The 226,151-nt window shown below is 61.4% G+C and carries 215 protein-coding genes, 1 tRNA gene, 2 other RNA genes and 1 riboswitch (1 of these 219 cut by a window edge); of the genes, 82 read left to right on the top strand and 136 right to left on the bottom strand.

What is annotated here, in order from left to right:
* Positions 1-30: 30 nt before the first annotated feature.
* From AC1DJO_RS02490 to AC1DJO_RS02445, 10 genes are all read right to left on the bottom strand, one after another.
* Positions 31-354 (bottom strand): RcnB family protein, encoded by a 324-nt coding sequence (locus AC1DJO_RS02490; RefSeq protein WP_112516013.1) that lies wholly within the window; start codon positions 352-354, stop codon positions 31-33.
* 415 nt (positions 355-769) lie between these two features.
* A complete protein-coding gene (locus AC1DJO_RS02485; RefSeq protein ID WP_477968843.1) occupies positions 770-2,383 on the bottom strand; it encodes a glycoside hydrolase family 43 protein in 1,614 nt (537 codons plus the stop codon).
* Between the two features lie 249 nt (positions 2,384-2,632).
* Positions 2,633-3,664 carry an L-glyceraldehyde 3-phosphate reductase gene (gene mgrA, locus AC1DJO_RS02480; RefSeq protein WP_477968841.1) on the bottom strand — a complete coding sequence of 344 codons (1,032 nt, stop codon included), beginning with the start codon at positions 3,662-3,664 and terminating at the stop codon, positions 2,633-2,635.
* Positions 3,665-3,749: 85 nt separating this feature from the next.
* Positions 3,750-4,883 carry a Gfo/Idh/MocA family protein gene (locus AC1DJO_RS02475; RefSeq protein ID WP_477940013.1) on the bottom strand — a complete coding sequence of 378 codons (1,134 nt, stop codon included), beginning with the start codon at positions 4,881-4,883 and terminating at the stop codon, positions 3,750-3,752.
* A gap of 8 nt (positions 4,884-4,891) precedes the next feature.
* Complete coding sequence (locus AC1DJO_RS02470) at positions 4,892-5,653, bottom strand: sugar phosphate isomerase/epimerase family protein (RefSeq protein ID WP_477968839.1); 762 nt, start codon at positions 5,651-5,653, stop codon at positions 4,892-4,894.
* Positions 5,654-5,688: 35 nt separating this feature from the next.
* The gene (locus tag AC1DJO_RS02465; RefSeq protein WP_477968837.1) at positions 5,689-8,154 is read right to left on the bottom strand and encodes a beta-mannosidase; all 2,466 of its coding nucleotides are present in this window, start codon (positions 8,152-8,154) and stop codon (positions 5,689-5,691) included.
* Between the two features lie 121 nt (positions 8,155-8,275).
* On the bottom strand, positions 8,276-9,361 hold the full coding sequence (locus AC1DJO_RS02460; protein WP_477968835.1) for an ABC transporter ATP-binding protein: 1,086 nt from the start codon (positions 9,359-9,361) through the stop codon (positions 8,276-8,278).
* 2 nt (positions 9,362-9,363) lie between these two features.
* Entirely contained in the window at positions 9,364-10,308 is a 945-nt protein-coding gene (locus AC1DJO_RS02455; protein ID WP_112516123.1) for a carbohydrate ABC transporter permease, read from the bottom strand.
* Complete coding sequence (locus tag AC1DJO_RS02450) at positions 10,301-11,206, bottom strand: carbohydrate ABC transporter permease (RefSeq protein WP_112387126.1); 906 nt, start codon at positions 11,204-11,206, stop codon at positions 10,301-10,303. Before AC1DJO_RS02450 ends, AC1DJO_RS02455 begins: the two co-directional genes overlap by 8 nt.
* A 196-nt stretch (positions 11,207-11,402) precedes the next feature.
* Positions 11,403-12,635, bottom strand: a complete 1,233-nt coding sequence (locus AC1DJO_RS02445; protein ID WP_112387125.1) for an ABC transporter substrate-binding protein — start codon at positions 12,633-12,635, stop codon at positions 11,403-11,405.
* Positions 12,636-13,091: 456 nt separating this feature from the next.
* Here AC1DJO_RS02445 and AC1DJO_RS02440 point away from each other — a divergent pair, with 456 nt between their 5' ends.
* Entirely contained in the window at positions 13,092-14,141 is a 1,050-nt protein-coding gene (locus AC1DJO_RS02440) for a LacI family transcriptional regulator (RefSeq protein ID WP_477968833.1), read from the top strand.
* A 41-nt stretch (positions 14,142-14,182) separates the two neighbouring features.
* Here the strand turns inward: AC1DJO_RS02440 and AC1DJO_RS02435 are convergent, their stop codons facing one another.
* Positions 14,183-18,310, bottom strand: coding sequence for a putative Ig domain-containing protein (locus AC1DJO_RS02435; RefSeq protein ID WP_477968831.1), 4,128 nt, complete (start codon positions 18,308-18,310; stop codon positions 14,183-14,185).
* A gap of 966 nt (positions 18,311-19,276) precedes the next feature.
* Positions 19,277-20,707: an NADP-dependent phosphogluconate dehydrogenase gene (gndA, locus tag AC1DJO_RS02430; protein WP_477968829.1), complete on the bottom strand. Its 1,431-nt coding sequence runs from the start codon at positions 20,705-20,707 to the stop codon at positions 19,277-19,279.
* Between the two features lie 187 nt (positions 20,708-20,894).
* On the opposite strand from gndA, the gene AC1DJO_RS02425 reads away from it, so the two are divergent.
* Genes AC1DJO_RS02425 through AC1DJO_RS02415 form a run of 3 tightly spaced genes read left to right on the top strand, consistent with a single transcriptional unit; the run spans position 20,895 to position 22,243 of the window.
* Entirely contained in the window at positions 20,895-21,293 is a 399-nt protein-coding gene (locus AC1DJO_RS02425) for an SRPBCC family protein (RefSeq protein WP_112516122.1), read from the top strand.
* Positions 21,294-21,647: a VOC family protein gene (locus AC1DJO_RS02420; protein WP_477968826.1), complete on the top strand. Its 354-nt coding sequence runs from the start codon at positions 21,294-21,296 to the stop codon at positions 21,645-21,647.
* 2 nt (positions 21,648-21,649) lie between these two features.
* On the top strand, positions 21,650-22,243 hold the full coding sequence (locus tag AC1DJO_RS02415; protein WP_477968824.1) for a YdeI/OmpD-associated family protein: 594 nt from the start codon (positions 21,650-21,652) through the stop codon (positions 22,241-22,243).
* Positions 22,244-22,281: 38 nt separating this feature from the next.
* On the opposite strand, the gene AC1DJO_RS02410 is transcribed toward AC1DJO_RS02415, so the two are convergent.
* From AC1DJO_RS02410 to AC1DJO_RS02345, 14 genes are all read right to left on the bottom strand, one after another.
* Positions 22,282-22,992: a PAS domain-containing protein gene (locus AC1DJO_RS02410; RefSeq protein ID WP_477968822.1), complete on the bottom strand. Its 711-nt coding sequence runs from the start codon at positions 22,990-22,992 to the stop codon at positions 22,282-22,284.
* Positions 22,993-23,178: 186 nt separating this feature from the next.
* Entirely contained in the window at positions 23,179-24,114 is a 936-nt protein-coding gene (locus AC1DJO_RS02405) for a lipid A biosynthesis lauroyl acyltransferase (RefSeq protein ID WP_477968820.1), read from the bottom strand.
* 4 nt (positions 24,115-24,118) lie between these two features.
* The gene (locus AC1DJO_RS02400; RefSeq protein ID WP_112516000.1) at positions 24,119-25,147 is read right to left on the bottom strand and encodes a zinc-binding dehydrogenase; all 1,029 of its coding nucleotides are present in this window, start codon (positions 25,145-25,147) and stop codon (positions 24,119-24,121) included.
* A gap of 55 nt (positions 25,148-25,202) precedes the next feature.
* Positions 25,203-26,489, bottom strand: a complete 1,287-nt coding sequence (locus AC1DJO_RS02395; protein ID WP_112515999.1) for a beta-ketoacyl-ACP synthase — start codon at positions 26,487-26,489, stop codon at positions 25,203-25,205.
* Positions 26,490-26,500: 11 nt separating this feature from the next.
* On the bottom strand, positions 26,501-27,706 hold the full coding sequence (locus AC1DJO_RS02390) for a beta-ketoacyl-ACP synthase (RefSeq protein WP_442207844.1): 1,206 nt from the start codon (positions 27,704-27,706) through the stop codon (positions 26,501-26,503).
* Positions 27,706-28,185 (bottom strand): 3-hydroxyacyl-ACP dehydratase FabZ family protein, encoded by a 480-nt coding sequence (locus AC1DJO_RS02385; RefSeq protein WP_477968817.1) that lies wholly within the window; start codon positions 28,183-28,185, stop codon positions 27,706-27,708. Before AC1DJO_RS02385 ends, AC1DJO_RS02390 begins: the two co-directional genes overlap by 1 nt.
* 113 nt (positions 28,186-28,298) lie before the next feature.
* Entirely contained in the window at positions 28,299-28,577 is a 279-nt protein-coding gene (locus tag AC1DJO_RS02380) for an acyl carrier protein (protein ID WP_112387112.1), read from the bottom strand.
* 173 nt (positions 28,578-28,750) lie between these two features.
* Positions 28,751-29,179 (bottom strand): L,D-transpeptidase, encoded by a 429-nt coding sequence (locus tag AC1DJO_RS02375; protein WP_112387111.1) that lies wholly within the window; start codon positions 29,177-29,179, stop codon positions 28,751-28,753.
* Between the two features lie 146 nt (positions 29,180-29,325).
* The gene (cbiB, locus tag AC1DJO_RS02370; RefSeq protein WP_112515996.1) at positions 29,326-30,306 is read right to left on the bottom strand and encodes an adenosylcobinamide-phosphate synthase CbiB; all 981 of its coding nucleotides are present in this window, start codon (positions 30,304-30,306) and stop codon (positions 29,326-29,328) included.
* A complete protein-coding gene (gene cobD / locus AC1DJO_RS02365) occupies positions 30,303-31,304 on the bottom strand; it encodes a threonine-phosphate decarboxylase CobD (RefSeq protein ID WP_477968815.1) in 1,002 nt (333 codons plus the stop codon). Before cobD ends, cbiB begins: the two co-directional genes overlap by 4 nt.
* Complete coding sequence (locus tag AC1DJO_RS02360; RefSeq protein WP_477968813.1) at positions 31,301-32,608, bottom strand: cobyrinate a,c-diamide synthase; 1,308 nt, start codon at positions 32,606-32,608, stop codon at positions 31,301-31,303. Before AC1DJO_RS02360 ends, cobD begins: the two co-directional genes overlap by 4 nt.
* Positions 32,605-33,444, bottom strand: a complete 840-nt coding sequence (cobA, locus tag AC1DJO_RS02355) for a uroporphyrinogen-III C-methyltransferase (RefSeq protein ID WP_477968811.1) — start codon at positions 33,442-33,444, stop codon at positions 32,605-32,607. The genes AC1DJO_RS02360 and cobA overlap by 4 nt, the downstream gene beginning before the upstream one ends.
* A gap of 186 nt (positions 33,445-33,630) precedes the next feature.
* Complete coding sequence (locus AC1DJO_RS02350; RefSeq protein ID WP_477968809.1) at positions 33,631-34,581, bottom strand: nucleoside hydrolase; 951 nt, start codon at positions 34,579-34,581, stop codon at positions 33,631-33,633.
* Between the two features lie 70 nt (positions 34,582-34,651).
* Positions 34,652-35,071 carry a cobalamin biosynthesis protein gene (locus tag AC1DJO_RS02345; protein WP_477968807.1) on the bottom strand — a complete coding sequence of 140 codons (420 nt, stop codon included), beginning with the start codon at positions 35,069-35,071 and terminating at the stop codon, positions 34,652-34,654.
* Positions 35,072-35,175: 104 nt separating this feature from the next.
* Between AC1DJO_RS02345 and AC1DJO_RS02340 the strand changes: the two genes are divergently transcribed.
* On the top strand, positions 35,176-35,961 hold the full coding sequence (locus tag AC1DJO_RS02340) for a TSUP family transporter (RefSeq protein ID WP_477969221.1): 786 nt from the start codon (positions 35,176-35,178) through the stop codon (positions 35,959-35,961).
* On the opposite strand, the gene AC1DJO_RS02335 is transcribed toward AC1DJO_RS02340, so the two are convergent.
* Positions 35,958-36,635 (bottom strand): cysteine hydrolase family protein, encoded by a 678-nt coding sequence (locus AC1DJO_RS02335; RefSeq protein WP_477968805.1) that lies wholly within the window; start codon positions 36,633-36,635, stop codon positions 35,958-35,960. The genes AC1DJO_RS02340 and AC1DJO_RS02335 overlap by 4 nt on opposite strands.
* Positions 36,636-36,803: 168 nt before the next feature.
* On the opposite strand from AC1DJO_RS02335, the gene AC1DJO_RS02330 reads away from it, so the two are divergent.
* Both AC1DJO_RS02330 and AC1DJO_RS02325 read left to right on the top strand, forming a co-directional pair.
* Entirely contained in the window at positions 36,804-37,166 is a 363-nt protein-coding gene (locus AC1DJO_RS02330; RefSeq protein WP_477968803.1) for a nuclear transport factor 2 family protein, read from the top strand.
* A 2-nt stretch (positions 37,167-37,168) separates the two neighbouring features.
* Positions 37,169-37,966 carry a helix-turn-helix domain-containing protein gene (locus AC1DJO_RS02325; RefSeq protein WP_477968801.1) on the top strand — a complete coding sequence of 266 codons (798 nt, stop codon included), beginning with the start codon at positions 37,169-37,171 and terminating at the stop codon, positions 37,964-37,966.
* Here the strand turns inward: AC1DJO_RS02325 and AC1DJO_RS02320 are convergent.
* Genes AC1DJO_RS02320 through cobU form a run of 5 tightly spaced genes read right to left on the bottom strand, consistent with a single transcriptional unit; the run spans position 37,963 to position 44,714 of the window.
* Positions 37,963-38,388 (bottom strand): EamA family transporter, encoded by a 426-nt coding sequence (locus AC1DJO_RS02320; protein ID WP_477968799.1) that lies wholly within the window; start codon positions 38,386-38,388, stop codon positions 37,963-37,965. The genes AC1DJO_RS02325 and AC1DJO_RS02320 overlap by 4 nt on opposite strands.
* Positions 38,388-39,020: a cob(I)yrinic acid a,c-diamide adenosyltransferase gene (gene cobO, locus AC1DJO_RS02315; RefSeq protein ID WP_477968797.1), complete on the bottom strand. Its 633-nt coding sequence runs from the start codon at positions 39,018-39,020 to the stop codon at positions 38,388-38,390. Before cobO ends, AC1DJO_RS02320 begins: the two co-directional genes overlap by 1 nt.
* Positions 39,021-39,039: 19 nt before the next feature.
* Complete coding sequence (gene cobN / locus AC1DJO_RS02310) at positions 39,040-43,146, bottom strand: cobaltochelatase subunit CobN (RefSeq protein WP_477968795.1); 4,107 nt, start codon at positions 43,144-43,146, stop codon at positions 39,040-39,042.
* A gap of 3 nt (positions 43,147-43,149) precedes the next feature.
* Positions 43,150-44,196, bottom strand: a complete 1,047-nt coding sequence (cobW, locus tag AC1DJO_RS02305; RefSeq protein ID WP_477968793.1) for a cobalamin biosynthesis protein CobW — start codon at positions 44,194-44,196, stop codon at positions 43,150-43,152.
* Between the two features lie 5 nt (positions 44,197-44,201).
* A complete protein-coding gene (gene cobU, locus AC1DJO_RS02300; protein ID WP_477968791.1) occupies positions 44,202-44,714 on the bottom strand; it encodes a bifunctional adenosylcobinamide kinase/adenosylcobinamide-phosphate guanylyltransferase in 513 nt (170 codons plus the stop codon).
* 282 nt (positions 44,715-44,996) lie between these two features.
* Positions 44,997-45,387, bottom strand: a riboswitch (cobalamin riboswitch).
* 222 nt (positions 45,388-45,609) lie between these two features.
* On the opposite strand from cobU, the gene AC1DJO_RS02295 reads away from it, so the two are divergent.
* Positions 45,610-47,400, top strand: a complete 1,791-nt coding sequence (locus AC1DJO_RS02295) for a chloride channel protein (RefSeq protein ID WP_477968789.1) — start codon at positions 45,610-45,612, stop codon at positions 47,398-47,400.
* On the opposite strand, the gene AC1DJO_RS02290 is transcribed toward AC1DJO_RS02295, so the two are convergent.
* Positions 47,397-48,851, bottom strand: coding sequence for a cobyric acid synthase (locus tag AC1DJO_RS02290; RefSeq protein ID WP_477968787.1), 1,455 nt, complete (start codon positions 48,849-48,851; stop codon positions 47,397-47,399). The two genes, AC1DJO_RS02295 and AC1DJO_RS02290, sit on opposite strands and share 4 nt — an antisense overlap.
* A gap of 451 nt (positions 48,852-49,302) precedes the next feature.
* On the opposite strand from AC1DJO_RS02290, the gene AC1DJO_RS02285 reads away from it, so the two are divergent.
* Positions 49,303-50,301 carry a glycine betaine ABC transporter substrate-binding protein gene (locus tag AC1DJO_RS02285; protein ID WP_477968785.1) on the top strand — a complete coding sequence of 333 codons (999 nt, stop codon included), beginning with the start codon at positions 49,303-49,305 and terminating at the stop codon, positions 50,299-50,301.
* Positions 50,302-50,391: 90 nt separating this feature from the next.
* Complete coding sequence (locus tag AC1DJO_RS02280; RefSeq protein ID WP_477968783.1) at positions 50,392-50,742, top strand: hypothetical protein; 351 nt, start codon at positions 50,392-50,394, stop codon at positions 50,740-50,742.
* Here the strand turns inward: AC1DJO_RS02280 and AC1DJO_RS02275 are convergent, their stop codons facing one another.
* Together AC1DJO_RS02275 and AC1DJO_RS02270 are read right to left on the bottom strand one after the other, a co-directional pair.
* A complete protein-coding gene (locus AC1DJO_RS02275) occupies positions 50,743-50,898 on the bottom strand; it encodes an entericidin domain-containing protein (protein ID WP_112387092.1) in 156 nt (51 codons plus the stop codon).
* A gap of 96 nt (positions 50,899-50,994) precedes the next feature.
* On the bottom strand, positions 50,995-51,936 hold the full coding sequence (locus AC1DJO_RS02270; protein WP_477831255.1) for a LysR family transcriptional regulator: 942 nt from the start codon (positions 51,934-51,936) through the stop codon (positions 50,995-50,997).
* Positions 51,937-52,004: 68 nt separating this feature from the next.
* Here AC1DJO_RS02270 and AC1DJO_RS02265 point away from each other — a divergent pair, with 68 nt between their 5' ends.
* From AC1DJO_RS02265 to AC1DJO_RS02255, 3 genes are all read left to right on the top strand, one after another.
* Positions 52,005-52,226, top strand: coding sequence for a hypothetical protein (locus tag AC1DJO_RS02265; RefSeq protein WP_477968781.1), 222 nt, complete (start codon positions 52,005-52,007; stop codon positions 52,224-52,226).
* A gap of 64 nt (positions 52,227-52,290) precedes the next feature.
* Complete coding sequence (locus tag AC1DJO_RS02260) at positions 52,291-52,485, top strand: hypothetical protein (RefSeq protein ID WP_477968779.1); 195 nt, start codon at positions 52,291-52,293, stop codon at positions 52,483-52,485.
* 293 nt (positions 52,486-52,778) lie between these two features.
* The gene (locus tag AC1DJO_RS02255; protein WP_112387088.1) at positions 52,779-53,798 is read left to right on the top strand and encodes a GlxA family transcriptional regulator; all 1,020 of its coding nucleotides are present in this window, start codon (positions 52,779-52,781) and stop codon (positions 53,796-53,798) included.
* Between the two features lie 37 nt (positions 53,799-53,835).
* Here the strand turns inward: AC1DJO_RS02255 and AC1DJO_RS02250 are convergent, their stop codons facing one another.
* The 7 genes from AC1DJO_RS02250 to AC1DJO_RS02220 form a co-directional block, all read right to left on the bottom strand.
* Positions 53,836-55,167: a diguanylate cyclase gene (locus AC1DJO_RS02250; protein WP_112387087.1), complete on the bottom strand. Its 1,332-nt coding sequence runs from the start codon at positions 55,165-55,167 to the stop codon at positions 53,836-53,838.
* A gap of 210 nt (positions 55,168-55,377) precedes the next feature.
* Positions 55,378-56,208 carry a response regulator gene (locus AC1DJO_RS02245; RefSeq protein WP_112387086.1) on the bottom strand — a complete coding sequence of 277 codons (831 nt, stop codon included), beginning with the start codon at positions 56,206-56,208 and terminating at the stop codon, positions 55,378-55,380.
* A 215-nt stretch (positions 56,209-56,423) separates the two neighbouring features.
* Positions 56,424-56,687, bottom strand: coding sequence for a hypothetical protein (locus AC1DJO_RS02240; RefSeq protein ID WP_477968777.1), 264 nt, complete (start codon positions 56,685-56,687; stop codon positions 56,424-56,426).
* A 123-nt stretch (positions 56,688-56,810) separates the two neighbouring features.
* A complete protein-coding gene (locus AC1DJO_RS02235; RefSeq protein ID WP_477969219.1) occupies positions 56,811-59,315 on the bottom strand; it encodes a mechanosensitive ion channel domain-containing protein in 2,505 nt (834 codons plus the stop codon).
* Positions 59,316-59,475: 160 nt separating this feature from the next.
* Positions 59,476-60,027 carry a DUF924 family protein gene (locus tag AC1DJO_RS02230; protein ID WP_477968775.1) on the bottom strand — a complete coding sequence of 184 codons (552 nt, stop codon included), beginning with the start codon at positions 60,025-60,027 and terminating at the stop codon, positions 59,476-59,478.
* 13 nt (positions 60,028-60,040) lie between these two features.
* The gene (locus AC1DJO_RS02225; RefSeq protein ID WP_477968773.1) at positions 60,041-61,096 is read right to left on the bottom strand and encodes a sensor histidine kinase; all 1,056 of its coding nucleotides are present in this window, start codon (positions 61,094-61,096) and stop codon (positions 60,041-60,043) included.
* A 272-nt stretch (positions 61,097-61,368) separates the two neighbouring features.
* The gene (locus tag AC1DJO_RS02220; protein WP_477968771.1) at positions 61,369-62,805 is read right to left on the bottom strand and encodes an MFS transporter; all 1,437 of its coding nucleotides are present in this window, start codon (positions 62,803-62,805) and stop codon (positions 61,369-61,371) included.
* 227 nt (positions 62,806-63,032) lie between these two features.
* On the opposite strand from AC1DJO_RS02220, the gene AC1DJO_RS02215 reads away from it, so the two are divergent.
* The 4 genes from AC1DJO_RS02215 (at position 63,033) to AC1DJO_RS02200 (ending at position 64,923) form a co-directional block, all read left to right on the top strand.
* On the top strand, positions 63,033-63,293 hold the full coding sequence (locus AC1DJO_RS02215) for a hypothetical protein (protein ID WP_112387080.1): 261 nt from the start codon (positions 63,033-63,035) through the stop codon (positions 63,291-63,293).
* Positions 63,294-63,391: 98 nt separating this feature from the next.
* Entirely contained in the window at positions 63,392-64,327 is a 936-nt protein-coding gene (locus AC1DJO_RS02210; protein WP_112387079.1) for a DMT family transporter, read from the top strand.
* A gap of 70 nt (positions 64,328-64,397) precedes the next feature.
* The gene (locus AC1DJO_RS02205) at positions 64,398-64,628 is read left to right on the top strand and encodes a hypothetical protein (RefSeq protein ID WP_477968769.1); all 231 of its coding nucleotides are present in this window, start codon (positions 64,398-64,400) and stop codon (positions 64,626-64,628) included.
* Positions 64,629-64,686: 58 nt separating this feature from the next.
* The gene (locus AC1DJO_RS02200) at positions 64,687-64,923 is read left to right on the top strand and encodes a hypothetical protein (RefSeq protein ID WP_112515970.1); all 237 of its coding nucleotides are present in this window, start codon (positions 64,687-64,689) and stop codon (positions 64,921-64,923) included.
* A 15-nt stretch (positions 64,924-64,938) separates the two neighbouring features.
* Here the strand turns inward: AC1DJO_RS02200 and AC1DJO_RS02195 are convergent, their stop codons facing one another.
* Positions 64,939-65,127: a hypothetical protein gene (locus AC1DJO_RS02195; RefSeq protein ID WP_112537685.1), complete on the bottom strand. Its 189-nt coding sequence runs from the start codon at positions 65,125-65,127 to the stop codon at positions 64,939-64,941.
* Positions 65,128-65,438: 311 nt separating this feature from the next.
* Here AC1DJO_RS02195 and AC1DJO_RS02190 point away from each other — a divergent pair, with 311 nt between their 5' ends.
* The gene (locus AC1DJO_RS02190; protein WP_477968767.1) at positions 65,439-65,843 is read left to right on the top strand and encodes a hypothetical protein; all 405 of its coding nucleotides are present in this window, start codon (positions 65,439-65,441) and stop codon (positions 65,841-65,843) included.
* Between the two features lie 45 nt (positions 65,844-65,888).
* On the opposite strand, the gene AC1DJO_RS02185 is transcribed toward AC1DJO_RS02190, so the two are convergent.
* Positions 65,889-66,044 (bottom strand): entericidin, encoded by a 156-nt coding sequence (locus tag AC1DJO_RS02185; protein WP_112387074.1) that lies wholly within the window; start codon positions 66,042-66,044, stop codon positions 65,889-65,891.
* Between the two features lie 251 nt (positions 66,045-66,295).
* Here AC1DJO_RS02185 and AC1DJO_RS02180 point away from each other — a divergent pair, with 251 nt between their 5' ends.
* The 3 genes from AC1DJO_RS02180 (at position 66,296) to AC1DJO_RS02170 (ending at position 67,678) form a co-directional block, all read left to right on the top strand.
* Positions 66,296-66,502 (top strand): hypothetical protein, encoded by a 207-nt coding sequence (locus tag AC1DJO_RS02180; protein WP_112387073.1) that lies wholly within the window; start codon positions 66,296-66,298, stop codon positions 66,500-66,502.
* 92 nt (positions 66,503-66,594) lie between these two features.
* A complete protein-coding gene (locus tag AC1DJO_RS02175) occupies positions 66,595-67,311 on the top strand; it encodes a YoaK family protein (RefSeq protein WP_477968765.1) in 717 nt (238 codons plus the stop codon).
* Between the two features lie 58 nt (positions 67,312-67,369).
* A complete protein-coding gene (locus AC1DJO_RS02170; protein WP_477968763.1) occupies positions 67,370-67,678 on the top strand; it encodes a hypothetical protein in 309 nt (102 codons plus the stop codon).
* A gap of 90 nt (positions 67,679-67,768) precedes the next feature.
* Here the strand turns inward: AC1DJO_RS02170 and AC1DJO_RS02165 are convergent.
* The 7 genes from AC1DJO_RS02165 to AC1DJO_RS02135 all read right to left on the bottom strand — a co-directional run bounded on the left by AC1DJO_RS02165 (position 67,769) and on the right by AC1DJO_RS02135 (position 74,601).
* A tRNA-Lys gene (locus tag AC1DJO_RS02165) sits at positions 67,769-67,844 on the bottom strand.
* A 146-nt stretch (positions 67,845-67,990) separates the two neighbouring features.
* Positions 67,991-68,905: a PhzF family phenazine biosynthesis protein gene (locus AC1DJO_RS02160; protein ID WP_112515965.1), complete on the bottom strand. Its 915-nt coding sequence runs from the start codon at positions 68,903-68,905 to the stop codon at positions 67,991-67,993.
* Between the two features lie 65 nt (positions 68,906-68,970).
* The gene (locus tag AC1DJO_RS02155; protein WP_477968761.1) at positions 68,971-69,717 is read right to left on the bottom strand and encodes an NUDIX hydrolase; all 747 of its coding nucleotides are present in this window, start codon (positions 69,715-69,717) and stop codon (positions 68,971-68,973) included.
* Positions 69,714-70,823, bottom strand: a complete 1,110-nt coding sequence (locus AC1DJO_RS02150; protein ID WP_477968759.1) for an endonuclease/exonuclease/phosphatase family protein — start codon at positions 70,821-70,823, stop codon at positions 69,714-69,716. The genes AC1DJO_RS02155 and AC1DJO_RS02150 overlap by 4 nt, the downstream gene beginning before the upstream one ends.
* A gap of 70 nt (positions 70,824-70,893) precedes the next feature.
* Positions 70,894-71,922 (bottom strand): ABC transporter ATP-binding protein, encoded by a 1,029-nt coding sequence (locus AC1DJO_RS02145; protein WP_477968757.1) that lies wholly within the window; start codon positions 71,920-71,922, stop codon positions 70,894-70,896.
* Complete coding sequence (locus AC1DJO_RS02140) at positions 71,910-73,604, bottom strand: ABC transporter permease (protein ID WP_477968755.1); 1,695 nt, start codon at positions 73,602-73,604, stop codon at positions 71,910-71,912. The genes AC1DJO_RS02145 and AC1DJO_RS02140 overlap by 13 nt, the downstream gene beginning before the upstream one ends.
* 16 nt (positions 73,605-73,620) lie before the next feature.
* Positions 73,621-74,601: an ABC transporter substrate-binding protein gene (locus tag AC1DJO_RS02135; RefSeq protein ID WP_477968753.1), complete on the bottom strand. Its 981-nt coding sequence runs from the start codon at positions 74,599-74,601 to the stop codon at positions 73,621-73,623.
* A 178-nt stretch (positions 74,602-74,779) separates the two neighbouring features.
* Between AC1DJO_RS02135 and AC1DJO_RS02130 the strand changes: the two genes are divergently transcribed.
* Positions 74,780-75,838 (top strand): aldo/keto reductase, encoded by a 1,059-nt coding sequence (locus tag AC1DJO_RS02130; protein WP_477968751.1) that lies wholly within the window; start codon positions 74,780-74,782, stop codon positions 75,836-75,838.
* 55 nt (positions 75,839-75,893) lie between these two features.
* Here AC1DJO_RS02130 and AC1DJO_RS02125 read toward each other — a convergent pair whose 3' ends face one another.
* Complete coding sequence (locus AC1DJO_RS02125) at positions 75,894-76,340, bottom strand: GNAT family N-acetyltransferase (RefSeq protein ID WP_477968749.1); 447 nt, start codon at positions 76,338-76,340, stop codon at positions 75,894-75,896.
* 132 nt (positions 76,341-76,472) lie between these two features.
* A complete protein-coding gene (locus AC1DJO_RS02120; RefSeq protein WP_477968747.1) occupies positions 76,473-77,696 on the bottom strand; it encodes an aminotransferase-like domain-containing protein in 1,224 nt (407 codons plus the stop codon).
* Positions 77,697-77,979: 283 nt separating this feature from the next.
* Here AC1DJO_RS02120 and AC1DJO_RS02115 point away from each other — a divergent pair, with 283 nt between their 5' ends.
* Positions 77,980-79,080, top strand: a complete 1,101-nt coding sequence (locus tag AC1DJO_RS02115) for a branched-chain amino acid aminotransferase (protein ID WP_112515956.1) — start codon at positions 77,980-77,982, stop codon at positions 79,078-79,080.
* A 79-nt stretch (positions 79,081-79,159) separates the two neighbouring features.
* On the top strand, positions 79,160-79,747 hold the full coding sequence (locus tag AC1DJO_RS02110) for a class I SAM-dependent DNA methyltransferase (RefSeq protein WP_477968745.1): 588 nt from the start codon (positions 79,160-79,162) through the stop codon (positions 79,745-79,747).
* A 54-nt stretch (positions 79,748-79,801) separates the two neighbouring features.
* Here the strand turns inward: AC1DJO_RS02110 and ilvC are convergent, their stop codons facing one another.
* From ilvC to AC1DJO_RS02095, 3 genes are all read right to left on the bottom strand, one after another.
* Positions 79,802-80,821 carry a ketol-acid reductoisomerase gene (gene ilvC, locus AC1DJO_RS02105; RefSeq protein ID WP_112387060.1) on the bottom strand — a complete coding sequence of 340 codons (1,020 nt, stop codon included), beginning with the start codon at positions 80,819-80,821 and terminating at the stop codon, positions 79,802-79,804.
* 51 nt (positions 80,822-80,872) lie between these two features.
* Positions 80,873-81,538: a TetR/AcrR family transcriptional regulator gene (locus AC1DJO_RS02100; RefSeq protein ID WP_310294738.1), complete on the bottom strand. Its 666-nt coding sequence runs from the start codon at positions 81,536-81,538 to the stop codon at positions 80,873-80,875.
* A 96-nt stretch (positions 81,539-81,634) separates the two neighbouring features.
* Complete coding sequence (locus tag AC1DJO_RS02095; protein ID WP_477968743.1) at positions 81,635-82,543, bottom strand: AraC family transcriptional regulator; 909 nt, start codon at positions 82,541-82,543, stop codon at positions 81,635-81,637.
* A gap of 190 nt (positions 82,544-82,733) precedes the next feature.
* Here AC1DJO_RS02095 and AC1DJO_RS02090 point away from each other — a divergent pair, with 190 nt between their 5' ends.
* Positions 82,734-83,780 carry an NAD(P)-dependent alcohol dehydrogenase gene (locus AC1DJO_RS02090; protein ID WP_477940074.1) on the top strand — a complete coding sequence of 349 codons (1,047 nt, stop codon included), beginning with the start codon at positions 82,734-82,736 and terminating at the stop codon, positions 83,778-83,780.
* An 84-nt stretch (positions 83,781-83,864) separates the two neighbouring features.
* On the opposite strand, the gene AC1DJO_RS02085 is transcribed toward AC1DJO_RS02090, so the two are convergent.
* Together AC1DJO_RS02085 and AC1DJO_RS02080 are read right to left on the bottom strand one after the other, a co-directional pair.
* Positions 83,865-85,130 carry an NAD(P)/FAD-dependent oxidoreductase gene (locus AC1DJO_RS02085; protein ID WP_477968741.1) on the bottom strand — a complete coding sequence of 422 codons (1,266 nt, stop codon included), beginning with the start codon at positions 85,128-85,130 and terminating at the stop codon, positions 83,865-83,867.
* Positions 85,131-85,219: 89 nt separating this feature from the next.
* The gene (locus AC1DJO_RS02080) at positions 85,220-85,684 is read right to left on the bottom strand and encodes an Lrp/AsnC family transcriptional regulator (protein ID WP_477946551.1); all 465 of its coding nucleotides are present in this window, start codon (positions 85,682-85,684) and stop codon (positions 85,220-85,222) included.
* A 157-nt stretch (positions 85,685-85,841) separates the two neighbouring features.
* Here AC1DJO_RS02080 and AC1DJO_RS02075 point away from each other — a divergent pair, with 157 nt between their 5' ends.
* The 4 genes from AC1DJO_RS02075 (at position 85,842) to AC1DJO_RS02060 (ending at position 89,496) form a co-directional block, all read left to right on the top strand.
* Positions 85,842-86,555 carry an aspartate/glutamate racemase family protein gene (locus tag AC1DJO_RS02075; RefSeq protein WP_477968739.1) on the top strand — a complete coding sequence of 238 codons (714 nt, stop codon included), beginning with the start codon at positions 85,842-85,844 and terminating at the stop codon, positions 86,553-86,555.
* 59 nt (positions 86,556-86,614) lie between these two features.
* Complete coding sequence (locus tag AC1DJO_RS02070) at positions 86,615-87,532, top strand: bifunctional helix-turn-helix transcriptional regulator/GNAT family N-acetyltransferase (protein ID WP_477968737.1); 918 nt, start codon at positions 86,615-86,617, stop codon at positions 87,530-87,532.
* 61 nt (positions 87,533-87,593) lie between these two features.
* On the top strand, positions 87,594-88,211 hold the full coding sequence (locus tag AC1DJO_RS02065) for a TetR/AcrR family transcriptional regulator (RefSeq protein ID WP_477968735.1): 618 nt from the start codon (positions 87,594-87,596) through the stop codon (positions 88,209-88,211).
* Between the two features lie 76 nt (positions 88,212-88,287).
* Complete coding sequence (locus AC1DJO_RS02060; protein WP_477968733.1) at positions 88,288-89,496, top strand: MFS transporter; 1,209 nt, start codon at positions 88,288-88,290, stop codon at positions 89,494-89,496.
* A gap of 290 nt (positions 89,497-89,786) precedes the next feature.
* On the opposite strand, the gene AC1DJO_RS02055 is transcribed toward AC1DJO_RS02060, so the two are convergent.
* Positions 89,787-90,197, bottom strand: a complete 411-nt coding sequence (locus tag AC1DJO_RS02055) for a winged helix-turn-helix transcriptional regulator (protein ID WP_477968731.1) — start codon at positions 90,195-90,197, stop codon at positions 89,787-89,789.
* Between the two features lie 114 nt (positions 90,198-90,311).
* Here AC1DJO_RS02055 and AC1DJO_RS02050 point away from each other — a divergent pair, with 114 nt between their 5' ends.
* Positions 90,312-91,199: an SDR family oxidoreductase gene (locus AC1DJO_RS02050; RefSeq protein WP_477968729.1), complete on the top strand. Its 888-nt coding sequence runs from the start codon at positions 90,312-90,314 to the stop codon at positions 91,197-91,199.
* 47 nt (positions 91,200-91,246) lie between these two features.
* Here the strand turns inward: AC1DJO_RS02050 and AC1DJO_RS02045 are convergent, their stop codons facing one another.
* On the bottom strand, positions 91,247-91,999 hold the full coding sequence (locus AC1DJO_RS02045) for a pyridoxine 5'-phosphate synthase (RefSeq protein ID WP_477940084.1): 753 nt from the start codon (positions 91,997-91,999) through the stop codon (positions 91,247-91,249).
* Here AC1DJO_RS02045 and AC1DJO_RS02040 point away from each other — a divergent pair.
* Positions 91,998-92,291, top strand: coding sequence for a hypothetical protein (locus AC1DJO_RS02040; RefSeq protein WP_162698673.1), 294 nt, complete (start codon positions 91,998-92,000; stop codon positions 92,289-92,291). The genes AC1DJO_RS02045 and AC1DJO_RS02040 overlap by 2 nt on opposite strands.
* A 141-nt stretch (positions 92,292-92,432) precedes the next feature.
* Positions 92,433-93,125 (top strand): MerR family transcriptional regulator, encoded by a 693-nt coding sequence (locus AC1DJO_RS02035; protein ID WP_112515946.1) that lies wholly within the window; start codon positions 92,433-92,435, stop codon positions 93,123-93,125.
* Between the two features lie 65 nt (positions 93,126-93,190).
* Here the strand turns inward: AC1DJO_RS02035 and AC1DJO_RS02030 are convergent, their stop codons facing one another.
* Complete coding sequence (locus AC1DJO_RS02030; protein WP_112387048.1) at positions 93,191-94,318, bottom strand: ATP-dependent DNA helicase; 1,128 nt, start codon at positions 94,316-94,318, stop codon at positions 93,191-93,193.
* A 172-nt stretch (positions 94,319-94,490) separates the two neighbouring features.
* On the opposite strand from AC1DJO_RS02030, the gene AC1DJO_RS02025 reads away from it, so the two are divergent.
* The 6 genes from AC1DJO_RS02025 (at position 94,491) to AC1DJO_RS02000 (ending at position 98,736) form a co-directional block, all read left to right on the top strand.
* Positions 94,491-95,042: a DUF922 domain-containing Zn-dependent protease gene (locus tag AC1DJO_RS02025; protein WP_477969217.1), complete on the top strand. Its 552-nt coding sequence runs from the start codon at positions 94,491-94,493 to the stop codon at positions 95,040-95,042.
* A gap of 22 nt (positions 95,043-95,064) precedes the next feature.
* The gene (locus AC1DJO_RS02020) at positions 95,065-96,273 is read left to right on the top strand and encodes a YcaO-like family protein (RefSeq protein ID WP_477968727.1); all 1,209 of its coding nucleotides are present in this window, start codon (positions 95,065-95,067) and stop codon (positions 96,271-96,273) included.
* Entirely contained in the window at positions 96,270-96,983 is a 714-nt protein-coding gene (locus tag AC1DJO_RS02015; RefSeq protein WP_477968725.1) for a TfuA-like protein, read from the top strand. Before AC1DJO_RS02020 ends, AC1DJO_RS02015 begins: the two co-directional genes overlap by 4 nt.
* 67 nt (positions 96,984-97,050) lie before the next feature.
* On the top strand, positions 97,051-97,431 hold the full coding sequence (locus AC1DJO_RS02010; protein WP_112387046.1) for a COG4315 family predicted lipoprotein: 381 nt from the start codon (positions 97,051-97,053) through the stop codon (positions 97,429-97,431).
* 10 nt (positions 97,432-97,441) lie between these two features.
* Positions 97,442-97,957 (top strand): RNA polymerase sigma factor, encoded by a 516-nt coding sequence (locus AC1DJO_RS02005; RefSeq protein ID WP_477968723.1) that lies wholly within the window; start codon positions 97,442-97,444, stop codon positions 97,955-97,957.
* Positions 97,954-98,736 (top strand): anti-sigma factor family protein, encoded by a 783-nt coding sequence (locus AC1DJO_RS02000; protein ID WP_477968721.1) that lies wholly within the window; start codon positions 97,954-97,956, stop codon positions 98,734-98,736. Before AC1DJO_RS02005 ends, AC1DJO_RS02000 begins: the two co-directional genes overlap by 4 nt.
* 2 nt (positions 98,737-98,738) lie before the next feature.
* Here AC1DJO_RS02000 and AC1DJO_RS01995 read toward each other — a convergent pair whose 3' ends face one another.
* From AC1DJO_RS01995 to AC1DJO_RS01980, 4 genes are all read right to left on the bottom strand, one after another.
* Positions 98,739-99,092: a nitrile hydratase accessory protein gene (locus AC1DJO_RS01995; protein ID WP_477969215.1), complete on the bottom strand. Its 354-nt coding sequence runs from the start codon at positions 99,090-99,092 to the stop codon at positions 98,739-98,741.
* A 4-nt stretch (positions 99,093-99,096) separates the two neighbouring features.
* The gene (gene nthB / locus AC1DJO_RS01990; RefSeq protein ID WP_477968719.1) at positions 99,097-99,756 is read right to left on the bottom strand and encodes a nitrile hydratase subunit beta; all 660 of its coding nucleotides are present in this window, start codon (positions 99,754-99,756) and stop codon (positions 99,097-99,099) included.
* Positions 99,753-100,406, bottom strand: coding sequence for a nitrile hydratase subunit alpha (gene nthA / locus AC1DJO_RS01985; protein ID WP_477968717.1), 654 nt, complete (start codon positions 100,404-100,406; stop codon positions 99,753-99,755). Before nthA ends, nthB begins: the two co-directional genes overlap by 4 nt.
* A 73-nt stretch (positions 100,407-100,479) precedes the next feature.
* Positions 100,480-101,073: a LysE family translocator gene (locus AC1DJO_RS01980; protein ID WP_477968715.1), complete on the bottom strand. Its 594-nt coding sequence runs from the start codon at positions 101,071-101,073 to the stop codon at positions 100,480-100,482.
* 162 nt (positions 101,074-101,235) lie between these two features.
* On the opposite strand from AC1DJO_RS01980, the gene AC1DJO_RS01975 reads away from it, so the two are divergent.
* Positions 101,236-102,084 (top strand): aldo/keto reductase, encoded by an 849-nt coding sequence (locus tag AC1DJO_RS01975; RefSeq protein WP_477969213.1) that lies wholly within the window; start codon positions 101,236-101,238, stop codon positions 102,082-102,084.
* Positions 102,085-102,157: 73 nt separating this feature from the next.
* Here the strand turns inward: AC1DJO_RS01975 and ilvN are convergent, their stop codons facing one another.
* Both ilvN and AC1DJO_RS01965 read right to left on the bottom strand, forming a co-directional pair.
* Positions 102,158-102,730, bottom strand: a complete 573-nt coding sequence (gene ilvN, locus AC1DJO_RS01970; protein WP_112387039.1) for an acetolactate synthase small subunit — start codon at positions 102,728-102,730, stop codon at positions 102,158-102,160.
* Between the two features lie 22 nt (positions 102,731-102,752).
* Positions 102,753-104,549, bottom strand: coding sequence for an acetolactate synthase 3 large subunit (locus AC1DJO_RS01965; protein ID WP_112387038.1), 1,797 nt, complete (start codon positions 104,547-104,549; stop codon positions 102,753-102,755).
* A gap of 347 nt (positions 104,550-104,896) precedes the next feature.
* Here AC1DJO_RS01965 and AC1DJO_RS01960 point away from each other — a divergent pair, with 347 nt between their 5' ends.
* A complete protein-coding gene (locus AC1DJO_RS01960) occupies positions 104,897-106,942 on the top strand; it encodes a helicase HerA domain-containing protein (RefSeq protein ID WP_112387037.1) in 2,046 nt (681 codons plus the stop codon).
* A gap of 4 nt (positions 106,943-106,946) precedes the next feature.
* Here AC1DJO_RS01960 and miaA read toward each other — a convergent pair whose 3' ends face one another.
* The gene (miaA, locus tag AC1DJO_RS01955) at positions 106,947-107,846 is read right to left on the bottom strand and encodes a tRNA (adenosine(37)-N6)-dimethylallyltransferase MiaA (protein WP_477968713.1); all 900 of its coding nucleotides are present in this window, start codon (positions 107,844-107,846) and stop codon (positions 106,947-106,949) included.
* Here miaA and serB point away from each other — a divergent pair, their 5' ends adjacent.
* Both serB and AC1DJO_RS01945 read left to right on the top strand, forming a co-directional pair.
* Positions 107,847-108,737 (top strand): phosphoserine phosphatase SerB, encoded by an 891-nt coding sequence (gene serB, locus AC1DJO_RS01950; RefSeq protein WP_477968711.1) that lies wholly within the window; start codon positions 107,847-107,849, stop codon positions 108,735-108,737. It begins immediately after the preceding gene.
* Positions 108,734-109,291 (top strand): GNAT family N-acetyltransferase, encoded by a 558-nt coding sequence (locus AC1DJO_RS01945; RefSeq protein ID WP_477968709.1) that lies wholly within the window; start codon positions 108,734-108,736, stop codon positions 109,289-109,291. The genes serB and AC1DJO_RS01945 overlap by 4 nt, the downstream gene beginning before the upstream one ends.
* Positions 109,292-109,295: 4 nt before the next feature.
* On the opposite strand, the gene AC1DJO_RS01940 is transcribed toward AC1DJO_RS01945, so the two are convergent.
* The 7 genes from AC1DJO_RS01940 to AC1DJO_RS01910 form a co-directional block, all read right to left on the bottom strand.
* Positions 109,296-110,948, bottom strand: a complete 1,653-nt coding sequence (locus AC1DJO_RS01940; RefSeq protein WP_477968707.1) for a DegQ family serine endoprotease — start codon at positions 110,946-110,948, stop codon at positions 109,296-109,298.
* Positions 110,949-111,051: 103 nt separating this feature from the next.
* A complete protein-coding gene (locus AC1DJO_RS01935; protein ID WP_112515930.1) occupies positions 111,052-111,237 on the bottom strand; it encodes a DUF2065 domain-containing protein in 186 nt (61 codons plus the stop codon).
* 10 nt (positions 111,238-111,247) lie between these two features.
* Positions 111,248-112,186 (bottom strand): protease modulator HflC, encoded by a 939-nt coding sequence (gene hflC / locus AC1DJO_RS01930; RefSeq protein ID WP_112515929.1) that lies wholly within the window; start codon positions 112,184-112,186, stop codon positions 111,248-111,250.
* Positions 112,187-112,189: 3 nt separating this feature from the next.
* Entirely contained in the window at positions 112,190-113,281 is a 1,092-nt protein-coding gene (gene hflK, locus AC1DJO_RS01925; RefSeq protein WP_112387030.1) for an FtsH protease activity modulator HflK, read from the bottom strand.
* 149 nt (positions 113,282-113,430) lie between these two features.
* Positions 113,431-113,952: a dihydrofolate reductase gene (locus AC1DJO_RS01920; RefSeq protein WP_477968705.1), complete on the bottom strand. Its 522-nt coding sequence runs from the start codon at positions 113,950-113,952 to the stop codon at positions 113,431-113,433.
* A 46-nt stretch (positions 113,953-113,998) separates the two neighbouring features.
* Positions 113,999-114,976 (bottom strand): sensor domain-containing diguanylate cyclase, encoded by a 978-nt coding sequence (locus tag AC1DJO_RS01915; RefSeq protein WP_477968703.1) that lies wholly within the window; start codon positions 114,974-114,976, stop codon positions 113,999-114,001.
* Positions 114,977-115,125: 149 nt separating this feature from the next.
* On the bottom strand, positions 115,126-115,920 hold the full coding sequence (locus AC1DJO_RS01910) for a thymidylate synthase (protein ID WP_112387455.1): 795 nt from the start codon (positions 115,918-115,920) through the stop codon (positions 115,126-115,128).
* Between the two features lie 115 nt (positions 115,921-116,035).
* On the opposite strand from AC1DJO_RS01910, the gene ssrA reads away from it, so the two are divergent.
* The 4 genes from ssrA to AC1DJO_RS01890 all read left to right on the top strand — a co-directional run bounded on the left by ssrA (position 116,036) and on the right by AC1DJO_RS01890 (position 117,592).
* Positions 116,036-116,400, top strand: a transfer-messenger RNA (tmRNA) gene (gene ssrA / locus AC1DJO_RS01905).
* Positions 116,401-116,529: 129 nt separating this feature from the next.
* Positions 116,530-117,045, top strand: coding sequence for an SspB family protein (locus AC1DJO_RS01900; protein ID WP_112387028.1), 516 nt, complete (start codon positions 116,530-116,532; stop codon positions 117,043-117,045).
* 67 nt (positions 117,046-117,112) lie between these two features.
* The gene (locus AC1DJO_RS01895; protein WP_112387027.1) at positions 117,113-117,310 is read left to right on the top strand and encodes a DUF4169 family protein; all 198 of its coding nucleotides are present in this window, start codon (positions 117,113-117,115) and stop codon (positions 117,308-117,310) included.
* 72 nt (positions 117,311-117,382) lie between these two features.
* Positions 117,383-117,592: a ribbon-helix-helix domain-containing protein gene (locus AC1DJO_RS01890; protein ID WP_477968701.1), complete on the top strand. Its 210-nt coding sequence runs from the start codon at positions 117,383-117,385 to the stop codon at positions 117,590-117,592.
* A gap of 169 nt (positions 117,593-117,761) precedes the next feature.
* On the opposite strand, the gene AC1DJO_RS01885 is transcribed toward AC1DJO_RS01890, so the two are convergent.
* The 4 genes from AC1DJO_RS01885 to AC1DJO_RS01870 form a co-directional block, all read right to left on the bottom strand.
* Complete coding sequence (locus tag AC1DJO_RS01885) at positions 117,762-118,601, bottom strand: glycosyl transferase (protein ID WP_477968699.1); 840 nt, start codon at positions 118,599-118,601, stop codon at positions 117,762-117,764.
* 121 nt (positions 118,602-118,722) lie between these two features.
* Complete coding sequence (locus tag AC1DJO_RS01880) at positions 118,723-122,472, bottom strand: AsmA family protein (RefSeq protein WP_477968697.1); 3,750 nt, start codon at positions 122,470-122,472, stop codon at positions 118,723-118,725.
* An 89-nt stretch (positions 122,473-122,561) separates the two neighbouring features.
* The gene (locus AC1DJO_RS01875) at positions 122,562-123,974 is read right to left on the bottom strand and encodes an FAD-binding oxidoreductase (protein ID WP_477968695.1); all 1,413 of its coding nucleotides are present in this window, start codon (positions 123,972-123,974) and stop codon (positions 122,562-122,564) included.
* A gap of 140 nt (positions 123,975-124,114) precedes the next feature.
* On the bottom strand, positions 124,115-125,149 hold the full coding sequence (locus tag AC1DJO_RS01870) for an aldo/keto reductase (RefSeq protein ID WP_477968693.1): 1,035 nt from the start codon (positions 125,147-125,149) through the stop codon (positions 124,115-124,117).
* 92 nt (positions 125,150-125,241) lie between these two features.
* Here AC1DJO_RS01870 and AC1DJO_RS01865 point away from each other — a divergent pair, with 92 nt between their 5' ends.
* From AC1DJO_RS01865 to AC1DJO_RS01855, 3 genes are all read left to right on the top strand, one after another.
* Positions 125,242-126,144, top strand: a complete 903-nt coding sequence (locus tag AC1DJO_RS01865) for a LysR family transcriptional regulator (RefSeq protein WP_477968691.1) — start codon at positions 125,242-125,244, stop codon at positions 126,142-126,144.
* An 85-nt stretch (positions 126,145-126,229) separates the two neighbouring features.
* On the top strand, positions 126,230-126,478 hold the full coding sequence (locus AC1DJO_RS01860; protein ID WP_477968689.1) for a DUF6719 family protein: 249 nt from the start codon (positions 126,230-126,232) through the stop codon (positions 126,476-126,478).
* A gap of 204 nt (positions 126,479-126,682) precedes the next feature.
* On the top strand, positions 126,683-127,780 hold the full coding sequence (locus AC1DJO_RS01855) for an AbrB family transcriptional regulator (protein WP_477968687.1): 1,098 nt from the start codon (positions 126,683-126,685) through the stop codon (positions 127,778-127,780).
* On the opposite strand, the gene AC1DJO_RS01850 is transcribed toward AC1DJO_RS01855, so the two are convergent.
* Positions 127,740-128,645: an AraC family transcriptional regulator gene (locus AC1DJO_RS01850; protein ID WP_477968685.1), complete on the bottom strand. Its 906-nt coding sequence runs from the start codon at positions 128,643-128,645 to the stop codon at positions 127,740-127,742. The genes AC1DJO_RS01855 and AC1DJO_RS01850 overlap by 41 nt on opposite strands.
* A gap of 15 nt (positions 128,646-128,660) precedes the next feature.
* On the opposite strand from AC1DJO_RS01850, the gene AC1DJO_RS01845 reads away from it, so the two are divergent.
* Positions 128,661-129,068, top strand: coding sequence for a DUF2000 family protein (locus AC1DJO_RS01845; RefSeq protein ID WP_477968683.1), 408 nt, complete (start codon positions 128,661-128,663; stop codon positions 129,066-129,068).
* 51 nt (positions 129,069-129,119) lie between these two features.
* On the opposite strand, the gene AC1DJO_RS01840 is transcribed toward AC1DJO_RS01845, so the two are convergent.
* The 4 genes from AC1DJO_RS01840 to AC1DJO_RS01825 all read right to left on the bottom strand — a co-directional run bounded on the left by AC1DJO_RS01840 (position 129,120) and on the right by AC1DJO_RS01825 (position 135,579).
* The gene (locus tag AC1DJO_RS01840) at positions 129,120-129,785 is read right to left on the bottom strand and encodes a YiaD family glycine zipper/OmpA-like lipoprotein (protein WP_477968681.1); all 666 of its coding nucleotides are present in this window, start codon (positions 129,783-129,785) and stop codon (positions 129,120-129,122) included.
* A 204-nt stretch (positions 129,786-129,989) separates the two neighbouring features.
* Positions 129,990-130,988, bottom strand: a complete 999-nt coding sequence (locus tag AC1DJO_RS01835) for a flagellin N-terminal helical domain-containing protein (protein WP_477968679.1) — start codon at positions 130,986-130,988, stop codon at positions 129,990-129,992.
* Between the two features lie 266 nt (positions 130,989-131,254).
* On the bottom strand, positions 131,255-134,407 hold the full coding sequence (locus tag AC1DJO_RS01830) for an efflux RND transporter permease subunit (RefSeq protein ID WP_477968677.1): 3,153 nt from the start codon (positions 134,405-134,407) through the stop codon (positions 131,255-131,257).
* Positions 134,404-135,579 (bottom strand): efflux RND transporter periplasmic adaptor subunit, encoded by a 1,176-nt coding sequence (locus tag AC1DJO_RS01825; RefSeq protein WP_477968675.1) that lies wholly within the window; start codon positions 135,577-135,579, stop codon positions 134,404-134,406. Before AC1DJO_RS01825 ends, AC1DJO_RS01830 begins: the two co-directional genes overlap by 4 nt.
* A gap of 287 nt (positions 135,580-135,866) precedes the next feature.
* Here AC1DJO_RS01825 and AC1DJO_RS01820 point away from each other — a divergent pair, with 287 nt between their 5' ends.
* The 4 genes from AC1DJO_RS01820 (at position 135,867) to AC1DJO_RS01805 (ending at position 139,692) form a co-directional block, all read left to right on the top strand.
* Positions 135,867-136,544 carry a YoaK family protein gene (locus tag AC1DJO_RS01820; protein ID WP_477968673.1) on the top strand — a complete coding sequence of 226 codons (678 nt, stop codon included), beginning with the start codon at positions 135,867-135,869 and terminating at the stop codon, positions 136,542-136,544.
* A 68-nt stretch (positions 136,545-136,612) separates the two neighbouring features.
* Positions 136,613-139,069, top strand: a complete 2,457-nt coding sequence (locus AC1DJO_RS01815; RefSeq protein WP_477968671.1) for an ATP-dependent helicase — start codon at positions 136,613-136,615, stop codon at positions 139,067-139,069.
* A 58-nt stretch (positions 139,070-139,127) separates the two neighbouring features.
* Positions 139,128-139,403, top strand: coding sequence for a type II toxin-antitoxin system ParD family antitoxin (locus AC1DJO_RS01810; RefSeq protein WP_477968669.1), 276 nt, complete (start codon positions 139,128-139,130; stop codon positions 139,401-139,403).
* Positions 139,396-139,692, top strand: coding sequence for a type II toxin-antitoxin system RelE/ParE family toxin (locus AC1DJO_RS01805; protein ID WP_477968667.1), 297 nt, complete (start codon positions 139,396-139,398; stop codon positions 139,690-139,692). The genes AC1DJO_RS01810 and AC1DJO_RS01805 overlap by 8 nt, the downstream gene beginning before the upstream one ends.
* A gap of 3 nt (positions 139,693-139,695) precedes the next feature.
* Here AC1DJO_RS01805 and AC1DJO_RS01800 read toward each other — a convergent pair whose 3' ends face one another.
* Entirely contained in the window at positions 139,696-140,043 is a 348-nt protein-coding gene (locus tag AC1DJO_RS01800; RefSeq protein ID WP_112387011.1) for a hypothetical protein, read from the bottom strand.
* Positions 140,044-140,056: 13 nt separating this feature from the next.
* Between AC1DJO_RS01800 and AC1DJO_RS01795 the strand changes: the two genes are divergently transcribed.
* From AC1DJO_RS01795 to pncA, 3 genes are all read left to right on the top strand, one after another.
* Positions 140,057-140,332, top strand: a complete 276-nt coding sequence (locus AC1DJO_RS01795) for a hypothetical protein (RefSeq protein WP_477968665.1) — start codon at positions 140,057-140,059, stop codon at positions 140,330-140,332.
* Between the two features lie 424 nt (positions 140,333-140,756).
* Positions 140,757-141,308, top strand: coding sequence for a hypothetical protein (locus AC1DJO_RS01790; RefSeq protein WP_477968663.1), 552 nt, complete (start codon positions 140,757-140,759; stop codon positions 141,306-141,308).
* Between the two features lie 223 nt (positions 141,309-141,531).
* A complete protein-coding gene (gene pncA / locus AC1DJO_RS01785; RefSeq protein WP_112387010.1) occupies positions 141,532-142,158 on the top strand; it encodes a bifunctional nicotinamidase/pyrazinamidase in 627 nt (208 codons plus the stop codon).
* Between the two features lie 3 nt (positions 142,159-142,161).
* Here the strand turns inward: pncA and AC1DJO_RS01780 are convergent, their stop codons facing one another.
* Entirely contained in the window at positions 142,162-142,410 is a 249-nt protein-coding gene (locus AC1DJO_RS01780; protein ID WP_112387009.1) for a DUF2164 domain-containing protein, read from the bottom strand.
* Between the two features lie 128 nt (positions 142,411-142,538).
* Between AC1DJO_RS01780 and AC1DJO_RS01775 the strand changes: the two genes are divergently transcribed.
* Positions 142,539-143,258, top strand: a complete 720-nt coding sequence (locus tag AC1DJO_RS01775) for an AzlC family ABC transporter permease (protein WP_112387451.1) — start codon at positions 142,539-142,541, stop codon at positions 143,256-143,258.
* A gap of 2 nt (positions 143,259-143,260) precedes the next feature.
* The gene (locus tag AC1DJO_RS01770; protein WP_112387008.1) at positions 143,261-143,569 is read left to right on the top strand and encodes an AzlD family protein; all 309 of its coding nucleotides are present in this window, start codon (positions 143,261-143,263) and stop codon (positions 143,567-143,569) included.
* A gap of 50 nt (positions 143,570-143,619) precedes the next feature.
* Here AC1DJO_RS01770 and AC1DJO_RS01765 read toward each other — a convergent pair whose 3' ends face one another.
* Complete coding sequence (locus AC1DJO_RS01765; RefSeq protein ID WP_477968661.1) at positions 143,620-145,455, bottom strand: aminopeptidase P family protein; 1,836 nt, start codon at positions 145,453-145,455, stop codon at positions 143,620-143,622.
* A 278-nt stretch (positions 145,456-145,733) separates the two neighbouring features.
* On the opposite strand from AC1DJO_RS01765, the gene AC1DJO_RS01760 reads away from it, so the two are divergent.
* On the top strand, positions 145,734-145,907 hold the full coding sequence (locus tag AC1DJO_RS01760; RefSeq protein WP_310294647.1) for a hypothetical protein: 174 nt from the start codon (positions 145,734-145,736) through the stop codon (positions 145,905-145,907).
* Between the two features lie 169 nt (positions 145,908-146,076).
* Here AC1DJO_RS01760 and AC1DJO_RS01755 read toward each other — a convergent pair whose 3' ends face one another.
* Genes AC1DJO_RS01755 through AC1DJO_RS01745 form a run of 3 tightly spaced genes read right to left on the bottom strand, consistent with a single transcriptional unit; the run spans position 146,077 to position 148,709 of the window.
* Positions 146,077-146,955, bottom strand: coding sequence for a 50S ribosomal protein L11 methyltransferase (locus AC1DJO_RS01755; protein ID WP_477968659.1), 879 nt, complete (start codon positions 146,953-146,955; stop codon positions 146,077-146,079).
* Positions 146,956-146,969: 14 nt separating this feature from the next.
* The gene (locus tag AC1DJO_RS01750) at positions 146,970-148,097 is read right to left on the bottom strand and encodes an FAD-dependent oxidoreductase (RefSeq protein ID WP_477968657.1); all 1,128 of its coding nucleotides are present in this window, start codon (positions 148,095-148,097) and stop codon (positions 146,970-146,972) included.
* A gap of 3 nt (positions 148,098-148,100) precedes the next feature.
* Entirely contained in the window at positions 148,101-148,709 is a 609-nt protein-coding gene (locus AC1DJO_RS01745) for an SCO family protein (RefSeq protein WP_112516109.1), read from the bottom strand.
* Positions 148,710-149,077: 368 nt separating this feature from the next.
* Here AC1DJO_RS01745 and AC1DJO_RS01740 point away from each other — a divergent pair, with 368 nt between their 5' ends.
* Together AC1DJO_RS01740 and AC1DJO_RS01735 are read left to right on the top strand one after the other, a co-directional pair.
* Entirely contained in the window at positions 149,078-151,042 is a 1,965-nt protein-coding gene (locus tag AC1DJO_RS01740) for a methyl-accepting chemotaxis protein (protein ID WP_477968655.1), read from the top strand.
* Positions 151,042-151,512, top strand: coding sequence for a chemotaxis protein CheW (locus tag AC1DJO_RS01735; RefSeq protein WP_112387003.1), 471 nt, complete (start codon positions 151,042-151,044; stop codon positions 151,510-151,512). Before AC1DJO_RS01740 ends, AC1DJO_RS01735 begins: the two co-directional genes overlap by 1 nt.
* A 53-nt stretch (positions 151,513-151,565) precedes the next feature.
* Here AC1DJO_RS01735 and AC1DJO_RS01730 read toward each other — a convergent pair whose 3' ends face one another.
* Positions 151,566-152,054: a CreA family protein gene (locus AC1DJO_RS01730; RefSeq protein WP_112387002.1), complete on the bottom strand. Its 489-nt coding sequence runs from the start codon at positions 152,052-152,054 to the stop codon at positions 151,566-151,568.
* A gap of 73 nt (positions 152,055-152,127) precedes the next feature.
* Complete coding sequence (locus tag AC1DJO_RS01725; protein ID WP_112515886.1) at positions 152,128-152,718, bottom strand: 3'-5' exonuclease; 591 nt, start codon at positions 152,716-152,718, stop codon at positions 152,128-152,130.
* A gap of 269 nt (positions 152,719-152,987) precedes the next feature.
* On the opposite strand from AC1DJO_RS01725, the gene AC1DJO_RS01720 reads away from it, so the two are divergent.
* The gene (locus AC1DJO_RS01720; RefSeq protein ID WP_477968653.1) at positions 152,988-153,518 is read left to right on the top strand and encodes a GNAT family N-acetyltransferase; all 531 of its coding nucleotides are present in this window, start codon (positions 152,988-152,990) and stop codon (positions 153,516-153,518) included.
* A gap of 9 nt (positions 153,519-153,527) precedes the next feature.
* Here the strand turns inward: AC1DJO_RS01720 and ligA are convergent, their stop codons facing one another.
* The 9 genes from ligA to aqpZ form a co-directional block, all read right to left on the bottom strand.
* Positions 153,528-155,684 (bottom strand): NAD-dependent DNA ligase LigA, encoded by a 2,157-nt coding sequence (ligA, locus tag AC1DJO_RS01715; RefSeq protein WP_477968651.1) that lies wholly within the window; start codon positions 155,682-155,684, stop codon positions 153,528-153,530.
* A gap of 386 nt (positions 155,685-156,070) precedes the next feature.
* Complete coding sequence (recN, locus tag AC1DJO_RS01710) at positions 156,071-157,744, bottom strand: DNA repair protein RecN (protein WP_477968649.1); 1,674 nt, start codon at positions 157,742-157,744, stop codon at positions 156,071-156,073.
* Between the two features lie 13 nt (positions 157,745-157,757).
* Positions 157,758-158,627, bottom strand: a complete 870-nt coding sequence (locus AC1DJO_RS01705) for an outer membrane protein assembly factor BamD (RefSeq protein WP_310294625.1) — start codon at positions 158,625-158,627, stop codon at positions 157,758-157,760.
* Positions 158,628-158,893: 266 nt separating this feature from the next.
* The gene (gene lpxC, locus AC1DJO_RS01700) at positions 158,894-159,850 is read right to left on the bottom strand and encodes a UDP-3-O-acyl-N-acetylglucosamine deacetylase (protein WP_112387448.1); all 957 of its coding nucleotides are present in this window, start codon (positions 159,848-159,850) and stop codon (positions 158,894-158,896) included.
* A gap of 290 nt (positions 159,851-160,140) precedes the next feature.
* Positions 160,141-161,874, bottom strand: a complete 1,734-nt coding sequence (gene ftsZ / locus AC1DJO_RS01695; protein ID WP_477968647.1) for a cell division protein FtsZ — start codon at positions 161,872-161,874, stop codon at positions 160,141-160,143.
* 57 nt (positions 161,875-161,931) lie between these two features.
* A complete protein-coding gene (ftsA, locus tag AC1DJO_RS01690; RefSeq protein WP_112386994.1) occupies positions 161,932-163,263 on the bottom strand; it encodes a cell division protein FtsA in 1,332 nt (443 codons plus the stop codon).
* On the bottom strand, positions 163,260-164,192 hold the full coding sequence (locus AC1DJO_RS01685; RefSeq protein ID WP_112386993.1) for a cell division protein FtsQ/DivIB: 933 nt from the start codon (positions 164,190-164,192) through the stop codon (positions 163,260-163,262). Before AC1DJO_RS01685 ends, ftsA begins: the two co-directional genes overlap by 4 nt.
* Complete coding sequence (locus tag AC1DJO_RS01680) at positions 164,180-165,106, bottom strand: D-alanine--D-alanine ligase (protein WP_112386992.1); 927 nt, start codon at positions 165,104-165,106, stop codon at positions 164,180-164,182. Before AC1DJO_RS01680 ends, AC1DJO_RS01685 begins: the two co-directional genes overlap by 13 nt.
* A 289-nt stretch (positions 165,107-165,395) precedes the next feature.
* Positions 165,396-166,082 carry an aquaporin Z gene (gene aqpZ / locus AC1DJO_RS01675; protein WP_310294617.1) on the bottom strand — a complete coding sequence of 229 codons (687 nt, stop codon included), beginning with the start codon at positions 166,080-166,082 and terminating at the stop codon, positions 165,396-165,398.
* 224 nt (positions 166,083-166,306) lie between these two features.
* On the opposite strand from aqpZ, the gene AC1DJO_RS01670 reads away from it, so the two are divergent.
* Together AC1DJO_RS01670 and AC1DJO_RS01665 are read left to right on the top strand one after the other, a co-directional pair.
* On the top strand, positions 166,307-167,617 hold the full coding sequence (locus AC1DJO_RS01670) for an MFS transporter (protein ID WP_477968645.1): 1,311 nt from the start codon (positions 166,307-166,309) through the stop codon (positions 167,615-167,617).
* Positions 167,618-167,732: 115 nt separating this feature from the next.
* Positions 167,733-168,830: a metallophosphoesterase gene (locus tag AC1DJO_RS01665; protein ID WP_477968643.1), complete on the top strand. Its 1,098-nt coding sequence runs from the start codon at positions 167,733-167,735 to the stop codon at positions 168,828-168,830.
* 9 nt (positions 168,831-168,839) lie between these two features.
* On the opposite strand, the gene murB is transcribed toward AC1DJO_RS01665, so the two are convergent.
* The 17 genes from murB to AC1DJO_RS01580 all read right to left on the bottom strand — a co-directional run bounded on the left by murB (position 168,840) and on the right by AC1DJO_RS01580 (position 187,233).
* Complete coding sequence (gene murB, locus AC1DJO_RS01660; protein WP_112386988.1) at positions 168,840-169,814, bottom strand: UDP-N-acetylmuramate dehydrogenase; 975 nt, start codon at positions 169,812-169,814, stop codon at positions 168,840-168,842.
* The gene (gene murC / locus AC1DJO_RS01655) at positions 169,811-171,226 is read right to left on the bottom strand and encodes a UDP-N-acetylmuramate--L-alanine ligase (protein ID WP_112386987.1); all 1,416 of its coding nucleotides are present in this window, start codon (positions 171,224-171,226) and stop codon (positions 169,811-169,813) included. The genes murB and murC overlap by 4 nt, the downstream gene beginning before the upstream one ends.
* The gene (murG, locus tag AC1DJO_RS01650) at positions 171,223-172,347 is read right to left on the bottom strand and encodes an undecaprenyldiphospho-muramoylpentapeptide beta-N-acetylglucosaminyltransferase (protein ID WP_477968641.1); all 1,125 of its coding nucleotides are present in this window, start codon (positions 172,345-172,347) and stop codon (positions 171,223-171,225) included. Before murG ends, murC begins: the two co-directional genes overlap by 4 nt.
* A gap of 7 nt (positions 172,348-172,354) precedes the next feature.
* Entirely contained in the window at positions 172,355-173,509 is a 1,155-nt protein-coding gene (gene ftsW / locus AC1DJO_RS01645; protein WP_112386985.1) for a putative lipid II flippase FtsW, read from the bottom strand.
* A 1-nt stretch (position 173,510) separates the two neighbouring features.
* Positions 173,511-174,923 (bottom strand): UDP-N-acetylmuramoyl-L-alanine--D-glutamate ligase, encoded by a 1,413-nt coding sequence (gene murD / locus AC1DJO_RS01640; protein ID WP_477968639.1) that lies wholly within the window; start codon positions 174,921-174,923, stop codon positions 173,511-173,513.
* A gap of 7 nt (positions 174,924-174,930) precedes the next feature.
* Positions 174,931-176,031 (bottom strand): phospho-N-acetylmuramoyl-pentapeptide-transferase, encoded by a 1,101-nt coding sequence (gene mraY / locus AC1DJO_RS01635; protein ID WP_112386983.1) that lies wholly within the window; start codon positions 176,029-176,031, stop codon positions 174,931-174,933.
* A gap of 22 nt (positions 176,032-176,053) precedes the next feature.
* A complete protein-coding gene (locus AC1DJO_RS01630; RefSeq protein WP_477968637.1) occupies positions 176,054-177,487 on the bottom strand; it encodes a UDP-N-acetylmuramoylalanyl-D-glutamyl-2,6-diaminopimelate--D-alanyl-D-alanine ligase in 1,434 nt (477 codons plus the stop codon).
* Complete coding sequence (locus tag AC1DJO_RS01625) at positions 177,484-178,944, bottom strand: UDP-N-acetylmuramoyl-L-alanyl-D-glutamate--2,6-diaminopimelate ligase (protein ID WP_477968635.1); 1,461 nt, start codon at positions 178,942-178,944, stop codon at positions 177,484-177,486. The genes AC1DJO_RS01630 and AC1DJO_RS01625 overlap by 4 nt, the downstream gene beginning before the upstream one ends.
* Before the next feature lie 62 nt (positions 178,945-179,006).
* Complete coding sequence (locus tag AC1DJO_RS01620) at positions 179,007-180,758, bottom strand: peptidoglycan D,D-transpeptidase FtsI family protein (RefSeq protein ID WP_477968633.1); 1,752 nt, start codon at positions 180,756-180,758, stop codon at positions 179,007-179,009.
* Between the two features lie 3 nt (positions 180,759-180,761).
* Complete coding sequence (gene ftsL / locus AC1DJO_RS01615; RefSeq protein WP_112443980.1) at positions 180,762-181,235, bottom strand: cell division protein FtsL; 474 nt, start codon at positions 181,233-181,235, stop codon at positions 180,762-180,764.
* A 1-nt stretch (position 181,236) separates the two neighbouring features.
* Positions 181,237-182,262, bottom strand: coding sequence for a 16S rRNA (cytosine(1402)-N(4))-methyltransferase RsmH (gene rsmH / locus AC1DJO_RS01610; protein ID WP_477968631.1), 1,026 nt, complete (start codon positions 182,260-182,262; stop codon positions 181,237-181,239).
* Between the two features lie 17 nt (positions 182,263-182,279).
* Positions 182,280-182,717 carry a division/cell wall cluster transcriptional repressor MraZ gene (mraZ, locus tag AC1DJO_RS01605; protein WP_112386977.1) on the bottom strand — a complete coding sequence of 146 codons (438 nt, stop codon included), beginning with the start codon at positions 182,715-182,717 and terminating at the stop codon, positions 182,280-182,282.
* 418 nt (positions 182,718-183,135) lie between these two features.
* Positions 183,136-183,532: RNase P RNA component class A (gene rnpB / locus AC1DJO_RS01600), an RNA gene on the bottom strand.
* A 55-nt stretch (positions 183,533-183,587) separates the two neighbouring features.
* Positions 183,588-184,763 carry an FAD-dependent oxidoreductase gene (locus tag AC1DJO_RS01595; RefSeq protein ID WP_477968629.1) on the bottom strand — a complete coding sequence of 392 codons (1,176 nt, stop codon included), beginning with the start codon at positions 184,761-184,763 and terminating at the stop codon, positions 183,588-183,590.
* A gap of 210 nt (positions 184,764-184,973) precedes the next feature.
* Complete coding sequence (locus AC1DJO_RS01590; protein ID WP_112515871.1) at positions 184,974-185,501, bottom strand: lytic transglycosylase domain-containing protein; 528 nt, start codon at positions 185,499-185,501, stop codon at positions 184,974-184,976.
* A 266-nt stretch (positions 185,502-185,767) separates the two neighbouring features.
* Positions 185,768-186,529 carry an N-acetylmuramoyl-L-alanine amidase gene (locus AC1DJO_RS01585; protein ID WP_477968627.1) on the bottom strand — a complete coding sequence of 254 codons (762 nt, stop codon included), beginning with the start codon at positions 186,527-186,529 and terminating at the stop codon, positions 185,768-185,770.
* Positions 186,526-187,233, bottom strand: coding sequence for a J domain-containing protein (locus AC1DJO_RS01580; RefSeq protein WP_112386973.1), 708 nt, complete (start codon positions 187,231-187,233; stop codon positions 186,526-186,528). The genes AC1DJO_RS01585 and AC1DJO_RS01580 overlap by 4 nt, the downstream gene beginning before the upstream one ends.
* Positions 187,234-187,568: 335 nt before the next feature.
* Between AC1DJO_RS01580 and AC1DJO_RS01575 the strand changes: the two genes are divergently transcribed.
* The 3 genes from AC1DJO_RS01575 to AC1DJO_RS01565 all read left to right on the top strand — a co-directional run bounded on the left by AC1DJO_RS01575 (position 187,569) and on the right by AC1DJO_RS01565 (position 190,553).
* A complete protein-coding gene (locus tag AC1DJO_RS01575; RefSeq protein WP_477968625.1) occupies positions 187,569-188,780 on the top strand; it encodes a pyrophosphate--fructose-6-phosphate 1-phosphotransferase in 1,212 nt (403 codons plus the stop codon).
* Between the two features lie 58 nt (positions 188,781-188,838).
* Positions 188,839-189,474 carry a LysE family translocator gene (locus AC1DJO_RS01570; protein ID WP_477968623.1) on the top strand — a complete coding sequence of 212 codons (636 nt, stop codon included), beginning with the start codon at positions 188,839-188,841 and terminating at the stop codon, positions 189,472-189,474.
* Positions 189,475-189,599: 125 nt separating this feature from the next.
* The gene (locus AC1DJO_RS01565; RefSeq protein WP_477968621.1) at positions 189,600-190,553 is read left to right on the top strand and encodes a transglycosylase SLT domain-containing protein; all 954 of its coding nucleotides are present in this window, start codon (positions 189,600-189,602) and stop codon (positions 190,551-190,553) included.
* Between the two features lie 25 nt (positions 190,554-190,578).
* Here the strand turns inward: AC1DJO_RS01565 and AC1DJO_RS01560 are convergent, their stop codons facing one another.
* Complete coding sequence (locus tag AC1DJO_RS01560) at positions 190,579-191,958, bottom strand: serine hydrolase domain-containing protein (RefSeq protein WP_477968619.1); 1,380 nt, start codon at positions 191,956-191,958, stop codon at positions 190,579-190,581.
* A gap of 177 nt (positions 191,959-192,135) precedes the next feature.
* Between AC1DJO_RS01560 and AC1DJO_RS01555 the strand changes: the two genes are divergently transcribed.
* The 4 genes from AC1DJO_RS01555 (at position 192,136) to AC1DJO_RS01540 (ending at position 196,298) form a co-directional block, all read left to right on the top strand.
* Positions 192,136-193,380, top strand: a complete 1,245-nt coding sequence (locus AC1DJO_RS01555) for a BtaA family protein (RefSeq protein ID WP_477940158.1) — start codon at positions 192,136-192,138, stop codon at positions 193,378-193,380.
* A 50-nt stretch (positions 193,381-193,430) separates the two neighbouring features.
* Positions 193,431-194,051: a class I SAM-dependent methyltransferase gene (locus AC1DJO_RS01550; protein ID WP_477940898.1), complete on the top strand. Its 621-nt coding sequence runs from the start codon at positions 193,431-193,433 to the stop codon at positions 194,049-194,051.
* Positions 194,052-194,175: 124 nt separating this feature from the next.
* The gene (locus AC1DJO_RS01545) at positions 194,176-194,970 is read left to right on the top strand and encodes a glycoside hydrolase family 25 protein (protein ID WP_112537760.1); all 795 of its coding nucleotides are present in this window, start codon (positions 194,176-194,178) and stop codon (positions 194,968-194,970) included.
* An 80-nt stretch (positions 194,971-195,050) separates the two neighbouring features.
* Complete coding sequence (locus tag AC1DJO_RS01540) at positions 195,051-196,298, top strand: lytic murein transglycosylase (RefSeq protein ID WP_477968616.1); 1,248 nt, start codon at positions 195,051-195,053, stop codon at positions 196,296-196,298.
* A 519-nt stretch (positions 196,299-196,817) separates the two neighbouring features.
* Here the strand turns inward: AC1DJO_RS01540 and metF are convergent.
* From metF to AC1DJO_RS01520, 4 genes are all read right to left on the bottom strand, one after another.
* The gene (metF, locus tag AC1DJO_RS01535) at positions 196,818-197,723 is read right to left on the bottom strand and encodes a methylenetetrahydrofolate reductase [NAD(P)H] (RefSeq protein WP_477968615.1); all 906 of its coding nucleotides are present in this window, start codon (positions 197,721-197,723) and stop codon (positions 196,818-196,820) included.
* Positions 197,724-197,726: 3 nt separating this feature from the next.
* Positions 197,727-198,743 (bottom strand): ArsR/SmtB family transcription factor, encoded by a 1,017-nt coding sequence (locus AC1DJO_RS01530; protein WP_477968613.1) that lies wholly within the window; start codon positions 198,741-198,743, stop codon positions 197,727-197,729.
* A gap of 161 nt (positions 198,744-198,904) precedes the next feature.
* The gene (gene ettA, locus AC1DJO_RS01525) at positions 198,905-200,554 is read right to left on the bottom strand and encodes an energy-dependent translational throttle protein EttA (RefSeq protein WP_112386962.1); all 1,650 of its coding nucleotides are present in this window, start codon (positions 200,552-200,554) and stop codon (positions 198,905-198,907) included.
* Positions 200,555-200,667: 113 nt separating this feature from the next.
* Positions 200,668-201,405: a ribonuclease T2 family protein gene (locus tag AC1DJO_RS01520; RefSeq protein WP_477968611.1), complete on the bottom strand. Its 738-nt coding sequence runs from the start codon at positions 201,403-201,405 to the stop codon at positions 200,668-200,670.
* A gap of 150 nt (positions 201,406-201,555) precedes the next feature.
* On the opposite strand from AC1DJO_RS01520, the gene AC1DJO_RS01515 reads away from it, so the two are divergent.
* Genes AC1DJO_RS01515 through AC1DJO_RS01500 form a run of 4 tightly spaced genes read left to right on the top strand, consistent with a single transcriptional unit; the run spans position 201,556 to position 206,335 of the window.
* Positions 201,556-202,485 (top strand): alpha/beta fold hydrolase, encoded by a 930-nt coding sequence (locus AC1DJO_RS01515; protein WP_477968609.1) that lies wholly within the window; start codon positions 201,556-201,558, stop codon positions 202,483-202,485.
* Positions 202,486-202,514: 29 nt separating this feature from the next.
* A complete protein-coding gene (locus tag AC1DJO_RS01510; protein ID WP_477968607.1) occupies positions 202,515-203,453 on the top strand; it encodes a DMT family transporter in 939 nt (312 codons plus the stop codon).
* An 18-nt stretch (positions 203,454-203,471) separates the two neighbouring features.
* Positions 203,472-204,686 carry a succinate--glutarate CoA-transferase gene (gene caiB, locus AC1DJO_RS01505; protein WP_477968605.1) on the top strand — a complete coding sequence of 405 codons (1,215 nt, stop codon included), beginning with the start codon at positions 203,472-203,474 and terminating at the stop codon, positions 204,684-204,686.
* On the top strand, positions 204,683-206,335 hold the full coding sequence (locus AC1DJO_RS01500) for a thiamine pyrophosphate-binding protein (protein ID WP_477968603.1): 1,653 nt from the start codon (positions 204,683-204,685) through the stop codon (positions 206,333-206,335). Before caiB ends, AC1DJO_RS01500 begins: the two co-directional genes overlap by 4 nt.
* A 65-nt stretch (positions 206,336-206,400) precedes the next feature.
* Here AC1DJO_RS01500 and AC1DJO_RS01495 read toward each other — a convergent pair whose 3' ends face one another.
* The 3 genes from AC1DJO_RS01495 to AC1DJO_RS01485 all read right to left on the bottom strand — a co-directional run bounded on the left by AC1DJO_RS01495 (position 206,401) and on the right by AC1DJO_RS01485 (position 208,052).
* Positions 206,401-206,745, bottom strand: coding sequence for a RidA family protein (locus AC1DJO_RS01495; RefSeq protein ID WP_477968601.1), 345 nt, complete (start codon positions 206,743-206,745; stop codon positions 206,401-206,403).
* 57 nt (positions 206,746-206,802) lie between these two features.
* On the bottom strand, positions 206,803-207,141 hold the full coding sequence (locus tag AC1DJO_RS01490) for a protein tyrosine phosphatase family protein (protein ID WP_112386955.1): 339 nt from the start codon (positions 207,139-207,141) through the stop codon (positions 206,803-206,805).
* 71 nt (positions 207,142-207,212) lie between these two features.
* Positions 207,213-208,052, bottom strand: coding sequence for a DUF4432 family protein (locus AC1DJO_RS01485; RefSeq protein ID WP_477968599.1), 840 nt, complete (start codon positions 208,050-208,052; stop codon positions 207,213-207,215).
* 248 nt (positions 208,053-208,300) lie between these two features.
* On the opposite strand from AC1DJO_RS01485, the gene AC1DJO_RS01480 reads away from it, so the two are divergent.
* Positions 208,301-209,665 (top strand): L,D-transpeptidase, encoded by a 1,365-nt coding sequence (locus AC1DJO_RS01480; RefSeq protein WP_477968597.1) that lies wholly within the window; start codon positions 208,301-208,303, stop codon positions 209,663-209,665.
* A gap of 66 nt (positions 209,666-209,731) precedes the next feature.
* Here AC1DJO_RS01480 and AC1DJO_RS01475 read toward each other — a convergent pair whose 3' ends face one another.
* The 6 genes from AC1DJO_RS01475 to AC1DJO_RS01450 form a co-directional block, all read right to left on the bottom strand.
* Positions 209,732-210,445 carry a ParA family protein gene (locus tag AC1DJO_RS01475; RefSeq protein WP_112386953.1) on the bottom strand — a complete coding sequence of 238 codons (714 nt, stop codon included), beginning with the start codon at positions 210,443-210,445 and terminating at the stop codon, positions 209,732-209,734.
* A 231-nt stretch (positions 210,446-210,676) separates the two neighbouring features.
* Complete coding sequence (locus tag AC1DJO_RS01470; protein ID WP_112386952.1) at positions 210,677-211,828, bottom strand: iron-containing alcohol dehydrogenase; 1,152 nt, start codon at positions 211,826-211,828, stop codon at positions 210,677-210,679.
* Complete coding sequence (locus AC1DJO_RS01465; RefSeq protein WP_477968595.1) at positions 211,825-213,210, bottom strand: aldehyde dehydrogenase family protein; 1,386 nt, start codon at positions 213,208-213,210, stop codon at positions 211,825-211,827. The genes AC1DJO_RS01470 and AC1DJO_RS01465 overlap by 4 nt, the downstream gene beginning before the upstream one ends.
* A gap of 107 nt (positions 213,211-213,317) precedes the next feature.
* A complete protein-coding gene (locus AC1DJO_RS01460; protein ID WP_477968593.1) occupies positions 213,318-214,688 on the bottom strand; it encodes a glutamine synthetase family protein in 1,371 nt (456 codons plus the stop codon).
* 151 nt (positions 214,689-214,839) lie between these two features.
* Positions 214,840-216,387 (bottom strand): amino acid permease, encoded by a 1,548-nt coding sequence (locus tag AC1DJO_RS01455; protein ID WP_477968591.1) that lies wholly within the window; start codon positions 216,385-216,387, stop codon positions 214,840-214,842.
* Between the two features lie 116 nt (positions 216,388-216,503).
* The gene (locus AC1DJO_RS01450) at positions 216,504-217,277 is read right to left on the bottom strand and encodes an N-formylglutamate amidohydrolase (RefSeq protein WP_112537773.1); all 774 of its coding nucleotides are present in this window, start codon (positions 217,275-217,277) and stop codon (positions 216,504-216,506) included.
* 215 nt (positions 217,278-217,492) lie between these two features.
* Between AC1DJO_RS01450 and AC1DJO_RS01445 the strand changes: the two genes are divergently transcribed.
* From AC1DJO_RS01445 to AC1DJO_RS01425, 5 genes are all read left to right on the top strand, one after another.
* A complete protein-coding gene (locus AC1DJO_RS01445; protein WP_477968589.1) occupies positions 217,493-218,365 on the top strand; it encodes a MurR/RpiR family transcriptional regulator in 873 nt (290 codons plus the stop codon).
* Positions 218,366-218,555: 190 nt separating this feature from the next.
* A complete protein-coding gene (locus AC1DJO_RS01440; protein ID WP_112537775.1) occupies positions 218,556-219,659 on the top strand; it encodes an ABC transporter substrate-binding protein in 1,104 nt (367 codons plus the stop codon).
* A gap of 75 nt (positions 219,660-219,734) precedes the next feature.
* Positions 219,735-220,628 (top strand): ABC transporter permease, encoded by an 894-nt coding sequence (locus AC1DJO_RS01435; protein WP_112537776.1) that lies wholly within the window; start codon positions 219,735-219,737, stop codon positions 220,626-220,628.
* Positions 220,625-221,413 (top strand): ABC transporter permease, encoded by a 789-nt coding sequence (locus tag AC1DJO_RS01430; RefSeq protein ID WP_112537777.1) that lies wholly within the window; start codon positions 220,625-220,627, stop codon positions 221,411-221,413. Before AC1DJO_RS01435 ends, AC1DJO_RS01430 begins: the two co-directional genes overlap by 4 nt.
* An 11-nt stretch (positions 221,414-221,424) precedes the next feature.
* The gene (locus AC1DJO_RS01425) at positions 221,425-222,486 is read left to right on the top strand and encodes an ABC transporter ATP-binding protein (protein WP_477968586.1); all 1,062 of its coding nucleotides are present in this window, start codon (positions 221,425-221,427) and stop codon (positions 222,484-222,486) included.
* 182 nt (positions 222,487-222,668) lie between these two features.
* On the opposite strand, the gene AC1DJO_RS01420 is transcribed toward AC1DJO_RS01425, so the two are convergent.
* The 4 genes in view from AC1DJO_RS01420 to AC1DJO_RS01405 are tightly spaced (at most 12 nt apart) and all read right to left on the bottom strand, a layout consistent with a single transcriptional unit that may run on beyond the window.
* Positions 222,669-223,670 (bottom strand): ABC transporter ATP-binding protein, encoded by a 1,002-nt coding sequence (locus tag AC1DJO_RS01420; protein ID WP_477968584.1) that lies wholly within the window; start codon positions 223,668-223,670, stop codon positions 222,669-222,671.
* Between the two features lie 12 nt (positions 223,671-223,682).
* A complete protein-coding gene (locus AC1DJO_RS01415; RefSeq protein ID WP_477968582.1) occupies positions 223,683-224,747 on the bottom strand; it encodes a Gfo/Idh/MocA family protein in 1,065 nt (354 codons plus the stop codon).
* Positions 224,744-225,586 (bottom strand): carbohydrate ABC transporter permease, encoded by an 843-nt coding sequence (locus AC1DJO_RS01410; protein ID WP_112386942.1) that lies wholly within the window; start codon positions 225,584-225,586, stop codon positions 224,744-224,746. The genes AC1DJO_RS01415 and AC1DJO_RS01410 overlap by 4 nt, the downstream gene beginning before the upstream one ends.
* 10 nt (positions 225,587-225,596) lie before the next feature.
* A protein-coding gene (locus AC1DJO_RS01405; protein WP_112443991.1) for a carbohydrate ABC transporter permease crosses the window boundary here: on the bottom strand, positions 225,597-226,151 show its 3' portion. 390 nt of this gene lie beyond the right edge of the window; only the last 555 of its 945 coding nucleotides appear in the window; its start codon lies beyond the right edge, outside the window; its stop codon occupies positions 225,597-225,599.

Below are 226,151 nucleotides of genomic sequence, written 5' to 3'. Positions count from 1 at the left end.
GCTGCCGCCCTCCTCATGGATCCCGGCTGCTTAGCGGCCGGAAATGATGCTGGAGATGATGCCGCTTGCCACGCCAACCAGCAGGAAGTCGTTATCGACCTTCACCCAATGGTAGCCACGCGGCGGAGCCGACAGGCGGTAGCGGCGGTAGTCGCGAACGTCAGACATGCGGCGGCGTTCCGCAGCGCTGACGCGGTGACCCTTGGTCCAGCGGTACTTCTTGACGATGACCTGCTTGTGCACGTCCCGCTCGACGACACCGGGGCGGCGGTAATCGTTGGCGCTGGCTTCCGAAGCAACGATCGGCGACAGCAGGAAGGAGGCGGAGAGCAGAGCGGCGAAGATCTTTTTCATTGGGGTTTCCTCGTGTTGAACACGCCCCGAAATTACGTCTGTAAAGATGAACCGAATCTGAAACTTAAATTAAACTTTCGTAATCAAATCTGCATGATAAAGGGAGAAGTTTATAATTTAGTTTTATCTTATTAGCGATTATTACCTTGCATCTCTGGTGGCCAACCTCGTCCTTAGAGGCCCCTGCGGGGCACCTCAGGATGAGGTTGGAGTGGATGTTTTCGCCAGGACCAGGATCAAGGATCTGAGCCACCTGCAAATCCATCAGCGACCAAACCACTCGAAAGCCATCAACCTAGACCGCCCGCAAAGCCATCAACAACCAAGCCCGCAAACGACCAGCCCTCATCCTGAGGTGCCCCGCAAGGGGCCTCGAAGGACGAGGGCGGGTGCAGGGCGGGTGGCCGACACTCCCTCACAACTCCTCGTAATTAAACCAATCGAAATCAGCCATCTTCGCCCTGCCCGACGTGTCGAAGGCAAACACACCGGCAAAGGCACCGGTAAACGAGCCATGCTCGCCGCGCCCACCCTCGTCGGAAACCACACCGGCATCGAGTTCCGGGCCAAGCGGCTGCCAGGCACCCATCCCTTCCGTCTGCCAGAAGAACTGCAACCCGTTCTCGCGGATTTCCATAGATAGCTGCACGCGCCCTGCCGGCAGCAATGCGGCACCGCTTCCCGCCGGAAATGTCATGCGGCCATTCGGATAGTCGCCATCGCAGGAGAAGATCGTCACGCAACGACCAAGCTTCTCGTGCAGCGTCACGACGGCAGCGTGGAATTTGTGACGATTGTAGTAGTGCGTCAGGCCAGCCACCTGCTGATAGGTATCCGGCTGAAACTCCACGACCGTCTCGGCGCGAAAACTGTGGTGCTCTTGGCGGCGCGCCACCAGAGCCTGCTCGAACCACGAGCCGATGCTCTCGCGGCCGATCAGCCGGAGATGGCCGGGGCGGTCCGTGAGATTGAAGATGCGCTGCGGCTCCGGCGTGCGCAACCATTGGAAATCGGCAGGCAGCTTTCCACCGTCGAAACTGTATTCGGTGCGAACCGGCTTTTCGGCGAGCGTCGCGCCATTGAGGCCGGGAACCTCGACATCGGGCACCACGGTGCCGTTGTCGAGATAGAGCCAGCCGTCATCCTTCCAGACGCATTTCTGCAGCGCCGTTTCGCGCCCCAGCGTGCAGCGCCGCTTCGGCGGCATCGGCCGGCCGCAGAGATGCGTGTGATAAACCTGACCATCCGGCGTCTCGACATATTGCCCGTGCCCTGCCCGCTGCAGCACCGCGCCCGGCTGGTCCTTGGAGGTGATCAGATGCATGTTCGGATGCATCTCGTAGGGACCATCGATGTTGCGCGAGCGCGCCATGGTCACCGCATGGTCGTAGCCGGTGCCGCCCTCGGCAGTCGTCAGATAATAGTAGCCGTTCTTCCGGAAGAGATGCGGTCCCTCAACGAGCCCCAGCGGGCTGCCGGCAAAAATGTTCTTGATCGGACCGACAAGCTCGCGCGTTTTCGGATCCCATTCCTGCAGCAGGATGCCGTCGAAGGCAGGCGATTTCGGCGCCCCGCCATAGCTCTCGGTACGATGGTTCCACTGCATGTTGACGAACCATTTGCGGCCATCCTCGTCGTGGAAGAGCGACGGATCGAAGCCCGAAGAATTGACATAAATGGGCTCGGACCATTCGCCCTCAATCGTCGGCGACGTCACGATGTAATTATGCGCATCCTTGAAATTGCCGTCGAAACGCTTGACGTCGGTATAAACAAGCCAGAACAGCCCATCCGCATAGGAAAGACACGGCGCCCAGACGCCGCAGCTGTCGGGGTTGCCGCGCATGTCGAGCTGCGACTTGCGCTCCAGCGGACGCTTCACCAGCGTCCAGTTCACCAGATCGCGGGAATGATGGATCTGTACGCCCGGATACCATTCGAAGGTCGAGGTCGCGATGTAATAATCCTCGCCGACACGGCAGATCGATGGATCCGGATTGAAACCGGGCAGAATGGGATTGCGGATCATGGCGGCTCCTCCGAAATTTGCGGTACGTACGTCAGTATAATAAGAGGTACGGGCGACGTTTCCCCAACTCCCTCATTCCTGTGCTCGTCACAGGAATCCAGCCGGCCCAAGTCCTTGGGCCGGGAAGAGTCTATTCGTCGCGCAGACGCGCGACGGCTGGATCTCTGTGACATCCCGTGGGCGCAGCCCTAAGGGCACAGAGATGAGGAAGCGAGGGATTAGCCCCCAAACTCCCCCAATCGCCCTGCCCTAGTCCAACTCGGCCGACTTGGCCCACAGATTGATATCCGCTTCCTTGGCATAGACATCGATCTGCTTCAGCTCTTCGGCTGTGAACTCCAGATTATCCAGCGCCTTGACGCAATCGACGATCTGCGACGAGCGGCTGGCGCCGATCAGCGCCGAGGTCACGCGGTCGCCGCGCAGCACCCAGGCGATCGCCATCTGCGCCAGCGTCTGGCCGCGCTTTTCGGCGATCTCGTTGAGCTTCCTGATGTTGTCGATGATCGAAGGACGGATGAAATCCTTCTTCAGGAAGTGGTTCTGCGCCGCACGGCTGTCCTGAGGAATGCCGCCGAGATATTTGGTCGTCAGCATGCCCTGTGCCAGCGGCGAGAAAACGATCGAGCCCATGCCGGTTTCATCCAGCGCGTCGAGCAGCTTGTCGTCCTCGACCCAGCGGTTGAGCATCGAATAGCTCGGCTGATGGATCAGGCAGGGCGTACCGAGATCTTTGAGGATCTTCGCCGCTTCGCGGGTGCGCTGCGAATTGTAGGACGAGATCCCGACATAGAGCGCACGTCCCGAGCGGACGATGTGATCGAGCGCACCGCAGGTTTCTTCCAGCGGGGTCTCCGGGTCGAAGCGGTGAGAATAGAAGATATCGACATAGTCGAGGCCCATGCGCTTCAGGCTCTGGTCGCAGGAAGCGATCAGATACTTGCGGCTGCCCCACTCGCCATAAGGACCGGGCCACATGTCGTAACCGGCCTTCGACGAGATGATCAGTTCGTCGCGCAGGCCGGCGAAATCGGTGCGCAGAATTTCGCCGAATGCGAGCTCGGCGCTGCCGGGAGGCGGGCCGTAATTGTTGGCGAGGTCGAAATGGGTGATGCCGAGATCGAAGGCCGTGCGGCACATATCGACCTTGCGGTCATGCGGGGTATCGCCGCCGAAATTGTGCCAGAGGCCGAGAGAGACGGCTGGCAGCTTCAGGCCCGAACGGCCCGTGCGGTTGTACTTCATCTTCGAATAACGGTCGGAAGCCGGTTGCCAGCTCATAATTCTATTCCTTTAAGAAAATCGCGCGGGCAGATTTTGCCCGCGCGGGACAATAGTCGTTTGAAGCCTTACTTCAAGAGCGGCCTTACCGGAGCAGCGCCTGCGCTTCCTCGATGCCGAGGGCGGCCGGCTGGGTGCAGGTCGTCGTCAGTTCGATGAACCGGCCCTCTTCGCCCGACTTCAGGATCGAGGTCATGACATCGACGCCGTGCAGCGTGCGATCGAGCGAGCAGCGCGCGTCCCGCCCCTCGATGATCGCCATCGCCATGTCGGCGAGACCAGCCGTGCGGTAGTTGGCGCGCGGTCCCTGCGGGCTCTCCTGGTTGAAGATGCCGAAAGGATGTTCCCAGCCTTCAACCGGTTTGATGTCCTTGTCCTTGCCGCTCGCCTCGACGACGCCGCCGAAGAAGTTCGGGTCCGGCACGTAGATCGAGCCCTCGGTGCCGTAGAGCTCCATGTTGGCATGACGGTGCGACCAGACATCCCAGCTCGCCGTCAGCGTCACGGTGGCGCCGCTGACGAATTCGAGGATCGCCTGGATCGTCGTCGGGGTCTTCACCGGGATAACTTCGCCGTTGCGCGGGGCGCTGGTGATGGTGCGGGTTTCCGATGCCATGGATGTCATGGCGCCGACGCGCTTCACCGGTCCGATCAGGTTGATCAGGTTGGCGATGTAGTAAGGGCCGAGATCGAGGATCGGGCCGCCGCCCGGCAGGAAGAAGAAGTCCGGGTTCGGATGCCACATCTCCATGCCGGGGCTCATGACATAGCAGGCGCCCGACGTGATGCGGCCGACGCCACCTTCATCGATATATTTGCGGGCAAGCTGATGCGCGCCGCCGAGGAAGGTATCCGGTGCGCAACCGACCGACAGGTTCTTCGCCTTGGCGATGCGGCGAAGCTCTTCGCCCTGCTCAAGCGTCAGAACCAGCGGCTTTTCCGAATAGACATGCTTGCCGGCTTCGAGGATCGACTTCGACACCGGGAAATGCGCGTCGGGGATCGTCAGGTTGACGACAACGTCGATCTCGTCGTTCTTAAGCAGCTCCTCGATCGTCTGCGCCTTGACGCCGTATTCGGCGGCGCGGGCTTCGGCGGCCTGCATGTTGATATCGGCGCAGGCAAGGACCTTCAGGCCCTTGAACAGCGGCGACAGCGAGAAGTAGGTGGTGGAGATGTTGCCGCATCCGATGATGCCGACGCCAAGTTCCTTGGTCATGATAAGCCTCAATAGGTCTTGTAGGATGCGATCGAGCGGGTGATCAGGCGGTCGATATCAGCCGGATTGTCATGTTCGACGACGAAATGCTTGGCCTTGGTGCCCTTGAGAGCAGCGATCAGCTTTGCCCAGGGCAGCGTGCCGTGACCGACATCGGCCCACCCGTCTTCGTTCTTGTTTTCGCCTGCAGGTGCGATGTCCTTGACGTGAACCGCCGTGATCCGCGAGCCGAGCTTTTCGATCCAGGCGAAGGGATCGGCACCGCCCCGGACGACCCAGGCGATATCGGCTTCCCAGGAAATATCAGGCGCGCCTTCGAAGATGCGCTCGATCGGCAGCGAGCCGTCGGCGAGCTTGACGAATTCGAAGTCGTGGTTATGCCAGCCGAACTCGTAACCTGCATCCTTGAAGGGCTTAGCCATCTCATGCAGGCGCTTGCCGAATGTCAGCCAGCCTGCACCATCCGTTGGACGCTGTTCAGCCGCCAGATGCGGCGCATAGATCGAATCCATGCCTAGCGTCTTCGCGATGTTGAGCGACTTCTTGACTTCGCCGTCGAGGAAATCGGGGCTGAAATGGCCGGTCGCCATCGTCAGACCGTTCTTGTCGAGTTCGGCGCGCAGGCTCTTCAGGCCGGCATCGTCGAGATCGGCATAGATGCCGCCGAAGCCTTCGACTTCCTGGTAACCGGCCTTGCCGAGCTTTTCGAAGATCGCCGAATAGGGCTGGAAGTTGCGCGCGCTGTAAAGCTGGAAGCTGAGTTTCGTCATAGTATCCTCCTCGGGCCTCGTGCCCATCTTTCAAATCATTCTGCCGATTGGCAGGAATGCAGATCATAGAAACGGAAGTCCGGCAGCTTGCCCTTCTCGAGCGGGTTTGCCGGGGTGAAGGTGATGCGGCGGGTCTCACCGGCCGCCAGATCGAAGGCGTTGTCGGAATATTTTCCGTCCTCGTCCGTCTCGATCATCACGAAGAGTGCCAGTCCCTTCGCGGTGACATTGAGGCAGACGGAACCGTCCTCTTCCAGATATTCGTGGGTCACCTGCAAGCCGGCGGGTTCGAGCTCCAGCGCCTTGTAGGTGCCGTGGACATAATGCCCCTCGCCGCCCATGCCGTTCGACGCCGTGAAGCGCCAGGCAAGCAGCGTCCCGTCTGGAACGTCGGACAGGTCGATCGAGGCAGCAGTGACCGCCGCATCCGGCGTGCAGATCGCCTGCACATCCCTGAGATGCTTGCGTTCGCCCTTCATCGTCAGGATCGAGATCGAGAGATCGACGCTGACTTCATCGAGCGTATCGTTGACCAGCGAGAAACGGATCGCCTTGCCGTCGTCATTGGGGATTGCGGCGACCGCCACCGGCTGGAAGAAACGCTTGACGAGATAGTGCATCGCCTTCCAGCGGCCGCCGTAGTCGAGGCTCGACCACGAGGCGACCGGCCAGGTGTCGTTGAGCTGCCAGTAGATCGTGCCCATGCAATGCGGCTTCAGCGACCGCCAGTATTCCACCGCCGTCTTGATCGCCAGGCCCTGCTGGATCTGGCTGAGATAGACGAAATTCGGGAAATCCTTCGGGAAGCGGAAATAGCGGAACATCGTGCCGGCAATCCGCTCGTTGCCGCCGGCATTCTTCTGGTGCAGCTCCATCACCGGCGATGCGACGTTCATGTCCTTCGCATCCGCATAGGTCTTGATGACTGTCAGCGACGTATAGGACTGGAAACCGAATTCAGAGCAGAAGCGCGGCCGCACCGTGCGGTAATTGTCGAACGACTTGTTCTCGTGCCAGACCGACCAGTAGTGCATGTCGCCGGAGCCATCGGCATGCCAGGCGTCGCCGAAATCGAGATAGCCGGAAGCCGGGCTGGACGGCCACCACAGCGCGCCCGGAAGCGCCTTCTTCACCGACTGTTCGATGGTCCGGTTCAGCCGGTCGTAGGAGACGAGATACCGGTCGCGATCCTTCTTGGACTCATCGAACCAGGTGAGCGCGCCCACCAGCTCGTTGTCGCCGCACCAGAGCGCGATCGACGGATGCGACGACAGCCGCTTGACCTGGTAATCGACCTCGACGGCGACGTTATCGAGAAAGTCTTCGGTCGAGGGATAGAGGTTGCAGGCGAACATGAAGTCTTGCCAGACCATCAGTCCCAGCCGGTCACAGAGATCGTAGAAATAGTCCTGCTCGTAGAAACCGCCCCCCCAGACGCGGATCATGTTCATGTTGGCGGCTTTGGCTGATTGCAGCAGGTCTTCGGTCTTCTCTGGTGAAGACCGCGAAAACAGCGCATCTGCCGGGATCCAGTTGGCGCCACGGCAGAAGATCTCGCGGCCATTCACCTTGAAGGCAAAGCGGCTGCCAGCGGCGTCGGGCGTGGTGATCAGTTCGATGGTGCGAATGCCGATCTGCTTCGTCACCACGTCCGAAGGCAGGTCAACGGTCAGCTCGTAGAGCGCCTGCTCGCCGCTGCCCGCCGGCCACCAGAGCTTCGGCTTGTCGATCTGGAAGACGTGATTGACGACAGTCTCGCCGCCGCTGACGCCGACATCGAGGCGCACACGCTCGCCATCCAGCGCAAAATGAACGGGAACGATGCCCGGGTTCTTGGAATGGAGCGTGGCCGTCACCAACACCTCGACGCTGCCATCGAGATTGTGCGTCTGGCGCGTCGTCACCTGTTCAATGCGCGCCGTCTCCAGCTTCCGCAGCGCGATGGTGCCGTAGAGGCCGAGCGGTGCGATCGCGATGTTCCAGTCCCAGCCGAAATGGCATTGCGGCTTGCGCAGCAGGTTGCCGTTGGCGATCGGCGAGTTGCCAGGATGGTACGGGATGTAGAACGGTTGCTTGCCCTGCCGGTCGGCGCCCTCGGCGATGCTCGACTTGAAGACGATGCGGATGGTGTTGTCACCGGCCTTCAGCATCGACGAAACATCCGGCCGGTAGCGGCGGAAGCAGTTGTCGGCAGACAGCGCCAGGAAGCCGTTGACGAAGACCGAGGCCACCGTATCGAGATAATCGATATGCAGATACCAGTCGCCCTCCGTCTCCTTCAGCTTGAAGCTGCGCTCGATCGCCCATTCCTGGTGCGCCACCCACTGGATCGTCTCTTCGTTGCGGCCGAAATACGGATCCGGGATGAGCTTGGCGGCATGGAGCGCGGAATGCACATCGCCGGGGATTGCGATCGTGCTTTTGATTTCGCCATCGGCGGAGGCCAGCTGCCAGCTGCCCGCGAGATCGATGGAGGAACCGTTCTTCGGCAAGGACGTCATGATAGTACCCGATCAGGCCGCCTTGGGGGATGCCGGACGAACCGGACCGCGGCCGAATTTGGACGGCCGGAGGGCCGCTATTGAAGATCAGGCGGAGCCATCGCCCCGCCTGTATTGCGATTTAGATACGGTCTTCGCTGGCGGCGTCAAACAGCGATGCAAGCGACATATCGAAGCTGAGCTTGACCGGCGTGCCCGGGGCAAAGCGGCGCGAACCGGCGATGCGCACAGACATCGTATGACCGGCATGTTTCAGCCACAGCAGGTTGTCAGCGCCCATCGGCTCCTCGATATCGACCGTCGCCTCGTGCACCTCGGCGCCGATATTCTCGTTCACCTTGATATGCTCGGGACGGACGCCAAGAACCACCTTGCGGCCGGGCTGCAGCACCTGCTCGGTCTGATAGCCATCGAGCGAGAAGGTCACGCCGTTGGAGACGAAGGCCGTCTTGCCACCGGCATTTGTGAGATCGCCGTGCAGGAAATTCATCGACGGCGAGCCGATGAAGCCCGCGACGAAGAGATTGCGCGGCTTGTTGTAGATCGTCGTCGGATCGGCAAGCTGCTGGATGATGCCGCTCTTCATGATGGCGATACGATCGGCGAGCGTCAGCGCCTCGATCTGGTCATGGGTGACGTAGATCATCGTGTTCTTCAGCGACTGGTGCAGCCGCTTGATTTCGACGCGCAGTTCCGAGCGCAGCTTCGCATCGAGGTTCGAGAGCGGCTCGTCGAACAGGAAGACATCGACATCGCGCACCAGCGCACGGCCGATCGCCACACGCTGACGCTGGCCGCCGGAAAGCTCCGCCGGCTTGCGCTTCAGAAGCGGCTGGATCTGCAGGATCTCGGAAGCACGGGCAACGCGCTTGTCGATCTCGGCCTGCGGGATCTTTGCGACCTTGAGGCCGAAGGACAGGTTTTTCTCGACCGTCATCTGCGGATAGAGCGCGTAGGACTGGAACACCATGCCGATGCCGCGGTCCTTGGGCTCTTCCCAGGTGACGTTCTTGCCCTTGATGTAGATCTGCCCTTCGGACGCGTCGAGCAGCCCGGCGATGCAGTTCAACAGCGTGGACTTGCCGCAGCCCGATGAGCCCAGCAGAACCAGGAACTCGCCGTCGTTGATCTCGAGGTTCAGGTCCTTGAGGACGCTGACGGCACCGAAATTCAGCGACAGATCTTTGATGGAAACGCTTGTGTTCATGATCAACCTTTCACTGCGCCAGCGGCGATACCGCGGACGAAGAGACGCCCGGACACGAAGTAGACGATAAGCGGCACCAGACCCGTCAGGATCGTTGCGGCCATGTTGACGTTGTATTCCTTCACACCCTGCACGGAATTAACGATGTTGTTCAGCTGAACCGTCATCGGATAGGTGTCCGGGCGGGTGAAGACGACGCCGAAGAGGAAGTCGTTCCAGATGCCGGTGACCTGCAGGATCATCGCCACGACGAAGATCGGCAGCGACATCGGCACCATGATGCGCAGGAAGATCTGCCAGAAGCCCGCACCATCGACGCGCGCCGCCTTGAAGAGTTCCTGCGGCAGCGACACGAAGTAGTTGCGGAACAAGAGCGTCAGGATCGGCATGCCGAAGATCGAATGGACGATGACGAGGCCCGTCAGGCTGCCATAGAGGCCGATTTCGCGCAGCACGATAACGATCGGATAGATCATCACCTGATAGGGAATGAAGGCGCCGATGATCAGGATCGAGAAGAACAGTTCCGATCCCTTGAAGCGCCAGTTGGCGAGCGCATAGCCATTGACCGAGGCAATGGCGATCGAGATCACCACCGACGGAACGGTGATGCGCACCGAATTCCAGAAGCCGCGCGAAAGGCCGTCGCAGTTGAGACCCGTGCACGCCTCCGCCCAGGCCTTCACCCAGGGTTCGAAGGTGATCTCCATCGGCGGCGAGAAGATGTTGCCCATGCGGATTTCGGGCATGCCCTTCAGCGAGGTGACGACCATCACATAGAGCGGCAGCAGGTAATAGAGCGCTGCGATCGTCAGCGTGCCGTAGAGCATGATGTTGCGGCCCGACAGCATCGGCTTCGGCCGCGGCCCGCTCGGCCCGGCGCCGAGCTTCGGCTTGACGGCATCGATGCCGGCAGCAGTGGTGTTGAGGGTTCCTGTATCAGCCACGCTTGCGCCCTCCACCGAATTCCAGATAGGCCCAGGGAACGATGATGATCGCGACCGTGATCAGCATCATGGTCGATGCGGCAAAGCCCTGACCGAGGTTCTGCGCCTGGAACATGTAGTCGTAGACATATTTTGCAGGCACTTCCGACGAGATGCCCGGACCGCCCGAGGTCTGCGCCACCACGAGGTCGTAGACCTTGACGATACCGGACGCGATGATGACGAGCGTGGTGATGAAAACGGGGCGCATCATCGGGATGACGATGAAGAGATAGGTCTTCCACATCGGGATGCCGTCGACACGCGAGGCCTTCCAGATGTCTTCGTCGATGCCGCGAAGACCCGCCAGCATCAGGCACATGACCAGCCCCGTGCCCTGCCAGAGGGCGGCGATCAGGATGCCGTAGATGACGATCTCGGGCGTATAGAGCGGATTGAAGGTGAAGCTCGTCCATCCCATCGAACGCACCACGGACTGCACGCCGAAATCGGGGTTCAGGACCCATTGCCAGACGAGACCGGTGACGATGAAGGACAGCGCGAAAGGATAGAGGAAAATGGTGCGGAAGGTGTTTTCGAAACGGATCTTCTGATCCATCAGCGCCGCCAGCACGAAGCCGATCACCAGCGAGAAGATCAGCGAGAGAATGCCGTAGACGGCAAGATTCTCGATCGCCGTCACCCAGCGCGGCGCGGCCCAGAGCCGCTCATATTGATCGAAGCCGACGAAGCTCATGCGCGGCAGAAGCTTCGAATTGGTGAAGGAATAGAATACGGTCCAGACCGTGCCGCCGAGGAAGATAACCACCGCGGTCAGGATCATGGGAATGGATGCAATCTTCGCATTCAGATTGCGCAGTAATTGATTTGGCCGGCCTGCTCGCGCTTGACCCGTCATTGTGGCTCCTCCTGAAATCGCAATCGCGTTTCGTGATCCGGAATGGAAGGCGGCCCGCGGGCGACCTTCCAATCGTCTCCATCTCAGCGCCGCCCTCTCAAGGACGCGTGAGACCTACCCCGCCCGCAGATCCCGAAGATCAGTGCAGATCCGGCCCTGGAAAGCAGGGCCGGACCGCAAGGGCAGATATACGGGATCAGTCAGCGGAGCCGATGATGCCGGCGAAGCGCTTCTGCGCGTCCTCGACAGTCATCGCAGTCGAGAAGAACTCGGAGAAGAGGTCTTCCTTCTGCTTCTGGCTGTCCGCCGAAAGCAGCTGGTCGGTCCATTCGACGACATTGCCCTTTGCAAGGATGTCGAGACCCTTCTTCATGCAGTCGTTGGCAGCGCCGAGATCAACGTCACCACGAACCGGCAGCGAACCCTTCTTCAGGTTGAAGGCAACCTGGGTCTTGGGGTCGAGCAGCGTCTTGGCGAGAACGGCCTGCGCCTTGGACTTTTCTTCGTCCTTCAGCAGCGGGAAGTAGAAGGCATCACCACCCGTTGCGATCATGTCGGTCACGCCGAGGCCCGGAAGGCAGGTATAGTCCACACCGGCCTTCTGGCCAGCGAGCTGGAATTCACCCTGCGCCCAGTCACCCATGATCTGACCGCCGGCCTTGCCGGTGATGACCATGTTGGTTGCCTGGTTCCAATCCTGAACGTTGGTGCCCTTGGACATCTTGCGGGCGTCGTCTGCAGCCTTGAAGACCTTGGCGATCTCGGGGCCAGCGGCAACTTCCGCATCCTTGTCCTTGTAGACCTTGTAGAACGTGTCCTTGCCGGCGAGAGCCAGCAGCAGAACGTCGAATGCGCCTGCGGACTGCCATGCCTGACCGCCGACGGCGAGCGGCACGATACCTGCCTTTTCAAGAGCCGGCGCAGCAGCGACCAATTCATCCCAGTTCTTCGGCACTTCCACGCCGGCCTTCTTGAAGGCGGCATTCGAGAGCCACAGCCACTGCCAGGAGTGGATGTTCACCGGAGCGCAATAGATCTTGCCGTCGATGGTGCAGGAATCGAGCAGGTTCGACGGACGGACGATGTCCTTCCAGTGTTCTGCGGTGGCGACATCGGTCAGGTCGCGCATCAGGCCGGCCTGGACGAGTTCTTCAGCCTGACGGCCGTGGTTGAACTGCGTGGCGCCCATCGGATCGCCACCGGTGATGCGGCTGATCATGATCGGACGAGCGGTACCGCCGGAACCTGCAATGGCACCGTCGACCCACTTGTTGCCGGTGGCGTCGAATGCCTTGGCGAGTTCTGCGACAGCCGCAGCTTCGCCGCCCGAGGTCCACCAATGGGTGACTTCGAGATCGGTCGCCTGCGCGGCGCTAAACGGAATGATGACCGAAGCGGCAAGCATGGCCGCGAACGAACGGATATTCATGAGTTCTCCTCCCTCACTGAAACGTTGCCGGAAAAACTTAGTGCAATCGATTTTTTGACGCAACAGCCTGCACGTAAAATTTTCTTTAGCGCCTGCGATTGCTACCCATACCTGTCAAAAAGCCAGGAAACGTGCATCTATGGCGCCAACTTGTGCGGTCAATACCGCAGCGCACTTCATGACATAAATCATTGTTATAGCTTATATATTTACAATAACTCTCAGAAAAATCCAATTACGGTCCTTCGCAGCCGCAAAAAATCTGTGCCATTTCCATCGATTCAACCTATGCGTCTATCTCTGCCACATAGGCATCAAAAAGTGCTCGACTTTTCTACTGTATCGTTACAGATTTTATGACTTAGGGAGGAGCGGCTTTTCGATGCGGATGCGCTTACGGCGCGTTCAAAAAGCATCTATAAGCAGACGCAAATCGCGTGAGGGTAGCTTAGACCTATGGAAAACAAGGGAAATTTCGCAGGGGCGGCGACGGTCCAGCGCGAGCGTCCGACGCTGAAGACGATTGCCTTCATGACCGGTCTTGGCATCACCACCGTCTCGCGCGCCCTGAAAGACGCACCGGATATCGGCGCTGAAACCAAGGAGCGGGTGCGCATGGTGGCGCGCCAGCTCGGGTACCAGCCGAACCGCGCCGGCGTCCGCCTTCGCACTGGCAAGACTAACGTTATCGCGCTGGTTCTGTCGATCGACGAGGAGATCATGGGCTTTTCAAGCCAGATGGTCTTCGGCATCTCGGAAGTGCTGACCGGAACGCCCTACCACATCGTCGTCACGCCGCATTCCCACAGCCGCGATCCGATGGCGCCGGTGCGCTATATTCTCGATACCGGCTCGGCGGATGGCGTCATCATCTCGCGCATCGAACCGGATGACGCACGCGTGCGCCTGCTCGCCGAGCAGAACATTCCCTTCGCGACCCACGGCCGCACCGATGCCGGCCTCGTTCATCCCTACCACGACTTCGACAACGAGGCCTTCGCCCACGACGCCGTCAAGCGGCTGGTCGAGCGCGGCCGCAAGCACATCGCGCTGCTGCAGCCGCCGAGCAAGCTTACGTACTACACCCACACGCGGATCGGCTTCCAGACCGGCCTGCACGACTACGGCGCCGAGGAAGTGCCGCTCAGGGTCAATATCGATGCGCCGCTCGACGAGATCAGGAATGCTGTGGAGACGATGATGCGCTCGCCTGGCGCACCTGATGGGATCGTCTGTTCCGCCGGAAGCGCTGCCATCGCCGTCAACGCCGGGATCGAGGCCGCGGGTAAGCGCCTCGGCAAGGATGTCGACATGGTCTCGAAGGAATCCGCCCCGATCCTCAACTGGATCCGTCCCGAGATCATCACCGCCTACGAAGACGTCCGCCACGCCGGCCGCGAAATGGCCAAGGCCGTCATCGCCCGCATCGACGGCATCGAACCGGAACTGCTGCAGAGCGTCAGCAAACCGGTGTGGCCGGATGGGCGGCGCCGAGCAGACTGGTAGCCTGACGGCAAGTCCGCCTGGATGGAAGGCACAAAACGGTTCTAGAACCGTTTTGCCGCCCCTACCCTGGCACCGGCCGATGTCTCACCGTCGCCCTCCACATTCAGGAGCAGGCTGGCATCGATCATCCACAGATCGACGGTCTGGATAGACAGGCCGGCCGTGAGCGACCCGAATGCGCCCGATCCGTCCAAACCCGAGAATCCGGCTGTCAGGCCGAGCTTCGGCGTCAGCACCGAACCGCTTTCAACCGTAAACGACCGGGCAATCTCCGCCCCGAGGCTGAGACGGAACTGTTCTTCGTCGAAGCCATCGATCGCGATCATATCGCCGGCGCCGTTGCTGACGGCGTAATCCTCGATCTTTTCGGAGAAGTATACAGCCCGCAGCTTTGGCGTCAGGATGGTGTCGTCATCGATCGCCCATTGCCCCTCGATCGAGGTATCAGCCATCCAGCGCGTCGTATCGAACGTGCCGTCCCAGAAATCCGTATCGATCTCGTTGGACGATCCGCCATAAAGCAGGCTGGTGTTCCAGAACACGTTCTTGCCGATTTCGAAGGAGGCATACGGACCCGCCAGCCAGCCGTTTCCGGTCAGCTCCGCATCGGCATCCGTCGGATCGGTCATACGGTCGTAATGCAGGGAGAAGCCGAGCAGCGCCTTGTCGGAGAGCAGGTAATCCGCTCCCAGGTTGATCATGGCGAAGCTTCCCCACTTTCCGTCATCGGTGGCGCTGTCCCTGTGTGTCAGAAATGCGCCGTCGATCCAGATGTTGAAAGGTGAAAGATCGGCATTTTTACCGTCCGCCGGCGTGCTGCCCGCCGCTTCCATTTGCGCGAGACTGGTCGAGAATCCGACTGTCAGTCCGTTCTCAGACGGCATCATGCGTGCGGTCACAGGATTGCTTTCCTGCCCCATCTGGCGGCGCTCAAGAAGACCCGGCACCTTGATGGTCGAGGAAATCATGTTCTGGCGGCTTTGGACGAAGTCGTGGACCAGATGGTCGATGCTTTCTGCGACCTGGCCTGCAGCGTAGTTGAGGTTGTAGGTCACGGTACCGGTATTTGAATTGCCGAGCGCACTGGTAAGCCGGAAGCCCACTCGAACCTGACCCGAATATGCAGGGTTCGGTGTGAACTGAAGGTACCAGCCGACAGGCGCGAACGATCCCGCTTGCGCCAATTGGCCCTGAATGATCGCCGTGCTGCCGGCATTGGCCGGTTCGACAAAGGTAATGTCAGCTGATGTAAACGGACCGCCCGTCGCCCCGCGGTTGAGATAGACGTCAGGCGGCGAGGAACCAGCCGCTACATTCACCACCTTGTCGGTCACCGAGATATCCTGTGCCTTGACCTTCAGCGTGTAGGCGGCGGTGGCAGTCGCATGGTGGCTGTCCTCCACCTGAATCGTGAAGCTATAGTCTCCTTCGGTATTCGCATGCAGCGGACCGGACAGTGCGCCAGTCGAAATGTTCAGGATCAGGCCGGGCGGCATGGTTCCCGAGTAACTGTAGGTCAACGGCGCCGTCCCGCCGGTGGCGCTGACCGCCTGGCTGTAGTCTTCGCCGGCCATCGCCTCCGGCAGCGCTCCGGCGGCGGGCGTGAAGACAAAATTCGCGCTACCGGCTGCGTTCACCTGCAGCGAATAGGTTGCTGTGCCCGTCGCGCCGTTTGAATCCGTTGCGGTGATGGTGAAGCTGGAGTTTTCGTCTGCTGTCGGTGTGCCGGAGATCGTGCCATCTGTGGCAAGCGACAGACCGGAAGGCAGGGAACCTGCGGTAACGGCGTAGTCGTAGGGAGCGCCGCCACCCGAGGCGGCAATAGTCTTGTTATAAGCGATTCCGACCGTGCCTGTTGTCAATGCGCCGGCAGCTGGCGCGAAAGTGAACGTCGGCGCCGTCACCGTGATGGTCACCGTTGCCGCTGACGATGTGCCGGCAGGATTGGTCGCCGTATAGGTGAAGCTGTCAGTGCCCGAATAGCCGGCAAGAGGCGTATAGGTGATCGCCGTACCAGAAACCGTCGCCGTGCCACGCGTACCCGTCAAGTCGACAGCAACCGAAACAGGCGCGCCGCCGGTGATATCGAGCGTGATCGGATTGGCTGATGAATTCGCCGCCACCGTCGCCGAAACCCCCTTGGCGAAGGGAGCTTGGGCGCCGATGACAAGCGAATAGGATACCGTGCCCGTCGCGCCGTGTGTATCCGTTGCGGTGATGGTGAAGCTGGCGTTTTCGTCAGCTGTCGGCGTGCCGGAGATCGTGCCATCTGTGGCAAGCGACAGACCGGCAGGCAGCGAGCCGGCTGTGACGGTATAAGTATAGGAAATACCGCCACCCGAGGCGACGATCGTCGTGCTGTAAGCGGTTCCGGCCGTGCCTGCCGTCAACGCACCGGCAACCGGCGCGAAAGTAAACGTCGGCGCCGTCACCGTAATGCTGACCGTTGCCGGTGGCGATGTGCCGGCGGGATTGGTCGCAGTATAGGTGAAGCTGTCGCCACCCGAATAGCCAGCAGCGGGTGTATAGGTGATTGCCGTGCCGGAAGCCGTCGCCGTGCCGTGGCTTGCCGCCGAGGCGACCGCAACCGAAGCAGGCGTGCCGCCGCTGATCGCGAGCGTGATCGGATTGGCGGACGAATTCGCCGCAACTGTCGCCGATGCCAAACCGGCGACCGGCTTGGTCAATGCGGCTGCCGGCGTGACGGCAGCGGTCGCAGCCGAAGCAGTCCCTGCCCCCATGCTGTTGCTTGCCGTCACCGTGAACGTGTAGGCCGTGCCGTTGCTCAGGCCGGTGACAGTGATAGGGCTCGCTGCCCCCGTCGCCGTCACATTGCCAGGGCTCGACGTTACCGTATAACCGGTGATCGGCGCGCCGCCGTTGCTCGCCGGCGCAGTGAACGAAATCGTCGCCTGCTCGTCGCCCGCAGTCGCCGAACCAATCACCGGAGCGGTGGGAACAACGGCGCTGACTGAGAAGCTCTGGGAAACCGTAGGCGCAGCAAGATAGACGCCGTCGCCCGTCTGGTCGGCATCGATCGTGCAGGTCCCGGTCGAGATGAAGGTCAGCACCCCGCCGCTGGAGATCGTGCAGATACCGGCCGTCGAAGACGTGAACGTCACTGCCAGTGTCGAGGACGAACTCGCCGTGAGCGTCGGCGAGGTGTCGAAGTTCCGCGTGCCCGGGTTGCTGAAAGTGATCGTCTGAGTGCCCTTCGGCGTCACCGAGTTGGACGCTGCTGACGCCACGCCCGCTCCAACGCTGTTGGTCGCCGTGACATAGAAGGTATAGGCCGTTCCATTGGCCAGACCCGAGACTGTGACCGGGCTGGCAGAGCCGGTTGCGGTGATGCTGCCAGGGTTCGATGTGACGGTATAGCCGGTGATCGTTGCGCCACCATTCGACGCGGGCGCCGTGAAGGTAACCGAGGCCTCCTGATTCCCCGCCGTGGCGGTTCCAACCGTCGGCGCGCCGGGCACCTGTTGAACCGTATGCACGCCACCGGAGGTGTAGCCGGCACCGGGAGTATTGCCGGCACCATCTTTGAGCGCCGCGCCGGACACCAGATCGAGACGAACAGTCCCGGAGCCAGACGTAACCCCGACGGTAACGGTAGCGTTTTGTCCGGAGGCTATAACGTCGCTGATCGCAGAAACCACCGAGCCTGTTGTCGTCAGCTCGAATGCGGACGCGTCGACGCCTGTAACAGATTCCGAGAAGTTCACGGTGAACGTCAGAGTTCCCGCGTTCGGTTCCGGAGTTCCATTCAATGTGATCGAGGACACCGCCGGGCGCACGCCGTCGACAAGAATGCCGGCCGTGGATGCTACACTGTTCAACGTCAGAATAGCGTTCGCGCCGCCGTTGGTAACGGTGCCGCCATTGAGCGACAGCGCGCCGATCGCGATGCCGCTCGGCGCCAGATCCCCTGCAGCGACGACATACCGGAATATCAAATCCGTCGTGCCGCTACCGGAGACGTAGCTTGCCTGCCGCGCGGCCGCTCCGACCGTCAAACTCACTTGCGGCGTTCCCGTCACGCTGACGGCGCTGCTGAATTTAACAGTAAAGTCCACAGCCGCGCCAATGGCGTAGCTGCCATCTGCCGAAACACCAACGCCGGTAACCGCGGCGGCCGCGGCGGCCGAGACGCAATGTACTGAGACCATAAGGCCGCCAGAATTCACACCATTCGCGTAGACCAGATGCAGCCCGTCGCTCGTCAAATCCGCGCCGGATACCGTCGTTGAACTATTCCCTTTGTCATACAGCCCGTTTTGATAGGAAACGTACCAATCCGAAAGATCGGTTTTATAAGCAGTAAAATAATTGTTGGAGGTAGGTGCGCTATCTGAGATCGAGAATGATACCTGGTCCGTAGACAGGAAATCAGACGCCGGATAGTCCAGTTCTTGAGCGCCACTATTTGTCGAGAATGGAATATTGACGCTATTCCAGTTGGCATTGATCGCCTGACATGCAGGTGATGCAGCAAGCGCGTGCGTTGGGGTAACGGACAGGAGCGTAAGCAGGAGTGCTGGAATCAGTAAAAGCCGACTGTGGCCGAGCAATCGCGCTTTTCCTATGGCCCCAGAGAGCAAAGCCCTCGCATTGAAAAGCCGAACGGCTGCGCCAGCATATCTCGCCAGTGAGGCAATCAGCGCAGTGAAAACGGCAAGAACGACCTGCAGTATGTTCGTTGCAGAGAAATAAAGCCTGCAAATATACAGTAACGATGAATTATATTCGCGATCGTTTTGAAGCATACCGAAATTTGCTTCTTTGGCGCCATCGGCGCACTCTGCACGTGAACGCATTTTTCCCCACAGGGCATCTGGATCCCCTTGAGGGAACGCATGCCGCAATCGCCTAAAATAAAATAAGTGCCGTCAATGCCGAAAGTTTATACGAATCGATTAGTCGTTAGGAAAAAATTAAACACATTTAGCGAGCAAAATCCGAAAAATTCTCGCCGTTAAGTCGTAAATTTCACCATTTAAAGGTAACATTGCAAGAAAGACGCAGAGTTGTATCCATGGATACAACCACGCAACTGACTAGCCAAGAAAGAGGGGCGCGCCGGGCAATAAAAAGCCCGGTCGAAACCGGGCTTTTCTCATTCCAGATGGACGGCCTCAGAAGGTAGCGGCACCGCTGCCCCAGGGGCCGTGGTGGAAGTCCTTGCCATCCAGGCGGTCGAAGCCGTGGGCGCCGAAGAAGTCGCGCTGGGCCTGGATCAGGTTGGCCGTGCCACGGCCCTGGCGGTAGGCATCGAAATAGGTGAGCGCCGAGGTGAGCGCCGGAACCGGCAGGCCGGCCTGAAGAGCGGCGGTGACGACGCGGCGCAGCGCCGGGATCGATTCCTTGACCATCTCGGAGAAGGCAGGCGTGACGATCAGGTTGGCCGCATCAGGCGCCTTGGTGAAGGCCGAGGTGATCTCGTCCAGGAACTGCGAACGGATGATGCAGCCATCGCGCCAGATCTTGGCAATCGTCGGCATCGGCAGCGACCACTTGAACTCGCGCGATGCTTCCGCCATCACGGCGAAGCCCTGTGCGTAAGCGCCGATCTTGGCAGCGAAGAGCGCCAGTTCCAGATCGTTGTCGAGTTCCGGACCGTAAGCGATCGGGAACTTGTATTCCGGCTTGCCGAAGATCTTTTCAGCCGCTTCGCGCTCGCCCTTCATCGACGAAATCGAACGCGCAGCAACGGCCGCTTCGATCGCAGTCGCGGGAATGCCCATGTTTTGTGCTTCGATCGCCGACCACTTGCCGGTGCCCTTCTGGCCGGCCTTGTCGAGGATCATGTCGACCATCGAGCCCTTGGAAATCGGGTCGGTGGCGGCAAGCACCTTTTCGGAAATCTCGATCAGGTAGGAATTCAGGCGGCCCTTGTTCCACTGGCCGAAGATCTTGCTGATATCGGTCGAGCTCTTGCCGAGGCCGTCGCGGAAAATGCCGTAGATTTCGGCGATCATCTGCATGTCGGCATATTCGATGCCGTTGTGGATCGTCTTGACGAAGTGACCGGCGCCGTCATTGCCGAGCCAGGCAACGCAGGGGTCGCCCTTGTACTTGGCAGCAATCGAGGTCAGCACCTTCTCGACACGCTTCCAGCTGTCTTCCGTACCGCCGACCATGATCGACGGGCCGTGACGCGCACCTTCCTCACCACCGGAGACACCCATGCCGATGAAGGTCAGGTCGGTATCCTTGAGGCGGTCGAAACGGGCGATGGTGTCGCGGAAGTTGGCGTTGCCGGCATCGATCATGATGTCGCCCTTGGAAAGGTAGGGGCGCAACAGCTCCATCTGCTGGTCGACCGGCTCGCCGGCCTTGATCATGATGATGATTGGGCGCGGCGGGCGGATCGCCTCGACGAATTCCTCGATCGTCTTGCACGGAACGATCTGCTTCTTCAGATCACCGGCGCTCTCGTAGAACTCGTCGGTTTTCTCGGGTGTGCGGTTGAAAACCGCAATCTTGTTGCCCTTTTCGGCAATGTTCAGCGCCAGGTTGGAACCCATGACGGCAAGGCCGATCAGTCCGATTTCTGCCTTTTCCACGACAATCCTCCGATGAGTCAAATTCGACCGGTGTTGTGGCACTCTAAGCCGGAAACGGCAAGTATCGAAGGCGCCAAAATCGGCCCCTCCGGTGGACCCGATCGGCAAGGCGCGATATTGATCGATGGCGATCGCGCGCCATCTCGCATGGGACAGATCAGGCGCAGCCAAGTGCCGGGAGGACTTGATGACAACGATGACCGCAAGGATCGTCCATTGCTCGATCGATCGCGATTGGCAGGATGTCTACGCGTTTGCCGGCGAGCCGGAGAATATGCCGCTCTGGGCATCAGGCCTCGCCTCCGGCCTCGAAAGAGATGGCGACGACTGGATCGCCAAGGGCGTGCTCGGCACCGTCAGGGTCAGCTTCGTGCCGGCCAACAAGTTCGGCATCATCGACCATACGGTGACGATCGAAAGCGGCATGCGCGTCTATAATGCGCTGCGCATCGTTCCTAATGGCGATGGCTGCGAAGTGATGTTCACGCTGCTGAAGCAGCCCGGCATGACGGACGAGCAATTTGCCGCCGATGGCGCCCATGTCGAGAAGGACCTGCATGCGCTGAAGGCGCTGATGGAGAAATAGATGGTCAATGATCAGACGGTGCTTCGCATCGACTATATCGAATTCAACGTTGCCGATATCGAGGCATCGAAGGCTTTCTATGGGGCGGCCTTCGGCTGGAGCTTCAAAGATTATGGCCCTGCCTATTGCGAATTCAGCGACGGCAGGCTGACGGGCGGTTTCACGACGCTGGACAAGCCCCGGCCGGGCGGCCCGCTGGTCATTCTCTATGCCAGCGATCTGGAAGCCGCTTTGGACGCAACCGGCAAAGCTGGCGGCACGATCGTCAAGCCGATCACCGCCTTCCCGGGCGGGCGGCGCTTTCATTTCACCGATCCCGACGGCTACGAGCTCGCGGTCTGGAGCAAGGATTGAGCATGGCGGCGCAAGCAACAAACCCGAAGGTCGATGCCTATTTCGCCCGCAAGGATACCTGGCGCGAGGAAACCGCCAGGCTGAGAACGATTGTCCTCGATTGCGGCCTGACCGAAGAGCTGAAATGGGGCGAACCCTGCTACACGGTTGGCAAGGCCAACATCGTCCTGATCCACGGTTTCAAGGACTATTGCGCATTGCTCTTCTTCAAGGGCGCCTTGATGAAGGACGAGGCGGGCATTCTCATCCAGCAGACGGACAACGTCCAGGCTGCCCGCCAGATCCGCTTTACCAGCGCCGAACAGATCTCCGGCATGGAAAACCTGCTGAAGTCCTACGTGCAGCAGGCGATCGAGGTCGAGAAGGCCGGTCTGAAGGTTGACTACAAGAAGACCACCGAGTTCACGGTGCCGGACGAGTTTCAGACAAGGCTTGATCGGGACGCTGCCTTGAAAGCCGCCTTCACCGCCCTCACCCCGGGCCGCCAGCGCGCCTATCTGCTGCATTTCGCGCAACCAAAGCAATCGAAGACCCGCGAGTCGAGGATCGACAAGGCTATCCCGCAGATATTCGAGGGCAAGGGGCCGAACGATTAGCCATCCCCGGCGCGTCGCGCACAGGCACTGCGCCGATCCTAGACCCTTACCGTTTCAGGCGCCTTGACATTCTCCATCATGATCAGCGCCCCGATCACGCGCCCGCCATTGTCGCGCAGGGGCGACATGCGGCAGCGCATCAGTTTCGCGCCCTCGCCGCTGGTGCGTTCGTAATTGTATTCCACCCGCTCCCCCGCGAAGCAGGCGTCGAAATGTGCCTTGGTTTTCTCGAAGCGCTCGGCTCCGATGAACTCGGCGACGTGCCGGCCGATCATGTCGATCGGCTTGCGGCCGAGATAAGTGCAGTTCGTCGGGTTGGAATAGAGATAGCGATAGTCGCGCGTCAGCACGGCAACGCGATCCGGCAGCGTCTCGAGAATAGCCGAATTCAGGAAATTGCCGTTGTCCATGTTCGGGACATAGCCATCCGGCTTCGGCAACCGTTCCGCCGGTGCCGGGATCTGGCGCGGCTTGCCGGAATTGCCGAAATAGCGGTCCAGCAGATTTGAAAGCGTCGCCGCATAGCCCATCACGCTCGCGCAATCATCGGCATTCTGCTCCAGCAAACAGACGACGAATTGCAGCTGCATGTGAATTTCGACGATATTCGACGCCTGATACGTGACGATAGCGCCGATCAGCGCCTCGAATTCGCTATCAAGAGTTGAAACCTGACGATCGTCGCCCGCGCGGATCGCCGCATCGATTTGTGAGCAACGTGAAGAAAATGCCTGCAGAAGTTCCAGCAATATGCCCCCCAATCCCCTGACACATAGGGGAAACCAGCATATGTCAGTTTTCACGGCAGGTTTCGTCGATTCCCGATCTTCCCCAACCGGCTACTCGCCTTGGTGGCAACCACTAACATGAACGCCGTTCACATTCAACGTGAACGGCGGTCATATTTTCACATACGAAATTTAGGGGTATAAGCTCTAGTTGAGCACGCTTTCCTTGATTTTCCACCGGTCGTGGTACCAGAGCCACTGCTCCGGATATTCCCGGACCCAGCTTTCGACCTTGTCGTTCAGCATCTGCGCCATTGCCGTCAGATCGAGATTGCCGGCTGAGTCGCGGGGGATTTCCAGCTGCGGCTCGATCTCCAGCCGATAGCGATTTCCCGGCAGGCGAATGCAGCGCGCCGGGTAGACCTCGCATCCAAATTGGCGAACGAGCTTGGGAACGAGAGGATTGGTCGTCGTATCGATGCCAAAGAAGCGTGTCTTCAGCCCCTTCTTGAACTTCTGATCGACGAGAACACCGACGCCCTGTCCAGCTTCGAGCTGCCGCGCCAGCGTGAAGGACGAACCGGCATGCGATGGCACGAGCTTACCCATGCGCGCGCTGCGGAAATCGAAAACCTTCTGCGCCACATAGGGATTGTTCGGCGGACGGAAGAGAACCGTCACATTGAGGCCAAAGGCGGCACCAGCCACCGGCAGCAGCTCGAAATTGCCGCTATGCGCGGTAAAGACGATGAACGGCCGAGGATTGTCACGAAGATCGAGAAACAGCGGAATGCCTGTCACCTCGATCCGGCCGGGCTCCGATCGCTGCGGATCGAAGTCGAAAAGCCGGTCAAGAAAGACATACTCGGCGGCAAGCCGGCCCATATTACCCCAGCTGCCAAGCGCAATCGCCTGGATCTCGTCTTCGCTCTTTTCGGGAAAGGCGTTGCGCAGATTGACGAGCATCAGCTTGTGGCGCCGCGTCCGCGGGCCGATCTTGCGGGTCAGCCAGTCGGCAAAGCGGATAGCACCATCAGCCGGAAATATCTTCAGGAAGTTCAGAAAGCCGAACATCAGCTGGGCGATCAGCCACTGGCGAAAATGCTCGAGCTTCAGAACGATCCGGGTGATGAAAAGCTTCACACGCTCAGTCCATCTTCAAGATGATCTTGCCGAAGATCTGGCGCGATTCCATCCGCTCCAGCGCCCGGTCGATATCGTCGAAGCCGACTTCGGTATCGATGACGGGATGAACGAGGCCGCGGCCCATCTTCTGCATGGCGTCCGCCATGTTCTCCATGCGGCAGCCGAAGGAGCCGAGCAGCTTCAGCTGCTGCTGGAAGAGCATCATCAGGTTCATCTCGGTCGAGACACCCGAGGTCGAGCCGCAGGTGACGAGACGCCCGCCGCGCTTCAGGCAGAACATCGAGGCGGCAAAAGTGTCCTTGCCGACATGTTCGAAGACGACATCGACGCCCTTCTTCTTGGTCAGCTTACGCACCACGCCTTCGAAACGGTCGGTGCGGTAATTGATGACGTGATCGGCACCCAGCGCTTTCGCCTTCTCGATCTTGTCGTCGGAGCCAACGGTCGTGATGACGGTACAGCCGATCTTCTTGGCAAGCTGGATCGCCGCCGTGCCGATGCCGGAGCCGCCGGCATGGATGAGGATCGTTTCACCGGGCTCGAGCTTGGCATTGTCAAACAGCATGTGCTCGACGGTGCCGAATGTCACCGGTGCCAGCGCCGCGCCGATCGCATCGACGCCTGGAGGCGCCGGAACGAGAAGGCGCGCCGGAAGATTGACCTTCTCCTGCGCAAAGCCATCGAGATGGAAGCCGTGGACGCCCGAGACATGTTCGCAGAGATTGTCGCGGCCTTCGCGGCACGGACGGCAGAGGCCACAGGTGCGCGCGCCGTAGATCGACACGAGCTGACCCGGCAGCACATTGGCAACACCGGGCCCGATCGCCTCGACCACGCCGGATGCTTCCGCGCCGATCACCAGCGGCATCTTGCGCTTGGCAAACGCCATGCCGCGCCAGCCCCAGACGTCGATATGATTGAGCGCCACCGCCTTGACGCGCAGCGTCACTTCACCGGCAGAAGGGGCTTCCGGCTCCGGCAGGTCGGTGATCTCAAGCTTGCGGTCATCGACCAGTTGCAAAGCGCGCATAGCAAAACCTCTCGCCTTTCAGGCGTTCTTATCTCTGAATTTTGTCGGCAACCGCTTAAGCCGGTTCAAGCGCCATGACAAGGCTTGCGTTCTGTCCGCCGAAGCCGAAGGAATTCGACAGCACGGCCGAAACCTGCTGATCGCGCTTCTTGTTCGGCACGACATCGAGAACGATGGCCGGATCAGGATTGTTGTAGTTGATCGTCGGCGGCAGCGTGCCCGTCAGCATTGTCTGGAACGAGAAGACAGCTTCGACGGCACCGGCAGCCGTCAGCGTATGGCCGATCATCGACTTGTTCGACGACAGCGGGATGGACGCCATGCGCTCGCCGAAGACGGCGAGCATCGAGCCATATTCCATCTTGTCATTCTCCGGCGTCGAGGTGCCATGGGCGTTGATATAGCCGATTCCACCTTCATCCAGGCCAGCGTCGGCGAGCGCCGCGCGGATCGTCGCGATCGCCGGACCGCCGTCGGGCGAGGAGCGCGTGCGGTGGAAGCTATCGGCCTTCTCGCCGGCACCCTTCATGATGCCGAGGATCTTCGCGCCGCGGGCGATCGCCGATTCCAGCGATTCCAGCACCAGCGTTGCGGCACCTTCGGCGATGACGAAGCCGTCGCGATCCTTGCTGAACGGCTTGGATGCCTTGGTCGGCGGATCGTTCTGGGTGGAAAGAGCAGACAGAAGCGAAAAGCGGATCAGCGCCTCTGCGCTCAGCGAACCATCGGTCGCAACCGCAAGCGCCCGGTCCGTACGGCCCTGGCGGATCGCCTCGATGCCGAGCTGAATGGCGGTAGCGCCCGAAGCACAGGCTGTCGACAGCGTCACCGGCAGGCCGCGCGTGCCGAAGCGGTCGGAAAGGCGCTCCGAGATCGCACCGAACAGCGCTGCCTCATGGAAGGCCGCATCCGGGCGCTGACGCATCGCCGTCAGAAACCGGTCATAGGCGTCGCCCGGATGATCGGAAGGCGGCGAACGGTCGGCGAGTTCGAAACGGGCACTCCATTCCGGCTCGATCGGTGGCGCTGCCAGAAACAGCGGACCATTGAAATCGCCTGAGATATCGGCATCGGCAAGCGCTTCGATCGTCGTCTCGCGGGCAAACGCATAGGAGCGCTCGACGGCGTTCGGTACGGGAATGTCGATGAAATCGACGGTCCCGGCGATCCGCGTCGACAGGCCATCGGTCGGAAAGCGGGTGATGTCGTGGATACCCGAGGTCCCCGATGTCAGCGCCGCCCAGTTATCCTTCAGACCCTGGCCGAGCGAGGTGATGATGCCCATGCCGGTCACGGCGACGATCGGGCGGCCGAGATGATCCTTGTAAGCCTTGTCTGTCATTTGATCACTCCTCACGCTTCCGCGGAAAGAACGGCGACGCCCTCGCCGCGCTGGTGGCCGACTGTGGTGACGACGGCGGCATCGGCCGCAGCAATCATTGCTTTTTCATGAGCCGGATCGAAGGCCGGAACCTTGGCTTTCGCATCGACGGCAAGGGCTGCGAAGGCGAGACCCAGCGTAAACTGCGCTTCGAGCGCATGGCCCGAAATACCGCCGAAACCGCGGATGGCAGCGCCCGGCAGCGTGTGTTCCAGCACGGCCTTTTCCCGCTCGGCCAAATCATGCATGCCGGTCGAACCAGAAAAGATTGCCGTGCTCTCGGGCGCCAGCTTCGCAGCGGGTTCCAGCAGGCGCTCAAGGCGCTTTTCGAAATTCCCGGCATTGCGGTTGCCGCGGTCGCCTTCGATGGAGGTGATCGTAGCATAGATATGCGCGCCGCGAGCTTCCGCATGCTGGCGCGATTCCAGAACGAGAAACGCACCGGCCGAACCGGTAATCATCCCGCCGCCGTCCTTGTCCTTGCGCGACCAGAGCGGAGCCCACTCGCCGCGCGTATGCGCGCCGATTGCTTCAGTGAGCAGGATCATGTCCTGGCGTTCGGCAGCGAAAGCGCCGCCGACGAGCGCATGCGAGGATTCACCCGACTTGATGCGGTAGAAGGCAGTCTCGACAGCCGAGATACCGGCCGCCTCTTCGCCCATGAAGGTGCGCGAGGAACCGGTGACCTTGTGAACGATGGAGATGTTGCCGGCCAGCAGATTGGACAGCTGCGCCAGAAACAGCGTCGGGCGAAGCTCGGTGGTCAGCTTCTCGTTCAGCAGCACTTCGCGGTCATTGCGCTTCAGGCCTTCATCGACGATCAGCGTATCGACATTGATGTCGCGCTCGCCACCACCGGCCGCAACGATCATGTCCATCGTACCGCAGGCTTCGGCATCGTCCTTGAAGCCGGCGTCATCGAGCGCCAGACCGGCGGCAAAGACGCCGATGCGCTGCCAGTTCTCCATCTGGCGCTGGTCGCCACGCTTGGCGATCTGCTGCGACCAGTCGATCTCGGGTAGCGGATGCACCGGATATGGCTTGAACTTATCGGTCTCGACGATCGCCTTCGGCGCCTCGCCTGCCGTCAGCAGCGCCAGATGCGCGTCCTTGCCGACGCCCTGACAGGTGACGATGCCGATGCCGGAGATAACGACGTCATTCGCAGACTTGCCCATCACTTCACTCCCTGCGCCGCGATCGCGTCCATCAGGCCGACTTCGCTTGCGCGCTTCTTGACGATATCGCCGAGCGGAACTTCGCTGAACGGCATGGTGCGCAGCTTCAGCTGCGCGTCGCAGACCTTCTTGCCGCCACTGGTGATCTTGGCCTTGGTAACCGCGAAGCCCGAACCGTCATGTTCGAGAAAGGCTTCGATGTCGAGCACGGCTTCGGGCTCGACGAAGGTGCGCATCTTGGCGCCATCGACCGACATCAGGAACGGCATGGCGGCGAAATCGGTCGCGGCGAGCACCAGCATGCCCGAGGCCTGCGCCATGGTTTCGATCAGAAGCACGCCCGGAACGAGCGGCATGCCTGGAAAATGCCCCTCGAAGACGGGGCTCTTGGCGGGCACTACGGAACGCGCCTTGAGCACGCCCTTTTCAAGATCGACCATCTCGATGCGGTCGATCATCTGGAAATATTCCAGTAGCATCGGATCCTCCGGCCCGGCAGATCAGAAGCGCCGGTTACGCCTAGTTAGGAACAAAACCGCCCGGCCGCTACGGTTTGCAGAGGCAGGGCGGATAAAAAAGATGGCGGTGTCGCTTAAGCCTTGGCGGCGCGCAGCTCGTCGATCTTGGCGCAGAGGTTCTTGAGCACGAAGTATTCTTCGGTCGTCACCTTGCCTTCGTTGACTTCCTGCGTCCACTTTTCGAGCGGGATCTTGATGCCGAATTCCTTGTCGATCGCAAAGACGATATCGAGGAAGTCGAGGCTGTCGATACCGAGGTCGTCGATCGTATGGCTTTCCGGCGTGATCGTTTCGCGATCGATTTCGCTGGTTTCAGCAATGATGTCGGCAACTTTATCGAATGTAGCGGTCACGCGCTTACCTCTTTGAATAACGGATTTATCCCCCTCATAGGCAAATCCATTTCAAAAGCCAATGCTTTCGAGCGCGCTGCCCTCAAAATTGGGTGGGAACTGTTGCCGAAACAGCAATGCGCAAAAGGCCCGGAAATATGATCTCCGGGCCGCGTATGCGATTGGAAAGCCGGTCAGCGGGTGATGACGACCCGGGTATTGGCAAGCCCCACCTGCTTTGCCATCGAGAAGAATTGCGCGGCATTGTTGGGATGAAGGCGCACGCAGCCGTGCGATGCAGGCATTCCGAGCCGCTTGAGGTCATATGTGGCGTGAACCGCATATCCGCCGTTGAAGAATACGGCGTAAGGCATCGGCGCATTGTCATATTTGCGCGAGCGGTGATTGAGCGACAGCCACTTGGCGCTCCACGAGCCCGTCGGCGTCACATAGCCGCGCCGTGCAGTCGATACCTTCCAGCGGTATTTGACGAAACCGTTCTCCGTCACCGTCATCGTCTGCGCGTCGAGACTGACCCGGGCGACGAGATTGGCCGCGCTGGCGGCAACTGGAGAAAACTGCAGCAACAGGCAAGCGGCAGCCGCCGCCAGAAACGTCTTCATGACTATCCCTCTTCACCGGAACGTTTGTCCGGCATCACGAAGAGCAGTCTACGAATAGACTGATTATTTTGCTTTAAAGCGCTTGGTAATCAGAAAGATAACGGAAGGCGGCAAGATCTTTACTTTGCCGATCGCCAGTAATTCCGTCAAAGCAGGAAAAGGAATGCCACGAAGACGGAAATCGAGAGAATCATGCAGGCGCCGTTGAAGACGAGAACGCCGTCTTCGACATCCTTGACTGTCGCTGTGTCGCGTCCGGCGCCGTTGATCATCGGTTCGCTGACGACGATGCCGGAATAAACGCGCGGACCGGCAAGCTGAACGTCGAGCGCACCCGCCATTGCTGCCTCCGGACGGCCGGAATTCGGCGAACGGTGCAGCCCGCCGTCACGGATCGCAACCTGGACCGCCTCGCGGCAGGCGCGCGCGCCACGGCGCAGCCAGGCGCCCGCAGCGATGAGCAGGATCGACAGCCTTGCCGCCGGCCAGTTGGCGATATCGTCAAGACGGGCCGACGCCCAGCCGAAGTCGATATAGCGATCCGACTTGTGGCCGATCATCGAGTCGGCTGTATTGAGCATCTTGTAGATGAGGAGGCCTGGGAGACCGAGCACCGCATACCAGAGCGCCGGTGCGACCACGCCATCGGAAAAGTTTTCAGCCAGGCTCTCGATCGCCGCGCGGCAAATTCCGGGCTCATCGAGGGTTTCAGGATCACGGCCGACGATGCGCGAGACCGCTCTGCGCCCACCGGCAATTCCTTCCGCCCGAAGCGCGTCCGCGACATCGGAAACGTGATCTGCCAGGCTCTTCTGCGCCATGAAGATGGCAACGCAGACGACTTCGAGGACGATGCCGATCATTCCGAAAAGCTCGAAGAACCAGTGCAGGAGCAGCCCGGCAATGGCGCTGCCGAACAGCAGGGCGGCAATCGACGCCGTTCCGTTCAGGCGCCGCTCGGGCCGGGTCAGCGTCTCGCTGTTATAGGTGCGGTCGAAATAGGAGATCGCCTTGCCGAACAAGACGACCGGATGCGGAACGCGCGACCAGAGCCAATCGGGGTCGCCGGCGATCCGGTCGAGAAGCAGGGCCAGCAGAAGAACCAGAAGATGTTCGTCGATCGTCATGCGTCAAAACTCTCAAGCGCGGCTGCAAGTCTTTGGTCAGCCAGACTGTCCGGCCCAAGTCCGAAGCGCAGCCAACTGGGCGCGTAGTCGAACCTGCGGACCAGAATGTGATGCCGGCAGAGATGCGTATAGAGGGCTGCCGCCCGTTTGTCTTCGACCAGCGTGAACAAGGCTGCGTTACCGGCAATCGTCAGACCGGCACCCTGAAGAACGGCGTTCAGCGCCGCACTGCGCTCGGCGATCCCGGCAGCAATAGGCGCCGGATCGGCGCGCAGCAGCGAAGCGGCCAACGAGAGCGCCGGGCCGGAAACCGCCCAAGGGCCAAGCCAATCCTCGAAGCAGGCCCGAATATCGTCGCGCGCGATCACGAAGCCGAGGCGCAGGCCCGCCAACCCGAAGAATTTCCCGAAGGAGCGGAAGATGATGAGGTTCGAAAGCCCGTTCGCCAACGGCACCAGGCTCGCTTCAGGATCAGCATCGCCGAAGGCCTCATCAACCACGAGATACCCACCCCTCGCCTTCAGTACATCATGAACGGCAATCAGCCGGTCACGATCATGCAGCCTGGCGTCCGGATTGTTCGGATTGACGGCGACGACCAGCCGATGCTCCTCGCCGATCTCTGCAAGCCCGGCGATCTGGTCGACCCGGCACCCGGCATTAGCGAAGGCTTTCTCGTATTCGCCGTAGGTCGGCGAAACGATCGCCACGCGGCTCTCCCGCTCGAGCAGCCGTGGCAGGAGCTGGATGACGGATTGGGTGCCCGGAACCGGCAGCGGCGACAGCCCCCGGCTCCGATAATAATCCCGCGCCGCTTCCACGGCCGATTGCACCAGATGCCTGTCGGGCAGCCGGTGCCAGACGGCAGGCGGGATCACCGGAAGCGGAGCCGGACAAGGGTTGATGCCCGTCGACAGATCCAGCCAGTCCTCCGGCTGCCCGCCGAATTCGGCAGCAGCGGCGGTGATGCCGCCGCCATGCACAATCGGACCACTCATGCCGGCTCCGCGGCAAGATCGATCATGTGCATATAGGAGCCTGCGACCTGACCACGGCGAAGCCCGGCCTGGCCAAGATCGGCGCCAAGCGCATCTGTGACATCGAAAAGCCGCTCGCCCTCGCCCTCCGAAACCACATTCGAATAGTGAAACTCATGGCCCGTCATCGGCTGCTCGAAGAAAGCCTCGCCGATGGGACGGACGCGCCGGTAGCCGAGATGGCGGCTGCGCTGCTCGTAGCTCGTCACCAGCGGCAGCAATCCGAGCATCTCGTGGCGGATGCCTTCGGCATCGATCAGCCCTTCACCGAGCGTCATGTAGCCCCCGCATTCGCCATAAATCCGCGTACCCCGCGCGGCCGCATCGGTCATGCCGCGCTTGAAGTTCGAGGCCGCCGCAATGGCACCGGCATTGAGCTCGGGATAGCCGCCCGGCAGATAGATCGCATCGGCATCATCGGCGGGTGCCTCATCGGCGAGCGGCGAGAAGAATGAAATCTCCGCGCCGCGGCGGCGCCAGCCGAGCAGCATGTGTTCGTAGCAGAAGGCAAAGGCGATATCGCGGGCGACGGCGATCTTGCGTCCCAACGGCGGCAAGCGACGAATATTGGCGGTCGAGGCGACGTTCAGCCCCTGACGGGCGATCCGCAGCAGGAACTCGAAATTGCACTCATCCGAGACGGCTTCGGCCGCATGATCGATAAAGGCTTCCAGACTTGCATGCTCACCTGCCTGCACCAGCCCCAGATGCCGCTCAGGCAATGCCAGCGTCTTGTCGCTGCGAATGACGGCGACCACAGGCATGCGAATGGCATCCAGCGCCTGACGCAACATCATCTCATGCCGCTCGCTGCCGACCTTATTGAGAATGACACCCGCAATGCGGACATCCGCCCGGAAGCTCGCGAAGCCGCTGACCAGAGGCGCGACCGATTGCGACATGCGCGAGGCATCGACAACCAGGATAACGGAGAGCCCGAGCATGGCCGCCAGATCGGCAGCCGTTCCCTTCCCGTCAGCCGCGCCATCGAACAGCCCCATCATCGCTTCGATGATCAGCGTGCGGTCGCCCTGCCGGTGGATCGCGGCATTGGCCGAAATCAGCTCGCGGCGCATCGCCCAAGGGTCGAAATTGAGGCACGGCGTCCCGCTGGCCGCCGCATGAAAGGCCGGATCGATATAATCAGGGCCCGCCTTGCCGGGCGCCACCGCCACGCCGCGATTTCTTAAGGCGCGTAAGAGGCCGAGCGTGATCGTTGTTTTGCCCGAACCGGAGCACGGGGCCGCAATGAGAAGGCCGCTCATGCCGTCTCCTTTCCGCCTTGCCTGAACGGATCCGGCTGCAGGCGACGCCCAGCCAAGGCGCCGAGCCAATCCAGCGAAGACCGCAGCCGCACCACTTCACCGACAACCACGATCGCCGGCGGCTCCAGCCCAGAGGCTTCTACCGCTGCGACAGCTTCACCGAGCGTCGTTTCCAGCACCTGCTGGCCACTGGTGGCTGCATTGCAGACGAAGGCCACCGGCTCGTCTGCCTTGCGCCCTGCGGCCAGCAAGGACGCGCTGATCTGCGCGATATGCTTCATCGCCATATACATGACGATCACAGGCGAGCCGCGGCCGATCGCATCCCAGTTGATCGCGTCCGGAACGATACCCGAAGAATCATGCCCCGTCAGGAATGTGACCGCGTGATTGATATCCCGATGGGTCACCGGAATGCCGGCATAGGCAAGTCCGCCGATCCCCGCGGTAATGCCGGGTACGATGCGGAACGGGACGTTATGCTCGACCAGCGCCAGCGCCTCTTCGCCGCCGCGTCCAAAGACGAAGGGATCACCGCCCTTCAGCCGTAGCACCCGTTTGCCGGAGCGGGCCAGCTCGACGAGGCGCAGCGAGATATCGCGCTGCTTGGCAGACGGCTTGCCGCCGCGCTTTCCGGCATACTCGAGAGCGGCATCCGGCCGCGCCAGCCTCAGACATTCCTCATTGACCAGCGCGTCGTGAACGACGACGTCGGCCTCCGAAAGCCCTTTCGCCGCAAGCAGCGTCAGCAGCCCGGGATCGCCGGGACCGGCGCCGACGAGCCAGACGGTTCCCGGCTCCAATACCGGCAAATGGGCGAATGCATTCTCGATCATAAGGGTGGTCTATGCCCGCCGCTTGGCGAGGTCAACGGCGGCGAAACGCCGGCAATTACCGATTGCCGTTTCACCGCCGATTCAATTGACGAACAACCGGACTCACAATCTGAGGAAATGGCCGGATCGAATTGATAGGACTCAGCAAAGTTGAACCGGGCGGGAGCCGCCCGGTCCCAGGCTGCATCAGGCTCGAAGAAGCGTATCCCGGATCAGATCGACGACCTTGTCCGACTGGATGCCGGTGCAGACGATCTGGCTCGGCAGATTGTCCCAGTCGCCCGGCGGGAAGCGGCGTCCGTCCGGCTTGACGATCGTCTGGCCGTCGGCAATGCCGCCGCAAACGACGCGCACCGCACCCGTCACTGTCGTGAACAGCTCCGGCGCCACGACATAAACCGCGGCGCAGCTGTCATGCACCATCATGCCGTCTTCGACCGCATGCTTGTAGAAATCGATATAGAACTGCGAGAGGTCGTTCAGCAGCTTCACCGCCGCATCGCCCTTCTCGGCGGCAGCCTTCAGATAGCTGCGGCTCATCGTCGTGATCGCCGTGACGTCGAGCCCGATGACCGCGACCTTCCATGGCGCCGTCATCACCACATCGGCGGCTTCCGGATCGCCATGGATATTGGCTTCGGCGACCGGCGAGACATTGCCCGGCACATAGAAATTGCCGCCCATGATGACCACCTGCTTCACCAGCTTGGCAATCTCGGGGTCTTCCTTCAGAGCCAGCGCCAGGTTGGTCATGCGGCCGACGGCAACCAGCGTCACCTCGCCCGGATTGGCCCGCACCGTCTCGATGATGAAGCGATGCGCCGGACGCGGATCGAGGGGAAGATCGATCGTCGCGGGTACGCCGATATTGCCGAGACCGTCATCGCCATGCACGAAGGTCGGCCAGCCGATTTCCTTGCGCGACGGATCGAAGGTGACGTTTGCGCCCTTGGCAACGGGTGCCGTGATGTTCCATTCGCGCTTCAGAAACAGCGCGTTGCGCGTCGTCGTCTCGATCGAGGCATTGCCGAAGATCGTGGTGATGCCGATCAGATCGATGTCGGGGTGGCGGTGCAGGAAGAGGAGCGCCATGGCATCATCGACGCCCGGGTCCGTGTCATAAATGACCTTGTGCATGAAATATCCTTCTCATTCTCGTCGCAGAAATCCGGGGATCCCCGCGAGGTGGCCGACACCATAGCGCCGGCTATTCTTTCTGCAACAGGATGCGCGCGATGGCAGCCGTCGCATGAGCAGATTTGATCTTCGGCACCAGCAACTCTGCCGCCGCTCCCGCAGCAGCCAGCGCCGCCGACTCGGCAACGCCATGGCAGCCGACAAGGGCAAAGACGGCTGCCGAAGGGTTCTTGAGACGCGGCGTCTCCTGCTCCAGGCGCGCGGCGGCAAAGAAGACCGGTGTGATTTGAAATTCCTGCGACAGCGTCAGGATTGCAGGCTCCCCGGAGCGGCTTTCGATCGAGGCAATGGCCGCAAGCACATCCGGCCCGATCCCGACGATCTCCATGGCCTGCTTCGCCAGTGTCCGCACCTCGTCCACAGGCGTTCCCCGCTCGCAGCCAAGGCCGAGCACGTATGATTTCGATCTGTCGGTGGCGAAGGACGGCATCGCATGAACCTGAAAGGGCAGACTGTGTCTCCGCAGACATTGCAGGCGGGTGCGGGAAATGCAACATGGCGCCGCTTTCTCCCGCCTGCCCACAGAGTCCTGCCGTGTCCGATATTGCCCCTCATCTCCTCGCCCTTCTCTGCCTCGCCGCCTTCTGCGCAGGCTTCGTCGATTCGATCGCCGGTGGCGGCGGGCTGATCACCGTGCCCGCCATGCTGATCGCCGGCATTCCGCCGCTACAGACGCTGGGCACCAACAAGGTGCAGTCGATGTTCGGCGCCGCCTCCGCGACGCTCGCCTATTCCCGCAAGGGCCATGTGAACCTGCGCGAACAGCTACCGATGGCGATGATGGCCGTGATGGGCGGCGCGCTTGGCGCGGCGCTGGCAACCATCGTGCCCGGCGACGTGCTGCGCGCCCTGATGCCGGTTCTGCTGGTCGCGATCGCCCTCTACTTCGCCTTCAAGCCCAATCTCAACGACCTTGACACCCACCGCCGCATCACGCCCTTCGCCTTCGGCATGACTTTCGTGCCGCTGATCGGCTTCTACGATGGCGTCTTCGGCCCCGGCACCGGCTCCTTCTTCATGCTCTCCTTCGTCACCCTTGCCGGTTTCGGCATGCTGAAAGCGACGGCGCATACCAAGCTTCTGAACCTCGGCTCGAATGTCGGCGCCCTCATCGTCTTCGCCTCCTTCGGCGCGACGCTCTGGACGATCGGACTGATGATGGGTGTCTGCCAGTTCCTCGGCGCGCAGGTCGGCTCTCGCCTGGCCATGCGCACCGGCGCCAAGCTCATCAAGCCGCTGCTGGTCGTCGTCTGCATCGCCTTCGCGATCAAGCTGATCGCCGACCCGGCCAATCCGTTGCGCGTCTGGCTGGGCGTCTAACCCGGCGCTTTGCCGAATTTGATCGCATCGATCTTCGTCAGCTTCGTTTTCGCCGAAACACCGGGTGCATTGGCGAAATGCCAGGTGACATATTGCTCGGCATAGGGATCGGTGGACGACATGCCATCCACGGGCAGCACCACGTCCATGCCCTTCAGTGCCGCATAAGCAGCCGTATTCAGTACCGCTCCCTCCGAAGCCGTGCCGGTGACGATGACGGTCTTGATATGCCGGTCGGTGAGGATCTTTTCGAGATCGGTATTGATGAACTTGTTGGCGCCTGACTTCACGATGGGATCGCCATCCTTGGGCGCCAGCACCGTTGCGATATCCTCAGGCGCCGCATTCGAGGTAATGCTGTAGACGACAGGCGTGCCGCTATCGCGCGCCTCCTTCATCAGCTTCGCCACATGGGGCAGCTCGGCAATGCAGCGCGGCTTGACCTTGGTATTGCACGGCCCCTTGTCCGGGTTCTGCGCCCCGTTGAAATCGAGCAGCAGCAGCGCCGTGGTCGAGGGATCGACCGTGACATCGCCGAGCTTCGGCGCTGGCGGAACCTTGATCTTCTTCCACTCGTCGACAACGGTTGCCGCATGCGCGGAAGACCAGCCGAGCGCGGATGCCAGAAGCGCCAGTTGCGCCACCCGTGCCGCATATGCCGAAAGCGATGTCATCAGGCTGTCCTCCATCTTCGAAATCGATCGCCAAGCCTCCCGGCGGATGACTGCACTGTCAAATCACCAAGCCGCGAGCTTGATTACCTCTCGCGTAATTGATGAGCCGCCAGCCTTTGCCGATGATCGCGATGCCTGGACGAACCGGGCGGTCAAAGGAGACATGACATGACCGACGCGAGCAACACTGCCGAACGCTACATCGCCATCTGGAACGAGGAGGATGCAGACCGCCGCCGCGCGCTGATCGCCGAAAGCTGGGCCGAAAACGCCACCTATATCGATCCCCTGATGCGCGGCGAAGGTCACGAGCAGATCAACGCGCTGGTGGAAGCCGTACAGACCCGCTTCCCTGGTTTCCGCTTCAATCTGATCGGTTCCGCCGATGGCCACGGCGACAACCTCCGCTTCTCATGGGGCCTCGGACGCGACGGCAGCGAGGCGATTATCAAGGGAACGGACTTCGCCCTGCTTGAAGGCGGACGCCTGAAGGCCGTACACGGTTTCCTCGACCTCGTTCCGGAAGCCTGACGATGATGACTTCAGCCCGCTCCCTCGGTGACCACCTCCGCGACTGGCGCAAGCTTCGCCGCATGAGCCAGCTCGATCTCGCCCTCGAAGCGGAGATTTCGCAGAGACACCTGAGCTTCATCGAGAGCGGGCGCTCGACGCCGAGCCGCGACATGCTGCTGCATCTGGCAGAACGGCTCGGCGTTCCCCTTCGGGAGCGCAATCCGATGCTGCTGGCAGCCGGCTATGCGCCGCTCTTTGCCGAGCGCTCATTGGACGACCCGGCCCTGAAACCGGCAAGGCTGGCTGTCGATATGGTCCTGAAAGCGCAAGAGCCCTTTCCGGCCCTCGCGATCGACAGGCACTGGACGCTGATTGCCGCCAATGCGACGATCGCACCGCTGCTTGCGGATGTCACTGAGAAAAGCCTGCTCGAAGGCCCGGTGAACGTGTTGCGCCTCAGCCTGCATCCAGGAGGATTGGCACCTCATATCGTCAATCTCGCCGAATGGCGCGCACACCTTCTGGAGCGGCTTCGCCAGCAGATCGACACCTCGGGCGACCCGATCCTCGGCGCACTTCTGAAGGAGTTGCAGGAGCTTTCGCCTGGCGGCAACCCGGCGGGTGAGACAAAGCACGATTATGCGGGGATCGCCGTGCCACTACGGCTGCGCACTTTTGCAGGCACGCTATCGCTGATCTCGACCACCACCGTGTTCGGCACGCCTATCGATGTCACGCTCTCGGAACTGGCAATTGAGTCGTTCTTCCCCGCCGACGAGGAAACGGCCGCAATCCTGCGAAAGTTGGCGAACGGCTAGAACAGCGCCAGCAGCAGCGCCCCGCCGGCGATCATCACCACGCCGAGCCAGTTTACCAGCCCGAGCTTTTCGCCGAGGAAGACGACACCGAAGACGGCGACGAGCACGATCGACAGCTTGTCGATCGGTGCCACACGCGCCGCATCGCCGAGTTTCAGCGCCCGGAAATAGGCGAGCCAGGACGCGCCCGTTGCAGCGCCCGAGAGCGCCAGAAACAGCCACGTCTTGCTGGATATGCTGGAAAGCGGCTGCCACTGGCCGGTGGCGGTGACGATACCGGCCAGAATCGCGATGATGACGACGGTGCGGATCAGCGTCGCCAGATCCGAGTTGACGCCAGCCACCCCGATCTTCGCAAAGATCGCCGTCAGCGCCGCAAAAGCCGCCGACAGAAACGCCCAGAATATCCAGCTTTGCGCCATCAGAACTCCACGCCCGGCTGCCCCTTGATGCCGGAGCGGAACGGATGCTTGATCAGCTCCATCTCGGTCACGAGATCGGCGATTTCGATCAGCTCGTCCTTGGCATTGCGGCCGGTCAGCACGACGTGAGTCATATACGGCTTTTCGGCCTTCAGGAATGCGACCACTTCGTTCACATCCAGATAGTCGTAGCGAAGCGCGATATTGATCTCGTCGAGCAGCACCATGGAATTGCGCTCGTCGCGGATCAGCTCCTTGGCCTTTTCCCAGGCGGCTGTTGCCGCCGCCACGTCGCGGGCGCGGTCCTGCGTCTCCCAGGTAAAGCCCTCGCCCATCGTGTAGAACTGGCAGACATCGGAAAAATGCTTCTCGATCAGATCGCGCTCGCCGGTCCACATGGCGCCCTTGATGAACTGCACCACCGCCGATGGCTTGCCATGGGCGATATGGCGGAAAATCATGCCGAAGGCCGAGGACGACTTGCCCTTGCCCTTGCCGGTGTGAACGATGATCAGGCCCTTCTCGTCCGTCTTGGTGGCCATGATCTTGCTGCGCGCGGCCTTCTTCCTGGCCATCTTCTCGTTGTGGCGCGCATCGTCCTTTTCGGCGGTGTCTACTGGTTCTTCGCTCATTGTCTTTCCTGATGAAATGTCATGCTGTCTGTTTATGGTGTGATGGCGCAAGATCGAAGCGCGCCGAATTGCTGCGTGGCGTCCAGAGATGCCGATCGATCGCCTCCATCAGCCGCTCCTTCATCTCCTCAAGGGCCGCCGGGTTCTTCTCCGCCATGAAATCACGCACCTTGGGATCGGCGACGAAGGCCTGATAGACGGCTTCGAAATGATGGTTGCCGACGGCACCCGTCGTTGCCGCAAAGGCAAAGAGATAATCGACCGTAGCAGCGATCTCGAAGGCGCCCTTGTAGCCGTGGCGCATGACGCCATCGATCCATTTCGGATTGACGACGCGCCCGCGCACCACACGGCCGATCTCTTCCTCCAGTGAACGGATCACCGGCTTTTCCGGCCGCGAATGATCGTTGTGATAGATCGACGGCCTGACGCCACCGACATGCTCGGCCGCGGCCGCCATACCTCCCTCGAACTGGTAGTAATCGTCGCTGTCGAGCAGGTCGTGCTCGCGGTTATCCTGGTTCTGCACCACCGCCTGGATGGAGCGCAGCCGCTCCTCGAAGATACCGCGCTCGGCCCGGCCCTCTTCGGCAGCCCCATAAGCATAGCTCCCCCAGACGAGATAGGCTTCGGCCAGATCGGCGCGCCGCTCCCAGCCCTTCTCGTCGATCAGCGCCTGCAGCCCCGCGCCGTAAGCGCCGGGCTTTGAGCCGAAGATGCGATATCCGGCGCGCTTGGCCGCCGACGCTTCATCCAGGCCGGACGCCGCAAGCCGCGCCGCCTCGCCGCGCATCCGCTCGGCAATCGGATTATCCGCAGCATCCTCATCGAGAGCGCCGACCGCACGGATCGCCTTGTCGAACAGCGCGATCTGCTCCGGAAAGGCATCGCGAAAGAAGCCTGATATCCGGAGCGTCACATCGACCCGCGGACGCATCAGCATCGCAGGCGGAATGATTTCATAGCCGGTGACGCGGCGCGAGGTCATGTCCCAGACCGGCTTGACGCCGATCAGCGCCAGCGCCTGGGCGATGTCATCGCCGCCGGTGCGCATGTTGGACGTGCCCCAGGCTGTCAGCCCGAAGGACACCGGCCACTCGCCGTGATCCTGCACATAGCGGCGGACCAGCAGCTCCGCCGATTTCTTGCCGAGTTCATAGGCTGCAGGCGTCGGCACTGCGCGGCTATCAACGGAATAGAAATTCCTCCCCGTCGGCAGCACATCGGGGCGCCCGCGCGTCGGAGCGCCGGAGGGGCCGGGAGCGATGAAACGGCCGTCGAGGCCGGTGAGGAGTGCCGAAATCTCGGCATCTCCGCAGGCGAGGATCGAGGGCTTCAGGCGGGATTCGATTTCGGTGAGGACGGATCTGGTTTGGGACCAGAGGGGTGGGCATTCGGTTTCGCCGGAGACAAACTTGGCGGCGATCAGTTCGATGCGCTCGACGGTGTCGCCATTGGTGCGCCAGGGGGCGTCGAGGATGGCGGCTAGGATGGCGGGGCGTGAGCCGGTCCACGGCGCGGCCATGTTGCAGTCGAGGGGATCGAATTTAGCGCTTGTATGCGGGGTACCCACCTCTGCCTTGCCAGGCATCTCCCCCTCAAGGGGGGAGATTGGCTGGGCGGACCCGCTCGCTTCGACTTCATTTGGCTGCTGGGACACTCGCCACGAGTCGATCTCCCCCCTTGAGGGGGAGATGTCCGGCAGGACAGAGGGGGGTACCGCATCGACCAGGCCCAAATCCCCAGCAATCGCCCGCTGCAAACTCTGATCCCCGCCCTCTCCAAGCCCGCGCGGCACCCGCGCCAGCGCCACGGTCAGATCCGTCAGCAACCGCCCCTGCGGCGACACACCAAACACATGCAACCCGTCGCGGATCTGCATTTCCTTGAGATCGCAGAGATAGGCGTCGAGCTTCTTCAGCGCCTCGTCCTCGGTCTCGCCCTTGGCAATCCCGGCATCGCTGTCGAGGCCGATATCGGCGACCAGATCGAGGATCTGCTTCGACAGCAGCCGGATACGGCGCGGATCGCTGCCGGATGCCTCGTAATATTCGTCGACCAGCGCCTCCAGATCCTTCAGCGGACCATAGCTTTCAGCTCGCGTCAGCGGCGGCGTCAGGTGATCGATGACGACGGCCGCCGTCCGGCGCTTGGCCTGCGTGCCCTCGCCGGGATCGTTGACGATGAAAGGATAGAGGTGCGGAAGCGGCCCGAGGATCGCTTCCGGATAGCACTCCTCCGACAGCGCCAACGCCTTGCCCGGCAGCCATTCGAGATTGCCGTGCTTGCCCATGTGAACAACGGCATCGGCGCAGAACTCCTGGCGCAGGAAGGCATAGAAGGCGATGTATCCGTGCGGCGGCACGAGATCGGGCGAATGGTAGCTTTCCTTCGGATCGATATTGTAGCCGCGGGCTGGCTGGATACCCGCCAGCACATTGCCGAACCGCGTGAACGGCAGAGCGAAATGACCATCCACAACGTAGGGATCACCCTCCGGCACACCCCAGCGCGCCGTCATCTCGTCTTGAATCTTTTTCGGAAGAGACGCGCAGAACGCCTTGTATCGACTCATGGAAAGCGTTTCGCGGATCACCTTTCCGTCGCGTCCGGAATTCGTCGGCCCCTCCGAGAGATGGCGGATCAGCGCATCGCCATCATCAGGGAAATCGGCGGCATCGTAGCCCGCCCCGCGCATCGCTTTCAGCACCTCGACGGTACCTGCAGGCGTATCGAGGCCGACGCCGTTGCCGAGGCGCCCATCGCGGTTCGGGTAGTTGGCGAGCACCAGCGCCACGCGCCGCGCCGCAGCCGGCTTGCGCCGCAGCCGCGCCCAGCCGGCTGCGAGCCTCGCCGTGTAACGCATCCGCCCTTCATCAGGCTGGCTGGTGACGATATTGGCCTCGACAGCCGCATCATAACGCGCCGCCGACTTGAACGAGACCGCACGCGCCAGAACCCGTCCATCGACTTCGGGCAGCGCCACATTCATCCCGAGATCGCGCGCCGACAGCCCCTGCGATGACCCGGCCCATGCCTCGCGCGACGAGGCAGACAGGATTGCCTGCAGCACCACGGCGCCGCTTTTTTCCAGCACGGTCGATTCACGCAGAGCGCCGGGCGCCGACACCGCAAAGCCCGTCGTGTTGACCACGACATCAGGAGGCGCCTGATCGAAAATGCTGTCGATGATGCCCTTGGAGACCGGGTCTTTCAGGCTGTAGGCAAAGACCGGCAGCGGCCTGAGACCTTCCGCCGCCAAGGCCTCGATCATCGCCTCGACCGGTGCGGTCTCGCCGCTCTGGACGAGGGCGCGGTAGAAGCTGATGGCGGCGATGGGGGCGTCGTTAGATGTAGAGGGCGGATTACCCCCCTCTGTCCTGCCGGACATCTCCCCCTCAGGGGGGGAGATTGGCTGGGAGGAGCCGCTCGTTCCAGCTTCGATAATTTGGGGAAACGCCAACCACGAGTCGATCTCCCCCCCTGAGGGGGAGATGTCCGGCAGGACAGAGGGGGGTGCCCCGTTCCGCAGCATCGCCGCAGACAACACTCTCCACTCCTCAACCCCAACGACTCCCCGCCCCGGCCACCATATCCCGGCCTTCATCAACGGCGCTGCCGCACCGGGCTTTTCACCACCCGACAGCATCGCCGCCGCATAATCCAGCAGCCACCGCGAATTCGCGTCACCGCCCTCGATCAGATAAGCCCACAGCGCATTGAGATCATCGAGCGCCACATTGGAAAACGGCGTCAGCCCCGCATCCGGCTTGGAATCCCCGGGCAGAACGGCAATTCGCGCGCCATACCGTGCCGCACAGGCATGCAGAGCCTCCAGCGCATAGTGAAAATAGCTGGCGCCGCCGAGCGCGCGGACAATGATAAGTTTCGCATGCCGCGCCGTCCGCTCGACATAGGCATCGACGGACATCGGATGCTTGAGGCTCATCAGGCTGGCAAGCCTGAGCGTCAGCGGCGAACCGCCGCCCTGTCCGTGGGCGGCGGCGATGGCCACAAGCTCCGTATCCGCCGCAGACAGGAACAGGATATTGCCAGGCGACTGGCCAAGATCGATGGCCTCGTCACCGTCGCTGATCGTTCCTTTCTGGGCGAGAAGCAGATGCATGGATCAGACGAGCGCCTCGATGGCCTTGCGCACGGCCGCCTCGTCCATGTCATGCAGACCGATGACGACGAGACGCGTGCCGCGCGTTTCGCCGGTAGCCCAGGCGCGGTCGAAATACTGGTCGATACGGCTGCCGACAGCCTGGATCTGCAGGCGCATCGGCTTGCCCGCGACATCGGCAAAGCCCTTGAGGCGCAAAACGTCATGCTCGGCAATCACGCCCTTCAGCTTCTCGATGAAACCGGCCGTATCGGCAATCGCACCAAGCTCGACGATGAAGCTGTCGAACTCGTCGTGGTCATGCGGCGTGCCGTCCTCATGCTCGAGCTCGTGATGGGACTTGCGATTGGCGATATCTTCCTCGGTGCCGACGCCGAGGCCGAGCAAGACGCTGGCCGGAACGTCGCCGTTCTTCGCCTCGATCAGCGCAGGCTTCCGCGAAATGCGCGACGCCACTTCGTCACGGACGCGAATAATGCCTGCGGCATCCAGCAGGTCCGTCTTGTTGAGCACAATCAGATCGGCGCAGGTCAGCTGATCCTCGAACAGCTCCTCGATCGGACTCTCGTGGTCGAGCGACTCGTCTTCGGCGCGGCGCGCATCGACGGCATCGTGGTCGTCGGCGAACCGTCCGGCGGCAACGGCAGCGCTGTCGACGACGGTGATGACGCCATCGACGGTCACTTCGCTGCGGATATCGGGCCAGTTGAAGGCGGCGACCAGCGGCTGCGGCAGCGCAAGACCCGAGGTCTCGATGACGATATGATCGGGGCGCTGCTCGCGCTCGAGCAGCTTGGTCATCGTAGGAATGAAATCGTCGGCAACGGTGCAGCAGATGCAGCCGTTCGTCAGTTCGATGATGTCGTCCTCGGTGCAGTTCTCGGCGCCGCAGCCCTTCAGCACGTCTCCATCGACGCCGAGATCGCCGAATTCGTTGATGATCAGCGCGATCTTCTTGCCGCCGGTGTTGGAAAGCAGGTTGCGGATCATCGTCGTCTTGCCGGCACCGAGAAAGCCGGTGATCACGGTTGCGGGGATCTTCTGGTTCATAAACTTCAACCCTTCATTTTCAGCGGCAGCCCTGCCGCGATAAAATACACGTCCGCGGCAGAGGCCGCGATCATCTGGTGCAGCCGCCCGGCATGATCACGGAAATCCCGCGCCATCCGGTTCTCGGGCACGATCCCGAGGCCGACTTCATTGGAAACAAGCACAAGCCGCGCCCTGGCCTTCGGCAGCCAGGCAGCAAGGGCAGCAGATTCCGCCGCCATGTCCCGCTCGCCCATCATCAGATTGGTGACCCAGAGCGTCAGGCAATCGACAAGGATCGCCCGCCCTTCGCCGTCGGCGGCCGACAGGCACTCGACAAGCTGCAGCGGCTCCTCATGCGTCGTCCAGGATGGCCCGCGATCGTTCCTGTGGGCGGCAATCCGCGCCCGCATCTCGTCATCCCAGGCACGCCCAGTGGCGATATAGTGGCGCTCGAGGCCGCTATCGGCGATCAGCTGCTCTGCGAAACGGGATTTTCCCGAACGGGCGCCGCCGAGCACGAAGGTGGTGCTGCTCATGTGAGGATGGCTCCGGCATCAGCGTATTGGCGTCCGCCACACCCACGTCCCTCATTCCTGCGCCTGCCACAGGAATCCAGCCACGGCGCGTCGGCGCCGTGAATGAATCGCAACTGCAGGAAAACGAGTCTCCTGTGCCCAAGGACTTGGGCACGCTGGATTCCTGTGACAAGCACAGGAATGAGGGAAATCCTCAGGGCCGCACGTAACGGCATGCAAATTCGTGTTTCAGCCATGACAACCTCCGTGCTGGCAGCGGACAAGATTGCCCTTGGGTGGGCTCTTCGCCCGGCACGGTTGGCAGGTCTCCTGGCTCGCGGTTTGAGGCCTCGACAGGGATGGCGCAAGGCCATCCCTGATCGTGCCAGCGGATCTTCCTCGCCTTCCCGGCTGCATTCTCGTGAAAAGGCGGACGATTCGTAGAAATGGAGGCGTCCAGCCCCTGCTGATCACGATGCATTCCAGTGGCTTTTCCGGTGTCCTTGAGCCACAGCCCTGCCGCGGAATGCAGCGATCAGCCAGTGGTGCCGGTGCACCGGATGGAAGACCCTGACCGCTCTACAGTCGCGGGGTCGGCTGTGATGAAGACGCCCGGTTTGGGTCCGCCCCGTCACATTCCCTTTTCATCCAGGGCGGCAATCACCGCTCCGGAACCATCCGTTATTGATTTCATCGTTAGGCGCGCGGCAGCGCGAAGTCAATCGAGCCTGGCATGATGGAAAATGCCCCGTATTAACACGACTGAGTCTACCAAACAGATAGTCTATTAAATTCATTGACTTACGACGCGATTTCACTTGCCGTCGCCTCGCTTTTGCTGCAATTGCTCGCGAAATCATGCGGCGCACAACGCGCGCTTCCTTGATCCTGCTCCCCGTCGCCTAGTTCTGTCATCATGCTCACGAAAACCGATATCGGCCGCCTGACGCGGCGCCATCTCAAATTCGATTTGGCGCGGCTGCGCGCGCTGGCGCGCCAGAACGAAATGGGCATGGTTTTCGCCGGTGGCGCGGTCGGCGTCATCTCTGGCTGCGCGGTCACCGGCATGAGCCTGATCTCCCGCGAGATGCACAGCCTCATCTTCGGCATCAGCGATGTCGATCGTCTCAGCTCCTCCGATATCAGCAACAAGCTGCTGCTGCTTTTGGCACCGGTCTGCGGCGGCATGCTTCTCGGCCTGCTGCTCTTCATCCTCAGCAGGACGCGCAAGAAGCCGATGGTCGACCCGATCGAGGCCAATGCGCTGCATGGTGGCCGCCTCTCGCTGACGGACAGCATCATCGTGGCGATCCAGAACCTGATCTCCAACGGTTTTGGCGCGTCCGTGGGCCTCGAGGCCGGCTATACGCAGCTGGCGGCTGGCCTGGCCTCGAAGCTCGGCCTGAAGCTGCAGCTGCGCCGCGCCGATCTGCGCGTCCTCCTCGGCTGCGGTGCGGCAGGCGCTATCGCCGCAGCCTTCAATGCCCCACTAACCGGCGCCTTCTACGCGTTCGAGCTGATCATTGGCACCTACACCATCGTCTCGCTGACACCCGTTGTCGTCTCTGCCCTGCTCTCGACGCTGGTGGCACGGCTGCTGGCAGGCAACGATTTCACCATCGACGTCGGCAGGTTCGGCACTGTGGTGCCGGCCGATTATGTGCCGGCCATTCTGCTTGGCGCCTGCTGCGCCGGAGCCGGCATCCTGATCATGCAGGGCGTTTCCTTTGTCGAGGAACTGGCCCGCAAGAGTTCCGTACCGACGCCGGTACGCCCGGCGCTCGGCGGCATCGTCGTCGGCCTGCTGGCCACAATCTCTCCGCAGGTGCTTTCGGCAGGTCACGGCGCCTTGCATCTCAACCTGGCGCATCAGGTGGCGATCCCGACGCTTGTCGGTATCCTGCTGTTGAAGTCGCTTGCATCCGCGGTGTCGATCGGCTCCGGATTTAGGGGCGGCCTGTTCTTCGCCTCGCTGTTCATGGGTGCGCTGCTCGGCAAGCTCTTTGCCTATGCCGCCCCGCTCTTCGCCCATGCTTCGCTGACACCGGAAGTCTATGCCGTCGTCGGCATGAGTTCGCTCGCCGTCGCCATCATCGGCGGACCGCTGACGATGACGTTCCTGGCGCTGGAAATTACCGGCGACTTTCCGATTACCGCGCTGGTGCTCGCAGCCGTGATCACCTCCTCGCTGGTCGTGCGCACCACCTTTGGCTACTCCTTCGCCACATGGCGTTTTCACCTGCGCGGCGAAAGCATTCGCAGCGCGCATGATGTCGGCTGGATCCGCAATCTGACGGTCGACAAGCTGATGCGCGCCGACGTCAAGACCGCCAATGCCGCAACCACCGTCGAGGAATTCAAGAAGGCCTTTCCCGCCGGCGCCACGCAACGCGTCATCCTCGTCGATGACACAGGCAAATATGCCGGTCTGGTGCTGGTGCCGGAAATTCATGCGAATCCGATCGCCACCGACGATGAGGGCAAGGGGCTGGAGAGTTTCGTTCGCTACAAGAACGATTTCCTGCAGCCGCAGATGAATGCCAAGCAGGCAGCCGCCATCTTCGACAAGAGCGAGAGCGAAGCGCTCGCCGTGCTCAACAATCTGATCGAGCGCAAGGTCGTCGGCCAGCTCAGCGAAAGCCACACGCTGCGCCGCTACAGCGAAGAGCTCGACCGGCGGCGCCGCGAAATGTCCGGGGAAATCTAGCCAAGCAGCCGGTTCAGCCAGTCACGGTCGAGATGCGCCTCCAGTTCGGCCGCAACGGCATCCAGCGCCCGGTCGACGCTCTCCGCGTAATTGCGCCTTTCGCCCTGAAGGCCGAAACTCCGCAGCAACCGGCTGCGATAGGCATCGCTGGAAAACAGCCCGTGCAGATAAGTGCCGACGATACATCCATCCGCCGATATGGCACCATCGGCGGCACCATCCACCACGGCCGACGGCCGGTTGCAATCCGGCCCCTCGGTCACGCCGAGATGGATCTGATAGCCTGACAGCGGCGTACCATATTCGGCAGAAACAGCATGGCTGTTGCGGACCGTCTTCTCCGGCGCCATGACGGTTTCGACGTCGAGCAGCCCGAGCCCGTCAACTTCCGCTGTTCCGCCCTCGATGCCGAGCGGATCGTGAACCTTGCGGCCGAGCATCTGATAACCGCCGCAAATGCCGATCACCCGGCCGCCGCGCCGGACATGGGAGGTCAGATCGCGATCCCATCCTTCGGCGCGAAAATCGGCAAGGTCGCTGATCGTCGATTTGGAGCCCGGCAGCACGACGAGCGCCGCGTCTTCGGGCAGACGCTCCCCGGCGCGCACGAACACCAGCTCGACGTCGTCTTCGGCTCTCAACGGGTCGAGATCGTCGAAATTGGCGATCCGCGGCAGAACCGGGACGGCGATCTTCAATGCGGCCCCGCTTCCACGCGCCAGTTTTTCAAGAACGACTGAATCCTCTGCAGGCAGCCCGCCTGCTGCCTTCAGCCAGGGCACGACGCCGAAGCACGGCCAGCCGGTATAGCGGCCGATCGCGGCAATTCCGTCGTCGAAAAGCGAGACGTCGCCGCGAAACTTGTTGATGATATAGCCGGATATCATCGCCCGATCGGTGTCGTCGAGGATCGCATGGGTCCCAACGAGCGAGGCGATGACGCCGCCGCGATCGATATCGCCGACCAGCACGACCGGCACGTCGGCCCTTGTCGCAAAGCCCATATTGGCGATATCGCCCGGGCGCAGGTTGATCTCCGCCGGCGATCCCGCGCCTTCGACGATCAGGAGATCGGCGCCCTCGGAAACCGTGCCGAAACTCGACAGTACAAATTCAAGCAGTTGCGGCTTCAGACGCTGATAGTCACGCCCCTTTGCCTGCCCCCAGACCTTGCCCTGGACGATGATCTGGCTGCCGTTCTCCGATTGCGGCTTCAAAAGCACCGGATTCATATGAACAGATGACGGTGTGCGCGCAGCAAGGGACTGCAGCCACTGCGCGCGGCCGATCTCGCCGCCATCGTCGGCAACGGCGGCGTTGTTGGACATGTTCTGCGGCTTGAAGGGCCGCACCGTCAGCCCGCGATTGGCCGCCAGCCGGCAGAGACCGGCAACGAGCACCGTCTTGCCGACATCCGATCCTGTTCCCTGCAGCATGATGGCTCTGGTCATGGGACGAGGCCTACAACGCGTTGCCTCGCGCGGTCAACGGCAGGGCCAAAAACACGAAAACCGCGCAGGCAGTAAGCCGCGCGGTTTGCCGTAAACTCTGGCGTATTCGCCCATACACGGCGAAACTCGTCTTCTCCGGGACGCAAAACCTGATCCGGAGAACCGGCGGTTTGTCCCCCGCCGTGGCTACACTGATAACGCGACATCCTTACCGGAGAGTTATTGAGGCCTTAAGCAAACATGAATTTTGACCTTTTTTGAACTTTTGTTGGCAGCGGCTTGTGCACTGCGCATCGGCGCGCCCGGGTGAATGTGACAGGAGTCACTAATATTAGCCTTTATAAATCAATGTTTTAGGCCAAAAAAGTTCAACTGCGGAAAGTTGACCGCAACCTTTTCTGCGCTAGCATTTGCAAAATTAAAAATCCTGAGTGGAAATAAGGATGTGCAGATGAAGACCGCAGGAAAAATGCTGTTATTCGCCGCACTTGTCTGCGCCTTTGCGACCTCGGCCGCGGCATCCGGTTGCGGAAGCGTCTCGATTGCCGAGATGAAGTGGGGCTCGGCCGCCATCGCCGCGAATTTTGACAGGATCATTCTCGAAGCCGGCTATGGCTGTGACGTCAAGATCGTCCCCGGCGACACCATGCCAACCTTCGCCTCGATGAACGGAAAATCGTCGCCGGACGTCGCGCCAGAACTCTGGGTAAAGGGCGTCCAGACCGAACTGGACGATGCCATCACCGCCGGCCGCCTTGTCGAAGGCGCGGAGATCCTCTCAGAAGGTGCAGTTGAAGGTCTGTGGATCCCCAAATTCGTCGCCGACGCCAACCCGTCCATCAAGACGCTGGAAGACGCCCTCGCCCGCCCGGATCTCTTTCCGGGCGACGGATCGACGGACAAGGCTGCGATATTCAATTGCCCAACCGGCTGGGCCTGCAAGATCTCGACGCAGAACATCTACAATGCCTTCCATGCAGAAGAGAAAGGCTTTGATCTCATAGGAGCTGAAACGCCGCGGTCGCTCGATGCATCGATTGCCGATGCCTTTGCCGACAAACGCGGCTGGCTCGGTTATTACTGGGCGCCGACTGCGGTCGCCGGAAAATACGAGATGGTGCGGCTGGCGATGGGTGTCCCCTTCGACCAGGCAGAGTGGGACAACTGCACCTCCGTCCCCGGATGCGCCAAGCCCGAGCGCAACGCTTATCCGACATCCCAGGCGTTCACCGTCACCACAAGGTCGTTCGCAGACCGCGCCGGTCCGGCGATGGATTATCTTCGCAAGCGCAGATGGGACAACGGCACGATCAACGACGTGCTGGCATGGCAGGATGAAAACGGTGAAAGCAGCCGCAACGCCGCCATCTATTTTTTGCAGAATTACCCGGAGCTCTGGACCCTCTGGGTGCCCGAAGAAGTGGCGGCCCGGGTGAAACGAGCGCTTTAGCAAGCTTCGCGAAGGCCAGCGCCGTCATGATATGCCTTCGACAACGAAAACGCAGCCAGGCTGCGCCCATTGATATTGCAGGTGCTTGAAATGACCCCCGCCGCTTCCTTTCCCGATCGCGACACCGTTGTCCAGAAATTTGCCGGCAGCAGCGATGCCGACAAGTCCTACCTCCAGCTCCTGATGGAGAATGCGGCACAGGACGACAATCTGGTCGATGGCCTGCACCGCTACCTCGATCAATCGGCCGAGAGCCGGTTTCTCAATTCGCTGAAGCTTGAAACGACGGGGAAATGGATCGGCTCAGCCGCTCCGGACCGCCTTCAAGTCCGCCTGATGGAAGCCGCCAAGTCCAGCCAGCATCCGGCCTATGAGGCCTTCCGCACTGGACTGGTGCGCTCCGGCGGCCTTGAAAGGGCCTATCCGGCAGCCAAGATCTGATTAGCGGCGTGCGGCCCGGTCGACGGACCGGCCGGCATCCTGCGTCGCATTGACGGCGTTGGCCGTGTCGCGGCCGACGCCGCGGATCGTGTTGCCGCAGGACGAAAGAGCAAGCAGGAGCATGAGGGCAGCGCCGATTTTGGCTGTGGTCGTCATCGTGGAATTCCTTTGAAAATATGACCTCTCCGAAGCGGCGAACGCCGCTCCGGCCGATAAACGCATCAAAGCCAAAAAGGTTCACGCCAGAATGGTTTAGGCAGCCGCGGCCTTCGCTTTTTCAGCAAAGGCAAAGCGGATGCTGTCGGCAACCGCCTGCATCGGGCCAGAGAGCTGCGACGCCGTCAGAAGGCGAATCTCGAAGGAGCCGAGCTCAGGCAACCCCTCCTGCGCGCCGAGGATCACCATATCGTCGCTGACATAGGAGCGCGGTAGCGGCGCAATCGCCAGATCGGAAACCACAGCCGCCCTCTGCGCCATCGTATGGCCGCTGAGATAGGCAACGCGATAGGGCCGCTTGTTGCGCTCAAGCTGCGACAGCGCTTCCTGGCGCCAGATGCAGCCCTCTTCCCAGATCGAGATCGGCAGGGGTTCCTTGCGGTGCGCCGTGCCGCACTTGGCGCCGGCCCAGACAAGCTTCTCGCGGTAGACGATCTCGCCGCCGGTCGGGAATGGCCTGGTCGCAAAATTGACGAGCGCCAGATCCAGGCGCTGCTCTTCCATCCGCTTCTTCAGCCCGATGCTCATATCGATGGTCACATCGACCATGATGCCGGGATAGCTTTCGGCGAAACTCTTGAGAATGCTCGGCAGCAGCCGTTCGCCGATATCTTCGGGCGCGCCGAGGCGCACCACGCCGCTGAGCTCAGGCATGATGAAGCGCGACACGGCTTCGTTCGACAGCGCCAGGATATTGCGCGCATAGGTGAGCAACAGCTCGCCATGCTGCGTTAGAGTCACCGAGCGGGCGTCGCGCAGGAACAATGTCGCGCCGAGCTGTTCTTCGAGCTTCTTGATCTGCATGGAGACGGCAGAGGGAGTTCTGAACACTGCTTCGGCGGCCGTCGAAAAATTGCCGGTTTCCGCGATCGCCACGAAGGTGCGCAGAACATCGTTATCGAGAAGCGGGATTGGCCTGCGAAAGGGCATCGTCATCGGCGCATCTTTCAATTTTTCTGATCTTAAGCACCATATCATTTCGTTTGGCTGAAAGTCAATCGAACCTTATATTTCACTCATGGCTGATAGACAAAGAGGAGGCCATGATGACTGACACCGTCCATTCTGCAATCGACGCCTTCTTCGCGTTCCGTTCGCGGCAGATCCAGCGGGCCGCATGGGAAAAGACCATGCGCCAGATGACGGCTTTGCCGCACCACCTGATCGCCGATGTCGATCCCTACGCTTCCGCATCTGCCGAACGCGAAGTGATGCGAGAGACCTTCAACAAAACTGATGGTATCCATAAAATCTATTCGTTTGATTGATGGATATCAAAGGCCCATATCAGGTAACGGGCGCAAGACGCTCAACGATCAAAGGACAAGGAAAATGACCACCATCACCTATCGGGATAGCAAGAGCTCATCCGGCCTGCATTTCGACGTCGGCAGCCTTCTGCATAAGGCGTCGCACGCATGGCACCAGTGGCAGGCAGCACGCGAAATCGAATCCATGCCGTTCGACATCCGCAAGGACGTGGGCTATCCGTCGGCAGAAGCAGCGGATGACCGCAAGGATATGTAATGAATGCGACATACCTCCCAGCGTGAGGGCGGCGCCCTGCCAATGGCAGCGCCGCCCTCATCGTTTTTGGGCAGGTGAAATTTAATCTTGAATTTCAGACGCATATATTTGAAATCAGTTTCAGCTTGCAACTTTTGACGAAGCCGTCGTGCATTTGGCAGGCCGCTTAGAGCGGCATGTCGCAAAATAGCGCTTATCAGCCGCAGATTTCCATGCGAATGTCGCTTTCAGAACATCTAAGCGACGCATTCCACGCACCAATAGCGCATCGCCCTCCAGCATGGATTTTGCTCATGAACAAGATGCTGACCAAGAAGCGCTCTCTCGTCTTCTTTATGGTTCCCCAGTTCACCATGCTGCCCTTTTCGGCGGCGATCGACACGCTGCGCATCGCCAACCGGATGCTCGGCTATCAGGCCTATACCTGGCGCCTCACCTCGGTTGACGGCAACAAGGTCTATTCTTCCTGCGGCATCGGCGTCGAAGCCAATTCCTCGCTCGCCGAAGAGCGCCGTCATCTCGGCGGCGAGAACCGCCCGAGCATGGTGCTGGTCTGTTCCGGCATCGATGTCGAGGATTTCAACAACAAGTCGGTCAATGCCTGGCTTCGCGAAAGCTACAATCGCGGCGTCGCCGTCGGCAGTCTCTGTACGGGCGCGCATGTGCTTGCTCAGGCCGGGCTCCTGAATGGCAAGCGCTGCGCCATCCACTGGGAAAACCTGCCGGGCTTCTCGGAAGCCTTCCCGCAGGCGGAGGTCTATGCCGACCTCTACGAAGTGGACAGCAATCTCTATACCTGCGCCGGCGGCACCGCCTCGCTGGACATGATGCTGAACCTCGTCGGCCAGGATTTCGGCGAGAGCCTCGTCAACCGTATCTGTGAGCAGCACCTGACGGACCGCGTCCGCAGCCCGCACGACCGCCAGCGCCTGCCGTTGCGCGCCCGTCTCGGCGTCCAGAATGCCAAGGTCCTGTCGATCATCGAGCTGATGGAAGGCAACCTGGCCGAACCGCTGTCGCTGCTGGAAATCGCCGATGGCGCCGGTCTTTCGCGCCGCCAGATCGAGCGCCTGTTCCGTCAGGAAATGGGCCGCTCTCCTGCCCGCTACTATCTTGAGATCCGCCTCGACCGCGCCCGCCATCTTCTGGTGCAGTCGTCGATGCCTGTCGTTGAAGTGGCGGTCGCCTGCGGTTTCGTCTCCGCCTCGCACTTCTCCAAGTGTTATCGCGAACTCTACAACCGCTCGCCCCAGCAGGAGCGCGCCGAGCGCAAGATGACGATGGCCACCGCGCGCCAGGCGCTGGCAGCCTGAAAACCAGACGATTGAGATAGAAAATGCGAAGCGGCGTCTATTGCGCCGCTTCTTGCGTCATGCGGGCATCCGAATAGACCATGTTCCGGCCCTTGTGCTTGGCCATGTAGAGAAACTGGTCGGCAGCATTCAGATAGTTCTCGAAGCTCTCGTAGCCGGCAATCTCGGCAACGCCGATCGACACGGTGACCGACAGCTCCTCGTCATCAGCCGACACTTTCAGCCGCGACAGATCGGATCGAACTTCATCGCAGAGCTTGGTGGCGGCATGCGAATCCATCATCGGAAACAGGATCGCGAATTCCTCGCCGCCGAGCCGCGAGAGAAGATTGTCGCTGCCTTCGAAGATCGTTGCCAGGCGCGCGGCGACAGCGATCAGAACCTTGTCGCCGATCTCATGGCCATAAGTGTCGTTCAGCCGCTTGAAATGGTCGATGTCGAGAATGGCAACCGAGCTTACCGCCTTCTGGCGCAGACACTGGTTCACGACCTTGGGGCCGGAATCATAGAAATAGCGGCGATTGTAGAGGCCGGTGAGATAATCGCAGGCCGCCGCAGCTCTCAACTGCTTCAGCTGCGTCAGCGTCTCGACATTGTTGGCGATCCGGCACTGCAGCTCTTCGGCAACGAAGGGACGGTAGACGAAGTCGCTGGCGCCGGCTTTCAGGAAGCTCGCCGACAGCATCCTGTCATTCGATGACGACACGCCGATCACCCGGATCTTGTCGGAGCCGAACCGGTGCCGGATGCGCCGCGTCAGCTCATAGCCGCTCATATCGGGCATATGATGATCGGTAACCACAAGCTCGATATCGCTGTATGCCTCCAGCGCCGCCAGCGCCTCAAGTCCGGAATTCGCCTCGACCACCATATATTGCTGCGCCGTCAGCAGATCGACCAGGACCTGGCGGGCGGATTGGACGTCATCGACGACGAGAACCCGGGTCTTGCGGTTCAGGATTGCCCTGCGCACGGTGCCGACCAGGTTATCGAGCGCAAACTCGTTGTCCTTGAGCACGTAGTCGATGACGTTGCGCTCCATGATCCGGTTGCGCGTCGCAATGTCGAAGGTGGCGGTGAAGACGATGGCCGGGATCTTGTGCTCGATGGCGCAATCGAGTGCCTCGCCATAAGGCGAATCCGGCAGGTTCAGATCGACGACGGCCATCGTATAGCCATGCGGATCCTGGGCCAGCGCTTCCTGAAGCGCCTTGAGCGAAGGGCACGTCTTGACGTTGAGACCGAGCTCGGTCTGGAAGCGGTGGCACAAAACGGCAGAAAACATCCGGGAATCTTCAACCAGAAGTATTTTGTGCCCGCCAAAACGCGGCACAGAGCTATCCCGATTGAAATCCGCCTGAAAAGCCATCCAGTCCCTTACTCCCCGCGGCGCCTGGAGCAGCCGAATCGGCTGTCCCCATAACAGCTTGGACGATAGCGGACACACCCAATTGGGTGAAGAGGCAGAACAGGCTCAAAATAACCTGAAATTGCAGAAATTCGAAGTCTCTTAACAACGGCGACAGGTCCCCGCGTCGATCGGGGACCTTTCGTACTCCGCGGCTCAGGATCACTCGTCTCAGGCAACCGCCCGTTCCCGTTTCATCGTCTTGATTTGCAGCAATGTGTCGAGGTTCTGATTGACGCGGCAATAGAACTCCTCGTCAATGAACGGACGCAGCATGAAATCGTTCCCGCCGGCCTTCAGGAAGCGCGCCGACAACAGCCGGTTCGACGACGACGAGACGCCGATGATGCGCAGTTCGTGGGAGCCGATGCTGGCGCGAATGCGGCGCGTCAGTTCAAAGCCGTCAATGTCAGGCATGTTGTAGTCAGTGACCATCAGACCGATATCCCGGTTGGCCTTGAGAATCTCGAGCGCCTTCGCGCCGCTTTCGGCAACGCTGACGCGGAAATTATAGCGCTTCAGGCGGCTGGAGAGCAGCGCGCGCGCAGTGGCGCTGTCATCGACGATCAGCACGTGATGACGCTTGTTGGTGAGGAATCGGCAAATGGATTCGGCCAGCAGATCGACGGCGAAAACATTGTCCTTGAGGATGTAGTCGACGATATCCTTGGCCATCAGTTCGTCGCGCAGGCCCTCGTGGAAAGTGCCGGTAAAGACGATCGTCGGGATGCTGAGATCCACCAGATATTCGAGCGCTTCACCCTTTTCGGCGCCCGGAAGATTGATGTTCGAGATTGCTAGCGTGATCGGGTCGGAGGACTTGTCATAGGCCAGCTGGAGGTCTTCGAAATTGCGGCAGACCTCGACATTGATATCGAAAAGCTCCTTGAGCCGGGCGCTGATCATCGACGTGAAGACATTGGAATCTTCTGCGAGAATAATACGCGCACCCGCAAACATTTCGCCGGAATATTGCATTCCCGAAATACCTAAAAACGACATAGCAAAACCTTTGAATGAAAATGTGTCCCTGGATGAGACAGATATATCAATTCATTTGAATAATGATTAATCGAGGCACCCGGAAAACCCGCCCGGAAGTTCTTGCAGATCGCGCCAAATGCTTTCTTATTCTTATGATTAAGAGATCGTGCGCAAGCATACCGGTCAGACTGCGAAATCGCGGCCCTGCACGGCCAAGATGTGAGGCATCGGCGCTACTTGATGACAGCCGAGCCATTGACGATGTCGATCGTCTCTCCGCCATCGAGCCCGATCCGGTCGCCATCAGGTGCGGTCATGAAGCACCCGGACGCACACAGCGTCTCGGAAGCGCCGCTATCGACGACGATCTCGACCTTGTTCCCGCCCTCGGTGATGACAACCACGACGGCGGCGGGATCGGTATTGGTGACGGTTGCCGCCCACGCGTTTGCGGCGGCAAAGAGGGAAAGAAGCAGTCCAACGGCAAGTCTTGCCATTCACAACGGCGCCTGCAGGCGCCCTCCCCAAGGGCTTATCGGCGCTGCTGCCCCCAGCAGCGAAAACCCGATTGCCAGGATCTTATAGCCAGCGGCGCGTGAATGGCCGCTGAATAAGACCCCTTACCCCTTGAGACTGCCATCGGCGGCCTTGCCGCGCAACTGGCGGACGGAGCCACCATCATCCTTCGGCGTTTTATCCTGAAGATTTTCCTCCATCGACGGCTTTGCCGCTGGCGCCGGAGGCAAAGCATTCTCGCGATGATAGGTAATGTCGCTCTGCGGCAGCGGGATCTCTATGCCCTCTTCCCTGAACCGCTTGAGGATGGCGATGCGCAAACCGTTGCGCACCTTCAGGCCGTCGCCCATATCGGCGAGCATGAAGCGCAGTTCGAAATCCAGCGAATAGGTGCCGAAGCGCAGGAACTCGACATGCGGTTCCGGATTGCGCAGCACCTGCGGTACGGCGTTCACCAGTTCCAAGAGGATATCCATCACCTTCTGCGGATCGGCCTCGTAGCTGACGGACACCGGAATTTCCGAACGGCCGACCTTGTTGCGATGCGTCCAGTTGCCAACCGCGGCATTGATCAGCTCCGAATTCGGCACGATGATAGACTGCTTGCGGAAGGTCTCGATCTCTGTGGCGCGCACCGAGATACGCGTGACAATACCCTCGGCCGTGCCTGAGACGACATGGTCGCCGACCTTGAACGGCCGCTCGACCAGCAGGATCAGGCCGGAAACGAAATTCGAGACGATGTTCTGCAGGCCAAAACCGATACCGACCGACAGGGCAGAGGCGACGAGCGCCAGGCTGGAAAGGTCGATGCCAGCAGCCGAGACGCCGACGATCGCCGCAACGCCGACACCGAGATAGCCGATGCCGGTCTTGACCGAGTTGCGCACGCCGATGTCGACATGGCTGCGCGCCATGACATTGCCGTCAAGCCAGCGCTGTACCCAGCGCGTCACAAGATAGCCGCCGGCAAACAGCAGGATGCCTGTGAAGATCCCCACAAGCGAAATGCTGATGCCGCCGAGGCGAACCTCGGTGAACAGCCTGTAGGCGATCTGCTGGAGATCCTGGATATGGAAGCCCCAGAGAAGGAGCACGAGCGGTATGCCGGTCATCAACGCCACGGCATAGATCGCAAGACCTGCCACAAGACCCGCCTGATCGATGGCAACCGCCCCCAGCTTGAAACGCTGGCTGAGGAAGCGGCCGATGAAAGTGTCGCCGAACGTCTCGGTCTTCGAGATCGCCTTGCCCGACAGCAAGCCGATATAAGTGGTGACGACGATCGCGCCCGTGATGATCAACTGGGTTGCGACGAAGCGTGCCAGGCCAACATAGCCCGTCAGCGCGGTGACGATCAGGCCGACGCCAAGCACCCTCAGGATGATCGCCATGCCGCGTGGCCAATGGCGGCCCGGCGCATCCGGATCGCCGCCCCGGGCGAGCATCGGCCGTCCGAAAGAAGCGGCAATCAGGATCAAACCGATGATCATCGCGGCGATCAGGCTGCGCACCACGGTCAGCACCAGCGGCGATCCCATCGCCTCGCTGACGCTGCCGAATAGATAATCGAGCGCGTTGACGACCGCCATGGCCAGCAGGCAGGCGCCGATCGACTGTGCGCCGCGATTGGAAAGCCTGACCAGCCGCCAATGCGGTTCGCGCGGTGCAAACACGGCATTTGTGAAACGCCGGACGAAATAGATGAGCCCGATCGCACCGAACAGCGCGGCAATCACAGGGGCAATATCCGGCCGGAGCACATTGAAACTGTCGAGGAAGAAATAGGACGTGACGAGCAGTGCGGCCAGCGACGAGGTGCGGATAACCGTTGCCCAGAAGGCAATCGACAGGCGGCTGATATAGCTCGGATGCTCGATGCCATCGTCGCGCTTCAGGTAGCCGCCGAAGATCCGGTAGCCCCCCGACAACAGGATCAGCGCGGTCGCCAGCGACAGCAAGAGCGCGGTGAACAGCGGCAACCGCTTGAACTTCCAGACGAACACCATCCAGCCGGTCATGGCGTCGTTGAACTTACCGATCTCGGTGAGGAAGGCGCTGCCGGCATCGTCGAGAACCGACATAGACACATCGGTGCGGCGCAGCAGCGTTGCGGCAAACAGACGGCGGCGGGTTTCGGCAACCTCGTTGATCAGCTTGTTGACCGCCATCGACAGGTTCTCGGCATCACCAGTCACGGCGTTGATCTGCGACCGCTCGGCGGTCAGCGCGTTGCGCTCGTTGGTGACGATCTCCGCTTCCGGCGGCTGCCCTTCCTTCGGCGGCTCGCCGATTTCGGCAAGGCGGTTCTTGATCTGATCGAAGCGCGGACGCAGGCCGACGGATGTAGCGATCACGGCACGGCCGAGCTCGTCGACCTGACCGGAGAGCGTCACCAGCCCATCGTCATTGTCGGAATTGACTTTGGCGCTCTCCTGATAGGCCGCAAGCTTCTTCTTCGCCGCCTCGATATCCTTCAGCGCCTGATCGAGGCCGCTATTGGCAAGCGGCGCATCTGCGGCCGGGGCCGGAGTTGCGGCGGGTGCAGGCTGCTGTTGGGAAACGGCGGGAGCAGCGGGCTGTGTGACCTGTGCCAGCGGCACACCCACGGACTGCACGAGCGTCGCCAGCGTCAGCGCTACGAGTACGAAGTGTCGAAGCAGGAAGTGATTGAGCCGCAAAATAATCCCCGCAGGATTCGCTTTTATCAATGAGGCCGCTTCTTATAGCAAAGAAAGGCGACAGAAAGGCGGAAGTCGAAATCCGCCGTTAGAAGCCTGCGCCGGGCTTTGCCAGATACGCAAGTTCTGCCGCGCTGGAATCGCGCCCGACAATGGGGTTCCGATGCGGGAAGCGTCCGTAAGCAGCAATCACCTCCCGGTGACGCCGGGCATAATCTGCATATTCCTCATCGCCGAGAGCCGCAAACAGCGCCACCGAGCGATCCTGCTCTGCCAGCACCTCGGAATGCTCGAACGGCATGTAGACGAAACAGCGATGCGCCGCGTCGATCGCCATGTCGGCGCCCGCATCGACGGCAAGCTTCGCTTCGCGCAGTGCCAGAGGATCAGTGGCAAAAGCGAGCGGCGTCGCTCTATAGATATTCCGCGGAAACTGGTCGAGCACGATGATTGCCGCCAGCCGCTGCTCCGGGCTCGCCCGCCATGTTTCCACGGCACCTCCTGCCAGAGCCAGATGCGTGTCGCGAAACCGCGCCGTGATTTCCGAGTCCAGCTCCGGGGACGAGCGGAACCATTGATCGCGTCCGCATTCCTCCAGCCAGAAACGCAAAACCTCATCGGGCGTACAGATCGCTGCCAATACGGCCTCCAGCTCAGTTGATCGAAAAGACGAGCGTAGCCCGGGTGCCGCAATGCTGGCGGTCGTAACCGAGCTCGGATTTCAGACTTGCGGCCATTGCCGTCAGGATCTTCGTGCCGAGACCGGTTCCCTTGGCCGGGCTTGCATCGTCGAACCCTGCCCCGTCGTCCTCGACGATCACGGAAAGCTGGCCATCCGTATGGTCGATGATGACGCGAACCTCGCCCTCGACGCCGTCGCCATAGGCATATTTGAAGGCGTTGGTCACCAGCTCGCTAACGATCAAGCCGAGCGTGATCACCTTGTCGGTGGCGAGATTGACTGCCTGGGCCGTCAGCACCACGCGATGCGGCCGCTTGTCGTCACGCATCGACGCTTCGAGCTCGCTGAGCAGGCTGCCGAGATACTCATCGATCTGAACGGTGCCGACCTGCCGGTTGGTATAGAGGCGGCGGTGCACGCTGGCGATCGCGTTGATGCGCATCTGCGTTTCCTGCAGCGCGTCGATCGCCACCTGATCCGTCGTCACCGAAGACTGCATGCGGATCAGCGCGCCGACGAGCCCAAGACTGTTGGCGATACGGTGGTTGACCTCGGCGAGCAGCATTTCCGCGTGGTCGCGCTGCTGGCGGATAACCTCCTGCGCATGCGCCGTGTCGCGGCGGAACCGTGCCCGCTCCAGCCCCTGCTCGAGAGCCGCCGCCAGAAGGTCGAAATAGTCGTGTGAGATTCCCTTCAGCACATAGTCGTCGGCGCCGGCCTTCAGGGCCGCGACGGCAACGCTGGTATCTCCTGAAGCCGTTGCATAAATGACCGGCGGATGATCCGGCAGCTCCATCAGCTTCGGCAAAATGTCGAGCCCGGTCTCGGCCTTCAGGAAATGGTCCAGAATGACGGCATCGATTGCACCTTCGGCGACCCGCTTCAGGCCCGTAGCGCCGTCTTCGGCCCATTCGACGGTGAAGCCGCGCCGCGACAGATTCCGGCGCATGAGCACAGCCAGCGCTTCATCGTCGTCGATGTAGAGGATACGGATCGTCTTCTCCGTATCGCCTTTGACCTCACCCATTCCGCCTCCGGACTCTGCCGCGCAGAAACGTGGCAGCCTGTCGGCCGAATCGTCTGCTCCCGATTGTGGTATTGCATCGATCATCGCGCGTAAACAGCGGCAAATCCTCCGCTTCCCGGCAACTGAATCGACTGTCCGATTTCAAACGAACTCATCCGGCAATAAGACCTCAGCCTCCCGGAAAAACCGGCAGAAGCGCAATATATGAAAGGTAAAACTCAGGAAGACACACTCACCCGCGCTGAAAACGCCTGCGGGCGGAAATGGTTCCATCACTTTTCCAGTTTTTTCACATAACGGCGGTGGCGCGAAACCTCGGCCCCTGCATTATCGGGAAGCTTGATGAAACGCAGGCAGGCGATCACACCGATGATACCAATGGTCAGAAACGCCCAGCGGAAATCCGCAAGCTCGGGACGCAACGCGCCGCGGCTTGCAGCCGAGATGTTGAGGGCGGCAGCAGCGACCGCCACGCCAAGTAGCATCGACACCTGCTGCAGCATGCTCGACAGGGTCGACGCAGAACTGCGCTGCGCTGCATGGATATCGGAGAAAGATAGCGTGTTGAGCGCAGTAAACTCCATCGACCGCGAAAGCCCGGCAATGAAGAGAACCGCATAGATCAGCAGCGTCGATGTATTCTCGCCGAAAAATCCGCAGGCGATGATCGAGCCCGAGGCGATGAGACCGTTGACGACAAGGACGGTACGGAACCCGAAGATCGCCAGCAACGGCGTCGTCACCGTCTTCATGCCGAGATTGCCAAGGAAATAGACCAGCAGATAGGCGCCCGCCGCAATCGAACTCATGCCGAAACCCAATTGAAACAGCAGCGGCAGCAGGAACGGCGTCGCATTGATGGCGACCCGGCAGGCCGTACCCGCCGACAGCGTCGAGAGGGCAAACGTCTGCACTTTGAAGGCCGACAGGTCGAGCAGCGGATTGGGCACTTTCAGGAAATGTCGCGTCGCAAGATAGGAAAACAGCACGCCACCGCCAAACATCGCCGCGACGGGCAGCAGCCCGCCGTTCCATTTCACTGACAACTCAAGTGCCGCCAGCAGCAGCGTCAGCCCTGCAGCACTCAGCACGAAGCCCAGGACATCGAGCCGCCCGGCCTCCTCTTCTCGCTGTTCGGGAACGAAGCGCAGCACCAGCGCGAGACCGATCAGGCCGATCGGAATATTGATGAGAAAATTCCAGTGCCAGCTGGCATAGGTGGTGATGAAGCCGCCAAGCACCGGGCCGACGACCGGTGCCGTCAGCGCCGGCCAGGTGATCAACGCGATCGCCTGGACGAGCTCCGATTTCCGGGCGTTCTTCAGGACGATGATCCGTCCGACAGGCGTCATCAGGGCACTGCCTGCGCCCTGGATCGCCCGGGCAACGATGAATTCGCCCAAGGTGCTCGAAAGACCGCAAAACAGCGACGCCGCAGTGAACACGGCGATCGAGATCAGGAACACCCGCCGGGCGCCAAAGCGGTCGCCGAGCCAGCCGGACAGCGGAATGAAGGCCGACATGGTCAGCATGTAGACGGTGATGCCGATGCTCATCGAGACAGGCTGCACGCCAAAACTCGCCGCCATCTGCGGCAGCGAGGTCGCGACGATGGTGCCGTCGAGGATCTGCATGAAGAAGGACACGGCGACGACGAGCGCCACGATCTTCGCCTGGCGTGCGCTGGCGGCTTCGTTAGTGTCTGTCATGTCCGCCGGGGTCATCGAGTGGCCAATGCGATTGCAATTCCGTAGCACCGGCATGAAGCAGCCGAAAAGGCCAGCCGGCAGGGCGATGACAGTGCATACGCCGGTTATCGGATACCGGAAAGGCCAAATCTTGCATCATCTGACGGTTCGCTTGGCACAAAACGCCTCGCCGCACGTTCTTCGATCGTAAGGGCAATTCGCCACTTTTTTCGATTGAGGACATTTTCATGACGCCGGAAGACAGACGCACCGTTTTCAGCAACCGTAAGATTGAAGCCGTCGTTGAAGGAATGACCCAGGATGACGGCACAGACAATCCGATCACCGGCAAATCGCTTGGGGATGCCATTCTCTTCGTCGTCGAGCAGGCGGCCACCGATGCATCGAGCGTCCATATCATCTATGGCGGCAAGGGCACGCTCAGCTATACGGATTGCCTGAGCATCTATCGCGAATACGGAGCGCAGCTGCGCAGCGAGGCAAGCTGACCGGGTACCGCATGGCAGCTATTCGCGGTCACCCCTGCCCGCGCCTGCTTTTCTTGCGTATGTGAGGGTGCGATCCCTCTCAAACGCGATTCTATATCATGCCCTCTTCTGCCTCGCCGCTCCGCGGCGTTCTCGTCGCGTTCGCGGCTTACGCCGTTTTTGCCTTCAGCGACGCTTCCATCAAGATCCTGCACGGCGCCATCCCCGCCTATCAGATCGCCTTCCTCGGCTGCGCTTTCGGTCTCGTCGTCATGCCGTTCATCAAGTCCAGGGACGACAGCTGGTTCGACATGGTCAAGACGTCGAACCGCACGCTCTGGATGCTGCGTTTCGTCTGCGGTGCCGTCGGCGCCATCGCCTCGATCATCACCTTCACCAAGCTGCCGATGGCCGAGGCCTTCTGCCTGCTCTTCCTGCTTCCTTCCTTCGTCACCATCCTGTCGGTCATCTTCCTCAAGGAAGATGTCCGCTGGCAGCGCTGGACCGCCGTCGTCGTCGGCTTCATCGGCGTGCTGATCGTTCTTCGCCCGGGATTCCGCGAATTGTCGGTCGGTCATCTGGCGGCCGCGATCGGCGGCCTCAGCGCGGCGATCTCGATCGTGATCCTGCGCGCCATGGGGCCGGCCGAAAAGCGGCTCTCCCTCTACGGCGCCGGTCTTCTTGGAACATTGACGGTCAGCGGCCTGCTGATGATCTCCAACATTGCTGTGCCGACCGCGCAGGAATGGTTCTTCATTGCCAGCTACGGCATACTCGGGGCGATCGGCAACGTGCTGCTGATGAGCGCCGCCCGCCTGGCGCCGGCCAGCCTCGTCGCCCCGCCGCAATACAGCCAGATGATCTGGGCAATCGCCTTCGGCTACCTGATCTTCGACGACGCCATAGACCTGCCGATGGCAGGCGGCATCGCGCTGATTATCTGCTCCGGACTGCTGACGCTGATCCGCGAACGCAAGCGCGGCACTCCGCTGCCGACGGCCGTGGTATCGACCGACAATCAGGCGCCCGCCGTCACCACGGCAGCAACCGACTGAGCCGTTTTGAGGCTCCGTAAAGGGAACAATCCCGGCAGCGGCCTGTTCCCCATAAAACAACGGAGGCTTCATGGCTGACACAAAACCAGACGAGGGCCGGCAACCCTCGATTTCCCCGGCAGAGGAAGAACAGCGTATCTACGCGGCGGAGCGCCGCAGCTGGCTGATCTGGACCTTCGGGATCGCCGGCGCCATCGTCGCGGTCATCATCGCCGGAACGGTGGCGATTTCGCCTTGGCCGGATCCGGCAACCACAGGCTCGACGCCGAAACCACAGCATATCGAGGCGCCGGCGCCGTGAACGGCTTTCCCGGCGCGGATTTCGTCTGTATGACCGGCTCAGTTGAAGAGGATAGCAGATGGCCGCACGCGACCGTTTTTCGAAGAAGCTCACTTGCCCGCAATGCGGCAACAGCGGTATCGCGGAAGTCTCGGAAGACGATCACCCGACCCGCAAGCACCCGGCTTTCCTGGTCGATGAAATGCCGCGCGGATTCTTCGAGGAAAAGGCCTCCAATTTTCAGGAGACCTATATCATCCGCTGCGAATGCGCCCGGAAATTCCCCTTCCGGGCATTGACTGAAAAGACTGCCTGACGTCGGAGAAAGCGCTCAGGCAAGCCCGAGCGGCATTTCTGCAACCTTGCGGCCCGGACCGTAGTCGCGCTCATGCGAGGAACGGTAGCGCCCGTCGCGGCGAGTGCTCACATCGATGCGCTGGCTGTCGAAAAGGCCATCCGCATAGGTACCGGTATCCTCGCTCTGGACTTCCGATTTTGCGGCAAAAATTTTAAAGATCATCGTTTCCTCCAGTTCGCTGCCTTAACGGCAAGCAGCTCGCTTCCGTTCCACCCTAACGCCCATATAGTTAAAAAATTAACCATAACCCGGCGAGAAATTTCCACTCCCCAGGGCTGGCCTGTCGCTGGCCGTGCCCTACCTCATTCCTGGCGATGGAGATCGCTTTTACTCTCACTTCCCCAGCTACCCCCGCTTCGGCGGGGTTTCTTTTCCCTCGAAGAAAAAATAGGGCGAGACCACTAACAAAGCATGGATTTTCCCATGCCGGAACAGGTGGTATTCTTGCTGTGGGTTAACAGAGGGAAAATGTCATGCCGCGCTTAGCAGAACTGTACTTCAAGACTGCCGTTATCTTCTTCATCATCGGTATATCGATCGGACTGAAGATGGCGATATCGGAAGATCACACCGTCATCGGCGCCCATGCGCACTGTAATCTCTTGGGTTGGGTCAGCATGGCGCTGTTCGGCGGCTACTATGCGCTCAATCCGAAGAAGGCAGAACGGCGGATCGCGGTGATTCAATATTATGTCTATACACTGGGCGTCGCGATCATGGTCCCGGCGCTCTACATGATGCTCGAAGGCAACATGGCGATGGAGCCGCTGGTGGCGGTCTCCTCGCTGATCGTCTTCGCCGGCGTGCTGCTGTTTGCTTTCGTCATCTTTTCGCCGAAAGACAGCGTCGCCACACCGACGCCGCAGCCGCTGCGCTAGCCGCATCCGGCACCAGCATCAGGCGCCGTTCGCCAGCGGACGGCGCTATTTCTTCGCGCCTGCAGACAGCACGCGATGCGTGGCATTGTCCATCGCGTGGCTCGCGTCCTGGCCGTCACGCTTCAGGCCCCAGGCGGTATTTCCGCAGGATGCAAGCAAGAGAGCGGAAAGGCAGACGAAAGCGAGAGAAAATTTCGGCATTGATATCCCCTGTGTCAAAACTGGCAATGGGATGAAGATGTTACCAAGCTCGCCGAAATCAATAGCCGCGGCAGGCACGCGCCGCTTTATTCAACGCGGCCGTGAAAAGGCCTGTGTCACGGCCATGTCACGCGAAATCCTCAGCGGCGGATGTTACAAGAATAACGAGGCGTCTGTTTTGCGTTATGCCTCCTGTTCGTAGGCCCGCCTCACCCCAAAAGCGGCGGGCCTCTCCACCTTCGGGATCCGACATGTTCAAGAGATTGGCCAAGTTCCTGAATCCGCCACCGCCGAACAGCTATATCTGGCACGAATGCACGCCACCCTACCCGCCGCACAGCACCATCGACGGCGCCTTCACGCGCGACGGCCAGCCGACATGGCGCCGGATCACCGCTGATGGCTGGGAGTACCGCCAGGACGGCGAAACCGCAGCCCTCCACCGCCTCTCCGCCTGAGGCCGCCACCGGCTATTTCTAGCAGCTTGCGCTACAGCGAGACTCACGGCTGACTGCGGCAATCGCAAAGCCGTTCAGCGAGCCGTCTGCACATGCTGGTCCATGAAGGCGAAAGCCGGACATCGAAGATCGATCTGCTTCTTGCAACCGCCCTCGCCTTCGTCGCTGGCGGCGTCAACAGTGCCGGATATCTGGCCTTCGGCTATTTCTCGGCGAACATGACCGGCAACGTCTCGATGATCTCCGATCATCTGTCCATCCGTGAACTCAACGCTGCCATCGCCTTTGCGACCATCGTCGTGATGTTCATCCTCGGCGCCTTCTGCGCCTCGCTGTTTATCGAGATTGGCAGGCAACGGCGGCTTTCGAACATCTATGCGCTGACTCTTTTGGCCGAATCCGCCCTGCTGATGGGCGTCGGCCTCTATACCGCTTCATCGGCCGCCGGCGGCATCACCATTGCCGGCCTGCTCGGCTTCACAATGGGCATCCAGAACGCCGCCTCGACGCGCATATCAGGCAGCCGGGTGCGCACCACCCATGTCTCCGGCATCGCAACCGATATCGGTGTCGGCCTTGCGCTTCTGATCGGCAACAGCGCCGCATCCGACCGGGCGCAGACCGTCCGCCGCCTGAGCCTGCACGGCACCACGATCCTTTCCTTCCTGCTGGGCGGCATCGCTGGCGTGCTTGGCTACAAGCTGGCAGGCGGGATGGTCTTCTGTGTCTTCGCAGTCATCCTGCTGGCTCTGTGTGCCCGCTATCTGCGCAGCCGCACGGCAGCGGGCTTGCCGGGGACGAAAACATAACCATCTGATTGGGATGAGGCTGCTTCAGAGCGATCAGCGGCCCGAACTGGAGGCTAGAATGAAGATCCTGATTGCCGCGCTTGCCGTAGCCGCCCTCTTGCCATCGGCAGCCCTTGCGCTCGACGCGATCGAGGTCAAGGCGCGCGACCATTCTTGCGAGGAACTGGCAAAGATCATCCGCCAGAACCCGGCGGTCTTCGTCCGGATCGGCATCGGCGGCCGCAGTTTCCGCCACCCGCCGTCGCAGTGCCGGCTGGGCGACAAGTGGGCAACCACGAGCCTCAGAGACGCCACGGGCAAGCAATGCGTGCTCGACTATGCCTGCGTCTACGATCCGGAATCTTTCTACAACAAATTCCCGCACTGACAGCCGCAGACGCATGGCCGAAGAAACGAAAAAGCGGCCTTTCGGCCGCCTGCGTCATCAGCGATATATCTAATCTTTTCAAAGAGAAGATGGTGGGTGATGTAGGGCTCGAACCTACGACCCGCTGATTAAGAGTCAGCTGCTCTACCAACTGAGCTAATCACCCGTTCCCTAGCGTTTCCGCCGGTGTCCCGTGCATCTCTGCGCGGTGTGAGGGGGCGTATAAACAGGATATTCGACCTTGTCTAGCGCCCCTGGAAAAATTCTTCGATTAATTCGGAGATTTTTCTGCATGGCTGAAATGCAATGAAATCAAAGGTCGAGCGAACCCGTTGCCAGACGCACTGCCTGGCCGCCGATCCGGGCATTCGAGATCGCCCCGCCCTCCACATCCATGTGAAGATGGATCACCGAGGGCCGCCCCATTTCCACACCCTGCTCGACGGTGATCGGGTGATGGCCATCGGGCAGCCGGTCGAAATGATGGATCGCGCCCGACAATGCGGCGACCGCGGAGCCCGTCGCCGGGTCTTCGGTGATCCCCATTCCGCTCGCAAACATCCGGGCATGGAACCTCGCCGAATGGTTCGGCCCGCCACGGCAATAGATATAGGCGGACGCCAAGGCCCCATCGACGAAGGGCACGGTCTTTTCCCAAAGCTGCGGGTCGAACTCCATGCGCTTGGCCGCGCCGATATCGTGGATCGGCACCAGCAGGAACGGCACGCCGGCGCTCCAGATGCAGGGCACATGATTCTCGAAGCCGATCTCGGTCACCTTCAGCGACAGCGCGTTGGCGATCCCGAGCTTTTCGAGCGGCATGCTGATCTGCTGCGATTTGCGCGGCAGGTCGAACTCGGCGAAGCTCGCCTCGCCCTCGCGCAGCTTCACGGCACAGCGCACCGGGCCGACATTCTCCTCTAGCACGCAGACGAGATCGAGCGCCCCATCCTTGCCATGTGTCCGCTCGGCCAGCGCGATCGCGGTGCCGACGGTCGGGTGACCGGCAAACGGCAGTTCGCGCCCCGGCGTGAAGATGCGGATCCTGGCGCTGTAAGCCGGATTCGTTGCCTTCTGGATGAAGACGGTTTCGGAAAGATTGGTCTCACGGGCGATCGATTGCATCGCCTCATCGCTCAAGTCCTCGCCGTCGAAGATGACGGCCAGCGGATTGCCGGCGAGCTTGCGGTCGGTGAACACGTCATAGACGCTGTAGCTGCGCGCCACATCGGCCTCCTTGAATCGGTCATCGAAGGCTCAACCTGCCCGACCGGCGAAACGAGTGCAAGATATTAGGTTTCGATTGGATTACCGAAATACCAATCGATCACGGGGAACATCGCGACGTTATAGGGAAAGGCGGCGTGATCGGCCGAACGGATGGCGACGGCACCGGCGATTTCCTTGTCCTCGGCAACAAGCATATGGGCCGCGATCCTCTCGACGATTTCGTCGGCGGTCAGATCGAAACGGAACATCCGGAAGATCGTCACCGTACGCCTGAAATGGCTGGCATAGTAGCGTTGGCCCGGCGTCGAATCGGCAAGGTCGAGGCCGGTTTCCTCCAGTACCTCGCGGCGCATGTTGAATTCGACGTCGCAGACACCGGATACGATATCCTCGGGCTCCAGCGAACCGGCGGCGAAATAGACCTGGCCGGGATTGGCGGTATGCGCCCCCATGCGGATCGCCACCAGCGCGCCGTCGGCGCTTTCAAGGACAGGATAGGCGAAGAGATGCATGCCGCCCATGCGATCCTGCTGGCGGCGCCAGTACATGAAGGTCGAGAAGGGTATGATATATCCCTGCCCCTGTAGCCCCTCCTCCCCGAATGCCAACTGGCGCTGAAACACCATTCGCCCGTCGAACAGCGCCGGATTGGCCTCGACTTCAGCCTTCCAGTTCGCGGCGATCTCGTCTCGTCTCGATTCGCGGTAGGGATGCTCGCCATCGAGCACCCGAAGGTTCAGCGCGGCGACGGGAAATACGGTCTGCTCCGGCGGCCAGCCGGCAAAATCCTCGGAAAATATGGAATTCATTTCAGATCCAATGTCATGACTACGGGGCAATGGTCGGATGCTTTCGGCCGGTCCCAGCCGGTGCGCGGATAGCGCTCCACCTCCTGGCCCGGCGGAAACACCGTGCGGAAGGGCTGGCCGTTGCGGATGATCTCGGGCTTCCGCCCGCTATTGGCGGCGGAAAGCGCTGGCGAGAGCCAGATATAGTCGAGCTGGCAAAGCCACTGCTCCTGCGGGCCGCGCGCGTGGTAGAGCGTCCAGCGATCGATCGGGTCGCGGCGGCGCATGACATTTTCGGCAAACCCGTCATGGCTGAAGGCGTCGAGCGCGCTTTCCGTCTCGTCGCGATGCTCGAAACGGTAGCCGGTCCGCCGGCTTCCGATCACATCGACGCGCTCCTGATAATCATTCATGTCGCCGCAGATGGCGAAATTCTTCGAGGCTGTCGCGCCCGCGCCGAATCGATCCTCGATGATCCTCCGCACCGCCCTCACTTCGGCCCGCCGCACCGGCATCGTCGATTGCCGGCCATCGAGGCCATCGCGCGGACTGCCCATCGATTTGAAATGTACGACATAGAGCGTGAAAGGCACGCCGCCGATCAGAAGGTCGAGCTCCAGGCAATCGCGCTTGAACACCTTGTCGTCGATATGTCCATGCGCCGCCAGTGTCTCGTCGAACAGGCCGAGCTCGCGATAGGTCACCATCGCGTGGCTCTTGATCTCGCGGAGCTCGATCTTCTGGCCGTCGCGGGTCTCCTCGCGCATCAGCACGGCGACGTCGATGCCGCGGCTGTCGTTGCCCTCGACAAGATATTTCTGCCGGTAGCCATTGCCGACCATGCGGAACAGATAGCCGTATTCGAAGGCCTGCAGCGCCGCCATGTTGTCGATTTCCTGCAGGCAGAGGATATCGGCGTCGGCATCGGCAATCGCGAGCGCCGTCATCTGCCGCGTGTCATCGGTGGAGGCAATCACGCGCGCCTGCTCCAGCTGCTGGTAGACACCCTCGTTGCGCACTTCGAAGAGCTGGATGACCCGGTCCTGGCGCAGCTGGTTGCGAAAGCCGGTGAAGTCGAAACGCGTCATCAGGTTTTCGACATTGAACGTGGCAAGGCGAAGCGACATCAGGCATTCCCGGTTGGCATCGCAGCCATTAGTAGAGTCGAAAATCGCGTTCGTGAAGGCCGCAAAGCGATCAGAGCCGCCAGGCCGACCGCACTGTCACCGCCAGCCGGTCGCCCGCCGAAACCGGCTGGCGGCTGAAAGCGCGCAGGATTTGCCCATCGGCCAGCGACAGCTTCAGGGCGTAGCGCTCGCCCTCGAACAGCACGGATTCGACCAGCGCAGGGATGCCTTCGCCGCCAACGCTCACATCTTCGGGGCGAACGAGGATGTCGCAGCCGGGGCCATCGGCAGCCGCACCACCAAGCGCCTCGCGCATCGCTTCCCAGTCGAGGTTTCTGGCGTCACCGGAAGGGGACTTCACGCGAAGGATCGCGCCGCGGCCGATCAATCCGCCGACCATGCGGCCCTCCGGGCGGGCATAGATTTCGGCGGGTGGCGCGACCTGCAGCAGCCGCCCTTCGGACATCACGGCGACATCGGTCGCCAGGGCCATCGCCTCGCTCTGATCATGCGTGACATAGATCATCGTCGCGCCCGAACGCTGGTGAAACTCGCGAAAGGTCTCCTCCATCTCCTGCTTCAGGTGGCGGTCGAGATTGGCCAGCGGCTCGTCGAGCAGTACGACATCCGGCGACGTCACCAGGCAGCGTGCCAGCGCCACGCGCTGCCGCTGGCCGCCCGAAAGGTCCGCGGGACGCCGCTCGGCATAGTCGCCAAGCCTGACGGTCGCCAGCGCCTCCTGCACCTTGCGGCGATAGGCATCGCCGGAGATGCCCCTGACCTTGAGTGGATAACCGGTATTGTCGGCAACGCTCATATGCGGCCACAGCGCATAGGACTGGAAGACCATCGCCATGTTGCGCTTCTCGGGCGGCAGCGATTGCGATGCATCGGCAAGGAGCCGCTCGCCGAGATGGATCGAACCGTCCGTCGGCGTCTCGAAACCGGCGATCATCCTCAGAACCGTCGTCTTGCCGCAACCGGAAGGACCGAGCAGCGCCAGGAACCCGCCCTCGCGGACGTCAAGCGACAGACCATCGACCGCCGCTCGGCCGGTGCCGAAATCCTTGCTGACATGATTGAGCGTCAGTTTCGCCACGGCACCACTCCCTTGGGCAGCCGCTTTGCCAGCAATTCCAGAAGCAGCATCATGAAGACGACCATCAGCACGACGAGCACGGACAGCGCCGAAGCGAGGTCCGAGCTGCCGCTGTCGTCGAGATTGTAGATCGCCACGCCGAGCGTCTGCGTCCCCGCCGACCAGAGCAGCGCCGAAATCGTCAGCTCGTTGCAGGCGATCAGGAAGACGAGAATGACCGAGGCACCGGCCGCAGGCGCAATCAGCGGCACGATGATATCGGCAAGCCGGCGGAAAAATCCGGCGCCCGCAAGACGCGCCGCCTCTTCCAGAGCCGGATCCAGCTGATGGAAGGCGCTGACGACGGGCTTCAGGCTGACGGCAAAGAAGCTCGACAGATAGGCGAGCAGAATGATCCAGACCGTGCCGTAAAGCGTGATGTTGAGCACCGGCAGCGGCGCAGCAAAGACGAGGATGAACGAGACGGCGACGACGATGCCGGGCAGCGAATAGGGAATTTCGATCACGCTCGAGACCGCCCGCGCCAGGAGATCGCGGCGGCGGCTCAGCGCATAGGCGGCCAAGACTGTCACCAGCAGCAGACATACCGCGGCACCTGCGGCCAGCGACAGCGAATTGACGAAGGCCGTCCGCGTCACCGCCTGCCGGAACAGGATTTCGTCGAAGGCATGGAAGGTCATGGTCTTGAAGGTCAGTGGCACGCCATAGGCAGGCACCAGCGCACCGGCGACGAGCGCGAAGAACGGCGCTGCCAGCATGAAGAACAGGATGAGCCAGAGAAGCGGCGTGAAAAAAAGTTTCCACGATCCGAGCTCGAAGGCAGCGGTCGCCCCCGACAGGCCGAGTACCCGGTAATCGCGGCCGCGCAGCGCCCGGTCCTGGATCGCCAGACCGGCGACCGAGATCAGCGCGATGATGGCCGAAAGCAGCGCGACGTCGCCGAACGTCCGGCTGGTGAAGGCGGAGAATTTCGAGAAGATCAGCGTCGGCAGCGTATAGATCGATGCCGGAATGCCGAGAATGGCAGGGATGCCGAAATTGCCGGTGCAGGAAACGAAGGATATCGCCGCACCGGCGATGACGCCGGGCAGTGACAGCGGAAGGATGACATCTCGGAACACGCGAAGGCTCGACGCACCCGATAGCCGCGCCGCCTCGACGCCATCGCGCGGCAGGCTCATCAGGCTGGCCCGCAGCGCCAGGTAAACCAGCGGCGCATGCTGGACACCGTAGAGCAGCGCGATGCCGCCAACCGAATAGAGCGGCTGAGGCGTACCGAGCGGCGGCGCGATATGAAGCGCCTTCAGAAGCGGACTGGAGGGGCCGGACATCTGCACCCAGGCAAGTGCCGTCACCTGCGGCGGGATCATCATCGGCAGCACGAAAAGGAAGCTGACGAGCCCCCTGCCGCGGATATCCGTCAGCGTCAGAACGAAGGCAAAGATGCAGCCGATGACCAGAGAAATGATGGTGCCGAGAATGGCGGTCACCAGTGTGTAATAGGTCGCGGACCAGAGCGCCGGATCGGAGAGCACCGCTGCTGCGCCGCCCTCTGCGAATGCCTCAATGCCGGCGGCAGCAAGCCGCATCAGCGGCAGGACGCTGAGAATAAGCACCACCAGAACGATAAAAGGAAACAGCCAGACTGGCTGGCTGTTTCCCGGACGAACGTAACCTTGCATCGGCGATCCGGTTCGATCAATTCGATCCGTAGATGCCCGAGAAGGTCTTCAGATCCTGATCCGTGTTCTTTAGTGCTTCAGCGGCATTGATCGGCAGCACCTTGATGCTGTCGCGTGCCGGAAAGCCTTCCGGAACCTTCATGCCGTTGCGGGCCGGAATATAGCCGAGTTTCAGGAAGCCTTCCTGGCCTTTTTCCGATAGAACGTAGTCGACGAATTTCTTCGCCGCGTCGGCATTTTTGGCACCGGCGAGAATGCCGACCGGTTCGGTCACGGCCGAAACACCCTCTTCCGGGAAGACGAATTCGACGGGCGCGCCCTTGGCCTTTTCGCGGATCGGCATGTAGTCGACGACGACGCCGTAAGCCTTCTCGCCCGAAGCCACCGACTTCAGGATCGCGCCATTGCCACCGGCAGCCGTCGCACCATTGCCGGCAAGCGCCTTGTAGTAATCCCAGCCGAGGCCCGGAACGGCCGCCAACGTCTGTGCATGGATCAGCGCCGCACCGGAGGTCAGCGGGCTCGGCATGGTCACGAGGCCCTTGGCCTCGGGCTTTGCCAGATCCTTCCAGCTCGTCGGCTTCATGCCGGCCGAGGTGTTGTACATGATGCCGGTGGTGATCAGCTTGGTCGAATAGTAGTAGCCGTCGGCGTCGTAGAGCGCAGCGTCGTAGTTGACTGCTTCCGGCGACTTGTAGGCGAGCAGCTTGCCCGCTTCCTTCAGGCGCTCGAGCGTCACGGTGTCGGCGATCAGCAGCACGTCGGCAACCGGATTGCCGGCTTCGATCTCGGCCTGCAGCTTCGCCATGATCTTCGGCGTGCCGTCGCGCACCCAATCGACCTTGATATCGGGATTGGCGGCCATGAAGCCATCGACGGTCGCCTGCGCGTCCTCGTTCGGCTGGCTGGTATAGAGAACCAGATTGCCGGCATGGGCCGAAACGGAGGCAAGACCTGCCGCGATCAGCGCGGCCAGTGCGGAGAGATTCTTGTTCATGGCGATATCCCTGAGCGTGAATGTTAGCCGTTCCATAGACAGGCCGAATAACATGATTGTGACATCCGGCCAAAGATGCCGGACACGTGACATCAGCTCTGCGCTTGACCGCAGCGCGCCGGCGCTATTTTCTTGCGGCGGATTGCGTGTTTCCGTTCAAATTTTGGGAGAGAGAATTATGGAATACCGTCTGCTTGGCCGTTCCGGCCTGAAAATCTCGACAGTTACCATGGGCACCATGACCTTCGGCGGCGTCGGCTGGGCCAAGGCAACCGGCAGCCAGGACGTGGCCGAAGCAAGCCGCCTCGTCGACATGTGCCTTGATGCCGGAGTCAACCTGATCGACACCGCCGACGTCTATTCGTCCGGCGCCTCGGAGGAAATCATCGGCGAAGTGCTCGGCGGCAAGCGCAAGAGCGGCGTGATGCTCGCCACCAAGGCCCGCTTCCGCATGGGCGACGGGCCGAATGACGTCGGCTCCTCGCGCCAGCACCTGATCGAAGCTTGCGAGGCAAGCCTGCGCCGCATGAAGACCGATGTCATCGATCTCTACCAGCTGCATGAATGGGACGGTCAGACGCCGGTCGAGGAAACCATGGAAGCGCTCGATACGCTCGTGCGCCAGGGCAAGGTCCGCTATATCGGCTGCTCGAACTTCTCCGGCTGGCATATCATGAAGGCGCTCGGCGTTTCCCGCGAGCACAATTACCAGCGCTTCGTCAGCCAGCAGATCCACTATACGCTGGAAGCCCGCGATGCCGAATACGAGCTGCTGCCCGTATCCATCGACCAGGGCCTCGGCGTTCTCGTCTGGAGCCCGCTGGCTGCTGGCCTCCTTTCCGGCAAGCACCGCCGCAATCAGGCGACACCCGAGGGCACGCGCCAGTTCGCCGGCTGGCCGGAGCCGCCGATCCGCGACGAGAACCGACTGTGGAATATCGTCGATGTGCTGGTCTCGATTGCCGAAAGCCGCGGCGTCTCGGCAGCCCAGGTGGCCCTCGCCTGGCTCATCGGCCGCCGGGCGGTGACTTCAGTCGTCATCGGCGGACGCACGGAAGCGCAGTTCAAGGACAACCTCGCCGCCGCCGAACTGACGTTGACCGCCGAAGAGCGCAAGCGCCTCGACGATGTCAGCGTCCCGCCGCTGCTCTATCCCTACTGGCACCAGCGCAACACGGCGAGCGACAGGCTGAGTGAGGCCGATCTCGAACTGCTCGCCCCGCATCTCAACCCGTAATCAGAGCATGATCGGCGCCCTCGGGCGCCGATTTCCTTTGCGATCAGCGAGGCGTTTATCCGCCGAGCCCTTCAAGCGTCTTCGTGAATCTCAAGCCGGTATGTTGATACCCGCAACGTTCATAGAGGCGGTGCGCGTCTTCGCGGCGGGAGCTGGGTTTCACTGTCGCGAGGCGGGCGCCACTATCAAAGAGCCAGCGCTCGCCATGAGCAACCAACAGTCCTGCGATACCTTTGCCTCTGAAGCTTGAGGAAACGACCAGCGCTGTGATGGCGCCATCGAGATCGTCTCGATAGAGAGTGGGAATGACGGACAAGGCGATCATTCCCGCCACTGCACCATCGTCATCGGCAACGAAGATCGCATAGTCCTCGCGGTCGCTCAGCCGCTCGATTCGGGCGGCCATTTTGTCCGACATTGTCGGATAGCCCAGCTCAGCCATCAGTTTTGCCAGGTCCTCGACATCCGACGGAGTAGCACTCCTGACTTTGATCCCGCTCATCGTCTTCCCTCAACCTTCCAAATGGGCGGGAAGATGCAGCGCGAGGCGAGTCGATGCAACCGTGTATCCGATTAGGAAGCACGGCAACGAACAGTGTGAGCGGCAGGGGAGCGCTAGCCCTCGCCGTGCGCCCTAAAGTGCACCAATCTCACCGGCGACCAGTTTGCCGAGGCGGCCGATACCCTCCTCGATCATCGTATCGTTGGCGCAGGAGAAACTGAGGCGGATGGTGTTGGCGCCCGAGCCGTCGGCGAAGAAGGCCTTGCCGGGCACGAAGGCGACCCTCGTGGTCTCGATCGACTTGGCAAGTAGCGCCGCGCCATCCATGCCCTCAGGCAGGGTGATCCAGATGAACATCCCGCCCTCGGGCTTCGTCCAGCTGACGCCGGCAGGCATGTGCCGTGCAAGCGCATCAAGCATCGCATCGCGGCGATGGCCGTAGGCCGCCTTGATCTTCGCCACCTGCGCATCGAAACCACGTTCGGCAACCTCGGCAATGGCCATCTGATTGATGGTCGAGGAATGCAGGTCGGCCGCCTGTTTCATCAGCACCAGCTTGCGAATGACCTGGGTATTGGCAACGATGAAGCCGACGCGCAGACCCGGCGCGAGCGTCTTCGAGAAACTGCCGCAATAGATCGTGCGGGTAAGGTTGATATGACCCTTCCTTGCGATCTCGAGCGCCAGGATCGGCGGGATCGCCTGGCCGTCATAGCGGAGATTCTGATAGGCCGCGTCTTCGATAACCGCGACATCCAGTTCTTCGGCCAGTGCCAGTACCTTTTCGCGGCCTTCGCGATCGACGCTCTCGCCGGTCGGATTGGAGAAATCGGCGGAGAGATAGGCGAACTTCACCTTGCCGCCATGCTTTTCGGCCGCGGCGCGATAGCTGTCCGGCGTCCGGTTGCCATTGGGCGTCAGCTGGTCGTAGGCCGGCTCGTAGGCGTTGAACGCCTGCAGCGCGCCGAGATAGGTCGGCCAGGTGACCAACGCGGTATCCTTCGGCGACAGGAACAGCTTGCCGAGATAATCGAGCCCCTGCTGCGAACCCGAGACGATGAAGACGTTTTCGGTCTCGCAGGCAATACCGAGCCCGGCCATCTGCGTCACCAGCCATTCGCGCAGCGGCTTGTAGCCTTCGCTGACGGAATATTGCAGCGCCGAGTTGACCGCCGCGCCGTCGAAGATGCTGGCATAGGCAGCCTTGAATTCCCTGTCTGGAAACAGCGCCGGATCCGGAATGCCGCCGGCAAAGGAGATGATATCGGGCTGGTCGAGCAGTTTCAGCAACTCGCGGATCTCAGACGCACGCATCCGCGACGAACGCGTCGCAAACATTTCATCCCAGTTCAACATGGGGTTTCCTCGCACTGTTTTTATAATATCAGCAGATCATCACGGCCCGGAATTTATGTCAACAATGCTGACCTATTTTCTTGTCGCAGTGACAAGTTCGTACAGATTGGCATCCAGAGGGCCGGCGCACGCGGAAATCGGGCGGCATTCCCCGGACATTCGCCGCGTCCCGCCATGATTCCGCTCAGGAAATGCCGAAACTCGGTGAAACAGACCTTTCCAAAACGGGGGCGGCAGCAGTAGTGTGCCGCGCATTATTCAATGGACTACCAAGGTGCCAGCAATGACCGCGACGTCGCCCTCTCCTGAAATCACAATCGAATTCCACAAATCTCCCGTCTCCGACGCAGACCGCACCAAGGCGATCGAAACGCCGGGCTTCGGAAAGGTCTTTACCGATCACATGGTTCTGGCGAAATGGACGGCCGACAAGGGCTGGCACGACGCAAAGGTCACCGCGCGCCGCCCGCTGGAACTCGACCCGGCGAGCGCCGTGCTGCACTACGCCCAGGAAATCTTCGAGGGCATGAAGGCCTACAAGGCTGATGACGGCCGCGTACTGCTTTTCCGGCCGGAAGAAAATGCCCGCCGTTTTGCCCAGTCGGCCGCCCGCATGGCAATGCCCGCCGTGCCGGAAGAACTGTTCCTGAAGGCAGTCGAGGAGCTTGTCCGCGTCGACAAGAACTGGATCCCCACGGGTGATGCCAGCCTCTACCTTCGCCCCTTCATGTTCGCCAATGAGGCGTTCCTCGGCGTTCGCCCGGCGCAGGAATATATCTTCTGCGTCATCGCCTCACCGGTCGGCGCCTATTTCAAGGGCGGCGCCAAGGCCGTCTCGCTCTGGGTGGAGACGGAATATACCCGCGCAGCGGCCGGCGGCACCGGTGCAGCGAAGTGCGGCGGCAACTATGCAGCCAGCCTCGTGGCACAGGCAGAAGCCTCAAAGAAGGAATGCGACCAGGTCGTCTTCCTCGATGCAGCCGAACACCGCTGGGTCGAAGAACTCGGCGGCATGAACGTCTTCTTCGTCATGAACGACGGATCGGTCGTCACCCCGCCGCTCGGCGGCACGATCCTGCCCGGCATCACCCGCGCTTCTGTCATCGTGCTTGCCGAAGAAAAGGGCCTGCGCGTTGAACAGCGCCCCTATTCCTTCGCTGAATGGCAGGCTGATGCCAAGAGCGGCAAGCTCGTCGAAGCCTTCGCCTGCGGCACTGCTGCCGTTCTCGCCGGTATCGGCCTCGTCCGCCATGCCGGCGGCGAGTTCCTGGTCGGCGACGGCCAGACCGGCAAGCTGACCACCGACCTGCGCCAGCAGCTCGTCGGCCTGCAGAAGGGCACCACCAATGACGAGCGCGGCTGGACCCGCCTCATTCCGGCCTGATCAGCATTTGGCCGAAACACCAAACGTTTTGCGGAAACCGGGCCTCTCGCCCGGTTTCTTGCTTTAGGGAGCAGAGCAAGTGTCCAAAGACGAAACCTCAGCCTTCTATGACGGCAACGCCGAGACCTACGCGTCGCGCGAGCGCCGGCTTCCAACCGCAAGGCTCGACGCTTTGCTTGCAACCCTGCCATCGGGCGCGAAAATCCTCGAACTCGGCTGCGGCGGCGGGCAGGACAGCGCCTACATGCTGGAGAAAGGCTTCGACGTCACGCCGACCGACGGCTCGCCCGAGCTCGCCAGGCAGGCGGAAAAGCTGATCGGCAGGCCTGTGACGGTCATGCGCTTTCAGGATCTGGAGAATGTGAACACGTTCGACGGCGTCTGGGCCGAAGCCAGCCTGCTGCATGTTCCCCGCGCCGAACTCCCTGATGTCTTCACCCGCATTCACCGCGCGTTGAAGCCCGGCGCCCCACTGCATGCGAGCTTCAAGAGCGGCGAGGCCGAAGGCCACGACGATCTGGGCCGCTATTACAACTACCCCTCTGTCGATTGGCTGACCGAATGCCTGTCTTCACGCGGCTGGCGCGACATTGCGCTATCGGAAGCCGATGGCGGCGGATACGACGGCAAGCCGACCCGCTGGCTTTTTGTTACCGCCCGCAAATGAAAAAGGCCGGAGCTTTCGCCCTGGCCTCTCTCGCAAAATCAGTCGCAGAACCGATTAGTTGACCGACTTGTCGACCAGCTTGTTCTTGCCGATCCACGGCATCATGCCGCGCAGCTTGGCGCCGACTTCTTCGATCTGGTGGCTGTCGTTCATGCGGCGGATGCCCTTGAAGCGCGAGCCGCCTGCGCGGTATTCCTGCATCCAATCCGAGGTGAACTTGCCGGTCTGGATGTCGTGCAGAACGCGCTTCATTTCAGCCTTGGTTTCAGCCGTGATGATGCGCGGGCCGGTGACGTATTCGCCCCATTCTGCAGTGTTCGAGATCGAGTAGTTCATGTTGGCGATACCGCCTTCATAGATCAGGTCGACGATCAGCTTCACTTCGTGCAGGCATTCGAAATAAGCCATTTCAGGAGCATAGCCTGCTTCCGTCAGGGTTTCGAAACCGGCGCGGATCAGCTCGACGAGACCGCCGCAGAGAACGACCTGTTCGCCGAAGAGGTCGGTTTCGCACTCTTCGCGGAAGTTGGTTTCGATGATGCCCGAACGGCCGCCGCCGACGCCGCAGGCGTAGGAGAGAGCGAGTTCAAGAGCGTTGCCCGAAGCGTTCTGGTGAACGGCAACGAGGCAGGGAACGCCGCCGCCCTTCTGGTATTCGCCGCGAACCGTGTGACCGGGGCCCTTCGGCGCGATCATGACGATGTCGACGGATGCCTTCGGCTCGATGAGGCCGAAATGGATGTTGAGGCCGTGGGCGAAAGCGATCGCAGCGCCGTCACGGATGTTGGCGGCGATGTCGGCCTTGTAGATGTCGGCCTGGAGTTCGTCCGGGGTTGCCATCATCATCAGGTCGGCCCAGCCGGCAGCTTCGGCAACGGTCATGACCTTGAAGCCGTCGGCTTCGGCCTTCTTGATCGTCGGCGAACCGGCCTTCAGGCCGATGACGACGTTCTGTGCGCCTGAATCCTTCAGGTTCAGCGCATGGGCGCGGCCCTGCGAACCGTAGCCGATAATGGCGACCTTCTTGGACTTGATCAGGTTGAGATCGGCATCACGATCGTAATAGACGCGCATTGTAAAGTTCCTTCCCTTTTGCTTGTCGCATCGTTTGATAGAAGCGGAAAATCAGGCGAGTGCCGGCATTTCCGCGAGAACCTTCTCCGTTCCGTACAGACGCAGGAAGGCGGTGACCGCCCTCTCCGCCTGACGGGCGGTATCCTTGAGGCCCGGTTCGCCGAGCAGCATGCGCACATGCAGATCGGAGACAACAAGGCCGTAAAGCGTGTGATATGCCTCGTCGGCATCATGGAAGCGCAGAAGCCCCGCCCGCTTGCCGGCATCGATCAGCGCCATGGCGCGGCGATCGATCTGACGACGGCCGCGTTCGAGCAGAAGCTTTCCGAGCTTGGAGCCGTCGCGATGCGACTGGCCGATCGCCAGCCGGTTCAGCGCCAGCGACACGTCGCCTGCCAGAACCTCCAGCAGATCGCGCGCAAAGATGACGACGTGATCATGCAGGCTGGCCGACGTCAGGCGTTCGCCGTTGCGCTCGAAGGTTCGTACCTTGCTCGCCTGATAGGCGATCATCGCCGACAGCAGGCCGTCGCGGTCGCCGAACCACTTGTAGAGGCTTTCCTTCGAGCAGTTGGCGGCGCGCGCCACACCCGAGGTCGTCAGTGCTTTTTCTCCGCCATCGACGAGAAGCTGCAACGCCTGCTCCAGAACAGCGTTCTGACGCGGCGAAAATTCGCTGGGCTCCAAGGTTTCGACAGACACGATATGCGCTCCCAAATACGTACCGTACCGTACGGTTCGCGACGTCTTATGCCGGAGCCTATAATCGCCGTCAAGCGAAATTCGTTGCTGCAACGCATCAAAAAACAGCGGCTATTCGGCGGCCATCTGCCCGCGCATGGCGTCGATATCCTTCAGCGGCGGCAGACCGTAGAGGCGGCCATATTCGCGGCTGAATTGCGACGGGCTCTGGTAGCCGACGCGGTAGCCGGCGGTGGCGACATCCACACGCTCGGTCAAAAGCAGGCGCCGCGCCTCGTGCAGCCGCAGCTGCTTCTGATATTGCATCGGCGTCATCGCCGTCACCGCCTTGAAATGGTGATGCAATGACGAGACGCTCATGCTGACATGATCGGCCAGCGCCTCGATCCGCAACGGTTCGGCAAAATTCGTCCGCAGCCAGGCGACGGCGCGGGCAACCTTGTGGCTCTGGCTTTCCGCCAGCGTCATGTCGAGCAGCCGCGAACCGTCGGGTCCCGTCAGCAGCCGGTAGGAAATCTCCTGCTCGATCAGCGGCGCCATGGCGGCGATATCATCGGGATTGTCGAGAAGCCGCAGCAGCCGGGCCGATGCATCAATCAGCTCCGGCGGCGCCGTCTTCACGACCAGGCCGCGCGAATCCTCCGGCGACGGCGTGGCGCGCGAAACCTTGGTTCGCGGCAACAAGTCGCTCAGCTTCTCGCTGTCGATGAACAGCGTGAAGCAGAGATAGGGAAAATCGGCCGTCGCCTGCGTCACATGCGAGGCGACAGGCAGATCGAGCGACGTCAGCACATATTGCCCGGCGCCGTAGACATGCACGTCGGAGCCGACCATCAGCCGCTTGCTGCCCTGCAGGACGAGCGAGAAACTCGGCTTGTAGGCTACATGCTGCAGCCGTGTCGGACAGCTGCCCTTGAACACATGCAGGTTTTCGATCGCCGTTTCGGAATTCCCGTCCTTCTTGGCATAACGGGCAATGATCGATGTCATTTCATCGAAGGGGCCAATATGTAACGTCATAACATTACCGTTTATTTTCTTGATATTACGCCTGCGGCGCTTGCCCAAATGATGGGATGGATCGTGCTCTTGCGCAAGGAGATTTGCAGGATCGTACAAAAAGCTTGCAGGATCGCTATACCGCTTTTGATGCGACCCGGGGCATAGTCCGCCATCCCTTCCACCCTCCCTGAAATGAAGGAAACTACCCATGCCCATCGCAAAAGGCTACGCCGCTACCGATGCATCCAAGCCGCTGACGCCGTTCACCTTCGAACGCCGCGAACCCAATGCCGATGACGTCGTCATCGACATCAAGTTTGCCGGAATTTGCCATTCGGACATTCACACTGTCCGCAACGAGTGGAAGAACGCCGTTTATCCGATCGTTCCGGGCCACGAAATCGCCGGCGTCGTCACCGCCGTCGGATCCGCCGTCACCAAGTTCAAGGTCGGCGACCATGTCGGCGTCGGCTGCTTCGTCGATAGCTGCGTCGGCTGCGCCAGCCGCGATGTCGACAACGAGCAGTACATGCCCGGCCTCGTCGGCACCTACAACAGCGTCGAAGCCGACGGCAAGACGGCGACCCAGGGCGGCTATTCCGACTCGATCGTCGTCAAGGAAGGCTACGTCCTGTCGATCCCGGAAAACCTGCCGCTCGACGCTTCCGCGCCGCTGCTCTGCGCCGGTATTACGCTCTACTCGCCGCTGAAGCACTGGAATGCCGGCCCGGGCAAGAAGGTCGCAATCGTCGGCATGGGCGGTCTCGGCCATATGGGCGTGAAGATCGGCGCCGCCATGGGCGCTGACATCACCGTGCTCTCGCAGTCGCTGTCGAAGAAGGAAGACGGCCTGAAGCTCGGCGCTAAGGAATATTACGCGACGAACGATGCCGAGACTTTCAAGAAGCTTGCCGGCACCTTCGACCTGATCATCTGCACGGTCAGCGCCGAAATCGACTGGAATGCCTATCTCGGCCTGCTCAAGGTCAACGGCTCGATGGTCGTCGTCGGCGCCCCCGAGAACCCGATCCCGGTTCACGCCTTCTCGCTGATCCCGGGCCGCAAGAGCATCTCCGGGTCGATGATCGGCTCGATCAAGGAAACCCAGGAAATGCTGGATTTCTGCGGCGAGCACAACATCGTCTCGGAGATCGAGAAGATCAACATCCAGCAGGTCAACGAAGCCTACGAACGCGTTCTGAAGAGCGACGTCCGCTACCGCTTCGTCATCGACATCGCCTCGCTGGCAGCTTGATGCATGAATAAGGGGGTGGCGCTCGCCGCCGCCCCCAACAAGTCCGTGCGCCATCGCGCCCGGAGCGCCCTCAAAGAGCGCCCCTTAATTCTCCTCCCGCATCGTCTCCTTCTGTGTGATCAGCCGCGCGCTGTGCTGGCCGCTGAGATAGATCCACAGCCAGCTCCAGGCCACCGCGAAGCGCGAGCGGGTGCCGATCAGAAAGTAGATGTGGGCAAGGCCCCAGACCCACCAGGCCAACCAACCCTTCAGCTTGATCCTGCCGAAATCCATGATCGCCGCGCTCTGGCCGATCGTCGCGAGGCTGCCCTGATGCCGGTAGCGGAAATCGCCGGGCGGCTGCCGGCTCGCGATCCGGGCGCGAATGACTTTCGCCGCATAGGCGCCCTGCTGCTTGGCGGCCGGCGCAATGCCCGGCACTGGCTTGCCGCCCTCCTGGATCACCGACGCCGTGTCGCCGATGACGAAGACATCAGGTAGGCCCGGCGCCGTCAGGTTCTTCTCGACCACGGCACGCCCTGCCCGGTCGGCCTCCACGCCCAACCATTTCGCGGCGGCCGACGCCTGGACACCGGCGGCCCAGACGATCGTCCGGCTCGGAATGAACCTCTCGCCGATCGATACGCCCTCGGCACTGCAATTGGTGACGGGTTCGCGAAGATGCACCTCAACGCCGAGCTTTTCGAGCTCGCGCTGCGCATAGGCCGACAGCTCCTCGGCAAAGGCAGGCAGCACGCGCGGCCCGGCCTCGACCAGCACCACCCGCGTCTTGCGGGTATCGATGTTGCGGAACTCGCCGGGCAAGGTCTTGTGCGCCAGCTCAGCAATGATGCCGGCCAGTTCCACGCCTGTCGGACCCGCGCCGACGATGGTGAAGGTCAGGAGCGCCTCGCGGGCAACAGGATCGGTCTCGACCTCGGCACGTTCGAAGGCGATCAGCAGGCGGCGGCGGATGGTCGTCGCGTCCTCCAGCGTTTTCAGCCCGGGCGCCACCGGCTCCCACTCGTCGCGGCCGAAATAGGCATGCGTCGCACCGGTCGCGAGCACCAGCGTGTCGTAAGGTAAGGACATCCCGTTGCGCAAGGTGACGGTCTTTGCCGCGGTATCGACACCGGCAACCTCGCCAAGGAACGTCGTTACGTCAGGCCGGTTGCCATAGAGATGGCGGATCGGCCAGGCGATCTCGGAGGTGGAAAGGATGGTCGTTGCGACTTGGTAGAGCAGCGGCTGGAAAAGGTGATGGTTGCGCCGGTCGACGAGCGTGATCGCAGCGCCGGCGCCCTTCAGATCGTTGACGAGCTGCAGCCCGCCGAAACCGCCGCCGACCACGACGACGCGATGTTCGCTCATGACAACCCCCTTGTGCGCCATTCAGCCAACGCCAATGTCGTCAATTCCGCGGGGCTTTCAATGGATGTTTGCGAATAGCTCCCTTGCACTTACCCGGCATAACCAACGGGAATGGTGGTGCCGCTCTTCAATATCTCCATCGAGATCGATGCCGAGACGTCGAAGAGCTCTATCTTGCGGACGATCTGCTTGTAGATCACGTCGTAATGCTCGACGCGCGGCAGAACGATCTTCAGGATATAGTCGTGATTGCCGGTCAGCCTGTGCGCCTCGACGATCTCAGGAACGCTGCTGATCGCTCTGCGGAAGCTCTCGATCCATTCATCCGAATGATGCGCCGTCTTGATCAGTGCAAAGACCGTGGTCGGCACGCCCATCTTTTCGCGGTCGAGGACAACGATCCGCCGGGCGATATAGCCGCTTTCCTCCAGCCGCTGGATGCGCCGCGAGCAGGCCGAGACCGACAGCGAAACACGCTCCGCAAGATCGCTGACGGATATGCCTGCGTCCGCCTGTAGCAGGTCGAGAATCTTCCGATCGCGATCATCCAGCATTGCCAAACCTTAAATTGACGCCGATTTTTTGCACATTACTGGAAAACGGCGCAAATTCAAAGCCGCTTGCTGCAATATCGCCCGAACAATGCAAACATTCGGCGCCGCACCTGCGGCATGATTTGTCTATCGAAATCAAACAAACGGGAACACGGAAATGCGGACAATCGGCCTGATCGGCGGCATGAGCTTCGAAAGCTCCGCAGTCTACTATCGCCTGGTCAACGAGATGGTGCGCGAGCGCCTCGGCGGCCTCGCCTCGGCCGAAGTGCTGATGCATTCCGTGAATTTCGAAAAGATCGTTTCAATGCAGAAGGCCGGCGATTGGGATGGCGCGGCGCGCCGTCTCGGCGACGTTGCGCTGAAGCTCCAGGTCGGCGGCGCCGACTGCGTGCTGATCTGCACCAACACCATGCACCTGATCGCCGAACAGGTCGCCGCGCGCATCTCCGTGCCGTTGATCCATATCATCGACGAAACGGCCGCGTCGCTGAAGGCTGCCGGGCGCAGGCGGCCCCTGCTGCTCGCCACCCGCTACACCATGGAACACGGCTTCTATGCCGATCGCATGAATAGCCTCGGCGTCGAGATCGCCGTGCCGGAAGCCGAAGATCGCACAGTCGTTCATGACATCATCTTCAGCGAACTCTGCGCCGGCAAAGTACTGGATTCCTCGCGCGAAAAGCTGATGCGGATCATCGAACGCGAGATGGCCAAGGGTGCAGACAGCATCATTCTCGGCTGCACAGAGATCTGCCTGATCCTCGACCCGAACAATCTGCCACTGCCGGGCTTCGACACCACGACGATCCATGCGAAGGCTGCGATTGAATTTTCACTGGGTGCCGATCGCAAGCGGGAAGCCGCCTGATAAATATTTGACTCAGTCAATTAAATATTAGACAAGGTCTCCAATAGGAGATTTTGTCCATGACCGATTCAGCGCTCATCGAAGCCGCCCGCGATTTCAACCGCTTCTATACAAACCTCCTCGGCGTGCTGAACAAGGCCTATCTCGATACGCCCTTCACGCTGACCGATGCCCGGGTGCTGTTCGAAATCGGCTCGCATGACGGCATCGGCGCCACCGCACTTGCCGCCGATCTTCATGTCGACCCTGCCTATCTCAGCCGCATCCTCAAACGCTTCAAAGCCGAAGGCCTGGTCGCGACAGAGGCCGATCAGGCAGACCGGCGCAGCCAGACCATCCGCGTTACCAGTAAGGGACAGACACAGTTCGAGGATTTCGGCCGCCGCTCCAATGCCCAACTGGCCGAGCGTTTCGACCGTCTGGCGGATGGCGAGCCGCAGAGCGTCGTGTCCGCAATGCAGACGATCCGCTCGCTTCTCGATCCCAAGACAAAACTGACCGCCCCCGTCATCCGTGCCCACCGCCCCGGCGACATGGGCTGGATAGTCCAGAGCCAGGGCAAGGCCTATGTCGAGGAATATGGCTGGAACATGCGCTTCGAAGGCCTCGTCGCCGAGGTCGCCGGCAAATTCCTGGCGAATTTCGATCCCGCCATGGAATATTGCTGGATCGCTGAGCGTAACGGCATCAACATCGGCTCGGTGCTGATCACCAATGGCGGCGACGGCATTGCCAAGCTCCGGCTGCTCTATATCGACAAGGCGGCGCGCGGCCTCGGCCTTGGCAGAACGCTGGTCAACGAATGCATTCGCTTCGCCCGCGCAAAGAATTACCGACAGATTTCGCTCTGGACCAACGACATCCTGCATTCGGCGCGGGCAATCTACGTCAAGGCGGGATTCCAGCTTGTCTCCGAAGAGCGACACAGCATGTTCGGCACCGAAGAGAACGGCCAGACCTGGGTGCTCGATCTCTGAAATCAGCCGTCACGAATATTTCGCTTGATTTGGAAACGATCATTTCCTAATTGAGTGAGCCATGACCACGCTCGCCCCCGAAGATATGAGCCGCAGCCGCGGCCGCCCGCGCGAATTCGACATGGACGCCGCCCTCGACAAAGCGCTCGCTGTCTTTTCCGAACGCGGCTACCACGCGACATCTATCAGCGAACTGACCGAGGCGATGGGGCTGACCTCGGGCAGCGTCTACAAGGCGTTCAAGGACAAACGCGGCGTCTTCCTCGCCGCCTTCGACCGCTATCGCAAGATCCGCCGCGGCAAGATCACCGAGAGCATGGCGGGGGCGGAGACCGGACGGCAGAAACTGCGCGCCCTGCTCGGCCTCTACGCCTTCTCGTCGCACGGCGAATCCGGCCGCCGCGGCTGCCTCGTCGTCGGCAGCGCCAATGAGATCGCCACCTTCGATCCGGAAGCCGCCAAGCGCATTGAGGACGCCTTCACCTCGAATGAGGAATTCATCCTCGACCTCATCCTGATCGGACAGGCCGATGGCTCCGTCGCGCCGTCGATCGATGCTGCATCGGCGGCGATCAGCCTGCTCTGCGTGATGAACGGCATGCGCGTCGTCGGCAAGACCGGCAGCACCGCGGCCGAAATGAACGCCGTCGCCGACACCGCCATGAAATTACTGACCTGACGCCGCCCGCCAAAGCAGGTGGTCTGAACCGACTTTTTATACCGATCCTCCCCCAGATCCGCATACTGGAGTTCCCATGAGCATTTCCTCAGCAACGGACGAGACGGCCGCCTCCCCGGTCATCTCGTCCCTGATGACATTTCTATTTGCAGCCACCTGCGGCCTCGTCGCCGCCAATCTCTATTACGGCCAACCGCTGGCAGGCCTGATCAGCGCCGATCTCGGCTTCACGCCTGCCGCCACCGGCCTGATCGTCACCTTGACCCAGATCGGCTACGGCCTTGGCCTGCTGCTGATCGTGCCGCTCGGCGATCTTCTCGAAAACCGCCGGCTGATCCTGCTCCTGATCGGTCTCTCCGCCATCGCCCTCATCGGTGCATCCTTCGCCTCGACGCCGGCGCTCTTCCTGCTGGCCTCGCTCTGTATCGGCCTGTCCTCCGTCGCCGTTCAGGTGGTCGTGCCCTTCGCCGCCCATATGGCGCCGGATGCAAGCCGCGGCCGTGTCGTCGGCAATGTCATGAGCGGCCTGCTCTGCGGCATCATGCTGGCACGTCCCTTCGCCAGCTTCGTCGCCGAAGCCTCCTCATGGCACATGGTCTATTACGTCACCGCCGTCTTCATGGTGCTGCTGGTCCTGTTGCTGCGCGCCACGCTGCCGGTGCGCACACCGCATACGAAACTGAGCTATGGTGCGCTCCTCGCCTCCATGGGCCATCTCGCCATGACCTCAAGGGTCCTGCAGCGCCGTGCGCTCTACCAGGCCGGCATGTTCGGCGCCTTCAGCCTGTTCTGGACGACGACGCCCTTGCTGCTCTCCAGCCCGGCTTTCGGCTTCAGCCAGAACGGCATTGCGCTCTTCGCCCTTGCAGGCGCTGCCGGCGCCATCGCTTCGCCGATCGCCGGACGCCTCGCCGACCGCGGCCTGACGAAGGTGGCATCGACGCTTGCCATGGTGCTTGCGATGGTATCGTTCCTCGTCAGCCATTTCGCCACCGACGGATCGACGCTGGCGATCGGCCTGCTGACGGCTTCCGCCATCATGCTCGACTTCGGTGTCACCACCAATCTCGTCTGCAGCCAGCGCACGATCTTCTCGATCAGCGCCGAGCATCGCAGCCGCCTGAACGGTCTGTTCATGGCAACATTCTTCATGGGTGGTGCTGCGGGCTCGGCGATCGGCGGCTGGGCCTATGCCACGGGCGGATGGACGATGACGGCCTGGATCGGCTTCTGCTTCCCTGCCTTCGCCTTCCTGCTCTTCCTCACCGAGGGACGCGGCAAGTAAGCCGCGTCTCAGCCTTCCTAGAGCGTTTCCTGGTTATATTGAAGCATTCTGTTGGCTCAAACGGAGTCGGATGGTCGACCGGCTGGCGCGCGCCGTAGCCCAGATCTACGGCCAAGCCAGCCGGTCGATCAGGCGGCCCGTTTCAGCCAACCCCGCAGGGGCCGGGCATCTTTCCGCCAGGATCAAAGGCGATCGGCTCGACCATACCTAGGGGTATGCCCTTCGCCAATCGCCTTTGCCCTGTCGAAAACCTGCTCCGGCAGAATGCTTCAATATAACCAGGAAACGCTCTAGGCATCGAAACGAATTCGGGCGGCGCGAACAGCTTCATGGTTCGCTTCCGCCCAATTCAGCAAAAGCGCCAGCGTCGCGTAGAGCGAGACGCCAAGCTCGGTGATCCGGTACTCGACGCTCGGCGGCTTCGTCGCAAACACCTCGCGCTCGATATAGCCTTCACGCTGCAGGTCCCGCAGCGTCTGAGTCAGCATCCGCTGCGAGATATCGGGGATCTTGCGTCTCAGTTCACCGAAACGGTACGGCCGCGCCGCAAGCGCCTCCAGCATCAGCGTCGACCATTTTCCGCCGATCTGCTGCATCATGTCCCTGATCGGGCAATTGCCGAAATCGAGCTGCTCGAAATCGATCTCGCGGCGAACGCCGGGGGCCGGCTTGCTCTTCAGGCTGACGACAGTGCCACTCATGACGGGTGGTTCCCTTTTGGTAACGTAGAGCTAAAAAACTGCCTCCTTTACAGAAGGACGTCAATTCCTATTTTAGTGCTAGTCTCTTTTAGAGACCATAAAAAGGATAGATCCATGAGCGATACAATTCTCGTCACCGGCGCCGCCGGTCAGCTTGGCCAGCGCGTTCTCCACCACCTGCTTGAGACCTACAAGGTGCCTGCTTCACGGATCATCGCCGCGACGCGCGATCCCTCGAAGCTTGCCGATCTCGCCGCCAAGGGCGTTGCCACCCGCAAGGCGGATTTCGACGATGCCGCGGGCCTCGTCTCCGCCTTTGAAGGCGCAGGCACCGTCCTCATCATCAGCACCGATGCACTCGCCGTCCCCGGCCAGCGCCTGAAGCAGCATACGGCTGCCGTCGATGCCGCCAAAAAAGCCGGCGTCAAGCAGCTCGCCTACACCTCCATGCCCTCGCCCGACAAATCGCTCGTCACCTTCGCACCCGATCATCTCGGCACCGAGAACGCCATCAAGGCCAGCGGCATCTCCTACACGATCCTGCGCGACGCCTGGTATTTCGACAATTTCATGCATTCGCTGCCGCATAATCTGCAGGGCGGCAAGTGGTACACCGCCACCAAGGGCGGCAAGGTGCCTTATATCTCGCGCGAAGACTGCGCGCTGGCGATTGCCGCCGCTCTCGCTTCCGGCAAGGCCGAAAACAGGACCTACACGTTGACCGGCTCGACCTCCTATTCGATCGCCGATGTCGCCTCCGCCGTCAGCGCCATCACCGGCCGCTCGCTAGATGTCGTCGAGGTCAGCGATGAACAGCTCTCCGCCGGCATGACAGGTGCCGGCCTGCCTTCTTTCGTGGTCGAGATGCTGGTGTCTGCCGATGCCAATATCCGCGCTGGCAATTTCGATAGCCTGAGCGGCGACTTCACGGCGCTGACAGGCAGGGAGCCGCAGACGCTGCGCAGCTTCATCGAAGAGAACAAGGCAGCGCTCACCGCCTGAGCGAAGCCTGAGAGCCCGCCGTACACCACCGCGGCGGGCTTTTCAGATCAGATCTTCTGGCCGCAGGCGCGGCAAAAGCGGCGCACGGTTTCAGCCATCCCGTATTCCAGCGCATCCGCCGTCAGCCCATGGCCGATCGAGACTTCCGCGAGAGCCGGAATACGCTTCACCAGCGGCGGCAGATTGGCAACCGTCAGATCGTGACCGGCATTGACGCCGAGGCCGATCGCCAGCGCCGCATCCGCCGTCTTTCCAAGCGCTTCGAGAATGGGGCCGACCCGCTCAGGGGCGTCGTAGCAGCCGCCATAGGGGCCGGTATAGAGCTCGATACGGTCGGCGCCGACAGCCTTGGCGATCTTCACCGCTTCCACATCGCCGTCACCATCGGCAAACAGCGACACCCGGGTTCCCATCGCCTTCAGCTTGGCGATCACATCGGTCAGGAAACGCTCGTCCTTGCGGAAATTCCAACCATGATCCGATGTCGCCTGCGTCGGGTCGTCAGGCACCAGCGTCACCTGTTCAGGCGCAGCGCTGCGGCAGAGATCGAGAAACTCTTCGGTCGGATATCCCTCGATGTTGAACTCGGCTTCGGGGAATTCGTCGTCGATCAGGTTGCGGATCACCGGCAGGTCGGAGAAGCGGATATGCCGCTGGTCCGGCCGCGGATGCACTGTCAGCCCGCTCGCCCCCGATTTCAGCGCGATACGGCCAAGGCTTTCGACGCTCGGCCACGGCAGATCGCGGCGATTGCGCAGCATGGCGACGGCGTTGAGGTTCACGGAAAGCGTGGTCGGCATGACGATGATCCATTCGATGGCAGATGCGTGCTCCGCTTTTATGCCAATGGCGCCGCCAAGGCCAACGAGATTCGCAGATGGCAGCATGCAAATTCGTGATGCTTCACGCTGCGTGACGCGATCCGTACCGCAAGGAGTATTTCCCGTTCCGCTGGAAGAAACGCTGACGCTCGCGCAAACGGCATCCGGCTATCTTTTCGCAGCGTTTCAAGCTTTTCCGCCCGCATTGCTATCCTATTTAAAAACGATTATTTTTAGCACTTACAAAAAAGACCGTTCACGCATAACGTGAAGAATATGTATCGAGTTTAGTACGCCGCGTACTGCTTCCTTCCCCAACGACAAGAACGCCTCGAGGAAAACCCCACTCCGCAGCGCCGTCGAAAGCAACTGGCAACCGCATGAGGTGCAACAGTATGCCCTAGGAGGGTTCATGCCAGACGGTTCCAAACGCATGTTTGCTGCCGCCGGCAACGCTTCGGAGGCCCGGTCGAAATACCGGTTCCTGCCTTCTGCCGCGCTGCCGCCGGATCTCCCTGATGGACCGGTGCCGATCGCCGACATGGCGAATGCATTCGGTGTCACCCACAGGACATTACATTTCTACGAGGAGAAGGGCCTGCTTTCGGCCAATCGCATCGGCCTGATGCGAGTCTATGGTCAGGACGACGTGATGCGCATGGCCGTCATCAACGTCTGCCGCGAGACCGGCATGCCGATCGCCGTCATCCAGGATCTGATGGATGAGCTTCGCCACGCGCGATCGCAGGAGGAAGCAGAGACCATGTTTCGCGAGGCGCTGGGTGTGCGCAAGCGCGAACTGACGGCCGAGATGTCGACGCTGCACCGTCAGCTGCAGCAGGTCGGCGACCTGCTCGATCTCGACGCCCATGGGGAGATGCCGCCGCTCAACGACAACGAGGATCCCGACGGGCTCTCGGAGAAGGAACGGCGCTGCCTGTCGCTGATGGCCGAGGGCTATTCGACACAGCGGATCGCCAGGGCGCTCAGCCTTTCCCATGACGAGGCAAAAGCGCTGGAATCGGCAATCATCCTGAAGTTCCGGGCCAACAACCGCTTCCAGGCGATAGCCAAGGCTGTCCTGCTCGGCATCGTCCAGGTCTGAGGACTGTCCACCGCACCGGAACGGCGTCCGCCACGCCTGCCCGCTTATCACATGATCGTCCCGGCCTATCGAACGATGGTCAAAGTCTCGGCTGCACGGGTGATTGCCGTGTAAAGCCAGCGCTCGCGCGTATCGCGGAAGGCCCAGCTTTCATCGAACAGCACGACATTGTTCCACTGCGAGCCCTGCGCCTTGTGAACCGTCAGCGCATAGCCGTAGTCAAATTCGTCGTAGCGCTTGCGGGTGTTCCAGGGAATTTCGCCCTCGACATCCTCGAAGGCCTGCTTCAGCAATTTGATCTTCGCAGCACCACGATCCATGTCGTCGTCTTCCGGACGGATCAACAGGTTGATACCGGGCTTCGTCGTTTCCTTGGAAGACGTCATCACCTGCCACAGCGAGCCGTTGAGCAGTCCCTTGGCCGGATCGTTGCGCAGGCAGACCAGCTTGTCACCGGTCTGGGGATATTCGGCATTGAAGCCCTTCAACTCGCGCAGCCGCTGGTTATAGCGTCGCCGCGTCCGGTTGGTGCCGACGAGCACCTGATCGGCCTTCATGACGAGGTCCTGATTGACCTCGTTTTTCGAGATCACCTGCGCAGCGCCATAATCGCCATACATGATCTCGTTGCCCTCACGCACCTGCATGGCGAGCTTGATGATCGGGTTGTCACGTGCCTGGCGGTGAATATCCGTCAGCAGGTAATCCGGATCTTGATTGGTGAAATAGCCGCCGCCCGAAACCGGAGGCAGCTGGCCGGGATCGCCGAGCACCAGGATCGGCGTGCCGAAACTCATCAGGTCCCTGCCGAGCGCCTCGTCCACCATCGAGCATTCGTCGACGATGATCAGCGCCGCCTTGGCGACCGGGCTCTGGCGGTTGATGGTGAACATCGGCGCGATCGAGGTCTTGCCGGTTTCCTCGTCCTCGACCGCCTCTTCGCCGCGCGGGCGGTAAATCAGCGAGTGGATGGTCTTGGCATTCGATGCGCCGCGCGAGCGCAGCACCTGCGCCGCCTTGCCGGTAAAGGCCGCAAACAGCACGTCGCCATCGACATTCTCGGCAAAATGGCGCGCAAGCGTCGTCTTGCCGGTTCCGGCATAGCCGAAAAGACGGAAGAGCGGCGACCGTCCTTCCTTCAGCCATTTCGAAACGGCCTTCAGGGCTTCATCCTGTTGCGGAGCAAATTGCATGATGCGCGACTTGGCAGGATTCGTGCGCCGGACGCAAGGCGAAAACGCCTCTCAGTTGCGCGATCACCAGATTGAAAGCCGGAGCGCGCGCCTCTAGTCTCGCAGCAGTCCGGCGAAAGGGATTCGTGTGAAGAAAACGGCCGCGTTGTTTCTCCTGACGGTATCGGCATCGATGCCGGTTGCCGCCCATGCCGACTGGCAACCGGTCGAACAGATCAAGACCTATGCAATCTCCGGCACAACAGGCGCCGGTCTCTATCAGTCGATCGGCGAACGCGGCCCGGCGGCCGGCGGTGGTCAGGTCATCGCCCACACGACGTTCAAGCTGACATGGACACGCAAATATGAGGTCCAGCCGGACAAGTCCTGCAAGATCACCGTCGCGCGCCCGAAACTAATCATCACCTACACATTGCCGAAGCCGTCATCGCCGCTTTCCCCCGCCGTCCAGGCAAGCTGGCAGAGCTTCATCGCGGGCGTCGAGACCCACGAACGCTGGCATGGCGGCACGATCAAGGAGATGGTCAAGCAGATCGAGGGCTACAGCCTCGGCCTCAGCGCTGCCGACGATCCGCAATGCAGGAAGATCAGGGTCACCCTGCAGCAGCGGCTGGGCGAACTTTCGGGTTACCAGCGCCAGCAGGGCCGCGACTTCGACAAGGTCGAGATGGGTGACGGCGGCCATATCCAGGGCCTGATCCTGAAGCTGGTGAACGGCCCCTAACCCTCGAAAGCAAGGAGCTGATGTGACGATACCTGACGCAACGCTCCTGACCCGAAGCACCTATTCGGATCGCGCTTGCGCGCCGGAGGAAACACTCGCCCGCATTACCCCACTGCTGTCCCGCTTCGGCATCACCCGGCTTGCCCGCGTCACCGGCCTCGATTGCATCGGCATTCCGGTCTGGAACGCCATCGTTCCCAATGCCCGCTCGATCGTCGTCAATCAGGGCAAGGGCCTGACCGATATCGACGCCAAGGTCTCCGCCGCCATGGAAGCGCTGGAGCGGACCATCGCAGGCGATCCGGCACTGACCCCGCGTCAGTGCAGCGGCCGCGCGCTCACCGCAGACGGCCACGCCTGGCATCCCCTCAACGAGCTGATCGCCGCCGGCGCCGCCGATATCGAGCCGGACGAGGCGATAAGCTGGGTTGCCGGAACAAGCCTCGAAGACGGCAGAACCATTTTCGTCCCGAAGGACGCAATCCTGCTCGACCGGACCATCGGCCATTGCCGCTTCTGGCAATCGTCCGACGGCCTCGCCTCCGGCAACACCATCGACGAGGCACGCCTTCACGCTCTTCTCGAACGGATCGAGCGCGACGCCTTCGCGCTCTGGCAGATGACGCCGCCCGAGCGTATCGAGGCGATTGCCCCGGAAAGCCTCGCCGATCCGGCCATCGGCGCGCTTTGTGCGAAGATTGCCGCTGCCGGTCTCGCCCTTCGGCTCTTCGAGGTGACCAGCGACATCGGCATTCCCTGCATCGCCGCCCTTCTCGGTCCCGGCGATGTCACCGCTGCCAGACATATCCGCTATGTCGACGTCACCCACGGATGCGGCGCCCATCCCAATCCGGTCCGCGCCGCGATCCGCGCCATCACCGAGGCCGCGCAGTCACGCCTGACCTTCATCAGCGGCGCCCGCGACGATATCCTGCCGGAGGTTTTCGAACGTCCGCTTCCGCCGGGAACACGCGCACTCTTCGCCGCCGCCGTTAGGAAGGTGGTGGTCGAGAGGCCCGATCTGGCGGATGGTGCTGCTGCGCTGCTGGCAGGCGTGGTGAGTAGGCTCAGCCATACCGGCCTCGGCCCTGCCATCGCCGTCGAGCTGCACGAACCCGGCCTCGCGATCGCCGTCTCCAAGGTTTTCGTCCCCACGCTGGAAAATCCCGAGGGAGACCGCAAGCACCGTTTCGGCCCGCGCGCTCTCTCGCGGTCGATGGAGTTCCTATGAAGGTCGTCTTCGTTGGCCCCACCCTGCCCGATGCCGCAGCGCTGACCAGCGGCCACCTCGATATCCGGCCACCGGCTGCCCAGGGCGATATCCTGACAGCCGTCAGACAGGGCGCAACGGCGATCGGCCTGATCGACGGCTATTTCGAATATGCCGCCCCCGTCTGGCACAAGGAAATCCTCTTTGCGCTCTCCAACGGAATACCGGTCTTCGGCGCCGCCAGCATGGGCGCGCTGCGCGCCGCCGAGTGCGCCGCCTTCGGCATGACCGGCATCGGCAGGATTTATGCGATGTATGCGAGCGGCGCGCTGGAGGATGACGATGCCGTCGCCCAGCTGCATGCGCCGGGCGAACTGGGCTACAAGGCGCTCAGCGAACCGCTGGTCAATATCATGTCGACGCTCGGTGACATGCTGGCGCGCGGCGTCATCGATGCGGCCGAGAAGCAGGTGCTGCTGGCCGCATCCCGCGCCATCTTCTTCAAGAAACGAACCTGGCGATCGATCCTCGACGGAGCAGCACTTCCCGCCGCACGCTGCAGCGATCTACTGCAATGGGTGGGCGGCAACGCGGTCAATCAGAAGCGCCGCGATGCCGAGGAGCTGATCGCAGTCCTTTCGGCTTTCACGCCCGGAACCGCACCCCTCGCCCGCGACTGGACCTTCGCCCGGACCTCGCTCTGGAACGCCCTCGAAAACGGCATGGAATAAAAGGGCGGGCTCGCGTGTCTCATATCCGGCAAAGCAACAAAGCCTGCCGAACGTGAGGAGAGACCGCATGAAAATCGTATCATTCGCAACCGCATTCGCCGTTGCCGCCATGGCTGCGACCGCCGCATTCGCCGCCGCCCCCGTCCAGACCGTCGAATCCGCCAAGGGCAAGGTTCTTGCCGGCGAAAACGGCATGACGCTCTACACCTTCAAGAAGGACGCGATGGGCACCTCCAATTGCAACGGCGATTGCGCCAAGAACTGGCCGCCGCTCGCCGCCGCTGGCGACGCAAAGGCAGATGGGGCATACTCGGTCATCGATCGCAAGGACGGGACGAAGCAGTGGGCCAAGGACGGCATGCCGCTCTATTTCTGGGTCAAGGACAAGAAGAAGGGCGATGTCACCGGCGATGGCGTCGGCGGCAACTGGGACCTTGCCAAGCCCTGAGTATCCGCGCGTGAAAACACCTGCACCCGAAACCTTCGAGGGCCAGATCCTGGCCCTCCTTCCCTCGCTGCGGCGCTATTCACGAAGCCTGACCCGCTCCGATAGCGAAGGCGAGGATCTGCTCCAGGACTGCGTCGAAAAGGTCCTGGCCCGCCGTTCACAATGGCGCGGGCTGAATCTGCGCGGCTGGGCACTGACGATCATGACCAATCTCTACCGCAACGCCCGCCGCAGCGGCCCGCGCAACATGACCGTGGAGCTCGACGCGGCCGAAAGCCTTCCCTCGCCCGCTGTGCCCTCCGATCCGCTGGAGCGTGCCAGGCTGGAGGATGCGCTGAACGGGCTTTCGGAAGAAAACCGCGCCGTGCTGATGCTTGTGGTCGTCGAGGGCTACACCTACAGCGAGGTCGCCACCGCCCTCGATATCCCCATCGGCACCGTGATGTCGCGCCTGTCGCGCGCCCGCCAGCGGGTCGCCGAGAGAATGAAAGCCGATAATGTGATTACGCTTCGGAGACCGAAATGACCGAACCCAACCCGACCGTCACCGAAGCGGATCTGCATGCCTATGCCGACGGCCAGCTGCCCGAAGCCGAGCAAGCCCGCATCGAGGCATGGCTGAAGGACAATCCCGAGGAAGCGGCAGCCGTCGCCGAATGGAAATCACAGAGCGCCGCCATCCAGAAAATGTTCGGCCCCTATGCCGTTGCCAAGCCCGATGACGCCCTGCTCGTGGCGCCGCGCAACACTCGCCCGTCATGGCCACGCCGCGCCGCGATCGCCGCCTCCATCGCAGCCGTATTCGCGGCAGGCGCGGTCAGCGGCCACTATGGCCCCGCGCTGTTCGAAAAGCCGCAACTGCAGCTCACCGCCTCCGAGACATTGCCGCAGCAAGCGCAGAACGCCTTTCTCGTCTATGCCAGCGAAGTCCGCCATCCCGTCGAAGTCTTTGCCAACGAGGAGGCGCATCTCGCCACCTGGCTCGGCAAGCGGCTGGCGATCCAGAACCTGAAGGTACCTAACCTGCAGACGCTGGGTTTCCACCTCGTCGGCGGCCGTCTGCTGCCTGTCGATGGCAAGCCGGGCGCGATGTTCATGTATGAGGATCAGGGCGGCGAACGCCTGACTGTTTTGGTCGGCCGCAATGCCGGGAACCACACGACCAGCTTCCGCTTCGCCTCGGCGGATAATCTCGAGACCTTCTACTGGATCGACGGCGAGCTCGGCTACGCGGTCACCGGCGAGATCTCCCGCGACCAGCTGCGCCAGGTGGCCGAGGAATGCTACCGGCAATTCCCGTCCTAAATTCAGCGCAGCGGATCGTTGGCAAGCTCGATCGGCCTGCCATGCGGCGTCGCCTCGGCGGCGCGCTGCCAGCTCTGCTGCAGCGACAGGATCGTCTCACCGTCCGTGACGCCCTTGCTGGAGAGGATATGCGAGAGCGCCGCCACCCAGCAGTCGAAATAATCGCTGCCATCGATGGCGCGGCCGGGCTGGTGCAGCTCGGCAGACAGCGTCTTCGCCCATTCGCTCCAGGTGAACAATCCGCGCTGGTGCAGATGCACCGTCATCGCGAAGGCTTCGGCTGCCCAGGGTTCGGGAAAGACCGGATCGCCCTCGGCCGATTTCGGCAACTGCGGCGAGTCCCGCAGCGGTGACATGTGATCACACTGGCTCAAGATAGCTCTCCCAGGCGTCGATCGACACCGTCAGCGACGGATCTGCGCCCTCGCCCCAGATCTCTCTGCCATCGAAAACAACGGTGTAGATCCATTGCGGGTTCTCGCCTTTTCCATGCGCATGATCGTCAGGAAAGACGAAGGAGCCCTGCACCGCCTCGACAACGCCGGTCTTTGCCCGCGCGTAGCGCGGCAGCCGCGTATGGGTCTCGGGATTGAAGTTCCGCGTCCGCACCCGTTGCCCGGCGGCGAATTTCGCGGGCGCTTCGACCGGCCGGTCGCAGGGCGCGCCCTTGGCCAGCACACCCGCGACCATGTCGGCCTTCAGCACCCGCTTCGGCACGGCGCCGTCGTCATGCTTGTGACCTTTTGCGATCTCGTCCTGCGCCACGAAGCCGTGCCGCTCCAGCAGCACTTCGAGCGCCCGGGTCCAAATTTCGTAATAGCTGGCCGACAGGTAATCGGCAGGCGGGATGCGCTCGCGCGCATGGCGGCTTTCGTCGATCGTCCAGGCGCCGAAGGCACCGCAGGAAAGCACGACGCCAAGCGCCCGCTTCTCCCACTCCGCATGGAAATACGGCTCGTTCGGCTCAGGCGCCACTGCCCCGAAGCCCATCTGTCCGCCGAGATCGTGCGGCCCGTTCATGCGGAGCCTCCCGGCGTGGCCGCGATACCCGTACCGATCATCGCGTCGCGGCTGACGAGGTTGGCCAGCGCCTCCTCGCCGAAACCGTCCGTGCCATCGGGACGTTCGGGAATGACGAGGTAGCGCAGCTCCGCGGTCGAATCCCAGACGCGGATCTTCTTGTCTTCGGGCAGTGACACGCCGAATTCGGCCAGCACGCCGCGCGGATCGATGACGGCGCGCGAACGGTAGGCCGGCGCCTTGTACCAGACGGGCGGCAGACCGAGCACCGACCACGGATAGCAGGAGCAAAGCGTGCAGACGACGAGGTTATGCGTCTCCGGCGTATTGAAGACGGCGCGCATATGCTCGCCCTGGCGGCCCGTGTAACCGAGGCTAGCGATCGCCGCCGTTGCATCCTGCTTCAGCCATTCAGCGAAATCAGGATCGCTCCAGGCCTTGGCCACGACCAGCGCCCCGTTGCGAGGACCGATCTTCGTCTCGTAGGTCTCGACGATGGCGTCGATCGCCGCCGGGTCGATCAGCCCCTTCTCGGTCAGCACCGTCTCCAGCGCCCGGACCCGCGCCTGCATGTCGGTGTAGCGGTTGTCGTGATGGTGGTCGTGCCCATGATCGTGGTCATGGTGATGGTCGTGATCATGATCGTGCAAGACGATGCCCTCCGCGATATCGAATCCTGTTTAGGCCTTTGCGATCCACCCGCCAAGCCACATCAGGCAAAACTCATTTCAGCATCGGCCAGAGGCTGAGCACCAGAAGCACGGCCATGGTGATGTTGAACCATTTGAGCCTGACGGGATCAGACAGCCAGTCGCGCAGCGCCGAACCGAAGCCGGCCCAGGTGGAAACGCTGGGCACATTGACCAGCGCGAAAGCCAGGCCGACGATCAGGACGCTGACGACATAAAGATCCGGGTTCGTGTAGGTCGCCATCGCGGTCACGGCCATGACCCAGGCCTTCGGATTGATCCACTGGAAGGCCGCGGCCGACAGGAAGGACATCGGCGTAGCGCTCGTCTTGCCCTCGCTCAGCGAGCGCGACGAACCGATCTTCCAGGCGATCCACAGCAGATAGGCGCCACCGGCGAATTTCAGAACCGTGTAGAGCGCCGGAACCGTATGGAGGACCGCACCGAGCCCCAGCCCGACGGCCAGCAGCAGCGACAGGAAGCCGGCGCCGATTCCGAGCATATGCGGCATCGTCCGGCGGAAGCCGAAATTCACCCCCGAGGTGAATAGCATCATGTTGTTCGGCCCCGGCGTGATCGACGTCGTGAAGGCAAACAGCACCAGCGCTGCGAACGTATCCAATGGCATCGACGTCCTCCCGGAACGGCCGGCTTTTTCGCGGCCCCTTATTTAGGTCAGTGTAACTGTCCTAATTTTCCTGTTCCACCAGATCATTGTCACCGTGACAGGATTGCTTGAAAGATGGACTATCAGCGCAATCTCCTCAACCGCATCAGGAAAGGTAGAGCCATGCAGGAAGACATCATCCCGGCCATCGCGTTCCCGGATGGCACCGAAGTCCCCGCCCTTGGCCAGGGCACCTGGAACATGGGCGAGCGCGCTTCCGAGGCCGACCGTGAGATAGCAAGTCTGAAGGCCGGCATCGAGCTTGGCATGACATTGATCGACACCGCCGAAATGTATGGCGAAGGCGGCGCCGAGCGCATCGTCGGCCGCGCCATCAAGGGGCAGCGCGACAAGGTGTTCATCACCAGCAAGGTCTATCCGCACAATGCCAGCCGCACCGGCACGATCGAGGCCTGCAACCGCAGCCTCTCGCGCCTCGGCATCGACCGCATCGACCTCTATCTGCTGCACTGGCGCGGCGAGTATGCACTCACGGAGACGGTGGAAGCCTTCGAAGAACTGATGGACGCCGGAAAGATCGGCGCCTGGGGCGTTTCGAACTTCGACACGGATGATATGAAGGAGCTCTTCTCGGTGCCGGGCGGCCGCAGATGCGCCGCCAATCAGGTGCTCTTCAATTTGGCGCGCCGCGGCATCGAATACGACCTACTGCCCTGGTGCCAGAAGCACGGCGTCCCCGTCATGGCCTATTCGCCGATCGAGCAGGGCCGCATCCTGCACAATCCGGAGCTGATCCGTATCGCCAAGGCCAATCAGGCGACACCGGCGCAGATCGCGCTTGCCTTCGTGCTGGAACGCGACGGCGTCATCGCCATCCCCAAGACATCGAGCGCCGAGCGCGCTGCCGAGAACCGCGACAGCGTCACGCTCGATCTCAGCGATGAGGACTGGGCAGCGCTCGACAAGGTCTTCCCGCCACCCGGACGCAAATCTTCGCTGGAGATGCTCTGACCGATCGTGGAAAAATGAAAACGCCCGGGCCAAAGACCCGGGCGCTCTAGACTTTCGCCGATCAGCGTCAGGCTTACATGCCCTGCGCACCACGGTTCATCGCTGCGATGCCGGTGCGGCAGACTTCGATGAGGCCGAGCGGCTTCATCACCGAGACGAACTGGTCGATCTTTGAGGACTTGCCGGTGATCTCGAGAATGAAGTGATCGACTGTGGCGTCGACCACCTTGGCATGAAAAGCATCGGCAAGGCGCAGCGTCTCGGCGCGTGCGTCGCCGGAGCCGACGACCTTGATCAGCGCCACTTCACGCTCGATCGGCCGGTCCTGGCCGAGTTCGCGGGCCCGCACCGTCAGATCGACGACACGGTGAACGGGAACGATGCGTTCCAGCTGCGCCTTGATCTGCTCCAGCACCTGCGGCGTGCCGCGCGTCACAACTGTGATGCGCGACAGATGCGCCTGATGCTCGGTCTCCGAGACCGTCAGGCTCTCGATGTTGTAGCCGCGGCCAGAAAACAGGCCGATGACCCGAGCTAGGACGCCGGGCTCGTTGTCGACGAGGACCGAAAGCGTGTGGCTCTCGGCTGCGGCGGTTTCCGGCGAAATGAAGTAGGCGGAACCGGTCGGCTGTAGGTGTGCGTTCATTGTCTTCTTCCTCTACTTCAGATCAAACGAGCGCACGGCCCTTGGCATCGATGGCATTGGCGACCGCTTCGTCTGTCGCTTCATCCGGCAGCAGCATCTCGTTGTGAGCCTTGCCCGATGGGATCATCGGGAAGCAGTTGGCGAGATTGGCAACGCGGCAATCGAAGATGACAGGCTTCTTGACGTCGATCATTTCCTGGATCGTCGCATCGAGCTCGCTGGGCTTCTCGCACCGCAGGCCGACAGCGCCGTAGGCTTCCGCCAGCTTGACGAAATCAGGCATAGCTTCGGTATAGGAGTTGGACAGGCGGTTGCCATGCAGCAACTGCTGCCACTGGCGGACCATGCCCATATACTGGTTGTTCATGATGAAGATCTTGATCGGCGCCTCATACTGGATCGCCGCCGACATTTCCTGGATGCACATCTGGATAGAGGCATCACCGGCGATGTCGATGACCAGGCTCTCCGGATGGGCGATCTGGACGCCGAGTGCTGCCGGCAGGCCGTAGCCCATCGTGCCCAGGCCGCCCGAGGTCATCCAGCGGTTCGGCTTCTCGAAACCGTAGAACTGCGCTGCCCACATCTGGTGCTGACCGACTTCGGTGGTGATGTAGGTGTCGCGATCCTTGGTCAGCTCATAGAGCCGCTCCAGCGCATATTGCGGCATGATCACGTCGTTGCTCTTGGTGTAAGCGAACGAGTTGCGGGCGCGCCAGCGGTTGATGTCAGCCCACCAATCGGCGGTCTGGCTCTTTGCCGGCTTGTTCGGCAGCGCCCGCCACAGGCGAACCATATCCTCGAGGATGCTGCCGACGTCGCCACGAACAGGGATATCGGCGCGGACGTTCTTGTTGATCGACGACGGATCGATGTCGATATGGATCTTCTTAGAGTTCGGCGAGAAGGCGTTGAGGCGGCCGGTGATGCGGTCGTCGAAACGCGCGCCGATGCAGACCATGACGTCGCAATCATGCATCGCCATGTTGGCTTCGTAGGAGCCATGCATGCCGAGCATCTTCAGCCAGTTCTTGCCCGATGCCGGGTAAGCGCCGAGGCCCATCAGCGTCGAGGTGATCGGGAAATCGGTGAGCTCGACCAATTCGCGCAGCAGCTTGGAGGCTTCCGGACCGGAATTGATGACGCCGCCGCCGCTATAGATGATCGGACGGCGCGCCGTCGCCATCAGCTCGATAGCGGCGTGGATCTGGTTCAGATCGCCTTCGAGCTTCGGCTGATAGCTCTTCTGAATGATATGCGCGGATGGCGGCGTGTAGGTGCCGGTCGCAAACTGGATGTCCTTCGGAATATCGACCAGAACCGGACCCGGACGGCCCGACTGCGCGATGCGGAACGCCTCGTGGATGATCGCCGCCAGCTGGTTGACGTCCTTGACCAGCCAGTTGTGCTTCGTGCACGGCCGGGTGATGCCGACGGTATCAGCTTCCTGGAAGGCGTCGGAGCCGATCAGCGAGGTCGGAACCTGGCCGCTGAGGCAAACGAGTGGAACCGAATCCATCAGCGCGTCCTGCAGCGGCGTGACGGCGTTCGTCGCACCCGGACCCGAGGTGACCAGCATGACGCCGACCTTGCCGGTGGAACGCGCATAGCCTTCGGCCGCGTGGCCGGCGCCCTGCTCGTGGCGCACCAGGATGTGCTTGATCTCGTCCTGTTGGAAGATCTCGTCATAGATCGGAAGCACGGCGCCACCCGGATATCCGAAGATATGCTCGACGCCATTGTCCTTCAGCGCCCGGAGTACGATCTCCGCTCCCGTCATCCGATTGCTGTCTGCCGTCTGGTTGTCCGTGCCCGTCATTTTTCTGTTCCGTTTTGACTGCTGGGATTGAAGTTTGTGGTCGGCAAGCCTGAATTTCAGGCATAAAAAAAGGCCCCTGAGGGAGCCTGTCATCTAGCGCATGGGTGGCTACCGCCGGATGGTTACACCATCCTGCCCATGCGCTTTCCCACCACAATAAGAATTGCTGCTATTTTCATGGGCGCAATTGATAGACAGAAAATTTCGTAGCGTCAACGCCAGCCGAAATAAAAAACCGTCTTGCTGGAAAGCCTCTCATACAGGTTCTCACCCTCCAGAATTAAGGGCCGGAACCATTTGTTAAAAGATAAATCATATCTTTGTCCGCTAACGCAGGGAGTAGGCCGTTGCGCAACAACGACTTGCAGACGTCAGGTAAAGCCGGCGAGCATGACCGCCGCGATATGGGGAAACGGGGAAACCGCTTTCTCGGCCGTGTCGTCGCGTGCAGCGGATCCCGCACAACAATCGCCGCCGTCGCCGAAGCCGGCGGCACTGATCTCACCGAACTCTGGTCTGTTGGACGATTGATTTCGATCAGCGTCGGACGCAATCGCGTCGTCGCCCTCGTCTATCAGATGAATACCGGCTCCCACATGTGGGGTGAAGGCGAGGATAACGGCTTCAGCATCGAGGCCGAACTGCTGGGCGAAGTGCGCGTCGAGGAAGACGGACGCGAGGAGTTTTCCACCGGCATCTCGCGCTACCCGTATCTTGGCGCCGTAGCACACCGCATACGCTCGGCCGACCTGATGCGGATCTACGATGCAGGCGTAGGTACCACCGCTGTCATCGGCAATCTGACCCAGGACGAAAGCATCGACGCAGCGATCCACGTGCCCTCGATGCTATCGAAGCATTTCGCCGTCGTCGGCTCGACAGGCGTCGGCAAGTCGACCGCCGTTTCGCTGCTGCTCAACAAGGCGATCGAAGCCGATCCGAAGCTGCGCGTGCTGATCCTCGACCCGCATAACGAGTTCGCAGCCGCCTTCCCCAAACATTCCGTGGTCATCGACACCGATACGCTCGACCTGCCCTTTTGGCTGATGCGGCTGGAGGAATTCGCCGAAGTGGTCTTCCGCGGCCGTCCGCCGGTACCCGAAGAGCTGGACATGCTGCGCGACATCATGCCGGACGCCAAGCGCGCCTTCCGCGGCAGCGACAGCTCGCTGGTGCGCCGCACGACGGAAAAGAGCTCGATCACCGCCGATACGCCGGTTCCCTATCGCATGGCCGATCTGCTGGCGCTGATCGACGAACGCATCGGCCGCCTGGAAGGCCGCGCTGAAAAGCCGTTCCTGCGATCCTTGAAGATGCGCATCATCGCGGCGATCAACGATCCGCGCTATCACTTCATGTTCTCCAACAACACGATCTCCGACACGATCACCGAGACCGTGGCGCAGATCTTCCGCATTCCGGGCGAAGGCCGCCCGATCTGCACCTTCCAGCTTTCCGGCATTCCCTCCGAAGTCGTGAACTCGGTCGCCTCGGTACTCTGCCGCATGGCCTTCGAAGTCGGCCTCTGGAGCGAAGGCGCGATCCACATGCTCGTCGTCTGCGAAGAGGCGCACCGCTACATTCCGGCAGACCCGACGCTAGGCTTCGTTCCGACAAGACAGGCCATTGCCCGTATCGCCAAGGAAGGCCGCAAATACGGCGTGTCGCTCGGCATCATCACCCAGCGCCCCGGCGAACTCGACCAGACGATCCTGTCGCAGTGCTCGACGCTGTTTGCCATGCGTCTTGCCAACGACCGCGACCAGGAAATCATCCGCTCGGCGATCCCGAATTCGTCGATCTCGACGACAAGCTTCATCTCCTCGATCGGCAATGGCGAGGCCATCGCCTTCGGCGAGGCGATCAGCGTTCCGATGCGCATGCGCTTCTCGCGGGTGCCGGAACACCTGCTGCCGAAAGCCAATGGCGCCACGGCCAAACATTCGGACGACGATCCGGATACCGTCGATCTGCGCAAGATCGTCAGCCGCATGCGTGCCGTCAGCGGCGCTGCAGGACCTGACATCTCGTCGTTCCAGAATAGCTTCAGCGCCGCGATGCAGAGCGACATGTTATTCGACGACGAGGAGCCGCCGGAAGGGCAACCCTATCCGCAGCCGGTCACAGCACCTCCGATGTCGCCGTCCGATCCTTACCGGCCGGATATGCTGCCGCGAGCCTACGCATCTCAGGATCAGCAACCGGCAGCCGCCGGATCGATCGACAGCCGCCTTGAAGCGCTGCGGCGCGAGATACGCCGGGAAGAGGCCAGCCAGCCCCGCGTATTCGGCAACCAGGAACCGGCCCCGTCGATCCGCCGGGAGCCAGGAACATCGCCACTGCGCGAAAGCATTCTCAAGAAGCCGCTGAGCAGCCTCTACAAGAAGGACTGATTGCTTAGGTGGTCCGCGAAAGCCGCGTCCAGCTCTCGTCCATCTGATTGCGAAACCAGGTCATCTGGCGCTTCGCATATTGGCGCGTCGCAGCCGAGCCCTTTTCGATCACCTCGGCGCGGGTCATCTGGCCTTCGAACATCGCGGCGATCTGAGAAACGCCGATCGCCTTCGTGACGGGCATGTCGGCCGTAAGCGCTAATGCCAGCAGCGCCCTCACCTCGTCCTCTGCACCCTGCTCCAGCATCTTCTCGAAACGGCCGTTGATGCGCTCATGCAGGACCGCACGATCCGGCAGCACGACGATCTTCTCTGCGGCATCAGGATCGACGATGACTGGTCCGGCCTTTCCCTGGAACTCAGCGATCGACCGTCCAGTCGCCTCAAGCACTTCGAGCGCCCGGACAATCCTCTGGCCATCGACCGGATTGAGGCTCTCGGCCATCGGCGGATCCCTGGATTGCAAGGCCGCGTAGAGTGCTGCTGGCCCCTCCTCGGTCAATTGCTGCCTGAGCCGCGCCCGGATCGCATCGGGAATTTCGGGCATGTCGGACAGACCGCCGGTCAGCGCCTTGAAGTACAGCCCCGTGCCTCCGACGAAGACTGGCAATTGCCCCCTGCTCTGCAGCTCGGGAAGCAGCGCCGTGACATCGCGCAGCCAGGCACCGGTCGAATATGCCGCGCCCGCCGGCACATGCCCGTAGAGATGATGCGGTACGCCCTCCATATCCTCGCCGGAAGGACGGGCGGTCAGCACCCGCAGCGTGTCATAGACCTGCATGCTGTCGGCATTGATCACGACGCCGCCATGCTGCTTTGCCAGCTTCACGGCAAGCGCGGACTTGCCGCTGGCGGTCGGCCCGGTTATCAGGATCGCACTCGTTGTGCTCAGAAGGTTTTCCATATGGCTCTCGTTGCCACGCTTGTTGCCAATCCGTCAAATCCCGTTCTGTCGCCGGCGCTTGCCGAGAAGGCACATGACGGCGTCAACGCCGCCGGTCTCTACTGGCTGGCAGACGGAATTGCCTGCGATATCGCCCTTCGCGACGGCACGCACGCCTCGAATGCGGAGGCCGCGATCCGCGCCGTCATCGGCAGTGAGCCCGTGGATGTGGTGGTGCAGGAAGCCGAGACCCGCCGCAAGAAACTGCTGATCGCCGATATGGATTCGACGATGATCGGCCAGGAATGCATCGACGAGCTCGCCGCCGAAGTCGGCCTCAAGGACAAGGTTGCAGCCATCACCGCCCGCGCCATGAACGGCGAGATCGCCTTCGAACCGGCACTGCGCGAACGCGTGGCGCTGCTGAAAGGCCTGCCGATCTCTGTCGTCGATGATGTCATCGCCAAGCGGATCACGCTGACGCCGGGCGGCCCGGAACTGATCGCTACGATGAAGGCTAAGGGCTTCTACACCGCTCTGGTCTCCGGCGGCTTTACCGTCTTCACCAGCCGCATCGCCGCCACCCTCGGCTTCGACGAGAACCGCGCCAACCTGCTGCTCGAAGAGAACGGCACCCTGTCAGGCTTCGTCGCCGAACCGATTCTCGGCAAGCAGGCGAAGGTCGACGCGCTGAACGACATCGCCGAAAAGCTCGGCATTTCGCCCGAAGAGGCGATGGCGGTCGGCGACGGCGCCAACGATCTCGGCATGATCCATCTCGCAGGCTCCGGCGTTGCGCTCCACGCCAAGCCGGCCGTCGCCGCCGAGGCGAAGATGCGCATCAACCACGGTGACCTCACCGCCCTGCTCTACATCCAGGGTTACCGCAAGACGGATTTCGTTACGCCATGACCGAGACCATCCTCACGACAGAGCGCCTGATCATCCGCAACTGGCGTGAGGAGGATCGCGACCTCTTCCACGAGATCAATTCCGATCTTGAAGTCATGGAATTCTTTCCGCGGCGGCGCAACCGCGCGGAATCGGACGAATTTTTCGACTATGCTCAAAGAATGATCGCCGAAACCGGCCTCGGCTTTTACGCTCTGGAACTGACGGCCACCGGCGAAACGCTCGGTTTCTGCGGCATCGTGCGGACCTCGCATGAGCCGGCGATCCCCGACGGTACCGTCGAAATCGGCTGGCGGCTGGCAAAGCGCCATTGGGGTTTCGGCTATGTCAGCGAAGCCGCAACGGCGCTACTGCATCACGGCTTCGAAACCCACGGCCTTACCGAGATCGTCGCCTTCACCGTCCCGCAAAATCGCCGCTCCCGCGCCGTCATGCAGCGCATCGGCATGATCCACAGGCCCGAGCGCGATTTCGATCACCCAAAGGTCCCGGACACGGCGCCGCAATTCCTGCGCCATGTCCTCTACGCCATCAGCGCGCCCGAGCGCGGCTAGGCTCTTACTCCATCGGTACCGCGATAAAGCGCAGGTCGCCGTTGGAAGCGGCGATCATCATCTGGGCGTTGCGGCGGCCTTCCTGCTTCAGCGACTGAACCTTGGCGGCCACCGCATCCGGCGACTTCATGAATTCCTGCGCTACCTCGACGATCACGTCGCCGGGCTTCAGGCCCTTTTCGGCAGCAGCCGATCCGGGCGTCACTTCGGTCACAACGACGCCATCGACGCTCTCGGCGATGTTGAAGGTCTTGCGGATATCCGGGTTGAGCAGTGACAGCGACAGACCGAGCACGTTCTTCGGCAATGCCGCATCAGGCGCCACCTGGCCCTGCTGGTCGGTCTGGCCCTGATTGCCCTTGGCATCCGGTGCCTTGTTCTCCGTGCCCCTGTTGTCGGGCGACGGTTGAGCCTGACCGCTATCCGGCTCGTCCATATCGTCGTTCTCGCCGGGATCGGGGTTGATCACGCCGCCATCCGAAGAGCCGCCGCTATCGCCGCTCGCCGCGGCAGCCTGATCGCTATCCTCGAGACGCCCGAGCGTCACCTTGACGGTCTGCTCCTTGCCGTCGCGGAGCACGAGGACATCGACTTCCTTGCCGACAGGGCTTTCGGCAACGACGCGCGGCAGATCGCGCATCTCGTTGACCGCCTTGCCGTCGAATTTGAGGATCACGTCGCCGGCCTTGATCGAGCCGTTATCGACTGGTCCACCCTTGATGACGCCTGCGACAAGCGCGCCCTTGGCGGCATCGAGGCCGAGGCTGTCGGCGACATCATCGGTCACCGGCTGGATGCGAACGCCGAGCCAGCCGCGCCGCGTCTCGCCATATTCGCGCAGCTGCGCCACGACACCCGAAGCGAGCTCCGACGGCACCGAGAAGCCGATGCCGATCGAGCCGCCGCTTGGCGAAATGATCGCCGTGTTGATGCCGATGACTTCGCCCTTCATGTTGAACAGCGGACCACCGGAATTGCCCTTGTTGATCGCTGCATCCGTCTGGATGAAGTTGTCATAGGGACCGGCATTGATGTTGCGGCCGCGGCCGGAAATGATACCGACGGTGACGGAGCCGCCGAAGCCGAACGGATTGCCTATCGCCATCACCCAGTCGCCGATGCGCATGCCACTGGAATCGCCGAACTTGACGAATTTGAGTGGCGCCTTCGGCTCGACCTTCAAGACGGAAAGGTCGGTCTTGGTATCCGTACCGATCAGCTTGGCCTTCAGCTTCGTGCCGTTGGCGAAGTTGATTTCGATGTCGTCCGCGCCTTCGATGACGTGATTGTTGGTGACGATATAGCCAGCCGGATCGATGACGAAGCCGGAGCCGAGCGAGCTGACATTGTGGTTGCCGCCGCCCTTGCCGCCCTGCTGCTTGTTGAAGAAGTCGTTGAAGAATTCCTGAAACGGCGAGCCATCGGGCGCACGCGGCGCCGGGCCCGCCCCTTCGTCGTCCTTCACGTTCTGCGATGTCGAGATGTTCACGACGGCGTCGAGAAGGCCTTCAGCAAGATCGGCGACGGAAGCCGGGCCATTCACCGGCGGCGTTCCCTGGGCTGTAGCGGAGCCGGCAAGACCGATATTGGCAAGAAGGGCAGCGCCGGCCAGGAGAGCGAGCGATCGTCTGAAGGTCGGGCGTGTCGTGGGGGCCATCAAGCTTCCTCATGTCGGGTCAAAGCGGCAGTCTGACCACCAACATAGGGCGGAATGATGGAGCGTGAAATCACCTTTTCGCGAAATCCCGCGCAATCTCAACTTAGCGTCTCAGAAGCCAGACGAAGCCGACACCTAGGCCAATCGCGGCCAGCCCGAAGGCACGAATCTGCTGCTCGGGTATCGAGGGCAGAAGCTTGGACATGCGCACAAGAAAACGAGGGGCCAGTGCATAGACCAGCCCCTCGATGATGAGAAAGAATGCAAGTCCCGTCAGGAAATCCTGCATTCTTCTATTGTCAGTTTGCCGGTGCGGCAGGTGCTGCCGGAGCCGGAGCGGCCGGCGGTACCGACGGCACACCGGTCGAGCTGTCGAAGTAACGGAAGAACTCCGAATTCGGCGACAGAACCAGCGTCGTATCCTGCGACGAGAGTGCCGAGGAATAGGCCGACATCGAGCGGTAGAACTCGAAGAACGACGGATCCTTGCCGAAGGATTCGGCGAAGATCCGGTTGCGTTCCGCATCGCCCTGACCGCGCAGGATTTCGGAATCACGCTGCGCTTCCGCAGTGATCTCGACGACCTGACGGTCGGCAACGGCACGGCGGCGCTGACCTTCTTCGTTACCCGATGCGCGGATACGCTCGGCTTCCGCCAGACGCTCGGAGCGCATGGCGTTGTAGGTGTTCGGCGCAACCTCCGGCGAAAGATCGGTACGGCGGATGCGGACGTCGTCGATGTTGAGGCCGAGGTTTTCGGCATCGATCCGGAGATCGTCACGGATCTCCAGCATCATCGCAACGCGCTCTTCGGAAAGAGCGGCATTGTAGTCACGCAGACCGTAGACGCGGCGTAGCGACGAATCGAGCTGGGCGCGAAGGCGTGCTTCGGCAGCTTCGCGGTCACCCGAAACCGTTTCGCGGAAGCGGCGGACGTCGGCGATGTTGTAGATGACGAAGGCATCGACATCGAAGGTCTGGCCATCCTGCACCTGTACGCGGATGTTATCGAGGTCGAGGCGAAGGGCCTGCTTCTCGACATACTGGACGCGGTCCGCATCCATGAAGGCGAACGGCAGCTTGAAATAGAGGCCCGGCTCGGTCTTGACCGACTGGATCTGACCGAAGCGGACGACGATCGCCTGCTCGCGTGCATTGACCACGAAGACCGACGAATAGACGATGAAGAGGATGACCGCGAGCGCGATCAGCACCGCGGGAAGTTTATTGGATGTCATGGCTCAACCTCCCTGCTGTGCCGGTTTGCCGATTTCGTTGAGCGGCAGGTAGGGTACGACCCCCTGCTTCTCGTCGATGATGACCTTCTTCGAATTCTTCAGCACCTGTTCCATGGTTTCCAGGAACAGACGCTTGCGCGTCACATCAGGGGCCTTCGCATATTCGTCGTTGATCGAAGTAAAGCGCTGCGCTTCACCTTCGGCTTCCTTGACAACACGGTCCTTGTAGGCGGCGGCGTCTTCGCGGATTTGAGCCGCCTCGCCTCGCGCCTGGCCGAGCCGCTGGTTGGTGTAGCGGTTTGCCTCTTCGATCGTGCTGTCGCGGTCGCGGCCTGCACGCTGCACTTCTTCGAAGGCATCGGAGACTTCACGCGGCGGAGCAACGTTCTGGATGGTCACGCCGGTGACGGTGATACCCGCCTTGTAGCGGTCCATCGTTCCCTGCACGATATTGAGAACATCGGTCTCGATCGGCTGACGGTTGCTGCGGAATGCGTCCTGGGCCGGACGGCGTCCGACGATTTCGCGCATCGCACTGTCGGAAACCTGTTGCAGCGTCTCTGCCGGGTTCTCGACGTTAAAGAGATAGGCCTTCGGATCGCTGACCGTGAAGAACACGGCGAACTGCACGTTGATGACACTGCGGTCACCCGAGAGCATCAGGCCGCTCGAGGATGCAGAGGACGTGGCCCCGATATTCTGCTGCTGCACGGTAACCTTGACCGTTTCGACCGTTTCAAGCGGCCAGAAATGGAAGTGCAGGCCCGGCATCGAAACTTCCTGCTTCGGCTGGCCGAAACGCAGTTCCACGCCCCGCTCATCCGGCTGGACGATATAGATGCACTGGAAAATCCAGAACGCCACAAGGATCGCAACAACGATCAGTGCCACGCCGCCGTTAAAGCCGCCAGGTACGATCTTGCCGAGCTGATCCTGCCCGCGGCGAATGATGTCTTCGAGATCGGGCGGACCGCCCTTGCCCCCACCACCGCCTTTTGGACGGTTCGGGCCCTGCCCCCATGGTCCCTGATTATTGTTGTTACCGCCGCCGCCGCCCCATGGGCCGCCGCCGCCATTCTGATTGCTCCAGGGCATCAAAACCTCTTTGTTCGTTGAACTCCCGATCGCATAATGCCCGCGGGGGCGGCAGACGGTAAGCGATTGTGACCGTTATAGGTATCGCCGCCCCTGCTTTCAACGCGACATGCAGGACTTGGTGTTCTTTCTTGGAAAATAATTCGTTATCAGCCGTTACGGCGCTCGTAGACGACGTAACGCGTCGGATAGTTGTCCTTTTCGCCGGCGGGCACGTCGAGTGTCTCGACCGGCTTCCACAATGACGCGTCGATCGCAGGAAAGGACGTGTCGCCCTCGACCTCGGTCTCGACATGCGTGATGCACAGGCGATCGGCAATCGCCATCGACTGCGCATAGATCTCGCCACCGCCGGCGATGATGATCTCGCTGCCGCCGCTGGCCCGCGCCAAGTCTTCGGCAATAGTGACAGCCTCGGCAAGCGACTGCGCCATCGTCACGTCAGGGTGGTCGATCTGCGCCTGTCTGGAGATCACCACATGCGGACGACCCGGCAGCGGCTTGCCGCCAATAGACTCATAGGTCTTGCGGCCCATGACCAGCGGCTTTCCCGAGGTCAGCGCCTTGAAGCGTTTCAGATCGGTTGACAGCCGCCATGGCATATCGCCGTCCCGGCCGATGATACCGTTTTCGGAAACCGCAACAACGATTGTCTTCACGATGCCAGACATAGCCGCCCCTCTGCACTGATTGCCGAGCGCGACACCTAACCGCTTCTCAAAAGGAAAGATAGCCGACCGCCCGCCCGGCTATCGCCTGCTGCGGATGCGGATTGCCGAGCCAGATGACGGCGACGCGGTCGCCCGTCTGCTTGGCAAGATACATGTAGTTGTCAGCCCGCTTGACGAAGGAAGCCGGCGTATCCGACGGCTCGAGCAGCGCGACGCCAACGGCCGCGCCGACTTCGGTAATGGCGCCGTCGATGGCAATCGGCTTGAAGATACGCTCCGCGGCGTCGTTGACCGTATGGCGCACATCATGAATGAGCACCGGATCGACCTCGATCAGCACCACGAATTCGTCGCCGCCGATGCGGGCGATGAAGTCGTTGGCCCTGAAACTGTCGCGGAAACGGCTGGCGAGCGTGCGGATCACCTCGTCTCCGGCTCCATGTCCGAGTCGGTCGTTGACCGCCTTGAAACCGTTGAGATCGATGAAAGCGAGCGCCATCGCCTTGTCGGCAGCACGCGCTGCTGCGATCTGCTCGGCAAGCGTCTCGTCGAAACAGGCCCGGTTCGGGAGCCCTGAAAGCGCATCGGTGCGCGCCGACGCCCGGAGCGCCAGTTCGATCTCGCGCTGATGGCGCACGCGGGCCGAGACATCCATGATCACCTCGACATCGAAGGAGACACCGTCGACGATCGTTCTCTGTGCGGAAATCAACGTCGGGATGATCGTGCCGTCGGAATGGCGGATATCGACCTCTTCGAGAACATAGGCGCCCTCTTCGGCCAGCATGCGGTGGCGCCGGTCGCGTGCCGGGTTGTCGATCGCAGCCCCATCCGAGGTCAGCTTCTTGCCGCTGATCTCTTCCCACTTCAGTCCGGTCAACTTCAGATAGGCATCATTGACCTTCGCGTAGCTCGACGTCCTCGTGTCGCTGGTGGTGATTGCCATGGCAATCGGCGCGAACTCGAACATGCGCATCAGCATCGACGAAAGAACGTCTGGAGGAAGGAGGTCAGTATCGTCCATAAAAGCCCCGGGAGCTTCACCTAAGCGGGCGAAAATAACCGAGATCTATTAAGATCTTACTGATGGAATGCCGCCGATTTTCAGACATTGCTGCAAAGTGACGTTTTCCGTCGCAGATGCGGCCTGTTCTTGCCTGAAGTTGCGAAGCCTCAAACGGCGATCGGGGCCTTGATGTTGGCATCGGCGTCATAGCCGACGAGTTCAAAGTCCTCGAACCTGAAGTCGAAGATATCTTTCACATCGCGCTTGATCAGCATCCGCGGCAGCGGCTTCGGATCCCGCGTCAGCTGCAGCTTGGCCTGCTCGAAATGGTTGTGATAAATGTGAGTGTCGCCGAGCGTGTGAACGAACTCGCCGTATTTCAGCCCGGTCACCTGCGCCACCATCATCGTCAGCAGCGCGTAGGAGGCGATGTTGAAGGGTACGCCGAGAAAGACGTCCGCGGAGCGTTGATAGAGCTGGCAGGAAAGCTTGCCGTCGGCGACATAGAACTGAAAGAGGCAGTGGCACGGCGGTAGCGCCATGTTGTCCACCTCGGCCGGGTTCCAGGCCGAAACGATATGCCGGCGCGAATTCGGGTTCTTGATGATGCCGTTCACCAGATTGACGATCTGATCGATGTGGCCGCCGTCGGGCGCCGGCCAGGAGCGCCACTGGGCGCCATAGACAGGCCCGAGGTCACCGTTCTCATCGGCCCATTCGTCCCAGATCGAGACGCCGTTTTCCTTGAGGTAGCGGATATTGGTCTCACCCTTCAGGAACCACAGAAGCTCGTGGATGATCGAGCGCAGATGCAGTTTCTTCGTGGTCAGGACAGGAAAGCCGTCGTCGAGATCGAAGCGCATCTGATATCCGAAGACGGAGCGCGTACCGGTACCGGTCCGGTCGCCCCTGTCGGTGCCCTTGTCCATCACATGGGTCAAAAGATCGAGATATTGCTTCATGGCCGCCGGCGACTCCGTTTGTGCCAATATTTAAGCTCTTCCGGGCGTGAAACCAACCGCCGCCGCTCAATTATCCAGCCATTTCCGCACCGTCTGCGATGGTTCTGTGACGAAGCCTCTTCCCATGCTGTCAGGAAAACACTATATCAACCCTTGCCGGTCTTCGGACCGGATATGGCGATAAATGAGCGGTGTAATAAACCTATTGGACCCGGGGGCGGTACCCGGCGCCTCCACCAAAAACAGCCGGTTGGCGACTGCTTTTGATGGGGGCGAAATAGGATCGACAAGGGTGTAAAGATCGTCTTTTTGCTCGGCATGATACCGCCGTTATCGGGTCACAAGTGTAGTTGCAAACGACAACAACGCTAAGGAATACGCTCTCGCTGCCTAACGGCGGTGCGGGAATTCCGCTCCAAGTCCTCTAGGTTAGCCCCTTGAGGCGGGGTCCGAAGGCACCTGGCAACAGAAGCCTTCACCTTCTCCCTGCTATTGAAATCATGTATGCTTCTCATCAAGCATGACTCGGAGCGAGACTTTCGCAGGGCGGCCAGACATGGCATATATCCCTGAGAAAAGACTCCCGAACCAACGAAAGACAGGAAAAGCATGGGGCAGGACCACATCCGCTACGACATTCTGGCACAGGACGCGCTTCGTGGCGTCATCCGTAAGGTTCTGTCTGAAGTCGGAACGACGGGCCGCCTCCCCGGCGACCATCACTTTTTCATCACCTTCCTGACCGGCGCTCCCGGCGTGCGCATTTCGCAGCACCTGAAGAGCAAATATCCTGAACAGATGACCATCGTCATCCAGCACCAGTTCTGGGACCTGAAGATCACCGAATCGCTGTTCGAGATCGGCCTGTCTTTCTCCGACGTTCCGGAAAAGCTGGTTATCCCGTTCAATGCCATCCGCGGCTTCTACGATCCCTCGGTGAATTTCGAGCTGGAATTCGATGTGCCGCTGGCCGATGGTGAAGAGCTGCCCGAAGCCGAAATCACCGCCTATCCGGTTGCAGCCGAAAAGAGCGAGGAAACCCCGGCGGCGGCCCCTGCCGAAGGCGGCGAGGAAAAGAAGCCCGGTTCCGTCGTCTCGCTCGACGCATTCCGCAAGAAGCAGTAATCCGAAGGGAAGCAATCGCTTCCCTTTTTTTATTCCGGCCCATTTCCTTTACAGATGGAGGCACGCCGTGAGCGCCGAAATCGTCAATCTCCGCCAGTTCAAGAAAACGCAGGCCCGTTCCGAAAAGGACAGGCAGGCCGAGCAGAACCGTATCAGCTTCGGCCGAACCAAGGCCGAGAAGCAGCTGACGAAGGCGCTGAACGACAAGGCCGAAAAGACGCATAGTGACGGCCGGATCGAAAAGGACGGCGGCGAAGAGCGCTGAAAAGCCGTCTCAAGCCAGCCATTTATCCCGGTCTCCTGAATCAATCTCTCAAGCAAGCACCGAAACCGGACGATGATCCGCAAGCATTCCGCAACGCTTCATGGCCACCGCACCAGCTTCTCGCTGGAAGACGAATTCTGGTCTGAATTGAGAATGATCGCCGCGGCCCGCTCGATACCGCTTGCCACCCTGATCTCCGAAATTGACGACGGCCGCGATTCCGAGAGCAACCTCTCCTCGGCATTGCGGCTACATGTCCTGGCCTGGCTGAAGGCGCGGTAGATTTGGCGAGGTCGTTGCCGCACCCGTGGGCGCCCGGCAACGACCCCTTGATGGCTAGGTTAGTGGTAACCATCCAAGTTCATCTTATGCAATCTGCAGCCACATAAAACTTGGCCGTTTGTGCGAAGGGCACATCCTTCCAGCCAGCAGCATCGCTGAAAAGGAGAAGCTACTCCCGCCAATGCTTCTTCACCCACGGCGTAGGGCGTATGAAGTGCCGGAGGTGGGAGAACACACTCTCGCCGCCACGAGACGTCCTGTTGACGATCCGTGAAAGATGCTCGCGCGCATTGTCGGCAGCGCCGTCCCGATATTGGCCGGCTATCGCGTGTTCAGGCCGAAGCCCACGCGGAAAGATCACCACTTTGGCTCCGGATGGCAGCCGAGGACCGAAGAAATAATTGAGCGGTGTCGGCCACCGGCAGTCCTGCCGGAAATGCAGCACCCAGCTCCGCGGGAAGAACTTCGGACCTCCCGGCACGTTCTTGGTAACGAACCGCTGCTCGAAACGATATTCGTCGGCGATCTTTTGCGGATTGGCAAAAAACTTGTCCTGCAGAGAAACCAGCTTGCCGACCGGAAACCGGAAAAGCGACGTCTGGCCAAGTCTCTCGAACGGGGTCGTCTGATTTCGGGTCATGACCACGTCATCTGGGCCGCCAACTTCGAAGAAGGCATCGAGCGAGCCGACAATCACCAGATCGAGATCCAGGAAGAGGACGCTGCCCTTCAGGCTCCCAAGCGTCGGTCCCCAGAGGCGCGACTTGTTCCAGATCCCGGGCGTATTGACCGGCAGGCTCGGGATGTTGAGCGGCGGCAGGTCCTCGCAGAGGATCTCGGGATGCAGTCCCTCGCGGCTATCCGTGAAGCAGGTGAAGGTAAAGGGCGGCGTGATGTTACGCGCAACCATCGCATAGAGACGGTTGATATAGGCCGGGCCGAACATCGTGCCCCAGCTGATGCAGATGACCTGCTTCACGCCATTGCTGCCATCCAAGACGCCTGTCATTCCTGCTCCATAAGTCATCGCGCGAGTTTCCCCGGTGCGTATCAACCTATCAGCATCCTGTGAAGACCGGTGAGAGCGAATTTAGGCATCCGCGTGGAACGGTAATCCCGATCCGCTCTGATCATTGCTGCACCGGCACACCCGGCAGCGTGTCGAAATTCAGCTTGTTGCCGCTGACGGGCGGTGCCGGATCGACCAGTTGCCCTTCGGCACGGCGCTGCGCTTCCGCGGCAGCGGCCGCCTTGGCGTCTGCAGCGGCTTTCGCATCCGCCTCGGCCTTTGCCTTGGCGTCAGCTTCTGCTTTGGCTCTCGCATCGGCTTCCGCCTTCTGCCGGGCAGCCTCCTCCGCAAGCGCTCTCAGGCGGTCTTCCTCGGCCTTCCGTTCAGCCTCTATCGCCGCTGCCCTGGCGCGCTCGGCGTCGTTGAACTTGTAGAGGGCCACTTCGCGGCGCAGCCGCTGCTTTTCCAGTACGTTGGCCTGCAGCCGCTCGACGCGGCGTCGTTCGCGCTCAAAAGCCCGCAGCGACAGGTAACCGGTGATGTCCGTGACATCCATCGTCCGGCCGGGCGATGCCAGAAGGCCGGAGAAATCAAGCCGCAATGCCGGGTCGGCACCGGACAGCGCCTCGTTGCCGGGGTTGAGGCCGATATCGAGCGAGGCGTTCACCCGCTCCTGCGGCAGATCGATCTGCGCATTGCCGGTGACCTTGGCAAGATCATTGGCGACGGTGACGTTCTGCACGCGCAGCACGCCGTCGGTAATGTTGAAGGGAATACCCAGCGGCGGCAGCTTTGCCTCACCGTTGTTCAGCAGCGTTTCGACGATCGGATGCACCTTGCCGGCGTTCAGCTGGTCCTTCATCGGATCGGTGGCCGACAGCAGTGGCGCAAGGATCGCAAGGTTCAGACCGCGCACGCTGGTGTCGCCAAGCCGAAGTTCGCCAGAGCCGGTCAGCGAACTCGCAAGCTCCGTCATCGTCTTGCCCGAGGCTTCCGAACTCATCGACAGGCCGAACTTGCCGCTGGCAACCGGCGTTCCGTCACGCGCCCAGATCACACCGCCGAGATCGGCATCGGCGAGCGCCAGCTTGGTCTGGAAGAACCCGGTTCCGTCGGCATTGGTGAAGAGCATATTGCCGGAAAGCTTGCCGCCGTCCCAGTTGCCCTGCATGCCGTTCAGCTGCAGCTCGTCGCCCTTGTAGGCAATGGTGCTCGAAAAATCGTTGATCGCGCCGGACCAGCCCGGCCAGAACTGTTTCGCCGAAAACTTCAGATTGACGTCGGTGTCCTTGAACACCGGCTGTCCGAGCCCCTGTGTCGTCAGATTGCCGGTCGCGGCATCGGTCATCGGTCCATAGACGGTCTCACCGAGCCAGATCGCATCGGCACGGTCGAGCGACAGGTCGCCTGTCGCCGTGGTCTTGTCAGCCTTGCGGTCAACGGTCAGCCCGCCGGAAAACTTGTTGTCGGCGGCGTGGCCCTTCAGATCAGCAAAGACGATCTTTCCGCCATCGATGGTCGCCGTCGTCTGCAGCCCGAACGGCAGGCCGGTTCCGAGCTGCGGCAACGCAATACCGTTCATAATCAGGTACGGGTCGAGATCGGCGCTCTCAAGCGATATGCCGATCTGGCCGTTCATGAAGTTTTCCGGGCGGACATCGACCTTGCCACTGGCAGTGAACGACGTCCGGTCGGTCGCAAAGGCCAGCGATGCATCGGCGGGATCCGAGTCGGTAACTTGAACCTTGAGCGACAGCCTGCCATTGGCATCAGCCTCGACAGGCAGCGGGTCGAGCCCGGCCTGGCCGAAGAGCACGGCCGTGGTCGCATTCTCAAGCGTCCCCTCCAGGCTGGTCGTTCCCTTGCCTGTCAGCGCCAGAAGATCGGACATCCGGTAATCGAGATTGACCCGGCTGCCGTTCGAAACGCCGGCGAGCGTCAGCGTCAGCCCGTCGCCCTGATCGCCACCAAGCGTCAGCGCTCCGCGCAGCGCCGTGTTGGTGTACCAGGCGGCATTGCGCACCAGCCGGTCCATCACGGGATGACCAGGCAGATGCTCCTTCAGCATGGTGAAGAACGGGCCGGGGTCGGCCGATTTGAAGGTGATCTCGCCGGAGCCCTTGTAGTCGAGCAGTGAGCCTTCGGCGCGGCCGGTGGCAGTCAATTCCGCACCAGCAAAATTCTTCACCGCCAGCTTTTCGATCGCCAGTGCGCCATCGGCAATCGTGAAATTGGTCTCGACATTGGCAGCCTCGACGCCGAAAGCGGTAAACTTGTCGGCCTTCAGCTGCGCGGTGATCTTGTGATCGAGCACGTTGTCACCAGCGTCCTGGCCGGTGAACAGCCCGGTCAGCGCCCGCAGCGCATCGAGATCGAGCGCATCGCCGCCGAGCGCCACGTTCAGCGACGGCGTCTGGTCCTTCGGTGCCAGCCGCTCCAGCCTGCCCTTCAGCGTTGCCGGACCAACAGCGATCTCCAGATTGTCGAAAGCCTGCCTATGGTGGGTCAGACTGACATCCGCCGAGAAGCCGGCCTGCCGCAGCTGACGGATCGACGGATCGACAGAACCGGCGAGCCATGATGCAAGCCCGCTCGGCTGGTTGGATGCCACCGTCACGTGCCCGTTGAAGGACGGCTGACCACGCAACGCAAGGCGCCCCGTGCCTTCCACCTGCGTGCGGCCGGGCAGCGTTCCGACGGCATCGTCGATCGTCCAGCCATCGCCGGCCGGCTGCAGGTCGAGCTGCACATCGCGGATCGTCGTATCGCCGGCAACGATCGCCGGCAGCCGGACGCTCGCCTTTCCGGGCACCTGCGGGATCGGGACCTGGGCAACGATATTGATCAGCGAGTTGAGACGCTGCCGCGCCGAGAGCCCAGGGTCACGCGCCGTCTTGCCGCCGGCGCCCTGATTGCCGATCCTGTTGACGTCGATCTGCTGGCCATTGGCGATCAGCAGGAATTCCGGCGCGCTGCCGGTATCGAGTGTCGCTTCGCCTGTTATCACATAGGGATCGTCCGTCGAGCCGATTTCCAGCCGGTAATCAGGCACGCGGATGCGCTCGTTGGTCAGCTCGAAGCGACCTTTGACGCGAGGGGGCGGCGCGGTCTTGTCGCTCTTCGCCTGCCCGCGGTTCTCGATCGCCGCCGACATCGTGCCCTGATAATTCGGCTTGCGATCGACGAGCTTCAACTCGCCATCGAGATCGACGCTAACGGGGTGCTGATCCGGAACCAGCCGGGTGCGGACCTTCAGCGCGCCGTTTTCATCCGGCTGACCGCTGGCGATCACGAAACTGCCATGCTCACCATCAAGCGTCGCATCACCATCGATCCGCCAGGGACCGGCAAGCGATTTTGCCGACATCTCGGCATTGAGGCCGGTAATATGGCGTGAACGGCCGGACTGATCGTCGATGAATTGCACGTCGCCGCCACTGACATGAACGTTTTCGAGTACGACTGTCTTGGCAGGGATCTCAGACTGACTGCCGCGCGTCCAGTCCAGCGTTCCATCCTTCTGCAGCCGCAAGCGCACCTTCGGATTGACGACCCGCATGTCGAAAATCAGCGCTTCGCCCGACAGGAAAGGCGCCAGCTCGGCATCCATCGAAAACTGCTCGACCTGCACGATCGGCTGTCCATCGGGCTCCTGGCCGACACGCACGTCATGCAGCGTCACCGACGGAAACGGCAGAAGCCGCGCATCGACGGTGCCGTGCACGGTGACTTTCTTGCCGATGATGCGGCTTGCCTGATCCTCGAAATTCTTGCGGAAATCGGTCCAGTCTATGAATAGCGGTGCGAATAGCGCCACAACGAGCACTACGACGATCACTCCCCCTAGAAAGACGAGGAACCGGCCTATCAAATCAAGGATTCTCCATTCGGAATTCTGTTGCCGACACTACTGTTATTCATGCCGGTAGCAAGACCGAAGATCATGAGATTGTTCCGTTTTCAGCCGAGATGGAAAATCTTGCCGGGGTTGAAGATATTGTCCGGATCGAGCGAGCGCTTGACCTGCCGCATCAGATCGACGGTGCCGCCGAGTTCCTGTTCCAGAAATGACATCTTCCCCTGCCCGATCCCATGTTCGCCGGTGCATGTTCCATCCATCTCGAGCGCCCGGGCATTCAATCGCGCCACGAAATTCTCGACGGCCGAAATGCCCTCGCTGGTCTTGTCGTCGAAAAGCACAAGCACATGAAAATTCCCGTCGCCGGCATGCCCGACGATCATCGCCAGCAATCCGTTCGCTTCGATATCTGCCTGCGTCTCGGTGATGCAATCCGCCAGCCGTGAGATAGGAACACAGACATCCGTCGAAAGTGCGGCAAGCTCGGGCGCCAGCGCCCGCGAAGCCCAGTAGGCGTTATGGCGGGCCTTCCAGAGCTTGGCGCGCTCTTCGGCATTGACGGTCCACAGGAATTCGCCGCCGCCGCATTCGGTAGCGATCTCGGCAAACTGCTGCGATTGCAGCGCGACGGTCTCGTCGGTACCGTGGAATTCCAGAAACAGCGTCGGCGTTTCCTCATAGTCGAGGTTCGAATAGGCGTTGCAGCACCTGATCTGCAGCGCATCGAGAAGCTCGATGCGGGCGACCGGAATGCCCATCTGAATGGTCATGATGACAGCGTCACAGGCTGCCTTGATCGTGGGGAAAGAGCAGACACCGCCGCCGATCTTCTGCGGAATGCCCTGCAGCCTCAGCGTCACGGATGTCAGGATGCCGAGCGTCCCCTCGGACCCGACAAAGAGCCGCGTCATGTCGTATCCCGCCGAAGACTTGCGCGCGCGGCGCGCGGTGCGGATTTCCTCGCCATTCGCGGTGACGGCTGTCACCGACAGCACGTTGTCCTTCATCGTTCCGTAGCGCACGGCGTTGGTGCCTGAGGCGCGCGTCGAGGCCATGCCGCCGATCGAGGCATTTGCACCCGGATCGATCGGAAAGAACAGGCCTGTATCGCGCAGATAGACGTTGAGTTCTTCGCGGGTGATACCAGGCTCGACGGTGCAGTCGAGATCCTCGGCATTGACTTCGAGAACACGGTTCATCCGGCTGAAATCGATCGAGATGCCGCCATTCGGCGCGTTCACCTGCCCCTCCAGCGACGAGCCGGTGCCGAAGCCGATCAGAGGTACTTTGTGCTCCGCGCAAACCCTGACGGCGGCTTTCACATCATCGGCGGTCTCGGCAAAGAGAACGCCATCAGGTAGCTGCGCCGGAATATAGGTGGTCGTGTGGGCGTGCTGGGCGCGAAAGGATTCGCCGGTCTGGAAGCGCTCGCCGAAGCTCTGTTTGAGGATGCCGAGAACCGCGGCGATCCCCGCCTCGTTGCGCAATCCGGATTTCGCGTCCTTGAGAGCCATCCCGTTGATCTCCAATACATTCCACCATCGACAGGCAGGCTGGTATGAGACAACTGGGAAGACATGTCCAGTCAAGATTGACCTTAGTCAGGATGATGAAGGGGCGGCCTTTTGCATGAGGCCTCCCCTGCTATCAACGGTCAGACGATCGGCGGATTGAGCCGGGCAAAGCCTTCCTGCCTACGGTAAGGGAAGTAGGGATAGGGCGCCGTCTGCGCGCTGACGCTGTCAAGCCTGCCGATCTGCTCCTTGGTCAATGACCAGCCGACGGCTTCGAGGTTCTGGCGAAGCTGGGCTTCGTTGCGGGCGCCGATGATGACGCTCGAGACGGTCGGACGGCTGGTCAGCCAGTTGATGGCGATCTGCGGCACCGTGCGGCCGGTTTCCGCTGCGATCGCTTCGAGCACATCGACAATGTCATAGAGCTTCTCGTCGTCAACCGGCGGGCCGAATTCCGCCGTCTGATGCAGGCGGCTGCCTTCAGGCAGCGGCTGGCCGCGGCGGATCTTGCCGGTCAGACGGCCCCAGGCAAGCGGGCTCCAGACCAGCGCGCCGACGCCCTGATCGGCACCGAGCGACATCAGTTCCCATTCATAGTCGCGGCCTGCCAGCGAGTAATAGACCTGGTGCGCGACATAGCGCGGATGGCCGTTGGCATCGGCGGCGGCGAGCGATTTCATCAGCTCCCAGCCGGCGAAATTGGAGACACCAGTGTAGCGCAGCTTTCCGGCCGCGACGAGACCGTCGAGGGTGGCCAGAACTTCCTCAACCGGCGTGGAAGCATCGAAGGCGTGCAATTGCAGCAGATCGATATAGTCGGTGCCAAGACGGCGGAGCGCGTCGTCGACAGAGCGGATCAGACGCGACCGCGAAGTCCCCCAGTCTGCCGGTCCGTCGCCGGTGGGCAGCCCCGTCTTGGTCGAGATCAGCACCTGATCGCGCTTGCCGCGGATCGCCTGCCCCAACACCTCTTCCGAAGCACCGGCAGAATAGACGTCGGCGGTGTCAAACAGATTGACGCCGGCCTCGAGACAGATATCCACCAGCCGCCTTGCCTCAGTGGCGTCGGTATTGCCCCAGGCGCCAAACAGCGGCCCGGATCCACCAAAGGTGCCGGCACCGAAGCTGAGCACCGGAACGCGCAGGCCAGATCTGCCGAGATTTCTGTATTCCATGGTCTTTCTCCTGTTGCTCCAGCAGAGATAGACACTGCGAATACCGCGATATAGATTGCTGCAAGGAAACTCATCTATGACTTGAATTCATCATGAGCAGACAGGACATCAACCGCTCGGGCGAAATGGAAGTCTTCGTCCGGGCCGTCGAACTCGGCGGATTCTCGGCGGCCGCCGCGGCCTGCCGCATGACGCCGTCCGCCGTCAGCAAACTGATGACCCGCCTCGAAGCGCGGCTCGGCACACGCCTGATCAACCGCTCGACCCGCAAGCTGCAACTGACGCCCGAGGGAACCGCCTTCTACCAGCGCAGCGTCACCATCCTCGCCGATATCGCCGAGGCCGAACGCTATGCCTCGGCTGGCGAGCAGGCGACCGGCCCTATCCGCATCAATACCAGCGGCTCGTTCGGCAATCATATCCTCGCACCGCTGGTGCCGCAGTTCATGGCGCTGCATCCCGGCATCACCCTCGACATCACCCAGACAGACCGGATCGTCGATCTGATGGAAGAGCGAGCCGACGTCGCGATCCGCGCCGGTCCGATGAAGAGCTCCAGCCTCGTCGCCCGCAAGCTTGGCAGCACGCGCAATTTCATTGTCGCCTCGCCGGACTATCTCGCCCGGCACGGCGAGCCCAAATCCATCGCCGATCTCGAAAAGCACTGCCGCGTCGGCTTTTCCTATTCGCGCGCCATTCAGGGCTGGCCGCTCATCAGCGATGGCCAGACGGTCAACGTACCGGTAACGCCCGGCGTGCAGGTCAGCGATGGCGAAGCGATGCGCCATATGGCGCTCGCCGGCGCAGGCATGGCCCGGCTCGCGGCCTTCACGCTACGGCAGGACATTGCCGCAGGGAGACTTGCCGTCGTCATGGAAGCCTTCAATCCTGGCGATATCGAGGATTTCTATGCCGTCTATATCGGCCAGGGCGGCCCGCTTCCCGCCCGCGTTCGCGCCCTCCTCGATTTTCTGGCTACCCACGCCAAGCTATGAGCCCCTCGCGGCTAGCTCGAAAAGGCGAATTGGCAGAGGCCGCAAAGCATAGTTGTGTTCTTCCCGGCAACGGAGGGACACCGAGATGCAAGCCAAGGCCAACCCGAAAATGAGAGGAATGACCGTTCTGTCGTCGGCAGGAGCGGTCCTTGCGATGCTGACATCCCCGGCAGACGCCGAGATCAAGACGGTGACGACAAAGCCGACCGCGGCGACGATGACGCCGGGTGAGCCGGTGCTGTTCGACGACAAGACCTGCCCCGCCGGGATGATCGCGAAGTTCACCAAAGCGAAAAGAAACAACAACATCAGCAAGAAATGCGTTCATAAGTGAACGGACACGCCGCTCGTCTCACACGCATCGCATGCCACCGGTGATGGTGGCGCGCAATGCCAGATTTTGCAGTTGACCCTGACGCGCGCTGACAAATATACCGGCACTGCGCCCCGGCATCCCCCGCCGGTCTGAGAAGTCATGCCGATCCCCGCCTTCGATCGCCCTGCGCGGTAAATCAGATCGGCCAACAAGATCGCGTCGATGCCTTTCAAAGCCCTTGCCAGCGTCCTGCCTTCGAGAGCAAGCCTGCCCCGCTGGGCGATCCTGCTCGCGTTTTCGACGCTTCTGGTTCTCGGGCTGGAAATGCTTGGCCTGCCGGCATCGCTGCTGATCGGACCGATGGTCGCCGCGATCGTTCTCGCATTGACCGCCTCGAAATCGCAGCTCCGCGTCCCGCGCTGGCCGCTGCTCTTCGGCCAGGCACTCGTGGGCTTCCTGATGGCCCGCGCCATCACCGTCGACATCGTCCAGACAATGGCCGACGACGCCCTGCTCTTCCTGTCGATGATCTTCTCGATCATCGCTGCCGCGGGCTTGCTCGGCTATGTCCTGACCAGATGGCAGGTCCTGCCAGGCACGACCGCCGTTTGGGGCTCGTCGCCCGGTGCCGCCTCGGCGATGACCATCATGTCGGAAGCCTATGGCGCCGATGCCCGTCTCGTCGCCTTCATGCAATATCTGCGCGTCGTCTTCGTTGCCGTCGCCGCCTCGGTGGTCTCGACACTCTGGGCAAGTGCGGAAGGCACTGAGCCGCCGCCACTGATTTTCTTCCCGCCGATCGACTGGCCGGCTTTTGCCGCAACAATGGCGCTGACCTGCCTCTGCACCTATGCCGCGGCCCGCTTCCGCATTCAGGGCGGCACGATCATCCTGCCGCTGATCGCCGGGTCGACGCTGCAGGGCCTCGGCCTGCTCACCATCGAGCTGCCGCTCTGGCTGCTCGCCATCAGCTACGCCCTGATCGGCTGGAGCATCGGCCTGCGCTTCACGCCTTCGATCATCGCCCATGCCGCCCGCGCCCTGCCGCGCGTGGCCGCCTCGATCCTGACGCTGATGTCGATCTGCGGATTGATGGCCTTCGCGCTTCACAAGCTCGCCGGCGTCGATCCCCTCACGGCCTATCTGGCGACCAGTCCCGGAGGCGCGGATTCCGTCGCCATCATCGCTGCATCGAGCGATGTCGACGTGCCCTTCGTCATGGCGATGCAGGTCGGGCGTTTCCTGGTGATCCTGTTGACCGGCCCCATGCTCGCCCGCTTCATTGCGCGAAAGAGCGGACTGGCGATGAGCCGCGTCTGAGCGAGGCCCACTGCCCCGGCGTCATGCCATAGGCCTTCTTGAAATGCCGGTTGAGATGGCTCTGGTCGGCAAAGCCGGTCGCAAAGGCAACCTCCGGCAGTTTCTCGCCTGCAATGATCAGCGCCTTTGCCTGCTGCAGCCGCCGCATCAGCAGATAGCGGTGCGGACTGGTGGCGAAGGCGGCACGGAAATGCCGGGACAGCGTGAACCGGTCGAGGCCGGTCACCGTCTCCAGTTCGCTGGAATGAACGGCGCGCGTCGCATGCGCCTCGAGATAGTCCCGTGCCCGCCGCGCCTGCCGCCAGGCGATCTTGCCGATCGGGCGAACCGATGCACCAGCGTGCCGCACCAGGCCTCCCGCCACGTCGGTCAGAAAATCGTCGACGAACAATCCGTCCAGCTCACCATCGAGATCGGCAAGCGCGCCGAGCAGCACACCAGCCAGAGCCGCATCGCCGAAAACGGGTTCATCGACGAACGGAAGCCCCACCTTCTCCATCTCCAGACAGTCGGCGACCAGCGCCGGCTCGATATAGAGCATGCGGTATTGCAGCCCATCCTCGGTTCCCGCACCGCCGTCATGTTCCTCGTCCGGATGCAGCACGATCACCTGCCCCGGCATGCTGAAACGCCTCTCGCCACGATAGCTAAAGGTCTGCACACCCTTCAGCGTCACGCCGATCGCATAGGTGTCGTGCCGGTGCGGCTCGAAGGCATTGCCTGAAAACTGCGCCTCGATGCGCTCGATCCCCGGAAATGCCGGCGCGGTCAGGATTCCGTCGCCCGCAAGAGGGGCGCACAAATGTTCAAGACCCGCAAAGACCGTTGAATTTACATCCTCGCTCAAGGCTACCTCGAAACGCATCTGAAAGACTGGAACATGTTTGATACCAAAATTGCGATCGTCCTGCGAAACAATCTTGCATCCTGGCAGACACTGAATGTCACAGCCTTCCTGATGAGCGGTATCGCCGGACGGCACCCGGAGATCCTCGGCGAAGCCTACAGGGATCGCCGAGGAAATCTCTACAACCCGCTTTCCATACAGCCGATCATCGTGCTGTCGGCCGACGACGCGACAATATCAGCCGTCCACCGCCGGTCTCTGGAGCGCGGCGTCGCGACGTCGATTTTCATCGAGGAAATGTTTGCCACCGGCCACGATGCCGCCAACCGCGCCGTCTTTGCAGAATTCGCGCCCGATGACGCCAAGGTCGTCGGCATCGCGCTGCGCGCCGACAAGAAGATTGTCGACAAGATCACCAAGGGCGCATCCATGCATGCCTGAACGAAAACGGCCGGGCGATGACCCGGCCGTCTGCAATCGAGAAAGACGAAATCAGCCCTGGGTAACCGGAGCGATCTGGATTTCGACGCGGCGGTTCTGCGCACGGCCCGCTTCCGTCGCGTTCGATGCGACAGGCTGCGACGGACCGAAGCCCACGGCCGAAACGCGCCGCTGATCGATGCCTTGGCCGCCGAGATAATCGGCAACCGAAAGGGCGCGGCGCTGCGACAGATCCTGGTTATGCTGCAGGCTGCCGGTCGAATCCGTGTGGCCGTTGACGTCGATGAGCGTGCGGTTGAACTTGCGCAGCACGATCGCGACCGAATTCAGCGTCTGATAGAAACCCGGCTTTACCGCGTCCTGATCGACGTCGAAGGTGATGTTCGATGGCATGTTGAGAATGATGCTATCGCCGTTGCGGGTCACCGAGATGCCCGTGCCTTCAAGCTGCTGGCGAAGGTCCGCTTCCTGCTGGTCCATGTAGTTGCCGATGGCACCACCGGCAAGCGCACCGACGCCGGCCCCGATCAGCGCCGCGTTGCGCGCACCATGGCCGCGTCCGCCGAGCGCTGCCCCTGCCAACGCGCCGCCAACGGCACCCAGCATCGCACCACCCGCGGTGTTCGACATCTTCTGCTCGCCCGTATAGGGGTCGGTCGTGGTGCAGGCGCTCAGATAGCTGGCGGCAAGCGCCAGAAGAAGGAATTTCTTGATCATGGGCAGAAGGCTCTCCGTTCGAAGCTGACCCGAGCAAATATTAAGGAATGCGGCAACAAGATGAATGCGATCATCCGATAGCCCAAAATTCTGGAAATGCACACGCAGGACTGCCAACTGTCCCCGGATATCACCAGTTTTACGAAGTGGCCAAACGCAAATCGCCCGGGATGGTCCGGGCGATTCGATTTCAGCTTATAGAACTCAGATACCCTGGAAGAGCTGGGTGATCGTGTTGTAGCTCGCATTGGCGATTTGCAAAGCCTGGAGACCGAGCTGTTTCTGCGTCTGCAGGGCCGCCAGCCGGCCGCTCTCCTCTTCCATATTGGCGTCCACGAGGCGGCCGATGCCGGACGTGTAGGAATCGGTCAGCGACTTGGCGAAATCGTTCTGCAGGTCGATACGCTTTTCCAGCGCCCCGAATGACGAACCAACAGTCGTCATCTGCTTCAGCGCCGCATCGGTCACGCCGATCATATCCTTGATGTCGTCAGCTGAGCTATTGGCGTCGAGGCCGATCTCGACCTGACCGGCCGTATTTCCCTCTTTGCTGAACATCATCACGTAATTCTTCGCGGCACCAAGCTCGGTCGCAAAATGATCCGTGGTCAGCGCCCCATATTCACCGGTGCCGCCAGCGCGGTCGTCGACCATATAGCGGGCGTCCTGAGAGGTTGTCACACCAGTGGACGGCATGTCGATGTGATAGGTGAGCGTCGAGACCTTGACCGAACCGTCGTCACCACGAATGAACGCCGCCGGGATCTCCTTCGGCTTCGTCGGATCGTCTTCGTCGGTCAGAACCACCCAGTTGTCGCCGTTGAAGCTCGCAGCTTCGGACACCGAGCGCAGCTGCGCCTTCAGCTGGGTGATCTCATCGTTGATCTTGGTCTTGTCGACACCGTTCTCGGTCGCCGCAACCAGCTTCGATTTGATCGTGGAGACGATCTCGATGGCGCTGGAAACCGCGGTATACGCAACCCCCATGGTTGCCGCCGCCATGCCCAGGGCGTACTGGATCGCGCCGTTCGCCTTGTTGTCGGTGCGGACGGTCGTGGCAATCGCCCAATAGGCACCGTTGTCCTTCGCCTTTTCGACGCGAAGGCCCGAGGAAACATGATTTTGTGTCGTGGTCAAATTGCGGTTGGTATCGCGCAGGATATGAAGCGCCGCATCAACCGATGTGCGTTGAAAGATACTCACAGAACTAGAACTCCGAACACAACTATACGCAACTAACTGACATGACCGGGTCCGCGAAACGTCATGTTCGGGCGCTGAAAATCAGCGGAGAATGCACCTCCAAAAACGCTGGAGGCATTGATCGGTCACGAGGCGATCATTGCCGCTTATACTTAAAAAACGGCTAACATTCGCAATTGATTCACGCTGTTTTGCAATTGCTCGTTGACTATAAAAAGGTGCCGCGGACGAGCCGCGGCACCTTCTCGAAATAGAGTTGCAATGCGTTACTCGGCGGCCTGGAGCTGCTGTGGATCCGGCACCGGTTTCGGGCGCGCCGCATCCGACATTTCCTCGTGCAGCCGGGCCTCTTCATGGGCATGCGGCTTGGCGAAGCGGGCGATCAGAAGGTAAGCGACGGGGGTGATGAACAGCGTCACCAGCGTTGCGAAACCCAGCCCGCCGACGATCACCCAGCCAAGCGCGACGCGGGCTTCGGCACCGGCACCATGCGCAAAGACCAGCGGAACGCCCCCAAGAATAGTCGCGATCATTGTCATCATCACGGGACGTAGACGAAGCTCGCAGGCCCGCTCGATCGCCTCGCGCACCGCTACGCCATGATCGCGCAGCTGGTTGGCGAACTCGACGATCAGGATACCGTTTTTCGCCATGACGCCGACGAGCAGCACCAGGCCGATCTGGCTGTAGATGTTCAGGCTCGACCCAGTGATAATCAGCGCGAAGACCGCACAGGCAAGGCCAAGCGGCACCGTAGACATGATGATCAGCGACGACAGTACGCTTTCGAACTGCGCCGCCAGCACCAGGAAGATGATGACGATCGCGAAGCCGAAGGTCAGCGCCATGCCGCTGGAATTTTCCTCCAGCGTCGCCGCTTCCGCCAGCGGCAGCAACCGGGCACCCGGCGGCAGCAGCGGCGTTGCAATCTCGGTGACCTGCTTGACGGCATCGCCGAGCGACATGCCATCCTTCAGACCCGCGGTGATCGCCACCGAGGCCAACTGCGATTCGCGGTTCAGCTGCGGCGCCACCGAACCTTCCTTCAGCGAGGCGATGACCGACATCGGCACGATCTTGCCGTCCCCGGTTTTCAGGAAGACGTTTTCGAGATCGGTCGGATCATCGATCGGCCGTGTCGTCGAGGTCAGAAGCACCGGATAGGACTCACCATCAACGAACACATCGACTACCGAACGCCCCTCCAGCAGCGACTGGATCGCCGTCGAAAGACCGGTGATATCGATGCCGAGGTCGGACGCCCGCTCGCGGTCGATCGCCACGGAAACCTGCGCCTGTGACGGCTCGTTGGTCAGGCGCGGCGTGTCATACTGGCCAGTGGCATCGAGTGCCTGAACGAGCTTCAGCGCTGAAGCGGTGAGATCGTCGTAATTGTTGCCGATCAGCGCCAGCTGTAGCCCGTTGCCGGCCCCGCGGATGCGCAGGCTGTTCGAGGAGATCGCGTTGCCGCGCAGCGCCGGAACGCGCGATGCCGCCTGGTTGATATCCTGGACGATCTCCGCCTGCGTCCGCTCGCGCTCGCCCCAGGGCGCAAGGGTCAGCACTATGAAGCCGCTATTGGCCTGGCCGCCCTGTCCCGAAATCGAGAAAACGTTGCGGATATCACCGCTATCGACCAGCGGCTGCAGATATTCCTCGACGCGCTGCATCTTGTCGCGCGTATATTCGAGGCTGGAGCCCTGCGGCGCCGTCAGCCGCATCATTACCATGGCGCGGTCTTCGTTCGGCGTCAGCTCGCTCTTGACCGTCGAAAAGGCGATCAGCGCCGCGCAGCCGAACAGCAGCGAAGCGACGATGACCACGAAAGGCGCATTCAGGCAGCGCTGCAGACCCCATTTATAGGTGTCGGCAAACAGCGTTCCGAAGCGGCCGAGCAGGCCATGATCTTCCTTCATCGGCTTGGTCAGCATCCGCGACGCCAGCATCGGGCAGAGCGTCAGCGCCACCAGCGATGAAAGGCCGACCGAAAAGGCGAGCACGAAGCCGAATTCGCGGAACAGACCACCCACCTGCCCCGGCAGGAATGACAGCGGAATGAACACGGCGGCCAGCGTTGCGGTTGTCGCGATAACTGCGAAGAACACTTCGCGGGTGCCGAGAACGGCCGCCGCGCGCGGCCCCATGCCCTCCGAGCGCCGCCTGACGATGTTTTCGAGCACGACGATCGCATCGTCCACGACGAGGCCTGTCGCCAGCACGATCGCCAGCAGCGTCAGGATGTTGATCGAGAAGCCGACCATATAGATCGCCGCCAGCGTGCCGATCAACGCCACCGGCATGCTGACCGCCGGGATCAGCGTTGCCCGCCAGTCACGCAGGAAGAGATAGATGACGGCGGTGACGATGACGGCAGCCAGAATCAGCGCCAGCTCGACCTCATGGATCGCGCCGTCGATGAACACGGCATCGTCGCTGGTAATGGCGATCTTGGTCCCCTCCGGCAGCGTCTTCGACAGCTGCTCGACGGCGGCATGGATGCCGGTCGAGATATTCAGCGTATTCGACTGCGCCTGGCGGATGATGCCGAGGCCGATGCCCGGATTGCCGTTGGAGCGCAGCGCCGTTTCGCCGTCGCGCGGCCCGAGCGTGACCGTGGCGACATCGCCGAGGCGGACGCGATCCTGCAGGATGACGTTTTGGAAATCCTCCGGCGTCTGCAGATTGGCCGTGGCACGTACGACGATATCCTGCGTCGTGCTTTTGAGCGAGCCGGCGGGCACGTCGAGCGCCGAGTTGGCGAGCGCCTGTGTCAGATCCCCGACCGTCAGGCCGCGGCTAGCCAGTGCGCTCTGATCGACATCGACACGGAACACCTTTTCCTGGTCGCCATATTCCTCGACATCGGCAACGCCATCGACAGAAGCGAGCCGGTCGACGATCTCGTTTTCGACGAGCAGCGTCAGGTCGTCCATGTTGAGCGTGCTTGATGTCACCGCGAGGCGCATGATCGCCTGCGAATCCGAATCCGCCTTGACGATCTGCGGCGCATCCGCGTCATCGGGCAGGTTCTGGGTGATGCGGCCGATCGCGTCACGCACGTCATTGGCGGCAACTGCCAGATCGATGGAATCGGAAAACTCTAGGGTCACCCGGCTCTGGCCGAACTGCGACTGCGAGGAGATCGACTTGAGGCCGCTGACGCGAGCAACAGCGCCCTCGATCACCTTCGTCAACTCCTGATCGATGGTCTGCGGCGAGGCGCCGTCAAATGTCGTGCGCACGGTGACGACCGGACGATCGACATCAGGCAGTTCGCGCACCTCGACGCCGACATAGGCGGCAAGGCCCGCGACGACCATCAATGTATTGAACACCAGCGCCAGGATCGGCCGGCGCACGAAGAGCGCAGTGAAACTCTGCTTGCCGGAGGCGCGCTCGGGAATCTCGGTCACGCTCATTGGGTTGCCACTCCGTTGCTGGAGGCAACCTCGTTGCTGACGCGCACCGCTCCGCCCTCACGTACCCGCTGCAGGCCCTGGGTGACGATCGCGTCGCCATCCTTGATATCGGCCTTGACGAGAACGAAGTCCGGATTGCGCTGGACGATGCTGACGCGCACCTTGTGCGACTTGCCATCGCTTACCTGCCAGACGAAGGAACCCTGCGAATCCCACTGGACCGACAGCGGATCGACCGCCGGATATCTGTCGCCCGCAAACTTCATGCCGACATTGAAGGACATGCCGGCGCGAAGCTCGTCAGATGTATTGTCGATACGCGCCCGGATCCGCAGCGTGCGGCTGGCGGCATCGATACGGTTGTCGACCGCTTCGACTGCGCCCGAGAACACCTGTCCCGGACGCGCGACCGACGTCGCATCGACCGGCTGGCCGACGGACACCGTGTTGGCGAACCGCTCCGGCACCCAGAAATCGACAAGGATCTCGCTACGGTCGTCGAGCGTCACGATCGGCGTGCTTGTCGTGACGTTGTCGCCGATATTCACAGGCACAATACCGACGATGCCGTCGATCGGTGCGACGATATTGCGGCGTGTCAGGTTGAGATCGGCGGCCTGCAGCTGCAGCCGCGCGCCCTGCTCGGCGATCTCCGCATCGAACACATCCATGCGCGACACGCTGGATTTGATGTTGTGGTAGAGATTGGACTTCTCGAGCGCGGCCTTCAGCGCCACTTCGGCCTGGCCCTTCGCGATCACCTGCTCTTCGCTGTCGAGCGTCGCCAGAACCTGCCCAGCCTTCACCTTGTCGCCGGACTTGATCTGAATTTCGCGTAACGTGCCCGTCGCCTGCGGTGTCACCGCAACGGAGCGGATTGCATCACCGGTACCGATGGCGCTCAGCTGATCGTTGACCACACCCTGCACCACGGCTTGCGTCACCACCAGAACAGCACCGTTGCGTCCGCCGCCATTGCGCCGGTTGCCGCCCTCGCCTCGGCTCTGGCCTTCGCCGGCCGCTGGCGCTGCTGCATCCATCTTTGAAACCAGACTTTCGGGAACCCCAGCATTTCTCAAACTGTCAGCCGAACCCGGCACAAAAAATATCCATCCGGCAAAACCGGCCGCAATCACGATAATAGAAAGAATAAACTGCTTCCAGAAAGCCATTCACGTCTCCAGAGGGACTCGAGGTTGGACCAGGGTCGGTCGAAAGAGGCGTATGGGGCAAGATTCCCGCCTGTCTGCGGCAATATCACCCCTTTACAAACCGGCTTCAAGCGTATCCGTCCGTCATTACAGAATTGTAATCTGGACGAGGTCCGGAAAGAGGCGCTGCAAGTCACTTTTGCTTGAAAATGAGCGATTATTGAGGGAATTTTACCGTTCACTTCTTTAGCGGCACCAGAAAAGCGCAATAAAACCGGCGACACTCCTCCACAGACTAAGGCAGAACCATGCGCCGCGCCCTTCCCTTCCTGCTGAGTTTCACCGGCGGCTATGTCGATACCGCCGGCTTCCTGGCGCTCGGCGGATTGTTTACTGCCCACGTCACCGGCAACTTCGTGACGCTGGGCGCGGCGCTGATATCGGGGACATCGGGCATCATCGCCAAGCTTCTGGCGCTGCCGGTCTTCTGCCTGACGATTTTTCTGCTGCGCTATGTGACGCGCCTGACAGCCACGGTTGAAGACCGCAGCCTGCGGCTGATGCTGATCCTGAAGCTCCTGTTCCTGATCGCCGCCGCTGTCATGGCGATCCGCCTTGGTCCATTCGCCAATCCGGATGGCCTGCCGCTGGTGGCAACAGGCATGCTGCTGGTGGTCGCCATGGCTATCCAGAATGCCGTGCACCGCATCCACCTTGCCAGCGCGCCGCCGACGACATTGATGACTGGCACGACGACGCAGATGATGATCGATCTCGCCGACCTGGCGCAGGAAGCGCCCGTTGACGCTGCTGCACCGGTAAAAACCCGGCTCTCGAAGATGGCGCTCGCCGTCGCCTCCTTCGCGCTTGGCTGCGGACTGGCGGCACTGGCTTATGTCCTCTTGGGCATCTGGTGTTTCGCCCTTCCGCCGCTCCTGGCGCTGGTTTCAGTGACGCTGGCCTTCCAGCCACAGCAAACCCCATAAAAGCCTGGGGGTACGGAAGCAGAACATCTTTTCTGGTCTTTCGATACCGAATCACTACATTACGCGGCATGAGCAATAGTTTCGACGATATTCCCTTCTTCGACGAAGAGCCGCAGGCACCGCGCAAGCCGGTCCCCGCCGCGCAAGGCGGCGGCCTCGCGGCTCGCGCCATGGCGGCGCGAAATGGCGCAAACCAGAAGCCGGACTATCTCTCGGGCCTCAACCCGGAACAGACCGAAGCCGTCGAAACGCTTCAAGGCCCCGTCCTGGTGCTCGCCGGCGCCGGCACCGGCAAGACGCGTGTGCTGACCACTCGCATCGCCCACATCTTGAACACCAACAGCGCCTTCCCCTCGCAGATCCTCGCCGTCACCTTCACCAACAAGGCGGCCCGCGAGATGAAGGAGCGTATCGCCCATCTGGTCGGCGGCGCCGTAGAGGGCATGCCCTGGCTCGGCACCTTCCACTCGATCGGCGTCAAGCTGCTCCGCCGCCACGCCGAGCTGGTCGGACTGCGCTCCGATTTCACCATTCTCGATACCGACGACGTCGTGCGCCTCATCAAGCAGCTGATCCAGGCCGAAGGCCTTGATGACAAGCGCTGGCCGGCCAAACAGTTCGCCGGGATGATAGACACCTGGAAGAACAAGGGCCTCAGCCCCGCCGATATTCCGGAAGGTGATGCCCGCGCCTTTGCTAATGGCCGTGGCCGTGAGCTCTATTTCGCCTACCAGAACCGCCTGTCGACGCTGAACGCCTGCGATTTCGGCGACCTGCTGATGCATCCGATTGCGATCTTCCGCAAGAACCCGGATCTGCTCAAGGAATATCACGGCCGCTTCCGCTACATCCTCGTCGACGAGTATCAGGACACCAACACCGCCCAATATATGTGGCTGCGGCTGCTGGCGCAGCGTCCCAAGGGCGAGCCGCAGAATGTCTGCTGCGTCGGCGACGACGACCAGTCGATCTATGGCTGGCGCGGCGCCGAGGTGGATAATATCCTGCGCTTCGAAAAGGATTTCCCGGGCGCCAAGGTCATCAAGCTGGAGCGCAACTACCGCTCGACCGCCCATATTCTGGGCGCCGCCGCCCACCTGATCACCCATAACGAGGGCCGCCTCGGCAAGACGCTGTTCACCGATCGCTCCGACCCTGACGACGTCAAGGTGCAGGTGCACGCCTCCTGGGACTCGGAAGAGGAAGCCCGCGCCATCGGCGAAGAGATCGAGCAGCTCCAGCGCGACAAGCACAATCTGAACGACATGGCGATCCTGGTGCGCGCCTCCTTCCAGATGCGCGAGTTCGAAGATCGCTTCGTGACGCTCGGTCTGAACTACCGCGTCATCGGCGGCCCGCGCTTCTACGAGCGCCTCGAAATCCGCGACGCCATGGCCTATTTCCGCCTCGTCGCGCAGCCTTCCGACGACCTGGCTTTCGAGCGCATCATCAACACGCCGAAGCGCGGCCTCGGCGACACCACGGTGCGCGCCCTTCACGACTATGCCCGCGCCCGCGACATCCCGATGCTGGCGGCAGCCGCCGACATCATCGAGACCGATGAGCTGAAGCCCAAGGCCCGCAAAGCGCTGTTCGACGTGATTCAATCTTTCCGCCGATGGCAGGAAATGCTTGAAAGAACTCCGCATACCGATCTCGCCGAGCAGATCCTCGAAGAGTCGGGCTATACCGACATGTGGAAGAACGACAAGAGTGCCGAAGCGCCCGGACGCCTCGACAACCTGAAGGAACTGATCCGCTCGATGGACAGTTTCGAATCGATGCGCGGCTTCCTCGAGCACGTCTCGCTGGTCATGGATGTCGAGCAGAACGAGAACCTCGACGCCGTCTCAATCATGACGCTGCACTCCGCCAAGGGTCTGGAATTCGAGACCGTCTTCCTGCCCGGCTGGGAGGAAGGCCTCTTCCCGCATCAGCGCTCGCTCGACGAAAGCGGCCGCGCCGGCCTCGAGGAAGAACGCCGCCTGGCCTATGTCGGCATCACCCGCGCCAAGCGACGTTGCCACATCTGGTTCGTCTCCAACCGCCGCATCCACGGCCTCTGGCAATCGACGATCCCCTCGCGTTTCCTCGACGAATTGCCGGAAAGCCACGTCGAAGTGGCCGAAGTCGAGCAGAGCTACGGCGGTTATGGCCGCGGCGGCTACGGCCAGTCGCGCTTCGACAAGTCGGACCCCTTCTCCAATTCCTATTCGACCCCCGGCTGGAAGCGCGCCCAGCAGAACAAGACCGAAGCCACCCGCGACAACTGGGGCAGCCGCTCCGGCCACGCCGTCGAGCGCATCGGCTATGGCGAAAGCGGCCCCAAAGGCCGCACCATCGAAGGCGAACTCGTCGCCAAATCGACCTCCGCCGAGCCCTCGAAATTCCAGACCGGCGACCGCGTCTTCCACATCAAGTTCGGCAACGGCAACATCACCGGCATCGAAGGCAACAAGCTGACGATCGAGTTCGACCGGGCGGGGCAAAAGCGGGTGCTGGATGGGTTTGTGGAGCGGGTTTGATAACACCCGCGCCTAACAAAGTTTGTTAGACCTTGATTGCCGTGATATACGGGAACGCATGAAAAGCACAAACATGCGAACACTCACCGTATCCCTCACGCCCCAACAAGCAGCGCGGCTGCAGAGCGCAGTCGACAGCGGCAGCTATGCCTCCAACAGTGAAGTCGTTCGCGACGCATTGCGGCTTTGGGAACAGCGCGAAGACGTCCGCACACTTGAACTTGACATGCTTAGGCAAGCCTATCACGAAGGCAAGAACAGTGGCGAAGGCGAAGAGGTTGATCCAGCCGCCTTTTTGAAGCGCTTGAAGGCGGAACGATCCACACGTGGCTAGCTATAGGCTTACGCCGCGGGCGCAGCAGGATTTGAGCGAGATCTGGCATCATATCGCGGCGGATAACGAAGCCGCAGCCGATAGATTCATTACGCGCCTCTTCGACAAATTCGAATTGGCAGCAATACATCCGGAAATCGGCCCGTCCCGTCCTGAACTTAGCGAGACCGCACGGCTTCTGATCGAAGGCCGGTATCTGGCAATCTACGAACCGGCCCCGTACGGCGTTCTGATCATCACCATCGTCCACGGGATGCGTGATCCAACACAGTGGTTGAGCGAAACCTAGGCCTCACCCCAACATCTGCATAGACCCCAGCCCAAGAATATCATTCAGCAGCGCGATCCCCATCCCCAGCGCCACGATCACCAGTCCGATCAGAAACAGCCGGCGTGAACGGTCGTATTTGGCGGCGATCAGCGAGTCGCGGGCGAGAAGGTCGGCGAAGACCTTGACCTGGATGGCGATGCCGATGGTCAGGAAGACCATTGGGACGATGTCGATGCGGCTCCAGTCGTTGGGATTCGAGACCCAGCGGCCGATGAAATTCAGCGAGAAGCCGAGGATGATCCCGGCCGCGGTCAGCGAACCGTTGCGGAACGTCGAATCGATCTTCTCCTCAGGGTCCGGCTCGGCCATCGCTCTCCTCCCGATGACGGTCATCGAAAGAAAGGCAGAAATGGGCGGGATCGGCAAGAGCCCGTCTGCAGGTGCCGCGCGCGACGAAGCTTCGGTGGCCCGGGCATCGGCCATGTCACCCATTCGTGACTTCGTCTACGGCACCTCTTCCCGCATACTGCGCGCGGGCTGGCAAAGGAGGATGCAGATGAAACGCTACTCGCTGCCGATGATCGCCTTCGCGCTCCTGGTCGCCGTGCTCGGCAATCCGGGCATCGCCATGGCCTGCAACAAGATCATCGGAACTTGAGCCCTTGATGAGAACGAAGCGGAGGCGCGGGCCGGGGTTCGCGCCTTCATTGTTTTCGGCGAACGGAAACGAGCGCGCTGATTCTTCCGCCGCGCGGGAAGCACGAAATCGCCCGACAATTTGCCGCAGCAGCACAAGCCGCGTCAAACAGCGTATTGCACCCGCTGGCTGCCGAGACGGCTGGCCATGCGCAACCGGCGGACGCCAACAGCACATGGATTCCGCCGCGGCAGGCAAAAATTCAATAACGATTTCAATGAAATAAATACGGTAAACGAAAGATTAAACTGCGTCGCCGCCATCCGTCAATCGCAGTTATCCCCTGTCAAAACGTCGCTTTGACCACTTCCGCAAATCGGCTTAGCCCGGCTCCTGTCCGGCCATGAAGACCGGGCTTCACGAAGAACTCGCAAAGGAGGTTCCAGTGACCAGCGTTTCATCCTTGGGCAGCGCCCTCACCCAGTATCAGTCCCCGATTTCGAGCCTCGACAAGAACGGCGACGGCATTATCTCCGCCGACGAGCTTGCAGCGGCAAACATTTCCACCGGTGCTTCGACGACCGCCAGCAGTACTGCGAAGGCGTCCTCCACCAGCAGCGACGACGACAGCGGTTCCACCACCGACGTCGTGCAGCGCATCACCGCCGATATCCTCAACATGATGCTGCAGATGCAGCAGCAGTCCGATAGCGGCGCCAGCGATGACGGCAGTGACGCCGGCAGCGATGCAAGCGGCCCGCAGGGCATTCTCGCCTCGCTCGACGCCAATGGCGACGGCAAGCTGACGACAGACGAAATCCTCTCCGGCGATACGCAGGCCCTTTCAGGCGATGCCTCCGGCGGCGAAGACGATCAGTTCCTGACCAATATGCTGACCGATATCCAGAAGTCGCAGCAGGCTTACCAGAGTACCTACGGTTCTTCGCCGGCCGCCGCCGATGCGGCAGACCATCAGGGCGAAATCCAGGCTATCTGACCCGTGCCGGGCTCCGCCGGGGGAGCCTTGCCGGGGAAGACCATTGTTTGAAGAAGGCCGCAGCATTTCGCGGCGCCGTCAGATTGGCGGAACTGCTTAAAGTACCGCACCATCAATCGAAATACCCGAAAAATAGGGCTTGCATGCTGAGCGCCAGCCCCCCACTAATCGGTATATACTCACGATCCCGATTGCGGACGGCACGCTTCGACGGAGTCCTTGCATGAGAGCTCTTCTGCTCGTCGATATCCAGAATGGCTTTTGTCCCGGCGGCAATCTTCCTGTTCCCGAAGGCGACAAGGTGGTGGCGGTCGCAAACCGCCTGATCGACAGCGGAAAATACCAGCTCATCGTTGCCTCGCAGGACTGGCATCCACCGGGTCACGGCAGCTTCGCCTCCTCGCATCCGGGAAAGCAGCCCTTCGAAATGGGCGAGCTTGCAGGCAAGCCGCAGATGATGTGGCCCGATCACTGTGTCCAGTACACCGTCGATTCCGAGCTGCATCCGGAACTGAAGGCCGAAGAGATCGACCTGATCCAGCAGAAGGGCGAAGATCCGCGCGTCGACAGCTACTCCGCCTTCCGCGACAACGATCACGACGCCTCGACAGGCCTTTCCGATTTCCTTGAGGACCAAGGCGTCACCGATCTCGACGTCTGCGGCCTGGCGACCGACTACTGCGTCAAGTTCTCGGCCATCGATGCGCTGGACATGATCCCCGGGGTCCGTGTGCGCTTCATCGAGGATGCCAGCCGCGGCATCACGCCCGAGGGTGTCGCGACCGCAATCGCCGAGATGAAATTCCGCGGCATTGCCATTATCGACAGCCGCGACGTGCTCGAAGGCTGAGCCTCAGTCGGTCGCCGCCCGCTCCAACCCGTAAATATCGTCGGCCAGATCCTCGGCGCGCTTGGCGAAAGCCGCATGCGCATCCTGCAGCCCCTTCTTGTAGTAGGCTGCCCCGACCTCCTTGGCGAAGAAATCCATCACCAGCTCCGCCTTGATGATACCGATGGATTGATCGAGTTCGGCATCGAAGAAATGCTGGATACTCGCCATCAGCTGCGCCTTCTCATCCTTTGAAAACTCGATCGCGACCATCTGCTGTCTCCGTGGTTTGCAGCCCACCGTTCAGCGAAATCAATCGTCCAATCAAGGAAATTCGATTGCGGCAGCGGCCTTTGCCTCCTAGAGGAAGCCTATTCGAGAAAAAGGAAGCATGCATGCCGATGAGTCGATCGGAATTCGTTGATGGCTTGCGGGGCGGCTCTGCCGTGGCCCTTGCCTCCGCCCCCTTCGGCGCACTGTTCGGGGCGCTTGCCGCCGATCACGGCATGTCGCTGGCCGAGCTCACCTTCATGAGCGCCACGGTCTATGCCGGCGCCAGCCAGATGGTCGGCATCGAGCTTTTCGGCGGCAACGTCCCTGCCTGGGTGATCATCGCCTCGATCCTCGCCGTCAATTTCCGGCACGTTCTCTATTCGGCGGCGATCGCCAAGCACATCCGCCATTTCACGGCGCTGCAGAAGTTCTTCACCTTCTTCCTGCTGGTCGATCCGCAGTTTGCCGAGACCGTCAAGCGCAGCGAATCCGGGAGGCAGGTCACCTTTGCATGGTACTTCGGCTTCGGCATCATCATCTACGTTCCCTGGGTGCTGATCAGCCTGCTCGGCGGCGTGCTCGGCAGCTTCATCGGTGATCCCAAGACGCTCGGCCTTGATATCCTGCTACCAGCCTATTTCCTCGGCATCGTTCTCGGCTTCCGCAGCCGCGACAACTTCCTGCCAGTAGCAGCCGTCAGCGCCGTCGCCTCCGTCATCGCCTATCACCTGGTCGGCTCGCCCTGGCATGTCAGCCTCGGTGCGGCCGCCGGCATCGTGCTTGCCGCCGTACTGCCGCTTCCCGCCGTCCACCAGCCGGAACCGGCCAACGAACCGCACGAGGTCTGATCATGGAATTCGATCTTCACATGGTCCTGGTCATCATCGCGGCCGCCATCGCCACCTATGCGACGCGTATTGGCGGCTACGTGCTGATCACCACGATGAAGCGCATCCCGCCGCGCATGGAAGCCGCACTCAATGCCGTCCCGGCAGCGGTCCTGACCACGCTCGTCGCCCCCGCCTTCTTCGACGGCGGCTGGGATTCGAAGCTGGCACTCGCCGCAGCGCTGGTCATCGGCCTGCGCTATTCGCATATGTGGATGCTGGGCGTTGCCTGGGTCATCGTCATGGCCTGGCGCCACACGATCGGCATGTAATGAAAAAGGGCGGCCAGACCGCCCTTTCCTTTATCCGCTCGTTGAGCCACTCAATATTCCAGCGGCAGCGTCGCATTCTCCAGCCACGCCTGGATATCCTTGTCATGGATCAGCGGCATCAGCGCCTCGCGGGTGCGGGCGTGATAGTCGTTGAACCAGTGCAGCTCGTCATGGGTCAGCAGTTCAGGGATAACGATCGAGCGATCGATCGGGCAGAAAGTCAGCGTCTCGAAGCTGCGCATCGGCGTATCGCCGCCCTCGACCTCCTCGGCCTCGCGCACATAGATCAGGTTCTCGATGCGGATGCCGAAACTGCCCGGTCGGTAGTAGCCGGGTTCGTTGGAGAGGATCATGCCGGGCAGCAGTTCCTGCGTCGAAAGCTTGGAGATGCGCTGCGGCCCCTCATGCACCGAAAGATAGGAACCGACGCCATGGCCGGTGCCATGGCCGAAATCGGCCCCTGCCCGCCAGAGCGCAATACGCGCCAGCGGATCGAGGTCGCAGCCGCGCGTCCCCTTCGGGAAGAGCGCCGTGCTGATCTGGATCATCCCCTTCAGCACCAGCGTGAAGAAGCGCTTGTGCTCCTCGGTGACAACGCCGATCCCGACTGTGCGGGTAATATCGGTGGTGCCGTTGATATATTGCGCCCCTGAGTCGATCAGGAACAGTTCGCCCGCCTGGATCGGCCGGTCGGTATCGACGGTAACGCGGTAATGCATGATCGCCGCATGCTCGCCGGCACCGGAGATCGTATCGAAGGATACATCCTTCAGCGGGTTCTGCATGCTCTGGCCGACGCTCGCGCGCACCGCCTCGAGCTTTTCGGCCGCCTGGATCTCGGTGATACCGCCGGGCCTCTGCGTCGAAAGCCAGTAGAGGAACTCGACCATCGCCGCGCCATCCTGCAGATGGGCGGCAGCCGAGCCATTGATCTCGACATCGTTCTTGATGGCCCGCGGCAGCTTTGCCGGATCGGCGCCCTCCACCACTTCACCGCCCGCCTTACGAATGATGTCGGCCAGCGCATAGGAGGCGATCTCGGGATCGATCATCACCCGGCCACCGTCCCTTGAAACGGCAGCAAGCCGCTCATCCAGCGAAGACGGTGGCAGCTGGGTGGAGATCTGCGCCAGATAGGCTTCCTGCTCGATACTGGTCTTGCGCTTGTCGAGGAAAAGCTCGGCTTTGCCGTCGGCATGGATAATGGCGCGCGCCAGCGGATGCGGCGTATGCGGCACGTCGGCGCCGCGGATATTGAAGATCCAGGCGATCGACGACGGATCGGCGATCAGCACCGCCGCCACCTTCTTCTTCGCAAGGTCGGCGGCAACGGTGGCGATCTTGTCGCGCGCCAGCACGCCGGCCTGCGCAATATTCTGGATCGCCACGGCGCCGAGCGGTTCGGCGGGGCGGTCGCTCCACAGCTTGTCGAGCGGATTGTGCGGCAGGAACACCAGGCTGCCGCCGATCTCCGACAGCGCCTGCTGCAGCTTGCGGACGTCCGAACCGGAATGCAGCCACGGATCGATGCCGAGGCGCATGCCTTCCTTGCCATGCTTTGGCAACCAAAGATGCGGCGGCTCGTTGACGAGATCACCGCCGGTGAAGACCGAACCGTCCACCTGCTCGGCAAGCTGCGTCACGTAACGGCCATCGACAAAGACGACGGCCTGAGTGCGGGCGATCAGCGCGATACCGGCCGAACCGGTGAAGCCGGTCAGCCATGCAAGCCGCTCGGCGCATTTCGGCACATATTCGCCGTTGAACTCGTCGCCGCGCGGCACGAGGAAGCCATCGATCCCGAGCGCATCGAAACTCTCACGCAAGGCGCCGACGCGATCGCGGCCGAATTGCGGCGTGGAGGTCACTTCGAAAGACTGAAACATGCTGAAAACCCAATGCTGAAGGCCGAATCCGCTCAGAGCGGTTGGCGCTATGTTACCGGAATTCCTATGGAAGTGGAGAAAAACGAGATCACCTCCCCTTAAGGCAAGCCGCCCATTATTTTGGCAGAAATGTGACACAAAAAACGAAACTGGCACGCTTTATGCATTCCATGCATGGCTCCCATGACGCAAACCCTCTGCCAGAGTTTTTTCGGATGGTTATATAGAGCGCATCAAACGGGTTCGAGATGAACCTCAAACGAAAAAGGAATTATGAAATGACTGCCTCTCTGTCGCGCTTCGCTTACAGCAGCCCGGTGCAGGCTGGCGAGCGCCAGACTGTCCGTCACGTCATCGGCGCGCGCCGCCCGCTCAACGAGGATAGCCTCAAGATGCTCGGCACCAGCCACAAGTCTACGCGCCACAAGGGCGCACCCAGCTACGCGTTCTGAGCTATTTGCCGCTTCGTCTCTCCTCCTCCCTCGACGGACCGGCAATCAGAACTGTAGAGCCCACTCGAGCGCTCCTCCTCCTTTAGCTCGTGGGCACGACCGTTTGACGGTCAAAAGGCGGTGCCACTGGCACCGCCTTTTCTTTTTCCCGGTATTGCTTTCCCTGACCTTACGGACGATCGAGGTGGATCGTCACCCAGCCATTGCGCCAGATGGTGCGCACATGGCGAAGCTTCTGGCCGTTATAGGCCGACAGCACCTTCCAGCGCTGCGATGCCAGAATGCCAGACAGGATCACCGTACCGCCGGCCGCCAGATTGTCGGTCAGCTTCGGCGCCATGCGGATCAGCGGCCGTGCCAGAATATTGGCGATGATCAGGTCGAAAGGCCCGTGTTCGGAAAAGGCCGTCGAATGAAAACCCGGCGCCGTCTTGGTGACGACGCCGTTGGCAATGCCGTTGGTGCGCACATTCTCCGCGGCAACGCGCGTGGCGATCGGATCGATGTCGGTGGCGAGAACCGGAATGTTCTTCAGCTTGCGCACGGCAATCGCCAGCACGCCGCTACCAGTGCCGAGATCGAGCGCGTTCCGGATGGTACGCGAACGCATCACGCTGTCGATGACTTCGAGGCAGCCCGCCGTCGTCCCGTGATGGCCGGTGCCGAAAGCCTGGCCGGCATCGATCTCGATGCCGATATCGCTGGAGCGCACCTTGTCGCGGTCATGCGAGCCATGCACCAGGAAACGCCCAGCCCGGACAGGCTTCAGACCTTCCAGCGACTTCGCCACCCAATCGACATCCGGGATCACTTCGCGCTGGATGGAAAGTTCGGGATAGGCGGCCGCCAGTGCCTCGCCGACGCGCTGACGCACCTCGTCCTCGTCCTCGCGCATCATGTAAACGGAGGCTTCCCAGATGTCCTTCTTCTCGTCGATCTCGGTCGTCGCAATGGCGAAATCCTCTTCGCCGAAAACTTCGCTCAAGAGGTCGAGAACCTGCTCGGCCTGCTTCTCGGTGGTCGAGACGTAGAGGCGGATTTCACTCACGAATTCGTCTTTCTTTATTTGGCGCCGTCGATCCAGGGCGGAGGCGGCGTATCGTAACCTGCAATGCCGCGCAGAAGGCGGTCTGCAACGAATGGGATGCGGACGGCGATCGGCATCAGCGCGTTTCGCAGTCCTGTCACCACCGGATTACGCATCGTCACCAGCGACGTCAAACCATAGGTTTGCTTCAGCACCATTTTCACGGCGGGAAGGCGCAGCCCGGAATACTCCTGCTCGCGCCCTTCGGAGATCAGGTAGGCGAGCCAGCAGGCATCCTCGATGCCGAGATTCATGCCACGCGCACCGGCAGGCGAATGAATATGCGCCGCATCGCCCGCGAGAAAGATTTTACCGGATGACATGCGCTCGACATGGCGGAAATGGATGCGGAAATTCGAAACCCAGACAGCCTGGCCTCCCGCAACCGGATGCCGGATCCGTTTTTCGAAATCCGAAAGCGTCGAGAGATAGCGCACCGTATCCGAAGACACCGGCAGACGGCCGATCATGCCCGGATTGAACAGATCGATTTCGACATAATGCGGATCGATCGGCTCAGGATAGCGGAAGTCGGCAATGTAGAAGCTCTCTTCCAGCGCCTGCCCGGGAAAGCCGAGACCAGCCCCCTTGCGCACCGCCGAATGCGCTCCGTCGGCACCGATCAGGATATCAGGCGCCAGCTGTTCCGCCGAACCATCGGGGCGCCGAAGCACGACATGCGGCTTGCCGCCGGCGTTCTCGACACGCTCCAGAACCGTCTGCCATTCCGGTACCACTTCATAGTCGGAGAGCTTGCTGAGCAGTAGCCGCTCGGTCTGCCCCTGCGCCAGCATCTGGATGGCAGGGAATCGTCCAGTGACCCGGCCGGGATCGAGTTCGAAAAGCAGCTTTCCGCCGGAACGGGCCCGAAACCGGTCGATGCGGTACGCATCCTGCAGTACGACATCGCTCACCCGGGAGGGCGAAAGCAGCGTCAGCGTCCGGGCATTGATACCAAGCGCCCGGCTTTCCACCATCGGCACCGGCCCCTCATCGCTGTCGATGATGCGCGGCCGGTGACCCCGCCGCACAAGTTCCAATGCTGCCGTAAGCCCGGTGGCACCTGCCCCGGCAATCAGAATGTCACGATGTCCCCCCGGCATGTGTCACCCCTTGGTAACCAGGTTCTCCAGCTTCTTTACAGCCGTATCGGGATTTTCGCCATAGGCGATGGTTCCGGCAAAGCGGCCCTGCCCGTCGAGTAGGAAAACGGACGCCGTATGGTCCATCGTGTAGTCGCCATTCGGGTTGTTCTCATCAACTGGAACCTTCTTGGCGTAAACGCGAAAACCCTTGACGACATCGGCGATCTTGTCCGGCGGGCCGGAGATGCCGGTGATGCGCTTCGAGACGTTCGAGACATATTGGTTCATGATCTCCGGCGTATCACGCTCCGGATCGACGGTAACGAAATAGGCGTTCAGCTTGTCACCTGCCGGATCGACCTTCTCCATCCAGCCGTTGAGCTCGAACAGCGTCGTCGGGCAGACCTCCGGGCAATGGGTAAAGCCGAAGAACAGTGCGCTCGGCTTGCCGCGCAGCGCCTGCTCGGTGATCGGCTTGCCGTCCTGGGCGACCAGCGTGAACGGAACGCCATAGGGACCCTCGGCCGCCAGCGGCAGGTCCTTGGTCTTGGTAATATTGAGCGTCAACCAGCCCAACACACCGGCAACGAGCAGCACGGCAATCCACACGGCAATACGAAAATTCTTCATCATCCAACCCCTAGCGGCGCCAAAGCGCCCATCTACAGCGGGATATAACCTCCCGCCCGTCCACGCAATTCAACAACCCGTTTTCTTACCCGTGATTAATTGCCTCACCTTGCAAGATCCGAAATGTTGAAAACCGGCAAGGCAAGTTTCCGAAATTGCATATCCGGCAAGCATTTAGATGGTATTTCTGTATCACCTCCAAGAAATACATCGTTATCGAACGCTTAATTTCTGAAAGCTATATTTGACACTGCGTCCGGCGCTATTGGTGCCGTACTGACATGATGTCTGCGCGGGCGGAAAGCTCCAGCGATCGCATAGTGAAAACCGTATTTTATCCGGCGTTTTCAGGCGGGGGACATCATTTCATGAGCAGCAATACCATACGTAAGACTTTTTCCGTCAGCCAAAGGCTGTGGACACTCGCCGGCGCGGCACTCATCGGCTTCGGATCGATGGTCGCCGTTGGCTGGTATGAAAATATCCGGATCGACCGCGCCCTCAATCGTGCGAACGACATTCAGCTGAGTGTCGATCGCATCAACGAGATGCGCATGGCCAACCTGACATTGGTCCTTGCCGCCATGGACACGATTGTTGACCGCGGCGACAAGAAGGTCGATCCGGCCCGCCTCACTTCAATGTCGAAATCGATCGAACAGTTGAAGAACGGATCGAAGGAAATGGCGCTCCTCGCCGACGAGCTCAAAGCCGGCAGCCTGGTCGCCAGCTATGACGCTGACGTCGCAGCACTGCAGAAGGCGATCCTCGTCGATCTCAAGGCCGCCGTTGAAGCGAGTGCAGCAGACGATGCCTTCGACAAGCTGGACGATGCGATTGATGGCGGCGGCGAGAAGCTGACGGCGACGCTCGACAAGCTTGCGCAGGATGGCAGCGCCGTCGCACAGCGGCGGATCGACCAGGCCAACGAGATATCGGCCGGCGCGCTCTGGATCCAGATCGGCCTCGGCGCCTTCGCCATTCTGTCCATGTCCCTTCTCCAATACGTTCACGACGGTTCCATCCGCAACGGCATCGAAGCCGTTCGCTCAAGCATGGCGCGCATCATGCAGGGCGATCTCTCCAGCGAAGTTCCGGCGACGGAGCGCGGCGACGAGATCGGCGAAATGGCCCGTGCGGCCGAGAGCTTTCGTCAGTCGGCAATCGACAAGCGCAATCTCGAAAGCCAGACGGAGACCGAGCGCCGGAAGAGCGATACGGAACGCCGCGAACGCGAAGCCCTGAAGCTTGCCGACACCGAGGCGCTGAACAGCGCGGTCAACGCTCTCGGCCAGGGCCTGAACCGCCTTGCCGGCGGCGACGTCACGACGACGATCGATCAGCCGTTCAAGGCCGAGCTCGAACGCCTGCGCAGCGACTTCAACCAGACGACCATCAACCTGCGCCGGGCGATGTCCGATATCACCTCCAACAGCAGCTCCATCCAGGCAAACAGCCGTCAGATGAGCTCTGCCGCCGACGACCTTGCAAAGCGCACAGAGCAGCAGGCAGCCTCGCTGGAGCAGACATCCGCAGCACTCGACGAAATCACGGCAACCGTGCGCAGCGCCACCAGCCGCGCTGAAGAAGTCGGCCACATGGTCGCGCATACGCGCCAGAACACCGAAAAGTCGGATCTGGTCGTCACCCAGGCGATGGCCGCCATGGAACGCATCGAAGGCGCCTCGCGCGAAATCGGCCAGATCATCAACGTCATCGACGAGATCGCCTTCCAGACCAACCTGCTGGCGCTGAATGCCGGTGTCGAGGCTGCTCGCGCCGGTGAAGCAGGCAAGGGATTTGCCGTCGTCGCCCAGGAAGTCCGCGAACTCGCCGGACGCGCTGCAGGTGCCGCCAAGGATATCAAGGCGCTGATCACCAAGTCAGGCGCCGAAGTGAAGACCGGCGGCGAACTGGTGACGGCTGCAGGCGAGGCTTTGCGGCAGATCGGCGAAGATGTTTTGCGGATCGATGAACATGTTAAATCAATCGTAACCTCTGCACGCGAACAATCCACCGGACTGCACGAGATCAATACAGCCATCAGCCAGATGGACCAGATGACGCAGAAGAATGCGGCAATGGTCGAGGAAACGAACGCTGCGAGCCATACGCTCGCCTCGGACGCCGACAATCTGATCAGGCTGGTTGGACAGTTCCAGATCGGCGAAGGCATGAATGCCCGTTCCACGCCGCGAGAAGCATCCGCCGCCTCGCATCCTAAACCTTCACCCGCACGGAGCTTGATCGGCAAGGTCGCGGGCGCATTCAGTGGCGGCGCCGCCGCCAGAGCCATGGCCGCTCCGGCCGGAGACAATTGGGAAGAATTTTGATGACCAACGCCATTATCACACAGGCCGGTTCCCACCTGGAAATCGTCTCGTTCCATCTCGGTGAGCAGGAATTCTGCATCGACATCATGGCGATTCGCGAAATCCGCGGCTGGGCGCCGGTAACCCCGATGCCGCATACACCGCCTTACGTTCTCGGCCTCATCAACCTTCGCGGTGCGGTGATCCCGGTCATCGACATGGCCTGCCGCCTCGGCATGAAGATGACCGAGCCGTCCGAGCGCTCGGCGATCATCGTCACCGACATCGCCGGCAAGCTGGTCGGCCTTCTGGTCGAGCAGGTTTCCGACATGATGACCATCAAGAGCGAAGACCTGCAGCCGGCGCCGGAGATCATTCCGGAACAGCAGCGCGCCTTCTGCCGCGGCATCGTCGCGCTGGAAAAGACCATGGTCTGCTTCCTCAACCTCGACACCGTCATCGCCGACGAGCTGGCACGCGAAGCAGCCTGATCGGCAACATATCTCAGATACAGAAAGGCCCGGTCATCGCCGGGCCTTTCTGCTTATTGCGGCTTGCCGTTCTTCCAGACCGGGTTCTGCCCATAGAGCGGCACGGTCGAGATCGACATCTTCGCCGAACCATCCGTCAGCTCGCGCGAATGGGCGAGATAGATCAGCGTGTCGTTGGTCTTGTCGTAGATCCGGTTGACGACCAGCTTCTTCCAGATCAGCGACATGCCCGCCTTGAACACCTCGTCGCCATCCTTCGAAAGGTTGATGTCGCCGATCTCGATCGGCCCCGTCTGGCGGCAGGAAATCGAATTGTTGGACGGGTCCTCGAACCAGTTGCCGTTCTTCACCCGGTCGATCAGGCTGCGGTCGAAATAGGTGACATGGCAGGTGACGCCCTTCACCTCCGGATCGGGAATGGCATCGACGATGATATCATTGCCGATCCAGTCGACCCCGACCTTGCCGACCACTTCGGCAGAAGCCGCGCCCGCACAAAGCGTGGCAGCGGAGGCAGCGGCAAGAACGATCTTACGAAACATGGATGGAAGCTCCCTGGTTGACCCGCTTTGTAGATAAGCAGCACGAGGGACAATGCAAGAAACCGCTGATAAATCAGGCGCGCTTGCAAGTGCAGGGTTCGTAGCCGGTGGCGAGCAGCCGCCCGGGCTTCATGCCGATCGCAGCCGGGATCGCATGCACCGCCGCCGCCTTCACCGCCTTGGCCATCTCGATCGCCGCCTGGGCGCAGACGACGGCATCCTCGGCTGCGTTGTGATGGACGAACCGCAGGCCGAGATGCTCGGCGATGATGTTCAGCCGGTGCGACAGGAACTGCGGCCAGATGCGCTGCGCCATCTTCAGGCTGCAGAGATAGGTGAGTTCGGGATAGGCCTGCCGGTAGAGATCGAGCGAGGCCCGCCAGACGCTGAAATCGAAGGCCGCATTATGGGCGATCATCGTCGCGCCCCTGAAGTCATCATGAAACTCGTCCATAACCTCGGGAAACTCCGGCGCATCCTCGACATGTTCAGGGCGGATGCCGTGGATCGCGATGTTCATGCCCGAAAAGCGCATATCCTTCGGACGGATCAACCGCTCCTCGACGCGGGTCACCTTGCCGTCCTCGATCCAGGCAAGCCCGACCGAGCAGGCGCTGCCGCGCTGTTCGTTGGCCGTTTCGAAATCGATGGCAATGGTCTTCAAGGTAGGCCCGTGATTCGCTGGTGATGACTCAGGCTTAGCGGCGCCGGCAGGCGCAGGCAAACGCACCAGTTGACTTCGCACCTGTGATCAACGACTTTTCCCGTCATGATCGTATCGAACGCGCATCTTGCCACCATGCATCTCACCACGGCCCCTGCAGGGCTCGGGGAGGCATTGGCGCGCTGAGCGTACGATCTGTCCCGAAGACCCTGCCGAGGTGAGCAGGGTTTTCAAACCGGCTCTCCTCCATCATTTTAAAGGAGAGCATTTTGAGAATCCCGGAAGACAATCCACCCAAGCGATCGGCCGCCGCAGGTCTCACCATCCGCGCCATGCGCGTCAGCGATGCCGAGGCCGTCACCACCCTCGTCAATCTGCCTGCCTTTCGCCACGGCACGCTTCGCGTTCCCTTCCAGACGCTCGAGGAAACGCGAAAGCGCATCGAGACCATGCCGCAGGGCAATATCAGCATCGTCGCCGAACTTGACGGCATACTGGTTGGCGACGCCCACCTGATGCGCAACCAGGGCCGCCGCGCCCACGCCGCCAGCATCGGCATGGGTGTTCACGACGACTATGCCGGCAGGGGCATCGGCAGCGCGCTGATGGCGGCCCTTGTCGATACCGCCGACAACTGGCTCGATATCAGGCGGCTGGAACTGACCGTCTATACCGACAACCCGGCCGCCCTTGCCCTCTACCGGAAATTCGGCTTCGAACAGGAAGGCCTGCTGAAAGCCTTCGCCTATCGCGCCGGCGACTATGTCGATGCCTATACGATGGCGCGGGTCAGGGTTTAGGCGTTGAAATCACCCACCGATCAACGCCAGCCACTCGTCCTCATCCATCGTCTGGACGCCGAGTTCTTTGGCCTTGTCGAGCTTGGAGCCGGCGCCCGGGCCGGCGACGAGGATGTCGGTCTTCTTGGAGACGGAGCCGGCAACCTTGGCGCCGAGGCTTTCGGCGCGGGCTTTGGCTTCGTCGCGGGTGAATTTTTCCAGCGAGCCGGTGAAGACCACGGTCTTCCCGGCGACCGGGCTTCCCGATGTTACCGGCTGCTCGGCCTTCTCAGGCACAACCTCTTCCAGCAGACGGCTGATGACCTCGACGTTGCGCGGCTCCTTGTAGAACTCGACGATGGCGCGGGCCACGATCTCGCCGATGCCGTCGATCGCGTTCAGCTCGTTCCAGCCATCACCGGACAAGGGCGCCGCATCCTGCATGGCGGCGGCAAAGGCCTCATAGGTGCCGTAGGAGCGGGCAAGCAGCTTGGCGGTGGTCTCACCGACATGGCGGATGCCGAGCGCATAGATGAAGCGGTGCAGCGCGATGTTGCGGCGCTCGTTGATCGCCGTGTAGAGCTTGCCGACACTGACCTTGCCGAAGCCGTCGATATTCTCGAGCTTCGTCAGCGTCGAGGCCTGCTGGCGTTTCTCCAGCGTGAAGATATCGGGCGCCGTCCGGATCTGCAGCGATGCGTCGTCGCTCTCGAAGAAGAAATCGACCTGTTTGGTACCGAAGCCTTCGATATCGAAGGCGTTGCGCGAGACGAAATGCTTCAGATGCTCGGTTGCCTGGGCGCGGCAGATGAAGCCGCCCGTGCAGCGCGTCACGGCATCGACCTTACCGGTCTTCTCGTTGACTTCCCGAACGGCATGCGAACCGCAGACCGGACATGTCTTCGGGAATGTATAGGCCGCAGCCCCCTCCGGCCGCTTTTCCATCACCACGTCGAGCACCTGCGGGATGACATCGCCTGCCCGCTGGACGATCACGGTGTCGCCGATGCGGATATCGTGTTCTTCCTCGCGGATGCGCTCGCCGGAATTGCCGATGCCCTTGATATAATCCGCGTTATGCAGCGTCGCATTGGTGACGACGACGCCGCCGACGGTGACGGGGGTCAGACGCGCCACCGGCGTGAGCGCGCCGGTGCGGCCGACCTGGATGTCGATATTCTCGACAACGGTGAACGCCTGCTCGGCCGGGAACTTGTGTGCCGTCGCCCAGCGCGGGCTGCGCGAGCGGAAGCCGAGGCGCTGCTGCAGTTCGAGGCTGTTGACCTTGTAGACGACACCGTCGATGTCGTAGTCGAGATCAGGGCGCTTGAGACCGATATCGTCGTAATGCGCCAGGATATCGGCCACCGAGTTCAGCCTCTTCATCAGCGGATTGACCGGGAAACCCCATTCCTTGAAGGTCTGCACCATGTCGAACTGGGTCTTCGGCAGATCGTTGGGCTCGGAGATTTCGCCCCAGGCATAGGCGAAGAACTTCAGCTTGCGGCTCTCCGTCACCTTGGCATCGAGCTGGCGCAGCGATCCCGCCGCCGTGTTGCGCGGGTTGACATAGGTCTGCTTTCCCTCGGCCTCCATCTGCTTGTTCAGCGCCAGGAAGTCGCTCTTGGCCATATAGACCTCGCCGCGTACCTCGACGATCTCAGGAACGCCCTTCGGCAGTACCTGCGGGATTTCCTTGATGGTGCGGATATTGGCCGTGACATTCTCGCCGGTCGTACCGTCGCCGCGCGTTGCGGCACTGACGAGCTTGCCGTTCTGGTAGCGGATCGACATCGACAGGCCGTCGATCTTCGGCTCGGCGGTAAACGCGATCGACTGATCCGGCAGGCGCCCCAGGAAGCGGTAGACGCTACCGACGAAATCCTGCACGTCGTCCTGCGAAAAAGTATTGTCGAGCGAGAGCATCGGCCGGGCATGGGTGATCTGCGCAAAGGTGACGGACGGCTCGGCACCCACGCGCCGCGACGGGCTGTCCTCGCGAACGAGCTCGGGAAACCGCGCCTCGATCGCATCGTTCCGCCGCTTCAGCGCGTCGTAGTCGGCATCGGAAATTTCTGGCTGGTCCTTGCCGTGGTAGAGCGCGTCGTGATGGGCGATCTCTTTCGCCAGACGCTCCAGCTCAGCTGCGGCCTCTTCGATCGTCAGGGTTTCAACTTCGCTCGACATGCATGATCACTCCGGAGAATCTGTGATCGTTTTTAGCGCAAATTGTCCGGATGGGAAGTGGCGGGGTGGTGGCCACCCTCGTCCGTCGAGGCTCCCTGCGGCCACACCTCAGGATGAGGGTGGAGGGAGCGTGCTCGGAGTGGTCGGCCTTGATGATTGCTAGTCGCAGCCCCCCGGGAGCCCTCATGGTTCGAAGCTAAGCAAGGTGGCCACCCTCGTCCTTCGAGGCTCCCTTCGGTCGCACCTCAGGATGAGGGTGGAGGGAGCGCGCTTGGAATGGTCAGCCTTGATGACTGCCAATCGCAGCCGTCTTTAGAGCCCTCATCCTGAGGTGCGAAGCCGAAGGCGTAGCCTCGAAGGACGAGGGCGGCGCCCTCAACAGTCCCCTACCCGTTTCCCGACAGCAGCTTGGCGGCCGCGGCACGCGCCTCGTCGGTGACCGAAGCACCGGCCAGCATCCGGGCAATCTCCTCGGTGCGGTCCTTGGGCGCCATGGCGGCCACCCGGGTGGCGATCTTTTCGGATCCGGCATCGACCGGTCCCTTGGAGATAAGCAGATGCGTCGCCGCCCTCGCCGCCACCTGCGGCGCGTGGGTGACGGAGAGAACCTGCACCTTGTCCGACAGCCGCTTCAGCCGCTGGCCGATGGCATCAGCCACCGCCCCGCCGACACCGGTATCGATCTCGTCAAAAACAAGCGTCGGCGCCGAACCGCGATCGGCAAGCGCCACTTTCAGTGCCAGAAGGAAGCGCGAGAGTTCGCCACCCGAGGCGACTTTCATGATCGAGCCCGGACGCGTGCCCGGATTGGTCTGCACATGGAATTCGACGACGTCGGTGCCTTCTGCGGCTGCCTGCTCCGCATCCGTGGTGATTTCCACCATGAAACGGGCGCGCTCCAGCTTCAGCGCCGGAAGCTCGGTCATCACGGCCTCCGCCAACGCATTGCCGGCATGGTGACGCTTTTCGGACAGCGAACGGGCAGCTTCGCCATAGGCCGCCTTCGCGCGGCCAACCTCGGCGTCGAGCTTGACGAGCTTCTCCTCGCCCGCATCGACATCGGCGAGATCGGCGATCATCCTGACGGCAAGGGCCGGAAGCTCGACGACGGGCACCGAATATTTGCGGGACGCGGCGCGCAGCGCAAACAGCCGCTCCTCGACGCGCTCCAGCTCCTTCGGATCGTATTCGGTCTTGCGCAGCGCCGCCTCGACTTCCATTTGCGCGTTGGAAAGCTGGTCCAGCGCAGCGTCCAGAAGCGCAACCGTGTCTTCCAGCAATCCGGGCGCCTCGTGGCTCTTGCGCTCCAGGCGGCGCACCAGCGAGGCGATATGAGGCACCGGAGAGGCATTGCCGTTCAGGAACTCGGATGCCTCCGCAATATCGCCGGCGATCCGCTCCGCCTTCATCATCTTCTGGCGGCGGTCGGCAAGCTCCTCCTCCTCGCCGTCACGCGGCGACAGCTTTTCTAGCTCTTCGACGGAGGCGCGCAGATAATCGGCCTCGCGGGCAGCGTTCTCCACCTTCTCGCGGTGCTTCTTCAGCGTCCTCTCGGCATCGCGCCAGATCCTGTAGAGCTCGGACACGCCTGAGACATCCTCGGTGATGCCGGCAAAGGCGTCGAGCAGGATGCGGTGGGCATTGGTATCGACAAGTGCCCGGTCGTCGTGCTGGCCGTGGATTTCGACCAGCATCTGGCCTGCCTGGCGCATCAATTGCACGCTGACGGGCTGGTCGTTGACATAGGCCTTGGTGCGGCCGTCGGAGGATTGCTGGCGGCGGAAGATCAGGTCGCCATCGTCGTCGATGCCGTTCTCACGCAGCAGTTTGCGGGCGCCGTGATCCATCGGCACGTCGAAGGCCGCAGTCACCTGCCCCTTGTCTTCGCCGTGGCGCACAAGCCCGCCATCGCCGCGCCCGCCGAGCGCCAGCGACAGACTGTCGAGAAGGATGGATTTGCCTGCACCCGTTTCCCCGGTCAGAACCGAGAGTCCGGCCTCGAACGAGAGATCCAGCCGCTCGATCAGAACGATATCGCGGATCGAAAGCTGGATCAGCATTGCTTTACTGGCCTCACGAGCCGAGGAGCAGCTTCTTGCCCGCTTCGGAGAGCCAGGAACCCTTGTTCTCCCGAGGCTCTGCGCCGCCGCTCTTCAGCAGCTTGTAGGAATCGGCGTACCACTGGCTATCCGGATAGTTATGGCCGAGAACGGCAGCGGCGGTCTGTGCCTCTTCGACGATACCCATCGCGTAGTAGGCTTCGACCAGACGCGAGAGCGCTTCCTCGACCTGATTCGTATTCGGGTACTTTTCAACCACGATACGGAAACGGGAGATAGCCGCAAGATACTCCTTGCGCTCCAGATAGTAGCGGCCGATCTGCATTTCCTTGCCGGCGAGCTGATCGCGGGCGAAGCGGATCTTGGCCTGCGCGTCGTCGACATATTCGGAGTCCGGATACTTGTCGATGACGGCCTGCATCGCATCGATGGTCTTCGATGAAGCACGCTGGTCCTGCGTCACGTCGGAAATCTGCTTCGAATAGCTGAGGCCGACGAGATACTGGACATAGGCCGCGTCCTTGGACTGCGGATACTGCGCCATGTAGCGGTTGCCCGATGCCAGCGCTTCGTCGATCTTGCCTTGGCGGTATTTGACGAAGGTGCTCATGACCAGCGCCTTGCGGGCCCATTCCGAGAACGGGTTCTCACGGTCGATGGCGTCGAACTTGCGCGCCGCCTCGGCCATGTTGCCTGCCTTCATGTTGGCAAGCGCCTGATTGTAGAGAACATCCGGCGGGTCATTGTCGAGGCCGAGTTTGGTGATGTCGATGTCCGGATCCGACTGGCAACCGGAAATCAAGGCGCCTGCGCTCAGCACCACGAGCGATGCGAGCAAAGCGCGCGCTGTCTTCATCATACCTTCAGACCTTGCATAACCCATAGATTAATCCCGACTCCCGCTACCCACTCTTAACGGCAGCCACACCTCGCTGGCGTTTCTAGCCACAAATGCGAGGCGAGAGCAACGCAATGATGACGCATTAACGCATTTTTGTGGCATAGGCCCAGAGAATATCCGGGTTTTCATCTTTGATTTGCCGTGTTGCAGCTAAGCATCTGCGCCGAAAACACTATCGGCCGGAAAATCCGCATAAAAAAACCGCCTCCCGAAAGAGGCGGTCCTGGTCTAGGAAATCGTTCTGGAGGTCACGCCGACCAGGGGGCGAATCCGGGAGCATTCACGGCAATGAAATCACGCGCGGCAACGCGCGGACGGGCGGCAGAGGTCTCGACGACCTCATAGGCGCTGGGATCGCTGAGCAGTGCCTTGAGCGCATTGGCATTCATCTTGTGACCGCCGCGATAAGAACGGTAGCAACCGATGAACGGTGCGCCGGCCAGCGACAGGTCGCCGACGGCATCGAGCGTCTTGTGACGCACGAACTCGTCCTTGGCGTAACGCAGGCCTTCGACATTGATCACGGTGTTGTCGTCGGAGATGACGACAGAGTTCTCGAGCGAGGAACCGAGAGCGTGGCCGGACGCCCAGAGACGCTCGACGTCGCGCATGAAGCCGAAGGTGCGGGCCCGCGACAGTTCGGTCTTGAAGGTCTGGGCTGTCAGGTCGCCTTCCCACTTCTGGCGGCCGATCAGCGGGCAGTCGAAATCGATCTCGACTTCGAAGCGCGTGCCGTCATAGGGGCGGAATTCGCTCCACGAACCGCCATGCTCGATACGAACAGGCTTGGTGATGCGGATATAGCGGCGCTTGACGCCGAGAGAAACCAGACCGACCTGCTCGATCGCATCGATGAACGGAGCAGAGCTGCCATCCATGATCGGCATTTCGGCGCCGTGAACTTCGATCAGCACGTTGTCGAGGCCAAGCGCGTAAACGGCGGCCATCACATGCTCGATCGTCGCGACCGAATGTGCAGGAGAGAAACCGAGAACGGTGCAGAGATCTGTATTGCCGACCTGCGAGGAAACCGCGCGCAGCTCGGTGACGGAACCGTTGTCATGCATGCGATGGAAAACAACGCCCGTATCGGTCTCGGCCGGATTGAAGGTGATCGAGACTTCCGCGCCAGAATGTACGCCGGTACCCGAAAGCGTTACCGGGCGAGAAACCGTCGTCTGGAAGCCAAGCATGCCAATAACCATAAAATCTGCCTTCATTGCCCTTCAAGGTTCGTAGCGCTCAAGGCACAGGAATCAAACCACGAAGTTCTTTTGTCCACACCGCTGAATTGTCGTCAAAATGCGTCAAAGTGCGGTCATTTGACCTCATACATACGTGTGCCCGCTCTGCATTCCAAATCACTGTTCGTTTCGGATTGTTACGAAACCATGCAATTGAAATGACTTGTTAATTTAGCCTTCACGCAAGGCTTTGAAACAGAAGCGCCCGGGACTGTGATCCCGGGCGCGGAGCGTGGCGATTCTGTGTCGCTTCAGTTCGACTGGCGGCGCAGGAATGCGGGGATTTCCAGCTGGTCGTCTTCCTGCATCATACGGGCCTGCGGAACGGCGCGGCCCTGGTCGTCGAGGTTGCCGCGGCGCGGAGCGTAGAGGCTGGCTTCCGGCGACAGCGGACGGCGCTGCTGCGAAGCGGCTGCCGGAGCAGACGTCATCTCAGGAGCAACTTCCTCTTCGCGGCGGTTCAGCGAGTTCGTGATCCGCTTGAGCAGGCCCATCGGGCCGCGCTCTTCGTGAGCCTGTGCTGCGACGGGCTGCGAGCGGTGGTCGATCTCGGCCTGAACGACCGGCGGGAAGTCCTCGACCTTCGGCATGCGCGTCGGCTGCTGCATGGCAGGTTCCTGGCGGACCGGCTGTGGCGCCACCGGAGCAGGCTGCTGCATCATGACAGGCTGCGGAGCAGGCTGGCTCATGACCGGAGCCGGAGCGGGCTGAATCTGCATCGGTGCCGGACGGGCAACAGGAGCTTCCGGTGCTGCTGCGAAGATGCGGCTCTGCGGACGGAAGGTTTCCTGTGCGACAGGCTGCTGGACCGGAGCCGGAGCGCGCGGAGCAACGATGTCGAGTTCACGTTCCATCTGGGCTTCTGCCATGCGGATCGTCTGCGCAACGGTATCAACCGGCTTCGGTGCCTGCATGACCGGAGCAGGCTGAACTGCGGCCGGAGCCGGAGCAACGGCCGCCGAAGGACGGATGATCGGCTTTGCGGCCGGCTGGAAGGTCTTGGTGGAGGCTTCGGCGGCAGCGCGATCGATACCGGTCGCAACGACCGATACGCGGATGATGCCTTCGAGCGATTCGTCGAACGTGGCGCCGAGGATAATGTTGGCGTCCGGATCGACTTCTTCGCGGATGCGGGTTGCGGCTTCGTCGACTTCGAAGAGCGTCAGGTCACGGCCACCGGTGATCGAGATCAGCAGGCCCTGCGCACCGCGCATCGAGGTTTCGTCGAGCAGCGGGTTGGCGATTGCAGCTTCAGCAGCCTGCATTGCACGGCCCTGGCCCGAAGCCTCGCCGGTGCCCATCATCGCGCGGCCCATTTCGCGCATGACCGAACGGACGTCGGCGAAGTCGAGGTTGATGAGACCTTCCTTCACCATCAGGTCGGTGATGCAGGCAACGCCCGAGTAGAGAACCTGGTCGGCCATCGCGAAAGCGTCGGCAAAGGTCGTCTTGTCGTTGGCGATCCGGAAGAGGTTCTGGTTCGGAATGACGATCAGCGTATCGACCGACTTCTGCAGCTCTTCGATACCGGCTTCGGCCAGACGCATGCGGCGGCCGCCTTCGAACTGGAACGGCTTGGTGACGACGCCGACGGTCAGGATGCCCTTGTTGCGGGCGGCCTGCGCGACGACAGGAGCAGCACCGGTACCGGTACCGCCGCCCATGCCGGCGGTGACGAAGCACATATGCGTGCCGTTCAGGTGATCGATGATCTCATCGATGCACTCTTCGGCAGCCGCACGGCCGACTTCCGGCTGCGAACCTGCACCGAGGCCTTCGGTGACGTTGGCGCCGAGCTGGATGATCCGCTCTGCCTTGGTCATCGTCAGAGCCTGCGCATCCGTGTTGGCAACGACGAAGTCGACGCCCTGGAGGCCGGCGGAGATCATGTTGTTGACAGCATTGCCGCCGCCGCCGCCGACACCGAATACGGTGATACGCGGCTTCAGCTCTGTGATGTCAGGCTTTTGCAGCTTGATAGTCATGGTACCCGTTCCTTCTCTTTATGGCCGCATCGCCACGCCGGCCAATTCACTCAATGTTCAGAAGCTTTCCTTCAGCCACTGGCCCATCCGGGCTATGCGGCTGTTATTTCCCCCAAGCGACAAGAGCAGCCCGCTCTGTGACGCATGTGTTTCCATGTCTGCGACCTGCGGATAGATCATCAGGCCGACCGCCGTCGAAAAGGCTGGGCCCTTGGCTGCCGTCGGCAGACCCGAGACGCCCATCGGGCGGCCGATACGAACGTTGCGGGCAAGTATCTTGCGGGCAACGTCTGCAAGGCCGGTGAGCTGGCTTGCGCCACCCGTCAGCACGACGCGCTTGCCGACGATCGGGCTGAAGCCCGAGCGCTGGATCCGGTCGCGGATCAGTTCCATCGTTTCCTCGATACGGGCGCCGACGATGCGCGAAACCAGCGCGCGCGGCACCTGCGTCGGCAGATCGCGCTCGTCTTCGCCGATCGGCGGGATCGAGATCAGTTCGCGTTCGTCGGACGAATTCGCCATAGCTGAAGCGTGAACCACCTTCAGGCGCTCCGCATCCTCGATGCGGGTCGAAAGGCCGCGGGCCAGATCGGTGGTCACGTGATGACCGCCAAGACCGACGGCGTCGGTATGGACAAGCTTGCCTTCGGCAAAGACCGAGATCGTCGTCGTGCCGCCGCCCATGTCGATCGCCGCACAGCCGAGCTCGACTTCGTCATCGACGAGAGCCGCAAGGCCGGAAGCGTAAGGCGTCGCGACGATGCCTTCGACGGAGAGATGCGCGCGGTTGACGCTGAGCTCGAGGTTCTTGAGCGCAGCGCGCTCGGCGGTGACGACATGCATGTCGACGCCGAGCATGTCACCGTACATGGACAAGGGATCGCGGATACCGCGTTCGCCATCCAGCGAAAAGCCGGTTGCCAGCGAGTGAAGCACGGCACGATCCTGGCGCAGCGACTGCTGGCAGGCTGCAGAAAGAACCTTCTTCAGGTCGTTGAGTTCGACTTCCTGACCACCGAGATCGATCGTCGCCGTATAGACGTCGCTGCCGAGACGGCCGGCCGTCAGGTTGACGATCAGGCTTTCGACGGTGAGGCCCGCCATGCGCTCGGCGGCATCGACCGCGAGACGGATGACGCTTTCCAGCGCATCGAGATCGGCAATGACGCCGGTCTTGATACCGCGAGAACGCTGATGGCCGATACCGATGATCTCGATGTCATGCGTGCGGCCCGGGAGAATCTCGCTCTCCTCGCGCGGCGTCAGCCGGCCGATCATGCAGACGACCTTGGTCGATCCGATGTCGAGCACTGAAACGATATGCGACCGCTTCGACGAAAGCGGCTTCAGGCGCGGCAATCCGAAATGGGATGAACCGAACAAGCTCATATATTTTGCCCCGCCTTTTTCAAATCCTTCGTCCGCTGGTCGAGCACCACCTGCCGCCGGGCCATCGCCTCGGGAGTGAGCTGGATTGCGGTCCGGTCTGCCAATCTGAGATCGACGGCTGCGATGTCGCGCGCCAGAAGATCCTGTTCCTTGTTGAGCTTCGACAGCGTCGCCAGCGCCTGATCGACATCGTCGGCCGGCAGCTTCACGACGACACCGTTGTCGAGATGCAGATCCCAGCGGCGGCTGGAAACCCAGACATAGGCCTTCACCCGCGCCTTGATGTCGGGCCAGTTGGCGAATTCGCCTTCAAGCGCAACAGCAGCCGTCTCGGCATCGCGGCCGACGACGAGCGGAAGGTTGGAAAACTTGTTGTCGCGCAGCGGCGCGATGACGCTGCCATTGCGCTCGATCAGCGAAAGCTCCTGGCCGTGCTGCCAGATCGCATAAGCCTGGCGCTCCTTGAGCTTCACTTCGATCGTCTTCGGATAGATCTTGCGAACTTCGGCGCTCTCGACCCAAGGAAGCTTGGCGATCTTCTGGCGCGCCGTATCCACATCGAGAGCAACCAGCGAGGTCGTACCGTCGAGACCGAGGAGATCCAGGATCTCGATTTCCGAGGTCGCCAAATTGCCAGACACTTTCACGTCTTCGATGGCAAAGCCTGCAGCCGTGGTCGTCGCCTGAGCGACCGCTTCCGTGTGACCGCCGAGCGACATGCCGTAGAGGCCGGTCGCAGCCAGAAACGCCAGAGCCGAAACAGTGCCGGTATGCGCAGGAATGTAGATGCGGCCAGTGCCGAGACTGACGAGAAAGCGAACGGCGCGGCGCAACGGACGCGGCAGCACCATGCGGCTATCGCCTTCCGGGAAGGCGATATCGTCGCGATGGCTCGGGCGCCCCATCCTTTTGACCGTCAACGAGAACAAGAAGCGTCCTCCACCATCCAGCGCAGAAACTCACCAAAGGAATAACCGGCATAACCGGCCATTTCGGGCACCAGAGAGGTTGGAGTCATTCCCGGCTGAGTATTGACCTCGAGCCAGATGATTTCGCCATCTTCGGAGAAGCGATCGTCGTAGCGAAAGTCAGACCGGCTGACGCCACGGCAACCAATTGCTTGATGCGCCCTTAGTGCCAATGATTGTATTTTTTGGTAAATTTTCGGTGAAATTTTCGCCGGAATGACGTGTTTTGAACCGCCAGCCGCATACTTGGCGTCATAGTCATAAAAGTTGTGGCCCTGCGGCACCACTTCCGTGACACCCAGCGCCGTATCGCCCATCACGCCGCATGTCAGCTCGCGGCCATGGATATAGCGCTCGACGAGAACCTCTTCCCCATAGCGCCACTCCGAAGAACTGATCACCTGCGGCGGATGCGACTGATCCTCTTGCACGATCAACACACCGAAGCTCGACCCCTCGCGAACCGGCTTCACCACATAAGGCGGCTTCATCGGATGCTCGGCCGGAAAGGCGAAACGGTTGATGACTTCGGATTGCGCCACCGGAATACCGGCAGCAGCGGCAACGCCCTTGGCCTTGCTCTTGTCCATCGCGAGAGCCGAGGCAAGAACGCCGGAATGCGTGTAGGGAATTTCGAGATATTCGAGAATGCCCTGGATCGTACCATCCTCGCCGAACGGGCCATGCAGAGCATTGAACGCGACATCCGGGCGGGCAGCAACGAGCTTGGCCGACACATCACGGTCGACATCAATACGGGTGACCTGAAAGCCTTCGGCTTCCAGCGCGTCGGCACATGCCTTCCCCGAAGACAGGCTTACCGGCCTCTCCGAGGAAAATCCGCCCATCAGGACAGCGACATGCTTGCGACTCATACGTACCCCCAAAATAACTTACGGCATGAATTCCGACGCTTGCGCGAGGCTTTCGCCCACCGAATCTTGCCCACTCAGGCTTGATGGCAGTTTGACAACAATATGGTTAACGAAGCGTTTACTTTTGTTAACCTGCCGCCTCCAGGCCACCGAACAGCGCGGCAAACCTGTGCCGTTTCGACTCGAAATCAGTGGCTTGCACCGGCATCCGGAAGTTCGTTCGGAGGATGAAAAAACCCGCACAGACGAGCTGTGCGGGTTGGCATGCGCAGCGTGATTACGACGGCGCTTAGTCGTCTTTCTCAAGCAGTTTCCAGACCGTCCCGCCGAGCGCGCCGCCCACGATCGGCGCCAGCCAGAAGAGCCAAAGCTGCTGCAGAGCCCAGCCGCCGGCAAAGAGCGCCTGCCCTGTCGAACGCGCCGGATTGACCGATGTGTTGGTAACCGGGATCGAGATCAGATGTATGAGTGTCAGTGCTAGGCCGATCGCCAGCGGCGCGAACCCGGCAGGTACGCGCCCATGCGTGGAGCCCAGGATGACGATCAGGAAGAACATCGTCAGCAGGACCTCGATGATCAGCGCGGACGTCAGCGAATAACCACCGGGCGAATGCTCGCCATAACCGTTCGAGGCAAAGCCGCCCAGTTCGAAACCGGCTTTTCCGCTGGCAACCAGATAGAGAAGTGCCGCTGCCGCGACGGCACCGATGACCTGCACGATGATATAGGGAATGACGCGGCCCGCCGGAAACCGCCCGGCAACCGCGAGACCCACGGACACCGCCGGATTGAAATGCCCGCCGGAAATGCCGCCGACCGCATAGGCCATCGTCAGCACCGTCAGTCCGAATGCCAGGGCGACACCGGCAAAGCCAATTCCGAGCGCCGGAAATGCTGCCGCCAGCACAGCACTGCCGCATCCGCCGAAAACGAGCCAGAACGTACCAAAAAATTCTGCAATAAGATTTCTTTGCATGATTTCCCCTCCGAGGCTCTCAACCAGAGCGAGAACAGCAAGCCGCCTCAAATCGAGTCCCGTCAATCTGGTAATTTTGCTAGAAACGCGGATTGGCCCGTCCGGAAACGCCCCCAACACCGGCCAGGGATTTCATCAGTTTATTGCTCATTTAGCGTTTGCTGAGACCGAAAATTGCGCTATGAGCCGATTGCCTCCCAAGGCAAACAGCAATCCTGATTGGAATGACAATGTCTGACGCGATATCTCCGGTATCGCCGACGCCCTCCTCATCGAACAATGCGCAAGTCAATTCGCCGGCGCGTGTTCTGATCGCGAGCCTCGTCGGCACGACCATCGAATTCTTCGACTTCTACGTCTACGCGACGGCCGCCGTGCTGGTCTTCCCGCACCTCTTCTTCCCGACGAGCGATCCGGCGTCTGCACAGCTGCAGTCCTTCGCCACGTTCTCGATCGCCTTCTTCGCCCGCCCGCTTGGCGGCATTCTGTTCGGCCATTTCGGTGACCGTATCGGCCGCAAGGCAACACTCGTCGCAGCGCTGATGACCATGGGCCTGTCGACCGTGGCGATCGGGATGCTGCCGGGCTATGATTCGATCGGCATCGTCGCGCCTCTGCTTCTCGCACTGTGCCGTTTCGGCCAGGGCCTCGGCCTCGGCGGAGAATGGGGCGGCGCCGTGCTGCTCGCCACCGAAAACGCCCCTCCCGGCAAGCGCAGCTGGTACGCGATGTTCCCGCAGCTTGGCGCGCCGATCGGCTTCATCCTCTCTTCCGGCTTCTTCCTGATCCTGACCGAGACGATGACTAACGAGGACTTCCTGGCCTTCGGCTGGCGCATTCCCTTCGTCGCCAGCCTGGCACTCGTCGCTGTCGGCCTCTATGTCCGCCTGAAGATCGCCGAAACGCCGGAGTTCCAGAAGGCCGTCGAGAAGCACGAGCGCGTCGCCGTTCCGGTTGCCGTCGTCTTCCGCAAGCATTTCCGCAGCCTGGTTCTCGGCACCTTCATCGCCGTCGCCACCTTCGTTCTGTTCTACCTGATGACGGTGTTCACGCTGTCCTGGGGCACCTCGAAGCTCGGCTATTCGCGTGAACAGTTCCTGGTCATTCAGCTCGTCGGCGTCGTGTTCTTCGGCCTGACGATCCCGATCTCCGGCCTGCTTTCGGACCGCTATTCGCGCCGCCTGATCCTGATCCTGGTGACAATCGGCATCGCGATCTTCGGCTTCTTCTACGCGTCGCTGTTGACCTCAGGCTTGATGGGCGCCTTCCTGTGCTCGATCATTGGCCTCGCGCTGATGGGCTTCACCTATGGTCCGATCGGTGCAGCACTTGCAGCCCCCTTCCCGACCACGGTGCGCTATACCGGCGCCTCGATGACCTTCAACCTCGGCGGCATCTTCGGCGCCTCGCTGGCGCCGAATATCGCCAGCTGGCTGGCAACGACCTACGACCTTTCCTATGTCGGCTACTATCTTTCCGGCGCAGCAGTGATCTCGCTGGTCTGCATCCTGCTGTCGGGCCGCGAAGAGGTCTGAGGACTTCGGGGTCAATTGATCGAAGGCCGCAGCGGCAACGCTGCGGCCTTTTTTTGATTCTTGTCTGTTAACGGCTTGCTCCTACTCTTCCATTTCAAAGAGACGGGAGACGACAATGCTGACAAGACGATCGCTGCTGACACAGAGCCTCGGCGCCGGAATGGCCCTTTCACTGCCCTCGCTGTCGCGCGCCGCCGTCCCTGATGTCAACGTCACCTTCCTCGTCATCAACGACGTCCATGCCTGCCGCATCGGCGATGGGCTCAGCCCCAATTGCCAGCAGGAAGGCAAGACCGACGCCAATCTGCTGCGCCATATCCTGGCGCTCAACAACATCCACCACCAGACATGGCCGGAAGAGGTCGCTGGCAAACCGAGCGGCCTCAGCGTTGCCGGCCAGACGATTGCCCGGCCTCAAGGCATCATCGTCTGCGGCGACGTCACCGACGACGGCGGCGGACAGATGGCGGAGTTTGCCGAGGGATCACAGCTCCTGCAGTTCTCGCACCGCTACCAGGAGGGCCGCGGCCCTGACCATGTGCATTTCCCTGTCTATGTCGGCCTCGGCAATCACGATCTCGATCAGGACGGCCGTCCGCCGCAGGTCGACTGGTATCGCGACGAGCTGCGCGACTACGTGCAGATGAACCACAAGCCAAGCGTCTTCTTCAAACCGGCCGTCCCCGTCGACAATTACGACGAGGCTTCCGACAATTATTCCTGGAACTGGGGCGGGTTGCATCTGATCCAGGCACAGCGCTATGGCGGCGATAACAGCAAGGGAACCGCCAGCAGCCTCGACTGGATGAAACAGGACCTGAAGACCTATGCGTCCGACGGGCGCCCAGTGGTGATCTTCCAGCACTATGGCTGGGACCATTTCTCCACCGAACGCTGGGATCCGGCCAAGAGCACCTTCGACGACACGGGCACCGGAACGCCGCATTGGTGGGATGAATCAGAACGTCAGGATCTGCTTGCAACCCTCAGCGGCTACAACGTAATCGGCATTTTCCACGGCCACGAACACGACACGGCGATGGCCTACAAGGTCAACGGTATCGACGTCTTCAAGGCCAAGGCCGCCTTCATGGGCGGCTTCACGCTGGTGCGCGTTGCCAACGGCCGCATGGACGTGGCGATCGGCGAGGCCGCAGACGACAAAGGCGGCGTCATCTTCGACACCGCCTTCAGCAAAGCTCTCAAATTGTAGGTTTAAACGTCAGTCGCTGGTCACGCCCTGGAACGGGCGGACTTCGCGGCCCGGCATGAACACGCCGAGACGCTTGATCTCCCATTCCAGCTTGACGCCGGAATTTTCGAACACTTCGCGGCGAACCTGTTCACCGAGATATTCCAGATCGTAGCCGGTCGCCTGCCCCATATTGATCATGAAGTTGCAATGCAGCGACGACATCTGCGCCCCGCCGATGACCAGACCGCGGCAGCCCGCTTCGTCGATCAGCTTCCAGGCTGAATGTCCCTCGGGATTCTTGAAGGTCGAGCCGCCGGTCTTCTCGCGGATCGGCTGCACCGTCTCGCGATGGTTGCGCACAGCATCCATATCGGCGCGGATCTTGGCGCGGTCTTCCGCATAGCCTTCGAACAGCACCGAGGTGAAGATCAGGTCCGATGCGGCCGAGGAATGACGGTAGGAATAACCCATCTCGGCATTCGAGAGCACGACCTTGTTGCCCTTGCGGTCGATCGCCGTCAGTTCAACGAGACGCTCGCGGGTCTCGCCGCCATTGGCACCGGCATTCATGCGTGCCGCACCACCGATGCTGCCGGGAATGCCGTAGTAGAAATGGAAGCCACCGATACCATTGTCCATCGCCATGGCCGCAACATGCTTGTCCGGGCAGATCGCACCGGCGCGGATGCGGTTTTCACCGGCAATCTCCAGCCCGCCAAAACCCTTGGCCGACAGGCGCAGAACCACGCCCGGAATGCCGCCGTCGCGCACTAGGAGGTTGGAACCGACGCCAACGACGGTGACAGGCACGTCCTCGGGCAGAAGCTTCATGAAAGCGATGAGATCGTCTTCGTCATGCGGCTGGAACATCAGCTCGGCGAGGCCGCCGGCACGGAACCAGGTCACGCGGTCCATGGGGGCATCCGGCGTGATACGGCCGCGGATGTCCTTGACGCCTTCTCCGAGAGTTTCGAGAAGCTTTTCCCCATTTACCTGTTTCATGCCGACTTTCCCGAAAGGCCTTCCAGTTGTTTTGGCAGGGCCGCTGCCCAGTAGGTGATACTTCCAGCCCCCAAGAGAACCACAAAGTCGCCCGGCTTTGCAATCTCTCCAACCATCTCCGGTAGTACGTCTTGCGACGGAAGATAGCGTGCGTCGCGATGGCCGCCAGCCTTGATACGCGAGACCAGAGTCTCGGAATCGGCACCCTCGATCGGGTCTTCACCAGCGGCATAGACAGGCGCCAGGAAGATGCTGTCGGCATCGTTGAAGCAGTTGGCGAATTCCTCGAAGAGGCTCGAAAGGCGCGAATAGCGGTGCGGCTGGTGAACCGCGATGACGCGGCCCTTGCAGGCCTCGCGCGCAGCCCTGAGCACGGCCTTGATCTCGACTGGATGGTGACCGTAGTCGTCGAACACCTGCACGCCGTTCCATTCGCCGGTCAGCGTGAAGCGCCGCTTGACGCCACCGAAGGAGGCCAGCCCCTTGGCGATGTCCTCGTTGGAAATGCCGAGACGATTGGCAACGGCGATCGCCGCGGTCGCATTGGAAATGTTGTGACGGCCAGGCATCGGCATGACGAGATTGTCGAGCTTGAAGACCTTGCCGGTGCGGCGGCGGCGGATCTCGACGTCGAAGATCGAGCGCGGCCCGTCGATGCGCACATTGGTGAAGCGCACGTCGGCCTGCGGATTTTCTCCGTAAGTGACGACCTTGCGGTCCTCGATACGGCCGACTAGCGCCTGCACTTCGGGATGATCGAGGCACATGACGCCGAAGCCGTAGAACGGCACGTTCTCGACGAACTGCCGGAACGCAGCGCGCACGGCATCGAAATTGCCATAATGGTCGAGATGTTCGGGGTCGATATTGGTGACGACGGCAACGTCGGCAGGCAGCTTCAGGAAGGTACCGTCGGACTCGTCGGCCTCGACCACCATCCACTCGCCCTCGCCCATGCGGGCGTTGGTGCCGTAGGCATTGATGATACCGCCATTGATGACGGTCGGATCGAGCCCGCCGGCCTCGAGCAGCGTCGCCACCAGCGAGGTGGTGGTCGTCTTGCCGTGCGTGCCGCCGATGGCGATCGCATTGCGGAAGCGCATCAGCTCGGCCAGCATCTCGGCGCGGCGAACGACGGGCAGCAGCTTCTCGCGCGCCGCGATCAGTTCCGGATTGCTCTTCTTGATCGCCGTCGAAACGACGACGACTTCGGCATCACCGAGGTTTTCGGCCTTGTGACCAACGAAGACCTCAATGCCCTTTTCGCGCAGACGCTGAACGTTTGCACTGTCGGACTGATCGGATCCCTGGACCTTGTGGCCGAGATTGTGCAGCACTTCGGCAATGCCGCTCATGCCGATGCCGCCGATGCCGATGAAATGGACGAGGCCTATAGCCTTCGGCAGTTTCATGACTGTGCCCCCTTGAACTCTGCAATTGTACGTCCGGCGGCAATAGCCTCTACCATGCCGGCAAGCAAGTTCGCAGCATCCGGTTTCCCGGTCTGCTTTGCCGCCGCCGCCATGCGCGCCAGCTTTTCCGGGTCGTTCATCGCATGTGTCAGGATCGCGGCGATCTTCTCGGAGGAAAGCTCCGCCTGGACTATGACCTTGGCGCCACCGGTCGCGGCAAGCGCTGCGGCATTGGCCGCCTGGTCATGATCCAGCGCATGCGGATAGGGCACGAGAACGGCCGGACGGCCGATCACCGCGATCTCCGAAACCGTCGAAGCGCCCGAACGGCAGATAACCAGATGCGCTTTTGCGAGACGTTCGGCCATATCAGTGAAGAACGGCGCGATATCCGCCCCCATCTTCAGCTGCGCGACACAGCCGCCGACCATCTCCATATCCTCAGGCCGCACCTGCTGGGTGATCCGCAGCCGCGCCCGGAGATCGTCGTCAAGCAGGCTGATCGCCGTCGGCATGGCCTTGGAGAAATACTGCGCGCCCTGGCTGCCGCCGAAGACCACGAGATTGAAGGGTTCGCCGGGATGCGACGGCGCATAGGGAACCTTGGCGGCCTCGATGATCGCCGGACGCACCGGATTGCCGGTTGTGATAGTCTTTTCGGGATAGACGCCGCCATTCTCCGGTAGGAATCCGCCGGCAATCGCCTGGACACGCGCCGCCAGCGCCTTGTTGGCGCGGCCCATCACCGCGTTCTGCTCGTGGATCATGGCAGGCACGCCGAGGCGCGTTGCGGCCAGCAGCGGCGGCACGGTCGGATAGCCACCGAAACCGACGACGACGGCAGGCTTCAGCTTCTGGATCAGCTTCTTCGCCGCCCGCATGCCGCTCCACAGCGTCCAGAGCGAACGGGCGACCGCGATCGGGTTCTTCGAACCGATCGTTGCCGACGGCACGACATGGATCTGCTCGGCCGGGAACTTGCCGGCATAGCGCTCGGCCCGGCTGTCGGTGACCAGATGAACGGAATAACCGCGGGCCTTCAGCTCATAGGCCAAGGCTTCCGCGGGAAAGACGTGGCCGCCGGTTCCCCCGGCGGCAAGAAGCACGATGCCTTTACCCATAGTTCTTTTACTCCGCCGGCATTCCGTGCGGCACGCGGAAGAGGCTCCGATCCTGTGCACGTTTTTCCGGGCGATGGCGCGTCAGCGCGAGAATGAAACCGGCAGTGACGCAGATCGCCACCATCGACGAACCGCCGTAGGAGATCAGCGGCAGCGTCATGCCCTTTGCCGGCAGCAGTTCGAGATTGACGCCGATATTAATGATCGACTGGATGCCCATCTGCAGCACGAGGCCGGCAACGGCAAACCGGTTGAAATCGTTCTTCTCCTTATATGCGTGCGACAAGCCCCTCAAAACAAGGGCCGTGAACAGCGCAACAAGGGCGATGCAGAAGATGATGCCGAACTCTTCGGCGGCAACCGAGAAGATGAAGTCGGTATGGGCGTCGGGGATGATGCGCTTGACGATACCCTCGCCCGGCCCCTGACCGAACCAGTCGCCGCGAATGATCGCCTCGCGGGCGGTATCGATCTGGAACGTGTCGCCCTCGCCGGTCATGAACTTGTCTATTCGTCCCGCCACGTGCGGGAAGACATAGTAGGCCGAGACGAGGCCGCCTGCCCCGCCGACGCCGAGCACGATGATCCACAGCCACGGCATGCCGGCCATGAAGAACATGCCGCCCCAGACGGCGGTGGTCAGGATCGTCTGGCCAAGGTCGGGCTGGGCCACGAGCAGCGAGGCGACCATGCCGAACAGGATGATGGCGAAAAGATTGCCCGGAATTTCAGGTTGGCGCGCATGCTCGGCAAACAGCCAGGCGCAGACGACGACGAAAGCAGGCTTCATGAATTCCGACGGCTGGATCGAGATGCCGGCCAGCGTCACCCAGCGCCGGGAGCCCTTGACCTCGACGCCGAAGAACAGTGCCAGCAGCATCATCGCTATCGCGACGATCAAAAGCAGGATCGCCGTGCGCCTCACCTGGCGCGGCGTCAGGAACGAAAGCCCGATCATGACCATCAGCGACGGGATCATGAAGGCCGCGTGGCGCTTGACGAAATGGAAGGGTTCAAGCCCGATGCGCTCCGCCACCGCGGGCGATGCGGCGAACGACAGCATGAAGCCGATGCCCATCAGGAAGACGAACATCGCCAAGAAAAAGCGGTCGATGGTCCAAAACCAATCGGCCAAAGGCCCACGTTCCGCACGGCTTACCATGTCACTTATCTCCTGTTGCCGAACCGATCAGCATGGTGATTCCGTCGAGCGCTGCCACATGGCTGACAAATGCATCGCCCCTGACTTCAAAGTTCTTATATTGGTCGAAGCTTGCGCAAGCCGGGGATAGCATCACCGCGACAGGCCCAGTTTCATCTTTTTTCGCATCGGCAGCCGCATGTGCGACGGCGCGCTCCAGCGTGCCCGAGATCTCGTAGGGCACCGCCTCGCCAAGCGTTGCCGCAAACTCCGCTGCCGCCTCGCCGATCAGATAGGCTTTGGCGATGCGTGGAAAGAACGGCGCAAGCGTCGTGATGCCGCCGGACTTCGGCAGGCCGCCGGCAATCCAGTAGATACGGTCGTAGCTCGACAGTGCCGGTGCCGCCGCATCCGCATTGGTCGCCTTCGAATCGTTGACGAAGACGGCATTGCCGCGCTTGCCGACCGGCTGCATGCGATGCTTCAGCCCAGGGAACGAGGCAAGCCCCGCACGGATCTCATCGGCAGAGACGCCGACAGCAAGGCAGGCCGCGACGGCAGCCGCGGCGTTCTGCGCGTTGTGGCTGCCGCGCAGCGTCTGGATGCCGTCGAGATCGGCCAGCGGAAGCGCCGCGCCATTGGTTGCGTGAATGAGTTTCGTGCCCTCGGCATAGATGCCATCGGCCAGCGGATGGCGGCGCGAAATGCGCACCACCTTGGTGCCGGCCCGCTCGACGCGGTCGGCAATCATTTCGCAATGGCTGTCATCGACACCGACGATCGCCGTATCGCTGCCCGCCACCAGCCGCTCCTTGACGTCGGCATAGTGCTGCATCGTTCCATGGCGATCGAGATGGTCGGGCGTCAGGTTGAGCAGGATACCGGCTGACGGGTTCAGCGTCGGTGCCAGATCGATCTGGTAGGACGAGCATTCGACGACGTAGAAACGCTGCGCCTTCGGCGGATCGAGGGTCAGCACCGCCGTACCGATATTGCCGCCGAGCTGCGTGTCGCGGCCGCTGGTCTTCAGGATATGGGCGATCAGCGCCGTGGTGGTCGATTTGCCGTTGGTGCCGGTGATGGCGATGAACGGGCAATCCGGCGCATGCGCCCGGCGCTCGCGGACGAAGAGCTCGACGTCTCCGACGATGTCGACACCGGCGCCACGCGCCAGATCGACGGTCCAGTGCGGCTTCGGATGGGTCAGCGGCACGCCGGGAGAGAGCACGAAAAGCGATTGCGACGCCCAGTCGATGCTACGCAGGTCCGCGGTGGCAATCCCCTCGGCGCCGGCTTTTGCAACGCTGTCAGGATTGTCGTCCCAGGCAATGACATCGGCCCCGCCCGCGACCAGCGCCCTCGCCGTCGCAAGACCGGAGCCGCCGAGCCCAAAGAGCGCGACCTTTTTGCCAGCAAGTGTGGTGACCGGGATCATCGTCCGCTTACCGCAGCTTGAGGGTCGAGAGGCCGAGCATGGCAAGGCCGACCGCGACGATCCAGAAACGGATGACCACCTGGCTTTCCGTCCAACCCTTCTTTTCGAAATGGTGGTGGATCGGCGCCATCAGGAAGACGCGCCGTCCGGTCATCTTGAAGAAACCGACCTGGATGATGACAGACAGCGTTTCCATGACGAACAGACCGCCGATGATCGCCATAACGATCTCGTGCTTGGTGGCAACGGCAACGGTGCCGATCGTGCCGCCGAGCGCCAGCGAACCGGTGTCGCCCATGAAGATTGCGGCGGGCGGTGCGTTGAACCAGAGGAAGCCGAGACCGGCGCCGATGACGGCACCGAGAACGACCGCAAGCTCACCCGTGCCCGGCACGAAATTGATCTGCAGATAGCCCGCGAACACCGCGTTACCGGCAAGATAGGAGATGATGCCGAAGGAGGCGGCTGCGATCATCACCGGCACAATCGCCAGGCCGTCCAGGCCATCCGTCAGGTTCACGGCATTGCCGGCGGCCACGATGACGAAACCGCCGAACACCACGAACATGATGCCGAGATTGATCAGGAAATCCTTGAAGAAGGGGAATGCGACCGACGAACCGAAGGTCGAGCCTGCAGGGCCTGACGCCAGCGACGTGCGCATCATGAAATAGACGGCGATACCGGCGATGATGAATTCGATGCCGAGGCGCGCTTTGCCGGAAAAGCCCTTGTCGCTCTGCTTCGTCACCTTGAGATAATCGTCATAGAAGCCGATCGCGCCGAAGCCGAGCGTCACCAGCAGCGTCGCCACGACATAGACGTTCGAAAGGTCGGCCCAGAGCAGCGATGCCCCGACGATACCCGCCAGGATCATCAGACCGCCCATGGTCGGCGTCCCGGCCTTCTTGAAATGCGTCTGCGGCCCGTCTGCACGGATCGGCTGACCCTTGCCCTGGCGGATGCGCAGCGAACGGATGATCACCGGCCCGAACAGGAAGACGATCAGCGCGGAGGTAAAGAGGGAGGCCCCTGTGCGGAAGGTAATGTATCTGAACAGGTTCAGAAATTTAAAATGTTCCGACAGTTCGACTAGCCAAATCAGCATTCAGGGCCCCTTGTTTACCCGGTCAAATCTCGCGCTGCGTGTCCGCAAATGGCGCAAACTTGTCAAGGAGCGCGGCAACGATCTTGCCGAAACCTATCCCCAATGACGATTTGACCATCAAGACATCGCCCGGCTCGACCGAGTTCAGTACAAAATCTTTGAGTTCTGCCGTCGTCTCGCGATACTCGACGGCGACGCTGTCAGGAAGCGATTCCCTCAGCGCCTGCATATCCTTGCCTGCCAGCCAGACATGCTCGATGCCAGCAGCAAGAAGCGGACCGGCGAGATCGGCATGCACGCGCTCGGCAAATTCGCCCATCTCCAGCATGTCGCCGAGAACGGCGATCCGGCGGCCGTAGCCCGAGGGTACGGCAGCCGCGAGCAGCGCGATCGCCGCGCGCATAGAAGCCGGATTGGCATTGTAGCTTTCGTCGATCAGCGTCAGGCTGCCCGCGCCGAGCCGCAGCTTGTGGCGCTGCCCCCTGCCCTTTTCGGGCTGCAGGGTCGCCAGCGCATCGATCGCCTTGTCAAGATCGGCACCGACGAGCGTCACGACGCCGAGGGCGGCAAGCGCGTTTTCTGCAATGTGGCGGCCAGGCGCGCCGATCGCCACTTCCAGCGTGTCGCCATCGATCGTCAGCCACAGCGCCGAGCTCTCGTCCGAGCCGTTGAATTCGGCGAGACGGTACTCGGCCTTGGCGTGCTGGCCGAAGGAATGGATGTTGCTGATGCCGAGTGCCTGCGCCGTGCGCTCCAGGAAATTATACTGGTCGTTGTCGCGGTTGAGAACGACATGGCCTCCCGGCACCAGACCTTCGTAGATCTCGGCCTTGGCGGTGGCGATTTCCTTGATGCTTTTGAAGTTGCCGAGATGCGCCGGTGCGATCGTGGTGATGACGGCGACATGCGGGCGGATCATCTGCACCAGCGGACGGATTTCGCCGGGATGGTTCATGCCGACTTCGAAGACGCCGAAATGCGTATCGAGCGGCATGCGCGCCAAAGTCAGCGGCACGCCCCAGTGATTGTTGAAGGATGCGACGGACGCATGCACCTTGCCCGATGGCGACAGCACATGGCGCAGCATTTCCTTGGTCGTCGTCTTGCCGACCGAACCGGTGACGGCAATGATCTGCGCCCGCGACCGCTGGCGCGATGCGACGGCCAGACGCTCGAGCGCCGCCAGCACATCCTCGACGATGATCATCGGCACCGTCAGACGGCCGAGACCGGCAAGCCGCGCTTCGCTGACGACAAGCAAAGACGCACCGTTGGCCATCGCCATCGAGGCGAAGTCGTGACCATCGACGCGATCGCCCTTGATGGCGAAAAAGGCCTCGCCGGCGCGGATCGAGCGGCTGTCGATGGAAATACCGGTGATGCCCTGGGGGAGCGTCCCGAACGGGCGCCCCGCCATGGCGGCGATCATGTCTTCAGTGGTCCAAAGCCAGTTCAAGGTTTCGCCTCCTCCAAGGCTTCACGCACTTCGGCGTGGTCGGAGAAAGGCAGCGTCACACTCCCGATGGTCTGCCCCTCTTCATGTCCCTTGCCCGCAACGATCAGCGTGTCGCCAGCCTTCAGCATCGCCACCGCCTTGCTGATCGCCAGCGAACGGTCGGCGATCTCGGTGGCGCAGGTCGCAGCCGCCATGATCTCGGCGCGGATCGTCGCCGGGTCTTCCGAGCGCGGATTGTCGTCGGTGACGATCACCACATCGGCCAGACGGCAGGCGATCTCGCCCATGATCGGCCGCTTGCCCTTGTCCCGGTCGCCGCCGCAGCCGAACACCACGACGACACGGCCGGTGGTGAACGGGCGGACGGAATTCAGAACGTTTTCAAGCGCATCCGGCTTGTGGGCGTAATCGACATAGGCGAGCGCGCCATCATGGGTATGGCCGACTAGCTCCAGACGCCCGGAAGCGCCCTGCAGCTTTTCGAGAGCAGCCATCGCCACCTTGGCCGGCACGCCCGTCGACATCGCAAGACCCGCGGCAACCAGCGCATTGGCAATCTGGAAATCGCCCGCCAGCGGAATATCGACCTCGAAGATTTCGCCGCCGACATGCACTTCGGCCACCTGCTTGTGACGGAAATGCTCGACGCGCTTCAGAGTGAGGTAATCGCCCTTGCGGCCGACGGTACGGACGTCGTGACCGGCATCGCTTGCCGCCTTGATCGCCTGCGCCGACCAGGCATCGTCGGCGAAGATGATCGCCGGTGCGCCCTTCGGCAGCAGCGTATCGAACAGCCGCATCTTGGCAGCCATGTAATCCTCGATCGTCGGATGATAATCCATGTGATCGCGGCCGAGATTGGTGAAAGCGGCGGCGGCAAGCTTCACACCGTCGAGACGGCTCTGGTCGAGGCCGTGGCTCGAGGCTTCCATCGAGGCATGGGTGACGCCTTCATCAGCAAGTTCCGCCAGCAGCTTGTGCAGCGAAACCGGATCCGGCGTGGTCAGCGAACCGTAATCGTTGCGCGTGGGCGAGACGACGCCCGTCGTACCGATCATCGCTGCCGGGTGACCGGCATGGGCCCAGATTTGGCGCGTGAAGGAGGCGACCGAAGTCTTTCCCGCAGTGCCCGTCACGGCAACCATGGTGGCAGGCTGCTTGCCATAGAAATTGGCGGCAGCGAGCGACAGGAAGCGGCGCGGCTCCTTGACGGCAAGAACGGGAATGGAGGATTCGACCGGCTGCGAGGTGATGGCGACGGCGGCACCGTTCTTCGCCGCATCGGCGATGAAGCTCGCACCGTCGGCTTTGGTGCCGGCGACGGCGACGAAGGCCGTGCCGTGTCCGGCCTTGCGGCTGTCAGCCGTGAGGTCCGATATCTCCAGCGTGCCCACCGGTCCGTCGAGTTGATCCTTGATTTCCGGAAATGCGCTTCCGGCAATGTCCCGCAGTTTCATCGAACGTCTTTTCTCTCTGGCGCCGTTCACCCCACGCGAATCGGCGCCGTATTCATTCAGACTCAATAAGACACCAACAAGGCCGATCCGTCTTCGCCGAATTGCGGCTCGACGCCGAGAATGGGGGCAGCGCGGCGGATAATGTTCTTGACCATCGGCGCGGCAGTATAGGCCGCGATGTTCTGGCCCTTTTCACCGTTATGCGGCTCGTCGCAGAAGGTCAGCACCACATAGCGTGGATTGTCGATCGGGAAGGCCGCCAGGAAGGCGTTGAAATTGAGGTTATGGGCGTAGCGGCCGTTGACGACCTTGTCGGCCGTTCCCGTCTTGCCGCCGACATTGAAGCCCGCCACATCGGCGTTACGGCCCGAGCCCTTCAGGCCGTTCAGCTTGAAGAGATAGCGGATCGCGTCGCTGGTGCTTTTCTTGACGACGACTTCGGCGGTTTCGTCAGCCTGCTCGCGGGTACGCGGCAGGAAGGTCGGCTCGATCAGCTTGCCGCCGTTGACGAGCGCGGCACCGGCAACCGCCGTCTGCATCGGCGTCGTCGAGACACCGTGGCCGAAGGAGATCGTGATCGAGTTGATCTTCTTCCAGACCTTCGGTTGGCTCGGCATCTTCACTTCGGGAAGCTCGGTCTTCATCCGCGTCAGCAGGCCGAAGCGCTTCAGGTAATCCTTCTGCATCTCCATGCCGACGATATCGATCATCTTTGCCGTACCGATATTCGACGAATATTCGAAGATTTCAGGCACGGTCAGCCAGCGGCGCTGGCCGTGGAAGTCGTTGATGGTGAAACCGCCGATGCGGATCGGGCGGCTGGCATCGAAGCTGTCATTGATGCTGACCTTGCCGCTGTCGAGCGCCATGGCTGTCGAGAAGGTCTTGAAGGTCGAACCCATCTCGAACGTGCCGTTCGACATGCGGTTCAGCCAGCCTTCCTTGGCGCCCTCTTCCGGATTGTTCGGATCGAAATCGGGCGCGGAGGCCATGCCGAGTACTTCGCCGGTATGGATGTCGAGAACGACGGCACCGGCACCCTTGGCTTCGTAATTGGTGACGGCGCTGGTGACGACATCGCGAACGATGTTCTGGACACGGATATCGATCGACAGCTTCACCGGCTCAAGCGGCTGGTCGCTGGTCATGCCGACGGAGGCGAGATCGGCAAGCCCCTGGTCGTCGATATATTTCTCCATGCCGGAGACGCCGCGGTTGTCGATGTTGACGTAACCGAGAATGTGAGAAGCGGTCGGGCCACCCGGATAGAAGCGGCGCTTTTCCGGACGGAAGCCGATGCCGGGAATGCCGAGCGCCAGGATCTGGCTCTGCTGCTTCGGCGTCAGCTGACGGCGCAGCCAGGCGAAGTGCGAGGTCTTTACCGACAGTTTCTTGTAGGTGCCCTTGGCGTCGAGATCCGGCAGCACCGTCGCCAGCTTCTCGATCGCTTCGTCAACGTCGACAATCTTGTTCGGCTCGGCAAACAGCGAGACGGTGCGAATGTCGGTGGCCAGCACCTCGCCGTTGCGGTCGAGAATATCGGGACGCGAGGCCATGAGACGATCGGGCGGCAGGATCGAGGAAACGATCTCCTGATCCTTCATCGCGTACTCGACCAGACGGCCACCGATGACGCCGTAAAGCGCTGTGAAGCAGAGGATCAGCAGACCGACCCGGCTTTTCGCCTGCCCGGCCTTCTTCTTGCGCGAGCCCTCGAGCGGAATGCTGCCCGACGGGCCGCCGAAGCGGTTATAGACGCCGGAGGAGAAATGCGCCTGGCTCTTCAACACCATGATGCGGGAGAGAAACGACATGGCCTACTCCACCGATCCGGTTGCGATCTGATCCGTATCGTCCTCAGGCTCTTCGACCCGCGGCACCGGCTTCGGCGTTACCTTTGCGGCAACCTTGGCACCGGCGGCAGGCTTTGCGGCGGACGCCACAGCACCCGTCGCATGCTTCTGGTCCGCCTTGGCCTCCGTCACATCCGGAACCGGAACCTCCGCCTTCAGCATCGGCAATTCGCGGGCATGAACGAGAGCGGTGGAATCGGTCGGCTGCAGCTTGAGTTCGTCATTATAGGTGTTGACGAGGCGCTCCAGCCGGTTCGGCTGCGATTGCAGCGCCCAGTCGGCCTTCAACAGCTCGATCGTATCCTTCTCGAGCTTGATCTCGGACTCGAGGCGATGAACCTCCTCGAGCTTCAGCTCGGCGCGATGCTTGATCGTGTAGGTCACGGCGGCCGCGGCCGTCATCACACCGATCAAGACGAAGTCGAACGTTCTCAGCACATCAACCCCCAAGTTTTCCGAGACTGGCCAGACTAGGCAGACCGAAGATGGACATGTCCGCCGCTTCGGCCGGAGCCGATGTGCGCTCCCCAGCGCGCAGTTTGGCGGAACGTGCCCGTGGATTCACTTCGGCTTCCGCTTGACTGGCAGCAACCATAGACTTCCCGACTGCAGTAAAGGTCGCGGCGCGCTCATGCGCCACCGGCAGGTGACGCGAGCCCGAGGCCTTGCCTGCGCGGTCGGAGAAGAATTTCTTGACGATCCGGTCTTCCAGCGAGTGGAAAGTGACGACGACGAGCCGCCCCCCGGGCTTCAGCGCCCGCTCGGCGGCAAACAGCGCCTGCGCCAGTTCGCCAAGCTCGTCGTTGACGAAGATGCGCAGCGCCTGGAACACCTGCGTTGCCGGATGGATCTTGTCCTTCATCTTGCGCGGCGTCACCAGCTCGATGAGACCGGCGAGATCGCGGGTCGTCTCGAACGGCTTCTCAGCACGGCGCTTCTCGATCGCGTGCGCGATGCGCGGCGCCTGATCTTCTTCGCCGAGGAAATGAAAGATACGGATCAGTTCGGCCACCTTGGCGCGATTGACGACATCGGCAGCAGAGACACCGGCAGCCGACATGCGCATATCGAGCGGGCCGTTCTTCGAGAACGAAAAGCCGCGCTCGGCCTCGTCGATCTGCATCGAGGAGACGCCGATATCGAGCACGACACCGTCGAGCCCGGCATCGGGCGCATGATCGGCAAGATGGGAAAATTGCGAATGAACGAGCCGCAGATGACCGGCATGTTCCGCGACCAACGCCTGACCGGCAGCGATTGCCGTCGGGTCGCGATCGAGCGCGATCACATCGGCGCCAGCCGCAAGGATCGCCGACGTATAGCCGCCAGCCCCGAACGTGCCATCGAGAACAATCTTGCCGGATGAAGGTGCAAGCGCATCAAGGACTTCGCGCAGAAGAACCGGAATGTGACGAACCGGTCCGCCACTGGCATCAGAAGAATCTCCGCCAGGATTCGTCACCATTCCGCGCCCTCGCTTGTTCAGGAGCGCTTGCCCGCCAGCGCGCGCTCCCCTCGTGCCTGAAGCTGTGCCGCCTGAAATGCCTGCGGCTGCCACAGCTGAAAATGATCTGCCCGACCAACGAAAGTCACTTCGTCCGAGATCCCCGTGAAATCCCGCATGAAATCCGTGACCATCAAACGCCCCTCGGCGTCGAGCTTCATGAAGACCCCGCCCCCATGAATGAGAAGCGACATCTCGTTCGCAACCGGCGAAAACGGATCCTCCGCAGCAATCTGCCGCTCGAACCTTTCGAGAAGATCCGGACCGCCGACGCTGATCGCCGGAAACACAAAATCCTGGAAGCAATACAGCTCCTGGATATTGCGCTGCGCCAGCACGGAACGAAACACCGCCGGCACGGAAACCCTGCCCTTGGAATCGATCCTGTTGGTCGCATTTGAGAGGAAGCGGCTCATGACACGAAACATCCGTTCCCGAAAGAGCCCGGACAAAAACAACGCGCCCAAAACTCCCAAAATCAGACACAGCTTCGCTAGCCGGATGAATGGAATTCCATCCGACGCTTCCGGAGCGGAAGGCGCCTTGGCTTTGCGATTGATGGGCAGATGATTGCCCTTGTGCAGTGCTCTTATGGGATACCATGGGACCATATGGGCGTCAATGGGAAACGCCCTTCTCGCGATGAGCGCAGTATCGAAAATTTATAAGCTGTTAAGTTTAACAAAGGGTTAGGATCGGCATTTTCCGGCACCCGGAAAAGCATCCGTAAGAAAATGGAAATATAGACTGGAGGCCCGATTTCGCTCCGCGAAAATCACGCGATAACAACACCTTCGGCTTTTACGCCGAATGTGCTGAGAGACAGAAAGTGTAATCGCCAGTTGGCCTGTAAGCCGGGTTCTGTATGGCTCCGGTTTGACCCGGAACGTGGCAGCCATTCCTCTGGGACGGCGTTTGCACGCCGCCTCTCGCAACCCACCCGGATGACTGGCCTGGAAACCGGCCGGAAGGCTTGCGCCAACCACGTCATCCCTATTCGGTCTTGCTCCCGGTGGGGTTTACCTTGCCATCGCCGTTGCCGGAGACGCGGTGGGCTCTTACCCCACCCTTTCACCCTTACCTGCGCAGGCGCAGGCGGTTTGCTTTCTGTGGCACTTTCCCTGAGGTCGCCCTCGCCGGACGTTATCCGGCACCGTATTTCCGTGGAGCCCGGACTTTCCTCACCTTACCACCTTTCGGCATTGTAAAGCGCGGCTGCCCGGCCAACTGGCAGCGCTCCCTTAGCGGAGCCGTCAGCGAATTGCCACAGCAAATATCGGTGCAGGTTACCGGAAAGACGGTTTGAAATCCGTCCGATAGCCTTGGGGAGCAATCTGGCCGGTCAGCAACAGCTCCGCCCCGAGCCGACCGATCTCGTCCGAGCTCTTTGCCGAGGTCCCGGCGCAACCGGTCAGGACGGCAATATTGGGCGACGAGGTGAGGCCGATCATCGGATGCTTGCTGGATGTCTTCGACACCACGCAGGAGGTCGTGGAAACCGAAAGCGGCGTCAGTTCCGGAATCAGACGTCTGGTAATCAGCATCAGGTGATCGCGCGCTCGCGGCCTGCCATCCGTGCGAAACCACGCCCGCAGCTCGGCATTGGTCTTCAGCTGATAATCATCAGGGTCGCCACCGATCTTCAGGTAGAGCTTGCCATCAGGGTAGCGGATCGGCGGCAGCAAGTAGATGTCGATACCAGGCGCATCCAGAATGAGCGACGGCATGCCGGCAAAAGCTGCTGCCTGCTCCTCGCTGACTTCGAACAGCGTCACCGTCCGCCCGTAAACCGACATGTCAACGGTTTCGGCCAAGAGATTCTCGCTGATAGAAAAACCGCCTGCGGCGAGCAGGACTTTTTCGGCCGTGATGGTCTCGCCTGATGCGGTGATTACGGCGACCGTATCGCCCCGCTCCCGGATCGCCGTGACATAGTCACGGATCACGGTGGCACCACGTTTTTCAGCGATGATCGACTGCGCCTTCACCAGCCGGCGCGGGCTGATATAGCCAGCATCCTTTGCCTGGAAGACACCCTCGCAGCCCTGCGGCAGCGAGAAATACGGAAAGGTCTGCGCGAGCGCTGCAGCATCCAGCGTCTGGACATCGACTTTGAGCGAATCCGCCGCCGCCCTGGTATCGCCGACATAATCACCACCGGCGGGAGCGACCACGACACAGCCTGCTTCGGTATAGAAATCTACACCGCTCTCTGAAGCAATCTCGGCGTAACGAGCGATCGAGCGGTTGGCGAGAAGCGCCCAGTCCCGGTCCGGATCGACCGTGCGGGTGATGCGGCCCTCGTCGTAATGGCTGGCAAAGACGCCTTGATGCGCCTTGCGATTCTCCGGTTCGTCGGGGCCGATGACAGCCACACCATCCGCCTGCATCGCAAGATGCTTGGCCGCAGCCGCACCCATCATGCCCCGGCCGACGACGATATATTTGAAATCTGCTGCCATCGCTGCCTTCCCTGCCTGCCGGAATACGATTCCAGAAAATTCGGGGATAGGGATAGCCGCCTGCAAGGTGAGCGGCAAGGTGGCTGAACCGTCTTCAACCCGGCCATGCCTCACCTCGCTTCGCGACGTCAGACACTCAGGCCGGCAGGTTGAATCATTTTCTGAAGTGCAGGCGGAAAGGGATTCCGCATCAACAGGTTACGGGCGCCCTTAGAGAAGCGCCAGAACCTTGCCGCAATAGGCCTTGGAGACCGGGTTCATGCGCTTGGCGGCATGACCGGCATTGTATTTCAGGATCGTGCCGCAGGTTTCGCCGCCGCCGAGTTCATGCGCCATGGAGAGATACTTCATGCCGTATTTGATGTTGGTCTCGGGATCGAAGAGACCCTTCTTTGTACCGGCATAGCCCATCATCCGTGCGGTTGCCGGCTTGATCTGCATCAGGCCGACTTCGCCTGCGCTGCCGCGGGCATTCGGATTGAAGTTGCTTTCAACCCGCACCACGGCGGATGCCAACGCTACGGGGACATCGTACTGCTTTGCGTATTTTGCGATCAGCACCGAATATTTGTTGGTCGCAAAGTCTGGCATGGCGTAGCCGCTACCACGATCGACGGTCTTGAATTTAACGGTCTCAGTCTTATCAGTTTTATTATCTGCTTCGCCTGCGAAGGCACAGTTATACCCTGCCAGCAGCACGCCCACGCATGCCGCAGCACCAATAATCGCATTTCTCATGTAGTCTTGACACTCCGACCCAAAGAATTGCCGGACTGCGCGCCTCGCCGTCACACGGTAACACGCAGCCAAGGAATGACTGCGTGCCGCAGCAATTCTTATCGTTTCAGTTGGCGCCCTTCCGCTACACTATACCCAAGGCGGCGGACGCTGTTCAGCGGCAGGGGTTAGACCATCGCAATGAGGAGATAATAGGGAAATGATGTGGCACTGCACAATTCAAGTGTGAATCAGCAAATTCGCCGGTGAAGGCACCGGCACGCCGCTTAGGAATAGTAGGGCAGCGCGGCAAGCAGGCGATGCAGCGTGTCGATCGTCGAGAAATCGGCTATCCCATCCACCCGCTCAGGGCGGAAATGACGCTGGAAAGCCTCCAGTTCGCCGGCCATCTTGTCGGAGAATTCACCCGTGATTTCCGTGCCGTAACCATAAAGCGACAGCATCGATTGCAGTGCCTCGATCGGCTGCCCCCGGTCGCCTCGCTGAAAGAACCGCCCGCCGGTGATCGGCGCCGGTTCGACCCAGTGCCCGACCCCTGCTTTATGCAGCTCTCCCCAGGGGAATCTCTCGCCCGGATCGACCTTGCGGACCGGTGCCACATCGGAATGCCCGAGCACCCTTTCGGGCACGATGGACCAACGTTCGCCACAATCCCGACACAGTTCGATCACTGCCGCAATCTGCTCTTTCGGGAATTCGGGCAGCCCGCCGGGATGGCCGGCATTGGCGATTTCGATGCCGATCGACGCCGAATTTACGTCGTCCTGGCCGTGCCAGCTGCTCTTGCCCGCATGCCAGGCACGGCGCGTCTCCGGCACCATCTGCACGACCTCGCCATTCTCGTGCACGAAGTAGTGCGACGAGACCTGGCTTTCCTCGCGACAGAGCCAGTCGAGAGCCGAGTCTGGCGTCGACATGCCCGTATAATGGAGAAGAATGATATCCGGCTTGCGTCCATCCGCACGTTCGCCATGGTTCGGCGATGGCTTGACAGTGGCCTTTCGGTAATCGGCCTCGAAGGAGGTCATGCTGCCCGGCGTTCCTTTTCGATCGCCGCATAGGCGTCGTTGAGGGCTGCCATCCGCTCGTTGGCGATGGCATGAAACTCTTCTGGCACACCGCGCGACACCAGCCGGTCAGGATGGTTTTCGCTGACCAGCGCCAGATAACGGCGGCGGATCGTCGGGAAATCATCGGCCGAGGAAACACCGAGAACCTTATAGGGGTCACGGCCGATCGAGACATGACGAGCGGCGATCTGCTCGAAGCGCTGCTCGCTCATCTGGAAGATTTCGGCGATGTGGCGAAGGAAGTTCATTTCCTTCTCATGGATCAGCCCGTCAGCCTTGGCGATGTGGAAGAGACCATCGAGCACATCTTCCAGCACCGGGCAGTTGGCCGCGCATGTGACGCAGAGCGAAGACAGCTTCTCGGCATAGGCCTCGTAACCGGCCACGTCCTGACGCGCCAGATTATAGAGACGGGCGACATTCTTCGCCTGATCCTGCGGAAATTCGAAGATGTCGCGGAAAGCCTGGACTTCCTTCTCGCTGACGATGCCGTCGGCTTTCGCCATCTTGGCGGAAAGCGCGATCACCGCCACAGAGAAAGCCACCTTCCGGCGCGTCTCCGGATCGCCTTCGAAAACCGTCCGCACGGCCTCGACAACCGCGGAGAGCACGTTGCCCGCGGTATTGCCAATGGCGTTCAGCAGTTTTTCCCAGAAGGACATCGAAGTTTCTCGCATCGCAATATCTGACAACACCATGACCAAATAATCGTTGCTAATGCAAGGCAGCGATTAGTCGTAGGGTTGAAAACACTTTTCACAATTCGGTAATTGTGCGCCAATCTGGCGCCGCAATTTGCGTCTCGTCTGAGACAGTTTCCACAGATCTCGGCGATACAGTTTCGCCGCCTGAACCGATTATATCGCCGCTTCCGCCGACCCTTCGCCTGGAGCGCTGATTTTTCGTCAATTCTCTACTTTACAGGCCTCTTTCCCTGCCGCATGCATGCATAAGCTAAGCGCGTGCAATCGCGCATCGAAGCCGTCTAGGAGGGATTATGGCCAAACAGAAAGTCGCAATGCTGACCGCCGGAGGCCTCGCCCCCTGTCTGTCATCAGCCGTCGGCGGCCTCATCGAACGCTATAGCGATGTCGCTCCCGATATCGAGCTGATCGCCTACAAATCCGGCTATCAGGGCGTACTCCTCGGCGACAGCATCAAGATCACCAAGGACATGCGCGAGAAGGCGCCGCTGCTCCACCGCTATGGCGGCTCGCCGATCGGCAATAGCCGTGTCAAGCTGACCAATGCTGCCGACTGCGTCAAGCGCGGCCTCGTCAAAGAAGGCGAAAACCCGCTGCGCGTCGCGGCCGAACGGCTCGCCGCTGACGGCATCACTATCCTTCACACGATCGGCGGCGACGACACCAATACGACGGCAGCCGATCTCGCGGCCTATCTCGCAGCCAACAACTATAACCTGACCGTCATCGGCCTGCCGAAGACCGTCGATAATGACGTCGTGCCGATCCGCCAGTCGCTCGGCGCCTGGACGGCTGCCGAAGTCGGCGCGCATTTCTTCGACAACGTCAGCAACGAGCAGAGTGCGGCACCGCGCACCCTCGTCATCCACGAGGTCATGGGCCGCCACTGCGGCTGGCTGACGGCCGCGACCGCCGATGCCTATCTGCGCCGCACGAAGCACAATGAATATGTCGATGGCATGCTGATGAATGCCGGCATGAAGAGCATCGACGCCGTCTACCTGCCCGAGATGGCCTTCGACCTGCAGGCCGAAGCCGCCCGTCTTAAGGAAGTGATGGACCGCACCGGCCACGCCACCGTCTTCGTCTCGGAAGGCGCCTGCCTCGATGCCATCGTCGCCGAGCGCGAAGCCGCCGGCGAGACCATCAAGCGTGACGCCTTCGGCCATGTGAAGATCGACACGATCAATGTCGGCGGCTGGTTCCAGAAGCAGTTTGCGAGCCTTTTGAATGCCGAACGCTCGCTCGTTCAGAAGTCCGGCTATTTCGCCCGCTCGGCGCCTGCCAATACCGACGACCTCAGGCTGATTCAAAGCATGACCGATCTTGCGGTCGAAAGCGCGCTGAACAGGATCTCCGGCGTCACCGGTCACGACGAGGACCAGAACGGCAAGCTGCGCACCATCGAATTCCCCCGCATCAAGGGCGGCAAGGCCTTCGACACCTCGACCAAGTGGTTCGCCGAACTGATGAATAAGATCGGCCAAAAATACCGCGCCGCATGATTGACGCAGGGTTGATATGGTGTCTTTGCTTGTTTCCTGGGGAATAGGAGGAGATTCCATGTCGCTCGAAGCCTGGCTCGCTTTTGCCGCTGCTTCCGCCATTATGCTGGCCATTCCGGGTCCGACGATCCTGCTCGTCGTCTCCTATGCGCTCGGCCATGGCCGCAAGACGGCACTGGCGACCGTATCGGGCGTGGCGCTCGGCGATTTCACCGCCATGACCGCCTCTCTCTTCGGTCTCGGCGCCCTGCTCGCGGCATCGGCGACGCTGTTCACCGTTTTGAAATGGGTGGGCGGCGCCTATCTGATCTGGCTCGGCATCAAGCTCTGGCGCGCGCCGATCATCCCCGGCCCTGTTGCCGACAACGACAATCTGCCGGAAGAAAAGTCGCTGAAGATCTTTCTCCACGCCTATGTGGTGACCGCTCTCAATCCGAAGAGCATCGTCTTTTTCGTCGCCTTCGTCCCTCAGTTCCTCAACCCTGCCGCTCCCTTCTTCGAGCAGATGCTGATCATGGAGATCACCTTCCTGGTGCTGGCCACGATCAACGCCTCCAGCTATGCCCTGCTTGCCCACGCCGCCCGCGGCCTGATCCGCAAGGCAAGCGTTCAGCGCGCCGTCAACCGCACGGGCGGAACGCTGCTGATTGCCGCCGGCGCGGTCACTGCCGGCTACCGCCGCATCGCGGCCTGAACGCAATCGCAATTTTCAGCGGGTTGCGACGCCCAGTCGAATAGGTTAATGGGAAAAATCAGTGCTTAGCTTCTCAGTAACTTTTTAAACGCTGCCTGGGCGGCGCGATTCCCGAAAGTGACAGAATGGTAGCGAACGGATTTTCCGGCCTGAAACGCAGTCTGGTCGTTTCGACGATGCTCTGCGGGATCATGACCGGATGCTCGACCGTCGAGTACACCTCCCAGGCTGAGTTGAGCGCGGTGCAGACCGTCGTTCCGACGCCGAAGCCGGGTGAAGACGCGATGATGATGGCCGCCGTTCCGGCTGCCGACGGCTCCGCTCCGCAGACCCCGATGGCATTCGCCTCCGCCAATCCACAGGCAACGCCTGCCCTTTCGGCGCAGGCAGCCGTCCTGCCGATGGCCGTTTCCCCTGCCGATGCAGCGTTCCAGCCTGTGGCCGGCGCCAGCATTGCGACCGAAATTCCGCTGACGCCAGAGATGACCGCGATGCAGTCGGTGATCCCGACGCCGCGTCCGGCAACCCCGGCCTCGCCCTCGACGCAGCTTGCTTTCGCGGCAACGACGCCGCAGAACGGCGCGCTTGCAGCGCTCGCCGTTCAGGCCAGCGCGCCGCGCTCGATGTCGGACTTCTCCTTCGACGAATCGGCGCCGATGGATCCGCCGACGGCACCCCCGATGTTCAGCGACAACGACGCCGACGATGCGCCGACCGCAGAAAAGGGCTTCGTCAGCAAGCTGATCGCCAAATACGCAAAGCTCTACGAGATGCCGGAATCGCTGCTGCATCGCGTCGTCCACCGCGAAAGCCGCTACAATCCGCGCGCCTATAACAAGCGCGGCTATTTCGGCCTGATGCAGATCAAGTACAACACGGCAAAATCGATGGGTTATGACGGCCAGCCGTCCGGCCTGCTCGATGCCGAGACCAACATCAAATATGCCGCGAAATATCTGCGCGGCGCTTGGCTCGTTTCCGACAGCAAGGAAGACGATGCCGTTCGCCTCTATGCTCGCGGCTATTATTACGATGCCAAGCGCAAGGGCATGGACGACGTTGCGCAGGGCAACTACTGAGCCTCACCATCCGTGAACCGAATGGTCAGGGCGCCGACAGCGCCCCGACGATATGCTTGACCAGCACCTGCGGCCTGTAACCGAGCCGGCTCGGCGTCAGCCCCATGCGGACAACGATGAGACCGGCGGATGGCACGATTGCCACGCTCTGCCCGTCATGCCCCTCCAGCCAGAACGTATCGCCCGGAAGCCCCGCAGCCGCGCTCAGATCGCCGCCTGGGGCCGCAAGCCAGGCCTGCGCCTGCGTATATTTCCCGCCCGACGACTGCGTCGGCGTCCGCATTGTCGCCACGAACCCTTCCGGCAACAGCCGCTGGCCGTTCCAGACGCCATCCTGGATCAGGAACTGCCCGAAGCGCGCCCAGTCGCGCGCCGTCGCGTAGAGATAGGAGCTTCCGGCGAAGGTGCCGCGCGCATCGACCTCCAGCACGGCGCTGGACATGCCGAGCGGCCCGAACAGCGCATCGCGCGGATAGTCGAAAGCGCTCTGCGGATCGCCGAGCCGGTCCATCCAGATGCGGGACAGAAGCACCGCCGTACCGCTCGAATAGCGGAAGCGCTGGCCGGGCTTGTCTTCCAGCGCCGCATTTACCGGCAGTGTCACCATATCGGGGTCGAGATAGAGCATGCGCGTCACATCGGCGACGGCGCCGTAATCCTCATTGAATGCCAACCCGCTTTCCATGCCGAGCAGATCGGCAAGGGTAATCGCCGCCCGCCCATCGCCATGCCAGGCGGCAAACAGCTTGGCGTCGTCGAAATTGAGCTTGCCCGACAGCATCACCCGGCCGACTAGCGCCGCATTGACGGTCTTGGTCATCGACCAGCCGAGCAGCGGTGTGCGCGCATCAAATCCGTCGCCATAGCGCTCGGCGACGATCCGGCCATTGTGGACGACGACGATCGCTCGCATCTCCGGCCCGGCCAGCGCCTCGTCGGCAAGCAGCGGCGCAAGCTTTCCGTTATTGGCGGCAGCGACCCGCTCGCGCTCGGGCCACAGATCGTCGCTCGGCGGCGGCGCAGCGAGATCCTCTTCGGGCGCAGCGTTCATCGCAGCGTTGAAGTCGCCATCAGGAACGCTCGTGCAGCCAAAGGCGCCGCGGTAGAGCGCATGGCCCGGCGCAAACAGGCCGAGGATGCGGGCCGATACTTTCCCCTCCTCACGGTTGACGGATACGCGGATCAGCCGCAGCAGCGGGTTTCCGGGCGCCTGAACGTCCTCGGCAAGAATGGCATCCGGATCGCGCCCGGCCATGAACACATTCGAGCAGACGATCTTTGCCGCATAGCCATCGCCGACGCGCAGCAGCTCCGGTGGGCGAATATAGAGCCACAGCGCCCCGCCGATGACCGCGACGATCACCAGCGCCAGAAGCACCTTCAGGATACGCAGAACTACTCGCATGTTTCTTCCTCCACAGGTGGAGAGAAGCAGCAAACGCCACCATAGAAAAGGGCACAAAAGCGAGAGTGCCGTTTCATCCACGCTATTGCCCGCAAAAGGCTGCCCACAGCCCGCGTCATCAAACTGTAGCAGCGCCGCGTTAAACGCCCTGAACGCTAAAAACGGTGATGGAATCAGATGACCGAATTTGCACCGGATGCCGGCTTCCGCAAGAACCGGAAACTCAAGGACGCACTCCTCCGCCATAAGGCATTCTCCAAGGAAGGCCTTTCCGAGCGGCTTTTTGGCTTGCTTTTCTCCGGCCTCGTCTATCCGCAGATCTGGGAAGATCCGGATCTCGACATGCAGGCCATGGAGCTGCAGCCGCACCACCGTATCGTCACCATCGGCTCAGGCGGCTGCAACATGCTGGCCTACCTTTCCAAGGCACCGGCCTCGATCGACGTCGTCGATCTGAACCCGCATCACATCGCCCTGAACCGCCTGAAGCTTGCCGCCTTCAAGCATCTGCCTGGTCATGCCGATCTCGTTCGCTTCCTCGCCATGCCGAACGAAGCATCGAACAGCCGCGCCTTCGACCGTTACCTCTCTCCGGTTCTCGATGATGCGACGCGCAGCTATTGGAACGGCCGCAAGTTCGGCCGCCGCCGCGTCACCGTCTTCGATCGCAACATCTATGAGACGGGCCTGCTTGGACGCTTCATCGGCGCCGCCCATCTGCTAGCCCGCCTGCACGGCGTCGATCTGAAGCAGATCACCAAGACGCAGTCGCTGGAAGAGCAGCGCGCCTTCTTCGACCAACAGGTCGCTCCCCTCTTCGAAAAGCCCGTCGTGCGCTGGATCACCGGCCGCAAGAGCTCGCTGTTCGGCCTCGGCATCCCGCCGCAGCAATATGACGAGCTGGCAAGCCTGGCTGCCGATCACTCGATCGCCCCGGTCCTCCGCCACCGTCTTGAGAAGCTCGCCTGCCACTTCCCGATGCGCGACAACTATTTCGCCTGGCAGGCCTTCGCACGCCGCTACGCCGCCAGCGACGAAGGTCCGCTGCCGACCTATCTGAAGCCGGAGCACCATGAGGTGATCCGCGCCAATGTCGATCGCGTCACGGTTCATCATGCGAACTTCACCGAGCTGCTCGCTCGGGAGCCTGCCGCCTCGCGCGACCGCTATATCCTGCTCGATGCGCAGGATTGGATGACCGACGAGCAGCTGAACGGTCTCTGGGCCGAGATCAGCCGCACCGCCCGCCCCGGCGCCCGCGTCATCTTCCGCACGGCTGCGGAGAAGAGCATCATCGAGGGACGTCTGTCGCCGGCGATCCGCGATCAGTGGGACTACTTCGAAGACAAGTCGCGCGATATGACGGCACTCGATCGCTCGGCGATCTACGGCGGCTTCCACATCTACGGGAAGAAGGCGTGACAGAGATCCGCACACTTCCGGACGATCGCTCCGAGGCACATGCCGGCCTGATGGACGGGATGTACCGTTACCAGCGCCATATCTACGATCTGACGCGCAAATACTATCTGCTTGGCCGCGACAAGACGATCCGCGGCCTCGACGTGCCCAAGGGCGGCACGCTGCTCGAAGTCGGCTGCGGCACAGGCCGCAACCTGGCGCTCGCCCACAAGCGCTTTCCGGATGCCCGGCTCTACGGCCTCGACATCTCGCAGGAGATGCTGATCTCCGCCCGCAAGACCTTCGCGACGAAGGCCACCCTGCCCGACTTCCGCGTCGCCGACGCCACCGCCTTTACCCCGCGCGAATTCGGTGCCGCCGGTTTCGATCGCATCCTCATCTCCTATGCCCTGTCGATGATCCCCGACTGGGAACGCGCCATCGACGCAGCGATCGCCGCGCTCAACCCGGGCGGCCAGCTGCATATCGTCGATTTCGGCCAGCAGGAGGGTCTTCCCGGCTGGTTCAGAGCCCTGCTCCGGGGATGGCTGACAAAATTCCACGTCACCCCGCGCGCCAATCTGCGTGAGGTTCTGGAAGCCCAAGCCCATGAAAACGGTGCAGGATTGGCTTTCGAGACGATCGGCGGCGGCTATGCCTGGCAGGCCGTCATATCCGCCAAGCGCGCATAATTCGCTTGAAACTAACCGATTTTTTACGTTGATATGGTGAAAAGAGGATTATTCCTCGGCTGCATTCGTCTTCGAAGGTCATGCTGTGGGGCAAGTAGATCATTCGTTACATGACGGGATAACCATGCGCAGGCTGTTGTTTTGCGTTTTGCCGCTGGCTCTTATGCTCGCCGGTTGCAGCTCCACGGGCTATGACTATCTCGAAACCGCCTCGATAAAGAAGAGCCGTTTCCAGGACACCGATCCGCAGGATTTCGGCGCAAAGACCCCGCATCAGAACGATATCCACGGCATCGACATCTCCAAGTGGCAGGGCGATATCGACTGGCAGACGGTGAAATCCTCCGGCGTGTCCTTCGCCTTCATCAAGGCGACCGAAGGCAAGGATCGCGTCGATCCGCGCTTCAGCGAATACTGGCAGCGCGCCCGCGCCGTCGGCATTCCGCATGCACCCTATCACTTCTACTATTTCTGCTCGTCCGCCGACGAACAGGCCGACTGGTTCATCCAGAATGTGCCGAAGGAGGCGATGCGCCTGCCGCCGGTTCTCGACGTCGAGTGGAACGGCGAATCCAAGACCTGCCGCCTTCGCCCGGATCCGGCCACCGTGCGCTCCGAGATGAAGCGCTTCATGGACCGCCTGGAAGGCTATTACGGCAAGCGGCCGATCATCTACACCTCCGTCGATTTCCACCGCGAAAATCTGCAGGGCTATTTCCAGGACTACCATTTCTGGGTCCGTTCCACCGCAAAACACCCCGAAGTCACCTATGCCGACCGCCGCTGGGCCTTCTGGCAATACACCTCAACGGGCGTCATTCCGGGCATCCAGGGGCCGACCGACATCAATGTGTTCGCAGGCAATCAGAAGAACTGGAACAATTGGGTCGCTGCGGTTTCCAAGGATAGAAATTCTTAGTAACGTCCACCGAACTTTCTTGCTTCCGTCACATTCATCTGTGAAAGCGGCGGACATATTTCGGATATAAGGACGAACCCATGCACCGCTCGCTCGCAAGCCGCTCTGCACTTGCTCTTCTGTTTGCCGTCACCTCAGCAACCACGGTATTTGCGCAGCAGGCGGCAGCCCCTGCCCCGGCGGCTCCGGCCGCCGCCCCGCAGGCGCCGGCTGTTGCCTGCGACGGTGATCTCGCGCAGTTCCTGGCAGGCGTGAAAGCCGATGCAATCGCTGCGGGTGCCACCGCCGAAGCCGCCGATCAGGCGCTTGCAGGCGCCGAGATCGACCCCAAGGTTCTGAGCCGCGACCGCGCCCAGGGCGTCTTCAAGCAGACCTTCCTCGAATTCTCGCAGCGCACCGTCAGCCAGGCCCGCCTCGACATCGGCCGCCAGAAGATGAAGCAATATGCCGACGTCTTCGCCAAGGCCGAGCAGGATTACGGCGTACCGGCCGGTGTGATCACCGCCTTCTGGGCGATGGAGACCGACTTCGGCGCCGTACAGGGCGATTTCAACACCCGCAACGCGCTGGTGACGCTCGCCCATGATTGCCGCCGCCCCGAACTTTTCCGTCCGCAGCTGATCGCGCTGATCGAGATGGTCCAGCACGGCGACCTAGACCCGGCCACCAACACCGGCGCATGGGCCGGCGAAATCGGCCAGGTGCAGATGCTGCCGCGCGACATCATCGCCTACGGCATGGACGGCGATGGCGATGGCCACGTCCGCCTGAAGCAGAGCGGTCCGGACGCCATCCTGACGGCCGCCAAGTTCATCCAGCATCTCGGCTTCGAGCGCGGCCAGCCCTGGCTGCAGGAAGTCACCCTTCCCGACAATCTCCCTTGGGAAAAGTCTGGCCTCGGCGGCACGATGAAGGCTGGCGACTGGTTTGCTCTCGGCGTCAAGCCGCGTGATGGCAACACGAACTTCGGCGAGCTCGAAGGCGATCTCGTTCTGCCGCAGGGCCGGCTCGGACCGGCATTCATCGCGTATCCGAACTTCAAGATCTATCTCGAGTGGAACAAGTCCTTCATCTACACGACGTCGGCAGCCTATTTCGGTACCCGTCTCTCCGGCGCCCAGCCCTATCAGAAGGGCACGCCGGAACAGGGCCTTGCCAACGACGAGATGAAGCAGCTGCAGACCAAGCTGCAGTCGCTCGGCCACGATGTCGGCGAGATCGACGGCATCCTCGGATCAGGCACGCGCGTTGCCATCCAGAAGGAACAGCAGCGCCTAGGCATGCCGGCCGACGGCTGGGCGACCCCCGGTCTTCTCGGCGCGCTCTGAGTCGCCAGAACCGGCCGTTCACAAGCAATCCCATCGCGTCCGTCCTTCTGGCCGGGCGCGATTTTCGTTTTAGCTCAGGATTTCAGCAGCTTCCGGCGAAGCCTTGATATCGGCGCAGGCCTTAACGCCCAATCGCCGACTTTAACGCGCCGTTAAAATGTGTGAATAAAATTTCACCGCGCTTTTTCGAATGATTTCAATGCCGTGGTTACGTTGTATAGCAGTTATCCACTGGCTGTTGCTGCAATGCAACATTGATTTCGCTTTTCAGCCGACACATTTCGGACATAGTATCGGCTTGTTAACGCAAGGAGGCAGACATGGGTATCACACGATCCTTGAATGTCCTGTTGGTCAGTGCAGCGTTCGCGTTCGTCTTGTCTATGCTCTTCATCTGAGCAGCAAACGGACCCTATGACTGGAATACCGGACTCCTGAGTAACTAACAGTTCAGCCAATTAGAAAAGCGCATGTCCCGCCTGACATGCGCTTTTTTATTGCGTTCGAAGAGTTGCCTGATCAGGCCGCCGCACCGGCTGCTGCTGCCTTCGTCTCGCCGCGGCGCAGGCCGAGATTGGTGAGCACGGCCGAGACTAGCGGCGAACGGTTCATCGTATAGAGATGGAATTCGTGGAGCCCGCGGGCCACCAGATCCTCGATCTGTTCGGCTGCGACATCCGCCGCCACCTTGGCGCGCTCTTCCGGCTTGTCGTCGAGACCAGCGAAGCGCTCGTCGAGGAAAGCGGGGATGACGGTACCGCAGGCGCCGGCAAAGCGCTTCAGCTGCGTCAGATTGAGGATTGGCATGATGCCGGGCACGATCGGCATCGTGACACCAGCAGCCCGCACCTTCTCCAGGTAGCGCTCGAAATTGTCGTTATCGAAGAAGAACTGCGTCAGCGCACGGTTGGCGCCGTTATCGGCCTTGCGCTTCAGCATGTCGATATCGGCGGTGACATCCTTGCTCTCCGGGTGCTTCTCCGGATAGGCCGACACGGAAATCTCGAAATCGCCGATTTCGCGTAGCCCCGCCACCAGCTCGGAGGCGTTGGCATAGCCGCCCGGATGCGGCTGGTAGGGCGCACCGGCACCGCCAGGCGCGTCGCCGCGTAGCGCCACGAAATGCTTCACGCCCGCCTTGCGGAAATTGTCGATCACCTGATACGTCTCTTCCTTCGTCGCGCCGACGCAGGTGAGATGCGAGGCGGTGGCAAGCGGCGTCTCGTTCAGAAACCGCGTGACGGCCGTCAGCGTCGGCGCTTTGGTCGTGCCGCCGGCGCCATAGGTGACGGAGACGAAATCCGGATTCCAGTCCTGCAGCTCGCTGACGGCCTTCCAGAGCTGGCCTTCCATCTCTTCCGACTTGGGCGGGAAGAATTCGAAGGAAATGCCGATATCGCGGCGGCCACTAGTGTTCAAAGTCATAAATCAAACCTCCGCTGCCAATATTGTTCCGGCGCCTTCGGATGCCATCAGGCGCCGCGGGTCGCGGGCGAGCCAGATGGTGACCGTGAGGCCCTGCTCGCCGGCCTGACCCGGATGAAGATCGACGGCATGCTCGACATCGAGCCCCGCCTTGCGCAGCCAGTCGGACATCGACTGGTGCGAGAAACCGAGACGGACATGGGCATGCTCGTCCCTGAGATATTCGAGCCCATGCGGGGCCAGATCGATGACCAGCAGCCGCCCGCCGGGCGCCAGCATGCGCGCCGCCTCATTGATGGCGATCTCGGGTTGGTCGAAGAAATGCAGCACCTGATGGATGGTCACCAGGTCGAAATCCTGCCCGTCGAACGGCAGGTTCAGGATATCGGCATGGCGCACCGACGCCTTGTTGATCCCTGACTTGTCGAGATTGGAGCGCGCCACGCTCAGCATGTCGCGGCTGGCATCGACGCCGATTGCCCGGCGGTAGAGCCCTGATAACAACTGCAGGATGCGGCCGGTCCCGGTGCCGAGATCGAGAAGCGAATAGACCGGCTGGCTGCCGAGAAGCTTGATGACGGCCGCATCGACCTCTTCGTCGGCGGCATGCAGGCGGCGCAACTCGTCCCACTCAGCCGCATTGCGGCTGAAATAGGCCTGTGCCCGCTCGGCGCGCTGGCGCTTGACCGAAGACAGGCGCTCGCCGTCACGCTGGACGACCGGATCGTTTTCGGAGGAATGCTGCAGGAGCACGCGCACCAGCGATGCCGCCTTGCCTTCCTGCTTCAGCCGGAAATAGGCCCAGGCGCCTTCCTGGTAGCGATCGATGAGATCGGCCTCGCCGAGCAGCTTCAGGTGACGGGAAATGCGGGGTTGGGACTGACCGAGAATTTCGGTAAGATCGGTAACGGTCAGATCGCCCGCCGCCAGGAGCGCCAGCAATCGCAGACGGGTCGGCTCGCCAGCCGCCTTCAAGACGTCCACGATCGCATCCAATCCAAGCTTTACCGGTTCAGCCATATTCTGCCCAATCAAGATATAAAGATATCTTTATGTGATTTGCGTAGAGGTAGCAAGCTTCAATTCAGATAATCGCGAAATTCCTTGGCCAGATCACGACGCCGCAGACATGCAAAAGCCCCGGCCATGACCGGGGCTTTCCAAAGGCATAAAGGCAGATATCAGCGCGTCAGGCGCTTGTAGGCCTGGCTGCCCGGGTTGAGGGCGTCGGGGCCGAGGCGGCGGACCTTGTCCTGCTCGTAGTCTTCGAAGTTGCCTTCGAACCACTCGACATGGCCGTCACCTTCAAAGGCGAGGATATGCGTCGCCAGACGGTCGAGGAACATGCGATCGTGGCTGATGATGATGGCGCAGCCGGCGAAGTTTTCGAGCGCCGTTTCCAGCGCGCCCAGCGTTTCCGTATCGAGGTCGTTGGTCGGTTCGTCGAGCAGCAACACGTTGCCGCCGGCCTTCAGCATCTTGGCAAGGTGAACGCGGTTGCGCTGACCACCCGAGAGATTACCGACCTTCTGCTGCTGGTCGCCACCCTTGAAGTTGAAGGCACCGCAATAGGCGCGGGAGTTCATGTCGAACTTGCCGAGCTTGATGACTTCGGCGCCGCCCGAGATTTCTTCCCAGACCGTCTTGTTGCCATCCAGCGCATCGCGGCTCTGGTCGACATAGCCGAGATGCACGGTGTCACCGATGCGCACCGAACCGGCATCCGGCTTTTCCTGACCGGTGATCATCTTGAACAGCGTCGTCTTGCCGGCGCCGTTCGGGCCGATGATGCCGACGATGCCGCCCGGTGGCAGCTTGATCGACAGGTCGTTGATCAGCGTGCGGCCTTCGAAGCCCTTGGTGATGCCTTCCATCTCGATGACGACATTGCCGAGACGCTCGGAGACCGGGATAATGATCTGCGCATCGCCGGGACGGATGCCTTCTGCGGCATCGACCAGCTGTTCGTAGGCCTTGATACGGGCCTTCGACTTCGCCTGGCGGGCCTTCGGACTAGAGGCGATCCATTCCTGTTCGCGCGACAGCGCCTTCTGGCGGCCGGCTTCTTCGCGGTTTTCCTGCAGCATGCGCTTTGCCTTGGCCGTCAGGTAGGCAGAGTAGTTGCCTTCGTACGGAATGCCGCGGCCGCGGTCGAGCTCAAGGATCCAGCCCGTCACGTTGTCGAGGAAGTAGCGGTCGTGGGTGATCATCATCACGGCGCCCGGATAATCGCGCAGGTGCTTTTCGAGCCAGGCGATGGTTTCGGCGTCGAGGTGGTTGGTCGGTTCGTCGAGCAGCAGCAGGTCCGGCTGCGACAGGAGCAGGCGGCAGAGTGCGATACGGCGGCGTTCACCGCCCGAGAGAATGGTGACGTCGGAGTCCTTCGGCGGGCAGCGCAGCGCTTCCATAGCCATTTCGACCTGCTGTTCCAGATCCCAGAGGTTCTGGCTGTCGATGATGTCCTGAAGCTTGGCGCCCTCGTCCGCCGTCTCGTCGGAATAGTTCATCATCAGCTCGTTGTAGCGATCGATGATTGCCGTCTTGTCGGCAACGCCCATCATGACGTTCTCGAAGGCGGTCTTTGTCGGATCGAGATGCGGCTCCTGCTCAAGGTAGCCAACGGTCGCGCCGTCGGCGAGCCAGGCTTCGCCTGTGTATTCCTTGTCCTGACCGGCGATGATGCGCAGCACCGTCGACTTACCGGCGCCGTTCGGGCCAAGAATACCGATCTTGGCATCCGGGTAGAACGACAGGTTGACGTTCTCAAGAATTTTCTTGGCGCCGTAAGACTTGTTGAGTCCCGACATGTGATAAATGAACTGACGTGCCATCTTTAAACTGCTCCGCGCGCAAACGTGTAAATCCGTGGCCGCTATGTAGGCGAAACCCGGCTCCCGGGCAACGCCGAAACCGGCCTCTCTTGCGCTTTGCAGCAGTCTTTGCGTCAGAAACCGGCCGCGTCGACCACGCCCTGGTCGCATCCGAACGAGGTTCGTCCCGCCCCCTGGATCAGCGTGCCGAGATTATCGGCAGAGCCTGGTGCCACCGCATCCTCAGACAAGCCGATCGTCAGCTCGCTGATAACCCGCACACCGCCGGCCCTGCGGCAACTCATCTTGACCCGGTCGGCAGCGCCTGCTCCAAAACTCTTGTCGAAGGCGGCCTTGATCTGATCGGCGCTGACAGACTTGCCGACATTGGCAGCAAACAGCTCGCGCACCGCCGATGCATTGAGATCGCCGATCAGCCGCACAGCCGTGCCGAAATAGGCGTCAGCCGAGAGTTTCGTGCAGGTGCCGTGCTTGGTCCACTCGTGACGCTCGAGCGCCGATTGCGTGCCCGGCATCGCTTTTGCCAGCGCTGCCGCATTCTCCGGCGTCAGCTTGACCTCAGGCAGAGACCGCCAGTCGCCATCCTTGTCGGCCGCCTGCTCTTCCTTCGAGACACCGCAGTAATTCTGCCGCATCGGCCAGAGGCCATGGAGGGTAAAATTGGTCGCGTCGAAGCGATCCCGCGTCTGGCTGGCGCATTCAGGCTTCTTCTGGTTCGTCTGGCAGAAGGCCGGTTGCCAGCTTGCGGCGAGGATGAAGCGCGTGCGCCCCTGCCCTTCCTGTGCGAAAGCCGAAGCCGCCAACAGGCCCGACAAAGCCACGATTGCCGCATTCAGAAAGAACCTGCTCATCTCCATCCCCTAGATAGAACAATACAAGAACAAGTAAGCACGAAGCGCAACGTTCCGCAACCCTGAATCGCAGCATTTTCCCCTGCAAATCGCCGCAGGCCCGCTTGCATTTGACGGCCGATCTGATCTTCTGCGCGCCGGGAGGATCGGATGTTTTCGCAAACACAATGGCTTAACGTGACAGGCGCCTCGCTCGCCTTTCACAGCGAGATGGCCGCGGGCGCGCCACGCGGTATCCTCGTCGTTTGCCACGGCCTTGCCGAGCATTCGAAACGCTATCAGCGCTTTGCGGAAGCCATGGCCGCGCGCGGCTATCATGTCTTTGTGCACGATCATCGCGGCCACGGCGAGACCAAGGCGCCGGATGCGCCGGTCGGGCAGTTCGCGAGGCGCGACGGTGTATCCCGCGTCATCGATGACGTCGCCGCCATGCGCGATCATGCAGCGAGGCTACACCCGGGGCTCCCCGTTATCCTCTTCGGCCATTCGATGGGCGGGCTGATCGCGCTCAATGCGGCGGAGACCCGTCCGGAAAAATTCGATGCGGTCGCCGTCTGGAACTCGAACTTCGCCGTTGGCCTCTCCGGCCGCGCCGCGCAAATGATCCTGCGTGCCGAAAAGGCGCTGAAGGGCTCGGACGTGCCGAGCGGCATGCTGCCGAGATTGACCTTCGCCGCCTGGGGCAAGTCCATTCCCGGCCACACGACGGAATTCGACTGGCTGTCGTGCGATCCGGCGGAGGTCGCGAAATATATCGCCGACCCGCTCTGCGGCTTCGATGCCTCTGTATCGATGTGGCTCGACGTTTTCGAACTGACATTCCGGGCGACGAAAAAGGATCAGCTAGACCGTCTTCCGAAGGATCGCCCGATCCATCTCGTTGGCGGCGGGCAGGATCCGGCAACGGAGCGCGGAAAAGCCGTTCTGTGGCTCTCAAACCATTTGAAACGCCAGGGTTTCTCCCGTATCACCACTGAAATATATCAGGACTTCAGGCACGAGACCTTGAACGAGACCGGCGCAGCAGGCGCCATCTCGGCCTTCGCCGATTGGTGCGACGGCGCGGTCATGCGGTCCTGACGGGAACATTCCACATGGCAGGCGCGGCAATGAAGACGAACACCTCCTCCGAAGTCACCATGGGCCTGGCGCTCATGCTTCTGTCGGTGCTGTTTTCACCGCTGATCGACATCTTCGCCAAGCTGGCGATCGCCACCGTCCCGTCGGCGGAGATCACCGCCGCCCGTTTCGCCGTCCAGGCGCTCTGCATGCTGCCTGTCGTCATCTGGCGCAAGAACCTCGCCGACCTGTCGTGGAAGCAGACCTTCTATCACGCGATCCGCGGGATCATCATGACCATCTCGATGATCTCCTTCGTCGCGACGCTGAAATATATGTCGGTCGCCGATGCCATCGCCATCTTCTTTGTCGAGCCGATCATCCTGACGATCCTCAGCAGCATCTTCCTCGGCGAAGCCATCGGCTGGCGGCGCTACACCGCCTGCGGCGTCGGCTTCTTCGGCGCCATCCTGATCATCCAGCCGAGCTTCCAGGAAGTCGGCTTCGTCGCACTGCTGCCCGTCGTCAGCGCCGTCTGCATCGCCATTTCGGCGATGATGAACCGGGCCCTGGCGCAGCGCGAGGACCCCTGGGTCATGCAGTTCCAGATGGGCCTCTGGGGCCTGCTGTTCTGCGCCATCATTCTCTATGTCGGCGAAGGAAGCGGCTCCGATGTCTTCGATCCGGTCATGCCCTCCACTATCGCCTTCGGCTACCTCGCAGGCGTCGGCGTTATGGCAGCGATCGCCGGCATTCTCGGCGTCTATGCCTATCGCGCCGCTCCGGCATCGACGCTGGCGCCGCTGCAATATTTCGAGATCGTCTCGGCGACGATCTTCGCCTGGCTGGTCTTTGGCGACTTCCCGGATGCAATCAAATGGCTCGGTATCCTGATCATCATCGCTTCGGGCCTCTACATCATCTGGCGCGAGCGGCGCTTTGCATCCAAGCCCGTATCCGATACATCTGAGGCAACACGGGCGCCGTAATCCGCCCGCGGGAGGAACATGACGGTCAGCAGCAAAAAGCCGCCGCTTGCGGGCATCCGGGTCATCGAACTGGCCCGCGTGCTTGCCGGTCCCTGGGCCGGGCAGATGCTCGCTGATCTCGGCGCCGACGTCATCAAGGTCGAAAATCCCGACGGTGGTGACGATACAAGGCAATGGGGGCCGCCCTTCGTCGAGGGCGCCGACGGCGAAAATCTTTCCGCCGCCTACTACCATTCCACCAACCGCAACAAGCGCTCGATCACCGCCGACCTCAAGACAGAGGAAGGCCAGGCGCTGGTCCGCCGTCTGGCTGCGACAGCCGACGTGCTGATCGAGAATTTCAAGGTCGGCGGCCTCGTCAAATACGGTCTCGATTACGAGAGCCTGCGCCAGATCAATCCCAAACTCGTCTATTGCTCGATCACCGGTTTCGGCCAGACCGGCCCCTATGCCAATCTAGCCGGCTACGATTACATCGTCCAGGGCATGTCGGGTTTCATGTCCGTGACAGGCGAACCAGACGGGCAGCCGATGAAGGCCGGCGTCGCCATCGCCGATATCTTCACCGGCATCTATGCAGTCTCGGCCATCGAGGCGGCACTGATCCACGCGCTGAAGACCGGCGAAGGCCAGCTGGTCGATATGGCGCTGCTCGATGTGCAGTCCGCCATTCTCGCCAACCAGAACATGAATTACCTCGTGTCCGGCAAGGCGCCGGTGCGGCTCGGCAATGCGCATCCGAACATCTCGCCCTACGAAGTCATTCCGGCCGCCGATGGCTATCTCATTCTCGCCGTCGGCAATGATGGACAGTTCCGCCGCCTCTGCACCATCCTCGGCCTCGACGGTATCGGCGAGGACGAGCGTTTCGCCACCAACAAGGCGCGCGTCGCCAACCGAGACGAGGTCCGCCGCCTGGTTTCCGGCAAGACATTGGGCTGGCAAAAGGCCGATCTCCTGAAGGCCTGCGAAGATAATGCCGTGCCGGCCGGCGCCATCAATACGATCGAGGAGATGTTCGCCGATCCGCAGGTCATCGCCCGCGGCCTGCGGCTCGATCTCATCGATGCCGCCGGAACACTGATCCCGACGGTTCGAACCCCTGTGGTTCTCTCGGAAACACCGCTACGCTACGAAAGACCGAGCCCGCGCCTCGGCGAGCACCAGGAGGAGGTGCTGGCCGAACTCGAAGCGCTGGAACTGAAGGCACAAGGGAGGGAACAGGCATCATGAGAAAGACCGGCGGAGAATTGATCGTCGAAGCGTTAAAGGCAAATGGCGTCACCCGCCTTTCCTGCGTTCCCGGCGAAAGCTTCCTCGCGGTCCTCGATGCCCTTCACGACAGCGATATCGAAGTCGTCGTCTGCCGCCAGGAAGGTGGTGCTGCGATGATGGCCGATTGCTGGGGCCGCCTGACCGGCGAGCCCGGCATCTGCATGGTCACCCGCGGCCCCGGCGCCACCAACGCCTCGGCCGGTCTCCACATCGCCCGCCAGGATTCGATCCCGATGATCCTGTTCATCGGCCAAGTCCAGCGCGATGCCCGCGAGCGCGAAGCCTTCCAGGAGGTCGAGTTCCGTAGGGCGCTGACAGAATATGCCAAATGGGTCGGCGAGATCGACGATGCCGCACGCATCCCGGAATTCGTCACCCGCGCCTTTTCCGTCGCCACATCCGGCCGTCCCGGCCCCGTCGTCCTGTCACTGCCCGAAGACATGCTGCGCGACGAGGTCGAGGCACCCCGCGCCAAGCCCTATGTCCGCGTGGCCGCCTATCCCGGCCGCCGTCAGGTCGATGATTTCTACATGCGGCTGCTCAAGGCCGAGCGTCCTCTGGTAATCCTCGGCGGCACCCGCTGGGATGCCGATGCGGTCGCCGATGTCCGCGCCTTCGCCGAGCGCTTCCAGCTGCCGGTCGGCTGCTCGTTCCGCCGCCAGATGCTGTTCGATCATCTGCATCCGAGCTATGCCGGCGATGTCGGCATCGGCATCAACCCGGCTCTGGCGAAAGAGATCAAGGAAAGCGACCTGCTGATCCTGCTCGGCAGCCGCATGTCGGAAATGCCGTCGTCGGGCTATACGCTGATCGATATCCCCTATCCCCAGCAGCAGCTCGTCCATATCTATCCCGATGCATCCGAGCTCGGCCGCATCTATCGCCCGGATCTCGCCATCTGCGCGTCGCCGCAGGATTTCGTCGATGCACTGGCCGATCTCGAAGCGCCGGGCGAACCGCGCTGGGCAGAGCGTACCGGGCGCATGCACCAGGCCTATCTCACATGGTCGAAGCCGCCGCAAACTGGCCCCGGCCCGGTGCAGATGGGGCCGATCATGGACTGGATCGAAGGCAATACCCGCGCCGATGCGATCTTCACCAATGGCGCCGGAAACTACGCCACCTGGCTGCACCGCTTCCATCGCTTCCGGCAGTTCAATACGCAGGCAGCCCCGACCTCAGGCTCGATGGGCTACGGCCTGCCGGCCGCCGTTGCCGCCAAACAGCTCTTTCCGGAGCGCGAAGTGATCTGCTTTGCCGGAGACGGCTGCTTCATGATGCATGGCCAGGAATTCGCCACCGCTGTGCGCTATAACCTGCCGATCATTGTGCTTGTCATCAACAACGGCATCTACGGCACGATCCGCATGCATCAGGAGCGGGAATATCCGGGCCGCGTCAGCGGCACCGATCTCACCAACCCTGACTTCGCCGCGCTTGCCCGCGCCTACGGCGGCCATGGCGAAACGGTCGAGACGACGGCGGAATTCGTGCCAGCCTTCGAGCGCGCCCGTGCCAGCCGCAAGCCGGCGATCATCGAGATCAAGCTCGATCCTGAAGCCATCACCCCGGCTCGCACGCTGACGCAGATCAGGACGAAGAGCTGAGGGCTCCAAACAAAAAAGCCGGTGAGCGAACCCACCGGCTTCAAATCTCGGCAATGCCGAACCTATCAGTCGATCGCAGCCGTGACGATGAACTCGACCTTGTACTTCGGCGCAGCAAGCTTGGCTTCGCTGGTGGCGCGGGCCGGTGTGTTGGACGGATCGACCCAGGCTTCCCAGGCAGCGTTCATTTCGGCGAAGTCGGAAATATCGGAGAGATAGATCAGTGTCTGCAGGATCTTCGACTTGCTGGAGCCGGCAGCCGCCAGCAGGCGGTCGACTTCGGCAAGAGCGGCCTTGCACTGATCCGTAACGCTCTCGCCTTCGGCAACCTGGCCGGCGAGGTAAACTGTGTTGCCGTGGACGACGGCGCCGCTCATGCGGGGACCGGGGCCGATGCGCTTGATGCTCATGGTTTTCTCCTGAGTTTCTTATGGAATGAAGGGCGCGGACACAACCGCGCCGCAGGGTCAGCCGCGAATATGATGGGTCTTCTGATAGATCGCGGTGGAACGGGCGCCGGAGCGGCAGTAGCCGAGCATCGGGCGCGGGAATTCGTCAAGCGCGTCGACCATGCCGGTCACGGCTTCCTCGGTAACGCCCATGGTGCCAACAGGCACATGCGCGATCTCCAGGCCAAGTTCCTTGGCGCGCGCCGCGATCACGGAAAACGGCGTCTGGTCAGGGCTTTCCTGGTCCGGGCGATGGCAGACGATCGACTTGAAACCCAGAGCCTTGATCTGGTCGAGATCCTCGACCGCAATCTGGCCGGATACCGAATAGTCGTCGTCGATCTGGCGGATGTCCATCACGCGTACCTCCTGAAAATGAACGGCAGAAGCTCTACGATGCGCGACCGCGAGCGTCAACAATTGTTAGATCATACAAAGGCGAACGTCAGCGCATAGCTGCGGCTTTCGCCGGGCTTCAGCATGTTGAATTCGCCCGCCGCCTCCAGCTCGCTCCGCAGCACCCAGCGATGCGAGACCGGCTCGATGCCGAGAATATGCGCCGGTGCATTCTGGTTGCGCCAGACCTGCAGGTGCGGCAGCGTATCGGAGCGCGTGCGCACCCTCAGCGTCTTGCCATGCACGGCCTTCATCGGCCCGAGGCGCACTTCGGCAAAGCCGCCCTCTGTCGCCGGTGCCTCGACGCAGAACAACCCGCCGAGTTCGTCACCGAAGGTCCAGGGGAAGCCGCCGTCTTCCAGCATCTTGCCTTCGAGCCGGGTGCCCTCGTCGAACCATTTGCCGCCGACATTCATATGGTACATCAGGAAAGTCGGGACGGTCTGATCGCTGGTATTGATGACCTTGTCCTCGAGCGAGACCTCGCCTGTTTGGCCATTGATCTTCCAGAGGCGCTCGATGCGCTGCGGCAGTCCTTCGACAGTGATGAGGTCGATATCGGCGCGGCATTCGGCATTGCCGTTTTCGAACTTGGTCCACAGCACCTTCGCCTTGTGGCCGGAAACCGAGCCATGCAGCGGATAGATCGCGCCGTCGGTGCGGCCCGGGATCGGCTCTCGGTGACGGATATGGTCAGGGCCGCAGGTAAACAGGAAGCCTTCGAGCGAATGGTCTATACGCGGGTCGCCGTCATCCGGAATGGCGCGCTTGGGCGAAATGTCGACGCCATCGACGACGCAGGCGCCGATATCCATCACCGACGTTTCGTCCAGCATCATGCGCGGCCCCTTGGCGGCTGCAAACTCGATCATTTCAATCCCTCCCCTGTCTCAAAACTGCCGTAGCGTTAGGGGCAGCGCAAGGTTTCGTCAATCACGTCGCGCGTGATTGCCCGCGACCGGCGATCCGCTGAGGAACCGCCTTGGCAAACCAAACGTTTAGCTTCACGCAAGTGATCACGGATATTTTCATAATTTGTTCAGTACGAATTCATAAATTCCACACTAGCGTCAAAATTCGCGGGTGTGTGTCGGCCCAGTCCCTGCTTGAGGTGCAAGACGTGAATCGCATTCTGAAATACGGCCTTTCGCTCGCCGCTGTCGTTCTGGCCGTCACATCCGTCGCGCCGGTCGCGGACGCGCAGCAATATGGCCGCCGCCAGCGCGACGTCGTCATGGTCACGCCGGATGGCCAGATCGTTGACTATATCCCGCCGGGCGCCGACGTCTATTATTCGCGCGACCGTAACGGCAATCGCGTTCTCGTCGACAGCTACGGCAATGTCGTCGCCACCGAAATGCGCTCCAAGGGCTATTATCCCGCGGCTCCCTCGCGCGATCCCTATAGCAACGACCCCTATAATGCCGAGAGCGGCGATCAGACGCGCTATGGCAGCACCCGCTACATGGAGCGCGGCGCAGTCACCGGCGCGATCCCGCGTGACGGAAGCATCGAGCGTCAGCCGCTCGATCAGCCCTATCCTGATAACGGCGACTATGCCGCGATCGATCCCGATCAGCAGGCACCTCAGGCACAGCAGCCAAGGGCACCCGAAGAGCCCGCGATCACCCTGAAGGGCAAGTCGAAGCCGGAGATCGTCGCGCTGCAGGTGTTCCTCGACCGCTCCGGCATCTCGCCCGGCGTCATTGACGGACACACGGGCTCGAACGTCACCAAGGCAATCTATGCCTATAACCAGATGACCGGCGAAAATCTCGATCCGAACAATACCGACGCGATCCTTGAACAGCTGCGCCTGTCGGGCGGCCTGCCTGTTATCAGCTATACCATCACCCCTGCAGACGCGGCTGGCCCCTATGTCGCCGAGATTCCGGAAGACTACGCACACAAGGCGCTTCTGCCGTCGCTCGCCTATACGTCCACGACCGAGATGCTGGCCGAGCGTTTCCATATGGACGAGGCCTTCCTGAAGGAAATGAACCCTGGCGCCGACTTCACCGTCCCCGGCACCATCATCAAGGTTGTCAATCCAGGCGACCCGAAGACCGGCACGGTCGCCAAGATTCTGGCGGACAAGGCCAAGAAGCAGGTCTTCGCCTATGACGACGCGGGCAACCTGATCGCTGCCTACCCGGCCTCGATCGGTTCCAACGACACGCCTTCGCCGTCAGGAACGGTGCAGGTCGATCGCGTCGCGCTGAACCCAGGCTACACCTACAATCCGAAGATCAACTTCCAGCAGGGCGCAAATGACAAGGTCCTCAACATCCCGCCAGGCCCGAACGGCCCGGTTGGCACTGTCTGGATCGCGCTTTCCAAACCGACCTACGGCATTCACGGCACCCCGGAGCCCTCGAAGATCGGCCGCACCCAGAGCCACGGCTGTATCCGCCTGACCAACTGGGACGCGACGGAACTGGCCAAGATGGTCAAGCCCGGCGTCACGGTCGAATTCGTCGATTGATCGCCATGCATTGAAACAAAAAAAGCCGCCGGTCTCCCGGCGGCTTTTTTGTTTCGGCTTGTGAAATCAGGCCGCGTCACGCATCAGCAGGCCGGAAAGACGTGCCGCAACCGGAAGCTTGACCGGCAGCTTGCGCATCATTTCCTCGGCGAAACAGAGAGCATTTTCGCGGGCCTTTTCGAGGTTCGAGACCCGGGTCGCATCCATGGTGGCGAGCGTGCCGCCGCAATCGAAGATGTCGCGGAAGGCCGAGCGTTCGATGATCGCCGTGTCGAGAACCGGAACGTGACGCTCGTTTAGCAGCGCCTTGACCAGCTGCAGCGCGCGCGTCGTCACCATCGAGTTGACGCGGGTCAGGACGACGGAATGGCCGATCTTGATGCCTGCCTTCTCATCCAGATACTGGAGCAGTTCCAGAACCTGCGCGCCGCCGCGGGCATCCATGGCACAGCCCTGGATCGGGATCAGCACGTGGTCGGAAAGACCGACGGCAGTGGCAAGCAGCGGATTGCGCGCGCCCGGCAGATCGATGATGAAATAGTCGGTATTGGCCTTGTTTTCGCTGATATGCAGCGGCAGCGATGCCGAGGTGACGAAGTCGATGACAGAGACGTTCTTCACGTTGCCGGAAATCTCATGCCAGCGGGAAATCCAATGCTGGGGATCGGCGTCCAGAATGGTGACGCGATACCCCTTGCGCGCAAGCTCGGTCGCCAGCAGCAGCACGGCCGTAGTCTTGCCGGCGCCGCCCTTGGTATTTGCAAAAGTAATGACTGGCATATCAGGTCCTCGAAGGGAAAAGTGGCGAGCCGGTTATCGCTCTCATACGCACTTTTCGATTCATCGTGCGGTTAATGCATCCTTTCCAATCGTGGTTAACAAAATCTAAACGGACGACCCGAAATTGCAGCCCGGATTTCTTACATCCCAAGAATTTGGGATGTTTGCAGACAAAAAAAGCCCGGAAAGCCTATGCTTTCCGGGCCAGCTGGTTGGTCCGCCTTGGTTAACTCAGAAGCAATCCTTGAACAAAGCCTTGGTGTTTTCGAGCGTCATCGTGACAGGATTGCCACCGGCGCTCGGGTCTTCGATCGCCATCGCTGACAATTCGTCGATCCTGTCAGGCGCGATTCCCATCGCCGAGAGGCTTTCGGGAACGCCGAGTTCGGAGCGCAGCTTCAGCACGTAATCATAGAAGCCGTCGAAACCTCCGGCGATGCCGAGATAAGCCGCCGCACGGGCGATCTTCTCTTCGATCACAGCGCGATTGAAACGCAGCACGGCCGGCATCACGACGGCATTGGTCATGCCGTGATGGGTGTTGTAGACGGCGCCGATCGGGTGCGACAGCGCGTGGATGGCGCCAAGGCCCTTCTGGAACGCGACGGCGCCCATGGCGGCGGCTGCCATCATGTTGGCGCGGGCTTCCAGATCCGTGCCCTCCTTGTAGGCGCGCGGCAGGAATTCCTTGACCAGACGCATGCCTTCAAGCGCGATACCGGCCGACATCGGATGGTAGAAGGGCGAGGAATAGGCTTCCAGGCAATGCGCGAAAGCATCCATGCCGGTGCCGGCGGTGATGATCTTCGGCATCCCGACGGTCAGTTCCGGATCGGAGATCACGACGCCGGGCAGGAACTTCGGATGGAAGATGATCTTCTTCACATGCGTCGCCGAATTGGTGATGACGCTGGCGCGGCCGACTTCCGAGCCGGTCCCCGCCGTCGTCGGCACGGCAACGATCGGTGCGATGCCTTCGATGCTGGCGCGCGTCCACCAGTCGCCGATATCCTCGAAGTCCCAGACCGGACGGCTCTGGCCTGCCATGAAGGCGACGCACTTGCCGAGATCGAGACCGGAGCCGCCGCCGAAAGCGACGACGCCGTCATGACCGCCATCCTTGAAGGCCTTCACACCGGCTTCGAGGTTCTTCTCGTTCGGGTTCGGATCGACATCGGCAAAGATGGCGCGGCCGAGACCGGCATCTTCGAGAATGTCGAGCGCGTTCTTGGTGATCGCCATGGAAGCAAGGCCGCGATCGGTGACCAGCAGCGGCTTCTTCATGCCCAGGCTTTTGCAGGCGTCGGCGAGCTCCTTGATGCGGCCGCGGCCGAGCTTGACCGCTGTCGGATAGCTCCAGTTGGCTGTGATATTGCTGCTCATGCTGTGACTTTCTTCAGATGGTAGGATTTCGGACGCGTCAGGTTCTGGAAGCCGATGATCGATAGCGAGCCGCCGCGGCCGGTTTCCTTGACGCCGGTCCAGCAAAGCGCCGGATCCAGATAATCGGCGCGGTTCATGAACACCGTGCCGGTTTCGATTTCGCGGCCAAGCCGCCCTGCCCGCTCGGCATCCCTGGTCCAGAGCGAGGCCGTCAGGCCGTACTGGCTGTCATTCATCAGCGCCAGCGCTTCCTCATCGCTCTTCACCTTCATGATGCCGACCGCCGGGCCGAAGGTTTCTTCGCGCATGAAGGCCATCGAGTGGTCGACATTGACCAGAACCTGCGGCGCGAGATAGGCGCCGCCATCGTCCTGCGGGAAGAGTTTCGGATCGACCAGCGCCTTGGCGCCCTTGGAAACCGCATCGGCGATCTGATCGCGCACCACCTTGGCAAAGCGCTTATGCGCCATCGGGCCCAGCGATGTTTCAGGATCGAGCGGATTGCCGAGCTTGTAGTTCGAGACCCAGGCGACCGACTTCTCGACGAAGCTGTCATAGAGCGACTCGTGCACATAGATGCGTTCGATGCCGCAGCAGCACTGGCCGGAATTGTAGGTCGCGCCATCCATCAGCGTATCGACGGCAGCGTCGAGATCGGCGTCTTCCATGACATAGCCCGGATCCTTGCCGCCGAGCTCAAGGCCGAGACCGGTGAAGGTGCCGGCTGCCGCGCGCTCCATCGAACGGCCACCTTCGACCGAACCGGTGAAGTTGACGAAATTGAAGCTGCCGGCGGCGATCAGAGCCGAGGTCGTCTGGTGATCGAGGAAGACATTCTGGAAGACATCTTCAGGGACACCGGCCTCGACGAAAGCCTGTACGAGGCGCTCGCCGACCAGCAGCGTCTGCGATGCATGCTTCAGCACAACGGTATTGCCCGCCATCAACGCCGGAGCGATAGTGTTGATCGCCGTCATATAGGGATAGTTCCAGGGCGCCACGACGAAGACAACGCCATGGGCTTCGCGCTCGATGCGGCGCTCGAACTTGTCGCTCTCTTCGACGACGAGCGGTGCCAGCGCCTCGGCAGCGATCGAGGCCACGTAATTGGAGCGCTCGTTGAAGCCCTTGTACTCGCCGCCATAACGGATGGGACGGCCCATCTGCCAGGCGATCTCGGGCACGACGACGTCCGACATCTCGTTGAGACGCGCGACACCCTTCAGCACCAGCTGAACGCGGTCTTCGAGCGGGCGCTTCGCCCAGGTCTTCTGCGCCTTGCGCGCCCGCGCCACGGCTTCTTTCGCCGCTTCCAGCGAAAGCGCCGAACGCTCCGCGTAAACCGATCCGTCGACCGGCGATATGCATTGGATCATTGCCATGATCTTCATCCTATGTTTTTCGCGACCTTATGGCGGACGCAGCCACCACCATCTCCGGATATATGGAGATCATGTGGCGCTTATTGCATCCGCCTTCGATACGCCTCTTATGCTCTCTCGAAACCGCGCGCCACTTCCCAATCGGTGATGCGACGATCGTATTCTTCCTGCTCCCATTCGGCAGCGCGCGTGTAGTGGTCGATGACATCATCGCCGAAGGCGCTGCGCAGCATCTTCGACTTGGTCATGGCAACCGTCGCGGACCGGAGCGTCCGCGGAATCTCGCGAACCTTGCGGGCGCCATAGGCATCTCCCACGAAGGGCGCTTCGAGTTCAAGCTTGTTCTCGATGCCGTCGATACCTGCGGCAATCAGCGCCGCAAACGCGAGATAGGGATTGAGGTCGGAGCCGCCGACGCGGCATTCGATGCGGATCGCCTTGCTGCCGTCGCCGCAAAGGCGGTAACCGGCGGTGCGATTGTCCTTGCTCCAGATCGCCTTGGTCGGCGCGAAGGTGCCGGCCATGAAGCGCTTGTATGAATTGATGTAGGGCGCCAGGAAATAGGTGATCTCGCTTGCATGGGCGAGAAGACCGGCAACGTAGTTTTCCATCAACGGCGACATGCCGTATCTGCCCTTCTCGTCGAAGAACAGCGCCTTCTTGCCATCGAGGCTCCAGAGCGACTGGTGGATATGCGACGAGCTGCCGGCGGCATTGTAATGCCACTTGGCAAGGAAGGTGATGGCCTTGCCCTTCGACCAGGCGATTTCCTTGCAGCCGTTCTTGATGATCGTATGGCGGTCGGCCATCGTCAAAGCTTCGGCATAGCGGACGTTGATCTCTTCCTGTCCGGCAGAGGCCTCGCCCTTCGAATTTTCGACCGGGATTTCGGCGCCCTGCAGGCCGGTTCGGATCGCCCGCATTACCTCTTCTTCCTTGGTGGTCTGGAAGATGTGGTAGTCCTCGTTATAGGCGCTGGCGAGCTTCAGGTTGCGATAGCCCGAGGCATGCGCGGATTCATAGGTCTGGTCGAACAGGAAGAATTCCAGCTCTGACGCCATGAACGGCTTCATGCCCATCGCCTCTAGGCGCTTCACCTGCTTCTTCAGGATGGCACGCGGCGAATGCGGAACTTCTTCATGGGTGTGGTGGTCGAGCAGATCGCAGAGCACTAGTGCGGTGCCTTCGAGCCACGGAATGCGGCGCAGCGTCGAAAGGTCCGGCTTCATCGTGTAGTCGCCGTAGCCCTTTTCCCAGCTCGTCGCCTTGTAGCCGGAGACGGTTTCCATCTCCATATCGGTGGCGACGAGATAGTTGCAGCTGTGGGTTTCCTTCCAGGCGCTGTCGAGGAAATACTCGGCCTGGAAGCGCTTGCCCATCAAGCGGCCCTGCATGTCGATCTGGCACGCCAGAACGGTATCGATGCGGCCCTCGGCCACGTCCTTCTTGAGATCGTCGAGAGTGTAGCTGGTGGTCATGATTTACCCGCCTGAATTTTTGATTTTGCGATTTCGGAACAACGAAAGGGCATGCAGCGGCGGGGCGAAGCCCGCCTGATGCTTTTTCATTGAGCCGGGGATGGGGCCGCGTACGCCGCGGCCCCGCCATTCGAGAGGGAAGCCTCTGGCCTTAGTGTTCGCCCACGGCCTTTTCGGCAGCAGCGATTTCCGCCTGACGGCGTGCCACTTCGTCGCCGATCGGCGGACCCTTGAAGCGGCGCTGCTCGAAGCCGAACCAGACGATACCGGCCAGGACAAGGAAGCCGACGGTGACGTAGAGAGCCGGACCGTTCGGCGGCTGAACACCGAGAACGAAGATCAGGATCATCGCTAGGACCGTCAGCACCGCGAACAGCTTGAAGGCGCCCTCGCCGATGTTCCACGGGCCCATCTTGTCCCACTTCGACGTACCCCAGGCGAAGAGACCGAGCGTGATCGGGATCGCGAAGGAGAAGAACAGGAAGATGACCGTGCACGAGACGACGATCGTATAAACCGGCGTATCGCCGATCGAGACGAGCGAAGAGCCCCAGACGAACAGGACCGAGAGGATCGAACCCGTCCAGATCGCAGCAACCGGCGTACGGTATTTCGGGCTGACCTTGGCAAGCGCCTTGGAAGCCGGAAGACCGCCGTCACGCGAGAAGGCGAAAATCATGCGCGACACCGAGGTGACGGTCGCAAGGCCGCACAGCCACTGGCTGACGAGAATTGCGAAGTACAGGATGTCCTTGACGACAGGATTGACCTGCGCGTCCATCGCCCAGAAGAACACGTTCCAGCCCTGCTTGGCGGCATCGTCCATGTTCGGCAGCATTAGGACGAACGAGCACAGCATGATGTAGCCGAACAGCGCCGACCACAGCACCGAGGACACCATGCCGCGCGGCACGGAATGCGCTGCCTTGACGGTTTCTTCCGATGTATGCGCCGAAGCGTCATAGCCGGTGATCGTATAGATCGGCAGCAGCAGACCGAGCAGGAACACCCAGGTGCCCGAGGTCGCCGGCCAGACATTGCCGCCAGCTTCGCCGGAATAGTTGGCGAAGGTGAACAGGCGGCCGATTTCATAGGACGGGGCCGCAAAGAGGCAGACGGCCGAAAGCACGATGGCCGTTGCGAAAATCAGGTAGCCCGAGAAGTCCGTGAGCTTGGCGGTGAGGCCGATACCCATGTGGTTCACGAGAGCCTGTGCGCCGGTGATGATGACGAGGAAGACGATACGCACGGCAGTCGTATCCGTCAGGCCGAAATAGCTGGTGCCGAAGGAACCCATGAAGAAGTAATAGGTACCGACATTGATGGCGCCGAGAACGGTGACCAGACCGAGCAGGTTGAACCAGGCGGTCAGCCAGCCGGTGAAGCGGTTCCCGAGGATCGAACCCCAGTGATAGAGGCCGCCGGCCGTCGGATAGGCAGAGCTGATCTGCGCCATCGCCACGGCGAAGACGAGCGAGACGAAGCAACCGATCGGCCAGCCGATGCCGATTGCCGCGCCGCCGGCACCTGCCGTTGCCTGAGCCAGCGAATTGATGCCGCCGGAGAGAATGCAAATGATCGAAAACGAGACTGCGAAGTTCGAGAACGAGCTCATGCGCCGTTCAAGTTCCTGGGCATAGCCCATGGAATGCAGGACACTCATGTCCTGCTTCTTATCCAGATCGGTATAGTCAGACATGACTTCCCCCTGTTCCCGATCGGCCGCGGGATTGCGGTCGATCTTGTGCCAAATTGCCCGTGGCATTTGCCATCGGGCGGTCCGCAGCAAAGCTGCTCCCTGGGGCCGTTTTCTTTTTAGTGCGAGCCTTCCAGACATTGCTGGAGAAGCCCTGAGAGATAGTCGGCCATGACCCCTTGACCGGCATCGTCCTTGATGAGGTCGTTTCGGACCTCGATCATTACATTGCGGAACCCGTTGGAAACCCCGTGCAGGATCAGCGTATGCGTCACGCCGTCTTGAGGGCCGTAGGGCTCGTTGCGTTCTGTCTTGTAAAGCGGCGCATCGGCCGCAGCCGTCAGCATCTTGTCCGCGAGGCGGCTGTCGGCATCGTGCAGGATACCGAGCTCGACTGCACGCGGCTTGCCGTTGAACACCGGCGTAAAGCTGTGGATTGTGACGACGACAGTCTCCTGTCCCCTCGCCTTTCGCTCCGCGATCAGCCCGCGCACGGCATCGTGAAAAGGAATGTACAGCGCTTCTGTCCGCGCCCTGCGCTCGTCAGCGCCGAGATTCTGGTTGCCCGGAATGGGGTAGATCTCGCTCTTCTCCGGCATCGCGCCCGGCGCTTCCGGCGGGCGGTTGCAATCGTAGATCAGGCGGGAAAAGCGCTGCGAGACGAGCGTTGCGTCAAGTGCGGCGGAAATACCGCGGGCAACTGCCAAAGCGCCCGGATCCCAGGCGATGTGGCTCTCCCGCGCATCCTTCGAAAGGCCAAGATCACCGTAGCGTTCAGGCAGGGTGCGCGAAGCGTGCTCGCAGATGACCAGCAGCGCACTCTTGCCGTCGCGCCGCTCGATGCTGACGCAACTTCCTTCTGCTTCGCTTAGCACCTTCAGTTCAGTGAGCACGGGGGCAACGCCTCGCCAGATGGCTTTATAAAAAATTAATAAGAAAAGAATTCTTCAGGTTCTCCACACTGTCAAGCGCATCCTGAAAATTTCTTTTCATGACAGTGGTTGACATGGATTGTGACAGCGTTGTTAACTTTGAGTGGGAAAGTGGCACCTGACGCAAAGGGAAAGCGTCGGGATCAAAACAAGCCATTCCCGGGGAGCATGATCGAGTGAACGCCGCGTCGAAGACGGTCTCGGACGTCATCCACTCGCATTTCGACGCGCTGACGCGCGCCGAGAAGCAGTTGGCTGAAAGTCTGCTGGACAACTACCCAGTCTCCGGGCTGGGCAGCATCACCACCATTGCGGAAAATGCCGGCGTCTCGACGCCGACGGTGGTGCGCATGGTGCAGAAGCTCGGCTTCAAAGGCTATCCGGATTTCCAGGCGCATTTGCATCAGGAGGTCGAAGCGACGATCTCCAACCCGATCGCCAAGCACGACCGCTGGGCCTCGAATGCCCCGGGCACACATATTCTCAACCGCTTCGCCGATGCCATAATCGGCAACCTGCGCCAAACGCTGACTGATCTCGACACGGCAACCTTCGAGAACGTCGCGTCGCTGCTGTCTGACCGCAAGCGCGGCCTCTATTTCGTCGGCGGCCGCATCACCGGCGCGCTGGCCGAGTACTTTTTCACTCACATGCAGGTCATTCGGCCAAACACCGCCCTGCTCTCCTCGAATTCATCCAGCTGGCCGCAATACGTGCTCAACATGAATGCCGGCGACCTGCTGATCATCTTCGATATCCGCCGCTACGAGCAGGAGATGGTGAGCCTGGCGCAGGCCGCCCGCAAGCGCGGCGCCGACATCATCGTCTTCACCGACCAATGGGGTTCGCCCGCCGCCAAGCTCGCAAGGCACGCGTTCCGCGTCCAGATCGAGGCACCGTCGGCCTGGGATTCCTCGGTCGTCACGCTTTTCATCGTCGAAGCCCTGATCGAAGCCGTCCAGAGCTCGACATGGGACGAAACGAAGGAGCGCATGAAAACGCTGGAGGGCCTGTTCGAGCAGACGCGGCTCTTCCGCAGGCTGAGTTGAGAGGGAAAGGGGCAAGACTAAACGAAATCAATGAGGGCGTAGATAAAATAGAATAGCGCGTCGCAAACAAGACAGCGGCCGCAAGCACCTGCAATCATAAGAAAAATTAACGTCACGCGGCTGTCATACAAGCTTCATGCAACGTCAGTAACAGCTTCGCCAGACCACTGAAAACCGAAGGAGAACAACAGTGATCTCTAACATTTCTCGACTGCTTTCGCTTTCTACTGCGATCGTCGTAGCTTCGACTGCGATTGCCGCAGCTGAACCGAGCGCCGACCTCATCGCTGCCGCCAAGAAGGAAGGCACGCTGACGACCATCGCGCTGCCACACGACTGGTGCGGTTACGGCGACGTCATCGCAGGCTTCAAGGCCAAGTACGGCCTCGAAGTCAACGAACTGAACCCGGACGCTGGTTCGGGCGACGAAATCGAAGCCATCAAGGCCAACAAGGGCAACACCGGCCCGCAGGCTCCTGACGTCATCGACGTCGGTCTCTCCTTCGGCCCGTCTGCCAAGGCCGATGGCCTGATCCAGCCCTACAAGGTCTCCACCTGGGATTCCATTCCGGATACCGCCAAGGATGCCGACGGCTACTGGTACGGCGACTACTACGGCGTTCTCTCGTTCCTCGTGAACAAGGATCTCGTGAAGCAGTCCCCCGCAGACTGGTCTGATCTGCTCAAGAGCGACTACGCTAACTCGGTTGCGCTCGCAGGCGATCCGCGTACCGCAAACCAGGCTGTTCAGGGCGTTTACGCTGCAGGTCTCTCCGCTTCTGGCGGCGACGCTGCCAAGGCTGGCGACGAAGGTCTGAAGTTCTTCGCCGAGCTCAACAAGGCTGGAAACTTTGTGCCGGTAACCGGCAAGGCGGCTCCGTTCGCACAGGGCTCCACGCCGATCATCGTCGCATGGGACTATAATGCTCTGTCGTGGGGCGAGAGCCTCAAGGGCAACCCGCCATACGAAGTCGTTGTTCCGAAGTCGGGCGTTGTCGCTGGCGTTTACGTTCAGGCGATCTCAGCATTCGCACCGCACCCGAACGCTGCCAAGCTCTGGATGGAATACCTCTATTCGGACGAAGGTCAGCTCGGCTGGCTGAAGGGTTATTGCCACCCGATCCGCTTCAACGATCTTGCCAAGAACAACAAGATCCCGAAGGACCTGCTCGACAAGCTGCCTCCGGCAGCAGCCTACGAAAAGGCTGTTTTCCCGACGCTTGAAGAACAGGCTGCTGGCAAGGAAGCCATCACCAAGAACTGGGATTCCGTCGTCGGCGCCGCCGTCAAGTAATCGACAGGACCGGAACCGGCCTTCCCGCTCACGCGGGGAGGCCTTTTGCCCCTCGGATACGACTGGAAGCCTGCTATGAGTACAATATCTGCCCCCATCGCAGGCACGTCCTCGATGATCAACAAGGAACGGGTGATCGACTGGCTCGGCATTGCGCCATTCGTCATCTTCTCTCTCTTGTTCCTGATTATCCCGACCGTCTACCTTGTCGCCGGTGCGTTTCTCACGCCTGACGGCAGCTTCACCTTCAAGAATATCGGTGACCTGTTCACCCCCTCGATCATGAGTGCCTACTGGATCAGTATCCGCGTTTCCGTCGCTTCGGCTCTGGGCGGCGCGTTGATCGGCTTCTTCCTTGCCTGGGCCGTGGTGCTCGGCGGTCTGCCAGCCTCGGTCCGCTCGACCCTCATGACGTTTTCCGGCGTCGCATCCAACTTCGCCGGCGTTCCGCTCGCCTTCGCATTTCTGGCAACGCTCGGTCGCACCGGCCTTGTCACCATGTTCATGCGCGACTGGTTCGGCTTCAATCTCTACGGCACCGGCTTCAACCTGCTGTCGTTCCTCGGCCTGACCATCACCTACATGTACTTCCAGATCCCGTTGATGGTGCTAATCCTGACGCCGGCGCTCGACGGCATGAAGAAAGAATGGCGCGAAGCCTCCGAGATCCTCGGCGCCACCAACCGCCAGTACTGGACGATGGTTGCCTTCCCAATCCTGTGGCCAAGCCTGCTCGGAACCACGCTGCTGCTCTTCGCAAACGCCTTCGGCGCCATCGCGACCGCCTACGCGCTGACCGGCTCGTCGCTGAACATCGTTCCTATCCTACTCTATGCACAGATCCGCGGCGACGTGCTTCACAATGCGAACCTCGGCTATGCGATCGCCCTCGGCATGATCGTCATAACAGGCGTATCCAATATCCTCTATCTCATGCTGCGCATGCGCGCTGAACGGTGGCAGAAATGAAGGCTCAACGTCTCGGCGCCTGGATCGCCGTCATCATCGGCGCAAGCTATTTCGTCATTCCTCTTATTGGCACAATCGAGTTCTCGCTGCGCATGCGCCGCGGCACTTACAGCCTGGATGCCTATGCGTCGGTATTTTCCGACGAGCAGTTCCGCGCCACGTTTGGCTATTCGATGCTGATGGCGTTGCTGACGATCGTGTTCGGCATGCTGCTCGTCGTGCCGACCGCTTACTGGGTTCGCCTGCGCCTGCCGCAGATGCGCCCGGTCGTCGAATTCGTCACGCTGCTGCCGCTGGTCATCCCAGCGATCGTCATCGTCTTCGGCTATCTCAGAATGTACAATTCGTCTTCGATCCTGCCGCTGACGGGTTACACAACGGGTACCAACATCCTGCTCGTCTGCTCCTACATCACACTGTCGCTCCCCTACATGTACCGTGCCGTCGATACCGCGATGCGCGCCATCGACGTCCGCACGCTGACGGAGGCTGCCGAAAGCCTTGGTGCCAAGTGGACGACGATCATGTTCCGCTGCATCTTCCCGAACGTCATGAGCGGCGTGCTTTCGGGTGCCTTCATCACGCTCGCGATCGTCATGGGCGAGTTCACCATGGCCGCCCTGCTGAACCGCCCGGCCTTCGGCCCGTACCTGCAGCTCGTCGGCGCCAACAAGGCCTATGAGCCTTCGGCACTCGCGGTCATCGCCTTCTCGATCACGTGGCTCTCCATGGGCCTCCTCAATCTCATCTCCCGCTTCGGCAAAGCCGCCCCCGCGAAGGCTTAAGGTATCTGTCCATGTCATTTCTAACACTGACCAATCTTCAGAAGTCCTTCGGCCAGGTTCAGGTCGTTCATAACTTCAACATGAATATCGAAAAGGGCGAGTTCATCTCCTTCCTCGGCCCATCGGGCTGCGGCAAGACGACGGTCCTGCGCATGATCGCCGGTTTCGAGACGCCGACCGGCGGCACGCTCCATATCAACGGCAAGGACCAGAGCCCGTTGAAGCCGAACCAGCGCAATATCGGCATGGTCTTCCAGGCCTATGCATTGTTCCCGAACATGAGCGTGCACGACAACGTCGCCTTCGGCCTCAAGGTCGCCGGTGCGCCGAAAGCCGAGATCGATGCCCGCGTGAAGGAGATGCTCGGGCTCATCCGCCTCGATCATCTGGCCGACCGCTACCCCTATCAGATGTCAGGCGGACAGCAGCAGCGCGTCGCACTTGCCCGCGCGCTCGCGGTCAAGCCGCAGGTCCTGCTTCTCGACGAACCGCTCTCGGCTCTCGACGCCAAGATCCGCGTGTCGCTGCGCGAAGAAATCCGTGCTATCCAGCAGAAGCTGGGCATCACCACCGTCTTCGTGACCCACGATCAGGAAGAAGCGCTGTCGATCTCCGACCGTATCGTCGTCATGAACGCCGGCAGGGCCGATCAGATCGGTACCCCCTTCGAGATCTACAACACGCCGGCAACCCGCTTCGTCGCCTCCTTCGTCGGTACGCTGAACCTGATTGAAGCAAAGGTCGTCGATCCGGCGGCCAACCGCATCCAGATCGGCGACCAAGGCATCACGCTGAAGCAATCGGTCGCTGACTCAAAGGCAGGCGATACGGTTTCGCTGGCACTGCGTCCGGAAGCAGGTTCGCTTGCGGAAGGCGTCAAGAGCGATACCGCCCTCACCGGCCAGGTCGTGTCCGCCCACTTCCTGGGCTCGGTCATCCGCACCCGCATGAATGTCGGCGGCAACGTCATCTCCTTCGACATGTTCAACAGCCCGGGCGTCACCCCGCCTCCGTCAGGCGAAACAGTGACGCTGCGCTTCATGGCTGCGGATCTCCTCGTCATCCGCGACTGATCGGACAAGTATAACCTCCTGCCAGGCGCCGCTCTCCGCGGCGCCTTTTTTGTGCGATTCCTTGCAATTGCGAGCATCCCTCGGCTGGCGCAAAAAAGGGCGGCATTGCCAAGCAACACCGCCCTTTATTTTTAAATGCTTCGGCCCGGAGAAGGCGGCAAGCGCCCTCACCCCGTCAAACCCTACCGGATCGCCTGATCGTTCCCATCAAACCGGTGCATATGCGCCCGGTCCGGCGTCGCATAGACGATCTCGTCAGGCGCATACTGATGCTCGCCGAAGAGGCGCACCGTCAGCAGCCCGCACTGGTCGGATTCCAGATAGACGATCGTATCCGCGCCGAGATGCTCGACATGGACGATCTTCGCCTTCCAGGTGCCGCTGTCGCGCGACAGCGTCAGATGCTCGGGACGCACGCCGATGGTCTTGGCTTCCGCGTCGCCGAGCTTGTCGGCGGCGATGAAGTTCATCATCGGCGAGCCGATGAAGCCGGCGACGAAGACATTGGCCGGGCGGTTATAGAGCTCCATCGGCGAACCGACCTGCTCGATCGCGCCGGCATTCAGGACGACGATCTTGTCGGCCAGCGTCATCGCCTCGACCTGGTCGTGGGTGACGTAGATCATCGTCGCCTTCAACTGGCGGTGCAGCTTGGCGATCTCCAGACGCGTCTGGACGCGCAAGGCGGCATCGAGGTTCGACAGCGGTTCGTCGAACAGGAAGAGTTCAGGTTCGCGCACGATGGCGCGCCCGATGGCGACACGCTGACGCTGGCCGCCGGAGAGCTCCGCCGGGCGGCGGGCGAGATAGGGCGCCAGCGACAGCATGCCGGAGGCATCCGCCACCCGCTTCTCGATCTCGTCCTTCGGCTTGCCCGCCTGCTTCAGGCCGAGGCCCATATTGTCCTTGACGGTCAGGTGCGGATAGAGCGCGTAAGACTGGAAGACCATGGCGATGCCGCGCTTGGCAGGCGGCGTCAGCGTCTCGTCGCGGCCATTGATCAGAACGGTACCCGAGGTGACGTCCTCCAGGCCGGCGATACTGCGCAGCAGGGTCGATTTCCCGCAACCGGAGGGGCCGACGAAAATGACGAACTCGCCGTCCTTGACTTCGAGGTCGATACCCTTCAGCACCTCATGCGTGCCGTAGGTCTTGCGGATGGATTTCAGTTGAAGCGATCCCAAGGGTCGAATTCCTTACAGTTTGACCGGCTGGCCGGTGCGTACGCTCTCGTCGGCGGCAAGGCAGATGCGCAGCGAAGCCACTGCATCGCCCATATGCCTGTTAAGGTCGATATCCTCGCGGATGGCCTTCAGCATGAAAGCCTGCTCGAAATCGCAGAGTTCCTGATGGCCGGGCTCGCCCGCCATCGTCATGTCCTGATCCGGCGTGATGAACTTGCCGTCAGGCCCGGTCTCGGCGTTGTGAAGGCGGATGACCGATGTCTTCGTGTGCGTGTCGATATCGTCGGACTTGGCGTTCGGATCCATGACGATAGAGACCGCGCCGTTCGGCGACATCACGTCCTTCACGAAGAAGGCTGTCTCCGAAATCATCGGCCCCCAGCCGGCTTCGTACCAGCCGACCGAACCGTCTTCGAACAGCACCTGCAGCTGGCCGTAGTTGTACATGTCAGGCGCGATCTCATTGGAGAGGCGCAGGCCCATGCCGCGCACTTCGACCGGCTTCGCGTCGGTGATCTGGCACATGACATCGACATAATGCACGCCGCAATCGACGATCGGCGATGTCGTCTGCATCAGCGACTTGTGGGTTTCCCAGGTCGGGCCGCTGGATTGCTGATTGAGGTTCATGCGGAACACGTAGGGACCGCCGAGCTTGCGCGCTTCCTCGATCAGCTTGATCCAGGACGGGTGATGGCGAAGGATGTAGCCGATGACGAGCTTGCGCCCAGCCTTCTTCGCAGCCGCCACGACGCGCTCGGCATCGGCAACGGTGGTCGCCAGCGGCTTTTCGACGAAGACATCGCAGCCCGCTTCGAATGCCGCAACGGCGTAGTCGGCATGGCTGTCGGAATAGGTGCAGACGGCGCAGAGATCAGGCTTCAGCTCGGCAAGGGCCGCATAAAAATCCAGATGGATCTTGTAGTCCGACAGAGCCGGATCAAGCTTTGGTGCCGAGCGGTTGACGAGGCCGACGATCTCGTAGCCGGGGTTGTTGTGATAGGCGAGCGCATGGCTGCGGCCCATATTGCCGAGACCGGCAACAAGGACGCGGACGGGCTTCTGTGAACTGGTCATTTCACTGCTCCGGAAGTAATGCCGCGGATCAGCTGCCGCGAGAAGATGACGTAGAGAACGAGGATCGGCAGGATCGCCAGCGACAGCGCTGCCAGAACCGCATTCCAGTTGGTGACGAACTGGCCGATGAAGATCTGCGAACCGAGTGTCACGGTCTTGGTGGCTTCGGCCGGCGCCAGGATCAGCGGAAACCACAGGTCGTTCCAGATCGGGATCATGGTGAAGACGGCGACCGTCGCCATCGCAGGCCGCACCAGCGGCAGCACCAGGCGGAAGAAGATCGCATATTCCGAGAGACCGTCGATACGTCCGGCATTCTTCAGGTCGTCAGAGACCGTGCGCATGAACTCCGAGAGAATGAAGATCGCGAGCGGTATGCCCTGCGCCGTATAGACGAGAACAAGCGCCGTCAGCGTGTTGACCAGACCGGCAGCGACCATCCCCTGCAGGATGGCGACCGTACCAAGACGGATCGGGATCATGATGCCGATCGCCATGTAGAGGCCGACGAGCGTATTACCCCTGAAGCGGTATTCCGACAGCGCGAAAGCCGCCATGGCGCCGAACAGCAGCACCAGGAAGATCGCCACCACGGTGACAATAAAGCTGTTTTGGAAATAAAGCGCGAAATCGCCCTGCCCCAGCACCGTCTGATAGCCGACAAGGCTGAAGGTCGATGGCGTCGGGATCTGCAGCGGCGAGCGGAAGATCGCGTTGCGATCCTTGAACGAGTTGATGATCGTCAGGAACACCGGGAAGATGGCAATCAGCGTGTAGCCGAGGAGCGCCAGGTGAACGAGCCCGGTGCGCAGAGGAGACGTGCGTGCTTTGTTGGACATGTCGCGCTCCTCAGAACTGGTACCGGCGCATGCGCCGCTGGATGGCAAAGAGATAGAAGGAGACGCCGGCGAGAATGATGACGAACATCACGGTGGCGATCGTCGCCCCCATCGAGCGGTCGCCGAGCTGCAGCTGGAAACCGAAGAAGGTGCGGTAGAGCAGCGTGCCGAGAATATCGGTGGACATATCTGGCCCGGCGAGAGCGCCCTGCACGGTATAGACAAGGTCAAAGGCGTTGAAATTGCCGACAAAGGTCAGGATCGAGATGATGCCGATGGCAGGCAGGATCAGCGGCAGTTTGATCTTCCAGAACTGCGCCCAGCCGGTAATGCCGTCGCATTCGGCAGCCTCGATCACCTCTTCGGGTATAGACAGCAGCGCCGCATAGATCAGCATCATCGGTATGCCGATATATTGCCAGTTGGAAATCAGCGACACGGCAATCAGCGCCGGACCGGACTGGCCGAGCCAGGGCGCGAAGAGGCCCTTCAGCCCGACGAGGCCCATCAGCCAGGGCGCAACGCCCCAGATCGGCGAGAGGATCAGCTTCCAGATGAAGCCGAC

The sequence above is a fragment of the Rhizobium sp. 05N430 genome (assembly GCF_056396985.1).
The sequence above is the reverse complement of the archived record's forward strand: the minus strand, read 5'-3'. Positions and strand labels throughout refer to the sequence as shown.

What these genes read in the sequence shown, in the direction of transcription:
- AC1DJO_RS01705 (WP_310294625.1), bottom strand. Translation starts at nt 158,627, where the DNA reads ATGGGTTATGCAAGGTCTGAAGGTATGATGAAGACAGCGCGCGCTTTG.
- AC1DJO_RS01620 (WP_477968633.1), bottom strand. Translation starts at nt 180,758, where the DNA reads ATGTCGTTTCTCTCCCGCATCATGGTGTTGAAGAGCCAGGCGCATTTC.
- AC1DJO_RS02350 (WP_477968809.1), bottom strand. Translation starts at nt 34,581, where the DNA reads ATGCACAAGGTCATTTATGACACGGACCCGGGCGTCGATGATGCCATG.
- AC1DJO_RS01510 (WP_477968607.1), top strand. Translation starts at nt 202,515, where the DNA reads ATGAAGACGAACACCTCCTCCGAAGTCACCATGGGCCTGGCGCTCATG.
- AC1DJO_RS02375 (WP_112387111.1), bottom strand. Translation starts at nt 29,179, where the DNA reads ATGAAGACGTTTCTGGCGGCGGCTGCCGCTTGCCTGTTGCTGCAGTTT.
- AC1DJO_RS02190 (WP_477968767.1), top strand. Translation starts at nt 65,439, where the DNA reads ATGCCGCGCTTAGCAGAACTGTACTTCAAGACTGCCGTTATCTTCTTC.
- AC1DJO_RS01855 (WP_477968687.1), top strand. Translation starts at nt 126,683, where the DNA reads ATGCCTTTCAAAGCCCTTGCCAGCGTCCTGCCTTCGAGAGCAAGCCTG.
- cobW (WP_477968793.1), bottom strand. Translation starts at nt 44,196, where the DNA reads ATGAACCAGAAGATCCCCGCAACCGTGATCACCGGCTTTCTCGGTGCC.
- AC1DJO_RS01425 (WP_477968586.1), top strand. Translation starts at nt 221,425, where the DNA reads ATGTCATTTCTAACACTGACCAATCTTCAGAAGTCCTTCGGCCAGGTT.
- AC1DJO_RS02415 (WP_477968824.1), top strand. Translation starts at nt 21,650, where the DNA reads ATGGCGGCGCAAGCAACAAACCCGAAGGTCGATGCCTATTTCGCCCGC.
- mraZ (WP_112386977.1), bottom strand. Translation starts at nt 182,717, where the DNA reads ATGAGCCGCTTCCTCTCAAATGCGACCAACAGGATCGATTCCAAGGGC.
- cbiB (WP_112515996.1), bottom strand. Translation starts at nt 30,306, where the DNA reads ATGACGATCGACGAACATCTTCTGGTTCTTCTGCTGGCCCTGCTTCTC.
- AC1DJO_RS02205 (WP_477968769.1), top strand. Translation starts at nt 64,398, where the DNA reads ATGGCTGACACAAAACCAGACGAGGGCCGGCAACCCTCGATTTCCCCG.
- AC1DJO_RS01940 (WP_477968707.1), bottom strand. Translation starts at nt 110,948, where the DNA reads ATGGCCCCCACGACACGCCCGACCTTCAGACGATCGCTCGCTCTCCTG.
- AC1DJO_RS01520 (WP_477968611.1), bottom strand. Translation starts at nt 201,405, where the DNA reads ATGAGCAGGTTCTTTCTGAATGCGGCAATCGTGGCTTTGTCGGGCCTG.
- murC (WP_112386987.1), bottom strand. Translation starts at nt 171,226, where the DNA reads ATGAAACTGCCGAAGGCTATAGGCCTCGTCCATTTCATCGGCATCGGC.
- AC1DJO_RS01910 (WP_112387455.1), bottom strand. Translation starts at nt 115,920, where the DNA reads ATGAAGCAATATCTCGATCTTTTGACCCATGTGATGGACAAGGGCACC.
- AC1DJO_RS02445 (WP_112387125.1), bottom strand. Translation starts at nt 12,635, where the DNA reads ATGAATATCCGTTCGTTCGCGGCCATGCTTGCCGCTTCGGTCATCATT.
- AC1DJO_RS01545 (WP_112537760.1), top strand. Translation starts at nt 194,176, where the DNA reads ATGCGCAGGCTGTTGTTTTGCGTTTTGCCGCTGGCTCTTATGCTCGCC.
- AC1DJO_RS01570 (WP_477968623.1), top strand. Translation starts at nt 188,839, where the DNA reads ATGTCGCTCGAAGCCTGGCTCGCTTTTGCCGCTGCTTCCGCCATTATG.
- AC1DJO_RS02290 (WP_477968787.1), bottom strand. Translation starts at nt 48,851, where the DNA reads ATGACCAGAGCCATCATGCTGCAGGGAACAGGATCGGATGTCGGCAAG.
- AC1DJO_RS02265 (WP_477968781.1), top strand. Translation starts at nt 52,005, where the DNA reads ATGACTGACACCGTCCATTCTGCAATCGACGCCTTCTTCGCGTTCCGT.
- AC1DJO_RS01565 (WP_477968621.1), top strand. Translation starts at nt 189,600, where the DNA reads ATGGTAGCGAACGGATTTTCCGGCCTGAAACGCAGTCTGGTCGTTTCG.
- ettA (WP_112386962.1), bottom strand. Translation starts at nt 200,554, where the DNA reads ATGGCACGTCAGTTCATTTATCACATGTCGGGACTCAACAAGTCTTAC.
- AC1DJO_RS02420 (WP_477968826.1), top strand. Translation starts at nt 21,294, where the DNA reads ATGGTCAATGATCAGACGGTGCTTCGCATCGACTATATCGAATTCAAC.
- AC1DJO_RS01920 (WP_477968705.1), bottom strand. Translation starts at nt 113,952, where the DNA reads ATGTCTGGCATCGTGAAGACAATCGTTGTTGCGGTTTCCGAAAACGGT.
- ilvN (WP_112387039.1), bottom strand. Translation starts at nt 102,730, where the DNA reads ATGAACGCACACCTACAGCCGACCGGTTCCGCCTACTTCATTTCGCCG.
- AC1DJO_RS01860 (WP_477968689.1), top strand. Translation starts at nt 126,230, where the DNA reads ATGCAAGCCAAGGCCAACCCGAAAATGAGAGGAATGACCGTTCTGTCG.
- AC1DJO_RS02275 (WP_112387092.1), bottom strand. Translation starts at nt 50,898, where the DNA reads ATGACGACCACAGCCAAAATCGGCGCTGCCCTCATGCTCCTGCTTGCT.
- AC1DJO_RS02180 (WP_112387073.1), top strand. Translation starts at nt 66,296, where the DNA reads ATGTTCAAGAGATTGGCCAAGTTCCTGAATCCGCCACCGCCGAACAGC.
- hflK (WP_112387030.1), bottom strand. Translation starts at nt 113,281, where the DNA reads ATGCCCTGGAGCAATCAGAATGGCGGCGGCGGCCCATGGGGCGGCGGC.
- AC1DJO_RS01625 (WP_477968635.1), bottom strand. Translation starts at nt 178,944, where the DNA reads ATGAAACTGCGGGACATTGCCGGAAGCGCATTTCCGGAAATCAAGGAT.
- rsmH (WP_477968631.1), bottom strand. Translation starts at nt 182,262, where the DNA reads ATGGTGACGAATCCTGGCGGAGATTCTTCTGATGCCAGTGGCGGACCG.
- AC1DJO_RS02135 (WP_477968753.1), bottom strand. Translation starts at nt 74,601, where the DNA reads ATGAACAAGAATCTCTCCGCACTGGCCGCGCTGATCGCGGCAGGTCTT.
- AC1DJO_RS02120 (WP_477968747.1), bottom strand. Translation starts at nt 77,696, where the DNA reads ATGTTGAACTGGGATGAAATGTTTGCGACGCGTTCGTCGCGGATGCGT.
- AC1DJO_RS02000 (WP_477968721.1), top strand. Translation starts at nt 97,954, where the DNA reads ATGACCGAACCCAACCCGACCGTCACCGAAGCGGATCTGCATGCCTAT.
- AC1DJO_RS02335 (WP_477968805.1), bottom strand. Translation starts at nt 36,635, where the DNA reads ATGACATCGCTTTCGGCATATGCGGCACGGGTGGCGCAACTGGCGCTT.
- AC1DJO_RS02255 (WP_112387088.1), top strand. Translation starts at nt 52,779, where the DNA reads ATGAACAAGATGCTGACCAAGAAGCGCTCTCTCGTCTTCTTTATGGTT.
- AC1DJO_RS02065 (WP_477968735.1), top strand. Translation starts at nt 87,594, where the DNA reads ATGACCACGCTCGCCCCCGAAGATATGAGCCGCAGCCGCGGCCGCCCG.
- AC1DJO_RS02130 (WP_477968751.1), top strand. Translation starts at nt 74,780, where the DNA reads ATGGAATACCGTCTGCTTGGCCGTTCCGGCCTGAAAATCTCGACAGTT.
- AC1DJO_RS02260 (WP_477968779.1), top strand. Translation starts at nt 52,291, where the DNA reads ATGACCACCATCACCTATCGGGATAGCAAGAGCTCATCCGGCCTGCAT.
- miaA (WP_477968713.1), bottom strand. Translation starts at nt 107,846, where the DNA reads ATGGAAAACCTTCTGAGCACAACGAGTGCGATCCTGATAACCGGGCCG.
- AC1DJO_RS01590 (WP_112515871.1), bottom strand. Translation starts at nt 185,501, where the DNA reads ATGAGAAATGCGATTATTGGTGCTGCGGCATGCGTGGGCGTGCTGCTG.
- AC1DJO_RS01845 (WP_477968683.1), top strand. Translation starts at nt 128,661, where the DNA reads ATGTTTGATACCAAAATTGCGATCGTCCTGCGAAACAATCTTGCATCC.
- AC1DJO_RS02070 (WP_477968737.1), top strand. Translation starts at nt 86,615, where the DNA reads ATGACCGATTCAGCGCTCATCGAAGCCGCCCGCGATTTCAACCGCTTC.
- ftsA (WP_112386994.1), bottom strand. Translation starts at nt 163,263, where the DNA reads ATGAGCTTGTTCGGTTCATCCCATTTCGGATTGCCGCGCCTGAAGCCG.
- AC1DJO_RS02390 (WP_442207844.1), bottom strand. Translation starts at nt 27,706, where the DNA reads ATGGGCAAGTCTGCGAATGACGTCGTTATCTCCGGCATCGGCATCGTC.
- AC1DJO_RS02485 (WP_477968843.1), bottom strand. Translation starts at nt 2,383, where the DNA reads ATGATCCGCAATCCCATTCTGCCCGGTTTCAATCCGGATCCATCGATC.
- AC1DJO_RS02095 (WP_477968743.1), bottom strand. Translation starts at nt 82,543, where the DNA reads ATGACGTTACATATTGGCCCCTTCGATGAAATGACATCGATCATTGCC.
- AC1DJO_RS01540 (WP_477968616.1), top strand. Translation starts at nt 195,051, where the DNA reads ATGCACCGCTCGCTCGCAAGCCGCTCTGCACTTGCTCTTCTGTTTGCC.
- AC1DJO_RS01945 (WP_477968709.1), top strand. Translation starts at nt 108,734, where the DNA reads ATGACCGAGACCATCCTCACGACAGAGCGCCTGATCATCCGCAACTGG.
- AC1DJO_RS02155 (WP_477968761.1), bottom strand. Translation starts at nt 69,717, where the DNA reads ATGAATTCCATATTTTCCGAGGATTTTGCCGGCTGGCCGCCGGAGCAG.
- AC1DJO_RS01415 (WP_477968582.1), bottom strand. Translation starts at nt 224,747, where the DNA reads ATGACCAGTTCACAGAAGCCCGTCCGCGTCCTTGTTGCCGGTCTCGGC.
- ilvC (WP_112387060.1), bottom strand. Translation starts at nt 80,821, where the DNA reads ATGCGCGTCTATTACGATCGTGATGCCGATCTCAACCTGATCAAGTCC.
- AC1DJO_RS01830 (WP_477968677.1), bottom strand. Translation starts at nt 134,407, where the DNA reads ATGAGCGTGACCGAGATTCCCGAGCGCGCCTCCGGCAAGCAGAGTTTC.
- AC1DJO_RS01740 (WP_477968655.1), top strand. Translation starts at nt 149,078, where the DNA reads ATGAGCAGCAATACCATACGTAAGACTTTTTCCGTCAGCCAAAGGCTG.
- AC1DJO_RS02320 (WP_477968799.1), bottom strand. Translation starts at nt 38,388, where the DNA reads ATGGCGCAAAGCTGGATATTCTGGGCGTTTCTGTCGGCGGCTTTTGCG.
- AC1DJO_RS01975 (WP_477969213.1), top strand. Translation starts at nt 101,236, where the DNA reads ATGCAGGAAGACATCATCCCGGCCATCGCGTTCCCGGATGGCACCGAA.
- AC1DJO_RS02270 (WP_477831255.1), bottom strand. Translation starts at nt 51,936, where the DNA reads ATGATATGGTGCTTAAGATCAGAAAAATTGAAAGATGCGCCGATGACG.
- AC1DJO_RS02440 (WP_477968833.1), top strand. Translation starts at nt 13,092, where the DNA reads ATGGAAAACAAGGGAAATTTCGCAGGGGCGGCGACGGTCCAGCGCGAG.
- AC1DJO_RS02195 (WP_112537685.1), bottom strand. Translation starts at nt 65,127, where the DNA reads ATGATCTTTAAAATTTTTGCCGCAAAATCGGAAGTCCAGAGCGAGGAT.
- ftsW (WP_112386985.1), bottom strand. Translation starts at nt 173,509, where the DNA reads ATGGTAAGCCGTGCGGAACGTGGGCCTTTGGCCGATTGGTTTTGGACC.
- AC1DJO_RS02025 (WP_477969217.1), top strand. Translation starts at nt 94,491, where the DNA reads ATGCCGGTTGCCGCCCATGCCGACTGGCAACCGGTCGAACAGATCAAG.
- AC1DJO_RS02080 (WP_477946551.1), bottom strand. Translation starts at nt 85,684, where the DNA reads ATGCTGGATGATCGCGATCGGAAGATTCTCGACCTGCTACAGGCGGAC.
- mraY (WP_112386983.1), bottom strand. Translation starts at nt 176,031, where the DNA reads ATGCTGATTTGGCTAGTCGAACTGTCGGAACATTTTAAATTTCTGAAC.
- AC1DJO_RS01435 (WP_112537776.1), top strand. Translation starts at nt 219,735, where the DNA reads ATGAGTACAATATCTGCCCCCATCGCAGGCACGTCCTCGATGATCAAC.
- nthB (WP_477968719.1), bottom strand. Translation starts at nt 99,756, where the DNA reads ATGAACGGGCCGCACGATCTCGGCGGACAGATGGGCTTCGGGGCAGTG.
- AC1DJO_RS01870 (WP_477968693.1), bottom strand. Translation starts at nt 125,149, where the DNA reads ATGGAATACAGAAATCTCGGCAGATCTGGCCTGCGCGTTCCGGTGCTC.
- AC1DJO_RS01455 (WP_477968591.1), bottom strand. Translation starts at nt 216,387, where the DNA reads ATGTCTGACTATACCGATCTGGATAAGAAGCAGGACATGAGTGTCCTG.
- AC1DJO_RS02220 (WP_477968771.1), bottom strand. Translation starts at nt 62,805, where the DNA reads ATGACAGACACTAACGAAGCCGCCAGCGCACGCCAGGCGAAGATCGTG.
- AC1DJO_RS02450 (WP_112387126.1), bottom strand. Translation starts at nt 11,206, where the DNA reads ATGACGGGTCAAGCGCGAGCAGGCCGGCCAAATCAATTACTGCGCAAT.
- AC1DJO_RS02225 (WP_477968773.1), bottom strand. Translation starts at nt 61,096, where the DNA reads ATGGGTGAGGTCAAAGGCGATACGGAGAAGACGATCCGTATCCTCTAC.
- AC1DJO_RS01555 (WP_477940158.1), top strand. Translation starts at nt 192,136, where the DNA reads ATGACCGAATTTGCACCGGATGCCGGCTTCCGCAAGAACCGGAAACTC.
- AC1DJO_RS02400 (WP_112516000.1), bottom strand. Translation starts at nt 25,147, where the DNA reads ATGCGCGCTTTGCAACTGGTCGATGACCGCAAGCTTGAGATCACCGAC.
- serB (WP_477968711.1), top strand. Translation starts at nt 107,847, where the DNA reads ATGGCTCTCGTTGCCACGCTTGTTGCCAATCCGTCAAATCCCGTTCTG.
- AC1DJO_RS01485 (WP_477968599.1), bottom strand. Translation starts at nt 208,052, where the DNA reads ATGATCGAGTTTGCAGCCGCCAAGGGGCCGCGCATGATGCTGGACGAA.
- AC1DJO_RS01890 (WP_477968701.1), top strand. Translation starts at nt 117,383, where the DNA reads ATGATCCGCAAGCATTCCGCAACGCTTCATGGCCACCGCACCAGCTTC.
- AC1DJO_RS01795 (WP_477968665.1), top strand. Translation starts at nt 140,057, where the DNA reads ATGACGGTCATCGAAAGAAAGGCAGAAATGGGCGGGATCGGCAAGAGC.
- AC1DJO_RS02045 (WP_477940084.1), bottom strand. Translation starts at nt 91,999, where the DNA reads ATGCCGACCACGCTTTCCGTGAACCTCAACGCCGTCGCCATGCTGCGC.
- AC1DJO_RS02330 (WP_477968803.1), top strand. Translation starts at nt 36,804, where the DNA reads ATGACCGACGCGAGCAACACTGCCGAACGCTACATCGCCATCTGGAAC.
- AC1DJO_RS02490 (WP_112516013.1), bottom strand. Translation starts at nt 354, where the DNA reads ATGAAAAAGATCTTCGCCGCTCTGCTCTCCGCCTCCTTCCTGCTGTCG.
- AC1DJO_RS02150 (WP_477968759.1), bottom strand. Translation starts at nt 70,823, where the DNA reads ATGTCGCTTCGCCTTGCCACGTTCAATGTCGAAAACCTGATGACGCGT.
- AC1DJO_RS02215 (WP_112387080.1), top strand. Translation starts at nt 63,033, where the DNA reads ATGACGCCGGAAGACAGACGCACCGTTTTCAGCAACCGTAAGATTGAA.
- AC1DJO_RS01585 (WP_477968627.1), bottom strand. Translation starts at nt 186,529, where the DNA reads ATGACCTCCTTCGAGGCCGATTACCGAAAGGCCACTGTCAAGCCATCG.
- ligA (WP_477968651.1), bottom strand. Translation starts at nt 155,684, where the DNA reads ATGTCGAGCGAAGTTGAAACCCTGACGATCGAAGAGGCCGCAGCTGAG.
- AC1DJO_RS01800 (WP_112387011.1), bottom strand. Translation starts at nt 140,043, where the DNA reads ATGGCCGAGCCGGACCCTGAGGAGAAGATCGATTCGACGTTCCGCAAC.
- AC1DJO_RS02385 (WP_477968817.1), bottom strand. Translation starts at nt 28,185, where the DNA reads ATGCTACTGGAATATTTCCAGATGATCGACCGCATCGAGATGGTCGAT.
- AC1DJO_RS02030 (WP_112387048.1), bottom strand. Translation starts at nt 94,318, where the DNA reads ATGCAATTTGCTCCGCAACAGGATGAAGCCCTGAAGGCCGTTTCGAAA.
- AC1DJO_RS01550 (WP_477940898.1), top strand. Translation starts at nt 193,431, where the DNA reads ATGGACGGGATGTACCGTTACCAGCGCCATATCTACGATCTGACGCGC.
- AC1DJO_RS02035 (WP_112515946.1), top strand. Translation starts at nt 92,433, where the DNA reads ATGCCAGACGGTTCCAAACGCATGTTTGCTGCCGCCGGCAACGCTTCG.
- AC1DJO_RS01735 (WP_112387003.1), top strand. Translation starts at nt 151,042, where the DNA reads ATGACCAACGCCATTATCACACAGGCCGGTTCCCACCTGGAAATCGTC.
- AC1DJO_RS01770 (WP_112387008.1), top strand. Translation starts at nt 143,261, where the DNA reads ATGGAATTCGATCTTCACATGGTCCTGGTCATCATCGCGGCCGCCATC.
- AC1DJO_RS01765 (WP_477968661.1), bottom strand. Translation starts at nt 145,455, where the DNA reads ATGTTTCAGTCTTTCGAAGTGACCTCCACGCCGCAATTCGGCCGCGAT.
- AC1DJO_RS02325 (WP_477968801.1), top strand. Translation starts at nt 37,169, where the DNA reads ATGATGACTTCAGCCCGCTCCCTCGGTGACCACCTCCGCGACTGGCGC.
- AC1DJO_RS01825 (WP_477968675.1), bottom strand. Translation starts at nt 135,579, where the DNA reads ATGGCTTTCTGGAAGCAGTTTATTCTTTCTATTATCGTGATTGCGGCC.
- AC1DJO_RS01780 (WP_112387009.1), bottom strand. Translation starts at nt 142,410, where the DNA reads ATGGTCGCGATCGAGTTTTCAAAGGATGAGAAGGCGCAGCTGATGGCG.
- AC1DJO_RS02170 (WP_477968763.1), top strand. Translation starts at nt 67,370, where the DNA reads ATGAAGATCCTGATTGCCGCGCTTGCCGTAGCCGCCCTCTTGCCATCG.
- ftsZ (WP_477968647.1), bottom strand. Translation starts at nt 161,874, where the DNA reads ATGACTATCAAGCTGCAAAAGCCTGACATCACAGAGCTGAAGCCGCGT.
- AC1DJO_RS01775 (WP_112387451.1), top strand. Translation starts at nt 142,539, where the DNA reads ATGAGTCGATCGGAATTCGTTGATGGCTTGCGGGGCGGCTCTGCCGTG.
- AC1DJO_RS01490 (WP_112386955.1), bottom strand. Translation starts at nt 207,141, where the DNA reads ATGGACATCCGCCAGATCGACGACGACTATTCGGTATCCGGCCAGATT.
- AC1DJO_RS01865 (WP_477968691.1), top strand. Translation starts at nt 125,242, where the DNA reads ATGAGCAGACAGGACATCAACCGCTCGGGCGAAATGGAAGTCTTCGTC.
- AC1DJO_RS01810 (WP_477968669.1), top strand. Translation starts at nt 139,128, where the DNA reads ATGAAAAGCACAAACATGCGAACACTCACCGTATCCCTCACGCCCCAA.
- AC1DJO_RS01995 (WP_477969215.1), bottom strand. Translation starts at nt 99,092, where the DNA reads ATGTCACCGCTGCGGGACTCGCCGCAGTTGCCGAAATCGGCCGAGGGC.
- cobN (WP_477968795.1), bottom strand. Translation starts at nt 43,146, where the DNA reads ATGCATCTGCTTCTCGCCCAGAAAGGAACGATCAGCGACGGTGACGAG.
- metF (WP_477968615.1), bottom strand. Translation starts at nt 197,723, where the DNA reads ATGACTTTGAACACTAGTGGCCGCCGCGATATCGGCATTTCCTTCGAA.
- AC1DJO_RS02010 (WP_112387046.1), top strand. Translation starts at nt 97,051, where the DNA reads ATGAAAATCGTATCATTCGCAACCGCATTCGCCGTTGCCGCCATGGCT.
- AC1DJO_RS02295 (WP_477968789.1), top strand. Translation starts at nt 45,610, where the DNA reads ATGCTCACGAAAACCGATATCGGCCGCCTGACGCGGCGCCATCTCAAA.
- AC1DJO_RS01595 (WP_477968629.1), bottom strand. Translation starts at nt 184,763, where the DNA reads ATGGCAGCAGATTTCAAATATATCGTCGTCGGCCGGGGCATGATGGGT.
- AC1DJO_RS01430 (WP_112537777.1), top strand. Translation starts at nt 220,625, where the DNA reads ATGAAGGCTCAACGTCTCGGCGCCTGGATCGCCGTCATCATCGGCGCA.
- AC1DJO_RS02200 (WP_112515970.1), top strand. Translation starts at nt 64,687, where the DNA reads ATGGCCGCACGCGACCGTTTTTCGAAGAAGCTCACTTGCCCGCAATGC.
- AC1DJO_RS01875 (WP_477968695.1), bottom strand. Translation starts at nt 123,974, where the DNA reads ATGGCTCTCAAGGACGCGAAATCCGGATTGCGCAACGAGGCGGGGATC.
- AC1DJO_RS01750 (WP_477968657.1), bottom strand. Translation starts at nt 148,097, where the DNA reads ATGCCGGGGGGACATCGTGACATTCTGATTGCCGGGGCAGGTGCCACC.
- AC1DJO_RS01850 (WP_477968685.1), bottom strand. Translation starts at nt 128,645, where the DNA reads ATGCGTTTCGAGGTAGCCTTGAGCGAGGATGTAAATTCAACGGTCTTT.
- AC1DJO_RS02175 (WP_477968765.1), top strand. Translation starts at nt 66,595, where the DNA reads ATGCTGGTCCATGAAGGCGAAAGCCGGACATCGAAGATCGATCTGCTT.
- AC1DJO_RS01840 (WP_477968681.1), bottom strand. Translation starts at nt 129,785, where the DNA reads ATGATCAAGAAATTCCTTCTTCTGGCGCTTGCCGCCAGCTATCTGAGC.
- AC1DJO_RS02345 (WP_477968807.1), bottom strand. Translation starts at nt 35,071, where the DNA reads ATGCCGTCCTTCGCCACCGACAGATCGAAATCATACGTGCTCGGCCTT.
- AC1DJO_RS02475 (WP_477940013.1), bottom strand. Translation starts at nt 4,883, where the DNA reads ATGACCAAGGAACTTGGCGTCGGCATCATCGGATGCGGCAACATCTCC.
- cobA (WP_477968811.1), bottom strand. Translation starts at nt 33,444, where the DNA reads ATGATCGAGAATGCATTCGCCCATTTGCCGGTATTGGAGCCGGGAACC.
- AC1DJO_RS02280 (WP_477968783.1), top strand. Translation starts at nt 50,392, where the DNA reads ATGACCCCCGCCGCTTCCTTTCCCGATCGCGACACCGTTGTCCAGAAA.
- AC1DJO_RS01495 (WP_477968601.1), bottom strand. Translation starts at nt 206,745, where the DNA reads ATGAGCATCAAGCGCATCGGCCCCGGTCCCCGCATGAGCGGCGCCGTC.
- murG (WP_477968641.1), bottom strand. Translation starts at nt 172,347, where the DNA reads ATGGGTAAAGGCATCGTGCTTCTTGCCGCCGGGGGAACCGGCGGCCAC.
- hflC (WP_112515929.1), bottom strand. Translation starts at nt 112,186, where the DNA reads ATGACATCCAATAAACTTCCCGCGGTGCTGATCGCGCTCGCGGTCATC.
- AC1DJO_RS02115 (WP_112515956.1), top strand. Translation starts at nt 77,980, where the DNA reads ATGACCGCGACGTCGCCCTCTCCTGAAATCACAATCGAATTCCACAAA.
- AC1DJO_RS02245 (WP_112387086.1), bottom strand. Translation starts at nt 56,208, where the DNA reads ATGTCGTTTTTAGGTATTTCGGGAATGCAATATTCCGGCGAAATGTTT.
- AC1DJO_RS02250 (WP_112387087.1), bottom strand. Translation starts at nt 55,167, where the DNA reads ATGGCTTTTCAGGCGGATTTCAATCGGGATAGCTCTGTGCCGCGTTTT.
- AC1DJO_RS01965 (WP_112387038.1), bottom strand. Translation starts at nt 104,549, where the DNA reads ATGACGGGCACGGACAACCAGACGGCAGACAGCAATCGGATGACGGGA.
- mgrA (WP_477968841.1), bottom strand. Translation starts at nt 3,664, where the DNA reads ATGAGCTGGCAACCGGCTTCCGACCGTTATTCGAAGATGAAGTACAAC.
- AC1DJO_RS01470 (WP_112386952.1), bottom strand. Translation starts at nt 211,828, where the DNA reads ATGAGCAGCAATATCACAGCCAACTGGAGCTATCCGACAGCGGTCAAG.
- AC1DJO_RS02395 (WP_112515999.1), bottom strand. Translation starts at nt 26,489, where the DNA reads ATGACAGACAAGGCTTACAAGGATCATCTCGGCCGCCCGATCGTCGCC.
- AC1DJO_RS01410 (WP_112386942.1), bottom strand. Translation starts at nt 225,586, where the DNA reads ATGTCCAACAAAGCACGCACGTCTCCTCTGCGCACCGGGCTCGTTCAC.
- AC1DJO_RS02470 (WP_477968839.1), bottom strand. Translation starts at nt 5,653, where the DNA reads ATGACGAAACTCAGCTTCCAGCTTTACAGCGCGCGCAACTTCCAGCCC.
- AC1DJO_RS01915 (WP_477968703.1), bottom strand. Translation starts at nt 114,976, where the DNA reads ATGGACGATACTGACCTCCTTCCTCCAGACGTTCTTTCGTCGATGCTG.
- caiB (WP_477968605.1), top strand. Translation starts at nt 203,472, where the DNA reads ATGACGGTCAGCAGCAAAAAGCCGCCGCTTGCGGGCATCCGGGTCATC.
- AC1DJO_RS01670 (WP_477968645.1), top strand. Translation starts at nt 166,307, where the DNA reads ATGACAATGTCTGACGCGATATCTCCGGTATCGCCGACGCCCTCCTCA.
- AC1DJO_RS01900 (WP_112387028.1), top strand. Translation starts at nt 116,530, where the DNA reads ATGGGGCAGGACCACATCCGCTACGACATTCTGGCACAGGACGCGCTT.
- AC1DJO_RS01460 (WP_477968593.1), bottom strand. Translation starts at nt 214,688, where the DNA reads ATGACCACCAGCTACACTCTCGACGATCTCAAGAAGGACGTGGCCGAG.
- cobU (WP_477968791.1), bottom strand. Translation starts at nt 44,714, where the DNA reads ATGAGCAGCACCACCTTCGTGCTCGGCGGCGCCCGTTCGGGAAAATCC.
- AC1DJO_RS02060 (WP_477968733.1), top strand. Translation starts at nt 88,288, where the DNA reads ATGAGCATTTCCTCAGCAACGGACGAGACGGCCGCCTCCCCGGTCATC.
- AC1DJO_RS02055 (WP_477968731.1), bottom strand. Translation starts at nt 90,197, where the DNA reads ATGAGTGGCACTGTCGTCAGCCTGAAGAGCAAGCCGGCCCCCGGCGTT.
- AC1DJO_RS02240 (WP_477968777.1), bottom strand. Translation starts at nt 56,687, where the DNA reads ATGGCAAGACTTGCCGTTGGACTGCTTCTTTCCCTCTTTGCCGCCGCA.
- murD (WP_477968639.1), bottom strand. Translation starts at nt 174,923, where the DNA reads ATGATCCCGGTCACCACACTTGCTGGCAAAAAGGTCGCGCTCTTTGGG.
- cobO (WP_477968797.1), bottom strand. Translation starts at nt 39,020, where the DNA reads ATGAGCGAAGAACCAGTAGACACCGCCGAAAAGGACGATGCGCGCCAC.
- murB (WP_112386988.1), bottom strand. Translation starts at nt 169,814, where the DNA reads ATGAAACAGGTAAATGGGGAAAAGCTTCTCGAAACTCTCGGAGAAGGC.
- AC1DJO_RS02425 (WP_112516122.1), top strand. Translation starts at nt 20,895, where the DNA reads ATGACAACGATGACCGCAAGGATCGTCCATTGCTCGATCGATCGCGAT.
- AC1DJO_RS01530 (WP_477968613.1), bottom strand. Translation starts at nt 198,743, where the DNA reads ATGGCTGAACCGGTAAAGCTTGGATTGGATGCGATCGTGGACGTCTTG.
- AC1DJO_RS01575 (WP_477968625.1), top strand. Translation starts at nt 187,569, where the DNA reads ATGGCCAAACAGAAAGTCGCAATGCTGACCGCCGGAGGCCTCGCCCCC.
- AC1DJO_RS02085 (WP_477968741.1), bottom strand. Translation starts at nt 85,130, where the DNA reads ATGAGCGAACATCGCGTCGTCGTGGTCGGCGGCGGTTTCGGCGGGCTG.
- AC1DJO_RS02285 (WP_477968785.1), top strand. Translation starts at nt 49,303, where the DNA reads ATGAAGACCGCAGGAAAAATGCTGTTATTCGCCGCACTTGTCTGCGCC.
- AC1DJO_RS01680 (WP_112386992.1), bottom strand. Translation starts at nt 165,106, where the DNA reads ATGAGTCGCAAGCATGTCGCTGTCCTGATGGGCGGATTTTCCTCGGAG.
- AC1DJO_RS01475 (WP_112386953.1), bottom strand. Translation starts at nt 210,445, where the DNA reads ATGCCAGTCATTACTTTTGCAAATACCAAGGGCGGCGCCGGCAAGACT.
- AC1DJO_RS02040 (WP_162698673.1), top strand. Translation starts at nt 91,998, where the DNA reads ATGACGATGATCCATTCGATGGCAGATGCGTGCTCCGCTTTTATGCCA.
- recN (WP_477968649.1), bottom strand. Translation starts at nt 157,744, where the DNA reads ATGCTGATCCAGCTTTCGATCCGCGATATCGTTCTGATCGAGCGGCTG.
- AC1DJO_RS01665 (WP_477968643.1), top strand. Translation starts at nt 167,733, where the DNA reads ATGCTGACAAGACGATCGCTGCTGACACAGAGCCTCGGCGCCGGAATG.
- AC1DJO_RS02125 (WP_477968749.1), bottom strand. Translation starts at nt 76,340, where the DNA reads ATGAGCGGGATCAAAGTCAGGAGTGCTACTCCGTCGGATGTCGAGGAC.
- AC1DJO_RS02090 (WP_477940074.1), top strand. Translation starts at nt 82,734, where the DNA reads ATGCCCATCGCAAAAGGCTACGCCGCTACCGATGCATCCAAGCCGCTG.
- AC1DJO_RS02140 (WP_477968755.1), bottom strand. Translation starts at nt 73,604, where the DNA reads ATGCAAGGTTACGTTCGTCCGGGAAACAGCCAGCCAGTCTGGCTGTTT.
- AC1DJO_RS01500 (WP_477968603.1), top strand. Translation starts at nt 204,683, where the DNA reads ATGAGAAAGACCGGCGGAGAATTGATCGTCGAAGCGTTAAAGGCAAAT.
- AC1DJO_RS02185 (WP_112387074.1), bottom strand. Translation starts at nt 66,044, where the DNA reads ATGCCGAAATTTTCTCTCGCTTTCGTCTGCCTTTCCGCTCTCTTGCTT.
- AC1DJO_RS02210 (WP_112387079.1), top strand. Translation starts at nt 63,392, where the DNA reads ATGCCCTCTTCTGCCTCGCCGCTCCGCGGCGTTCTCGTCGCGTTCGCG.
- pncA (WP_112387010.1), top strand. Translation starts at nt 141,532, where the DNA reads ATGAGAGCTCTTCTGCTCGTCGATATCCAGAATGGCTTTTGTCCCGGC.
- AC1DJO_RS01980 (WP_477968715.1), bottom strand. Translation starts at nt 101,073, where the DNA reads ATGCCATTGGATACGTTCGCAGCGCTGGTGCTGTTTGCCTTCACGACG.
- AC1DJO_RS01515 (WP_477968609.1), top strand. Translation starts at nt 201,556, where the DNA reads ATGTTTTCGCAAACACAATGGCTTAACGTGACAGGCGCCTCGCTCGCC.
- AC1DJO_RS01560 (WP_477968619.1), bottom strand. Translation starts at nt 191,958, where the DNA reads ATGCGAGTAGTTCTGCGTATCCTGAAGGTGCTTCTGGCGCTGGTGATC.
- AC1DJO_RS02050 (WP_477968729.1), top strand. Translation starts at nt 90,312, where the DNA reads ATGAGCGATACAATTCTCGTCACCGGCGCCGCCGGTCAGCTTGGCCAG.
- AC1DJO_RS02075 (WP_477968739.1), top strand. Translation starts at nt 85,842, where the DNA reads ATGCGGACAATCGGCCTGATCGGCGGCATGAGCTTCGAAAGCTCCGCA.
- AC1DJO_RS01730 (WP_112387002.1), bottom strand. Translation starts at nt 152,054, where the DNA reads ATGTTTCGTAAGATCGTTCTTGCCGCTGCCTCCGCTGCCACGCTTTGT.
- lpxC (WP_112387448.1), bottom strand. Translation starts at nt 159,850, where the DNA reads ATGGTTATTGGCATGCTTGGCTTCCAGACGACGGTTTCTCGCCCGGTA.
- AC1DJO_RS01885 (WP_477968699.1), bottom strand. Translation starts at nt 118,601, where the DNA reads ATGACAGGCGTCTTGGATGGCAGCAATGGCGTGAAGCAGGTCATCTGC.
- AC1DJO_RS01465 (WP_477968595.1), bottom strand. Translation starts at nt 213,210, where the DNA reads ATGGCAATGATCCAATGCATATCGCCGGTCGACGGATCGGTTTACGCG.
- cobD (WP_477968815.1), bottom strand. Translation starts at nt 31,304, where the DNA reads ATGAGTGGTCCGATTGTGCATGGCGGCGGCATCACCGCCGCTGCTGCC.
- AC1DJO_RS01820 (WP_477968673.1), top strand. Translation starts at nt 135,867, where the DNA reads ATGCGCCGCGCCCTTCCCTTCCTGCTGAGTTTCACCGGCGGCTATGTC.
- AC1DJO_RS02360 (WP_477968813.1), bottom strand. Translation starts at nt 32,608, where the DNA reads ATGAGCGGCCTTCTCATTGCGGCCCCGTGCTCCGGTTCGGGCAAAACA.
- AC1DJO_RS02435 (WP_477968831.1), bottom strand. Translation starts at nt 18,310, where the DNA reads ATGGTCTCAGTACATTGCGTCTCGGCCGCCGCGGCCGCCGCGGTTACC.
- AC1DJO_RS01760 (WP_310294647.1), top strand. Translation starts at nt 145,734, where the DNA reads ATGACTGCCTCTCTGTCGCGCTTCGCTTACAGCAGCCCGGTGCAGGCT.
- AC1DJO_RS02460 (WP_477968835.1), bottom strand. Translation starts at nt 9,361, where the DNA reads ATGAACACAAGCGTTTCCATCAAAGATCTGTCGCTGAATTTCGGTGCC.
- AC1DJO_RS01580 (WP_112386973.1), bottom strand. Translation starts at nt 187,233, where the DNA reads ATGTCCTTCTGGGAAAAACTGCTGAACGCCATTGGCAATACCGCGGGC.
- AC1DJO_RS02015 (WP_477968725.1), top strand. Translation starts at nt 96,270, where the DNA reads ATGAAGGTCGTCTTCGTTGGCCCCACCCTGCCCGATGCCGCAGCGCTG.
- AC1DJO_RS01815 (WP_477968671.1), top strand. Translation starts at nt 136,613, where the DNA reads ATGAGCAATAGTTTCGACGATATTCCCTTCTTCGACGAAGAGCCGCAG.
- AC1DJO_RS01745 (WP_112516109.1), bottom strand. Translation starts at nt 148,709, where the DNA reads ATGAAGAATTTTCGTATTGCCGTGTGGATTGCCGTGCTGCTCGTTGCC.
- AC1DJO_RS02465 (WP_477968837.1), bottom strand. Translation starts at nt 8,154, where the DNA reads ATGACGTCCTTGCCGAAGAACGGTTCCTCCATCGATCTCGCGGGCAGC.
- AC1DJO_RS01935 (WP_112515930.1), bottom strand. Translation starts at nt 111,237, where the DNA reads ATGCAGGATTTCCTGACGGGACTTGCATTCTTTCTCATCATCGAGGGG.
- aqpZ (WP_310294617.1), bottom strand. Translation starts at nt 166,082, where the DNA reads ATGCAAAGAAATCTTATTGCAGAATTTTTTGGTACGTTCTGGCTCGTT.